This is a genomic window from Cryobacterium sp. PAMC25264, from assembly GCF_019443325.1.
GTDB lineage: Bacteria > Actinomycetota > Actinomycetes > Actinomycetales > Microbacteriaceae > Cryobacterium.
Map to the genome: position 1 here is coordinate 2,972,733 of NZ_CP080383.1, position 227,389 is coordinate 3,200,121.

Annotated in this window: 211 protein-coding genes, 10 pseudogenes and 2 riboswitches (2 of these 223 only partly in view); of the genes and pseudogenes, 110 read left to right on the forward strand and 111 right to left on the reverse strand. The window is 68.9% G+C overall.

The annotated features are described in order from the left end of the window. Positions 1-194 carry the beginning of an NAD-dependent epimerase/dehydratase family protein gene (locus KY500_RS13840; RefSeq protein ID WP_219901029.1) on the reverse strand. The gene continues 802 nt to the left of window position 1, outside the view, so the window shows 194 of its 996 coding nt (coding positions 1-194); it begins with the start codon at positions 192-194; the stop codon falls past the left edge of the window. Continuing rightward, positions 191-1,273, reverse strand: coding sequence for a Gfo/Idh/MocA family protein (locus tag KY500_RS13845; RefSeq protein WP_219901030.1), 1,083 nt, complete (start codon positions 1,271-1,273; stop codon positions 191-193). Before KY500_RS13845 ends, KY500_RS13840 begins: the two co-directional genes overlap by 4 nt. A gap of 656 nt (positions 1,274-1,929) precedes the next feature. Between KY500_RS13845 and KY500_RS13850 the strand changes: the two genes are divergently transcribed. The 4 genes from KY500_RS13850 to KY500_RS13865 all read left to right on the forward strand — a co-directional run bounded on the left by KY500_RS13850 (position 1,930) and on the right by KY500_RS13865 (position 6,584). Next, positions 1,930-3,309 carry a sugar transferase gene (locus tag KY500_RS13850; protein WP_255579356.1) on the forward strand — a complete coding sequence of 460 codons (1,380 nt, stop codon included), beginning with the start codon at positions 1,930-1,932 and terminating at the stop codon, positions 3,307-3,309. Next, complete coding sequence (locus KY500_RS13855; RefSeq protein ID WP_219901032.1) at positions 3,309-4,568, forward strand: glycosyltransferase; 1,260 nt, start codon at positions 3,309-3,311, stop codon at positions 4,566-4,568. The genes KY500_RS13850 and KY500_RS13855 overlap by 1 nt, the downstream gene beginning before the upstream one ends. Continuing rightward, positions 4,565-5,452 (forward strand): glycosyltransferase family 2 protein, encoded by an 888-nt coding sequence (locus KY500_RS13860; RefSeq protein WP_219901033.1) that lies wholly within the window; start codon positions 4,565-4,567, stop codon positions 5,450-5,452. Before KY500_RS13855 ends, KY500_RS13860 begins: the two co-directional genes overlap by 4 nt. A gap of 79 nt (positions 5,453-5,531) precedes the next feature. Then, positions 5,532-6,584, forward strand: coding sequence for a glycosyltransferase (locus KY500_RS13865; RefSeq protein ID WP_219901034.1), 1,053 nt, complete (start codon positions 5,532-5,534; stop codon positions 6,582-6,584). Positions 6,585-6,600: 16 nt separating this feature from the next. On the opposite strand, the gene KY500_RS13870 is transcribed toward KY500_RS13865, so the two are convergent. The 12 genes from KY500_RS13870 to KY500_RS13925 form a co-directional block, all read right to left on the reverse strand. Beyond that, on the reverse strand, positions 6,601-7,290 hold the full coding sequence (locus KY500_RS13870) for a hypothetical protein (RefSeq protein ID WP_219901035.1): 690 nt from the start codon (positions 7,288-7,290) through the stop codon (positions 6,601-6,603). Positions 7,291-7,422: 132 nt separating this feature from the next. Beyond that, a complete protein-coding gene (gene pip / locus KY500_RS13875; RefSeq protein WP_219901036.1) occupies positions 7,423-8,379 on the reverse strand; it encodes a prolyl aminopeptidase in 957 nt (318 codons plus the stop codon). Between the two features lie 87 nt (positions 8,380-8,466). After that, the gene (locus tag KY500_RS13880; RefSeq protein ID WP_219901037.1) at positions 8,467-9,294 is read right to left on the reverse strand and encodes an ABC transporter permease subunit; all 828 of its coding nucleotides are present in this window, start codon (positions 9,292-9,294) and stop codon (positions 8,467-8,469) included. After that, positions 9,291-10,253 carry an ABC transporter ATP-binding protein gene (locus KY500_RS13885; protein ID WP_219901038.1) on the reverse strand — a complete coding sequence of 321 codons (963 nt, stop codon included), beginning with the start codon at positions 10,251-10,253 and terminating at the stop codon, positions 9,291-9,293. The genes KY500_RS13880 and KY500_RS13885 overlap by 4 nt, the downstream gene beginning before the upstream one ends. 165 nt (positions 10,254-10,418) lie before the next feature. Continuing rightward, the gene (locus KY500_RS13890) at positions 10,419-12,515 is read right to left on the reverse strand and encodes an acyl-CoA dehydrogenase (protein WP_219901039.1); all 2,097 of its coding nucleotides are present in this window, start codon (positions 12,513-12,515) and stop codon (positions 10,419-10,421) included. Positions 12,516-12,838: 323 nt separating this feature from the next. Then, positions 12,839-14,893, reverse strand: a complete 2,055-nt coding sequence (gene recQ, locus KY500_RS13895) for a DNA helicase RecQ (protein ID WP_219901040.1) — start codon at positions 14,891-14,893, stop codon at positions 12,839-12,841. Between the two features lie 77 nt (positions 14,894-14,970). Then, positions 14,971-16,404, reverse strand: a complete 1,434-nt coding sequence (locus KY500_RS13900) for a PepSY domain-containing protein (protein WP_219901041.1) — start codon at positions 16,402-16,404, stop codon at positions 14,971-14,973. 162 nt (positions 16,405-16,566) lie between these two features. Beyond that, the gene (locus KY500_RS13905; RefSeq protein WP_219901042.1) at positions 16,567-17,634 is read right to left on the reverse strand and encodes a transposase; all 1,068 of its coding nucleotides are present in this window, start codon (positions 17,632-17,634) and stop codon (positions 16,567-16,569) included. Positions 17,635-18,233: 599 nt separating this feature from the next. Continuing rightward, positions 18,234-19,790 (reverse strand): IS1182 family transposase, encoded by a 1,557-nt coding sequence (locus tag KY500_RS13910; protein ID WP_219900421.1) that lies wholly within the window; start codon positions 19,788-19,790, stop codon positions 18,234-18,236. Between the two features lie 82 nt (positions 19,791-19,872). Then, entirely contained in the window at positions 19,873-20,562 is a 690-nt protein-coding gene (locus tag KY500_RS13915; RefSeq protein WP_219901043.1) for a copper resistance CopC family protein, read from the reverse strand. An 8-nt stretch (positions 20,563-20,570) separates the two neighbouring features. Beyond that, the gene (locus KY500_RS13920; RefSeq protein WP_219901044.1) at positions 20,571-21,281 is read right to left on the reverse strand and encodes a YcnI family protein; all 711 of its coding nucleotides are present in this window, start codon (positions 21,279-21,281) and stop codon (positions 20,571-20,573) included. A gap of 111 nt (positions 21,282-21,392) precedes the next feature. Continuing rightward, positions 21,393-22,010, reverse strand: coding sequence for a hypothetical protein (locus KY500_RS13925; protein WP_219901045.1), 618 nt, complete (start codon positions 22,008-22,010; stop codon positions 21,393-21,395). 100 nt (positions 22,011-22,110) lie between these two features. On the opposite strand from KY500_RS13925, the gene pstS reads away from it, so the two are divergent. After that, positions 22,111-23,190 carry a phosphate ABC transporter substrate-binding protein PstS gene (gene pstS, locus KY500_RS13930; protein ID WP_219901046.1) on the forward strand — a complete coding sequence of 360 codons (1,080 nt, stop codon included), beginning with the start codon at positions 22,111-22,113 and terminating at the stop codon, positions 23,188-23,190. A gap of 257 nt (positions 23,191-23,447) precedes the next feature. Here the strand turns inward: pstS and KY500_RS13935 are convergent, their stop codons facing one another. Then, positions 23,448-25,664, reverse strand: coding sequence for a DEAD/DEAH box helicase (locus KY500_RS13935; RefSeq protein ID WP_219901047.1), 2,217 nt, complete (start codon positions 25,662-25,664; stop codon positions 23,448-23,450). A 308-nt stretch (positions 25,665-25,972) separates the two neighbouring features. Between KY500_RS13935 and KY500_RS13940 the strand changes: the two genes are divergently transcribed. From KY500_RS13940 to KY500_RS13955, 4 genes are all read left to right on the forward strand, one after another. Beyond that, the gene (locus tag KY500_RS13940) at positions 25,973-27,088 is read left to right on the forward strand and encodes an aromatic acid exporter family protein (RefSeq protein ID WP_219901048.1); all 1,116 of its coding nucleotides are present in this window, start codon (positions 25,973-25,975) and stop codon (positions 27,086-27,088) included. A 115-nt stretch (positions 27,089-27,203) separates the two neighbouring features. Continuing rightward, a complete protein-coding gene (locus KY500_RS13945; protein ID WP_219901049.1) occupies positions 27,204-28,373 on the forward strand; it encodes an alpha/beta hydrolase in 1,170 nt (389 codons plus the stop codon). A gap of 313 nt (positions 28,374-28,686) precedes the next feature. Then, positions 28,687-30,243 (forward strand): IS1182 family transposase, encoded by a 1,557-nt coding sequence (locus KY500_RS13950; RefSeq protein ID WP_219900421.1) that lies wholly within the window; start codon positions 28,687-28,689, stop codon positions 30,241-30,243. A 639-nt stretch (positions 30,244-30,882) separates the two neighbouring features. Next, positions 30,883-32,421, forward strand: a complete 1,539-nt coding sequence (locus KY500_RS13955) for a M23 family metallopeptidase (RefSeq protein WP_219901050.1) — start codon at positions 30,883-30,885, stop codon at positions 32,419-32,421. 16 nt (positions 32,422-32,437) lie between these two features. Here the strand turns inward: KY500_RS13955 and KY500_RS13960 are convergent, their stop codons facing one another. Beyond that, on the reverse strand, positions 32,438-35,671 hold the full coding sequence (locus KY500_RS13960) for an efflux RND transporter permease subunit (protein ID WP_219901051.1): 3,234 nt from the start codon (positions 35,669-35,671) through the stop codon (positions 32,438-32,440). Between the two features lie 73 nt (positions 35,672-35,744). Next, a complete protein-coding gene (locus tag KY500_RS13965) occupies positions 35,745-37,196 on the reverse strand; it encodes a PLP-dependent aminotransferase family protein (protein ID WP_219901052.1) in 1,452 nt (483 codons plus the stop codon). A gap of 63 nt (positions 37,197-37,259) precedes the next feature. Between KY500_RS13965 and KY500_RS13970 the strand changes: the two genes are divergently transcribed. Next, on the forward strand, positions 37,260-37,871 hold the full coding sequence (locus tag KY500_RS13970) for a YitT family protein (RefSeq protein ID WP_219901053.1): 612 nt from the start codon (positions 37,260-37,262) through the stop codon (positions 37,869-37,871). 29 nt (positions 37,872-37,900) lie between these two features. Here the strand turns inward: KY500_RS13970 and KY500_RS13975 are convergent, their stop codons facing one another. After that, a complete protein-coding gene (locus tag KY500_RS13975) occupies positions 37,901-38,656 on the reverse strand; it encodes a MerR family transcriptional regulator (RefSeq protein WP_219901054.1) in 756 nt (251 codons plus the stop codon). A 151-nt stretch (positions 38,657-38,807) separates the two neighbouring features. Further along, complete coding sequence (locus KY500_RS13980) at positions 38,808-40,016, reverse strand: M20/M25/M40 family metallo-hydrolase (protein ID WP_219901055.1); 1,209 nt, start codon at positions 40,014-40,016, stop codon at positions 38,808-38,810. A 100-nt stretch (positions 40,017-40,116) separates the two neighbouring features. Between KY500_RS13980 and KY500_RS13985 the strand changes: the two genes are divergently transcribed. From KY500_RS13985 to KY500_RS14000, 4 genes are all read left to right on the forward strand, one after another. Continuing rightward, the gene (locus tag KY500_RS13985) at positions 40,117-40,956 is read left to right on the forward strand and encodes a CPBP family intramembrane glutamic endopeptidase (RefSeq protein WP_370626817.1); all 840 of its coding nucleotides are present in this window, start codon (positions 40,117-40,119) and stop codon (positions 40,954-40,956) included. A 143-nt stretch (positions 40,957-41,099) separates the two neighbouring features. Further along, positions 41,100-41,975: a hypothetical protein gene (locus tag KY500_RS13990; RefSeq protein ID WP_255579357.1), complete on the forward strand. Its 876-nt coding sequence runs from the start codon at positions 41,100-41,102 to the stop codon at positions 41,973-41,975. Continuing rightward, the gene (locus tag KY500_RS13995; protein ID WP_219901056.1) at positions 41,972-42,592 is read left to right on the forward strand and encodes a PadR family transcriptional regulator; all 621 of its coding nucleotides are present in this window, start codon (positions 41,972-41,974) and stop codon (positions 42,590-42,592) included. Before KY500_RS13990 ends, KY500_RS13995 begins: the two co-directional genes overlap by 4 nt. A 191-nt stretch (positions 42,593-42,783) precedes the next feature. Next, on the forward strand, positions 42,784-44,937 hold the full coding sequence (locus KY500_RS14000; RefSeq protein ID WP_219901057.1) for an APC family permease: 2,154 nt from the start codon (positions 42,784-42,786) through the stop codon (positions 44,935-44,937). Between the two features lie 173 nt (positions 44,938-45,110). Here the strand turns inward: KY500_RS14000 and KY500_RS14005 are convergent, their stop codons facing one another. Continuing rightward, positions 45,111-46,208: an NAD(P)-binding domain-containing protein gene (locus tag KY500_RS14005; RefSeq protein ID WP_219901058.1), complete on the reverse strand. Its 1,098-nt coding sequence runs from the start codon at positions 46,206-46,208 to the stop codon at positions 45,111-45,113. A gap of 149 nt (positions 46,209-46,357) precedes the next feature. Between KY500_RS14005 and KY500_RS14010 the strand changes: the two genes are divergently transcribed. Next, the gene (locus tag KY500_RS14010) at positions 46,358-46,597 is read left to right on the forward strand and encodes a DUF3073 domain-containing protein (RefSeq protein ID WP_219901059.1); all 240 of its coding nucleotides are present in this window, start codon (positions 46,358-46,360) and stop codon (positions 46,595-46,597) included. Between the two features lie 344 nt (positions 46,598-46,941). On the opposite strand, the gene purM is transcribed toward KY500_RS14010, so the two are convergent. From purM to KY500_RS14025, 3 genes are read right to left on the reverse strand one after another with little or no spacing between them, the layout of a single operon-like run. After that, positions 46,942-48,045 (reverse strand): phosphoribosylformylglycinamidine cyclo-ligase, encoded by a 1,104-nt coding sequence (gene purM, locus KY500_RS14015; RefSeq protein WP_219901060.1) that lies wholly within the window; start codon positions 48,043-48,045, stop codon positions 46,942-46,944. Further along, complete coding sequence (gene purF, locus KY500_RS14020; RefSeq protein WP_219901061.1) at positions 48,042-49,631, reverse strand: amidophosphoribosyltransferase; 1,590 nt, start codon at positions 49,629-49,631, stop codon at positions 48,042-48,044. The genes purM and purF overlap by 4 nt, the downstream gene beginning before the upstream one ends. 15 nt (positions 49,632-49,646) lie before the next feature. Continuing rightward, on the reverse strand, positions 49,647-50,111 hold the full coding sequence (locus KY500_RS14025; RefSeq protein ID WP_219901062.1) for a hypothetical protein: 465 nt from the start codon (positions 50,109-50,111) through the stop codon (positions 49,647-49,649). A gap of 178 nt (positions 50,112-50,289) precedes the next feature. On the opposite strand from KY500_RS14025, the gene KY500_RS19440 reads away from it, so the two are divergent. Continuing rightward, positions 50,290-51,237 carry a ribokinase gene (locus KY500_RS19440; protein WP_255579360.1) on the forward strand — a complete coding sequence of 316 codons (948 nt, stop codon included), beginning with the start codon at positions 50,290-50,292 and terminating at the stop codon, positions 51,235-51,237. A gap of 253 nt (positions 51,238-51,490) precedes the next feature. Here KY500_RS19440 and KY500_RS19445 read toward each other — a convergent pair. Together KY500_RS19445 and KY500_RS19450 are read right to left on the reverse strand one after the other, a co-directional pair. Continuing rightward, positions 51,491-52,270 (reverse strand): annotated as a pseudogene (locus KY500_RS19445) (transposase); the annotation flags it as partial. Between the two features lie 65 nt (positions 52,271-52,335). Beyond that, entirely contained in the window at positions 52,336-52,548 is a 213-nt protein-coding gene (locus tag KY500_RS19450; protein WP_255579138.1) for a hypothetical protein, read from the reverse strand. Positions 52,549-52,948: 400 nt separating this feature from the next. On the opposite strand from KY500_RS19450, the gene KY500_RS14040 reads away from it, so the two are divergent. After that, entirely contained in the window at positions 52,949-54,505 is a 1,557-nt protein-coding gene (locus tag KY500_RS14040) for an IS1182 family transposase (RefSeq protein ID WP_219900421.1), read from the forward strand. Positions 54,506-54,682: 177 nt separating this feature from the next. Here the strand turns inward: KY500_RS14040 and KY500_RS14045 are convergent, their stop codons facing one another. Beyond that, positions 54,683-55,045 carry a sterol carrier family protein gene (locus tag KY500_RS14045; RefSeq protein WP_219901064.1) on the reverse strand — a complete coding sequence of 121 codons (363 nt, stop codon included), beginning with the start codon at positions 55,043-55,045 and terminating at the stop codon, positions 54,683-54,685. Positions 55,046-55,225: 180 nt separating this feature from the next. On the opposite strand from KY500_RS14045, the gene purD reads away from it, so the two are divergent. Continuing rightward, the gene (purD, locus tag KY500_RS14050) at positions 55,226-56,494 is read left to right on the forward strand and encodes a phosphoribosylamine--glycine ligase (protein ID WP_219901065.1); all 1,269 of its coding nucleotides are present in this window, start codon (positions 55,226-55,228) and stop codon (positions 56,492-56,494) included. A 196-nt stretch (positions 56,495-56,690) separates the two neighbouring features. Beyond that, positions 56,691-57,581 carry a phosphoribosylaminoimidazolesuccinocarboxamide synthase gene (locus KY500_RS14055; RefSeq protein WP_255579946.1) on the forward strand — a complete coding sequence of 297 codons (891 nt, stop codon included), beginning with the start codon at positions 56,691-56,693 and terminating at the stop codon, positions 57,579-57,581. Positions 57,582-57,704: 123 nt separating this feature from the next. Here the strand turns inward: KY500_RS14055 and KY500_RS14060 are convergent, their stop codons facing one another. Continuing rightward, on the reverse strand, positions 57,705-58,406 hold the full coding sequence (locus tag KY500_RS14060; RefSeq protein ID WP_219901067.1) for a TetR/AcrR family transcriptional regulator: 702 nt from the start codon (positions 58,404-58,406) through the stop codon (positions 57,705-57,707). A gap of 185 nt (positions 58,407-58,591) precedes the next feature. On the opposite strand from KY500_RS14060, the gene kynA reads away from it, so the two are divergent. The 10 genes from kynA to KY500_RS14110 all read left to right on the forward strand — a co-directional run bounded on the left by kynA (position 58,592) and on the right by KY500_RS14110 (position 67,816). After that, entirely contained in the window at positions 58,592-59,446 is an 855-nt protein-coding gene (kynA, locus tag KY500_RS14065; RefSeq protein WP_219901068.1) for a tryptophan 2,3-dioxygenase, read from the forward strand. Continuing rightward, the gene (locus tag KY500_RS14070; RefSeq protein WP_219901069.1) at positions 59,443-60,417 is read left to right on the forward strand and encodes an amidohydrolase family protein; all 975 of its coding nucleotides are present in this window, start codon (positions 59,443-59,445) and stop codon (positions 60,415-60,417) included. The genes kynA and KY500_RS14070 overlap by 4 nt, the downstream gene beginning before the upstream one ends. Before the next feature lie 157 nt (positions 60,418-60,574). Continuing rightward, a complete protein-coding gene (locus tag KY500_RS14075; RefSeq protein WP_255579361.1) occupies positions 60,575-61,741 on the forward strand; it encodes a kynureninase in 1,167 nt (388 codons plus the stop codon). 39 nt (positions 61,742-61,780) lie between these two features. After that, a complete protein-coding gene (purS, locus tag KY500_RS14080) occupies positions 61,781-62,050 on the forward strand; it encodes a phosphoribosylformylglycinamidine synthase subunit PurS (protein ID WP_219901070.1) in 270 nt (89 codons plus the stop codon). Next, entirely contained in the window at positions 62,050-62,748 is a 699-nt protein-coding gene (purQ, locus tag KY500_RS14085; protein WP_219901071.1) for a phosphoribosylformylglycinamidine synthase subunit PurQ, read from the forward strand. The genes purS and purQ overlap by 1 nt, the downstream gene beginning before the upstream one ends. 181 nt (positions 62,749-62,929) lie before the next feature. Continuing rightward, the gene (locus tag KY500_RS14090; protein ID WP_219901072.1) at positions 62,930-63,400 is read left to right on the forward strand and encodes a DUF3817 domain-containing protein; all 471 of its coding nucleotides are present in this window, start codon (positions 62,930-62,932) and stop codon (positions 63,398-63,400) included. 86 nt (positions 63,401-63,486) lie between these two features. After that, positions 63,487-63,596, forward strand: a riboswitch (TPP riboswitch). 33 nt (positions 63,597-63,629) lie between these two features. Next, on the forward strand, positions 63,630-64,274 hold the full coding sequence (locus KY500_RS14095; protein ID WP_219901073.1) for a Ykof family thiamine-binding protein: 645 nt from the start codon (positions 63,630-63,632) through the stop codon (positions 64,272-64,274). 185 nt (positions 64,275-64,459) lie between these two features. Beyond that, positions 64,460-65,107 carry an ECF transporter S component gene (locus tag KY500_RS14100; RefSeq protein WP_219901074.1) on the forward strand — a complete coding sequence of 216 codons (648 nt, stop codon included), beginning with the start codon at positions 64,460-64,462 and terminating at the stop codon, positions 65,105-65,107. Next, positions 65,100-67,016, forward strand: coding sequence for an ABC transporter ATP-binding protein (locus KY500_RS14105; RefSeq protein ID WP_219901075.1), 1,917 nt, complete (start codon positions 65,100-65,102; stop codon positions 67,014-67,016). The genes KY500_RS14100 and KY500_RS14105 overlap by 8 nt, the downstream gene beginning before the upstream one ends. Next, positions 67,013-67,816, forward strand: coding sequence for an energy-coupling factor transporter transmembrane protein EcfT (locus KY500_RS14110; protein WP_219901076.1), 804 nt, complete (start codon positions 67,013-67,015; stop codon positions 67,814-67,816). Before KY500_RS14105 ends, KY500_RS14110 begins: the two co-directional genes overlap by 4 nt. A gap of 55 nt (positions 67,817-67,871) precedes the next feature. Here the strand turns inward: KY500_RS14110 and KY500_RS14115 are convergent, their stop codons facing one another. Next, entirely contained in the window at positions 67,872-68,516 is a 645-nt protein-coding gene (locus KY500_RS14115; protein WP_219901077.1) for a TMEM175 family protein, read from the reverse strand. Positions 68,517-68,691: 175 nt separating this feature from the next. Here KY500_RS14115 and purL point away from each other — a divergent pair, with 175 nt between their 5' ends. After that, complete coding sequence (gene purL / locus KY500_RS14120; protein ID WP_219901078.1) at positions 68,692-70,998, forward strand: phosphoribosylformylglycinamidine synthase subunit PurL; 2,307 nt, start codon at positions 68,692-68,694, stop codon at positions 70,996-70,998. Between the two features lie 91 nt (positions 70,999-71,089). Here the strand turns inward: purL and KY500_RS14125 are convergent, their stop codons facing one another. Continuing rightward, entirely contained in the window at positions 71,090-71,761 is a 672-nt protein-coding gene (locus tag KY500_RS14125) for an amino acid deaminase (protein WP_219901079.1), read from the reverse strand. Positions 71,762-71,903: 142 nt separating this feature from the next. Between KY500_RS14125 and KY500_RS14130 the strand changes: the two genes are divergently transcribed. The 6 genes from KY500_RS14130 to KY500_RS14155 are packed head-to-tail and all read left to right on the forward strand — an operon-like array spanning position 71,904 to position 76,938. Continuing rightward, positions 71,904-72,668 (forward strand): HAD family hydrolase, encoded by a 765-nt coding sequence (locus tag KY500_RS14130; RefSeq protein ID WP_219901080.1) that lies wholly within the window; start codon positions 71,904-71,906, stop codon positions 72,666-72,668. Then, positions 72,668-73,639: a phosphate/phosphite/phosphonate ABC transporter substrate-binding protein gene (gene phnD, locus KY500_RS14135; protein WP_219903451.1), complete on the forward strand. Its 972-nt coding sequence runs from the start codon at positions 72,668-72,670 to the stop codon at positions 73,637-73,639. Before KY500_RS14130 ends, phnD begins: the two co-directional genes overlap by 1 nt. Positions 73,640-73,642: 3 nt before the next feature. Beyond that, entirely contained in the window at positions 73,643-74,464 is an 822-nt protein-coding gene (phnC, locus tag KY500_RS14140; protein WP_219901081.1) for a phosphonate ABC transporter ATP-binding protein, read from the forward strand. Then, positions 74,464-75,267 carry a phosphonate ABC transporter, permease protein PhnE gene (phnE, locus tag KY500_RS14145; RefSeq protein ID WP_219901082.1) on the forward strand — a complete coding sequence of 268 codons (804 nt, stop codon included), beginning with the start codon at positions 74,464-74,466 and terminating at the stop codon, positions 75,265-75,267. The genes phnC and phnE (KY500_RS14145) overlap by 1 nt, the downstream gene beginning before the upstream one ends. Then, the gene (phnE, locus tag KY500_RS14150; RefSeq protein ID WP_219901083.1) at positions 75,264-76,094 is read left to right on the forward strand and encodes a phosphonate ABC transporter, permease protein PhnE; all 831 of its coding nucleotides are present in this window, start codon (positions 75,264-75,266) and stop codon (positions 76,092-76,094) included. The genes phnE (KY500_RS14145) and phnE (KY500_RS14150) overlap by 4 nt, the downstream gene beginning before the upstream one ends. Next, complete coding sequence (locus tag KY500_RS14155) at positions 76,078-76,938, forward strand: MurR/RpiR family transcriptional regulator (protein ID WP_219901084.1); 861 nt, start codon at positions 76,078-76,080, stop codon at positions 76,936-76,938. The genes phnE (KY500_RS14150) and KY500_RS14155 overlap by 17 nt, the downstream gene beginning before the upstream one ends. A 14-nt stretch (positions 76,939-76,952) precedes the next feature. Here KY500_RS14155 and lhgO read toward each other — a convergent pair whose 3' ends face one another. The 10 genes from lhgO to KY500_RS14205 form a co-directional block, all read right to left on the reverse strand. After that, positions 76,953-78,194 carry an L-2-hydroxyglutarate oxidase gene (lhgO, locus tag KY500_RS14160; RefSeq protein ID WP_219901085.1) on the reverse strand — a complete coding sequence of 414 codons (1,242 nt, stop codon included), beginning with the start codon at positions 78,192-78,194 and terminating at the stop codon, positions 76,953-76,955. Between the two features lie 378 nt (positions 78,195-78,572). Beyond that, the gene (locus KY500_RS14165; RefSeq protein ID WP_219901086.1) at positions 78,573-79,508 is read right to left on the reverse strand and encodes an SDR family NAD(P)-dependent oxidoreductase; all 936 of its coding nucleotides are present in this window, start codon (positions 79,506-79,508) and stop codon (positions 78,573-78,575) included. After that, positions 79,505-79,927 carry a chorismate mutase gene (locus KY500_RS14170; RefSeq protein ID WP_219901087.1) on the reverse strand — a complete coding sequence of 141 codons (423 nt, stop codon included), beginning with the start codon at positions 79,925-79,927 and terminating at the stop codon, positions 79,505-79,507. Before KY500_RS14170 ends, KY500_RS14165 begins: the two co-directional genes overlap by 4 nt. 185 nt (positions 79,928-80,112) lie before the next feature. Continuing rightward, positions 80,113-80,991, reverse strand: a complete 879-nt coding sequence (locus tag KY500_RS14175) for a DMT family transporter (RefSeq protein ID WP_255579362.1) — start codon at positions 80,989-80,991, stop codon at positions 80,113-80,115. A 91-nt stretch (positions 80,992-81,082) separates the two neighbouring features. Continuing rightward, positions 81,083-81,748, reverse strand: a complete 666-nt coding sequence (locus KY500_RS14180; protein ID WP_219901088.1) for a GNAT family N-acetyltransferase — start codon at positions 81,746-81,748, stop codon at positions 81,083-81,085. 78 nt (positions 81,749-81,826) lie between these two features. After that, the gene (locus KY500_RS14185) at positions 81,827-83,113 is read right to left on the reverse strand and encodes an adenylosuccinate synthase (protein WP_219901089.1); all 1,287 of its coding nucleotides are present in this window, start codon (positions 83,111-83,113) and stop codon (positions 81,827-81,829) included. Positions 83,114-83,116: 3 nt separating this feature from the next. Then, complete coding sequence (locus KY500_RS14190) at positions 83,117-83,635, reverse strand: DUF3151 domain-containing protein (RefSeq protein WP_219901090.1); 519 nt, start codon at positions 83,633-83,635, stop codon at positions 83,117-83,119. Between the two features lie 81 nt (positions 83,636-83,716). Beyond that, complete coding sequence (locus KY500_RS14195) at positions 83,717-84,307, reverse strand: TetR/AcrR family transcriptional regulator (protein ID WP_219901091.1); 591 nt, start codon at positions 84,305-84,307, stop codon at positions 83,717-83,719. A 37-nt stretch (positions 84,308-84,344) separates the two neighbouring features. Further along, positions 84,345-86,477, reverse strand: a complete 2,133-nt coding sequence (locus KY500_RS14200; RefSeq protein ID WP_219901092.1) for a YhgE/Pip domain-containing protein — start codon at positions 86,475-86,477, stop codon at positions 84,345-84,347. Continuing rightward, complete coding sequence (locus KY500_RS14205; RefSeq protein ID WP_219901093.1) at positions 86,478-87,155, reverse strand: ATP-binding cassette domain-containing protein; 678 nt, start codon at positions 87,153-87,155, stop codon at positions 86,478-86,480. Positions 87,156-87,389: 234 nt separating this feature from the next. On the opposite strand from KY500_RS14205, the gene KY500_RS14210 reads away from it, so the two are divergent. From KY500_RS14210 to KY500_RS14220, 3 genes are all read left to right on the forward strand, one after another. Then, positions 87,390-88,064: a hypothetical protein gene (locus tag KY500_RS14210; RefSeq protein WP_219901094.1), complete on the forward strand. Its 675-nt coding sequence runs from the start codon at positions 87,390-87,392 to the stop codon at positions 88,062-88,064. Further along, on the forward strand, positions 88,061-90,418 hold the full coding sequence (locus KY500_RS14215; protein ID WP_255579364.1) for a YhgE/Pip domain-containing protein: 2,358 nt from the start codon (positions 88,061-88,063) through the stop codon (positions 90,416-90,418). Before KY500_RS14210 ends, KY500_RS14215 begins: the two co-directional genes overlap by 4 nt. 119 nt (positions 90,419-90,537) lie before the next feature. Then, positions 90,538-91,581, forward strand: a complete 1,044-nt coding sequence (locus tag KY500_RS14220; protein WP_219901095.1) for a DNA polymerase IV — start codon at positions 90,538-90,540, stop codon at positions 91,579-91,581. A 181-nt stretch (positions 91,582-91,762) separates the two neighbouring features. Here the strand turns inward: KY500_RS14220 and KY500_RS14225 are convergent, their stop codons facing one another. The 5 genes from KY500_RS14225 to KY500_RS14245 form a co-directional block, all read right to left on the reverse strand. Beyond that, complete coding sequence (locus KY500_RS14225; protein ID WP_219901096.1) at positions 91,763-92,977, reverse strand: NADP-dependent malic enzyme; 1,215 nt, start codon at positions 92,975-92,977, stop codon at positions 91,763-91,765. Between the two features lie 318 nt (positions 92,978-93,295). Continuing rightward, on the reverse strand, positions 93,296-94,966 hold the full coding sequence (locus tag KY500_RS14230; protein ID WP_255579366.1) for an MDR family MFS transporter: 1,671 nt from the start codon (positions 94,964-94,966) through the stop codon (positions 93,296-93,298). A 13-nt stretch (positions 94,967-94,979) separates the two neighbouring features. Next, on the reverse strand, positions 94,980-95,600 hold the full coding sequence (locus tag KY500_RS14235) for a TetR/AcrR family transcriptional regulator (RefSeq protein ID WP_219901098.1): 621 nt from the start codon (positions 95,598-95,600) through the stop codon (positions 94,980-94,982). Between the two features lie 89 nt (positions 95,601-95,689). Then, a complete protein-coding gene (locus KY500_RS14240; RefSeq protein WP_120339113.1) occupies positions 95,690-96,064 on the reverse strand; it encodes a DUF4440 domain-containing protein in 375 nt (124 codons plus the stop codon). 33 nt (positions 96,065-96,097) lie between these two features. Continuing rightward, positions 96,098-96,727: an RNA methyltransferase gene (locus KY500_RS14245; protein ID WP_219901099.1), complete on the reverse strand. Its 630-nt coding sequence runs from the start codon at positions 96,725-96,727 to the stop codon at positions 96,098-96,100. 130 nt (positions 96,728-96,857) lie between these two features. Between KY500_RS14245 and KY500_RS14250 the strand changes: the two genes are divergently transcribed. From KY500_RS14250 to KY500_RS14265, 4 genes are all read left to right on the forward strand, one after another. Further along, positions 96,858-97,772, forward strand: coding sequence for a hypothetical protein (locus KY500_RS14250; RefSeq protein WP_219901100.1), 915 nt, complete (start codon positions 96,858-96,860; stop codon positions 97,770-97,772). Then, positions 97,772-98,158, forward strand: coding sequence for a GntR family transcriptional regulator (locus KY500_RS14255; RefSeq protein ID WP_219903453.1), 387 nt, complete (start codon positions 97,772-97,774; stop codon positions 98,156-98,158). Before KY500_RS14250 ends, KY500_RS14255 begins: the two co-directional genes overlap by 1 nt. Positions 98,159-98,326: 168 nt before the next feature. Further along, positions 98,327-99,016, forward strand: a complete 690-nt coding sequence (locus tag KY500_RS14260; protein WP_219901101.1) for a DedA family protein — start codon at positions 98,327-98,329, stop codon at positions 99,014-99,016. Positions 99,017-99,264: 248 nt separating this feature from the next. Further along, positions 99,265-99,558: an ATP-dependent DNA ligase gene (locus KY500_RS14265; protein ID WP_219901102.1), complete on the forward strand. Its 294-nt coding sequence runs from the start codon at positions 99,265-99,267 to the stop codon at positions 99,556-99,558. Positions 99,559-99,583: 25 nt separating this feature from the next. Here the strand turns inward: KY500_RS14265 and KY500_RS19455 are convergent, their stop codons facing one another. Both KY500_RS19455 and KY500_RS14270 read right to left on the reverse strand, forming a co-directional pair. Continuing rightward, positions 99,584-99,922 (reverse strand): helix-turn-helix transcriptional regulator, encoded by a 339-nt coding sequence (locus tag KY500_RS19455; RefSeq protein WP_255579368.1) that lies wholly within the window; start codon positions 99,920-99,922, stop codon positions 99,584-99,586. Beyond that, a complete protein-coding gene (locus KY500_RS14270; RefSeq protein WP_255579370.1) occupies positions 99,871-100,539 on the reverse strand; it encodes a DUF5937 family protein in 669 nt (222 codons plus the stop codon). The genes KY500_RS19455 and KY500_RS14270 overlap by 52 nt, the downstream gene beginning before the upstream one ends. Positions 100,540-100,594: 55 nt before the next feature. Between KY500_RS14270 and KY500_RS14275 the strand changes: the two genes are divergently transcribed. The 4 genes and pseudogenes from KY500_RS14275 (at position 100,595) to KY500_RS14290 (ending at position 104,799) form a co-directional block, all read left to right on the forward strand. After that, entirely contained in the window at positions 100,595-101,923 is a 1,329-nt protein-coding gene (locus KY500_RS14275; protein WP_219901103.1) for an MFS transporter, read from the forward strand. Between the two features lie 26 nt (positions 101,924-101,949). Then, positions 101,950-103,229 (forward strand): annotated as a pseudogene (locus tag KY500_RS14280) (Nramp family divalent metal transporter). A gap of 26 nt (positions 103,230-103,255) precedes the next feature. Then, positions 103,256-103,900 carry a metal-dependent transcriptional regulator gene (locus KY500_RS14285; RefSeq protein WP_219901104.1) on the forward strand — a complete coding sequence of 215 codons (645 nt, stop codon included), beginning with the start codon at positions 103,256-103,258 and terminating at the stop codon, positions 103,898-103,900. A gap of 98 nt (positions 103,901-103,998) precedes the next feature. After that, positions 103,999-104,799, forward strand: coding sequence for an HAD-IIA family hydrolase (locus tag KY500_RS14290; protein ID WP_066598154.1), 801 nt, complete (start codon positions 103,999-104,001; stop codon positions 104,797-104,799). A gap of 84 nt (positions 104,800-104,883) precedes the next feature. Here KY500_RS14290 and KY500_RS14295 read toward each other — a convergent pair whose 3' ends face one another. The 3 genes from KY500_RS14295 to KY500_RS19460 all read right to left on the reverse strand — a co-directional run bounded on the left by KY500_RS14295 (position 104,884) and on the right by KY500_RS19460 (position 107,678). After that, positions 104,884-106,938, reverse strand: a complete 2,055-nt coding sequence (locus tag KY500_RS14295; protein ID WP_219901105.1) for a septum formation family protein — start codon at positions 106,936-106,938, stop codon at positions 104,884-104,886. Next, positions 106,938-107,483 carry an orotate phosphoribosyltransferase gene (pyrE, locus tag KY500_RS14300; RefSeq protein ID WP_066598157.1) on the reverse strand — a complete coding sequence of 182 codons (546 nt, stop codon included), beginning with the start codon at positions 107,481-107,483 and terminating at the stop codon, positions 106,938-106,940. The genes KY500_RS14295 and pyrE overlap by 1 nt, the downstream gene beginning before the upstream one ends. Positions 107,484-107,555: 72 nt before the next feature. Continuing rightward, on the reverse strand, positions 107,556-107,678 hold the full coding sequence (locus tag KY500_RS19460) for a hypothetical protein (RefSeq protein WP_255579372.1): 123 nt from the start codon (positions 107,676-107,678) through the stop codon (positions 107,556-107,558). A 135-nt stretch (positions 107,679-107,813) separates the two neighbouring features. Here KY500_RS19460 and KY500_RS14305 point away from each other — a divergent pair, with 135 nt between their 5' ends. Together KY500_RS14305 and KY500_RS14310 are read left to right on the forward strand one after the other, a co-directional pair. Next, complete coding sequence (locus KY500_RS14305) at positions 107,814-108,740, forward strand: LysR family transcriptional regulator (protein ID WP_219901106.1); 927 nt, start codon at positions 107,814-107,816, stop codon at positions 108,738-108,740. 94 nt (positions 108,741-108,834) lie between these two features. After that, positions 108,835-109,389 (forward strand): GNAT family N-acetyltransferase, encoded by a 555-nt coding sequence (locus tag KY500_RS14310; protein ID WP_219901107.1) that lies wholly within the window; start codon positions 108,835-108,837, stop codon positions 109,387-109,389. A 30-nt stretch (positions 109,390-109,419) separates the two neighbouring features. Here the strand turns inward: KY500_RS14310 and KY500_RS14315 are convergent, their stop codons facing one another. The 5 genes from KY500_RS14315 to KY500_RS14335 form a co-directional block, all read right to left on the reverse strand. Continuing rightward, positions 109,420-110,724: a sugar ABC transporter permease gene (locus KY500_RS14315; protein WP_219901108.1), complete on the reverse strand. Its 1,305-nt coding sequence runs from the start codon at positions 110,722-110,724 to the stop codon at positions 109,420-109,422. Continuing rightward, the gene (locus KY500_RS14320; protein WP_219901109.1) at positions 110,721-111,575 is read right to left on the reverse strand and encodes an ATP-binding cassette domain-containing protein; all 855 of its coding nucleotides are present in this window, start codon (positions 111,573-111,575) and stop codon (positions 110,721-110,723) included. The genes KY500_RS14315 and KY500_RS14320 overlap by 4 nt, the downstream gene beginning before the upstream one ends. 117 nt (positions 111,576-111,692) lie before the next feature. Then, entirely contained in the window at positions 111,693-112,778 is a 1,086-nt protein-coding gene (locus KY500_RS14325; RefSeq protein WP_219901110.1) for a sugar ABC transporter substrate-binding protein, read from the reverse strand. An 80-nt stretch (positions 112,779-112,858) separates the two neighbouring features. Continuing rightward, positions 112,859-114,148 carry an ROK family transcriptional regulator gene (locus tag KY500_RS14330; protein WP_219901111.1) on the reverse strand — a complete coding sequence of 430 codons (1,290 nt, stop codon included), beginning with the start codon at positions 114,146-114,148 and terminating at the stop codon, positions 112,859-112,861. A gap of 90 nt (positions 114,149-114,238) precedes the next feature. Beyond that, entirely contained in the window at positions 114,239-114,673 is a 435-nt protein-coding gene (locus KY500_RS14335) for a DUF2975 domain-containing protein (RefSeq protein ID WP_255579375.1), read from the reverse strand. A 199-nt stretch (positions 114,674-114,872) separates the two neighbouring features. Between KY500_RS14335 and KY500_RS14340 the strand changes: the two genes are divergently transcribed. The 6 genes from KY500_RS14340 to KY500_RS14365 all read left to right on the forward strand — a co-directional run bounded on the left by KY500_RS14340 (position 114,873) and on the right by KY500_RS14365 (position 117,559). After that, entirely contained in the window at positions 114,873-115,355 is a 483-nt protein-coding gene (locus KY500_RS14340) for an Asp23/Gls24 family envelope stress response protein (protein ID WP_219901113.1), read from the forward strand. Then, entirely contained in the window at positions 115,352-115,540 is a 189-nt protein-coding gene (locus KY500_RS14345) for a DUF2273 domain-containing protein (protein ID WP_219901114.1), read from the forward strand. The genes KY500_RS14340 and KY500_RS14345 overlap by 4 nt, the downstream gene beginning before the upstream one ends. Continuing rightward, positions 115,540-115,935, forward strand: coding sequence for a hypothetical protein (locus tag KY500_RS14350; RefSeq protein WP_219901115.1), 396 nt, complete (start codon positions 115,540-115,542; stop codon positions 115,933-115,935). Before KY500_RS14345 ends, KY500_RS14350 begins: the two co-directional genes overlap by 1 nt. Then, the gene (locus tag KY500_RS14355; RefSeq protein WP_219901116.1) at positions 115,932-116,507 is read left to right on the forward strand and encodes a DUF6286 domain-containing protein; all 576 of its coding nucleotides are present in this window, start codon (positions 115,932-115,934) and stop codon (positions 116,505-116,507) included. The genes KY500_RS14350 and KY500_RS14355 overlap by 4 nt, the downstream gene beginning before the upstream one ends. Beyond that, positions 116,504-117,121: a hypothetical protein gene (locus KY500_RS14360; protein ID WP_219901117.1), complete on the forward strand. Its 618-nt coding sequence runs from the start codon at positions 116,504-116,506 to the stop codon at positions 117,119-117,121. The genes KY500_RS14355 and KY500_RS14360 overlap by 4 nt, the downstream gene beginning before the upstream one ends. Positions 117,122-117,232: 111 nt before the next feature. After that, positions 117,233-117,559 carry a hypothetical protein gene (locus tag KY500_RS14365; RefSeq protein WP_219901118.1) on the forward strand — a complete coding sequence of 109 codons (327 nt, stop codon included), beginning with the start codon at positions 117,233-117,235 and terminating at the stop codon, positions 117,557-117,559. A gap of 64 nt (positions 117,560-117,623) precedes the next feature. Here KY500_RS14365 and KY500_RS14370 read toward each other — a convergent pair whose 3' ends face one another. Further along, positions 117,624-118,361, reverse strand: a complete 738-nt coding sequence (locus tag KY500_RS14370; RefSeq protein WP_255579376.1) for an SDR family oxidoreductase — start codon at positions 118,359-118,361, stop codon at positions 117,624-117,626. A gap of 117 nt (positions 118,362-118,478) precedes the next feature. Here KY500_RS14370 and KY500_RS14375 point away from each other — a divergent pair, with 117 nt between their 5' ends. Continuing rightward, entirely contained in the window at positions 118,479-119,408 is a 930-nt protein-coding gene (locus tag KY500_RS14375; RefSeq protein ID WP_219901119.1) for an AraC family transcriptional regulator, read from the forward strand. 63 nt (positions 119,409-119,471) lie between these two features. Here the strand turns inward: KY500_RS14375 and KY500_RS14380 are convergent, their stop codons facing one another. Further along, entirely contained in the window at positions 119,472-120,668 is a 1,197-nt protein-coding gene (locus KY500_RS14380) for an MFS transporter (RefSeq protein ID WP_255579377.1), read from the reverse strand. Positions 120,669-120,800: 132 nt separating this feature from the next. On the opposite strand from KY500_RS14380, the gene KY500_RS14385 reads away from it, so the two are divergent. Beyond that, the gene (locus KY500_RS14385; RefSeq protein ID WP_219901120.1) at positions 120,801-121,670 is read left to right on the forward strand and encodes a helix-turn-helix transcriptional regulator; all 870 of its coding nucleotides are present in this window, start codon (positions 120,801-120,803) and stop codon (positions 121,668-121,670) included. Positions 121,671-121,682: 12 nt separating this feature from the next. On the opposite strand, the gene KY500_RS14390 is transcribed toward KY500_RS14385, so the two are convergent. The 3 genes from KY500_RS14390 to KY500_RS14400 all read right to left on the reverse strand — a co-directional run bounded on the left by KY500_RS14390 (position 121,683) and on the right by KY500_RS14400 (position 124,572). Continuing rightward, positions 121,683-122,426: an alpha/beta hydrolase gene (locus KY500_RS14390; RefSeq protein WP_370626936.1), complete on the reverse strand. Its 744-nt coding sequence runs from the start codon at positions 122,424-122,426 to the stop codon at positions 121,683-121,685. After that, complete coding sequence (locus KY500_RS14395; RefSeq protein WP_219901121.1) at positions 122,423-124,039, reverse strand: xylulokinase; 1,617 nt, start codon at positions 124,037-124,039, stop codon at positions 122,423-122,425. Before KY500_RS14395 ends, KY500_RS14390 begins: the two co-directional genes overlap by 4 nt. A gap of 131 nt (positions 124,040-124,170) precedes the next feature. After that, a complete protein-coding gene (locus KY500_RS14400) occupies positions 124,171-124,572 on the reverse strand; it encodes a MarR family winged helix-turn-helix transcriptional regulator (protein ID WP_255579947.1) in 402 nt (133 codons plus the stop codon). A gap of 85 nt (positions 124,573-124,657) precedes the next feature. On the opposite strand from KY500_RS14400, the gene KY500_RS14405 reads away from it, so the two are divergent. Both KY500_RS14405 and KY500_RS14410 read left to right on the forward strand, forming a co-directional pair. After that, positions 124,658-126,514, forward strand: a complete 1,857-nt coding sequence (locus tag KY500_RS14405; protein ID WP_219901123.1) for a chloride channel protein — start codon at positions 124,658-124,660, stop codon at positions 126,512-126,514. A gap of 44 nt (positions 126,515-126,558) precedes the next feature. After that, positions 126,559-129,072 (forward strand): plasma-membrane proton-efflux P-type ATPase, encoded by a 2,514-nt coding sequence (locus KY500_RS14410; protein ID WP_219901124.1) that lies wholly within the window; start codon positions 126,559-126,561, stop codon positions 129,070-129,072. Positions 129,073-129,191: 119 nt separating this feature from the next. Here the strand turns inward: KY500_RS14410 and KY500_RS14415 are convergent, their stop codons facing one another. After that, complete coding sequence (locus tag KY500_RS14415; RefSeq protein ID WP_219901125.1) at positions 129,192-129,848, reverse strand: response regulator transcription factor; 657 nt, start codon at positions 129,846-129,848, stop codon at positions 129,192-129,194. A 144-nt stretch (positions 129,849-129,992) separates the two neighbouring features. On the opposite strand from KY500_RS14415, the gene KY500_RS14420 reads away from it, so the two are divergent. After that, the gene (locus tag KY500_RS14420; RefSeq protein WP_219901126.1) at positions 129,993-130,271 is read left to right on the forward strand and encodes a GlsB/YeaQ/YmgE family stress response membrane protein; all 279 of its coding nucleotides are present in this window, start codon (positions 129,993-129,995) and stop codon (positions 130,269-130,271) included. 101 nt (positions 130,272-130,372) lie between these two features. Next, on the forward strand, positions 130,373-130,627 hold the full coding sequence (locus KY500_RS14425; protein ID WP_219901127.1) for a zinc-ribbon domain-containing protein: 255 nt from the start codon (positions 130,373-130,375) through the stop codon (positions 130,625-130,627). A 34-nt stretch (positions 130,628-130,661) separates the two neighbouring features. On the opposite strand, the gene KY500_RS14430 is transcribed toward KY500_RS14425, so the two are convergent. The 10 genes and pseudogenes from KY500_RS14430 to KY500_RS14475 all read right to left on the reverse strand — a co-directional run bounded on the left by KY500_RS14430 (position 130,662) and on the right by KY500_RS14475 (position 141,864). Further along, entirely contained in the window at positions 130,662-131,072 is a 411-nt protein-coding gene (locus KY500_RS14430) for a hypothetical protein (RefSeq protein WP_219901128.1), read from the reverse strand. Between the two features lie 375 nt (positions 131,073-131,447). Continuing rightward, positions 131,448-132,947: a CoA-acylating methylmalonate-semialdehyde dehydrogenase gene (locus KY500_RS14435; protein WP_219901129.1), complete on the reverse strand. Its 1,500-nt coding sequence runs from the start codon at positions 132,945-132,947 to the stop codon at positions 131,448-131,450. Positions 132,948-132,976: 29 nt separating this feature from the next. Continuing rightward, the gene (locus tag KY500_RS14440; RefSeq protein ID WP_219903458.1) at positions 132,977-134,320 is read right to left on the reverse strand and encodes an aspartate aminotransferase family protein; all 1,344 of its coding nucleotides are present in this window, start codon (positions 134,318-134,320) and stop codon (positions 132,977-132,979) included. Positions 134,321-134,414: 94 nt separating this feature from the next. Beyond that, complete coding sequence (locus KY500_RS14445; RefSeq protein WP_219901130.1) at positions 134,415-135,566, reverse strand: ABC transporter substrate-binding protein; 1,152 nt, start codon at positions 135,564-135,566, stop codon at positions 134,415-134,417. Positions 135,567-135,753: 187 nt separating this feature from the next. Next, a complete protein-coding gene (locus KY500_RS14450) occupies positions 135,754-136,584 on the reverse strand; it encodes an ABC transporter permease (protein ID WP_219901131.1) in 831 nt (276 codons plus the stop codon). Continuing rightward, the gene (locus KY500_RS14455) at positions 136,581-137,408 is read right to left on the reverse strand and encodes an ABC transporter ATP-binding protein (RefSeq protein ID WP_219901132.1); all 828 of its coding nucleotides are present in this window, start codon (positions 137,406-137,408) and stop codon (positions 136,581-136,583) included. The genes KY500_RS14450 and KY500_RS14455 overlap by 4 nt, the downstream gene beginning before the upstream one ends. Further along, complete coding sequence (locus KY500_RS14460) at positions 137,405-138,349, reverse strand: ABC transporter permease (protein WP_219901133.1); 945 nt, start codon at positions 138,347-138,349, stop codon at positions 137,405-137,407. The genes KY500_RS14455 and KY500_RS14460 overlap by 4 nt, the downstream gene beginning before the upstream one ends. Further along, the gene (locus tag KY500_RS14465; RefSeq protein WP_219901134.1) at positions 138,346-139,362 is read right to left on the reverse strand and encodes a TIGR03842 family LLM class F420-dependent oxidoreductase; all 1,017 of its coding nucleotides are present in this window, start codon (positions 139,360-139,362) and stop codon (positions 138,346-138,348) included. Before KY500_RS14465 ends, KY500_RS14460 begins: the two co-directional genes overlap by 4 nt. Positions 139,363-139,370: 8 nt before the next feature. Next, the gene (gene hydA / locus KY500_RS14470; protein ID WP_219901135.1) at positions 139,371-140,804 is read right to left on the reverse strand and encodes a dihydropyrimidinase; all 1,434 of its coding nucleotides are present in this window, start codon (positions 140,802-140,804) and stop codon (positions 139,371-139,373) included. A 182-nt stretch (positions 140,805-140,986) separates the two neighbouring features. Further along, positions 140,987-141,864: pseudogene (locus KY500_RS14475) on the reverse strand (nitrilase-related carbon-nitrogen hydrolase). 236 nt (positions 141,865-142,100) lie between these two features. Here KY500_RS14475 and KY500_RS14480 point away from each other — a divergent pair. The 11 genes from KY500_RS14480 to KY500_RS14530 all read left to right on the forward strand — a co-directional run bounded on the left by KY500_RS14480 (position 142,101) and on the right by KY500_RS14530 (position 153,024). Next, complete coding sequence (locus tag KY500_RS14480; protein WP_219901136.1) at positions 142,101-143,438, forward strand: PLP-dependent aminotransferase family protein; 1,338 nt, start codon at positions 142,101-142,103, stop codon at positions 143,436-143,438. 268 nt (positions 143,439-143,706) lie between these two features. After that, a complete protein-coding gene (locus tag KY500_RS14485; RefSeq protein WP_219901137.1) occupies positions 143,707-144,183 on the forward strand; it encodes a DUF2231 domain-containing protein in 477 nt (158 codons plus the stop codon). Positions 144,184-144,800: 617 nt separating this feature from the next. Continuing rightward, entirely contained in the window at positions 144,801-145,793 is a 993-nt protein-coding gene (locus tag KY500_RS14490) for a putative F420-0 ABC transporter substrate-binding protein (RefSeq protein ID WP_219901138.1), read from the forward strand. Between the two features lie 54 nt (positions 145,794-145,847). Then, positions 145,848-146,975, forward strand: a complete 1,128-nt coding sequence (locus tag KY500_RS14495) for a putative F420-0 ABC transporter permease subunit (protein ID WP_219901139.1) — start codon at positions 145,848-145,850, stop codon at positions 146,973-146,975. Beyond that, positions 146,972-147,865 carry an ABC transporter ATP-binding protein gene (locus tag KY500_RS14500; protein WP_219901140.1) on the forward strand — a complete coding sequence of 298 codons (894 nt, stop codon included), beginning with the start codon at positions 146,972-146,974 and terminating at the stop codon, positions 147,863-147,865. The genes KY500_RS14495 and KY500_RS14500 overlap by 4 nt, the downstream gene beginning before the upstream one ends. A gap of 30 nt (positions 147,866-147,895) precedes the next feature. Beyond that, positions 147,896-148,957 carry a 2-phospho-L-lactate transferase gene (gene cofD, locus KY500_RS14505; protein WP_219901141.1) on the forward strand — a complete coding sequence of 354 codons (1,062 nt, stop codon included), beginning with the start codon at positions 147,896-147,898 and terminating at the stop codon, positions 148,955-148,957. Next, positions 148,954-149,439, forward strand: a complete 486-nt coding sequence (locus tag KY500_RS14510) for an ASCH domain-containing protein (protein ID WP_219901142.1) — start codon at positions 148,954-148,956, stop codon at positions 149,437-149,439. Before cofD ends, KY500_RS14510 begins: the two co-directional genes overlap by 4 nt. A gap of 153 nt (positions 149,440-149,592) precedes the next feature. Continuing rightward, positions 149,593-150,546, forward strand: coding sequence for an alpha/beta fold hydrolase (locus KY500_RS14515; RefSeq protein ID WP_219901143.1), 954 nt, complete (start codon positions 149,593-149,595; stop codon positions 150,544-150,546). Then, on the forward strand, positions 150,530-151,300 hold the full coding sequence (locus tag KY500_RS14520) for a DUF4386 family protein (RefSeq protein ID WP_219901144.1): 771 nt from the start codon (positions 150,530-150,532) through the stop codon (positions 151,298-151,300). Before KY500_RS14515 ends, KY500_RS14520 begins: the two co-directional genes overlap by 17 nt. Before the next feature lie 106 nt (positions 151,301-151,406). Then, positions 151,407-152,126 carry a lysoplasmalogenase gene (locus tag KY500_RS14525; RefSeq protein WP_219901145.1) on the forward strand — a complete coding sequence of 240 codons (720 nt, stop codon included), beginning with the start codon at positions 151,407-151,409 and terminating at the stop codon, positions 152,124-152,126. A 211-nt stretch (positions 152,127-152,337) separates the two neighbouring features. Continuing rightward, positions 152,338-153,024, forward strand: coding sequence for a DedA family protein (locus tag KY500_RS14530; RefSeq protein ID WP_219901146.1), 687 nt, complete (start codon positions 152,338-152,340; stop codon positions 153,022-153,024). A gap of 66 nt (positions 153,025-153,090) precedes the next feature. On the opposite strand, the pseudogene moaA reads toward KY500_RS14530, so the two are convergent. Continuing rightward, positions 153,091-154,136 (reverse strand): annotated as a pseudogene (moaA, locus tag KY500_RS19820) (GTP 3',8-cyclase MoaA). Positions 154,137-154,521: 385 nt separating this feature from the next. Here moaA and KY500_RS14540 point away from each other — a divergent pair. The 5 genes and pseudogenes from KY500_RS14540 (at position 154,522) to KY500_RS14560 (ending at position 157,461) form a co-directional block, all read left to right on the forward strand. Beyond that, entirely contained in the window at positions 154,522-155,064 is a 543-nt protein-coding gene (locus KY500_RS14540; protein WP_219901147.1) for a hypothetical protein, read from the forward strand. Beyond that, entirely contained in the window at positions 155,061-155,411 is a 351-nt protein-coding gene (locus KY500_RS14545; protein WP_219901148.1) for a hypothetical protein, read from the forward strand. The genes KY500_RS14540 and KY500_RS14545 overlap by 4 nt, the downstream gene beginning before the upstream one ends. Before the next feature lie 11 nt (positions 155,412-155,422). Continuing rightward, positions 155,423-156,301 (forward strand): HNH endonuclease signature motif containing protein, encoded by an 879-nt coding sequence (locus tag KY500_RS14550; RefSeq protein ID WP_219901149.1) that lies wholly within the window; start codon positions 155,423-155,425, stop codon positions 156,299-156,301. A gap of 6 nt (positions 156,302-156,307) precedes the next feature. Then, positions 156,308-156,448: pseudogene (locus KY500_RS14555) on the forward strand (SUMF1/EgtB/PvdO family nonheme iron enzyme); the annotation flags it as partial. A 281-nt stretch (positions 156,449-156,729) separates the two neighbouring features. Next, positions 156,730-157,461 (forward strand): PTS sugar transporter subunit IIA, encoded by a 732-nt coding sequence (locus KY500_RS14560; RefSeq protein WP_219901150.1) that lies wholly within the window; start codon positions 156,730-156,732, stop codon positions 157,459-157,461. On the opposite strand, the gene KY500_RS14565 is transcribed toward KY500_RS14560, so the two are convergent. From KY500_RS14565 to KY500_RS14580, 4 genes are read right to left on the reverse strand one after another with little or no spacing between them, the layout of a single operon-like run. Continuing rightward, positions 157,458-157,817 carry a hypothetical protein gene (locus KY500_RS14565; RefSeq protein WP_219901151.1) on the reverse strand — a complete coding sequence of 120 codons (360 nt, stop codon included), beginning with the start codon at positions 157,815-157,817 and terminating at the stop codon, positions 157,458-157,460. The two genes, KY500_RS14560 and KY500_RS14565, sit on opposite strands and share 4 nt — an antisense overlap. Next, positions 157,814-158,530, reverse strand: coding sequence for a 2-phospho-L-lactate guanylyltransferase (cofC, locus tag KY500_RS14570; RefSeq protein ID WP_255579386.1), 717 nt, complete (start codon positions 158,528-158,530; stop codon positions 157,814-157,816). Before cofC ends, KY500_RS14565 begins: the two co-directional genes overlap by 4 nt. Continuing rightward, positions 158,527-159,486: a coenzyme F420-0:L-glutamate ligase gene (locus tag KY500_RS14575; protein ID WP_219901152.1), complete on the reverse strand. Its 960-nt coding sequence runs from the start codon at positions 159,484-159,486 to the stop codon at positions 158,527-158,529. The genes cofC and KY500_RS14575 overlap by 4 nt, the downstream gene beginning before the upstream one ends. A gap of 2 nt (positions 159,487-159,488) precedes the next feature. Continuing rightward, complete coding sequence (locus KY500_RS14580) at positions 159,489-160,490, reverse strand: TIGR03557 family F420-dependent LLM class oxidoreductase (RefSeq protein ID WP_120339046.1); 1,002 nt, start codon at positions 160,488-160,490, stop codon at positions 159,489-159,491. A gap of 69 nt (positions 160,491-160,559) precedes the next feature. On the opposite strand from KY500_RS14580, the gene KY500_RS14585 reads away from it, so the two are divergent. Together KY500_RS14585 and KY500_RS14590 are read left to right on the forward strand one after the other, a co-directional pair. Further along, the gene (locus KY500_RS14585) at positions 160,560-161,396 is read left to right on the forward strand and encodes an exodeoxyribonuclease III (RefSeq protein ID WP_219901153.1); all 837 of its coding nucleotides are present in this window, start codon (positions 160,560-160,562) and stop codon (positions 161,394-161,396) included. Between the two features lie 155 nt (positions 161,397-161,551). Then, positions 161,552-162,169, forward strand: coding sequence for an antibiotic biosynthesis monooxygenase (locus tag KY500_RS14590; protein WP_219901154.1), 618 nt, complete (start codon positions 161,552-161,554; stop codon positions 162,167-162,169). Positions 162,170-162,191: 22 nt separating this feature from the next. Here KY500_RS14590 and KY500_RS14595 read toward each other — a convergent pair whose 3' ends face one another. Beyond that, a complete protein-coding gene (locus tag KY500_RS14595; RefSeq protein ID WP_219901155.1) occupies positions 162,192-163,112 on the reverse strand; it encodes an AEC family transporter in 921 nt (306 codons plus the stop codon). A 93-nt stretch (positions 163,113-163,205) separates the two neighbouring features. Here KY500_RS14595 and KY500_RS14600 point away from each other — a divergent pair, with 93 nt between their 5' ends. Then, the gene (locus KY500_RS14600; RefSeq protein ID WP_219901156.1) at positions 163,206-164,021 is read left to right on the forward strand and encodes an alpha/beta fold hydrolase; all 816 of its coding nucleotides are present in this window, start codon (positions 163,206-163,208) and stop codon (positions 164,019-164,021) included. A 117-nt stretch (positions 164,022-164,138) separates the two neighbouring features. On the opposite strand, the gene KY500_RS14605 is transcribed toward KY500_RS14600, so the two are convergent. Both KY500_RS14605 and KY500_RS14610 read right to left on the reverse strand, forming a co-directional pair. Continuing rightward, positions 164,139-165,113: a DUF5692 family protein gene (locus KY500_RS14605; protein ID WP_219901157.1), complete on the reverse strand. Its 975-nt coding sequence runs from the start codon at positions 165,111-165,113 to the stop codon at positions 164,139-164,141. Between the two features lie 58 nt (positions 165,114-165,171). After that, positions 165,172-165,771 (reverse strand): TetR/AcrR family transcriptional regulator, encoded by a 600-nt coding sequence (locus tag KY500_RS14610; protein ID WP_219901158.1) that lies wholly within the window; start codon positions 165,769-165,771, stop codon positions 165,172-165,174. A gap of 314 nt (positions 165,772-166,085) precedes the next feature. Here KY500_RS14610 and KY500_RS14615 point away from each other — a divergent pair, with 314 nt between their 5' ends. From KY500_RS14615 to KY500_RS14625, 3 genes are read left to right on the forward strand one after another with little or no spacing between them, the layout of a single operon-like run. Next, on the forward strand, positions 166,086-169,991 hold the full coding sequence (locus KY500_RS14615) for a hypothetical protein (RefSeq protein ID WP_219901159.1): 3,906 nt from the start codon (positions 166,086-166,088) through the stop codon (positions 169,989-169,991). Between the two features lie 29 nt (positions 169,992-170,020). After that, the gene (locus KY500_RS14620; protein WP_219901160.1) at positions 170,021-171,727 is read left to right on the forward strand and encodes an SCO7613 C-terminal domain-containing membrane protein; all 1,707 of its coding nucleotides are present in this window, start codon (positions 170,021-170,023) and stop codon (positions 171,725-171,727) included. A 58-nt stretch (positions 171,728-171,785) separates the two neighbouring features. Next, complete coding sequence (locus tag KY500_RS14625; RefSeq protein ID WP_219901161.1) at positions 171,786-172,415, forward strand: GNAT family N-acetyltransferase; 630 nt, start codon at positions 171,786-171,788, stop codon at positions 172,413-172,415. Between the two features lie 28 nt (positions 172,416-172,443). On the opposite strand, the gene KY500_RS14630 is transcribed toward KY500_RS14625, so the two are convergent. Beyond that, a complete protein-coding gene (locus KY500_RS14630) occupies positions 172,444-172,695 on the reverse strand; it encodes an SHOCT domain-containing protein (protein ID WP_066598209.1) in 252 nt (83 codons plus the stop codon). Positions 172,696-172,855: 160 nt separating this feature from the next. Here KY500_RS14630 and KY500_RS14635 point away from each other — a divergent pair. From KY500_RS14635 to KY500_RS14650, 4 genes and pseudogenes are all read left to right on the forward strand, one after another. Beyond that, positions 172,856-174,921: pseudogene (locus KY500_RS14635) on the forward strand (copper-translocating P-type ATPase). Between the two features lie 29 nt (positions 174,922-174,950). Continuing rightward, complete coding sequence (locus tag KY500_RS14640; RefSeq protein ID WP_219901162.1) at positions 174,951-175,316, forward strand: DUF488 domain-containing protein; 366 nt, start codon at positions 174,951-174,953, stop codon at positions 175,314-175,316. Positions 175,317-175,350: 34 nt separating this feature from the next. Next, positions 175,351-175,929 carry a GNAT family N-acetyltransferase gene (locus tag KY500_RS14645; RefSeq protein WP_219901163.1) on the forward strand — a complete coding sequence of 193 codons (579 nt, stop codon included), beginning with the start codon at positions 175,351-175,353 and terminating at the stop codon, positions 175,927-175,929. Continuing rightward, positions 175,930-176,636 (forward strand): annotated as a pseudogene (locus tag KY500_RS14650) (M50 family metallopeptidase). 169 nt (positions 176,637-176,805) lie between these two features. Here KY500_RS14650 and KY500_RS14655 read toward each other — a convergent pair. The 8 genes from KY500_RS14655 to KY500_RS14690 all read right to left on the reverse strand — a co-directional run bounded on the left by KY500_RS14655 (position 176,806) and on the right by KY500_RS14690 (position 184,553). Further along, positions 176,806-177,573, reverse strand: a complete 768-nt coding sequence (locus tag KY500_RS14655) for a VIT family protein (protein ID WP_219901164.1) — start codon at positions 177,571-177,573, stop codon at positions 176,806-176,808. Between the two features lie 115 nt (positions 177,574-177,688). Further along, entirely contained in the window at positions 177,689-178,072 is a 384-nt protein-coding gene (gene rbsD / locus KY500_RS14660; RefSeq protein ID WP_219901165.1) for a D-ribose pyranase, read from the reverse strand. After that, complete coding sequence (locus KY500_RS14665) at positions 178,069-179,052, reverse strand: ribokinase (RefSeq protein ID WP_255579390.1); 984 nt, start codon at positions 179,050-179,052, stop codon at positions 178,069-178,071. The genes rbsD and KY500_RS14665 overlap by 4 nt, the downstream gene beginning before the upstream one ends. Then, entirely contained in the window at positions 179,049-179,993 is a 945-nt protein-coding gene (locus tag KY500_RS14670) for a substrate-binding domain-containing protein (protein ID WP_219901166.1), read from the reverse strand. The genes KY500_RS14665 and KY500_RS14670 overlap by 4 nt, the downstream gene beginning before the upstream one ends. Before the next feature lie 47 nt (positions 179,994-180,040). Beyond that, positions 180,041-181,027 (reverse strand): ABC transporter permease, encoded by a 987-nt coding sequence (locus KY500_RS14675; RefSeq protein WP_219901167.1) that lies wholly within the window; start codon positions 181,025-181,027, stop codon positions 180,041-180,043. 20 nt (positions 181,028-181,047) lie between these two features. After that, positions 181,048-182,553 (reverse strand): sugar ABC transporter ATP-binding protein, encoded by a 1,506-nt coding sequence (locus tag KY500_RS14680; protein WP_219901168.1) that lies wholly within the window; start codon positions 182,551-182,553, stop codon positions 181,048-181,050. Continuing rightward, positions 182,550-183,584 (reverse strand): LacI family DNA-binding transcriptional regulator, encoded by a 1,035-nt coding sequence (locus KY500_RS14685; protein WP_219901169.1) that lies wholly within the window; start codon positions 183,582-183,584, stop codon positions 182,550-182,552. Before KY500_RS14685 ends, KY500_RS14680 begins: the two co-directional genes overlap by 4 nt. Positions 183,585-183,716: 132 nt before the next feature. Then, complete coding sequence (locus tag KY500_RS14690; protein ID WP_219901170.1) at positions 183,717-184,553, reverse strand: SDR family NAD(P)-dependent oxidoreductase; 837 nt, start codon at positions 184,551-184,553, stop codon at positions 183,717-183,719. A 157-nt stretch (positions 184,554-184,710) separates the two neighbouring features. On the opposite strand from KY500_RS14690, the gene KY500_RS14695 reads away from it, so the two are divergent. The 4 genes from KY500_RS14695 to acs all read left to right on the forward strand — a co-directional run bounded on the left by KY500_RS14695 (position 184,711) and on the right by acs (position 190,173). Then, the gene (locus tag KY500_RS14695; RefSeq protein WP_219901171.1) at positions 184,711-185,670 is read left to right on the forward strand and encodes an ABC transporter ATP-binding protein; all 960 of its coding nucleotides are present in this window, start codon (positions 184,711-184,713) and stop codon (positions 185,668-185,670) included. A gap of 181 nt (positions 185,671-185,851) precedes the next feature. Continuing rightward, entirely contained in the window at positions 185,852-186,898 is a 1,047-nt protein-coding gene (locus KY500_RS14700) for an aliphatic sulfonate ABC transporter substrate-binding protein (RefSeq protein ID WP_219901172.1), read from the forward strand. A 98-nt stretch (positions 186,899-186,996) separates the two neighbouring features. Continuing rightward, positions 186,997-187,803: an ABC transporter permease gene (locus tag KY500_RS14705; RefSeq protein ID WP_219901173.1), complete on the forward strand. Its 807-nt coding sequence runs from the start codon at positions 186,997-186,999 to the stop codon at positions 187,801-187,803. A gap of 234 nt (positions 187,804-188,037) precedes the next feature. After that, positions 188,038-190,173 carry an acetate--CoA ligase gene (acs, locus tag KY500_RS14710; RefSeq protein ID WP_219901174.1) on the forward strand — a complete coding sequence of 712 codons (2,136 nt, stop codon included), beginning with the start codon at positions 188,038-188,040 and terminating at the stop codon, positions 190,171-190,173. 87 nt (positions 190,174-190,260) lie between these two features. Here the strand turns inward: acs and KY500_RS14715 are convergent, their stop codons facing one another. From KY500_RS14715 to KY500_RS14725, 3 genes are all read right to left on the reverse strand, one after another. Then, positions 190,261-190,965, reverse strand: coding sequence for a triacylglycerol lipase (locus KY500_RS14715; protein WP_255579391.1), 705 nt, complete (start codon positions 190,963-190,965; stop codon positions 190,261-190,263). After that, a complete protein-coding gene (locus tag KY500_RS14720; protein ID WP_219901175.1) occupies positions 190,962-191,759 on the reverse strand; it encodes an alpha/beta fold hydrolase in 798 nt (265 codons plus the stop codon). Before KY500_RS14720 ends, KY500_RS14715 begins: the two co-directional genes overlap by 4 nt. 71 nt (positions 191,760-191,830) lie before the next feature. After that, complete coding sequence (locus tag KY500_RS14725; protein ID WP_219901176.1) at positions 191,831-192,856, reverse strand: diacylglycerol kinase family protein; 1,026 nt, start codon at positions 192,854-192,856, stop codon at positions 191,831-191,833. Between the two features lie 256 nt (positions 192,857-193,112). Here KY500_RS14725 and KY500_RS14730 point away from each other — a divergent pair, with 256 nt between their 5' ends. Together KY500_RS14730 and KY500_RS14735 are read left to right on the forward strand one after the other, a co-directional pair. Further along, positions 193,113-193,706: a signal peptidase II gene (locus tag KY500_RS14730; protein ID WP_255579393.1), complete on the forward strand. Its 594-nt coding sequence runs from the start codon at positions 193,113-193,115 to the stop codon at positions 193,704-193,706. Between the two features lie 108 nt (positions 193,707-193,814). After that, positions 193,815-194,807 carry an LLM class F420-dependent oxidoreductase gene (locus KY500_RS14735; protein WP_219901177.1) on the forward strand — a complete coding sequence of 331 codons (993 nt, stop codon included), beginning with the start codon at positions 193,815-193,817 and terminating at the stop codon, positions 194,805-194,807. 213 nt (positions 194,808-195,020) lie between these two features. On the opposite strand, the pseudogene KY500_RS14740 reads toward KY500_RS14735, so the two are convergent. From KY500_RS14740 to KY500_RS14750, 3 genes and pseudogenes are all read right to left on the reverse strand, one after another. Beyond that, positions 195,021-195,884, reverse strand: a pseudogene (locus tag KY500_RS14740) (IS3 family transposase); the annotation flags it as partial. A gap of 173 nt (positions 195,885-196,057) precedes the next feature. Further along, positions 196,058-197,302 carry an IS256 family transposase gene (locus tag KY500_RS14745; protein ID WP_219901179.1) on the reverse strand — a complete coding sequence of 415 codons (1,245 nt, stop codon included), beginning with the start codon at positions 197,300-197,302 and terminating at the stop codon, positions 196,058-196,060. 84 nt (positions 197,303-197,386) lie between these two features. Next, positions 197,387-197,776 carry a hypothetical protein gene (locus tag KY500_RS14750; RefSeq protein ID WP_219901180.1) on the reverse strand — a complete coding sequence of 130 codons (390 nt, stop codon included), beginning with the start codon at positions 197,774-197,776 and terminating at the stop codon, positions 197,387-197,389. Between the two features lie 334 nt (positions 197,777-198,110). On the opposite strand from KY500_RS14750, the gene KY500_RS14755 reads away from it, so the two are divergent. Continuing rightward, the gene (locus KY500_RS14755; protein WP_219901181.1) at positions 198,111-199,256 is read left to right on the forward strand and encodes a class I SAM-dependent methyltransferase; all 1,146 of its coding nucleotides are present in this window, start codon (positions 198,111-198,113) and stop codon (positions 199,254-199,256) included. A gap of 64 nt (positions 199,257-199,320) precedes the next feature. Here KY500_RS14755 and KY500_RS14760 read toward each other — a convergent pair whose 3' ends face one another. The 3 genes from KY500_RS14760 to KY500_RS14770 form a co-directional block, all read right to left on the reverse strand. Next, on the reverse strand, positions 199,321-199,761 hold the full coding sequence (locus KY500_RS14760) for a DUF1622 domain-containing protein (RefSeq protein WP_219901182.1): 441 nt from the start codon (positions 199,759-199,761) through the stop codon (positions 199,321-199,323). A gap of 140 nt (positions 199,762-199,901) precedes the next feature. Next, positions 199,902-200,342, reverse strand: a complete 441-nt coding sequence (locus KY500_RS14765) for a rhodanese-like domain-containing protein (RefSeq protein ID WP_219901183.1) — start codon at positions 200,340-200,342, stop codon at positions 199,902-199,904. After that, a complete protein-coding gene (locus KY500_RS14770) occupies positions 200,339-200,893 on the reverse strand; it encodes a hypothetical protein (protein WP_219901184.1) in 555 nt (184 codons plus the stop codon). The genes KY500_RS14765 and KY500_RS14770 overlap by 4 nt, the downstream gene beginning before the upstream one ends. 196 nt (positions 200,894-201,089) lie before the next feature. On the opposite strand from KY500_RS14770, the gene KY500_RS14775 reads away from it, so the two are divergent. Then, complete coding sequence (locus KY500_RS14775) at positions 201,090-202,355, forward strand: MFS transporter (RefSeq protein WP_219901185.1); 1,266 nt, start codon at positions 201,090-201,092, stop codon at positions 202,353-202,355. Between the two features lie 165 nt (positions 202,356-202,520). Here the strand turns inward: KY500_RS14775 and KY500_RS14780 are convergent, their stop codons facing one another. Together KY500_RS14780 and KY500_RS14785 are read right to left on the reverse strand one after the other, a co-directional pair. Next, a complete protein-coding gene (locus KY500_RS14780; RefSeq protein ID WP_219901186.1) occupies positions 202,521-203,561 on the reverse strand; it encodes a hemolysin family protein in 1,041 nt (346 codons plus the stop codon). Next, positions 203,554-204,903: a hemolysin family protein gene (locus KY500_RS14785; protein WP_219901187.1), complete on the reverse strand. Its 1,350-nt coding sequence runs from the start codon at positions 204,901-204,903 to the stop codon at positions 203,554-203,556. Before KY500_RS14785 ends, KY500_RS14780 begins: the two co-directional genes overlap by 8 nt. Positions 204,904-205,124: 221 nt before the next feature. On the opposite strand from KY500_RS14785, the gene KY500_RS14790 reads away from it, so the two are divergent. Continuing rightward, complete coding sequence (locus KY500_RS14790; protein ID WP_219901188.1) at positions 205,125-205,928, forward strand: sugar phosphate isomerase/epimerase; 804 nt, start codon at positions 205,125-205,127, stop codon at positions 205,926-205,928. Beyond that, positions 205,925-207,031, forward strand: a complete 1,107-nt coding sequence (locus KY500_RS14795) for a Gfo/Idh/MocA family protein (RefSeq protein WP_219901189.1) — start codon at positions 205,925-205,927, stop codon at positions 207,029-207,031. Before KY500_RS14790 ends, KY500_RS14795 begins: the two co-directional genes overlap by 4 nt. A 64-nt stretch (positions 207,032-207,095) precedes the next feature. Here KY500_RS14795 and KY500_RS14800 read toward each other — a convergent pair whose 3' ends face one another. From KY500_RS14800 to KY500_RS14805, 3 genes and pseudogenes are all read right to left on the reverse strand, one after another. After that, positions 207,096-207,545 (reverse strand): TetR family transcriptional regulator C-terminal domain-containing protein, encoded by a 450-nt coding sequence (locus KY500_RS14800; RefSeq protein WP_255579395.1) that lies wholly within the window; start codon positions 207,543-207,545, stop codon positions 207,096-207,098. A gap of 44 nt (positions 207,546-207,589) precedes the next feature. Beyond that, positions 207,590-207,688, reverse strand: a pseudogene (locus KY500_RS19825) (TetR family transcriptional regulator); the annotation flags it as partial. Positions 207,689-207,725: 37 nt separating this feature from the next. Then, on the reverse strand, positions 207,726-208,196 hold the full coding sequence (locus KY500_RS14805) for a MarR family winged helix-turn-helix transcriptional regulator (RefSeq protein WP_219901190.1): 471 nt from the start codon (positions 208,194-208,196) through the stop codon (positions 207,726-207,728). 63 nt (positions 208,197-208,259) lie between these two features. Between KY500_RS14805 and KY500_RS14810 the strand changes: the two are divergent. Both KY500_RS14810 and KY500_RS14815 read left to right on the forward strand, forming a co-directional pair. After that, positions 208,260-208,623 (forward strand): annotated as a pseudogene (locus KY500_RS14810) (VOC family protein). Positions 208,624-208,727: 104 nt separating this feature from the next. Continuing rightward, the gene (locus KY500_RS14815; protein WP_219901191.1) at positions 208,728-208,925 is read left to right on the forward strand and encodes a hypothetical protein; all 198 of its coding nucleotides are present in this window, start codon (positions 208,728-208,730) and stop codon (positions 208,923-208,925) included. A gap of 104 nt (positions 208,926-209,029) precedes the next feature. Here KY500_RS14815 and KY500_RS14820 read toward each other — a convergent pair whose 3' ends face one another. Next, positions 209,030-210,181, reverse strand: a complete 1,152-nt coding sequence (locus KY500_RS14820) for an ROK family protein (protein WP_219901192.1) — start codon at positions 210,179-210,181, stop codon at positions 209,030-209,032. Between the two features lie 212 nt (positions 210,182-210,393). Here KY500_RS14820 and KY500_RS14825 point away from each other — a divergent pair, with 212 nt between their 5' ends. The 4 genes from KY500_RS14825 to KY500_RS14840 are packed head-to-tail and all read left to right on the forward strand — an operon-like array spanning position 210,394 to position 215,718. Next, positions 210,394-212,523, forward strand: a complete 2,130-nt coding sequence (locus KY500_RS14825) for an alpha-galactosidase (protein WP_219901193.1) — start codon at positions 210,394-210,396, stop codon at positions 212,521-212,523. A 33-nt stretch (positions 212,524-212,556) separates the two neighbouring features. Further along, positions 212,557-213,873 carry an ABC transporter substrate-binding protein gene (locus KY500_RS14830; protein ID WP_219901194.1) on the forward strand — a complete coding sequence of 439 codons (1,317 nt, stop codon included), beginning with the start codon at positions 212,557-212,559 and terminating at the stop codon, positions 213,871-213,873. A gap of 1 nt (position 213,874) precedes the next feature. Next, a complete protein-coding gene (locus KY500_RS14835; RefSeq protein WP_219901195.1) occupies positions 213,875-214,810 on the forward strand; it encodes a carbohydrate ABC transporter permease in 936 nt (311 codons plus the stop codon). After that, positions 214,807-215,718 (forward strand): carbohydrate ABC transporter permease, encoded by a 912-nt coding sequence (locus KY500_RS14840; protein WP_219901196.1) that lies wholly within the window; start codon positions 214,807-214,809, stop codon positions 215,716-215,718. Before KY500_RS14835 ends, KY500_RS14840 begins: the two co-directional genes overlap by 4 nt. A gap of 119 nt (positions 215,719-215,837) precedes the next feature. On the opposite strand, the gene KY500_RS14845 is transcribed toward KY500_RS14840, so the two are convergent. Further along, positions 215,838-216,353 (reverse strand): hypothetical protein, encoded by a 516-nt coding sequence (locus KY500_RS14845; RefSeq protein ID WP_219901197.1) that lies wholly within the window; start codon positions 216,351-216,353, stop codon positions 215,838-215,840. Between the two features lie 97 nt (positions 216,354-216,450). Next, entirely contained in the window at positions 216,451-217,008 is a 558-nt protein-coding gene (locus tag KY500_RS14850) for a TetR/AcrR family transcriptional regulator (protein WP_219901198.1), read from the reverse strand. A 53-nt stretch (positions 217,009-217,061) separates the two neighbouring features. Here KY500_RS14850 and KY500_RS14855 point away from each other — a divergent pair, with 53 nt between their 5' ends. Next, positions 217,062-217,778, forward strand: coding sequence for an MBL fold metallo-hydrolase (locus KY500_RS14855; RefSeq protein ID WP_219901199.1), 717 nt, complete (start codon positions 217,062-217,064; stop codon positions 217,776-217,778). Positions 217,779-217,831: 53 nt separating this feature from the next. Here KY500_RS14855 and KY500_RS14860 read toward each other — a convergent pair whose 3' ends face one another. Both KY500_RS14860 and KY500_RS14865 read right to left on the reverse strand, forming a co-directional pair. Further along, on the reverse strand, positions 217,832-218,431 hold the full coding sequence (locus KY500_RS14860) for a YdeI family protein (protein ID WP_219901200.1): 600 nt from the start codon (positions 218,429-218,431) through the stop codon (positions 217,832-217,834). A gap of 7 nt (positions 218,432-218,438) precedes the next feature. After that, entirely contained in the window at positions 218,439-218,846 is a 408-nt protein-coding gene (locus KY500_RS14865) for a hypothetical protein (protein ID WP_219901201.1), read from the reverse strand. 251 nt (positions 218,847-219,097) lie between these two features. On the opposite strand from KY500_RS14865, the gene KY500_RS14870 reads away from it, so the two are divergent. Beyond that, positions 219,098-219,952 carry a siderophore-interacting protein gene (locus KY500_RS14870; protein WP_219901202.1) on the forward strand — a complete coding sequence of 285 codons (855 nt, stop codon included), beginning with the start codon at positions 219,098-219,100 and terminating at the stop codon, positions 219,950-219,952. Between the two features lie 2 nt (positions 219,953-219,954). Here KY500_RS14870 and murJ read toward each other — a convergent pair whose 3' ends face one another. After that, positions 219,955-221,532: a murein biosynthesis integral membrane protein MurJ gene (gene murJ, locus KY500_RS14875; RefSeq protein ID WP_219901203.1), complete on the reverse strand. Its 1,578-nt coding sequence runs from the start codon at positions 221,530-221,532 to the stop codon at positions 219,955-219,957. Positions 221,533-221,697: 165 nt separating this feature from the next. Here murJ and KY500_RS19475 point away from each other — a divergent pair, with 165 nt between their 5' ends. Continuing rightward, a complete protein-coding gene (locus tag KY500_RS19475; protein WP_255579397.1) occupies positions 221,698-222,975 on the forward strand; it encodes an alpha/beta fold hydrolase in 1,278 nt (425 codons plus the stop codon). Here the strand turns inward: KY500_RS19475 and KY500_RS14890 are convergent. Next, a complete protein-coding gene (locus KY500_RS14890) occupies positions 222,972-223,379 on the reverse strand; it encodes a RidA family protein (RefSeq protein WP_219901204.1) in 408 nt (135 codons plus the stop codon). The two genes, KY500_RS19475 and KY500_RS14890, sit on opposite strands and share 4 nt — an antisense overlap. Before the next feature lie 87 nt (positions 223,380-223,466). Here KY500_RS14890 and KY500_RS14895 point away from each other — a divergent pair, with 87 nt between their 5' ends. The 4 genes from KY500_RS14895 to KY500_RS14910 all read left to right on the forward strand — a co-directional run bounded on the left by KY500_RS14895 (position 223,467) and on the right by KY500_RS14910 (position 225,710). Beyond that, positions 223,467-224,012: a universal stress protein gene (locus KY500_RS14895; protein ID WP_219901205.1), complete on the forward strand. Its 546-nt coding sequence runs from the start codon at positions 223,467-223,469 to the stop codon at positions 224,010-224,012. Between the two features lie 10 nt (positions 224,013-224,022). Beyond that, positions 224,023-224,095, forward strand: a riboswitch (Fluoride riboswitch). 42 nt (positions 224,096-224,137) lie between these two features. Further along, the gene (locus KY500_RS14900; protein ID WP_219901206.1) at positions 224,138-224,878 is read left to right on the forward strand and encodes a 2,3-bisphosphoglycerate-dependent phosphoglycerate mutase; all 741 of its coding nucleotides are present in this window, start codon (positions 224,138-224,140) and stop codon (positions 224,876-224,878) included. Further along, a complete protein-coding gene (locus KY500_RS14905) occupies positions 224,878-225,336 on the forward strand; it encodes a CrcB family protein (protein ID WP_219901207.1) in 459 nt (152 codons plus the stop codon). The genes KY500_RS14900 and KY500_RS14905 overlap by 1 nt, the downstream gene beginning before the upstream one ends. Continuing rightward, on the forward strand, positions 225,333-225,710 hold the full coding sequence (locus KY500_RS14910) for a CrcB family protein (RefSeq protein WP_219901208.1): 378 nt from the start codon (positions 225,333-225,335) through the stop codon (positions 225,708-225,710). Before KY500_RS14905 ends, KY500_RS14910 begins: the two co-directional genes overlap by 4 nt. Here the strand turns inward: KY500_RS14910 and KY500_RS14915 are convergent. The 3 genes from KY500_RS14915 to KY500_RS14925 form a co-directional block, all read right to left on the reverse strand. Then, positions 225,707-226,432, reverse strand: a complete 726-nt coding sequence (locus tag KY500_RS14915) for a hypothetical protein (protein ID WP_219901209.1) — start codon at positions 226,430-226,432, stop codon at positions 225,707-225,709. The genes KY500_RS14910 and KY500_RS14915 overlap by 4 nt on opposite strands. After that, positions 226,429-226,815 carry a PadR family transcriptional regulator gene (locus KY500_RS14920; RefSeq protein WP_219901210.1) on the reverse strand — a complete coding sequence of 129 codons (387 nt, stop codon included), beginning with the start codon at positions 226,813-226,815 and terminating at the stop codon, positions 226,429-226,431. Before KY500_RS14920 ends, KY500_RS14915 begins: the two co-directional genes overlap by 4 nt. Positions 226,816-227,061: 246 nt before the next feature. After that, positions 227,062-227,389, reverse strand: partial view of an NAD-dependent succinate-semialdehyde dehydrogenase gene (locus KY500_RS14925; protein ID WP_219901211.1) — the 3' end only. It continues 1,052 nt past the right edge of the window; 328 of the gene's 1,380 nt are visible here — the last part of the coding sequence; its start codon lies beyond the right edge, outside the window; it ends in the stop codon at positions 227,062-227,064.

Consider the following 227,389-nt stretch of genomic DNA (forward strand, 5'->3'; position numbering starts at 1 on the left):
CGGATATCGCCCTCGATCACAGCGACCCGCCCGTCGGCCATCGCGCCGTCGAGGTTGGCCATCCGGCCGCGAACAAAATTGTCCAGCACGTCGATGTGGTCGACGCCCGCGTCGAGCAGTTGGTCAACGATCGTGGATCCGATGGTGCCCGCGCCGCCGGTGACCAGCACACGAGCGCCCTGCAGCGCAGTCATGCCGGTTCCCCCGCCAGCTCTGCCTGGAGCACCGGTACCCGTGGCGTCATCGGAAAGGTCACGACCACGTTCTCTGTCAGGCTGCGACTGGCAGCCTCGAGCACCTCGAGCACCCTCAACCCGGATCCAGCGTCGGTGCGTGGAGCGCGCCGCTCCAGGATGCTCGCCGCGAACTCAGCGGTCATGGAATCCAGCGCTTCCCGTTCCGACAGAGCGGGCGACCAGGTGTCGCCGAGTCGGTAGGAGATGGCGGCAGTCCGTCGCTCCAACCCATCCAGGGATTGGGTCTCCAGATCCACGCCACGGTCATAGACACTGACCCGCTGCTGAGGGTTGAGGTCATCCCAGACCAGGGTGCGCTTGGTGCCGCCGATGATCATGGTGCGTATCTTCGTGGGACTCAACCAGTTGACGTGGACGTGCGCGATGGCGCCGTGCTGGAGCGGGAGCGTGAGGTAGCCGACACACGATTTACCGGCGCCGAGGGGATCCGCCCCCTGCGCAGAGACGCTGAGCGGTCGCAGACCACCCGGGAGGACAAAATCGATGATCGAGAGGTCGTGCGGGGCAAGATCCCAGAACACATCCACATCCGGCTGGATCAGACCGAGATTGATGCGGACTGAGTCGATGAACAGGATGTCGCCGAGCGCTCCCTCGTCGATGAGCTCACGGATCTTCAGCACGGCCGGGGTGTAGCAGTATGTGTGGTCCGTCATCAGGACCAGCGAATTCTCGGCGGCGACCCTGGCCATCGATTCACCTCGGCCACTCGTGTCCGCGAGCGGCTTCTCCACCAGGACATGCTTGCCGGCGGCGAGCGCCGCGCAGGCGATGCCGTGATGCGTCGACGCGGGCGTGGCGATCGCCACGGCGTCAAGGGTGTCATCAGCGAGGAGAGAGGCCACTGACGAGGTCACCCGCACCCCACTTCCCCGACCCGCGACTCGCTCCGCGCGCTCAGTGTCCAGGTCGCAGACCGCAGCGAGATCCCAGTGCGGGCTCGCCCGGAAATTCCGGGCCAGATTGGGCCCCCAGTATCCAGCGCCGATGACAGCGATCCGCAACGTATCGGTCACAGTGAACCCCTATAGCTTGAAGGCTGATGTAACGAGCTATGAGCGCCCTCATACCTGAGGGTCGCTCACGCAGTCACAATGCCACTGCGTTGGGCACTTCGCTGCCCCCAACCGGGGGTGACCTGGGCGGCCTGGAACTGCCCCCTGTTCAGGTCACAGCGCGGAAAATGCGGAGCAGGTATGGTCACGTCGTGAGGTCCTGAGATTCCCTCATGTGATGCACGACGATCGAATTCGCGTCCTGCGAAGGCCCTCGTCACCTGCATCACTGCTCGATCCGCCTCACTGCTTGACCTGTTCCGCAACCCGCCCGAACCTGTAAACCCGAAATGCAGGGGACCTTCCGTGAATACGTCTATCGCGGGGCGACCTATCCGTCGACCCCAAAACACGCCGACGCCGACAACGGCAGGTGTGGCCCGAGCTCGGCCCGCCCGGCTTCCTGCCGGAAGCGCCGGCCCCCGATGAGCGCGCCTACGCCACGTTCCCCCGCGCCCGGAGGAATCCCGGCGGGTTACCGGACCCCGCTCCGCCTGGTCAGGACCGCCCCAACACCCATCACCGAGGCGACGCCCGGCGCGGGTACTGTACGAGGGCTGTCCGGCGCCGCCTGGGCACGGCATTACCGAACGAAGCTGCGCCTGACGGATGCGGCGGTGATCAGCGCCTCCGTGACCGTTGCCTTCCTGGCCCGATTCGCCCTGGTCGACCCGGCGGCGCTCACGAACCCGTCCACGGCCGGGGTCCCGTTGTCCTATTGGGCGATCACCGTTCTGGTGATCGGAACGTGGATCATCACTCTGTCGACCTTCCGCACCCGGGACTCCCGCGTCGTGGCGGTGGGGGCCACCGAATACAAACTCGTGATCAACGCCACCCTGCTGACCTTCGGAATGCTGGCGATAGCCTTCCTGCTGTTACAGGTCGACACGTCTCGCGCATACTTCGTCTTCGCGCTCCCATTGGGGCTCTCCGCTCTGGTTCTCGAACGCTGGCTCTGGCGCAAATGGCTCATCAGGCAACGTCGCTTCGGCCACTACCTCTCCCGGGCCATCGTTGTCGGGGGGCGGGACGACATCGAGTACGTGGTGCGGCAGATCAACGACAAGTCCGAGGCGGCCTATCACGTGGTGGGCGCCGCGCTTGAGGGCGACAACGTGACGAGCATCACGTCCTCCGGCCATCACGTTCCCGTGGTGTCCGATTTCGCCCACGTCGCCCAGGCGGCCCAGACCCTGGACGTGGACGCCGTCATCGTGGCCGGGCATCCCAGCCTGGGCAGCGGCTTCGTGCGCAATCTGGGTTGGGACCTGGAGGGCACTTCGGCCGAACTCGTCCTCTCCAGTCGGCTGACGGACGTCGCTGGCCCGCGCATCCATTTCCGTCCCGTCGAAGGCCTCCCGCTGATCCACGTCGAAATCCCCCAATTCGACGGTGCCAAGCACGTGCTGAAGCGTGCGCTGGACATCACGCTCGGCGGCGCAGCGCTGCTCGTGGTCAGCCCGGTGCTCCTGGTGATCGGCCTCCTGGTGAAGCTGGACAGCCCCGGCCCCGTCCTGTTCCGGCAGGAACGGGTGGGGCGAAACGGCCGCACCTTCCACATGGTCAAGATCCGTTCCATGGTGCGTTCCGCTGAGGACCAGCTGGCCGGGCTCCTCGAGCAGAACGAAGGCTCAGGGGTGCTCTTCAAGATCCGGAGCGATCCGCGAATCACCCGGGTCGGTCGCGTTCTGCGCAAGTATTCCCTGGACGAACTGCCGCAGCTCTGGAACATCGTGATGGGGCAGATGAGCCTGGTCGGGCCCCGCCCGCCGTTGCCGTCCGAGGTGTTGAACTACGAGACGCATATGCACCGCCGGCTGTATATCAAACCCGGACTGACCGGCATGTGGCAGGTGAACGGGCGCTCAAACCTCAGCTGGGAGGAGAGCGTGCGACTGGACCTCTATTACGTCGAGAACTGGTCGCTCGCCGGCGACCTCATGATCATCTGGCGCACAGTGAAGATCGTGCTCCGGCCGTTGGGCGCGTACTGATGACGCCGGATCACCGCGAACCCGACAGCAGGTTCACCGCCCGGGCGCTGCGGATCGCGATGATCGGCACCCGCGGGGTGCCTGCGACGTTCGGCGGGTTCGAGACCGTGGTGGAGGAAATCGGGCGGCGGCTCGTGGACCGCGGGCATGCCGTGACAGTGTACTGCCGGGCGCCCAGCGGCCCGGTTCCGCCGGGGACCGTCTACCTGGGCATGCGACTCGTGCACCTCCCGGCGCTGCGGCCGAAGGCCCCCGCATCCCTCAGCAATACCGCGGTCTCGGTCGCGCACGCCACCACCGGAGCGCGTCCCGACGCCGCTTTCGTCTTCGGGTACACGAACGCCCCGTTCTTGCCGTTGCTGCGTCGGCGCGGCATCCCGACGACCGTGCACCTGTCCGGTGGCGAGTGGGAACGCGACCGCCGGGTCCGGCCACGCGGGCGGTATTCCCGGTGGGCCGAACAGGCGACCGTGCGGTCGGCCGACGCCCTCATTGCCGACTCCCAGAACGTCGCGGACTACTACAGCAGGGAGTTTGCCGCTTCGACCGAGCTGATCGGCTACGGGACCCGTCTGCTGCACGATCCGCCGGCCACGCGTCTGGAGGATTTAGGCCTGCGACCGCACGGGTTCCACCTGGCGGTGGCCCGGTTCGGGCCCGACAACCATCTGGACGCGATTCTCGACGGCTACCGGCGCAGCAGCACCCGTTTGCCACTGGTCGTCGTCGGCAGCCCACCGGGCTCTGGAGCCCAGGCGCGCCGCCTCGCCACGTTGGCCGAGGATCCTCGGGTGCGGCTGGTGAGCGGGGCGTGGGACCAGGAGCAGCTCGATCAGCTGTATGCCCACGCGGTGAGCTACCTGCACGGGCACTCTGTGGGAGGTACCGACCCGTGGCTGTTGCGTGCAATGGGTGCCCGCACCGCCGCAATCGCCTGGGACGTGCCCGTCAACCGCGAGATGCTGGGCGCCTACGGGGCCTACTTCCAAGACCCCCACGCACTCGCCGCGTTGATCGAGGATGCGGAGTTGAACCCGCACCACACACAGGAGGTCAGTGAGGCGCTGCAGCGTCGTGCGGCCGCCCTGTACAACTGGGGCCACGTCACCGACGGCTATGAAGACCTCGCCCAAAGACTCGTTTCCGGCCACAGCACCCAGGGGGCAAGCCCCGGACGCAGCGCGCACCCGCGCCACCGTGTGCCTCGGGGGCATCCCGTGGAACCGGGATCAGTCGTCGAACGCGAGCAACCGACATGATGCCGTCGGCCGATCTGGGCATCGTCGTGGTCAACCACGGCTACCCCGACCAGCTCGAACGTAACCTGGTGGGAATCGGGCAGAGCGTCCGGCCGGCCCTGATCGTCGTGGTCGACAATTTTTCCGGGATCGCCCAGCGGGAGGCGATAACTCGCCTCTGTGCCCGCGAAGGATGGACCCTGCTCGCCCCCGGACTCGATCTCGGCTTTGCCGCCGGAGCGAACGCTGGGGCGCGGCTGCTGCGTTCGCGCGGCTGCAACCTGCTGCTCCTGCTCGATCCTGCGGTATGGATCGACGCTGACGGGGTCCTCGTGCTGGCTGCGGCCTGCGTCGCCGACCCCCAGCGCATCCTCGGTACGAACATTCGCCGCCCGGATGGTTCGATGTGCGACGGCGGCGGCACCGTGGACGTCCGCCACGGCCACGCACCGACCCGTGACGGTGCGGCCGGCTCAGCACCGGACGGCTGGCTCAGTGCCTCGTGCCTGATGATCCACGGCTCCCTGTGGGACTGGCTGGGCGGCTTCGACGAAACCTACTTCCTCCTCTGGGAAGACGTCGATCTGTCGTGGCGCTGCGTGGCCGCCGGCGGCACCCTGGCCGTGCGTGACGACATCATGGTGCTCCGGAGCGCGCCGGATTCCATACCGGCCGACGGAGCCGACCTGGTGCGGATCTACTCGAATTGCCGGAACCGGCTGGCCTTCGCGGCGGAGCATCTGAGCCGCCGACATCTTCTTGACTGGCTGCTGCACAGCCCGGCTATGCCGCGGAAGTGCTACGGGCCGAGGGCCAGCGGAGTGCGGCGAGACGCGCAGGACCCATGCTGGCCGCCGCCGTTCGCGGCACGGCAGCGGGATCGGCTGTGGCGCTGCGCCGGCTGAGCAGGCCTGCACCCGATCGGCCGGGCGGGCACCGCGCCGACGAACGGCGATCGGCCCCCGAACAGAAGACCATCGGGTGATGCGGGTCCTGCAGTCGTTCGCGGGCGCACCGAGCACCACCAATCCCTATCTACTCCAACTCAGCACGCACCTGGGCCCGGACCCACACGTTCTCGGCTTCAGCTGGGAACGCGCCCTCATGGAACGCTACGACGTGTTCCACGTGCACTGGCCCGCGGCCTTGCTGCACGGTTCGACCTCGTTGCGCAGCCTGGTGAAGCGTCTGTTGTTTCGCGCGCTGCTCCTTCGGTTGTGGCTCGGCCGGCGCCGTACCGCCCTGGTGCGTACGGTGCATGACGACCACGGCCAGAGAGTGGGTAGCCGGACCGAACGGGCGCTGCTGGCGCGCCTGGATCAACGCACGACGTTGTGGATCCGGCTCACTCCGGCGACTCCGATCCCCCAGGCCGCGCACGTGCGCACGATCGAGCACGGTGACTACCGCGAGTGGTTCGGCTCGATCGATGAGTCGCCAGCGATGATGGGCCGGCTGCTGTTCTTCGGACTCATCCGTCCGAACAAGGGCGTGGCGCACCTGATCGAGGCCTTCACCAACCTCCGCTCCGGCCCGGACGGAGAGGCCGTGTCCCTGCGGGTGGTGGGCAGCCCCACGACCACGGCCGTGGGCGCGGAGATCCTCCTCGCCGCCGGCGCCGATTCCCGGGTCACTGTGACACTCGGGCGTCCCGGCGACGCCGAGCTGGCCGCGGAGATCGAGCAGGCCGAACTCGTCGTGCTCCCGTACCCGGACCTGCACGGTTCGGAGGCCTCCGTGCTCGCCCTGTCGCTGGCCCGGCCGATCCTGGTGCCCGGCACCCCGGTCGCCCGAGTGCTGCAGAGCGAAGTCGGTGCAGGCTGGGTGTTCACCTATGCCGGGGGCCTCAGCGCGGCGACACTCGGCGACGCGCTCACGGGCTTTCGGTCGGGGAAGACCGGTGGGGGCAGCAGGCCGGACCTGTCGACACGCGCCTGGCCGCTCATCGCCGCCCAGCACCGCGCCGCGTACGCAACCGCTGTGCGGCTGGTGAAACGCGAGACAGACCCGGTCTCCGCGCCCGCCGAGCCCGGCTGACGGACTGGACGGCGGTCTACCGAGGCGCGGAACCCACGAACGCACTGGCCGGTACGCCGGCAGCGTAGGTCACGCAGACCTTCACCAGTGCGCGCTGGTCGACGGGAACGGCGAAAAGGAAATCGGCCGTGGTAGCGGCGCCCGGCGGAAGGCTGTCGGGAAACGAACGACCGTCCGAATCCGGTCGGCCGGAGATGGGCAGTTGCTCGGCACCCACGGACATGGCCACCTGCACTGATTGCAAGTTCATCGTGTCGGGAGTGTCATTTCTCAGGACCACGCTGACGCGAAGGGCCGGGACCGCCTCCCCATCCTGGACCACGCCGGCGGTGACCGATCGCAGTGGTTCGAGGCCGAAAACCACCCCGGGCACGGGCGCGACCGGCTCAGTCAGCGACACCGGAGGCAGCTCAGCCAGGGGCTTCACGGCAACGGGCTCTATCAAGAGCTGCGTCTCGGAACCGGCCGACGTGAGCGTTCCAGCATCCGGCGGAGCGGTCACCGGTACTGTGCTGAGCCCGCCGTCCACAGCGGTCTGGCGGGACGTCTCCCCGGTCGCGCCGGCCGGTGGCGCCCCGCCGGAGCCGGCGACTTGGAGGCTCGCCGCGAACAGCACGACGGCAACGCCGACGAGTAGGACGACGCCGCCGCCGGCCCCCCACCGGCGCACGCGGGCTTCACCGCTGGGGGTGTCGGGTGTGGGCATGGTCGGGTATAGGCATGTCGGGTTCCTGCCGCTGAGGCCGTTTCGGGTCGGCTCACCAGTCGGTTCGCTGGTCCTGACATTTAGGCACGGTCCCGCCCCGCTGCCAAGGCCTTCGCCACGGGTTGCGGCGGGCTACCCGGCGAAACGGTCGGTGGCGTCCAGCAAAGCGGCGCGGATGCCCGGTTCCTCGAACGAGTGGCCGGCATCCGGAATCATCTGGAAGTCGGCCTCCGGCCAGGCCTGGTGCAGCGCCCACGCCGTGAAGGCCGGCGTGCACATGTCGTAGCGGCCCTGCACGATGACGCCGGGGATGTCCTTCAGCGTGCCGGCGTCGCGGATCAGCTGTTCCGGTTCGAACCAGCCCTTGTTCATGAAGTAGTGGTTCTCGATGCGGGCGAACGCCACGGCGAAGGCCGGTTCGGTGAACCGTTCGATCGTCTCGGGGTGCTGCAGCAGGGTGATGGTGGACGACTCCCAGGTGGACCAGGCCACACCCGCGCGTTCGCGCACCGACTGATCGGGGTCGTGCAGCAGACGGCTGTACGCCTCGATCAGGCGGCCGCGCTCGGCGACGGGCACGGGGGCGATGAAGCCCTCCCAGAGATCGGGGTAGATGGCCGCGGCGCCGCCCTCGTAGAACCAGTCGAGCTCGATGGGCCGGAGCGTGAAGATGCCGCGCAGGACCAGTTCGGTGACCTTGTCGGTGTGGGTCTCGGCGTAGGCCAGAGCGAGCGAGCTTCCCCAGGAGCCCCCGCAGACGAGCCACCTGTCGATGCCCAGGTGCTCACGCAGCCGCTCGATGTCGGCGACCAGGTGCCAGGTTGTGTTATGCGTCAGATCGGCATCCGGTTCGCTGGCGTGCGGGGTGCTGCGCCCGCAGCCGCGCTGGTCGAAGAGCACGATGCGGTACTTCTCCGGGTCGAACACCCGGCGCTGGGTGGGGCTGGATGCGCCACCCGGGCCGCCGTGCAGGTACACCGCCGGCTTGCCGTCCGGGTTGCCGGAGACCTCGTAGTAGAGGGTGTGGCCGTCGCCGACGTCGAGCATGCCGGTGTCGTACGGTTCGATCTCGGGGTAGAACTCTCTCATGCATCGAGCCTACGACCCGGGTCGGGGCCGCGGGGGTGAGGCTCGCGGCGCACCGTCGACACGGGCGCCACGAGCATCCGTCGCGGCTCAGGCGTCTCGGCGTTTGAGCAGCACAGCGGCACCGGCGAGCGCCACGGCCACCCAGCCCAGCACGACGAGGATGTTCTGCCACGGCTCCAACGGTGGGGACGCGAGAAAGCTTGCCGTGCCCGCGTTGGAAAGCACGTACGGCAGGAGGTCCGCCACCCACGTCGCCGGTATGAGCTGCAACACCGTGGGGAGCAGCAGGATGATGCCCAGCGCCGCGGCGATGCCGCCGGCGCTGCTGCGCAGGATCGTGCCGAGCCCGAGGCTGAAGACCGCGACCAGCGACAGATACAGCGCGGCGCTCATCAGCGGGAGGAACAGGTCCGGATCGGCGAGGCTGGCCGAGATGCCCTTGCCCGACATGATCGGCGAGGCCACCAGGTAAGAGCCGACGACGCTGATGAGTCCCACGACGTAGGTGCAGACGAACAGCACGACGGCCTTGGCCGCCAGGACGGGCAGCCGACGGGGAACCGCCGTCAGGCTCGAGCGCACCATGCCGGTGCTGTACTCGCCGCTGATCGAGAGCACGCCCAGTACGGCGACGACGAGCTGGCCGAAGATGATCCCGAAGGTGGACACCTGGATCATCCAGTTAGCCTGGTCGGAGGCCGGCACCTGGGTTCCCTCGAGGGTGAGAGTGCTCGACATCAGCAGCGCCATTCCCAGGGAGATGACGATGACCGTGGCGTAGGACCAGATCGTGGAGCGCACGGTGCGGAGCTTGATCCACTCGGAGTTGAGCAGGCCGCCGAAGCTGAGGCCTGAGCCTGAGGCTACGAAGGGGTGGGTGGTGGCTGGTGCGTGGGGAGCCACTGTCGTGGTCATCGGACACTCTCCTGGAGGTCGGCCGCGCGGTGCTCTGCGGCGGGGTCGTCGGCGGAACCGCCGGTGCGGTATTCGACGTCGTTCTGGGTCAGGGCCATGTAGGCCTCTTCGAGAGATGCGCTAATGGGGGTGAGCTCGTGCAGCGCGATGCCGGCGCGGGCGGCCTGGTTGCCGATCTCGGCCGCAGCCACCCCGGAGATCTCCAGCAGGTCGGCCTCCGACTGCGTCACGGTGACGTCTGGGCGCTGGAACAGGGCGGCAAGCTCGGGTGCGTAGGGGGTGCGCACCCGTACCGTATTACGGTTGGCGGCACCGATGAGGTCGGCCACCGGCGCATCCGCGATGACCCGGCCTCGGCCGAGAACGATGAGGTGGTCGGCGGTGACGGCCATCTCGCTCATGAGGTGTGAGGACAACAGGATGGTGCGGCCCTCGCCGGCGAGGTGGCGGACCAGATTGCGCACCCACTGCACACCCTCGGGGTCGAGCCCGTTGACCGGTTCGTCGAGGATCAGCGTGGCGGGGTCGCCGAGCAGGGCCGCGGCAATGCCGAGGCGCTGTCCCATACCGAGGGAGAAGCCGCCGACGCGCTTGCGAGCGACGGATTCGAGCCCGGTGAGTTCGATGACCTCCCTCACCCGGCTGGCCGGGATGGAGTGGGTGGCGGCCATGGCGAGCAGGTGGTTGTAGGCGCTGCGACCGGTGTGGATCGCCTTGGCGTCCAGGAGCACGCCGACCTCGCGGAGCGGTGCCTTGTGCTCGCGGTACTGCTTGCCGTTCACGGTGACCAAGCCGTGACTGGGCCGGTCCAACCCTACGATCATGCGCATGGTGGTGGACTTGCCTGCACCGTTCGGGCCGAGGAATCCCGTCACCCGGCCGGGCTGCACCGTGAAGTCCACGGAGTCGACCGCGGTCTTGCTTCCGTAGCGTTTGGTCAGGGACTGTGCCTGGATCATCCGGTTCCTCTTCCCGTCGTCTGCGGGAAAAGATGCATGCCGCATCGTCCCCCACAGACGAGAGTAGGCGCACCGGCTGGGCGCAGCATCCGTCGAGCGGATGGTTGTGCCGCATCCGGCCTCATCCTCGCGCCCGACCCACCCCCAGTCCGGGGGCGGCTGCGGTCAGGGGCGGCGGGCCGGCTTCTCGGGGACGGGGACGGTGCCGGCAGCACGCTGATCGCGGTAGTACTGCCGGGCCTCGACCTGACGTTCACGCTCGGCGCCGGTGGCGATAGCCGCCCGCAGGTGCTCGGGGGCGTAGCCGAACGCGTTGACCAGGTCGAGGGCATGCGGACGCAGCCGGGCGATGATGCGGTCGATGTAGGCGGTCACGGCCTGCGCGCGCTTGCCGGACATGCGCCCGTTGATGAGGTACCAGGCCGCGTGCTCCTCGATCAGGCGCAGGCCGAAGAGGTCGCGCAGCCAGGTGAGCACCTGCCGGGTACCCGCCTGGCTGGTCGACTCGACGGCGCGGGTGAAGGCCTCCCACTGCAGAAGCTCGGCGTGGGCGCGCGCGGCCTCGATCAGCTCGTTCTGGTGGCTGTTGAAGAGGGCGGCGGCCTCGTTCTTGGGCAGCTTGTGCGCGTTCCGCAGCGACTGGGCGATACCGGCGATCATGGTCTCCACCCGGTCGGTGAGCAGAGCACGCTGGGTGGCGGCTTCCCGGAGCGCCCCGATGCTGCGAGCCGTTGAGCCCCGATCGATGACGGACTGGCCCAGTCGGCGCAGCCCGGAGCCGTGGTACGCGCGTTCGGCGGTCTGTTGCACGACGTAGCGGGCGAGGACGCCGGCATCCGCACCGGCGAACTTACGGTTGCAGTCGGTGAGCAGCCGCTTGGCCACCAGCTGGAGCAGAACGTTGTTGTCACCCTCGAAGGTGGCGTAGACATCGAGGTCGGCCCGGAGACCCACCAGCCGGTTCTCGGCGAGGAAGCCGGCGCCACCGCAGGCCTCGCGCGCCTCCTGCAGAGTGTCCAGCGCGTTCCAGGTGGACAGCGGCTTGAGCGCCGCCGCGAGGGTCTCCAGGTCTTGCCGGTCGACATCCGTGGCCGCGGCGCCGCTGAAGACCTGGTCGAACTTCACCAGGAACTCATCGTGCGCGAAGGTCTGCGCGTACACGGTGGCCAGGCGCGGGATGAGCCGGCGCTGGTGGCGCTGGTAGTCGAGGATGACCTCCTCGTCAGTGTCGCTGCCCGCGGTGAACTGGCGGCGTTCGCTGCCGTAGCGGATGGCGATGGTCAGCGCCACCGCGGACGCCTGCGTCGCGGCCCCGTCAAGGGACACCCGCCCCTGCACCAGGGTGCCGAGCATGGTGAAGAACCGGCGGCCGGGGCTGCCGATCGGGCTGGTGTAGCTGCCGTCTTCGGCCACGTCACCGTAGCGGTTGAGCAGGTTGGTGCGCGGAACGCGCACCTGGGTGAAGTGCAGCCGGCCGTTGTCGATGCCGTTCAGGCCGCCCTTGAGACCGTCGTCCTCGCCGCCGATGCCGGGCAGGAAGGCGCCGGTGTCATCGCGGAGCGGCACGTAGAACGCGTGCACACCGTGGTTGACGCCGAGGCTGATCAGCTGGGCGAAGACCACGGCGGCGATACCGTCGTTGGCGGCGTTGCCGAGGTAGTCCTTCCAGGCCGCGCGGAACGGGGTGTGCAGCACGAAGTCTCCCGCCTCGACGTCGTAGGTCGCGGTGGTGCCGATGGCGGCGACATCCGACCCGTGGCCGGTCTCGGTCATCGCGAAAGCACCGGGTACGGCGAGGCTCATGATGCCGGGCAGCCACTTCTCGTGGTGAACCGTGGTGCCCAGGTGCAGGACGGCGGCGCCGAAGAGACCCCACTGCACGCCGGCCTTGATCTGCAGGCTCGGGTCGGCGGTGACGAGTTCCTCGAAGCCGGCGATGTTGCCGCCGTGGTCATCGGAGCCGCCGAGCGAAACGGGGAACGCGCGGTGCACGTGCCCGTTGTCCGCCAGGATCTTGAGTTGGTCGAGCACGCGGAGACGGTGGTCGGCCATGGACTGGCCCTCGATGCGCTGCAGGTCTGGACGGGCGGTGAGTTCGCGGGCCTTCAGGCGCACGTCGGCCCAGGTGCCGAGCAGGGTGTGCTGCAGGGCGGGCAGATCGATGCGCGGGGCATCCGGGTCCCCCGCGACGCGGACGGGGCCGGTGTCGGTGTCGACCGCGGAGGGCCGGGATTCAGTGGGGCGCTGGGCAGTGTCAACCATCATTCGTCCTTACGTCTTCGCGCGGGCTGGTGCGGTTCGACCACGTTAGGTCGGGCCGGTCTGCAGCGGAAATAGTGCGTGACGGGGCTACAAAGAAGGGCTCGGGCCACCGCGCTCGGACTGTAGCTCTTCTACAAGAAGGCGGTGCCTCCACCTGTGATGGGCGACAAAGACCGCCGCGCACCACGCGGGTCCTGCCCGTGGGCGGATGATGACTCGGCGGCAAAACAGGAGATAGTGAGTTTACGAGGACGATCGCGGCGATTGCGTCCTGAAAAACTCACTATCGCCCGATAATCGGACGCCCCACGGTCCGGGCTGGGTCAGGCGTTCGCGGCGACGACCTCGAGGAGGGCCTCGCCGTAGGAGTCGAGCTTCTTGGCGCCGACGCCGGGGATGCCGTCGAGGTCGGCCAGGGTGCGTGGCTTCGCCGCCGCGACCGCAACGAGGGTGGCGTCGCCGAAGACGACGTAGGCGGGAACGCCCTGCTCCCTCGAGGTGGTGCTGCGCCAGGCGCGCAGGGCCTGGAACAGGGTCTCCTGCTCGGGGCTGAGCTCGGCGAGCCCGGCCTTGGCGGTTGCAGCGCGGGCGGCCGGGGTGCGCTTGAGCGGCCGGTCGGGTTCGCTGCGGAGCTGCACGGTGCGGGTGCCGGCGAGAACCTCGGCCGCGGCCTCGGTGAGGATCAGGGTGCCGTACTCGCCGGAGGTGGCGATGAAGCCCTGAGCCAGCATCTGCCGCACCACACCGCGCCACTGCTGGTCGGTGAGGTCGGCTCCGATGCCCCAGGTGGCGAGCTGCTCGTGGTGGTGCTGGGTGGTGCGCGGGGTGGTCTTGCCGCGCAGGATGTCGATGAGCTGGCCGGCGCCGAAACGCTGGTTGCGCTCGCGCAGCAGCCGCACGATCGTGGAGAGGAGCTTCTGGGCGGGCACGGTGCCGTCCCAGGCCTCTGGCGGGGTGAGGCAGGTGTCGCAGTTGCCGCACGGCTCGCTGGCCTGACCGAAGTAGCGCAGCAGGTTGACCCGGCGGCAGTGCACGGTCTCGCAGAGGGCGAGCATGGCGTCCAGGTGGGCGCTCATCTTGCGCCGGTGGGCCAGGTCGCCGGGCGACTCGTCGATCATGCGGCGCTGCTGCACGACGTCCTGCAGGCCGTAGGCCAGCCAGCCCGTGGAGGGCTGGCCGTCACGGCCGGCCCGGCCGGTCTCCTGGTAGTAGCCCTCGACGGACTTGGGCAGGTCGATGTGCGCGACGAAGCGCACATCCGGCTTGTCGATGCCCATGCCGAACGCGATGGTGGCGACGATGATGACGCCCTCCTCGCGGAGGAACCGGGACTGGGTGCGGGCGCGCAGGCCCTGGTCGAGACCCGCGTGGTACGGGTAGGCGTTCAGGCCGTTGGCGCGGAGGAACTCGGCAGTCTGCTCGACGGTCTTGCGGCTGAGCGCGTAGACGATGCCGGCGTCGGTGGGGTGCTCGGCCTTGATGAAGCTGAGCAGTTGCTTGCGCGGTTCGTTCTTGCCCACGATGCGGTACTGGATGTTGGGCCGGTCGAAACTGGCGACGAAGTGCTGGGCCTGCCCCATCTGCAGTCGCTCGGTGAGTTCCTTGTGGGTGGCGTCTGTGGCAGTGGCGGTGAGCGCGATGCGCGGCACGTCGGGCCACCGGTCGGCCAGCTCGGACAGCGCGAGGTAGTCAGGGCGGAAGTCGTGCCCCCACTGGGACACACAGTGGGCTTCGTCGATGGCGAACAGGGCGATGGTGCCGCGGTCGAGGAACCGCTTGGTGGCCTCGTTGCTGAGCCGCTCCGGCGCGACGTAGAGCAGGTCGAGGTTACCGGCGAGGTAGTCCCGCTCCACCTGGCTACGGGCGGCGGAGTCCTGGCTGGAATTGAGGAACGCGGCGCGGACGCCGACGAGGGTGAGCGCATCCACCTGGTCTTGCATGAGTGCGATCAGCGGGGAGATGACGATGCCGGTGCCCTCGCGAACGAGCGACGGGATCTGGTAGCAGAGGCTCTTGCCGCCACCGGTGGGCATGAGCACGACGGCGTCGCCACCATTGATGAGCTGGTCGATGATCTGGGCCTGCTCGCCGCGGAAGGAGTCATAGCCGAAGACGGTGTGCAGGGCCTCAGCGGCGGTGGCGAACTTGGCGGTCGCGCGCTTGGGGGGCGGCGGGGCGAGGAGCGTGGCGCCGCCGGCGGGCGGGGCGTAGTCGCCGAAGTCGACCGGGCCGGCTCCGGCCGGGGTGGATGCGCCCTGTCGGGCGGCGGGCACGGCGGAGCCGCCCTGACCGTAGGGGTCCGGGGGCGGTGGGGCATCGAAGTCGTCCGGTGGCTCGAACTCGTCAGGATCCCACGGTATCTCGGCGTTCCAACTCACCCGCCAACTCTACCCGCGCCCGCCGACGCCGCCGGGCGGTAACCCACGACCTGTGGGCGGCCGCCCGGCGGTGCTCGTCACCGGGCGGCACTCCGCGGAGCGCGAAGGGTGAGGAGGGCGTCGATCACGATGAAGACCAGCAGGCTGACGCCCACCAGCGGGAAGAGCAGTCCGACCGCCAGGGCTCCCGCGATGACGGCCAGCACTCCCCACCAGGGTGCGCGAGCGAGCGCACCGGCCAGGGCGGGCGTTCCCATCCGGGCGGTGCCGCGAGTGGGGCGGCGTTTCCACCACATCAGGTAGCCCCAGCCGACCATCGCTGCCAGGCCAAGGGCGGTCGCGATGAGGATCAGCTGGTTGGCCAGGCCGAACATGGTGCCCATGTGGGTGTCGATGCCCCAGCGGGTGAGCTTGGCGGCCAGGTTGAAGTCGGCAAAGTCGACCCGGTCGGTGACCCGGAGGGTGCTGCCGTCGACGGCGACGGAGTCCACCTCGGTGGGGAAGCTGCGCTGGATCTCCTGCACCACCCAGGCCTGGCCGGCGGCGGACGGCGGACGGATCTCGACGAGCCCGGTGTTCACGTTGACGGTTTGCGCCACGGCGAGAACCGCGTCGAAGGTGGCTGGGTCGATGACCGCCGTGGACGCCGTGGCGGTGCCGTGCCCGGCGTGCTCATCGGCCAGCGCGGGCACAGGCTGCCCGAGGTCGGTGGAGATCGAGGGTGTCCCGAGGTTGAGCGCGGCCCGCAGGTCGGAGACGTTCTGGCCCGCGTACTGCGACCAGGTGATGCCCGTCGCCGAGAGGAACAGGGCGCCGACCAGAAGCCAGATACCGGTGGAGGCATGCCAGCTGAACAAGCGGCGGTATCCCCTGGCCTTGTTGTTGGGCCGCAGCAGGTCCTTCTTGGCACGAACCCGGCGGATGCGGATGACCCACATGGCCCCGCCGGCCAGGACCACGACGCCGAGCCAGCTCGCGGCGAGCTCGCTGTAGAGGCGACCGAAGTCGCCCAGGTGCAGGTTTCGGTGGAACTGGTCGATCCAAGTGCGCAACGGCAGCACACCGGTGGTGCCGTAGGCGGTGAGGTCGCCCCGGACCTCTCCGGTGGCGGGGTCGACGAAGATGGCCCGGGACTCGCTCTCGCCGAGGCCCTCGGCGGTGAACATGACCCGGGTGGTGTCGCCGTCGTTGGGCGCTGGGCGCACGGCCACGAGGGCACCCTCGTCACCGACGACGGCTTGGGCGGCTTCGATCTGGTCGGCCAGCGGCAGGGTCATGTCGGAGACCGGCGCGTGCAGCTCGTGCGCGTAGATGGTCTGCTCGAGTTGTGGGGTGGCGGCGTAGAGGGCGCCGCTGAGGGCGGCGACGAGGATGAACGGGCCGACCAGGATGCCGGCGTAGAAGTGCAGGCGGAGGAGGAACGCACCGAACCAGGGCTGTCTGCTGGGTGGAGTCACTGGCTGGTCAGGGGTGGGCGGCGGGGTGTCTCCGGTGTGGAGGATGGTGGTCATGAGAGGTCCTTGGAAGTGGTGGAGAGAGTGGTGGTGCCCGACCAGACCGACCGACGGTCCTGGACGGGTCAGCGAGACTGGTCGCGGGGTCTCGACAGGCTCGACCGACGAGATAGTCGCGACCATGAGACAGGTCGCGGGGTCTCGATGCTCCTATAGATGTCAAGCCGCGATGGGGGTGTGTTTTTCGAGTTCGTGGCGGTGTCGGATGCTGATGAGGATTTGGAAGATCTCGCGGGCGACGTAGCGTTTGAGCATGCGCATGGCTTCGCGTTTGGTCTTGCCGCGGGCGAGGGATTTCGCGACGTAGTCGCGGGTTTGTTCGTGGGTTTTCATTCGGACCATCACGATCCGGTACGCCGCTGAGTTGCCTTGCCGGTTACCGCCCCGGTTGAGGCGATGCCGGTTCGTTTTGCCCGACGATGCCGGTATCGGTGCTGTTCCGATCAGGTGCGCGAACGCGGACGCGCTCTCAAGCCGGTCAACGTTCTCACCAGCGACGATCAACATCGTCGCGGCCACGTCAGGTCCAACACCGTGCACTGGAGCAGTTCCGGGGCGTGTTCTTTCACGATCGCCCAGGCGTTTCATGAGGCTGTCTGCCTCGACCAACAGCTCCAAGTAGCGTTTGCCGAGGCAACGGAGAACGTTCGTCGTTTCCGTCATCACGAGGTCATCAGCAGCCCGTCTGGGCAGTTTGAGCACAGCGTGGCCAACTTCTTTGCCTTCACGTGAGCCAGTACCAGTCGCAGCTCCGCGGGCGCGCTCACGATCAGGCCCTGGAGCTGGTTCATGCTCTCCGTGCGCTGCTTGACCAGTAACCGCCTGGACGTGCGCACCACCGTAACGCTTCAACGAAGCCGTCCTGAACCTTCGGGACGCGGTCGCGACCTCGTTCAACACCGCACGGGCAGCGTTGTAAGCATCGATCGTGTCGGTCTTGCCCCGCAGACGCCGCAGTTGCTTATCCGGGGCGATCACATCGATCACCGGGATCCCGCGCGAGTGAGTCCGGGTCAATCCCGCGCCGTAAGACCCGGTCCCTTCAACGCCAGCGCGACCAATCCGGCCAACGTCAGTGGCCCAACCAATGAGCTCGCGGTAGCCGGCAGGGGTGGCGTCGAACTTCCGGTCGGTGATCTTCTTCCCAACGTGATTGATCACCGCCGCGTGGTGAAAATCTTTGTGCGTATCAATGCCGAGGACAAGATCTTTAGTGGAATACGTCATGCTGAATACAGCCCTTCTAACTAAGGGTCAGTGTTCAGGGGCGCCGTCAGACAAGTCAGTGAAGAGGCTGGAGCCAAGCTCCTATTAGGTCATGGTGACGTCCCTGAACACGACCAAACCATCGTGCGTTCAGGGGGCTGGACACCGGGCGACGCATCGAGACAAAGACAACCGCAGCGTCAGACAGGCTCAGAGTCAGACCAGACCAACCCCCTACAACCATCATCACTGACAGGCTCGACCGACGAGATGGTCGCGACCCTGAGACAGGTCGCGGGGTCTCGACAGGCTCGAGCAACGTGTGGTCGGGTCAGCGAGATAGGTCACCTCGGCAAGATGGGTCGGACAGCGGGACGGACCCGCCGGACGCGCGGTGCGGGACTGGCGGGACTGGCGGGACTGTCGGGACTGTCGGGGCCTAGGAGACTGCTGATTTAGATGGCTGCGGTGGGCCCGGCGAGTCGGGGGCCCGTTTTTTGAGTCGGGTGTGGTCGTGTTTGGGCTGCTTGCGGGATCGATTCGGTGTCGCGAGTCTGGCCAGTAGAAGGTGGTCGTCGGGGTCGGTGTGAGGGCTGGGGTGTCTGCCCTGCCTGGGGTCTTCAGCCAAGTGCCCAAACCCCGTTCTGGCTGGTGAGGCCAAGGCTCAGGAGTCGTTTCAGGTTGATCGCGGCGGCGCGGTTGTTCCACCAGGCGTGGTTCTTCACGACGCCGCGGTAAGGGACTCGTCTCGCGCCGCGAGTCATCCATGCGATCGAGCGTTCAACCATCGGCCGGTGCTGCCGGTAGACGGCTTGAAAGTCAGGGTCCAGCGCGCGTGCGCGGTGCTCGCGTTGGATCTGCTGCTGCGGATGCAAAACCATTTTGCGACCGTCGACGGCGCTCGTGCACTGGGCTCGGAGCGGGCAGCTCGCGCAAACGGCGCCAAATGTGACATTACGTTTCACGGTGATCGGTCGGGTGTTCCCCGCAGGACACGTCACCGTGCGCTTAGCTTCGTCGATGCTGAAGTCATCGATTGTGAATCCGCCCGGAACCGCCCGACTCAACGGCATCGGTTTGATGATCGGAACATGCCCGGCCGCGGTGACCTCGGCGAGGAGGTCCCCGCTGCCGTAGGCAGAATCACCGAGGACCTCGACCGTGTCCGAGCCGATGCTCGTGTCAGCGGCCACCAGGGCCGCGCCGCGGGCCGCGTCACTGTTCTTGGGCCCGGACGCTTTCGTCAACACGGCCGCGGTCACCAGACCCGTATCGGGCTCGATCGCGATGTGGGCTTTGAAACCGTCTTGCTTCTTCTCCCGGCTCTTGTGCGCGTGGCGGGCGTCCGGGTCAACGGTCGAGATCACCCGGTCCGGCGCGACCTTCCGCGCGATCCGCCACCGCCCATCCGAGCCATCGGACCCCTCAGCCGGCTCGACGTCCTGGCCCGCGACGAGGGCGAGCAACGCGACCGTCTCCTGCTGCGAGTCGGTCAATGACGTCGTGTCGATTGCCGCAAGCAACGCCAGGGCGTCGGTCACGAGGCGGGAAACGAGTTCGTCCCTGGCCGCCTTGTCGTCCCAGGCGATGTCGGGCTTGCCGGGCTTCTCGTAGTCATGGCCGGGCAGGCCGGCCACGATCATGTCGGCGCCGGGGATCTCCCGACCGACCCGGCGGATCTGCGCGACCAACTGCGTCACCGTGTCCTGGCGGGCGACCGCGTCATCCAAAATCGTGGAGTCCAACGCCCGCCGCTTCCGACCCGACAACGCCCCAGAACCGGCAATAACCTCGGCGACGGCGTCGAAAATTCGGTGCGGGCGGGTGCTTGCCGCGAGGCGGCGTCGCCAATACGTCAACACCGTCGGGTGGAACGATGTTTCCGTCAACCCGAACCCGCAGGCCGCTTTCCACCGCAGATCAAACGTGACGGCTTCCGCGGTTTCCCGGTCCGATAACGAGTGCAGGGTCTGCAGCACCATCACCGATGCGATCACGTCCGCGGGCGTCGAGGGCCGGCCACGACCCGACGGAAACAGGTCCGCGAACGCGTCATCCGGGAACAACTCGTGCCGGTGCTCAGCGAGAAAAGCGAACACCGACCCCGCCGGCAACATGTGCCCAGCGAACACACCGACATCCAACAACTGACGCTGACCATCATCACGACCCTGCATGAATCAAGTCTTAAACACCTCCGCCGAAACCAACAAAGGCGCGCCTTAAACGCCCCGATAAATCAGCAGTCTCCTAGGGGGCCTAAGGGGTGGGGCGGCGGCGCAGGAGGAGGAGCGTGACGCCGATCGCGATCAGGATCGCCACGAGGGCTCCCCCAATCCAGAGCAGGTCGCTGCCCTGCACGGCCGAGCCGGCACTGTCGTCGGCGGCGTCAGACGTCGCCGCACCCGTGTCGGCGGCCCCGGTTCCTGCCCCACTCGTGGCGCAGGTGGGCGCGGTCGCCGAGCCCTCACCGAGCACTTGGCTCGGATCGGGCTGCCAGGTGAAGGTGAACCTGTCGGAAATGGCATGCCCATCGGTCGACACCGTCTGCCACACCACCGTGTACTCCCCAGGCTGGCCGAGCTGCACCTCGGCCTCGAGCGTGGGCCCGAAGACCGTGGCGCAGCCGTCGCCGTAGTAAAGCGGCGCATCCGTCGGCCCGCTCACCTGCATGGCGCTGCCCGAACCCTCGCCCGAGAGGTCGAGCAGGTTGTCGTTGGTGGTGATCTTGATCGCACCGGGCTGTTCGGTGACGACAGACCCGGGCGCCGGGGAGATGTTCACCACCGAGTTGTGCGCGAACGCCGGGGCAGCGGAGGCTCCCAGCGTCGCGCCCACGACGACCAGAGCGGTCAGCGTCGCACGGCCGAGCACGCGAATGGCCGAGGGACGGCGTCGGAGACCGGCCGCGGGTGTTCCGCGGCGTGCGGTGAGAGGACTGCGAGCCATGGGCAGTCCTACGCCGCGTTCTTGCGACGGGAAGCGACGGCCACCACGAGTCCGACGGCGCCCACGACGAGTCCGCCGATGCCCAGCAGGCGGGCCAGCACGTCGTCGGAGGCGGTCGTGGTGCTCGCGTCGGCGTCATCGGCCGTCGCTTCGGTGCCACCGTGGCCGTGGCCGGCCTCGGCTGTTGCCTCGGTCACGACGAGGGCAGGCGCCGGGTGCGCCGGCTCGGCCTCGCCCTCGACTGTGGCGTCGCTCCAGCTGGTGGAGCCGACCTCACAGGTCTGCAGCACGGGGAACGACAGCGTCTCGCCGACGGCATCGGCCGGGATCTGCAGGCTCAGGGCGAAGGTGGTGCGGTAGCCGTCGGCAAGGGGCGCGTCGGCCGTGTAGGTGACCTGGCCGACCCGGGTCGTGATGGTGTCGCCCTCGCCGTCCTCGAGCGGGGTGGCGAGGTCGACGGCCACCTTGGCCGCGGTCCAGCCGGGGTTGATGGTGGGGGTGACACTGGTGATGGTGTCGGGAATGTCGATGGTGATGCCTGTGGTGGAAGAGCCGTCGCAGCCGTGGCCGACGGAGAAGGTGAGCAGGCTGTAGGAGCCGGCGGCGGTCGAGGACGGTTCAACCTCGACGTGGGCGCTGGCCGCCAACGGGGACGACAGGGCAAGCAGGCCGGCACCGAGGAGCGTGGTGGCGGCGAAGACGGGTGTGGAGAGCTTCATGGATAGTCCTTGGGATCGTGGCTGGTCGCCCCGGCTGCGGACCGCTCAGAACGACGGGCAGGCAGGGTCGACAAAAATGGGGGCACAACGTCGGAAGGCCTGAGGCAGACCTCAGGCGACGAGGCGCACCGGCGGCCCACGGTGCCGCATGGGACTGAGCAGAACGAGTTGGTCGCGGGGCGGCAACCAGGCCGAGACCGCCACGATGGCGCGCGGGATGCCGGGCACCGGCGTGAGCGCGATGACACGCACAAGAACGCCCAGGGCCACCTTCAGGGTGGTGAACAGGCTCCAGAAAGCGCGCTCACCGAACCGGAGCGCCAGCACGGTGACGACCGCGGCAAGCACGTGGAAGATCGGCATCATGAGGCCGTGGCCGGCCGCGGACATGGCAGCGGCCTCCCCAGGCATCAGCGCGACAGCCTGGCCCGCGGCGTGGGCGTGGCCCGCCGGGGCATCCGCGACGGCCAGCTGCCCGCCTGCGCCGCCGAAGGAGAACAGGCCGTGGAAGATCACCTGGCTGATCAGGACCGCGAGGGCGAGACGCCAGGTGGAGAGGGTACGGCCGGACAGCGCGATCGAGACAATGCCGGCGAAAGCCAGGGAGACCACGACGGCCAACAAGCCCGGAACGGCGCCGCCGCCCAGCGTGTGCGACAGTGCGGCGACGAATGTGGAGAAACCCGCGACGATCCACCCACGGGCGAAGCGCGCCCAGCGTGTGGTCATGATTCTCCCTCTACGAACGTGCATCGAATCTATCAGGGCCACGGCATCCAGGTGCCTCACGGGCAACGTCCCGGCGCGGTCAGGCAGAATGGGAACCGTGATGGCAACGAAACGGCACCCGGCAACCTTCCTCGGCGCGGGAGTCGCGGCGACCATCCTGTTCCTCTCGGGCTGCGCCGCCAATGAGGCCGGCGACGAGCCGAGCGACCTGGCCGGCACCCTCGACGGCGCCGGATCGAGCGCACAGGCATCGGCCGAAGACGTCTGGATCTCCCAGTTCCAGCGCACGAACGGCAGCGTCACCATCAACTACGACCCCACCGGGTCCGGCGCCGGCCGCGAGCAGTTCATCGGCGGCGGCGTCGACTTCGCCGGATCCGACTCCGCGCTCAGCGACGATGAACTGGCCGGCTCCTTCGGTGCCTGTGCGCCGGGTTCCGCCGCCATCGATCTGCCCGTCTACGTGTCCCCGCTGGTGCTGGTCTACAACGTCGACGGGGTGGAGTCGCTGCGCCTGGACCCGCAGACCATTGCGAGCATCTACTCCGGGGCCATCACCCGGTGGAACGACCCGGCCCTGGTGACCCTGAACCCCGACGCCGGTCTGCCCGACGAACCCATCTCCGCGGTGCACCGCTCGGACGACTCCGGCACCACGAAGAACTTCGCCGACTACCTGTACCAGAACGTGCCGGATGTGTGGACGAACGAGCCCGCCGACGCCTTCCCGTACCCGGGCGAGGGCGCGCAGGGCAACTCGGGGGTGGTGAGCGCCGTCGCCAACGGGCGCAACACCATCGGTTACGCGGATGCGTCGCGCGTGGGCGACCTGTCGGTGGCCGCACTCAAGGTGGGCACCGACTTCGTCGACTACTCCACAGAGGCCGCCGCCGCGATCATCGACGAGTCTCCCCTGGTGACCAGGGACAACCCCCATGACCTCGTGGTGGACGTTGATCGCACGTCGACGGCAGCCGGGGTGTACCCGCTGGTGCTGGTGAGCTATCTCATCGCGTGCGAGGAATACCCCGACGCCGACCAGGCCGGGCTCGTGTCCGCGTACCTGGGGTACGTCGCCAGCCCTGAGGGCCAGAACGCCGCCGCCGAGAGCGCGGGATCGGCCCCGTTGTCTGCGGAGTTCTCGGCCCGGGTGCTCGACGCGATCGACAGCATCCGCTGAGCCGCAGCTGAGTACCGAACGGCAGATGGATATCTGTGGAGCGTCAGACGATGCCCCACAGATATCCAGTAGTCGTGTGCGCTGTCACCAACCCGAATTGTGAGGACGCACCCGAACCAGGAAACCGTACCGTATCCCGGTCGGCGACACGTGAAGGATATTCTCGGCCAGACCCACCGCCTGGGCGCGACACGCCGGTTAACCAGCAGCAGGGCACCCCCGAAACGGAGGATGCCCTGCTGTGGTGTGCGGCGGTGTTACAGGTTCGCCAGAGCGGTGATCGACGCGTCACCCGGCGTGGCCGTGGTGAAGCTGGAGTCGATCTCGGCCCGGTCGAGCAGGTCTTCCATACGACGACGACGCTGCTTGGGGATCAGCGTGACGACGGTACCGGACTTGCCGGCGCGACCCGTGCGGCCGGCGCGGTGCAGGTAGGTCTTGTACTCGTCGGGCATGTCGGCCTGGATGACGAGGTCGATGTCATCCACGTGGATGCCGCGGGCGGCGACGTCGGTGGCGACGAGCACGTTGACCCGGCCGCTGGTGAGCATCTGCAGGTTGCGGGTACGGCGGGCCTGGTTGAGGTCACCGTGCAGGCTCGTGGCCTTGACGCCGGCGTCTTCGAGCTGGTCGGCGAGCTGCTCGGCGTACGCACGGGTGCGGCTGAAGATCAGCGTCTTGCCCTGGCGGTCGACGAGCTGGCCGATGATGGAGGCCTTGTCGCGGTGCTCGATGAGGAGGACCTTGTGGTCGATCGTGCTGGAGGCCTGGTCTTCACCGGCGACCTCGTGCACGGCCGGGTTGGTCAGGAACTCCTTGACCAGCGAGGCGACACCCTTGTCGAGGGTGGCCGAGAACAGCAGACGCTGGCTGTTCTTCTTTGTCAGGCGCAGGATGCGCTGAACCGGCTCGAGGAAGCCCAGGTCGCACATGTAGTCGGCCTCGTCGAGAACCGTGATGACAACCTCGGACAGGTCGAGACGACCCTGCTCGACGAGGTCCTCGATGCGGCCGGCGGTGCCGATGATGATGTCCACGCCGCGCTGGAGGGCGCTGACCTGGCGGTACTGCGGAACGCCGCCGTAGATCTGGGTGGTGAAGAGGCCGACGCTGCGGGCGATGGGCTGTACGGTGCGGTCGATCTGCAGGGCCAGCTCACGGGTGGGGGCCAGGATGAGCGCGCGGGGCTTGCGGGCCATCTTGCGGTCCTTGGCGCCGTTGTTCTCCATGAGCTTCTCGATCATGGGGGCGGCGAAGGCGATGGTCTTGCCGGAGCCGGTCTTGCCACGGCCGAGCACGTCGCGGCCGGCGAGCACATCGGGGATGGTCGCGGCCTGGATCGGGAACGGGCTCGGGGCGCCGAGCAGGGCGAGCTCGCGCACGATGTTGCCACCGAGGCCGAGGTCGCCGAACGTCACGCCGACAACATCCGCTGCGGTCGTGGCGATGGCCTCGAGGCGCTCGAGCACCACGTCGTCGCCGGCGGCGAACTTGGGCTTGGAGTCGCGGTCGGGGTAGAAGTTACTGGAGTGACCGCCGTCGTTCGAGCGGTCGTTGCGGGCCGCGCGGTCGTTGCTGTACGCGGGACGCTCGCCACGGGCCGGACGGTCGTTGTTGTACGACGGACGGTCGGTGCGGGCCGGGCGGTCGCCGTAGGACGGACGCTCGGTGCGGGCGGGACGGTCGGAGTTGTACGACGGACGGTCGTTGTTGTAGGCCGGGCGGTCGGTGCGCGGGGCGCGGTCGCCGTAGGAGGGACGGTCGCCACCACGGGCGGGACGGTCAGAGTTGTACGACGGACGGTCGTTGTTGTAGGCCGGGCGGTCGGTGCGCGGGGCGCGGTCGCCGTAGGAGGGACGGTCGCCGCCACGGGCGGGACGGTCGTTGTTGTAGGCCGGACGGTCGGTGCGCGGGGCGCGGTCGCCGTAAGACGGACGATCGTTGTTGTACGACGGGCGATCGGTGCGCGGGGCACGGTCACTGTAGGACGGACGCTCGCTGCGCTGGCCGCGGTCGCCGTACGAGGGACGGTCACCACCACGGTCGTTGCGGTCGTTGTTGTAGGCCGGACGGTCGTTGCGCGGGGCACGGTCACCGTAGGAGGGACGGTCGCCGCCACGGGCGGGACGGTCGTTGCCCCGGTCATTGTTGTAAGCAGGACGATCCGTGCGCGGGGCGCGGTCGTTGTAGGCGGGACGCTCGGAGCGGCCGGCTGCGGGACGCTCGGTACGGTTGCCGTAAGCCGGACGGTCGCCGTAAGCGGGACGGTCGGAGGAGGAGCGCTCACCGGAGCGCGCGGCGCGCTCGTCGGCGTTCCAGCGCTGCTTCTTGGGGGCGCCCTCGTCAGCGCGGTATCCGCGGTGTCCGGGGCTCTTGCTGCCACCCTTGGGTGCGCCCTTGGGGCCGCCCTTGGAGTAGCTCGGGTCGTAGTTCTTGGCTGCGCGGCCGACGGCCGGCTTCTTGCTAGTAGGCATAGAAGTATTCCTGGGTTGTGTTGAGTACATGGCAGAACAACGCCGCACAGCGACGCAACCTGAGAACCCGGGCAGTCTATGGCCGGGGCCGTTCACATACAGTGATTTTTCACCAGCGGATTACTGGGAAACCGGCCCATCCTGACTTACAAACCCATCCGCGCACACAATAAAACACGCGGTGTCAAGAGCCGACTTGTCTACGTTACCTGATCGAGTCCCAAAAGTCACGGATCACTTCGTCCCGCGCTCGACCACGGCCGCCGGCGCGATTCGGTGCGGACGGCTTGATCGGGCACAATCGAGCAATGCTCTCTTCCGATCTGCCCCTGCGCGCGACGGGCTCCCGTGTCAAGACGGCGATCTGGCAGCCTCGACTCCTTCAGGCCGCAAAGACCGCTGTGGCGGTCGCGATCGCCTGGAAGCTGGCCCCCTACATGCCGGGCGTCGCCAACGACTACCCCTATTACGCACCGCTCGGTGTGATCGTGGCCAGCTTCCCCACCCTGATGGGCTCGATCAAGAACGCCGCGCAAACGCTGGCCGGGCTCGTGATCGGCATCGCGCTTGCGGCGGCGGTGATCATCTTCAGCGAACCCAGCGTGCTCACCGTCTCCCTCGTGGTGGGCATCGGGATCCTCTTCGGCGGCATCCGCCAACTCGGCGCCGGGCGAGACTATGTGCCGATCGCGGGGCTCTTCGTGCTGATCGTGGGCGGACCGAACGCGGACGGCTACTCGATCGGTTACGTGTCGCAGATGAGCCTGGGCATCGTGGTGGGACTGGCGGTCAACCTGCTCGTGGCGCCGCCGCTGCGGGTGACCGCCGCGGTGAAGGAGCTGTCCAGGCTGCGGGGCGCGCTCGGGCGGCACCTCGACACGCTGGCGGATGCTCTCGACGCGAACTGGCCGCCCGAGGAGGGTGAGTGGTCCACGCAGGGTCAGACCCTGGCGAGCACCACGAAGGCGGTGCGCCACGCGCTGGCCGAGGCCGACGAGAGCCGGCGGATCAACCCGCGGGCGCGCATCCGGCCGCATGACCTCAGCACCGACCACGACGACCTGGCGGCGTTGGAGAACGTGACCTTCTATGTGCGTGACCTCACCGACGTGCTCGCCGGGGCCGCCTGGGGAACGCCGGTGCCGGTGGACCTGCCGGCCGTGCTGCGCCCGCCGTTGAGCGCGGCCGTGCGGGCGACGGCCGCCGTGGTGATCGAATGGGACACCGGCGCCACGAGCCTCGACACCCTGCACACGGCAGAAGAGGCGCTGGCCGCCGTGACCCGGGCCGTGCACGACCACCGGGAGCTGGGCGCCGACGCCGTGGTGGCGGCCAGTGCGGCCGTACTCGACCTCACCCGGATGCTGGCCGCCCTGAGACCGGGCATCGAGCGCGACGCCCCTCCCGCCTCAGCGCGCGGCTGACCGGCCGGGGCCCACGACGCGCCCGGGCCGGGGCCGGCTGGGGGCTGGATTAGCAGGGCCGAGCGGACCAATCTATTCTCGGGAGTACCCGCACCCAGCGCATTCAGGAGCACCCGTGAGCACCGGTCGCCGCACCATCGGACTAGGCTCCCGACGCTTCATCATTCTCTCCGTCGCGCTCGTTGGCGGGATGGCCGTCGTGGCCGCGGCGTTGCTCGGCGGATTGCACTGGAACCTGCGCCCGGTGGCGCCCGCCCAGGCCGGCGGCACGGCCAGCGAGGTCGACACCACGGCCGTCGTGGGCATCCGCACCTTCGTGGCCCCCGGCGACGCCGTGATCGACGAGGACGTGGTCTATGCCACCGAACCGGACGGCACCCAGCTCACCCTCGATGTCTGTTCACCGCCGGCGACCGTCGCACCGGAGACAGATAGCGACGCCGCCCGAGATACCGGGGACGGAGAGGCTTCGAGCGCGGACGTCGGCGCGGGGGCGAGCGCGGACGTCGGCGCGGGGGCGGTTGATGGCGGCTCAGGGATATCGGCGGGTACCGATCCGACCGTGTCGCCGGAGGCTCCCGACGAACCGGCGCTGCTGCCGGCCGTGCTGTCAATCCACGGCGGCAGTTGGGCTCGCGGCGACAAGGCCAACAGCGACTGGCGCAATGTCTGCGAATGGCTCGCAGCGGAGGGGTTTGTGGGGTTCTCCGTCAACTACCGCCTCGTGCCCGCGGTGTCCTTCCCCGCGGCCATCGACGACCTGGGCCGGGCCGTCGAATGGATGCGCGCGAACGCGGGCAGTTACGGCGTGGACCCCGACCGGATCGGGGCCTTCGGCGGCTCGGCCGGCGGCAATCTCGCGGCGCTGCTCGGCGCCAGGGGCCGTGGGTCGCTCACCGAAGGGGCTCGGGTCGCGGCCGTCGCCGAACTCTCCGGGCCCGTCGACCTCAGCTACGAGGGCATCGTCGTGTCCGGTGGCTCGTCGGGTCTCGAGCGGATCGTGCTCGACTACCTCGACTGCGCGTCGCTGCTGGATTGCCCGGCCGCGAGGGACGCCTCGGCCGTCAGATCGTTGGACCGCACGGACCCGCCGGTATTCATCGGCACCAGCACCGAGGAGTTCATCCCGCTGAGCCAGTCCACCGGGTTCGCCGCGGACCTCGATGACCTCGGGATCGTCAACCGTCTCGTCACGGTGCCCGGCAGCCTGCACTCCATCGGCATTCTCGATGCCGGCATGCGGGCCGAGGTGGCTGCCTTCCTGCACGCACACCTGGGGAGCTGACCGCCGCTCGGGGCTTCGCTGCACCTCGTACGGCTGGGCGCGCCCGCTATAGCGGGCGCGGGCGCCGAGAGGGGGCGCGGTGAGCGTCGCGGGTGCGGGCGCGCGCGGTTGCGGATGCGAAGCGGGTCACGAGGTCTCCTAAGGAAGTGCGCTTCCGCCGACCACCCGGGCGCGAAGCGCCCCCACAGCTCGACAAGCTCGACCGACGTGCGGGGCGGGTTCCGCAGGATGGGTCACTAGGAGACTGCTGATTTATCGGGGCGTTTAAGGCGCGCCTTTGTTGGTTTCGGCGGAGGTGTTTAAGACTTGATTCATGCAGGGTCGTGATGATGGTCAGCGTCAGTTGTTGGATGTCGGTGTGTTCGCTGGGCACATGTTGCCGGCGGGGTCGGTGTTCGCTTTTCTCGCTGAGCACCGGCACGAGTTGTTCCCGGATGACGCGTTCGCGGACCTGTTTCCGTCGGGTCGTGGCCGGCCCTCGACGCCCGCGGACGTGATCGCATCGGTGATGGTGCTGCAGACCCTGCACTCGTTATCGGACCGGGAAACCGCGGAAGCCGTCACGTTTGATCTGCGGTGGAAAGCGGCCTGCGGGTTCGGGTTGACGGAAACATCGTTCCACCCGACGGTGTTGACGTATTGGCGACGCCGCCTCGCGGCAAGCACCCGCCCGCACCGAATTTTCGACGCCGTCGCCGAGGTTATTGCCGGTTCTGGGGCGTTGTCGGGTCGGAAGCGGCGGGCGTTGGACTCCACGATTTTGGATGACGCGGTCGCCCGCCAGGACACGGTGACGCAGTTGGTCGCGCAGATCCGCCGGGTCGGTCGGGAGATCCCCGGCGCCGACATGATCGTGGCCGGCCTGCCCGGCCATGACTACGAGAAGCCCGGCAAGCCCGACATCGCCTGGGACGACAAGGCGGCCAGGGACGAACTCGTTTCCCGCCTCGTGACCGACGCCCTGGCGTTGCTTGCGGCAATCGACACGACGTCATTGACCGACTCGCAGCAGGAGACGGTCGCGTTGCTCGCCCTCGTCGCGGGCCAGGACGTCGAGCCGGCTGAGGGGTCCGATGGCTCGGATGGGCGGTGGCGGATCGCGCGGAAGGTCGCGCCGGACCGGGTGATCTCGACCGTTGACCCGGACGCCCGCCACGCGCACAAGAGCCGGGAGAAGAAGCAAGACGGTTTCAAAGCCCACATCGCGATCGAGCCCGATACGGGTCTGGTGACCGCGGCCGTGTTGACGAAAGCGTCCGGGCCCAAGAACAGTGACGCGGCCCGCGGCGCGGCCCTGGTGGCCGCTGACACGAGCATCGGCTCGGACACGGTCGAGGTCCTCGGTGATTCTGCCTACGGCAGCGGGGACCTCCTCGCCGAGGTCACCGCGGCCGGGCATGTTCCGATCATCAAACCGATGCCGTTGAGTCGGGCGGTTCCGGGCGGATTCACAATCGATGACTTCAGCATCGACGAAGCTAAGCGCACGGTGACGTGTCCTGCGGGGAACACCCGACCGATCACCGTGAAACGTAATGTCACATTTGGCGCCGTTTGCGCGAGCTGCCCGCTCCGAGCCCAGTGCACGAGCGCCGTCGACGGTCGCAAAATGGTTTTGCATCCGCAGCAGCAGATCCAACGCGAGCACCGCGCACGCGCGCTGGACCCTGACTTTCAAGCCGTCTACCGGCAGCACCGGCCGATGGTTGAACGCTCGATCGCATGGATGACTCGCGGCGCGAGACGAGTCCCTTACCGCGGCGTCGTGAAGAACCACGCCTGGTGGAACAACCGCGCCGCCGCGATCAACCTGAAACGACTCCTGAGCCTTGGCCTCACCAGCCAGAACGGGGTTTGGGCACTTGGCTGAAGACCCCAGGCAGGGCAGACACCCCAGCCCTCACACCGACCCCGACGACCACCTTCTACTGGCCAGACTCGCGACACCGAATCGATCCCGCAAGCAGCCCAAACACGACCACACCCGACTCAAAAAACGGGCCCCCGACTCGCCGGGCCCACCGCAGCCATCTAAATCAGCAGTCTCCTAGGTCTCGACGGGCTCGACCGACGGGCTCGACCGACCGGCGACCGGGGCACGGACCGCAGGACGGGCGGCGGGGTCGTAGCGGGGGGTCTGGGGCGGTGCGATACTGGCGCCACCTGCCGGTGGACCGGCCACCCCTCTACCGCTCCGGGATTGCGAAACGGCATGGATTTGACGTCGAAAGGTCTCAACGCGCGTCTTGCCAGGCGTGCCCGACGACCACGCGCCGTCGCCCTCGGAAGTGTTCTGACCTCTGTCGTGCTCGTGCTCAGTGCGGCCGCACCGCTCTCGGCCAACGCCGCGCTCGCGCCCGGAACGCCGCGGGGAGCTGTCTCGGCCACGGCAGCCGATCACACGCCGGAGGCGTCCACGTCGGCAGCGACACCGACACCCACGCCTACGCCTACGCCTACGCCTACGCCTACGCCTACGCCTACAGACTCACCCACACCGACTCCGACCATGACACCCTCGCCGACTCCGACCACGACTCCCGCGCCCGATCCGCCGGCACCCACCGAGACGCCCACCCCGCCACCGCCGACAGAAACCCCTGCTCCCGCGGATCCGGGCGGAACGCCGAGCCCGACTCCGACGCCGACGCCGACGCCGAATCCCGCCCCCGCTCCCTCATCGGCGCCCGGCGAGCCGGGCAACCCGGGCGACGAACCACCGGCGGGCGAGCCGGATCCACCCGGAACCCAGCCGGACCCGTCGACCACGGATGCTCCCGACCCGGACGGGACGGGAAACGAACCCGGCGCCCCCGTCACCCCGGAGCCGGCCCCCGGCGACAGCACGCCGGCCGAACCCGGGACGCCCGCGGGGAGCGCCGGCGACCCTCAGGCATCCGCCGGGGAGGCCGGCCGCGGAGCGGAGAACGGCGCACCGGCCGGACCGGCAGCCCCGAGGGCGTCGAGGGCATCCGGTGTTCCCCCGTCGAACTCCACCGGACGCGCGCCGTCGCGGGATTACTCGCGCGCCGCCGCGGCCGTCGCGACCGCGGAGGGCACCAGGACCGCCGCCGAGGTCGCCTATGACACCGCCAGGCTCGACCTGGCCGCAACGGTGGCCGACCATGCATCCGCGTCGACCCGCCTCGAGGAGGTGCAAGCCCTCGCCGAGGCGGCGTCAACCCAGTCCGCGATCTCCTCCCGGGCCCTGGCCACGCTGGTGCGGGCGACGGTGCAGCGGGGCACGGACACCACCACACTGGATGCCCTGCTCGGCGACCACGGTTCCGCCGAGCTGCTGTCCCGGCTAGGCATCGTGGACCGGATCTCGGAGTTGACGGGCAGTCTCGGCGAGCTGCGGCAGCGGGTGGAACAGGACCGACAGCGGGCGGCACGCCTCCAGGCGGACTCCGAGCTCGCCCAGGCCGCCACCCAGAATTTCCCCCTGGCCGACAAGCAGGCCGCCCTCGCGACGGCGCAGGTCACCCTCGGCCAGGCGACCGCTGCCCTCGCTGCCGCCACGAGTGGGGCGCAGACCACGCTGGCCGAATCTGCCTCGGCCGCAGCGCTCCGCTCGAGCGCGGCATCCAGTGAGCTGGCCGGCATTGCGTTGGCGCGCGTGAGCGGGCAGGGCTGGGCGACGCCGGCGGCAGGCGGCGTCACCGATGGCTTCGGACCACGCCCCACCCTGCCGCTGCCCGGCGTCGAAGCGTTCCACTCGGGCGTCGACCTGGGCGCCGAGTGCGGGTCGCCGGTCTTCGCGGCCAGCGCCGGAATCGTCGCCCAGACCGGCCGACTGGGCACCTACGGCAACTGGGTGCTGATCGACCACGGTGAGGGTGTCACCACCGGCTATGCGCATATCCGGGATGACGCGACGCTGGTGAGCGTGGGCGAGGCCGTCACGGCCGGCCAGGTGATCGCCGGGGTCGGCAGCACCGGCGCGTCGACGGGGTGCCATCTGCACATCGAGGTGCGCATCGACGGCACGCCGATCGACCCGCAGCCGTTCTTCGCCGCCCGCGGGATCACCCTCGGCACGGAGTGATCCGTGCCGGGACCGGTCAGCGCGTGGCGCGGCGCAGCCGGCGGTTCTCGCGGCCGCCCTCAACGACCAGGTAGAGCACGGGCAGCACCACCAGGGTGAGCACCGTCGACGACACCAGTCCGCCGATGACCACGAGCGCCAGCGGCTGCGAGATGAAGCCGCCGTGACCGGTGAGCCCGACCGCCATCGGCAACAGCGCGAAGATCGTGGCCAGAGCCGTCATCAGAATCGGGCGCAGCCGCCGTGAGGCACCGTGCACCAGGGCGTCGAACACGCTCTGTCCGCGTCGCCGGTACTGGTTGACCAGGTCCACGAGCACGATGGCGTTGGTGACGACGATACCGATGAGCATGAGCACCCCGATAAGGGAGGCCACGCCGAGCGGGATGCCGGTGATGACCTGCAGGGCGATCGCTCCCGTGGCCGCGAACGGCACCGATACGAGCAGCAGCAGGGGCTGCAGCAGCGAGCGGAAGGTGGCGACCATGACGATGTAGACGATCAGGATGGCGACCAGCATCGCGATCCCGAGCTGCTGGAAGGCATCCGTCTGGTCGGCCGAGACGCCACCGATTGTCGCGGATGCGCCGGTGGGCAGGTCGGTGTCGGTCAGCGCGGTCGATACCTCGGCCGTGGCTGTGCCCAGGTCGTCGCTGTTCGGTGTGGCCGAGATCGTGGCGGTGCGCAGCCCCTTGGTCGTGGTGAGGGTGGACGGACCGTCGACCTGCTCGACCGTGGCGAGGGTGTCGAGGGCGACGGGCCCGGCCAACGTGGGGATCTGCAGCGCCGCGAGATCGGCCGTCGTGGCCGGGGATGTGGCGGACTGCAGGTAGACCGAGAGGGTGGTCTCGTCGATCACGATCGAGCCGATCGTGCTCGGCTGCATCGCCTGTGACACCAGCGTGCCGAGGGCGAGTTCGCTGAGCCCCGCCGTGGCCGCGGCCGAGCGGTCGATGGTGACCGCCACATACGGGCGGGACGCGGCCAGGTTGCTGCTGACCTGGGTGACGGAGCCGAGGTCGCCGACGGCGGCGAGGATGTCGTCGGAGGCGGTCTGCAGGTCGGCGCCGGACGCCGCGGTGATGTCGATCTCGATGTCGGACGACCCGCCGAATCCGGAACCGGCGGACACCGTGACCTCGCCGGCGTTGTCGAGGTCGTCGAGGTTGGTGCGTACCTCGGCCTGCACGGCGTCAGAGTCAGCGGAATCCTCGGTGGTGACGGAGTAGGTGACGGTGCTCGACGACGAGCCGCCGCCGGCGAAGGCCGCGAACGCGCTGCCGCCGCCGATCGACACCTGCACGATGCTCACGCCGTCGACCCCGCGGATGGCGTCCTCGACGGCCGTGGACGCGGAGTCCTGCGCCGCGAGGCTGGTGCCCACCGGGAGTTCCTGGGTCACCTGGAAGGTGGACTGGCCGGTGGAGCCGAGGAAGTTGACCTTCATGAACGGCAGCAGGGCGACGGTTCCGACCAGCACCAGAGCGGCGAGCAGCAACGTACTCACATAGTGCCGCAGGGTCCAGTGGATGATCGGCAGGTAGCCCTTCTGTAGGCGGCTGGGCTGTTCGCGCGCGTCGCGCTCGTCGAAGCCGTCGGCATCGGGGGCGGCGTGCCGGTTGCGGGGCAGTACGGCCGTTGCGGTGGTCACGGTGCCGGTGGCGACCGAGGCGAGCGTGGCGGGTGTGGCCGGGGTCGGTGCGGCAGTGACGGACGGCTCGACAGCGGGTGCCTCAGCAACGGCGGCGGGCTTCGGTGCACGGAGGAACCAGTACGCCAGCACCGGGACGATCGTGAGCGCGACGAGCAGCGACGCGAGCAGGGCGATCGTGACAGTGAGCGCAAACGGGCGGAAGAGCTCGCCCGTGGACCCGCCCACGAAGGAGATCGGCAGGAACACGGTGACCGTGGTGATGGTGGACGCGGTGATGGCGCCGGCCACCTCCCGGACGGCGCGCACGATCGTCTCCGCTCGGTCGGCACCCCAGACCAGATGCCGCTTGATGTTCTCGATCACCACGATGGAGTCGTCCACGACCCGGCCGATCGCGATGGTGAGCGCACCGAGGGTGAGGATGTTGAGCGAGTAGCCCACCGTCTGCAGGCCGATGAAGGTGATCAGCACCGAGGTGGGGATGGAGATGGCGGTGACGAGGGTGGCGCGCACCGACAGCAGGAACACCAGGATCACCAGGACGGCGAAGACCAGGCCGAGGATGCCCTCCTGGGTGAGCGCGTCGATGGACTCCTGAATGAACGGGGCCTGGTCGAAGACGACGGTCATGCTGGTGCCGGGAACGGCGTCTTCGAGCTGCGGCAGGATGGCACGCACGGCCGTGGACACATCGACGGTGTTGGCGGCCGGCACCTTGGTGACCGAGATGGTGAGGGCGGGCTCGCCGTTGACCCGGGAGATGCTGGTGATGGGGTTGTCCTGCACGGCGACCGCGGCGACGTCGCCGATAGTCACCGGTGCTGCCGCCGCCGCGGTGGGCCGGGCGGTGGGATCGGCGGCGCCGATCAGCGGGAGGGCAGCGATGTCGTCGGCCGAGCCGAGCTTGGTCCCCGCCTGAACGGAGAGGGTCTGGTCGCCCTCGGTGAGCGAACCGGCCGGGATGAGCGAGCCGTTCTGCTGCAGGGCGTCGCGGATGGCGGCGGTGGTGAGGCCGCGCGCGGTCAGCTGTGCGGCATCCGGCGTGATGGTGACGCGTTGGCCGATGTCACCGACGAGCGTGGCGTCGCGCACGCCGTCGACGTCGCGGATGTCACCGAGCACGCTGCGGGTGAGCTGGTCGGCGACGGTGTAGGCGTCGCCGCCGGACACGGCCAGCGACAGCACCGGGAAGTCATCGATGGTGCCGCTGATCACCTGCGGGTCGAGGTCGTCGGGCAGCGTCGTCTTGATGCGGTTGATGGCCTGGCTGATCTTGGATTCGGCCTTGACGAGGTCGGTGCCGTAGGTGAACGTGGCGTTGACCAGCGAGGAGTTGGTGCTGCTCGTCGTGGAGGTGGACTCCAGGCCCTCGATGCCCTGGATCGACCGCTCGATGGGCGTGGAGACGTCATCGTTGACGACCTCCGGCGAGGCGCCCGGGTAGCTCGTGGACACCAGCAGCGTCGGCAGTTGCAGCGAGGGGATCAGCTCCTGCTTGAGGCTGGTGAGGGCCAAACTGCCGAAAATCGCCGCGACGATGGTGATGAGCGCGATGAGCGCCCGGTTCTTCATGCTCAGGACCGAGAGAAAATACACTCGATCAGTATCTCATCGGGCGCACGCCACCCCCTCGGTCGGGGGCTGTGGAGAAATGACGGTCTCGTTACGGTTACACGACGTCGGCGAGGTAGCCGGTGTCGGGCAACGGATGCCGCAGCAGCGACTCCCAGGCCAGGGCCAGCGCGTCCAGCGCGCGGGGCATCTCGTCGGGGCCGTAGCAGAAGGGGATGCGCAGGAACCTCTCGAAGGCCCCGTCGATGCCGAACCGCGGGCCGGCCGGCAGCAGCAGGCCCTGGGCGCGGGCGGCGAGCGCCAACTGCGAGCTCACGGGGCGGCCGAGGTTGACCCAGAGGGTGATGCCTCCGTCGACCGCGGGCACCTGCCATTCCGGGAACCGCTGGGCCAGGCCTTCGGTGAGCCGGTCCCGGCCGGCGCGGAGAAGCAGGCGCCGCGACTCGAGGATGTCGGGCAGTTGTTCGATGAGCCGGGTGACGATGAGCTGCTCGAGTACCGGGGTGCCGAGGTCGTTGGCCAGGCGGGCAGCGGCCAGCTTGCGGATGAGGCCGGGGTCGGCCCGGATCCAGCCGACCCGCAGGCCGCCCCAGACGGACTTGCCGACCGACCCGACCGTGACAGCGAGGTCGGGCCGGGCGGTATCCGCCGAGGCGGCGAACGGGCCGAAGTCGCCCACCCTGTCGATGTCCAGTTCGCCGATGGTCTCGTCGCTGATCAGCAGGGTGCCCTGGCGGGCCGCGGCGGACAGCACCCGTTCGCGCTGGGCCACTGGCATGGTCTGACCGGTGGGGTTCTGGAAGTCGGGCATGAGGTAGCCGAGCACCGGGTTGCTGCGCTCCAGGGTCTGCAGTAGGGCGGCCTCGTCCCAGCCCGGGTCGGCGCCGGGCAGCGCGGCCGTGACCGACACGGGCATCAGACGGCCGCCGGCCGCGCGGAGGGCCTCATAGGCGTGCGGGTAGGTGGGCGTCTCGATGAGTACCCGGTCGCCGCGGTTCACCAGCACCCGGGCCAGCAGGGCGATGGCGTGCTGCGCCCCGACGGTGACCATGATCTGGTCGGGTTCGGTCGGCAGGCCTCGTGCACGGTACCGCTGGGCGATGGCCTGCCGTAGCTCAGGCAGACCCACCGGATCGAAGCCGGATCCACCGAGGTGCCGGGGCAGGTCGGCCGCGGCGAGCGCTGCGACGCCGGCGAGGCCGGGCCAGGCCGGCAGGACGGCCTGGCCGAGGTCGAGCACCGGAGGCTGGGACGGCGCATCCGTCGGCTCGGGTGCGCCGGGAAGGCGGGTCACGCTGCCCGAGCCCTGCACGCTGTGCAGGTACCCGGCGCTGCGCAACTGGCCGTAGGCCGCGGTGACGGTGGTGCGGCTGAGCCCGAGCCGGGTGCCGAGGTCGCGTTCGGCGGGCAGCCGGCTGTCGGTGGGGATGCGGCCGTCGAGGGTGAGCAGGCGGATGCGGTCTGCCAGTGCCCGGTAGGCGGTACCGTTGGTGCGCCACTCCCCCAACAGGGTTTCGAGGGCGCGAGCGGTCAGCTGATTCGGCGACATAAGGCCACTCTAGGCAGATTGGCGACTTGTCTCCAAGCCTTTCACGCAATTGGATTGGTGCTTATGACACGTCGCTTGATTCAGCTCCTCATTGGCCTCTTCCTGTACGGAATCGGCATCGCGTTGATTGTGCGCGGAGCGATTGGCGTGGCGCCGTGGGATGTGCTGACCCAGGGCATCGACTCCCACGCACACCTGGGCTTCGGGGTGGTGACCACCATCATCAGCGGCTGCGTGCTGCTGCTCTGGATTCCGCTGCGCCAGAAGCCGGGTGTGGGAACCATCGCCAACGCGCTCCTGGTGGGGCCCGCGGCGGATGTGGGGCTCTGGCTCATTCCCGCGGACCTGGCCCTCTGGGTGCGCGTGCTGCTCTTCGCCGCCGGACTGGTGCTGCTGGCGGTCGCCTCGGGCATCTACATCGGGGCGAGCCTGGGGCCCGGCCCGCGTGACGGCCTGATGACGGGCCTGCACGCCCGCACCGGCTGGCCGATCTGGGCGGTGCGCACCGGCATCGAGGGCTCGGTGCTGGCCATCGGCTGGCTACTCGGCGGCAACGTGGGGCTGGGCACCGTGGCATTCGCGCTCTTGGTGGGTCCGCTCTGCCAGTGGACGCTGCCCCTGTTCGCCCGGCGGCCCGTTCGCGAGAGCGGCGAAGTGGTCGCCTCCGCCGCCTGAGCCGACCAGTCGACCGCTTTCGCGAGAGCTTAGAGGTGCTCGGCCGCGTAGACGGTGAGGGCGTCGCGCACGAAGGCGGCGCCGGTGGGGCCGCCGTAGTTCGCCGCGAACCTGTCGTCGGCGACGTACATCTCGCCCAGCCCGCGCACGTAGTCCGCCGCCGGATGCCCGTCGATCCGGGGAAGACCGGGGATAGATCCGAGCCACTCCACCTGGCGACGGGCCAGGAGCTGCGCCTCGTCGCCGGCCGGGTCGAGTTGCCGGGTGGCGGCATCCGCCCAGTCGGCCTGCAGGGTGCCGGATTCGGCCTGCCATTCGGCGCGCTCGGCGGGGGTCTTTGACCGCCACCAGGCGTCGCCCGTGGCGTAGGCGTCCTGGCCCCAGCGCTCCTGAACCTCCTCTTTATAGTGGGTGTGGTCGAAGCCGTCGAACATTGCGTCTGCCATGAGGGGTCCCTCTCCTTCCAATGCGGTGATCGTGCCGTGCACCGAGCGAATCTGGCGCTGCAGGCGCGCTTTCTCCTGCTCGAGCCAACCGAGGTGCGCGCGCAGGGCCGCCCTCTCATCGACCTCGCTGTCGAGGACCTCGCGGATCGCCGGGAGGCCGAGACCGAGCTCCCGCAGCAGCAGGATGCGCTGCAACCGCACGAGCGCCCGGTCGTCGTAGTAGCGGTAGCCGTTGCTCCCGATGCGGCTGGGCGGCAGCAGCCCCTCGGCGCCGTAGTGGCGCAGGGTGCGGCTGGTGGTTCCCGCGAGGCGGGCGATGTCCTGGATCGAGTAGTCCACGAGTCCTCGCTCCCTCCCCCAGCGGGGCGGCGGATGAGCCGCGGCGTCCGGGTCGTGTGGTGCACAGTGCCGGGCGGGCTGCCCGACACGTTCGACGATAATTCTTGACGTTACGTCAAGGTCAAGGCCGTGCCGCGCGGATTCTGCCGAGTCAGGCGCAGATCGAGACGATGGTTGCTTCCAACACGTCGGCCACCTGGTGGATGGAGCGCTCGGTCGCCCACTCCGCCGTTGCGTGCGCTCCGCCGCCGTCGACGCCGAAGAGCAGGCACGGGATGCCCGCCTCGAGAACCAGCGCAGCATCGGTCCAGAAGGGCTCGCCGCGCTGTTCGACCGGATGCCCGAGAACCCGCTCGGCCTGTTCGGCCAGCTCGAGCACGATCGGCCAGTCGGGATCGGCCTCGAAGGCGGCTCTGGCCACCAGCCGGGTGAGCGTGTAGCCGAAGTCGGCGGCGCCCTGCGCCAGGTGGTCCAGCAGGCGGCGCAGCTCCGCCTCAACCTCGTCCGGCGTCTCGCCGGGGAGCGTGCGCCGCTCGATCGTGAGGGTGCAGGACGGGGCGACCGTGGCCGCATCCGTGCCGCCGGCGATGACGGCCACTCGCACCGTGCCGTGGCCGAGCAGCGGATGCGGGGGTTTCTGCTCGAGCCCGGTGCGGAGGTCGTCGAGGGCGCGGAGCACCAGACCGGCGTGCCGGATGGCGTCGACGCCCTGCTCCGGCATCGAGCCGTGTGCCGCGCGGCCGTGCAGCGTGAGGTCGAACCAGGCGAAGCCCCGGTGGCAGACGGTGAGGCTGAGTTCGCTGGGCTCGACCACGACGGCCGAGTCGGCGCTGAAACGCCGGAGCACCTCCTCGGTGCCGGCGCTGCCGAACTCCTCGTCGGCCACCAGGGTCACGAGCACGTCGCCGGCCAGCGGCGTGAGCGTGGCCCGCTGCGCGGCGACGAGCACGGCGGCCAGGCCGCCCTTGGTGTCGAACGCACCGCGCCCGTGCAGCCGGCCGGAGTGCCGTTCGCCCGCAAAAGGATCACCCTCGTAGCCATCGACGCCGACGGTGTCGAGGTGGGCGTTGAGCATCAGCGACCGGCCGGCGCCGGTGCCGCGTTTGATCCCCACGATGGAGGGCCGCCCGACGCGTTCCTCCAGGCGGTGCACCTCGAACCCCCTGGTCGCGAGCCACTCGGCGCACCAGGCGGCAATCTCCGTCTCGCCGGCGCCGCCGGGAGCGAGGTCGGGGTTGACCGAGTCGATGGTGATGAGGCGGGCCGCCAGCGCGACCGGATCGAGGTGGCCGTTCGCGGCAGGGGTGAGCGTGCTGTGCCGACCGGTGTCGACGGGACCGGGCTCGGTGGGGGGCGCCATCTACCGAACCTACTGCCGGATGGTCGCGGCCGGGAGGGACAGACGTCCCGCCGCCGGGGCGACTGCTTGACGGGAGGGGGATGTCCGCCAGACTTGGTGGATGGGAGACGACGCGACCGTGACCGTGCCGGCGATGCCGGGGCGGTCATCCGGCCGGTCGATGGTTCGGGTGCTGGCCGCGGCACTGGTCTCGGTGTCGGCGGTGCTTCTGTTCGGGCTGCGACTGCCCCTACCCGGCTACGCGGCACTGGCGGCGGCGCTGTTAGTGGCGTTCCTGGCTGACCGCGCGCTCTTCCGGGACCTGGGCCTGATTGCCGTGGGGCTGCTCATCATCAGCACGATCTCGGTCGAAGCGAACATCAGCTACCCCAATATGGCCTTGATGGGACTGGTGCTCTCCGCTGCCGTGTTCGTGCCATACCTGCTGTCCCGCCGACTGCTCGGCGACCGGGAGGTGTGGTTCCCGATCCGCACCGGGCAACGTTGGACCACCCTGGAGCGCTGGTATCTCGTGGGCGTGCTGCTGCTGGGCTACCTGATCCTGCCGACCTACTTCATCCGTTCCGGCGCCTACCTCAACTGGCCGGGCATCAGCGCTCCCGACGAACTCGGCCGGCTCTTCGTGGGTGTGGGCTTCGTGGGCATCTGGGACGAACTGTTCTTCATCTGCCTGGTTTTCGCCCTGCTCAGGCGGCACTTCTCTTTCTGGAGCGCGAACCTCTTGCAGATGGTGATCTTCGTGTCCTTCCTCTGGGAGCTCGGCTACCGCAGCTGGGGACCGCTGCTGACGATCCCGTTCGCGCTGCTGCAGGGCTACACGTTCTCGATCACGAAGTCGCTCACCTATGTGGTGTGCGTGCACCTGCTCTTCGACCTGGTGGTGTTCCTGGTTCTGGTGCACGCCCACAACCGGGACTGGCTCGCCGTCTTCCTGTACTGACTCCGTCCTCGGATGACCCGTCCCGGCTTCCTGTGCCGTCCCGTACCGACCCTGCGGGTTTGCCGAGAGGTGCTTGCGGTCGGCACACACGCGATATATCTTGAGATTCAACGAGACGCGATATATCGCGAAGGAGAATAGTCATGACGCAGGAAAAGTGGTTGGTCGCCCCGGGGCAGACCAAGATCATCGACGTGGAGCTCGTGCGCTCACTCAAGGTCAGCCTCATCGGCGGCAAGATCGACGTGATCGGCAGCGATGAGCCCGGCGCGCGCATCGAGGTGCACAGCGTGACCGGCAAAGATCTCAAGATCTCGGTCGTGGGCGACGCCCTCGAGATCGATCACCCCCAGCTGCGCTGGGACAACTTCATCGACGTGTTCGCGTCATTCCGCGGCAGCGCGAAGGCCGAGGTGAGCGTCACTGTTCCTCGCGACGTGGCACTGAAGTTCGGTGTGGTCACGGCGGATGCGCTCGTCACCGGACTCCGCAACGACGCCAAGCTCAGCACGGTCTCCGGTGACCTCGTCATCGACGACATCACGGGCGATCTCGACCTCAACGGCGTGAACGGTGAGATGTCGGTGCGCAACCACACGGGCAACATCTTCGCGCACACGGTCTCCGGAGACATCACCGCGAGTGGCACCATCCGCCGGTTCACGGTCGACGGGGTCACCAGCGCGATCTTCCTCGACATCGAGGGCACCCCCGACGAGATCTCGACCAACCTGGTGAGCGGCAACCTGACCGTGCGCCTGGACGCCGAGGTGCCCACGCGCTACAAAATCAACACCGTCTCTGGCACTCTGCAGCTGGACGACCAGACGATCCGGGGCACCCTCGGCAAGGGTTACGACGGCAGCACCGGGCAGCTTGACGGCGCCTGGCTCGACCTGCGCGCGAACTCGGTGTCCGGCAACATCTCCGTCGTGCGTCGGCACAACGTCGATGCCGGCGACACCGGCGGCGCTGCGGGCGGAACCGCCGGTGCGTCCGACGAAGGAGCCTGGTCATGACCCCGATCTTCGCCCACGGCAGCCTGCGCCTGTACCTGCTCAGCCTGTTGGCCGAGCGGCCACGGCACGGCTACGAACTGATCCAGGCGCTGAGTGACCGCTTCGGCGGCACCTACAGCCCCAGCGCCGGCACGATCTACCCGCGCCTGGCCAAGCTCGAAGAAGAAGGCCTGGTGACCAAGACCGCCGGCGACCGCAAGACCGTCTACGAGATCACCGACGCCGGGCGAGCCGAACTGGCCGCGCGCGCCGACGATCTGCGCAACATCGAGGAGGAGGTGACCGACTCGGTGCGTCGTTTGGCCGACGAGGTGCGCACCGGTGTCACGGAGGCCATGAAGAGCTTGCGTGCCGACCTGGCCAGCGCGGCCCGGCAGGCCAAGGCCGAGCACGCTCGCGCCGAGCACACCAAGCCCACTGCGGATGCCCGCCCGGCCGGCGACGCCAACCGGGCCCTCCGCGAGGCCGACATGGTGCTGAACGACTTCCGGCAGCAGCTGCGCGCCGACCTGCGTACCCAGGCCTACCGCTCAACGGTGCCGGAGGATACCGTGCCGGAGTTGCGCCGGCAGCTCGATGCCGTGCGCGCGAGCATCCTCGACTCGCTCAAGCGGTGACCTGCACGAAGGCCGGGAGGCTCCAAGCCCGCTGAGGGCCCGGCCTCCCGGCCGACTGGTGCCGATCTGCACGCCCATCAGCACGAACGCCGGGCCACCCTGCGCCGGAGGTTGCTGCTAAAACGCCCGGGGCAAGCTGGGTATTCCCCGGCAACTTGACAGTGGGGTGCATCGGAGTAGTGTCGTCCCTCGTGACTCCAGAGGGGAACCCCCCAGCACCAGAAGCCCGATCACCGAAACGGTGGATAATCGGCGAACCGCTCCCCAGCGAACACCTGGACGGGCAGCTGCTTCCGAAGCACCTGGCGCTGCCGATTTTCGCCAGTGACCCGCTCTCCAGTGTCGCGTACGCGCCGCAGGAACTGCTCATGATCCTCACCCTCGGCGGACTCGCTTTCCTGAGCTTCGCACCCTGGGTCGCCGCCGTGGTCGTGCTCCTCCTCGTGGTGGTCGTGGCCTCGTACCGCCAGCTCATCAAGGCCTACCCGAACGGCGGCGGCGACTACGAAGTCGCGTCGAAGAACCTCGGCGAAAAAGCCGGCCTCGTCGTCGCATCCGCCCTGCTCGTGGACTACGTGATGACCGTGGTGGTCTCGGTCGCCAGCGGTGTGGACAACATCATCTCGGCGCTGCCGGGCCTCGCGCCCTTCCGGGTGGAGCTGGCCGTGCTCTTCGTGATCCTGCTCGCCGCGGTGAATCTGCGCGGTGTGGCCGAATCCAGCAAGGCCTTCGCTCTGCCCACCTATCTCTTCATCGGCAGCGTACTGCTCATGATCGTGGTCGGCTTGGGCCGGGTGGCCCTGGGCGACGCACCGGTGGCCGAGTCGGCCGGCTTCGACGTGCAGGCGCATAACCTGGCGCAGACGGCGTTCATCCTGCTCTTGCTGCGGTCCTTCGCCAGCGGATGTAGCGCCCTGACCGGCGTGGAGGCCATCGCCAACGGCGTGCCGGCCTTCAAGCGCCCCAAGATCAAGAACGCCCAGATCACGCTGACCCTCATGGGCGCCATCGCGATCACGCTGTTCGTGGGCCTCACCGCGCTGGCGCTGTTCTCCAAGGTGCATTACGCGGAGAACCCCTGTGACCTGATCGGCTGGGCCGAGTGCGCCACCGAGCCGCAGCGCAGCCTGATCGCGCAGATCGCGGCCGCCACCTTCGGCAACAACTCGCTGATGTTCTTCGTCCTGCAGGGCGCCACGGCGATGGTGCTGTTGCTGGCCGCGAACACAGCGTTCAACGGGTTCCCGCTGCTGGGCAGCGTGCTGGCCCGCGACTCCTACGCACCGAAATCGCTGAGCACCCGCGGCGACCGCCTGATCTACTCGAACGGTGTGGTGCTGCTCGCGCTGGCCGCGATCGTGATCATCGTGGTCTACCAGGCCAACCTCACGGTGCTGATCCAGCTGTACATCATCGGCGTCTTCGTGTCGTTCACGATCGGACAGACGGGCATGGTCAAGCACTGGCTCACCCTGCTCAAGACCGATCCGCCCAACCGGGGCTCGATCATCCGGAGTCTGTCGATCAACGGTTTCGGCGCCCTGCTCACCGGTGTGGTGCTGATCGTGGTGACCATCACCAAGTTCACCCACGGTGCGTGGCTGGTGTTCCTGATGATGCCCATCCTGTTCATGCTGATGCTGGGCGTGAACCGGTACTACCGCGACGTCGCCAAGGAGGTCGAGGTCGATCCGATCACGACGTTCGGCTCGCAGGGCGACCACGCCATCGTTCTCGTCGGCAAGATGCAGAAGCCTGTGCTCAAGGCCCTGGACTACGCCATCGCGGCGCGCCACGTGAGCCTCGAGGCCGTGCACGTGTCGATCGACGAGGAGGAGACCGAGAACCTCATCATCGACTGGGCCAAGCAGAACATCCAGGTTCCGCTGAACATCGTCGCATCGCCGTACCGTGACATCAGCTGGCCGCTGATCTGTTACATCAAGGATCGCCGTGAAGAATACGGTTCAGAGGTCGTCACCGTGTACACGCCGATCTACATCGTCGGACACTGGTGGGAGTCGTTGCTGCACAACCACAAGGCCCGCCGCCTGCGCCAGAAACTGATGCTCGTGCACGGCGTGACCATCGCGCTCGTGCCGTGGCTGCTGGACTCCTCCGAGCTCATCTACGGACGCCGGTCCCGGCCGATCCCCGGCCAGGAGCGCCGTGGCGAGCCCGTGCGGTCGCACCCGATCCCGCGGAAGCCCCTCGAGCCTGTCGCGGTCGACACGACCAGTGTCACGGTGTCGCAGGCGCCGACCGGGCCGAAGTCGAGCCCGGCCAGCCCACCGATGAAGCCGCGGTCGCGACCAGTCAACCCGAACCGGCGCAAGCGAAAGTAGCGGCCGCCGCCGCAGGCACAAACGCCGGCGGCACGCGGGATCTCGACAGGCTCGATCGACGTTCGGGGCGCCAACGCAGACACCGTCGCGAGATCTCGGGCGGCGCTACCTCCTCGGTGGTCGAGCTTGTCGAGACCTGGTGACGTGCCCGGTACGCCGACCACGGTACGGCGTCAGAGCAGGGCGATGATCTGCCGGGCGATCACCCGGCCGGCCCGCCGGGCACCGATGGTGCTGGCCTGCGGGCCGTAGCCGGCGAGGAAGATGCGGGGGTCGGTCCACGACGACCCGGCCCCGACCACGAGTCCGCCGGCCTTGTCACGCAGCTTCAGCGGTGCCAGATGGCGCAGCTCCGGCCGGAAGCCGGTCGCCCAGATAATGGCGTCGGCCTCGGTGAACGTGCCGTCGGGCCACCGCACGCCGGTCGGCTCGATGGCGGCGAACATCGGCCGCTCCACGAGCAGACCTCGGTCGATCCCGGCCTGGATACGCCTGCTCACCGGCACGCCCGTGCCGCTGACGATGCTGGGGAGAGCCCGGCCCGCCCGGGCGGCTTCGTCCTGCATGGCCACGGCAGCCGAGGCCCCCTCCAGGTCGAGATGCTCGGTGTGCACCCAATCGACCGGCCGGCGGGACGCCCAGGTGAGACTCGCGGCCACCCCGTCGAGCTCCAACAGGAATCCGATGGCGGAGGTTCCGCCACCCACGACCACAACGTGCTGACCGGCAAACTCGGCCGCATCCACAAAACCGTTGGTGTGCAGCTGACGACCGGCGAATGACGCGGCCCCCGGATAGTGCGGGATGAAGGGTGCGCCCCAGGTTCCCGTGGCATTGACCAACAGGCCCGCCAGGGTCTCACGGTCGCCGTAGGCCGGCGAGCTCGTGCGCACGACCAGGTCGGCGCGACGGTTGAATACGGAGTCGACCGCGACCGGACGCACGACGTTGAGCTCGAAGTGCTCCTCGAAGCGCTGGTAGTACTCCGTCACGACGTCACGTGCCGGTCGGCTGCGGTCGGCGGTCTCGAAGCTCAACCCCAACTCGGAGAGCCCCGGCAGGTCGTTGACCCTGTGGGCGGCGCCCAGCCGCAGGGATTCCCAGCGGTACTGCCACGCCCCGCCTGCCTCAAGGCCGCGATCGAAGACCACGAAGTCACGGCCCGCCGCGAGTCCGAAGCGCTTGAGATGGTACGCCACGGAGAGTCCGGCCTGGCCGGCGCCGATGATCACGACGGGTACAGTCGTGGTTGTGGTGGTGCTCGTGGCCATGCGGACTCCTCCCCCGGTCCAGGGCGAGAACCGCGTCATCGGGGCGACAGGCCCACCATGCTAAACTAGCGGCTAGATTTCACCATTCCGTTCGGCAACTCCCGGGTGACTCATTCCTCACTCGGCCTGGCATCGTTAGGGGGTCACGCATGGGGCGCGGCCGTCAAAAAGCAAAGCACACCAAGGTCGCCCGCGAGCTGAAGTATTTCAGCCCGGACACCAACTACAACGCGCTCGAACGCGAGCTCACCGGGCATCCGGCGACCGACCCGCGACTCGACGAAGACCTGGCCAAGTGGCCGGAATACGAAGCGAACAAGACGACGTCAGACGACCCCGACGACTACGTCGACCACTACGACACCGAAGACGAGAAGAAGCGCGCCTAGGTCGCTCTTCTGAGTCGGCCGCGAGCGAATGCGCTCCGGCACGTGCGGCGCGCCCGTGGCCCGGGTTTCGGGCAACTCCCAGCGTGCGCGCCGGCACGGATATCTCGTCCAGCCGGATGCTGTGCTGCACCAGGTGTTGGGGCACACGAAGCAACCGCCCCCGGGCGAGCTGCTTCTGCCTCGCGGCGCAGGTTCGGTCTCGCCGCGTGCGAAAGTTGTCGCGGCTCGTGACACGGCTTGCGGCGTGCGATAAACACGTGTTTATCGCACCCCGCGAGCCTTAACCCATGCCGCGAAAGTCAACGCACGCTCCGAGGAGGGCCGCGCCGCGACGGGCGGCGAGGCTACGTGGCGTAGGTGCCGACGAGACGCACGGCGCCACCGTTGACACCCTTGGCACCCTGCTCGAACCCGGTGAGATCGTGCGGCGCCATCGAGACGCGGCCGGCAACCCAGGACGGGATGCCCTCAGACTTCAGTCGTGCAATGACGGAGGATGCGGCGTTGGCCGCGACGACGGCGAACATGCCCACGCCAAGGTTCCAGGTGCCTTCGGCGCTTTCCAGCGTGGTTCCGGCCATGTCGCCGAGCACCCGGAAAACCGGAGCGGGCGACCAGGTGGACCGATCGACCTCGACCCAGCTGCCGACGGGCAGCACCCGGGCCAGGTTGGCGGCGATACCGCCGCCGGTGACGTGGCTGAGCGAGTGCACGACACCGGCCAGTTCGGGGTCGGCCAGCACGCTGAGCAGCGGACCGGTGTAGAGCCGGGTGGGCTCGAGCAGCGCTTCGCCGATGACGCCGCCGAGCTCGGCGGAGGTGTCGGTGTAACCGATCCCCTTCTGAGCGAGGATGTGCCGCACGAGCGAGTAGCCGTTGGAGTGCAGGCCTGAGGAGGCCATCGCGATGACGACGTCACCGGACTGCACCCGCTCGGCGCCGAGGACCTGGTCGGCCTCGACAACGCCGGTCGCCGCACCCGCGACGTCATAGTCGTCCGGTCCGAGCAGGCCGGGGTGTTCGGCGGTCTCACCGCCGACGAGGGCGGTGCCGGTGGCGGCGCAGGCCTTGGCGATGCCCTCGACGATCGACGCGATGCGCTCCGGAACGACCTTGCCGCAAGCGATGTAGTCGGTCATGAAGAGCGGGCGGGCGCCCACGACGATGATGTCGTCGACGACCATGCCCACCAGGTCTTGCCCGATGGTGTCGTGCTTGTCGAGCGCCTGGGCGATGGCGACCTTGGTGCCCACGCCATCCGTCGACGTCGCCAGCAGCGGGCGGGTGTAGTTGGTGAGGAAGGACACGTCGTAGAGCCCGGCGAAGCCGCCGAAGCCGCCGAGGACCTCGGGGCCGTGCGTGGCCGAGACGGCCTTCTTCATCAGGGACACCGCGAGGTCACCCGCGTGGGTGTCGACTCCGGCGGCTGCGTAGGTTGCGTTGCTCATTCTGGTCTTCCGGGATCGCCGAACGGGACCTGGCCGTGCTGGGCGAGGGTATCCGCCAGCGTCGGCTCAGGGGTGAGCACGCCCTCGAACTCGGCGTCGGGACCGGGGTCGCAGCCGTTGGAGGAAAAGTCGCGCTCGAGTAGGTTCTTACCCAGGTGCTGCTGCTCGGGTAGCTTGATCGGGTACACGCCGGTGAAGCAGGCCGTGCACAGGCTCTCCCGAGGCTGCTCGGTGGAGGCGATCATGCCGTCCTCGGAGAGGTAGCCCAGAGAGTCGGCACCGATGGCCTGGCGCACCTCGTCGACACCGAGGCCGGTGGCGATCAGCTCTGCGCGGGAGGCGAAGTCGATGCCGTAGAAGCAGGGCCAGGTGATCGGCGGGCTGGAGATGCGCACGTGCACCTCGGCGGCGCCGGCCTCGCGGAGCATACTGACGAGGGCGCGCTGGGTGTTGCCGCGCACGATGGAGTCGTCGACGACGATCAGCCGCTTGCCCTTGATGACCTCTTTGAGCGGATTGAGCTTGAGCTTGATGCCGCGCTGCCGGATGGTCTCGGAGGGCTGAATGAAGGTGCGGCCCACGTAGGTGTTCTTCACCAGGCCCTGACCGAACGGGATGCCGGATGCCTGCGCGTAGCCGATCGCCGCGGGAGTGCCGGACTCGGGGGTGGGGATGACGAGGTCCGCTTCGACGGGGTACTCCGCAGCAAGCTGGCGGCCCATCTCGACGCGGGCCTCGTGCACACCACGGCCGGCGATGGTGGTGTCGGGCCGGGCGAGGTAGACGTATTCGAACACGCATCCGGCGCGCTTCACCTCGGCGAAACGCTGGGTGCGCAGGCCGTTCTCGTCGATGGTGATGAGCTCGCCGGGTTCGACCTCGCGCACGAAGCTGGCGCCGACGATGTCGAGGGCGGCGGTCTCGGAGGCGACGACCCAGCCGCGCTCGAGCCGGCCGAGTACCAGCGGGCGCACGCCCTGCGGGTCGCGGGCGGCGTAGAGGGTGGTTTCGTCCATGAAGACCAGGCAGAAGGCGCCGCGTAGACGCGGGAGCACCTCCATGGCGGTGGCTTCGAGGGTGTGGTCGAGGTCGCCGGTGAGCAGCGCGGTGATAACGGCCGTGTCGGTCGTGTTGCCACGGGCGAGTTCGCCGTCGACCTTGGGATAGCGCTCGCGCACGAGCTCGAGCAGTTCGGCGGTGTTGGTGAGGTTGCCGTTGTGGCCGAGCGCGACGGTGCCGCCTGCGGTGCGGCCGAGGGTGGGCTGCGCGTTCTGCCAGCTCGACGAGCCGGTGGTGGAGTAGCGGGTGTGACCCACCGCAAGGTGGCCGAGCAGGGTGCTCAGCGAGGCCTCATTGAAGACCTGGGAAACCAGGCCCATGTCCTTGTAGATGAGGATCTTCGAGCCGTCGCTCGTGGCGATGCCCGCCGATTCCTGGCCGCGGTGCTGGAGGGCGTAGAGCCCGAAGTAGCTGAGCTTGGCTACCTCTTCACCGGGAGCCCACACGCCGAAGACTCCGCAGGCATCCTGCGGGCCCTTCTCGCCAGGAAGAAGATCGTGATTCAGTCGTCCGTCGCCACCGGCCAAGCCGCAGCCCCTTTACTAGGAATTCTCGTTGGAAGGTTGGGGGTCGGATCCAGGATCCGCTTTCTCGAAGGCGTGTGTTAAGTTCGCGTCAAGTCTATCCGCGACGACGGTGGTCACCGAGCGTCCCACAAACCTCTCGAGCACGATCGCGACCAGGCAGCTGAGCGCCACCCCGACCGCGACGCCGGCGAGCAGCAGGAAACCGAACACCTGCGCCGGGTCGAATTCGGCGTTCTGCGGGAAGATCACCGTGAGCAGCAACGCCAGGACGGCACCGGCGACGGCGCCGACGATCATGAAGCTGATGTAGCGGGGCGACCGGCGCACCACGAGGGTCTCCTCCGAGACGACGGTCTCGGTAGGTTCGACGGGCACCGGGGTTGCGGCGGGGCCGGCCGGGACGCTGGGCGTCTCCGCGGCTGGCGAAACATTGCCGGCCTGTAGCGACTCGGCGTCACCGTGCTGATCTGCAGAGCTCACGGTTCTATTGTCGCACGACGGCGGCGGATGCGGCCCGGCCCGCCAGGTGCGCTCGGTGCGAACCGCGGGGTCGGCGCCGTTTCGCTGGAGGCGGGCCTCCCGCGCTGCGGCGCGCGACCCACGAAGTGCGCAACCGTCGCCTTGGGCGGTGCGGCGCCGCATCCGCCAGACTGGGCGGGTGAACGATGTGAGCAAGACCACCCGGATCGCCGTGCTCGGCAGCGCCAATATGGACCTCGTTGTGCGGCAACCGCGGCTGCCCCAGCCGGGGGAGACAATCTTCGGCAGCGGGTACGACACGGTGCCCGGCGGCAAGGGACTCAACCAGGCCGTCGCCGCGGCCAGGCAGGGCGGAACCGTTGACTTTCTCGGGGCGGTGGGCGCGGACACCTATGGGCGCGAACTGCGCGACCTCGTCGCAGCGGAGGGAATCGGTGCGGCGGGCCTGGCCGAGGCCGGGGAGCCCACGGGCACCGCGCACATCGCCGTCGTCGACTCCGGCGAGAACTCGATCGTCGTGGTCTCCGGCGCCAACGCCACCGTGACGGCGCTCACCGCCGACCAGGAGGAGATCATCCGGCAGTCCGCGTTCCTGGTCATGCAGTGCGAGCTGCCCGTCGGCGCGCTCGCGGCGGGCATCGCGGTGGCCCGGGCCCACGGCGTCTTCACGGTGCTCACCCCGGCACCGGTGGTGCCGCTGCCCGCGAGGTTTCTGGCCTCTGTCGACCTGGTGGTGCCCAACCAGATCGAGGCCGCCGAGCTCACCGGCGAGAGCGACCCGGTGCGGGCCGCCGAGCTGCTCAGCGCCGACAAGACCTGGGCGATCGTGACTCTCGGCGTCGAGGGCTGCGTTGTCGCCTATGACGGGACCGCGGTGGGCCTGGCGCCCGCCCGCCCGGTCCGGGCCGTTGATACCACTGCGGCCGGCGACACCTTCGTGGGAGCACTGGTGGCCCGGCTCACCGCTTTCTGGCTGCCGAACCAGCAGTCTGCCTCCGACATTTCCGAAGAGCGGATGGTCGACGCCGTGCGGTGGGCCACCGTCGCATCGTCGATCTCGGTGACCCGGCACGGCGCCACGAGCTCAATGCCCACGCTGGCCGAGGTCGCCGCGATCCTCGGCTGAGGCCCGGCCATCCGCCGTTGAGGCACTGCCCGATCGCAACTGTTGCCAATCGCGCGATGTCAAGCTGTGTGGAGTCACTTGGGTTAGATATTGACGGTTTCTTTGGGATGTTGATTCCGACGGTGCCGGCGGGTGCGGGTGTTGTCGGCCGGGCGCGGAATCGTTCTGGGTGCTGCCGGTGGTAGCGCTGCAGGGCGCGGTCACGGATGCGGTGAACGTGTCGCCAGGTGCCGTCGTGGACCTGCTGGGGTGAGAACAACGCGATGCCGGAGTGTCTGTGGTTCGTGTTGTACCAGGGCACGTAGTCCGCAAGGTGGTCACGTGCGGCTTGGAGGGTTTCGAAGGTGCCGGGGTAGTTGGGCCGGTATTTCATGGTGCGGAACTCGGACTCGGAGAACGGGTTGTCGTTCGAGACGTAGGGCCGGTTGTGTGTCTTGGCGACTTTGTGCGTTACGAGGAGATTGGCGAGTTTGTTCGAGCGCATCGCGGAGCCGTTGTCGGCGTGGACGAACTCGGGGCTGCCATGGTGCTGGAACGCGGTCTTGAACATGTCCACCGCGAAGTCGTCGTTCTCGCGGTCTTCGACGCGGGAGCCCATGATTTTGCGGGAGTAGATGTCGATGATCGAGTACGCCTTGAACGCTTTGCCCCGCCACGGGCAGCGCAGGTCGGTGATGTCCCACGACCACACCTGGTTCGGCCCGGTCGCGATCAGCACGGGCGTGTCCCGGGGCGTTCGCGATCCGCGCCTGGTGGGAACGAGTGGGCGGGCGCTCTGGTCCTCGATATCGGCAGCGATGCGCCACCACGACCGGCGCCCGGCGAGCATCACGCCGTCGTCCCAAGTCGACGCGAACGTGTGATCAACCGAATGCCCGGCCTTCCAGCCCGTGGTGATCTTCGCGGCGATCGTCGCCCGATCGGTTGAGGGGATGCGAGACAGATAGGCGCGGTCCTGCTGCAGCACCGGCTCAGGCACCCGGGCGCGAGGCCTGAGCCGGTACTGCCACGTCGAACGGCCGACGCCAGCCATCGCCAACGCGCGGCGTTGCGAGCCCGTCGTGCGTGTCAGCTCGGCCACGAGCTCGTTCTCCTGGGTCAGGAATTGGGCCGATCGGGCGTCGTCGGGGTATCTGCGGGCTCTTCCTCGCTCAGCGAGTGCAAGAGCCCGATAGCTTTTCCCAACGCGTTGTTGCTGCCCTCCAACTCACGCACCCGCGCGATCAACTCAGCAACTTCAGCCTCGTGCCTGGCCTGCTCAGCCGCACGCGTCTTCTCCAGCGCACTGCGCTTACCCGGTGGAATAGTCATGGAACTACCCTCTCGCGGAATCAACCCACGATCGAGATCGCCCGCGTACACCGTGTCCCGCCACCGAGCCAACACATTTCGTGACAAGCCCTGCTCCTCCAGCCACGGACGTTTCCGCCCATACGCCAACCCGTCGTACTCATGAACAAACGCGCGGATCTCCACCGCGGTAAACCCTGGAGATATAGACATTTCCTTTGCCTCCTACTGATCGTGAACTGACTCACAACCAGATTGACGCAGAGGGAATGAGGACAATTGCACCCGGCATGCCGGGTGCAATTGTCCGCACGAGGAACAGAAGCGGGAAACGGCCGCGAGGGCTAGGAGACTGCTGATTTATCGGGGCGTTTAAGGCGCGCCTTTGTTGGTTTCGGCGGAGGTGTTTAAGACTTGATTCATGCAGGGTCGTGATGATGGTCAGCGTCAGTTGTTGGATGTCGGTGTGTTCGCTGGGCACATGTTGCCGGCGGGGTCGGTGTTCGCTTTTCTCGCTGAGCACCGGCACGAGTTGTTCCCGGATGACGCGTTCGCGGACCTGTTTCCGTCGGGTCGTGGCCGGCCCTCGACGCCCGCGGACGTGATCGCATCGGTGATGGTGCTGCAGACCCTGCACTCGTTATCGGACCGGGAAACCGCGGAAGCCGTCACGTTTGATCTGCGGTGGAAAGCGGCCTGCGGGTTCGGGTTGACGGAAACATCGTTCCACCCGACGGTGTTGACGTATTGGCGACGCCGCCTCGCGGCAAGCACCCGCCCGCACCGAATTTTCGACGCCGTCGCCGAGGTTATTGCCGGTTCTGGGGCGTTGTCGGGTCGGAAGCGGCGGGCGTTGGACTCCACGATTTTGGATGACGCGGTCGCCCGCCAGGACACGGTGACGCAGTTGGTCGCGCAGATCCGCCGGGTCGGTCGGGAGATCCCCGGCGCCGACATGATCGTGGCCGGCCTGCCCGGCCATGACTACGAGAAGCCCGGCAAGCCCGACATCGCCTGGGACGACAAGGCGGCCAGGGACGAACTCGTTTCCCGCCTCGTGACCGACGCCCTGGCGTTGCTTGCGGCAATCGACACGACGTCATTGACCGACTCGCAGCAGGAGACGGTCGCGTTGCTCGCCCTCGTCGCGGGCCAGGACGTCGAGCCGGCTGAGGGGTCCGATGGCTCGGATGGGCGGTGGCGGATCGCGCGGAAGGTCGCGCCGGACCGGGTGATCTCGACCGTTGACCCGGACGCCCGCCACGCGCACAAGAGCCGGGAGAAGAAGCAAGACGGTTTCAAAGCCCACATCGCGATCGAGCCCGATACGGGTCTGGTGACCGCGGCCGTGTTGACGAAAGCGTCCGGGCCCAAGAACAGTGACGCGGCCCGCGGCGCGGCCCTGGTGGCCGCTGACACGAGCATCGGCTCGGACACGGTCGAGGTCCTCGGTGATTCTGCCTACGGCAGCGGGGACCTCCTCGCCGAGGTCACCGCGGCCGGGCATGTTCCGATCATCAAACCGATGCCGTTGAGTCGGGCGGTTCCGGGCGGATTCACAATCGATGACTTCAGCATCGACGAAGCTAAGCGCACGGTGACGTGTCCTGCGGGGAACACCCGACCGATCACCGTGAAACGTAATGTCACATTTGGCGCCGTTTGCGCGAGCTGCCCGCTCCGAGCCCAGTGCACGAGCGCCGTCGACGGTCGCAAAATGGTTTTGCATCCGCAGCAGCAGATCCAACGCGAGCACCGCGCACGCGCGCTGGACCCTGACTTTCAAGCCGTCTACCGGCAGCACCGGCCGATGGTTGAACGCTCGATCGCATGGATGACTCGCGGCGCGAGACGAGTCCCTTACCGCGGCGTCGTGAAGAACCACGCCTGGTGGAACAACCGCGCCGCCGCGATCAACCTGAAACGACTCCTGAGCCTTGGCCTCACCAGCCAGAACGGGGTTTGGGCACTTGGCTGAAGACCCCAGGCAGGGCAGACACCCCAGCCCTCACACCGACCCCGACGACCACCTTCTACTGGCCAGACTCGCGACACCGAATCGATCCCGCAAGCAGCCCAAACACGACCACACCCGACTCAAAAAACGGGCCCCCGACTCGCCGGGCCCACCGCAGCCATCTAAATCAGCAGTCTCCTAGGGGAAGAGGGGGAGCTCGGCGGCGAGGTCGGCGCGCGCTCCGGAGGCGTGGATACGTCCGGAGGCGATGCCGTCGACCCAGACCAGGGCGCCGCTGGCCAGCGCCAGCCAGGTGGCGACATCCGTTTCGACCACATTGGGCGGGGTGCCGCGCGTGTGCCGGGGGCCGGCGATGCACTGGGTGGCGCCGAACGGCGGCACCCGCACCTCCACGGTGTTGCCCTCGGCCTGTTCGGCGAGCAGCTGCAGGGTGTACCGCACGGCGAGCGCCTTGGTGTCGCGGCTCGCGCCGGCCTCGTCGGCCAGGTAGGCCTTCACGGCCGTTCTGCCTAGTCCGTCATCGATTCGCGCGCGTGCCATGCACCCAGTCTGCCTCCTCACGGGCCTGGCTGTGACTCCCCGGGTCGTGGGTGGATGCGCGCGAGGGCGACCGACCGTGACGCCAGGAGTCGGCGGCGGGTGGGCGCGGGAGGGCCAAGCCGTGACGCCAGGAGTCAGCGGTGGATGCGCGCGGGTGTGCGGGCCGGGTAGCCTGATCCGGTGAGAATACTGGTCCTCGGTTCCGGCGCCCGCGAGCACGCCATCGTCACTGCCCTCCTGCGGGAGGAGCCGCGGCCCTACGTGATCGCCGCGCCCGGCAATGCCGGCATCGCCGCGGACGTGCCCGTGGTCGAGCTCGACCCCACCGACTCCGACGTGGTGACCAACTTCGCCCAGGAGCACAACATCGACCTCGTGGTGGTGGGCCCCGAGGCTCCCCTGGTGGCCGGCGTCGCCGATGCCCTGCGCACCCGCGGAATCCCGGTCTTCGGCCCGGGCCAGGCCGCCGCTGCGCTCGAGGGCAGCAAGACCTTCGCCAAGCGCATCATGGACGACGCCGGCGTGCCCACCGGCCGCGCCGTGCGGGCCGGCAACCTCGCCGAGGCGCAGGGCGCCTTGGACGAGTACGGCGCCCCCTACGTGGTGAAGGCCGATGGCTTGGCCGCCGGCAAGGGCGTGCTCGTCACCACCGACCGTGACGACGCCCTCGCCCACGCCGTGCGCTGGCTGCAGCACGGCGCCGTCCTGATCGAGGAATTCCTCGCCGGCCAGGAGGTCTCGTTGTTCCTCCTCAGCGACGGCCACACCGTGCTGCCGCTCTCCCCCGCCCAGGACTACAAGCGTCTCGCCGACAACGACGAGGGCCCCAACACCGGCGGCATGGGCGCCTACTCGCCGCTTCCCTGGCTCGACGCCCGGTTCGGCAGCGAAACCGCCTTCGTGGACGAGGTCATCGAGACCATCGCCCTGCCCACCGTGCGCCAGCTGGCCGGCGAAGACACCCCGTTCATCGGGCTGCTCTACTGCGGTTTGATTCTCACGGATGCCGGCATCCGCGTGATCGAATTCAACGCACGGTTCGGCGACCCCGAGACGCAGGTCGTGCTGCCGCGTCTGGTCACACCGCTCTCGGGGCTGCTGCTGGCCGCCTCGACCGGCGAACTGGCCGGGCTGCCCCGGCCGGAGTTCTCCGCCGACGCCGCCGTGACCGTGGTGATCGCCAGCGAGAACTACCCGGAGACCCCGGTGACCGGCCGCCCCCTCACCGGACTCGCCGACGCGGCCCGGGTGCCCGGGGTGACCATCGCGCACGCCGCGACCGAGCTCTCGGGCCGGGACCTGATCGCCACCGGCGGCCGCGTGCTCAGCGTCGTCGCGGTGGGGAGCGACTTCACCGAGGCCCGCGCCCGCGCCTACGAGGCCGTGTCACTGATCGGCCTCGAGGGCTCCCAGCTCCGCGGCGACATCGCCGCCAAGGTCGCCAACTAGCCCGCCTGCCCCTCGCGAACTGTGAGTAAAGCCCCACTTTTCGCGCTCGGGAGGTGCTTAGCTCACAGTTCGCGGACGTGGTCTCGCGGGGATGCGAGAGAATGAGGGCGTGACTTTCGACGACAAGAACCTCGCCTCCGCTCCGGGCTCGACCGCCGGCGCCACTTCTGGCTCCACAGAGTTCGCCCCGGAGACGCTGCAGCTTGACGGCTGGCGGCACGTGTACTCGGGCAAGGTGCGCGACCTCTACGTTCCCGCGGACGCCACCGATTTGGCGACCGCCGACCGGGTGCTCGTCGTGGCCAGCGACCGGGTGAGCGCGTTCGACCACGTCCTCGAACCCGGCATCCCGGGCAAGGGCGAGCTGCTCACCACGCTCAGCCTGTGGTGGTTCGACCAGCTCGACGGCGTGCCCAATCACCTCGTGCCCGACCACCGAGTGGATGCGTCGAGCCTGATCCCCGCCGCCGTGGCCGGCCGGGCGATGCTCTGCAAGACCCTGGACATGTACCCGATCGAGTGCGTCGTGCGCGGCTACCTCACCGGTTCGGGCTGGCTCGAGTACGTGGCCAGCCGCACCGTCTGCGGCATCCCGCTGCCGGACGGGTTGCAGAACGGCGACCGGCTGCCCGAACCGATCTACACCCCGGCCTGGAAGGCCCCGATGGGCGAGCACGACGAGAACATCTCGTTCGAGCGCACCGTGGAGCTCGTGGGAGCCGACGTGGCCACCGCCCTGCGCGACGCATCGCTCGAGATCTTTCGCCGCGCATCAGCGATCGCGGAAGCAGCCGGCGTGATCCTGGCCGACACCAAGTTCGAGTTCGGCGCCGACCGCGCCACCGGGGTGCTCACTCTGGGTGACGAAGTGCTCACGAGCGACTCCAGCCGGTACTGGGACGCCGCCCAGTGGCTTGCCGGCGTCACCCCGGCCGAGCGGATGGCCAGCTTCGACAAGCAGATCGTGCGCGACTGGCTCTCCGCCCACTGGGACCAGACCGGAACCCCGCCCGTGCTGCCCGCCGAGATCGTGGAGCAGACCGCGGCCCGGTACCGCGAGCTGTTCGGGTTATTGGCCGCAGGGTAGCCGCAGCCGCAGCCGCAGCCGCAAAAAAGGAGATAGTCCTGAAAAAAGGACCGTTTCAGCTCTTGCGTCCTTTTTTGCGCACTTTGTCCTTTTTCCGGTGGCGACCGTGCTTGCGTAAGCGGGTCAGTGGGCCGCGCGGGAACCGCGGGCGGCGCGCGTGGCACGCCGGGTGAGTCCGTGCACGGTGGCCTGGAACTCCTTGACACTCAGGGGACGCCCGGGCAGCTTGGGCCGGGGCTTCTCCGGCATGCGCAGACCGTCGAGCACGAGGGAGAGCTGCCGGCGCCACTGGCCGGTGTAACCACCGCCGAGGGTGCCGAGGGATCCGATCATGGTGACCAGCACGGCCAGGTCCATCGAGTCGACGTCGGGGCGCAGGTCGCCGTCCTTCTTCGCCTGCGCCACCAGCGACGCGATGAAACCCTCGAACTCCACCGACGGCCGGGCCGTGGGATCGATGGTGGCCATCCGCTTGAGGATGGGCGGCAGCGACGGGTCGGCGACAAGCCATTCGGCGAGGCGCTCGGTGTAGAGCACCACCCCGGCCCACGCCGTGGCGGCCGCGGCGATCTCCTCGCGCACGGCGAACAGCTCGGCCAGAGCGATGTCGTAAAGCGCCCGCACCAGGTCGTCGCGGGTGGGGAAATTGCGGTACAGGGTGGCCACGCCCACGTCGGCGCGGCGGGCGATTTCCTCGAGTGAGGCGTCGACCCCATCTTCGGCGATGAGTCTGCGCGCCTCGTCAATGAGGCGTTCGCGGTTCTGCCTGGCGTCACGGCGCCGCGGCTGGGACGCGTCCTGCGGGGGCCGGGCAGAGGTAGTCATGGGCTTGATTCTAGATCCCCTTCCTCCGAGGCCTCGGAGGGACCCCTCCTCGCCGGTCAGGGCGGGCGGATGCCTCGCCACACCCTGGCGTGTCGGCCGCACACCTCGTGTTGCACCCTGCCGTGCCGAACAGACACAATTCAGGGACAGCCGCGGCGCGACGAGCTCCCGGCAGGAAGGACACTGTGTCAGTCGAGAACAACACCCGCGACTTCGAGGCGGAGATCGTCACCGATTTCCGGGAGCGGATGAGCTACGGCGGCTACCTCGACCTCGACACCCTGCTCGCGGCACAGAAGCCCGTGAGCACCCCGGAGCACCACGACGAGCTGCTCTTCATCATCCAGCACCAGACCACCGAGCTCTGGCTCAAGCTCGTGCTGCACGAGCTGCGCGCGGCCGCGGAGAATCTGCGCAACGACAGGCTACCGCCGGCGCTGAAGGGCATCGCCCGGGTCAAGCACATCCAGCGCACGCTCACCGAACAGTGGTCGGTGCTCGCGACGCTGACGCCCACCGAGTACGCCCAGTTCCGGGACTTCCTCGGCAGCTCCTCGGGCTTCCAGTCCTACCAGTACCGTGCGGTGGAGTTCGTGCTCGGCAACAAGCATCCGCGCATGCTCGAGCTGTTCGCCGCCGATGCCGCGGCCCACGCCCTGCTCACCGAGGTGTACGAGGCGCCGAGCATCTACGACGAGTTCCTGCGCTACCTGCACCGCCAGGGCTTCGACGTGCCGGCCACAGTACTCGACCGCGACGTCACCGAAGCCTGGGTGCTGCACCCCGAACTGGTGCATACCTTCCGTGGAATATACGAGAACCACACCGACAACTGGAACGTGTACGAGGCCTGCGAGGAACTCGTCGACCTCGAGGACAACTTCCAACTCTGGCGCTTCCGACACCTCAAGACCGTGCAGCGCATCATCGGCATGAAGCCCGGCACCGGCGGATCAAGCGGAGCCTCATTCCTGCAGAAGGCGCTCGAACTCACCTTCTTCCCCGAGCTGTTCGCCGTGCGCACCGAGGCGGGCCCGTGACGGTGCAGCTGCCCGGGTTCCTCGACGCCCACGTTCATCTGGCGTTGATCGACCCGGCCGGGCTGGCCGCCGGCGGCATCTCCCGGGTGCTCGACCTCGGCGGCTGGACGCCCGGCTCGGCCGGCGACGCCGGCCGCGCTGCCGACGCCGGGCCCGAGGCGCGCTTTGCCGGGCAGTTCCTCGGCGCCCCCGGCGGATACCCGAGCAGGCAGGCCTGGGCGCCCACGGGCAGCTCCTGCCCGGTCGTCGGCCCGGCCGACGCCGCCGCGGCCGTGGCCCGGCAGGCCGCCGCCGGCGCATCCGTGATCAAGGTCACCCTCAACTCCGCCGCCGGGCCGGTGCTCACCGCCGACACCCTCGCGGCGATCGTGGCCGCCGCGCACGAACGGATGCTGCCCGTCGCCGCCCACACCGAGGGCGCCGGCCAGGCATCCGCCGCGTTCGACGCCGGCGTCGACCTCCTCGCGCACACGCCGTTCAGCGAGGCCCTGCCGGAGAAGCTGCTCACCGCCATGGCCGGCCGGATGACCTGGATCAGCACCCTGGACATCCACGGCTGGGGCGACCCGACCAGTGCGTTCGAGGTGGCGAGCGACAACCTGGCCCGGTTCCACGCCGCGGGCGGCCGGGTGCTCTACGGCACCGACCTGGGCAACGGCCCGCTGCCGGTGGGGCTGAACCGGCGCGAGATCGAAGCGCTGCTGGCCTGCGGCCTCACACCCGACGAAGTGCTCGCCGCGCTCACGGCCGACTTCCCGAGCCGCACCCCGGCTCACCGCGCCGCCGGCCCGGACGCAACCGGGCACCGGGTTACCGTTATACCCGGCGGCCGCCCCACCGACCCGCACGAGCTAGCCGGATTCATCGACTGGCTGCTCGGCGCTCGCTCAGTGGCCGCTGGTTCAGTTCCCGCTCGCTCAGTGTCCACCCGCTCACTCGCCCGGCCCGACCTCGAGGACCACCACTCATGACCCAGCACGACAGCAGCGTGACCGAGGGCCTCGACGCCCATCTCGCCTTCGCCCGCCGGATGGACCGCATCGACGGCCTCGGACACTACCGCCGCCGGTTCGTGGGGCTCGACGACAGAGCGGCCGGCGTGGCCGGCGCATCCGCCCGGCGAACCCGGTGGCCTACCTCGACGGCAATTCCCTCGGCCGCCCCACCATCGCCAGCGTTGAGCGCATCACCGAGTTCCTCGGCAACGCCTGGGGAACCCGGCTGATTCGCGGCTGGGACGACGAATGGATGGAGCTGCCGCTCACCATCGGCGACGCCCTCGGCCGGGCTGCGCTCGGCGCCGCCCCCGGCCAGGTGTACATCGGCGACTCCACCACCGTCACCCTGTACAAGCTCGCCCGCGCGGCCGTGGACTCGTTGCCGGCCCGCAGCGAGATCGTGCTCGACACCGACAACTTCCCCACCGACCGCTACGTGCTGGCCGGCATCGCAGCCGAACGCGGCCTCACCCTGCGCTGGATCGAGTCGAGCACCACCGGCGGCGTCACCGTAGACCAGGTGCGCGCCGTCGTGGGCCCGCAGACCGCGCTCGTGGTGCTCAGCCACGTGGCCTATCGCTCCGGGTTCCTCGCCGACGTGCCCGCGATCACCGCCGCCGTGCACGAGGCCGGCGCGCTCGTGCTCTGGGACCTCTGCCACTCGGCCGGCTCCGTGCCGGTGAACCTCGACCTCGACGGCGTCGACCTGGCCGTCGGCTGCAGTTACAAGTACCTCAACGGCGGTCCAGGCGCCCCCGCGTACGGCTATGTGCGCGCCGAGCTGCAGCCCGATCTGTCCCAGCCGATCCAGGGGTGGATGGGCGCCGCCGACGTCTTCGCGATGGGGCCGGAGTACGTGCCGGCCACGGGCATCCGCCGCTTCATGAGCGGCACCCCGGCGATCGTGGGGATGCTCGCCATGCAGGACACCATCGCCATGATCGACGAGGTGGGCATCGATGCGGTGCGGGCCAAGTCGGTGGCGCTGACCGAGTTCGCGCTCGAGCTGGTGGATGCCTGGCTGGTGCCGCTCGGCGTCACCGTGGCCTCCCCCCGCGAACACACCCATCGCGGCGGCCACATCACCGTGGACCACCCGGCCATGCGCCAGGTCACCCGGATCCTCTGGGAGCACGACGTGATCCCCGACTTCCGCGCGCCGGAGGGCCTCCGCATCGGGCTGTCTCCGCTGAGCACGAGCTTCGTGGAGACCTACGAGGGCGTCGCGGCCGTGCGCGACGTGCTGCGCGGCATCCTGCTCGGCCAGGCCGGACTCGCCCCGGCTGCGGGCCTGTAGAATCGACGCATCCGCCCCCGACGTCTTACGGAGTGAGCCATGCCAACCATCGTCGTAGAAGTTATGCCCAAGGCAGAACTGCTCGATCCCCAGGGCAAGGCCGTCGCCGGCGCCCTCCGCCGCCTGGGCAAGACCGAGTTCACCGGCGTGCGCGTCGGCAAGCGATTCGAGCTCACCGTCGAGGGCCCCGCGGACGCCGCGCTCCTCGCCGAAGTGCAGGAGCTCGCCGACACCGTGCTCTCCAACTCCGTGATCGAGGATGTCACCGGCATCTTCGTGCTCGAAGCTGCCGCCGGGGAAACGCACTGATGCGCATCGGCGTCGTCACCTTCCCGGGGTCGCTCGACGACCGCGACGCCCAGCGCGCCATCCGCCTGGCCGGCGCCGACCCCGTTGCCCTCTGGCACGGCGAGCACGACCTGCACGGCGTAGACGCCATCGTGCTGCCCGGCGGCTTCAGCTACGGCGACTACCTGCGCTGCGGCGCCATCGCGAGCCTCTCGCCGATCATGGCCGAGGTCATCGACGCCGCCAACAAGGGGATGCCCGTGCTCGGCATCTGCAACGGCTTCCAAATGCTCACCGAGGCGCACCTGCTTCCGGGTGGGCTGATTCGCAACGAGGCCGGCGCGTTCATCTGCCGCGACCAGCGCCTGCGCATCGAGAACAACTCGACGGACTGGACGAACGGTTTCACCGACAAGCAGGAGATCACCATCCCGCTGAAGAACGGTGAGGGCGGCTTCATCGCCTCGACCGACACTCTGGCCCGCCTCGAGGGTGAGAATCGTGTCATCGCCCGCTACCTCGACGTGAATCCGAACGGTTCGCTCAACGACATCGCCGGTGTCACCAATGCCCGCGGCAATGTCGTGGGCCTGATGCCGCACCCCGAGCACGCCGTGGAGCCCGGCTTCGGCCCCGACACCGCTGTGGCCATGCGCAGCGGCGTCGACGGTCTCGCGTTCTTCACCTCGGTGATCGAGCGGGCGCTGGTCAACGCGTAGCAGGGTGCACGTTGGAAGGACTTCGGTCCCAAAATAGGACGATCCAAGCCATCGCATCCTTTTTTGACCACTTTGTCCTTTTTTGAGGGCGAGCGGGTTCCATCCTTCGACGGATGCTCCGCCCAGGCGGGCCTGACAGGCTGGAAGTTGACCTGCCCGCCGACCACGCCCAGGAGTTGCCGTGTCACCCCGTCTGCTGTACCGCATCCTCTCGATCGCCGAGGCGATCACCTGGACGATCCTGATCACCGCGATGCTGCTCAAGTACGTGTTCGCGCCGGGCGAGTTCGGCGACGGTGCCGTGCGGGTGGGCGGGTTTGTGCACGGGCTGGTGTTCCTGGCATACGGGATCACCGCGGTGCTCGTGGGCGTCAACCAGCACTGGCGACCCCGGCTGATGCTCCTCGCCGTGTCCACGGCCGTGGTGCCCTACGCCACGATCCCCTTCGACCGCTGGCTCGAGCGCCGCAACCTGCTGGGCGGCGGCTGGCGCCGGGAGGCCACGGACGACCCCCGCGACCACACCGTGGTGAGCCGGCTGCTCCGAGTCGGGCTCGCCCGGCCGGTGCTGCTGGCGTCCGTTCTGGTGGTCGGCCTGGTCGCCGTGTTCACGACACTGCTCGTGATGGGCCCGCCCGGCGGCGGCGCCTGACCTCGCCGCACTGGGTCACCGCTACCGCGTCCGTCGCTCAGCGGGGGCCCGCGCTGGACGCGCGAGCGTCGCGACCGTGTATGGTCGGTGCTGTACACGGGAGTCCGGTAAGCCGGGCTGAGAGGAAGCTTCCTAAGCTTCGACCGTTGAACCTGATCTGGATCATGCCAGCGCAGGGAGAACGCACTCAACACCATCCCGTGCCCTGTTCACCGACAGAAGGCGCGACATGCCACATCCCACCCCCACCCTGCCCGACCCGGCGCCGGCGGCTTTCACGCCGCTCGAATTCGGCGTGGGTGCCCGCATCACGCTCGCCGTGATGAGCGACCGCTACGCCGAGATCATCCTGGACGCCCTCCGGAGCACCGACACCGCCGGCCTCACCGTGGACACCGGTGTCGTGAGCACCTTCGTCGGCGGCGCCGAGGCCGACATCCTGCGCTACCTCACCGGCCTCATCGGCGCGGCCGCGCGGAGCGGCCACCATGTGACCGCCACCGTGCACTTCTCCCGCGGATGCCCCGGCGAGGTCGTCTGCGCCCTGCCCGGCGGCGCCGGGCCGCTGCGAAGCGAGATCCCCGCGGTGACTCCCGTGGGCATTGCCGCCGCGGGCGAGTGGGCGCTGTACCCGCTCGATGACGGCGGCCGCCCCGGAGTGCAGCCCGACCACATGCGCGACATCTATGCGGCGATCGACTTCGCCAAGGCGAACGGCAGCTTCGTCGCCTCCGAGCACTTCGTAACGCGCCTGCAGGGCGACCTTGCCACCGTGCTGCAGACGGCCGCGGCCGGCTGGATCCTCGTGGGGCAGAGCGTGCAGCACGTCACCAGTCACCTCACGCTGTCGATCAACAGCCCCTCCGCGCGCTGACCAGGCCCCCGCCGGGCGCCGTCTGACCTGGCGGCAGAGCACCCCGCGGACCTCACCCCTCGGCTCGGCACGTCGGGCTCCGCCTACCTGTTCGGCCACCGTGGCCGTTCCCGCACGCCTCCGTGTGCATTCCCCGGCCAGTTCCTGGCCGCCCTCGCTTTCCCTCTTTCATGAAGGACACCACCATGTCTGCTGCACCCACCACCACCACCACCACCACCCCCGCCGCCGCATCCACCCGCCCTATTCACCGCTTCACTCTCAAGGACCTCGTGCTGATCGTCGTGCTCGGGGTGGTCTTCGGCTTCCTGTACTGGGCACTCGTGCAGGCGTGGACCGGGCTGTCGATCCTGCTCGGACCGGCCGGCGACCTCGCACAGCACGTACTGCTGGGCGGTTGGCTGCTCGTGGCGCCCATCGCCGTGGCCATCGTGCGCACCCGGTTCGCCGGGGTGATCGCCGAGGTGATCGCCTCCGTCATCGAGGTCGTGTTCCTCGGTTCGGCCGTCGGGCCGATGCTCTTCGTCGCCGCCGCGATCCAGGGTGCCGGCAGCGAGCTGCCCTTCGCGCTGCGCCGGTATTCGTCGTTCGGCTGGGGCAGTTACGCGCTGTCCGGGCTGTTCGGTTCGGGATTCGTGTTCATCTTCTCCGCCTTCCGCTCCGGTTGGTTCGGCCAGGACCTGTTCTTCCTCCGGTTGGGCATCCAACTGGCCTCCGGCGTCATCCTGGGCGGTTTGCTCGCCAAGGTGATTGTGGACGCGCTGGCCAAGACGGGGGTGGTCGACAACTACGCCATCGGCCGCGCGCTGAATGCCGAGGCGGCGCGTGTCTGACACTGAGATGCCCACCGCCGCTGCGCCTGCCGTCGCCTTCCAGGATGTCACCGTCACGTTTCCCCGTCACGGCCGCGCCGTGCTGCACGGCGCTACCTTCACCATCAACGCCGGGGAGCGCGTGGTGCTGTTCGGTCCGTCCGGGGCCGGCAAGTCCACCCTGCTGGCCACGATCGCCGCAGTGGTGCCGCACTCGGTGATCGCCCGGGTCACCGGGTCGGTCACCGTGGCGGGCCTGGACACCCTGGCCACCGAGGTGGTGGAGCTCTCCCGGCACCTCGGTGTGCTGCCGCAGGACCCGGACTCGGCCGTGTGCTTGCCGGGGGTGGAACATGAGCTCGCCTTCGTTCTGGAGAACCGCGCCGTGGCACCGCCGGAGATCTCCGCGCGGATCGACTCCGCCCTCGCCGTCGTGGGCGCGGGCGCCTTGCGCGGCCGGCAGACCGGCTCACTGTCGGGAGGAGAGAGCCAGCGCGTGGCGCTCGCGGCAGCGCTGATTGGCCGGCCGGACATTCTGGTGCTCGATGAGCCGACGTCGATGCTGGATGCCGACGGACTGCGGCAGGTTCGCGAGGCGATCGACGCCGCAGCCCGGCCCGGCACCGTCGCGGTGCTGCTGGTAGAACACCGACTGGACGAGTACGCGGGCAGCCGGGGCGTCGCCGGGCTGCCGGAGCGGTGCATCGTGCTCGGCTCCGACGGCAGGATCACGCACGACGGTCCAACCGCATCCGTGCTGCCGACGGCGGCGGTCGATCTGCACCGGGCCGGCTGCTGGCTGCCCGGCGACATCGAACTACAGGCGGCACTCGGCCTTTCCGGCGGACTCGCCGCGCCGGAGGTCCAACGGGCGCTGCTGGCGCTGGCGGGCGAGGGGTGCGGTGCGCCCGAGGTTTTCGGCCCCGTCGTGTTGGCTGGCCACGACCTCGCGGTGAGCCGGGATGCAGCCCCGCGAACGCTGCGGCGCCGGCCGTGGCCGTTCCGACGGGCCGCGCAGCGCTCGGGCGGCGGGCGAGCCGAGGTCGTCGGGCGCGCCGAGGTGCGGCGGGTGCTCGTGCGCGGCGTCAACGTCGAGCTGCGCGCGGGCGAGATCGTGGCCGTGCTCGGCCGCAACGGCGCCGGCAAGTCGTCGCTGCTGCTCACCCTCGCGGGCCTGCTGGCTCCGGCTGGCGGCACCGTGACCGGTGCTCGGCCTGGCCTGGTTTTCCAGAATCCGGAGCACCAGTTTCTCGGCAGCACGGTGCGGGAGGAGATCGCCGTGGGACTGCCGGCCGGTTGCGAGCGGGTGGACCGGGTGCTCACCGCTTATGGTCTCGGCCCGCTGGCCGACCGGAACCCCTACCGGCTCTCCGGCGGCCAGAAACGCACGGTCAGCCTCGCCGCGATGCTCGTGCACGAGCGCCCCAGCCTGCTCGCCGACGAGCCGACGCTCGGCCTCGACCGGCGGTCGACCATCGCCACGATCGCGGCATTCCGGCGCGCGGCTCGGGACGGGCGCGGCATCCTGGTCTGTAGCCACGACCTGCGCACCGTCGCGATCCTCGCCGACCGGGTGCTCGTTGTGGCGGATGGCCGGATCGTCGCGGACGGTTCGGTCGTCGAAGTGCTGCGCCAGGGTGACCTGCTCGCGCGGGCGGGGATCACCGTGCCGCCGCTGCTTCGCTGGCTCGTCGCCCGGCTGGACTCCGGCGCCCAGGTGCGACGGGTTCTCGACGCCCTCGATGCGACGGTCGGCGTGCGCGCGAGCGGCGGAGATGGAAGTGGGAGCGAGGACACCGCGGGATCAGCTGATGAGACCGAGGAATCTCCGAGCATCACCGGTGCGACGGGCCCCGCCACGGGCGACACGGGTATCGGAGACGTGCCCGGCATCACCGGTATGGCCGTGGCGAGGGAGCGTGCCCGGTGACAACGTCGAGCGCCCTCGGCGCGGTGGCTCCGTCGCCTCTGGCCCGGCGAAACCCCACAGTGAAGCTGGCGATCCTCTTCATCGTCTCGCTGGCACTGCTCTTCGTGTTCGACCCGGTCACCCCCGGCCTGCTCTACCTACTCGGCCTCGCGGCGGTGCTCGGCTTCGCCCGGATCCCGCTCCGCACCCTTACCCTGGCCCACCTGCCGTTCGTCGGGTTCGCCCTGGGCATCCTCGTCGTCAACGCCCTGAGCCGCCCCGGCGAGGTGCTGCTCGATCTGCCGCCCATCCGCGTCACGGTGGAGGGGCTGGTGGTGGGCTCGGCGCTGGCGCTCCGCACGATGGCCATCGGCATCCTGTCGATAGGCTTCATCGGCACAACCGACCCGGTCGCGTTGATGACCAGCCTGCACCAGCATGCCCGGCTCAGCGCCCGGGTGACCTTCGCGGTGCTGGCCGGCTACCGGATGCTGCAGCAGCTGCCTCGGGAATGGCAGGTCATCCGCCAGGCACAGTCAGTGCGGGCGCCCGTCCGGGAGAACGGAGCCGCCCGGTTCGGCATCCACGAATTCGGGCGCGCCGCGTTCACCCTTCTCGTGGTGTCCCTGCGGCGCGGCGAACGGATGTCCCAGTCACTGGAGTCGCGCGGGCTCGGCCTGGGCGCACGCACGGTGTGGCGGCCCGTGCCGCTCGGCGCGGCAGATTGGCTGCTGCTCGCCGGCACTCTGGGTGCTCTGGCGCTCGCGATCGCCGGGGTCGGAACCCTGGGATTGGGTCTCGGCCCGGGCGTGCTGTTCTGAGTCGAGTGTCTTGCTGGCGGAGGCGTCGCGCGCGCGGTCGCCTGCAGGGACGATCTCAGCTGTGGGTAGCTGCCGGCTCCGGCAACCAACGAGCTGCCACCACGCTCAGCGGCGCGGCGATGATCCAGGTGTACATGGCGGCATCCGGTGCCCCGAGCAGGGCCACGGGAATCGATGCGGCGAAGACCACCACCGTGACGAGCATGGCGCGCAACACGTAGAGGAACATCGACCGGTCGACGGTGGGATCGAGCAGCCCCGATGCCCGGGCCGATGCCCAGACCAGGCATTGGGCCCCGCTGATGGCGGCCACCGTGCCCGCGTAGAGCACCACCGCCGGAGTCTCGCCGCCGTACTCGCTGAGCACCGAGGTGGGAAATGGCAGGAACGCCACTAACAAGAGGAGCAGGAGGTTCAGCTGCACGAGCCGGCGGTCGTAGCCGGCAATCAGGCGGAACTTACGATGATGCGCGGCCCAGTTGACCGCTATCACCGCGAAGCTCAGCGCATACGCCAAGTACTCCGGCGCGAGGGCCGCCAGAGCAGGACCAAGGTCGGCCGACGACGTCTCGGGCAACCGGATGTCGAGCACGAGCAGCGTCATGGCTATGGCGAAAACTGCATCGCTGAAGAACTCGAGGCGCTCGGTGTTGCGCCCGGTGTCGAGGAGCCGCCGGTACCGCGCCCGCGCAGATTCCATGACGCAAACCTACTCTCCCGCCTCGTCGGGCTCCACGATCGCGCCGATCCTCGGAGGCACGAGGGGCGTCGCAAGAAGCCCGTCCTGGTGTCTCGCCCCCGCCGCCGCCGCGGGGCGGGGGCGCCGGGTAGACTTGCGGCGTCAAGCATCCGCTATCTCTGGGAGAACGCCACTCGTGACCGCTGTTTCCAACACATCCTCCCGCGGCGTCGCTGACACCGTGACCAATGCGATCAACACTCCCGAGAAGGAGCAGCCGTACGCTGCCCTCGGGTTGACGCCCGGCGAGTACGCCGAGATTCGCACCATCCTGGGCCGCCGCCCCACGAGCGGTGAGCTCGCCATGTACTCGGTGATGTGGAGCGAGCACTGCTCCTACAAGAGCTCGAAGAAGTACCTGCGCCAGTTCGGCGACAAGGTCTCCCCCGCCATGAAGAAGAACCTGATGGTGGGCATGGGCGAGAACGCCGGCGTGCTCGACGTGGGTGAGGGCTGGGCCGTCACCTTCAAGATCGAGTCGCACAACCACCCCTCCTACATCGAGCCGTTCCAGGGCGCTGCCACCGGCGTCGGCGGCATCGTGCGCGACATCATCTCGATGGGCGCCCGCCCGGTGGCCGTGATGGATGCCCTCCGTTTCGGTGACATCAACGACCCTGACACCGCCCGCGTCGTGCACGGTGTGGTCTCCGGCATCTCGTTCTACGGCAACTGCCTGGGCCTGCCCAACATCGGCGGCGAGACCTGGTTCGACTCCGTCTACCAGGGCAACCCGCTGGTCAACGCGCTCTCCGTTGGCGTGCTCCGCCACGAGGACCTGCACCTGGCCAACGCCTCGGGCGCCGGCAACAAGGTGGTGCTCTTCGGAGCCCGCACCGGCGGCGACGGCATCGGCGGCGCATCCATTCTGGCCTCGGACACCTTCTCTGAGGGCGGCCCGACCAAGCGCCCCGCCGTGCAGGTGGGCGACCCGTTCGCCGAGAAGGTGCTCATCGAGTGCTGCCTCGAGCTGTACCGCGAGAAGCTCGTCGAGGGTATTCAGGACCTGGGCGCCGCGGGCATCTCCTGCGCCACCAGCGAGCTGGCCTCAAACGGCGACGGCGGCATGTACATCCAGCTGGAGAAGGTGCTGCTGCGCGACCCCTCGTTGACCGCCGAAGAGATCCTGATGAGCGAGAGCCAGGAACGTATGATGGCCGTCGTCACGCCGGAGAAGCTCGCCGGATTCCTCGCGGTGGTTCAGAAGTGGGACGTGGAGACCAGCGTGCTCGGCGAGGTCACCGACTCCGGCCGCCTGATCATCGACTTCCACGGCGAAGAGATCGTGAACGTCGACCCGCGCACCGTCGCCGTCGACGGCCCGGTCTACGACCGCCCGGTGGCCTACCCCACCTGGATCGATGCCCTGCAGGCCGACAGCGCGTCGGCGCTGCCCCGGGCGACGGATGCCGCCACCCTGCAGGAGCAGTTCCTCGCGCTGCTCGGCTCGCCCAACCTGGCCGACCCGAGCTGGATCACCGACCAGTACGACCGCTACGTGATGGGCAACACCGCCCTCTCCTTTCCGGACGACGCCGGCATGATCCGAATCGACGAGGAGTCGGGCCTCGGCTTCGTCATCTCCACCGACGCCAACGGCCGCTACTGCCAGCTCGACCCCTACCGCGGCGCCCAGCTGGCCCTCGCCGAGGCGTACCGCAACGTGGCCGTCACCGGCGCCGTGCCGGTGGGCATCAGCGACTGCCTCAACTTCGGCTCGCCGGAGAACCCCGAGGTCATGTGGCAGTTCTCCCAGGCCGTGACGGGTCTGGCGGATGGCTGCCTCGAGCTGGAGATCCCGGTCACCGGCGGCAACGTGTCGTTCTACAACCAGACCGGCGACCAGCCGATCCACCCCACCCCCGTGGTGGCCGTGCTCGGCGTGATCGACGACGTCGCCCGCCGCGTGCCGAGCGGCTGGCAGGACGACGGACACAACATCTACCTGCTCGGCATCACCCGCGAAGAGCTCGACGGCTCCGCGTGGAGCGCCGTGGTGCACGACCACCTCGGTGGCGTGCCGCCCATGGTGGACCTCGGCCGCGAGGCAGACCTCGCCGGTCTGCTGCACGCCGCCTCGATCGAGGCTCTCATCGACAGCGCGCACGACCTCTCCACGGGCGGCCTCGCGCAGGCCCTCGCCGAGGCCGTGCTCCGGTTCGGTGTGGGCGCCCGGGTCTGGCTCGGCGACATCCTCGAGCGCGACGGCATCGACGCATCCGTGGCCCTGTTCTCGGAGTCGACCGGCCGCGTGCTGGTGAGCGTGCCCCGCGAAGACGACGTCAAGTTCCTCGGTCTCTGCGAAGGCCGCGACTACCCGGTGCTGCGCATCGGCGTGACGGATGCGACCGCCCCGGTCCTGGAGATCCAGGACTACTTCACGGTGCCGCTGACCGAACTGCAGTCCCGTCACCGCAGCACGCTGCCCAACGCGTTCGCGTAGGCAGCTGCCGCATCACCGCTGAGTTGCCGCGAAATGCCCTTTCCCGTTCCGGGAGGGGGCATTTTTCGGCTACTCGGCACCCGGGGGCGGCTCAGGGGCGGCGGCGAAGCGGGGTGCGCGGCGGGAGCGCGGCCAGAGCGGCGTTGTAACGCATCCGCGGCGGGTCGGCCGCGAGGGCGTCGAGGGATTCGGGGGTCGCGGTGGCCAGTGGGAACGCCGTGATCAGGCGCATCCGCCCGGCGTCGTGCACCCCATAGATCAGGGCAGCGCCGGAGTGCTCTGGCACGCTCACCACCGTGGTGCGAAAGACCGTGCCCGCTCGGGCTCCCGCAGCCGAGGCGTCCGGCTCGGGCACCTCGTCGTCGATCACCAGAACGTCGCCGAGCTCGGCCGACGGATGCGCCAGATGCGGCAGCGCGGTATCCGTCACCCTCTCGAGCACCGTCTGTCCCGCCGCCTCGGCAGACTCGAGCACAAACGCATCGGGCGCCAGCCCCAGCCGGGCGGCCAGCTCACCCTCCCGCCACCGGTCGCCCTTCAGACCGAACGGCGTGTGCACTGTCGACAGCAGATAGCCGTAGACGTGCAGCAGACCCGCGTTGCCGATCGGCCAGGTCGCCGAGAGTCCCGCCGCCGCGTGCAGCGTGTCGAACTGGGCCCGGGAGATGACCGGTGACAGCACGTTCTCGTCGATCACCGTGGACAGCGCCCAGTGCTCGAAGCGGTCGGCGGCGGCATCCCTGGCGATCTGCTCGAACATCATCTGCCCATCGTAGGCATGTGCGCCCAACGGGCGCCGGCGGAAGGTTTACACGCTGTTCACCTGGCGCGGTCATTTAGTCCATATGCGACTCCTAACATGAACCATGCGTCCATCTGGTGCGCGGGAACAGGAATGGGTGAGTGTGCTTTCTCGCGATCGGGTGTTGGTCTTCGACTTCGACGGGACCGTTTCCCTCGGGCACGGACCGATTCGCTCGTACGCGCGATTCATCGCCGCAGGGCTGCCGGCCGGCTTGGCCGTGGAGTTTCTCGGCCGCTTCGAAGCCGGCCTCTCCGACACGCCTGTCGACCCCGATGGGCACACTCGGCCGATCGACGGGTACGACCTGGTGCGGCTTCTGGCTCAGCGGTACGACGTGACGGCGAACGCCCGGAGTGCGGCCTACCTGGCCAGCCGACGGGAGCTCGCCACCCACGCGGCCCCGGTCACCTCGCCCGCCGGCCTGGCCGATTTCCTCGCCGAGGCCCGCCCGAGCGCCTACCTTGTTCTGGCAACGAATGCCCCCGCCATCCGCATCGACGAAGCGCTCTCCGCGCTCGGTCTGGCCGGAGCCTTCGATGCCGTGCACACCTCCGTGGGCAAACCGGCCGGCTTCGCCCCACTGTTGGACAACCTGCTGGCCGTGTTGCCCGTCGGAGCGCCCACCGCCCACCTCACCAGCATCGGCGACGTCTGGGAGAACGACCTCGACCCCGCCCACCGGCTCGGCGCCACCACCGCGCTCGTCGGTGCCACGCCCCCCGCCGCCGCCACCCCGACCTACCGGGCCGATCACCTGCACGAGCTGTATCCGGCGCTGCGGGCCTGGCTCGAATCCGACGTTCCTCCCGCACCCGCCCATCCCACTTCCACCACCGCATTCCCCACAGAAAAGGCTGACCAGTGATTCCCAAGAAAGCACTCTCCTTCGTCGCCGCGGCATCCTTCGCCGCCCTCGCCCTCACCGGCTGCGCCACCAGCTCGGCCGCGGACGGCACCGCCGCGCCGGCCGCAGATCCCGAGTCGCTGACCCTGGCCCTGGTTCCCTCGCAGGACCAGGCCGGCCTCGTCGACACCGCCAAGCCGCTCACCGACATGCTCACCGAGGCCCTGGGCATCCCCGTCACCGGTGTGGTCTCCAAGGACTACCAGGCCGCCGTCGAGGCCATGGGCGCCGACCAGGCCCAGATCGGCTTCCTCCCGTCGCTGCAGCTCTGGCAGGCCAGCGACATGTACGGTGCATCTGTCGTTCTGCAGACCGAACGCAACGGCAACATCACCTACCCGGCTCAGTTCATGACCAACAACCCCGACAAGTACTGCGACGACGCCCCGGTGGAGCGTGACGGCATGCTGTTCTGCAACGGCGCCGACGCCCTCGCTGGACCTGCCGGCCTGGACTCCATCGACAAGGTCACCGGCGCCAAGGTGGCACTGCTCGGCCCCGGCTCGCCCGCCGGCTACATCTACCCCGTGCTCGCACTGAAGAACGCGGGGCTCGACACCGACAACGACATCGAGCAGATCCCCGTCACCACCAACGACGCATCCGTGCTCGCCGTCTACAACGGCGACGCCGAGGTGGGCTTCAGCTTCTGGGATGCCCGCACCATCGTGGCCAAGGACAAGCCCGACGTGGGCGAGAAGGTCGTGGTGTTCGCGTTGACCGATGAGATCCCCAACGACGGTGTCGCCCTCACCAAGAGCCTCTCGCCCGAACTGCAGGACAAGATCACCGCGGCCCTCGCCGACTATTCCAACACCGAGGAAGGCTCTGCCGTGCTCACCTCGATCTACTCGATCACCAAGCTCGCGCCCGCCGACCCGTCGACGCTCACCGTCGTCGCCGACGCGGCCACGAAGCTGGGACTGCAGTAACCGATGACCGACTCTCACGAGCGCGCGGCGGCCGGGGTGCACACCTCGGCCGCCGCGCCGTGGTCGATCCGGATGCAGGACGTCACGGTGCGTTACCCCAACGGGGTCGTCGCACTGAAGAATGTGTCGCTCACCATCGAGGCCGGCGAGATGGTCTCGGTGGTCGGGCTGTCCGGGTCGGGCAAAAGCAGCCTGATCCGCACCATCAACGGGCTCGTTCCGATCATCTCCGGCACCCTGGAGGTAGGCGGACGACACCTGGAGACCGCCCACGGACGGGAACTGCGCCAGCTGCGCGGCGAGATCGGCATGATCTTCCAGGGCTTCAACCTGGCCCGCCGCGCCAGCGTGCTGAACAACGTTCTGGTGGGCCGACTCGCTCACACGCCCACCTGGCGCACCCTGCTCGGGCTGTACCGGGCGGACGACAAGCAGATTGCTTACGAGGCATTGAACAGCGTCGGTATTCTCGCCAAAGCATATGACCGCGCCTCCACCCTTTCGGGCGGCCAGCAGCAGCGGGTCGCCATCGCGCGCGCGCTGACCCAACAGCCCAAACTGGTGCTCGCCGACGAACCCGTCGCCAGCCTCGACCCGCCCACCGCCCACGGTGTGATGCGGGACCTGCGCCGGATCAACCAGGACCTCGGCATCACGGTGCTCACCAACCTGCACCTGCTCGATCTGGCCCGCACATATGGCACCCGGCTGATCGGCCTGCGCGCCGGCGAGGTCGTCTACGACGGCCCGGCCGCCACGGCGTCCGACGCCGTGTTCGAAAGCATCTATGGCCGGTCGATCCAGCACGAGGATGTGCTCGGCTGATGAGCACGCCGGTACCGCTGGTTCTGCCGCCGAAGCCACGCGGACGCTGGAAACCCTGGCTGGGTCTGGTTGTTGTGCTGCTCATCACGGGGATCACACTGAGCCCGCAGTGGGGCATCGCCTTCAGCGTCGACGCGATCGTGCGCAACTGGCAGAACGGCGCCGACAAGGTTCTCGCGCTCCTGAGCCCGGACTGGTCGTTCTTCCCTCGCACCATCCCTCCGCTGGTGGAGACCCTGCAGATGGCGGTGATCGCCACCTTCGTCGGCGCCGTCGTGTCGCTGCCGCTCAGCCTTTGGGCGGCCCGGCTGACCAATCCGAACCGGTACACCCGCGGCCTGGTCAAGACGGTGCTGAACGCCGTGCGGTCCATTCCCGACCTGCTCTACGCATCCGTGCTGGTGGCGATGGTGGGTGTCGGCGCCCTGCCGGGCATCATCGCGTTGGTGCTGTTCAACGTGGGCATCATCGTGAAGATGGTGTCGGAGTCGATCGAGGTGAACGACGCCGGCCCGCTCGAAGCCGGCCGGGCCGCCGGCGGCACCCAGTTGCAGATCAACCGCGCCATCGCGCTCACGGATGCCTGGCCCGCGTTCGTCAACCAGACCCTCTACGTGCTCGAGCTCAATGTGCGCGCCTCCACCGTGCTCGGCCTGGTGGGCGCCGGCGGACTGGGCCTGCTCATCGATGCCGTGCGCACCTTCTACCGCTACGACCAGTTGTCGCTGATCATCCTCGAGATTCTCGTGGTGGTCGTCGTGATCGACTCGGTGAGCGCCTTCATCCGAAAGAGGCTGGTATGACCACTCTCACCCCCACCACGGGCCTGGTGGTGCCGGCCAAACCCCGTGCCTGGGGGCGGCTGACGGCCACCATCGTGGTGACCCTGATCGTGATCGTGGCATTCTGGTCGGTCGACATCAATTGGGCCCGGCTCGGCAGTCTGCCCGGCGAGATCGTGCGCTATCTCTGGCTGATGTTCTCCGCTCCCAACTGGGACAAGGTCGGCGAGGCCCTGCTCCAGACCTGGCGATCGGTTCAGATGGCCTGGGTGGGCACCGTGATCGGTCTGGTGATCTCGCTGCCACTGAGCTTCCTGGCCGCGCGCGGCTTTGCACCGGCGCCCGCCCGGGGTGTGCTGCGGCTGCTGTTCTCGCTGATCAGGGCGGTGCCGGAGATCATCATCGCCATCGCCATCCTCTCGGTGACCGGGCTCACCCCACTCACCGGGGCGTTGGCCCTGGCGGTGAACAGCGTCGGCACGCTGGGCAAGTGGGGCTACGAGGCCATCGAGGGTGTCGACCCCGGACCCATCGAGGCCGTGCGTGCCGCGGGCGGATCCACTCCGGAAGTCATCCGGTGGGGGGTATGGCCACAGGCGATGCCCGACTTTGTGTCGTTCTGGCTGTACAGGTTCGAGATCAACGTGCGGGCATCCGCGATTCTCGGCCTGATCGGTGTCGGCGGCATCGGCGACATGCTGACCTCGTACACTCAGTATCGCGAGTGGTCGACGGTGGGGATGCTGCTGCTTGTGGTGGTCGTCGTGACGATGAGCATCGACGCCGTGTCCGGGGCCCTGCGCCGACGCATAACCGAAGGAGCATCCGTTCGTGAGCTGGACCGGTAACGACGACGCCACCGTGACGACGCGCATCAGTACGGTGCGGAACTCCCTGCAGCCCAGTGAGCTCAGTGTGGTGGCGTTGATCCTGGACGACGCGGAGGGTGTGGTCGAGATGACCGCGCAGGATCTGTCCGACCGGGCCGGGGTGGCCAGGTCGAGTGTCATTCGCACCTGCCAGAAGCTGGGCTACCGCGGATTCGCCCAGCTACGAGTCGCCCTCACCCGGGAGCTCGCGCAGACCGTGGTGAGCGAACGCGACTACGGGGAATCGGCGCTGGGCGCCATCCGTGCCGACATTGACGCTCTGGCGGCAACGCTGCCGCGCATCGCAAGCGTGCTCAGTGAGGATGCGGTGGAGCGAGCCGTTGCCACCATCGTGGGGGCGGGGCGACTGTTGGCGTTGGCCAGCGGGCTGTCGTCGCCGCTCGCCCTGGATGTGGGCATGCGGCTGACCGCGATCGGCCGGCCCACCGAGTTCGTGGCCGACCCGATCGGGCAGCAGATCGCCGCCCGGCAGCTGAGCGCTGCGGATGCTGTGTTGATAGTCAGCGGCAGCGGGGCAAGCGAGGCCAGCCTCAAGGCCGCCCGCGCCGCGCGGCAGACCGGCGCTGCGGTGGTGGTCATCACCTCCTTCGCGACCTCACCGCTGGTGAGCCTGGCCGACATCAGCCTGGTGGTGGCCCCGGCGGGCGGCACCTTCAGGCACGAGCTCGAACACACCTCGCGGGTGCCTCACGTGATCCTGCTCGAATCCCTGGTCGACGTGGTCGCTGCTCGGCTCGGTGAGCATGCCCGCAGCACCCGCTCGGCGGTGCTTGAGATCCTCAGCGACAACCTCAGCGAGTAGGGCTGCTGCTGGGGCTACTCGGGCGTGCGGGCGAGGATGTAGTGCTCGAGCACGTGCTCGGCGATGGCCATCGAGGAGGTGGCGGCCGGGGACGGGGCGTTCCGCAGGAGCGTGACCGGGCCCACCTGGTCGACCGCGAAGTCGTCGAGCAACGTGCCGTCGCGCCCCCAGGCCTGGGCGCGCACGCCGGCGGCGGTCTTGCTGCTGAGGTCCCTCATCCGCAGTTCGGGAATGAACCGGCGGGCCTTGCGGTAGTACAACGGTTTCACCAGCGAGCCGGCGATCTCGTCGATGCCCATGCGCCAGTGCTGTTTCGCGAGGGCTGCCGCACCCGGCCAGCGCAGCGACTCCCAGGTCTCCTTGGCCGAGACGGTGAGCCAGCTATAGCCCTCCCGGGCCAGGGCCGGCACCGCGTTGGGTCCCACGTGCACGTTGTCGTAGACCCCGCGGGTGAAGTGCACACCGAGGAACGGGAAGCGCGGGTCGGGCACGGGGTAGATCATGCCGCGCACGAGGTCGGTGCGGGCGGCATCCAGCGCCCAGTATTCGCCGCGGAACGGGAGGATCTTGGGCGACGGGTCGGCGCCGACCAGTCGGGCGACGAGGTCGGACTGCAGCCCGGCGCAGACGATGACCCTGCCGAAGACCTGGTCGACCGTTTGAGGGGAGCCGCGGTCGGCTGGGCGAGCGGAGACGGCGGCTCGGACCCTCACACCGTCTGGGGAAATCTGCATTCCCACGATCTCGTGGCCGGTGAGGACCGTGCCGCCACCGCCGCGAACATCCTCGGCCATCGCCTCGGTGATAGCCCCGTAGTCCACGGCCGCGGTGTGCGGTGAGTGCACGGCGGCGATGCCCGCCACGTGTGGTTCGATCTCGCGGAGGCGGTCCAGGCCATCCAGGCGCGCCAGGTGGGGCACCCCGTTGGCGTGCGCCCGCCGCTCGATATCGGCCAGCGCCGGCAACTCAGACGCGTCGACCGCGACCACAAGCTTGCCCACCTCCCGGTAGGGCAGGCCTTTCTCGGCGCAGTAGTCGCGGATGCTGACGCGTCCCGCGGCACACAGTTGCGCCTTGAGCGTGCCCCGTTGGTAGTACAGCCCGGCATGCACCACCCCGGAATTCCGCCCGGTCTGGTGTGCGGCGAGCCGGTCCTCCTTCTCGAAGACCGTAACCTCGAGGCCGCGCAGCGCCAGGGCCCTGGCGAGGGCGATGCCCACGATGCCGCCGCCGATGATCGCAGTGCGCTCGCGCATAAGCATCCGTTCCCATGACACCCGTGACGGACACCGGTTCGGCGAACCCCCGCACGGTGGCATCCTGCCCCCGGAACTCTGCCCGGGCAATCCCCCGCCCGTTGGCGGGTCATCCTCATCAACAAATCACGCCTGACGATCTCGCCCTCGCCGACTTGTCGAAGGATCACCACGGCACTGACCGTCGCAGGCTGCCACCCGTGACGTCGCGAGGGCGACGCGAGAGCGGGCGAATGGCCGCCTCAACCACCTGAGGTAGCCAGATCGCCGCTCTCGCGGAACGTGCAATCGCGAGGGGGGTGGGCCGGTGGCGTGGGCTCAGCAGCTCGTGCAGATGCCGCGGCGGGAGCGGGCGGGGCGGGGCGGCCCCGCGCGGAGTCAGAGGGCGAAGGGCTCGCCCACGAGGTCCTCGGTGCGGGCGAAGAGGTGGTCGGCAATGCCCCGGTCCAGCGAGGTGCGGGTGGGGCGTTGGCGGGCCGCGGCGCCGCGGGTGAGGAAGCGCGGGCCGTAGTACTCGCCGCCGACGGCGGCGGGGTCGATCGCCGCTCGCACCGTGGGCCAGGCTCCGGCATCCTTGCCCTGGGCGCCGATGAAGCCCTGCAGGGTGTCGACGAAGCGTTTGGAACGGCGTACCTCGTTGACGCCGCGGATACCGGGGGTGAGCCCCGAAATCGAGTAGCCGGGGTGCGAGACCAGGCTCTGCACCCCGGCCGGACCGCCCAGGCCCGCCGCACGCAGGCGCCGGTCGAGTTCGAAACCGAAGGCCTGCATCGCGATCTTGGACTGCGCGTAGGCCTTCCAGCCGTTGTACGTGGTCTCCAACTGCAGGTCGTCCAGCGAGGAGTCCATCAGCCGGGAAATCATCGACCCGAGCGCCACCACCCGGCTGCCGGGGGTGCGCTGCAGCGCCGGCAGCACCAGGCTGGTGAGCAGGAAGTGGCCCGTGTAGTTCGTGGCGAGTACCAGTTCGATACCGTCCAGGCTCACCGAGCGATCGGTGGGCGGATGCACGATGCCGGCGTTGAGGATGAGGCCGTGCAGCTGCGGGAGGTCGAGCATCCGTGCGGCGGCCTTGCGCACCGACGTGAGGTCGGAGACGTCCAGCTCGAGAGTCGAGACCGAGGCGCCGGGCACCCGCCCGCGAATGGCCGCTGCGGCCGCGGCGGCCTTGGCCGGGTTGCGGCAGGCGAGCACCACGTGGGCACCGGCGCTCGCGAGTTGCTCGCTCGTGAAGTACCCCAGGCCCGCGTTGGCTCCGGTGACCACGATGGTGCGGCCGGTCTGGTCGGGCAGGGCCCGCAGATTCCAGCTCACGCTGTGGTGCTGGGCGACGCCGAGCCGGCGGAGGTAGCGCCATCCGGTGTCAGGGCGGGAGTCTGTGGCGTCGCGCCGGCCGCGCGGGCCGCGCCTGTCGAGTCACCGGCGATCTTCTCGTGGTGGTGGATGACTTCGGCGATGATGAAGTTGAGGAACTTCTCGGCGAACGCCGGGTCGAGCCTGGCGTCCTCGGCCAGGCCCCGCAGCCGCTGGATCTGCAGGAACTCGCGGGCCGGGTCCGCCGGCGGCAGGCCGTGCTCGGCCTTCAGCCGCCCCACGCTCTGGGTGAACTTGAACCGCTCAGCCAACAGGTGGATGAGTGCGGCATCGATATTGTCGATGCTCTGGCGAATGCCCTGCAACTCGTTGATCGCATCCTGTCCCGCGCCGGCGGGCAATTCCTCGTTTACAGCCATGTCCTTACGATATTGCACCCACCCGGATGCCCGCCCGCCAATCCTGCGGCGCCGCATCCGTTCGGGCAGAAATTGCCGGAGTGATGCACACCGACCAGGGGGGAAGCAGAAGGGGCGGGCAGGTCAGGCGGGGCGGGGCGCCCGCAGAGGCAGGCGCACGCGCTTCTGGGTGAGCAGGATGCCCATCAGAACCAGGAGCGCCCGAGCGGCTCGTGCCAGGAAAAAGTCTCGGAAAGGATGAGCACCCCGAGCAGCACGCCCACGACCGGTGTGACGTAGGTGACCGTGGAGGTCGTGGTGGGGCCCCAGGCGCGCAGCACGTTGATGTGCCAGATATACGCCAAGCCCGTGCCGAGCGCGCCCAGGGTGACCAGGCTCAGCACGATCGGGGTGGTCAGTGCCACCGGCTGCCAGGCCAGGACCGGCGTGAACAGCAGCATCGCCGCGCCGGCCAGGCCGATGTTGAGGAACGCGAAGGTGGTGCCGGCGATGGGTCGACCGCTGAGGTGCTTGCGGGTGTAGCCGAAGGTGAAGCCGTAACAGAGCGCCGCACCGAGGCAGGCGAGCTGGCCCCAGAGGTCGCCGGTGAGCGCGGTGTACTGCCAGGGCGCGATGATCACGATCACGCCGCCGATACCGACGAGCACGCCGACGATCTGGTCGCGGGCGAGCTTCTCGACCCGGAAGACCGCGGTGACCATGACGGCGGTCATGATGGGTGTCACGGCGTTGTAAATGCTGGCCAGGCTCGACGAGACGTACTGCTCGGCCCAGGCGAAGAGCAGGTGCGGGATGACGCATCCGGTGAACGCGATCACCAGGAAGTGCAGCCAGACCACGCCCTCCCGTGGCAGCACCGGGCCGTTGTTGATGCGCGGGCGGGTGATCATCACGATCAGGCCCAGCGTGAGGCCACCGAGCACGAGGCGCGACCAGGCCACCTGGCCGAAACTCACCCCCTCGAGGGCGATTTTCATGAACAGGAAGCTGGCACCCCAGACGACGCCCATGCCCAGGAATTGCAGGGCGACCAGGGGTCTGCGGGTCGTCGTAACATCGCTCACCTGCCGACCCTAGCCCACCGGGACGCCGGGCCCATCCCGTGCCGGTGCGGGGCCGGGGTGATGTCCGAAATTCGCGGGTGAATGGCCGGAATCAGGCGGGGGTGACGCGGCGGCGGGGAGCGCGCGGGTTGGTGTATTCGACCGACGTGCCGGCGAAACCCTCGAGGCGTTTCTGCAGCCCTGCCTGTACGACGGGCCACTCGTCGGCAAGCACCGAGTAGACGGCGGTGTCGCGCCAGGAGCCATCAGCCCGGCGTTGCACCCGCCGGTTGATGCCCTCGAATTGCGCGCCGATGCCGAGGATCGCGGCGCGGGATCGGGAGTTGAGCACGTCGGCCTGGATCTTGACCCGGCCGAAGCCGTGCTCGAACGCGGCGCCGAGCATCAGCAGCTTCGTCTCGGCGTTCACCGCGGTTCCCCACACCTGCGGGGCATAGGCGGTCCAGCCCAGGTGCAGCGCCTCATTGGGCAGGTCGATGTCGCCCAGGGTGGACGTGCCCACCAGGTCGCCCGCATGCGGGCCGGAGACGACGCGCACGGCGTAGGGCAGCGCATCCCACTGGTAGTACTTCGACGCGAATGTCACGAACTCGTCGAGGTCGGCGGGCAGCCCGTGCGGGCCGCCTCCGTAGCCGCCGGCGAAGACCGCCGGATGCGCAATGGCGCGATGCAGCTCCGGCAGGTGCGCGTGGCTGAGCCGTTCCAGGCACACGAAGCGCCCCGTGAGCACGTGCTCGTCAGGCCGCTGGGCACTCACGGGCGTTCTCCCTTCGCCGAACCGTGAGTTAAGCCCCGAAAAACTCGAGTTTTCGGGGCTTTACTCACAGGTCGCGAGTTAGTCGATCAGGTCGTGGCGGGTGAGGATGGCCTCGCGGTCGGGGCCGACGCCGATGGCGGAGATGCGGGCGCCGCTCATGGCCTCGAGAGCGAGGACGTAGTCCTGGGCGTTCTTCGGGAGGTCCTCGAAGTGGCGCACCATGGTGATGTCCTCGGTCCAGCCGGGGAACTCCTCGTAGACGGGCTTGGCGTGGTGGAAGTCGGACTGGGAGACGGGCACCTCGTCGTAACGCACGCCGTCTACCTCGTAGGCAACGCAGACGGGGATGGTGTCCAGGCCCGTGAGCACGTCGAGCTTGGTGAGCACGAAGTCGGTGACGCCGTTGATGCGCGCCGTGTAGCGGGCGATCGGGGCGTCGTACCAGCCACAGCGGCGCGGGCGGCCGGTGGTGGTGCCGAACTCGAAGCCCTTGGCGCGCAGGAACTCGCCGGACTCGTCGAACAGCTCGGTGGGGAACGGGCCGGCGCCGACGCGGGTCGTGTACGCCTTGACGACCGCGATGATGCGGTCGATGCGGTTCGGGCCGATGCCAGAGCCGGTCACCGCGCCGCCCGAGGTGGCGTTGGACGACGTCACGAACGGGTAGGTGCCGTGGTCGACGTCGAGCATGGTGGCCTGGCCGCCCTCGAACAGCACGGTCTTGCCGGCGGTGAGGGCCTGGTGCAGCAGCAGCGCGGTGTCGGCGACCATGGGCCGCAGGCGCTCGGCGTAGCTGAGCAGGTCGTCGACGATCTCGTCGACGGTGATGGCGCGGCGGTTGTACACCTTGACCAGCATGTGGTTCTTCTGGCCGAGGGCGCCCTCCACCTTCTGGCGCAGGATGTTCTCGTCGAACAAGTCCTGGATGCGGATGCCGACCCGGTTGATCTTGTCGGCGTAGGTGGGGCCGATGCCGCGCCCGGTGGTGCCGATCTGGCGCTTGCCCAGGAACCGTTCGGTGACCTTGTCCATCGTGCGGTGGTACTGGGTGATCACGTGCGCGTTGGCGCTGACGCGAAGCTTCGACACGTCGACGCCGCGGGAGCTGAGCGCGTCGAGCTCCTCAAAAAGCACCTCGATGTCGACGACGACGCCGTTGGCGATCACCGGGGTGACGCCGGGGGTGAGAATGCCCGAGGGCAGCAGGTGCAGAGCGTACTTCTCACTGCCGACGACCACGGTGTGGCCGGCGTTGTTGCCGCCGTTGAACTTGACGACGTAGTCGACCCGGCTGCCGAGCAGGTCGGTGGCCTTGCCCTTACCTTCGTCGCCCCACTGGGCGCCGATCAGAACGATGGCTGGCATAGCTTAGTTTTCTCCTTGGATAAAGAAGGCAGCGGTCGGCGGGGCCGGGTCCTCGCCTGGTGAAACGGCGGGCGGAACCGCCGGGAAATCCTGGGAGTCGGCCGCCTCGGAGCGCAGCAGCGGGATGACGGTGGCGTCGGCCCCGTTCAGGAACTCGGTGAGGCGTTCGAACTCGTCGGTCTCGCCGATCTCGTCCGCGGCGCGGCGGAGGGCGAACAGGGCGCGGAGCACCCCGCGGTTGGGTGCGTGCGACCACGGGATCGGGCCCTGGCCGCGCCAACCGGCCTTGCGCAGCGCGTCGAGGCCGCGGTGGTAGCCCACCCGGGCATACGCGTAGGCCTCGAGCAGTCGGCCCTGAGAGTGGGTCACGTCCGCGAGGGCTGCCCATGCCAGCGACGACTTCGGATGCGCCGCCACAACGGTTGTTATATCTTGCATTCCGGTTCGGCTGAGCGCCTCAGTCACCTCCGGTTCCGCGGGTAGGAGGGTCTCGGGCTGTTCGATCAGATTTGCGCCGGTCACACTCGATACTACCGCGACCCGAGATTCCGGCCCGCGAACCGTGAGTTAAGCACCGCAAATCGCGAGAATTAGGTGCTTAAGTCACAGCTCGCGGGAGGGAGGCGCGAGTAGGCCGCCGGAGAGGGACTCGAGGATCGCGGCGGTGACCTCGTCACGATCCCGGTCGGGCTCGAAGACCAGCCACTCCAGGCCCGCCATCAGCACGGCGCCGAACACACTTGACGCCATCAAACCGCTGGTGCCGGCCGCTGCAGTTGTCGGCCGGGCCTCTGCGATCGCCTCGGCGAACACCGCGAGGGCGTCGTGCCGAAGCGCGAACAGGGTCTTCTGCCAGGCCCTGTCGGTGCGGAAGATCTCGGCGGCCATCAGCTTGGCCAGGCCGGCGTTGGCCTCGATGCGGTCCAGCAGGACCGTGATCAACGACTCCAGGGCGGCCGGGCCCTGCAGGCCGGTGCGCGCCCCGCGGAGGGTGTCGGCCAGTGCGCCGACCCCCTCCTGCAACAGTGCCTCGAAGAGCTTGTCCTTCGAGCTGAAGTTGTAATACAGGCTGCCCTTGGCCACCCCGGCCAGCTCCGCGACATCGTCCATCGTGGTGCCGGTGATGCCCCGGGTGGCGGCCAGCGTCAACGCGGCATCCAGGATCGCCCGTTTCGTTCCGGTGGCGCGGGGCATGATTAGTCCTTTCGTCGCTCTCGGTGCGGGTCGAAACCTAGATGGTCAGTTCAGGATGCAGCCGTGTGATAGTCCACATCCGTTGCCGCGACGCGCTCCAGGCGCTGATGGCTATCGAGCCGACCAGGATGCCTACGAGAACGAGCACGGAAAGCCACAGTCTAGAGTCGATCCCTCCGGTGATGAGCTGGCGGAGTCCGGTGACGACGTAGGAGGCGGGCATCCAGGGGTGCAGGATCTGGAAGAACTCCGGCGTCGTCTCCACAGGGTAGGTGCCGCCGGACGAGCTGAGCTGCAGCATCAGCAGCACCAGGCTGGCCACACGCCCGGCCGCGGTGCCGAACAGAATGATGAACATCTGCTGCAACGCCAGGAAGGCCAGGGTGGTGAGGTAGATGAAGGCCGACATGCCCAGCCAGTGCGCCGGGGTGAGACCGAGGCCGTAGACCAGCACCAGAACCATGATCACGACCTGGCTGAGGCCGATCGCCATGGCAGGGAGGAACCCGGTCATGGTGGAACGCAGCCCTGACGACGCGCTGGCCAGTGCTCGAGTGGGCAGGGCCCGCAGAATCAACCAGGTGATCAGTGCGCCGACGAAGGTGGCCAGAGCCAGGAAGAACGGGGCGAAGCCTTCACCGAAGCTGCCGGAAGCGTTCTCCCAGGTCTGGGTGAGGTCGACAGGGTTCGCGATCACCGAGGCCTTCGCATTGATCTGGTCGTCACTGTCGTCGGGGGCATCCGCCGCGCCGCTCGCCAGCGCGTCGGCGAGGGTGTGGCTGCCCTCGGCGAGTTGCCCGGTGCCACTCAACAGGGTGCTTGCGCCGTCGACCAGTCGGGTGCTGCCATCGACGAGGGATCCGGTTCCGGCGGCCAGGCTGTCGGCGCCGTCGGCAAGGGTGGTCGCTCCGGTGGCCGCGTTCATTGCGCCGCCGGCGAGTTGGCCGGCACCGGCCGAGAGAGCGGTGGCGCCCGTCGCGACATCCGAGGCCCCTGTCGCCACCTGGGCGGCACCGGGAGCACCCGCAGTCAGGGCGCTGGAGAGCGCGCCCAGTTTGGTCGCGAATTCACCGTCTTTGGCGGCGTATCCCGCCGTCTGGGCCGCGGCGCCCTGCACCTTGGTGGTGAGCTGGCCCGCCCCGGTGGAGAGCTCCGTCACCGACGGCAGGAACGCGGTGGCCGGCGTGCCGGCCGGCGCCGCCGCCATGGCCGCTTCGAGGGCGCTCAGCTTGTCGGAGAGTGTGGACGTCGCGGTGGCGAGCTGACCGGTACCGGTGGAGATGTCCGTGGCCCCGGTGGCCAACTGCGTCGACGCCTCGGCCAGGGCACCCGCACCGGATGCCGCGGCGCTCATGCCGTCGGACACCTGCTGGGCTCCGCCCGCGACGCTTGTTGCACCGGCCGCGAGCTTCACCGACGAGTCGGACAGGGTGGTCGCGCCGGTGGAGAGGGTGCCGAGGCCGGTTGACAGGGTTGACGAGCCGTCGGCGAGTCGCCCAGCGCCGTCGTCGAGGGTGACGGCACCGGCGGAGAGGTCACCCAGACCGTCGACGAGGGTACCCGTGCCGGTTTGGGCGGTGCTCAGGCCGTCGGCGAGGGTTCCGGCGCCGTCCGCGGCGTCGCGGATGCCGTCGCCGGCTTCGTTCACGGCCACGAGCATCGCGCTGACGGTCTGATCGCCGATGTTCAGCGACACGGCGTCGCGCAGCTGCACCATGGCCTGCTTGCCCAGGGTGGAGGCGAGGAAGCTGTTGCTGTCGTTGTAGTCGACCTGCACCTCGGCTGGGGTGGGGGTGTCGGTGCCGGCGGAGACGGCATCCGTGGAGAAGTCGGCGGGGATCGTGACGGAGAAATAGTAGTCGCCGTCGATCACGCCGGTGGCGGCATCCGCGGCGCTGGTTTCGACCCAGCCGAGATCGTTGCCGTCGAGCAGTTTGTCGACCAGGTCGTCACCGGCCGTGACCGGGTCACCGTCGCGGGTGGCGCCGGTGTCTGCGTTGACCAGGGCAACGGGGAGGTTACTGAGCTCCTTGTCGGGTGCCCAGAACGCCCAGAGGTAGAGGGCGCCGTAGATGAGGGGAATGAACATGAGCACGACGAGCGCGATCTTGGGCAGGGTGCCCTTGCCGAAACGGCGCAGTTCAGTGCCGGTTGAGAGGAAGGCGAACATCTAGCGAATCTCCTGGTTCATGTAGAGGACGGTCGGGTCGATGCCCAGTTCCGCCCACATGTCGGCGTCGGGTGCGATCGCCGAGGCGATCACGGGGGTGCCGGCTGCCACGATGGCTCCGAGGCGCTGCCAGAGCTGGCGGCGCGCTTCAGGGGAGTGCACCTGCTCGACCTGGTCGAAGAACAGGAGGTTGGGCTCGCTCATCATGGCCAGCGAGGCGCGCAGCAGCACCATCTCCACCTCGTCGAGGTCCCAGATCATGGTGCTGGCGGCGGGGATGGCGATGTCGCCGAAGACCGGACCGCAGACCCGGCTCACCTCGGCGTCGTCGACGGCACGTATGAAGGACCACCACGGGGCGAGCCAGGCGTGCCGTTCACGGATGGCCGCGCCCACGCTGACCGACTCCTCGAGGCTGTCGATGCCGTGGAAACCCGAGACTCCGGTGCTGCGCTGCACGCGCCGCGCGCGCCGGGGCAGGTCCTCCCCCAGCACCGTGAGGGAGCCGGCGGTGGGCTTCATACGTCCGGCCAGGGTCAGCAGCAGGCTGGTGCGGCCGCTGCCAGCCGGCCCGCAGATCACCGTGAGGCCGGTGTCGGCGCTGAAGCTGAGCGGCCCGTAAACCACTCCCCGTTTGTAGCTCACGCTCAGGTCTTCCGCTACCAGTGTCGTCTGCACGTCGATCCTCTCTTGCCGGCTCACGTTTTTGTACCGACCAGTCAGTATAGATCCGTCGCCGGGGCGGGTGCAACCGGGGGCTCGCTTTGTGCCGTGTCTGAGCGTTCGTCCAGAAACTGACCAGTCAGTAGAAAACGGGCCTAGAGTATGACCCCTGGTCGCAGCGCCGCGACGCCACTCCCCCAGGCTGGGTCCGCGTCGAACCGGGCTCCCCGCGACCCCCGGAGGCGCTCTATGCGCGTGAACCTCACTGCTGTCACCAAAGGACCGAAAGACTCGGCCCTGCCGCCGACGACCCTGGAATTCGGCAGTGGCACCGTGACCTTCGCGCGCGCCGAGACCGAACGTCGCCCCACGGTCCTCGGCCTCGTCGCCTCCGGCCGGATGCGCCCGGACTCCGGCGCCGTGACCCTGGACGGCCGCACCGACTATGCGGGACTGCGCCGCCAGATCGCCCTCGTCGACGCCCTCGGGGTCTCCGAGCCCGCCGCCGATGTGCGAGTGGAGGACGTGGTCGCGGAGGAACTGATGTTCGCCGGCCACCTCGGTCGCCGCCGCACCGTTCGGAGGATGCTCGCCGACTTCGGCCTGGCCGACCAGGCCCGCTCCGATATGGGCGACCTCGCCCCAGACGACCGGGTGCGGCTGCTCACCGAGCTGGCCGTGCTGCGTGACGGGGTGCTGGGCCTGGTGCTCACCTCCCCCGACCGGCACGGTGGCGACCCCCTGGGCTGGTGGGACGTGGCCGGCGGCCTGGCGGCGCGCGGCTATGCCGTTCTCGTCATCGCGGGTGACGCATCCGCCCACGCCATTGCCGACCTGGAACTCGCCAACCTCGAACCGTCCGGCGTGCTCCCCGCCGGACTCGTCCGCTCCGCTCACGACAGCATGGGAACCGCCGCACTGTGAAGATCTTCGCCATGATCCGCGCCGAACTGGCGCGCCTGACCGCCACCACGATGTCCCGGGTCGCCCTCGTGGCCCTGATGCTCGTGCCCGTGCTCTACGGCGGCCTGTACCTGTGGGCCAACCAGGACCCGTACGCGGGCCTGGACCGGGTACCGGTCGCCCTGGTGGTGGCCGACACCGGCGCCGAGTCCGACGGCACGGCGACGAACTACGGGTCGGATGTCGCCGAGCAGCTCATCGACGACGGCACCTTCGACTGGCACACAGTCACCGCCGACACCGCCCAGGCCGGCGTCGCCGATGCCACCTACGACTTCAGTGTCACGATCCCCGCCGATTTCTCCAGCTCGATCGCTTCCTCGTCGACGGATTCGCCGCACCAGGCCACCATCACCCTCACCACGAACGACACCAACAGCTACCTCGCCTCCACGATCGGCAGCCAGGCGGCACAGAGCATCCGGGACGCCATCGTGGCCCGGGTGAACGAGCAAGCCGCCGACCAGCTGCTCATCGGGCTCTCCGACATCCGCTCGAGCCTGGTCGACGCGGCCGACGGCGCGGGCCAGCTCACGGATGGCGCGGGCACCGCCGCCGACGGCGGCTCCAGCCTGGCTGATGGCGCGAGCCAGCTCGCCGACGGCACCGGCCAGCTGGCCTCGGGCGCCGGCAGCCTGGCCGACGGTACCGGGAAGGTCGCCGACGGCGCCAGCAAGGTGGCCGACGGCACGGGCCAGGTGGCCTCGGGCGCCGATGCCCTGGCGACGGGAGCGGGCACGCTGAGCACGGGTGCCGGCAGCCTGGCCGCCGGCACGGCGCAGGTCGCCACGGGCGCAGACTCTCTCGCGACGGCGACCGGCCAGGTGGCCGACGGCACCGCCGCACTCTCGCAGGGCGCCGCATCCCTCGCCGACGGCACGGGCAAGGTCTCGGCGGGAGCAGCCCAGGTGGCCACCGCCGCCCAGAAGGTGGCCGACGGCACGGCGGCGTTGAACACGGCCGCGCAGCAAGCGTCCGCCGGCGTCGCCGGGGCCGGCGCCGTCTACACCGCCGCACAGACGGCCCTGGCCGACCAGCTCACTGCCGACGGCCTGAGCCCTGCCCAGATCGATGAGGCCCTGGCGACCCTGACTCCGATCGGCGGCACCCTCACCCAGAGCGGAGCCGCCCTGACGCAGGCGGGCACCGCCATCGCCACCCTGTCGACCGGCACCACCCAGCTGGCCGCTGGAGCCGCCGCGACGGCCACCGGCGCCCAGCAGAGCGCCGACGGGGCCACGACCCTGGCCACCGGCGCGGCTACGGCGTCGGCCGGAGCCCGCAAGACGGCCGATGGTGCAGCCACCCTCGCCACCGGTGCCCACCAGAGCGCCGACGGGGCCAGCGCCCTCGCCACCGGGGCCGGCCAGGCCGCGAGCGGAGCGTCCACTCTGGCCGCAGGAGCCGACCAGACCGCCGCAGGCGCCGCGACCCTGAGTTCCGGCGCGACCTCCGCCGCCACCGGCGCCGCGACCCTGTCGACGGGCGCCAGCTCGGCCAAGACCGGCGCGGACAGTCTCGCCACCGGAGCCTCCTCGCTCAGCGACGGGCTGCTCGGCCTCAAGACCGGGGCGGGCACCCTGCGCGACGGGCTGACCAACGGCGTCAACAGCATCCCCGACACTGATGCGACCACCCGCGACCTGCAGGGCTCCACCATCGCCGACCCGGTCGACCTGCAGAAGGCGGCCGTGACGTCCGCCGGCACTTACGGCGCCGGGCTCGCCCCGTTCTTCGCGAGCCTGGCCGGCTGGATCGGGATCTACGCCCTCTTCCTGATCGTGAAGCCGGTCTCCCGCCGCGCCATCACGGCGTTGCACTCGCCGCTGAAGATCACCCTGGCCGGCTGGCTCACCCCTGGGATCCTGGGGCTGCTGCAGATGGCGGCGCTGTTCGGGATCCTCACCGGCGTGCTGCACTTCGAGGTGCACAACCCGGTAGGCACCTACGCGATGATGGGCCTGGCCGCGATGACGTTCGCGGCGATCATCCTCGCGCTGAACGTGTGGCTGGGAAGCGTGGGACAGTTCGTCGGGCTCGTGCTCATGGTGATCCAGTTGGTCACCGCTGGCGGGACCTTCCCGTGGCAGACCCTGCCCGCTCCCCTGGCATTTCTGCACCACGTGATGCCGATGAGCTACGCGGTCGACGGCATCCGTCAGCTGATGTACGGCGGAAACCCGGCCACCGCGTTGAACGACGCCGGCGTGCTGCTGCTCTGGCTGACCGGGGCGCTGGTGCTCGCCGCGATCGGCGTGGTGCGGATGACGCACTTCCGCACCCTGCGCGACCTCAAACCCAGCCTGATCGGCTAACCCGAACGGCCGCCCACCCGCTCGATGCGGGGCGGCGGCCGCGGCCGTGCCCCACGACGGGCGCCGCGAATCGAACACATGTACTATTGAGACATGGCACAGGTCGAGGGCGAGCATCGATGACGGCCAGCCCAATTCTCCATGCCGACGCCGACTCATTCTTCGCATCGGTCGCGTTGCGCTCCCGGCCGGAACTCGCCGCGCAGCCCGTCGCCGTCGTGGCCCACGTGTACATCGCCAGCGCCACCTATCCGGCTCGCGCTCGCGGGGTTCGCGCGGGGATGCTGGCCCAGGATGCACTCCGACAGTGTCCGGAACTGATCCTGATCGATGTGCCCCGGGCGGAGATCGAGGAGGTGGGCGACGCCCTGTTCGACATCTTCCACGACTCGGCTGTCGCCGTGGAGCCCGGCTCCATCGAGGAAGCCTTCCTCGACGTGGGTGCGGCCGATCGGGCGGGCGCCGTGGAGGCCGGGCAGGTTCTGCGCCGACGGGTGGCCCGCGAACTCGGCATCGCGATCAGCGTGGGCGTGGGCCGCACCAAGCTCATGGCCAAGCTGGCCTCCCGCCGGGCCAAGCCCGACGGGCTGTCCGTGATCGATCCCGCGGAGGAAGTGGTGTTGCGCACGACCCTGTCGCTCGGCGAGGTCTGGGGCATCGGTGCCACCACTCTGGCACGCCTCAACCGGATCGGGGTGGCCCGGCTCGGCGACGTGGACGGCATTCCGCAGAACGAGCTGCAGCACGTCTGCGGCACCGCCATGGCCCGCCGCCTGTGGCGCATCCGGGAGGGCACCGACGATGCCGTCGTGCGACCGGTCGAGGCGCGGACCGCCCTCACCGCGGAGGGGTCGACCGCCGGCTACGACCGGCCGGATAAGACCCCGACCGAACTGGTGCAGGCCTGCGTCGACCGGCTCTGCAAGCGCGCGGAGCGGGCCGGCCTCGCCGGCACGGGGATCACGCTCACCCTGCGGCCGGAGCCCGGCGGCAAGGCGATCGTGCTCAAGCGCACGCTCGTGGCGGCAACGACCGGCCGGGACACGTGGCTGGCCGTGGCTACCGATCTGCTCGGCGGTGAACGGGTGCCCCGGCTGGCCGGGCTGCGCGTCAGCCTGACGGGTTTGCTCCCCCTCGACCGGGTGCAGCACACCCTGTTCTGACGTCTGCTCGGCGGACGTGCACGGCGCAGCCTGCACTCATTTCGGAACTTCGCATAGTCGCGGAGCGTCACAACCGTGCAAAGTTCCCGAATGAGTCACCATGGGGCCGGTCGCGCGGCTAGACCAACGACGGGACGAACCGCAGGGCGGGTCGCGGGGTCTCCTTCTGAAGTGCGTTTCCTCAGGGGACCTCGTGACGTGCGTGCATGTCGACGGCGGCGATCACCGCGGCAGCCACAGCGGGTGCGACGCGGTCGTCGAACGGGCTCGGCACGATGAAATCGGCGGCCAGGTCGTCACCGACCAGGTCGGCGATGGCCGTGGCAGCGGCGATCTTCATGGCGGTGGTGATCCGGCGGGCGCCGGCATCCAGTGCACCCCGGAAGATGCCGGGGAAGGCGAGCACGTTGTTGATCTGGTTGGGGTAGTCGCTGCGCCCGGTAGCGACGATGCGGGCGTAGCTGGCGGCCACCTCTGGCGCCACTTCCGGGTCGGGGTTGGACAGCGCGAAGATCATGGCGTCGTCCGACATCGTGGCGAGCAACTTCTCGTCGACCGTGCTCGAGGAGACGCCGATGAAGACGTCCGCGCCCACCAGCGCCTCGGCCGGGCCGCCGTGGATCTGGTGCGGGTTGGACCTGAGCGCGAACCGGGCCTTGACCCCCAACAGGTCGAACCGGCGATTGCTCAGGATGCCCTTCGAGTCCAATACGAGCACGTCTTCGATACCCACCTCAAGCAGGAGGGCGGCGATGGCGATGCCCGCAGCGCCCGCGCCGGAGACGACGACCCGGAGCCCGCGGAGGTCGCGGCCCAACACCTTGGCACCGTTGGTGATCGCCGCGAGCACCACGACGGCCGTGCCGTGTTGGTCGTCATGCATCACGGGCATGTCGAGGGCCTCGATCAGCTTGGTCTCGAGCTCGAAGCAGCGCGGGGCCGACACGTCTTCGAGGTTCACGGCGCCGAAGCTGTGGCGAAGTCGCACCAGGGTCTCGACGATCTCTTCGACATCGGTGGTGTCGAGCACCAGCGGGATCGAGTTGAGCCCGGCGAAGCGCTGGAACAGCGCCGACTTGCCCTCCATCACGGGCAGAGCCGCGGCCGGGCCGATATCGCCCAAACCCAGCACCGCGGTGCCGTCGCTGACGACGGCGACGAGGCGGCTCGCCCAGGTGTGCGAGGCGGAGACGGCGGCATCCGTGTGGATGGCCCGGCTGACCTCGGCGACGCCGGGGGTGTAGACCACGGCCAGGTCGCGCGCGGTGTTGATGGGGCGGGCCAGCTCGATGCGCAGCTTGCCACCCTCGTGCGCGGCGAAGATCTCGTCGGTGCTCACCCGGCAGCTGGTGTCGGCGCCGGGGATGGTGGGCGGGGCGGACAGGGTGAGGGACATGGCACAGGCCTTCGCGGTCGAGGGGGAAGCCGCACACTCGCGGGACATCCCGAGACCGGCCTGGAATCAGGCTACGGCCACCGAGGCCCGAACAACCGGGACCATAGACCTAGTCGACGGTTCGGATACATCCGCCGGCACCGGCTGTGACTGCGAGTTGCCGCGAAGTGCCCCCTGGCGGGCGCTCAGGGGTCACTTCGGCCGCAGTCGATGATGGGCGCGGAGCCGAGGTGCGCCCAATTCCCCCCTCGCGCGCTGCGAAGGGGCATTTTGACGCATGTCGGCGGGCCGGATGAGCGGGGCCGGCCGGGAAATCCGCTAGCGGGGCTCTGGTTCCTTCAGCGCGTCGTCGGAGCGGTTGTCCGCGGGCGCAACAGCGCTCGCGCCCGAACCCGTGTGGCCGTGGTGGGCGGCCTCGAGCGCCTCGGCCTCGGCTCCGCCGACCGCCTCGCCCCGGGCGACCATGCCGGCCACATCGGAGAGCGGGATCTGCTTGAGCACGAGCGCCAGGATGAACGCGATGCCGATGAAGGGCAGCAGGTACCAGAACACCGGAGCGAGGGCATCCGCGTAGGCCGCCACAACACCGTCACGCACGGCGTCGGGCAGGGCGTTGAGCGTCTGCGGGTCGATGCTGGCGGTGGCGTTGGCGGCATCCGTCGCGTTCGCGCCGGCGCCGGCGAAGACCTCGGTGAGGTTGGCGGTGAGGCGGGTGGTGAAGATGGTGCCGAACACGGCCACACCGAGCGCCGCCCCGACCTCGCGGAAGTAGTTGTTCGTGCTCGTCGCGGTACCGATCAGCGACGGCGCGACCGAGTTCTGCGAGACCAACACGACGACCTGCATGATCAGGCCGAGGCCGGCGCCGAAGACGAACAGGTAGACGCAGATGAGCCAAATCGGCGTCTCCGCGGCCAGCGTGGTCATGGCGACCATGGCCAGCGCGGTGAGGATGGTGCCGAGGATCGGGAACATCTTGTATTTGCCGGTCTTGGTGATGGCGACACCCGAGATGATCGACGTGCCGATCAGGCCCACCATCATCGGCAGCATCAGCAGCCCGGATGCCGCGGCGGACGTGCCCGAAGACATCTGCAGGAAGGTCGGCACGAAGCCGATCGCCGAGAACATGCCCAGGCCCAGGGTGAGGCCGATCGCGGTGGCGTTGATGAAGGTGGGGTTGCGGAACAGTGACAGCGGAATGATCGGATCCTTGGCGCGGGCCTCGACGAGTACGAAGAGCAGCGCGGCCACGACGAGACCGGCACCGAAGAGCCAGGTCTCGATGGCGTCCCAGCCGTGGGCGGAGTCGCCGCCGAAGTCGGTGAAGAAGATCAGGCAGGTCGTGAACGCCGACAGGAACACCACACCGAGGATGTCAATGGGCTGGGTGGCCTTCTTGCTCGGCAGTCGCAGGGTGAACCAGGCGATCGCGAAGGCGATGATGCCCACGGGGATGTTGATGTAGAACGCCCACTGCCAGGTGAGGTGGTCGACGAAGAAGCCACCGAGCAGGGGTCCGCCGACGGCGGAGAGACCGAACACAGCGCCCAGCGGGCCGAGGTACTTGCCGCGCTCGGAGGCCGGCACGATGTCGGCGATGATCGCCTGGGAGAGGATCATCAGGCCACCGCCACCGAGGCCCTGCACGGCGCGCCAGGCCACCAGCTGGGTGAAGTCGCCCGCAAAGGCACAGCCCACCGAGGCGAGCGTGAACAGCGCGATCGCGATGAGGAACAGGTTGCGCCGGCCGAGCACGTCACCGAACTTGCCGTAGACCGGCATCACGATGGTGGTCGCGAGCAGGTACGCCGTGGTCAGCCAGACCTGGTGCTCCACGCCGCCGAGCTGGCCGACGATGGTGGGCATCGCCGTGGAGACGATGGTCTGGTCGAGGCTCGACAGGAGCATGCCGGCGATCAGGGCGCCGAAGATGATCCAGATTCGCCGCTTGGTGAGGAGCAGCGGCGCCTCGGAAGTGATGGTCACGAAATCTTGCCTTTCAATGGTGGGTGGGCACGGCCAGGACGAGGCGCATGGCATCGAGCGAGGTGGTGAGAATGGTGGCGAAGTCGGTGTCGTTGGACGGGTCGACCAAGGTCTCGGCGGATGCCTTCATGAGGGTGGCCAGGATGCTCACGATCGCGACGGCACGCGGATCGTCGACGCCGACGCCCTGCCGTTCGGCGATGAGCCCGCGCATCTGGCGGTCGCGGTCCCGCGTCATACCGATGAAGCGGGCCAGCAGACGCGGCTCACGCTCCAGGGCCGCCATAAGGTCGGTGTGCTCCCGAGGATCCATGGCGTTGGACTCGACGTGCTCGATGGCGAGGTCGATGAGGTCGGTGAGCACCTGGGGCCAGGTACCGGCACCGCGGGCCAGGAACCGCTCGGCGAAGCTGCGGTACTCGTCGTCGGGATTGGCGCCGATGACGGCGTCTTCCTTGCTGGCGAAATAGTTGAAGAAGGTGCGTCGCGACACCCCGACGGAGTCGCAGACCTCCTCGATGGTGAAGCCCGCCAGGCCACGCTCGGCCGTGAAACGACGGGACACGGAGGTGAGGCCGGAGGCCGTCTGGCGCATCCGTTTCTCGACGCGCGTTGGCGTTGCACTCTCAGACATAGAGTGCAGCTTTGCACTTTCCATAGTGAAGTGCAAGTTCTTGCGGGGTGTCCCGCGGCCGGGCGCCCGTCCGGCCGCCTCACCCTGGTCTAGACGGGCGACTCCTGATGGGCCGCGATGGACCAGCCGCCGTTGTTCTCGTCGAAGAGATAGGTCGTGGACGTCTGCAGCTCGGTGACCACGTCGCCCCGCCAGGCGAGCGACCGGTAGACCAATACGCCGGCATGCTCGCCGACCCGGATCACGGCCGGATCGTGCAGTTCATAGCGGTCGAGCGGACCGGCGGCGGCCAGGGCGGCCCGCACGTGATCCCGGTCCACCACCTGGCCCGGGAGGATGAGCAGGGCGTCACCGGTCATGGTGCGTTGGTAGTAGTCGCCGCCCTTACCCGCGAGGATGGCGCGCCATCCGTCGTGGGCTTCGTGCAGGAGCCTGGCAGGGAGATCGTCGGTGATCACAGTCATGACCCCACGCTAGACCCGGCGGGGTGCGGATGGTCAGAATCTGTGCTGGAGAATCCAGGAGTGCATGGTCACGGCCGCCGCTGCGGAGGCGTTGATCGAGCGCGTCGAGCCGAACTGGCTGATCTCCACCATGGCGTCACCGGCGGCAACGGCCTCCGGTGAGAGGCCGGGGCCCTCCTGCCCGAAGAGCATCACACAGCGCTCGGGGAAGCGATAAGTCTCCATGATCACGCTGCCGGGCATGTTGTCGATGGCGATGATGGGCAGGGATTCGGAGCGTGCCCACTCGACGAACGCCGCCACATCCGGATGGTGCATGACGTGCTGGTAGCGGTCGGTCACCATCGCGCCGCGCTTGTTCCAGCGCTTGCGCCCCACGATGTGCACGGTGTCGGCGCCGAACGCGTTGGCGCTGCGCACGATGGAACCGATGTTCATGTCGTGCTGCCAGTTCTCGATGGCCACGTGGAACGGGTTGCGCTTCTCGTCGAGGTCGGCGACGATCGCCGCCATCTTCCAATAGCGGTAGCGGTCGATCACGTTGCGGGTATCGCCACGCTCGAGCAGTTCGGAATCGTAGTACGCCTCGTCCGGCCACTCGCCGATCCACGGACCGACCCCGTAGGTGGACAGCTCTGGCGAGGGGTTCAACGGTTCTGGCACTGCACCACCGTATCCCGCGGAGCACTGAGCTGGGCACCTACCCTTGCCCACGGCCGTTTTGTACTGATACATTCTTTGTATTGATACGAAAGCGGATGCGAATCGTCCGCTCCCGGAATTGGAGGCTCGTGTGTCGCTCGTGTTCGTGTGCTGTGCCCTCGCCATCGTGTTCTCGTTCGCTCCGCTGAGTTCGAGTAAGCCGGCCAACCGGGCCAGAGAGCTCGACAAGTACGCGCGCCGCCTCGGGGTAGCGGTGCCGGCCGAGCTCTCGGACAGGCTCCTCGTGCGTCTGATTCGCCGTGAACGCGCCCTCCTGACGGGCGGCCTCACCGGTATCGGGCTCGCGGTCATCGCCGCCCTCCTCCTACCCGGCGGCTTCGACGCCGCCTATGTGCCTGTTCTGGTTTTCGCTGGTCTGGGTGTCGGTAGTGCCGTGGGCGCCGCCCTCGCCTCGTCGACGAGTGCACTGAGGCCCCTGGCCGGACCGCGAGTCGCCCGCCCCACCACCCCGGTCTATGCCGACTACGTTCCCGCGGTGGAACGCTGGAGCGGGCGCCTCCTTCCCGCCCTCGCCGTGCTCGCCGTGTTCGCGGCGTGGATCGCATTGAGCGTGGGAGCCCTCGGGGACGCCCGACTCACCGCCGCCTACATCTGGACATCTGCCGGCGCCTGTCTCGCCTATGCGGCTGCGTCAGGACTGATGGCATCTGCCCTGCTGTCACGCCGGATCCTCGATCGCGGCCAGCCGTCGGCATCCGCTACCGAACTCGCCTGGAACGATGGCCTGCGCGCCCAGGCCCTGCGCGACCTGCACGCCGTGCCGATAGTTCTGGGCTTCGTGTCTCTGCTGAGCACATTCTTCGACATTGGCTCCCTCTCTGACTACGCGGGCGGCGGTGCCACCGCAGCGGCTGTGGGCGTTGTCCTCCTCGCCGTGCTGATGGCAGGCGGCGTCACACTGTTCATCGTCGACCTCGCCTCCAGGCCGCAGCAGTACTATTGGCGCCGGCTCTGGACCGACCGCGCCGTAGGCACCTCCGCGTGATGATCGTCATCGATCCCGATTCCGGGATCGCTCCCTACGAACAGCTACGGGCCCAAATCGTCGAGGCAGTGGCGGCCGGCAACCTCAGACCCGGCGCGAAGCTGCCCACGGTGCGACGCCTGGCAGACGACCTGGGCATCGCGCCGAACACTGTGGCGCGCAGCTACCGTGAACTCGAACGCGACGGCGTCATCGTCACTCGTGGGCGGAATGGATCGGTCATCTCGGCGTCTTCCGCAAGCGATAGCGGTCCCGGCGCCCGCGAGGCCGCCGCGATCTTCGCCCACCGCGCGCACGAGCTGGGCCTCACCACCGACGAAGCTCTCACGCTCGTGCGCGTCGCTCTCCTCAGTGGCGGACCTCAGGATGCGAACACCGCACTCTGACGCTCCCGGCACGGGCCTATCCGGCACACACCCAGCTTCCGTTCATATCCGGTTCGCTAGCCTTGTACGCAGGGTGCTCATTGCCGGCCCGACAGGCGCGAGTTCGCGCAGCAAGCCGGCACCATCCGATCGAGACCGTACTCATGACCCCGACCGGAAGGCCTTTCCATGCATCCCACTCTCTTCGGCATCGATCTTCTCGACTCCGAGTGGCTGATCGGCTGGTTCGGCTCCTTCGTGCTCCTCGGCGTAGCCGCCGTGGTTTTCGTCGAGACCGGGTTCATCGTGTTGTCGTTCCTGCCGGGCGACTCGCTGCTCTTCACCGTAGGGCTGCTCACCGCCACCGGGGACATCCCGTTCCCCATCTTCGTGACCTGCGCGATCATCTTCGTCGCGGCATTCGCGGGCGACCAGCTGGCGTACGGCATCGGGCGGAAGGCCGGGCCCGCGGTGTTCGCCCGCGAGCAGAACCGGTTCTTCAACCCCAAGAACGTGGAGCGCACCAACGCCTTCTTCGCCAAGCACGGCGGCAAGGCCGTGATCATCGCCCGCTTCCTGCCCGTCTTCCGCGCGTTCGTGCCCCTCGCGGCCGGCGTCGGCAAGATGAGCTACCGCACGTTCGTCACCTTCAACCTGATCGGTGCCTTCGCCTGGGGCGTCGGCCTCACCATGGTGGGCTTCCTGCTGGGCCAGATCGACTTCGTGGCCCGTTACTCGGAATACTTCATCATCGGCATCGTGCTGCTCTCGGGCGTCCCGATCCTCAGCGAGCTCTATAAGGCCGGCCGGGAGAACCTGCGCACCCGGGGCAAGGCCGTTGTGCCACCCGTGGAAATTCCGGAGGACGTGCGCGATTAGGGCGCCGGGCCCACACCAGGCCGCACGGTGTGCGAGGTGAGCCCCGGAATGGGGACTCACCTCCCGACCCTGCTGCTCGCTACATTGAGAATCGGGCGCACTGGACCGGGCGAAGGGATCTCGGCGTCCGCTCTGCTCGGTACCGCCGAGCGCGCAACACACACGACCCGGGGGGCGTCGCGATGAAACAGGGAACGTGTACTCCTGCCTGCAACTCGGCAGCGGCGCCGCGCTCGCGAAGCTGACCGATGGGCCGGTTCGTCTACAACTCGACGCTCAACATCCTGCTGGACGATGAGGAGCTCAGCCACCTGCAGGCCGTCATCGGCGCCAAGTTCCGCCTCCAACAGTCGTTCTACTTCTCCTGGACCCGCCCGGCCAACACCGGCGAGTACCGGTCCACAATCTGGCTCACGCCGCACATCCCCCTGCAGTTCCACTACCGGCGGGCGCTCGGCGCAGCCCTGGACCGGGACCGGATCAACGAGATGTACGCCCAGGCGAACAGCCCGGGTGGCCTGCTGCTGGTCATCGACCCCTGACACCTGGCGCCGGCCGGCACCACCATCAGTGATGATCGATTAGCGCCGCACCCAATTCACTGCGGAAATACAGCATGCTGTGGCCATAGCGGGTGGACGTGACCAGTCCCCCGTCCCGCAACGCGCGCAGGTGCTGGTTGACGGCGGATGCCGACACCCCGAACCGCAGGCCGAGTTCGGTGGATGACGCCGGTTCGGCCAGTGCCAGGAGCAGGGCCGTGCGGGTTCGACCGAGGAGCGCCGAGACCGCGGCCACGGTGACGGGATTCTCCGTCTGCCACATCACGCCCTGGCCGCGCGCGGAGTAGAGGATCAACGGCGGCTCATCGAGCTCCGAGGGCACCGACGCGCGGTTGGCGAACATGGTGGGCACGAGGGTGACACCCGGCCCTCAGCGGCGACGACCCGGGTGTTGACCTCGCGGTTCTTCACCGACACGACGTTGTCGGCGAAGCTCATCTCCGGTGCGAGCTCGTTGAGCATCACGGCGAGGCCGCTCTGGGCCACCCGGCGGCCGCGGTGCACGATGTCGGCCTGCAGAATGCTGCGCATCCGCGGCCAGTGCGGTGCGAACGCGCGCTCCCAGTAGTCCGCCAACACCGTCACGATCAACCGCAGCGCCGCAGCGGGGTCGCCCCTGAACGGCTGGGGCACGCGTCCGTGCAGCTTTTCCAGCTGGCCGAGCACCAGCCGGGGATCGCGGCGTCCGAGAGCGGCCAGCTCGTCGGGCAGCCGGGTGAGCGGGGAACTCGGGCGCGGGTTGAGGAAGTCGGGGGTCCAGAGCCTCTCGTCGATGAGGGCGAGCAGCACGGCGGTGTCGGCTCCTGCCCGGGCCGACGCCGTGCGGGCCAGCCAGGCCGACTGCAGCGGATACCGTCCGGGTTCCGTAAGTGCCCGCAACGACAGGCCCATCTCGCAGAGCGGGGACACCCCGAACTTGATGTCGCCGACATCGGCCTCGCTCAACTCGTATCGCAACATGAAGCCCAACGCTACATAAGTTCGTCAACCTTCGGCGCGCTGGCATAACTGACGAATGCCTCTCACGCCGCCCCCGTCCACCGGCCTCATTCCCGTGTTGCCCGCGGAGGACGGTGCCCCGTCCGACCCGCCGCGCGGCTCCTGGCGGATGCGCCTGGCCGGGCCGTTCACCGACCCGGTGCTGCGCATCCTTTCGGCGTACGCCCTGGTGAGCACGCTGGGGCGCGGCGTGTTCTTCACCCTGACGGTGCTGTACTTCACCCTGATCGTGGGCTTGTCCACGGCCGAAGTGGCGATCGTGCTCACGGTGGCGAGCGCAGTAGGGGTGCTCACGGGCCTACTCGGCGGACAGCTGGCCGACCGCATCAGCTCCCGCCGGTTGCTGTTCGCCATTGTGCTGCTGGAGGGGGCGGCCCTGATCGCCTACGCGCAGTCCACCAGCTTCGGCCTGGTGCTGCTGATCGCCTGCGTCGTGACCGGGGCAGACCGGGCCGCCAACAGCACCCGCGCTGCGATCATCGCCCGTGCCTTCACGGGCGGCGCCCGGGTGGACGCCCGTGCGATCCTCCGCACCATCACCAACGTCGGCATCGCCCTGGGCTCGGCTCTCGCGAGCGTGCCGCTGCTGGTTGGCACGGGGGACGCGTTCCGGCTGGCGATCGTGCTCGCCGGCACGGCCACGCTCGCCAGCACCCTGGTGGTGTGGCGGCTGCCCAGACGGGTCAACGCGCCAGCCCGGGTGACGACCCGGACCGGTCCTTCTCCGGTGCCCAGCGGGCGGCCGCCGTTCCGCAACCCCCGCTATCTGGCCCTGACCGCCCTGTCCGGGCTCTTCGGTATCCAGTTCGGGCTGGCCGAGATCGGGTTGCCGCTCTGGGTGGTGAATTTCACCGAGGCTCCCACGGTCATGGTCTCGGTGCTGCTGATCTTGAACACCACGCTCGTGATCGCCTTCCAGATTCCGCTGTCACGCGGCACCCACGACGTGCGGCGCGCTGGGAACGCGGTAGGCCTGGCCGGGCTCCTGATGCTGGTCGCCTGCCTGGCCTACGCGGGGTCCGGTCTGGTGCCGATCGTGGCCGCCATCGTGATGCTCGTCGTGGCGATGCTCCTGCACACCTTCGCGGAGGTGCTCTCGTCGGCCGGCACCTGGGGTCTGAGCTTCGAGCTGGCCGAACCCGATCGGGCCGGCGCCTACCAGGGCGTCTTCTCGATGGGATTCTCCCTCGGCGCCATGGTGGCACCCCTGGTGATCACCGCCACCGTGCTCACCCACGGGCCGGTGGGCTGGGCCCTGCTGGCCGCCCTCTTCGCCGGTTCCGCCGCTGGAATCGTGGTCATCGCCCGCCGCCATGCCAGGGCGGGATCTCTGATCTTTCGGTAGGCCTAAAAAAGACATAGTGTTTAGGCATGCCTCAAACTGACAGGTCCGCTTCGGCCGTCGCAGCCCCGGCCCCGCTGCCCACCGTGAGCGGCGTCGCCTCCACCCGCCTGCTCTGGCTGCTCGGCCCCGCCTGGTCGCGGGGGTCGCCTATCTCGACCCGGGCAATGTGGCCAGCAACATGACTGCCGGCGCGCGGTACGGCTATCTGCTGGTGTGGGTGGTCGTGGCCGGAAACCTGATGGCCTGGCTGATCCAGTACCTCTCCGCCAAGCTCGGGATCGTCACGGGAACGAGCCTGCCGGAGGTGCTCGGTGTGCGGCTGCGCCGGCCCGCGGCCCGCCGACTGTACTGGGTACAGGCCGAACTCGTGGCCATGGCCACCGACCTGGCCGAGATCATCGGCGGCGCCGTGGCACTGAACCTGCTCTTCGGGCTGCCGCTGCTCGCCGGCGGTGTGATCACCGGCGTGATCTCGATGATCGTGCTGACCGTGCAGACCCGGCGGGGCCCGCGCGTCTTCGAACGGGTGATCGTGGCGCTGTTGCTGATCATCACGGTGGGGTTCACGGCCGGCGTCTTCTTCTCACCGCCGGATGCCGGCGGTGTCGTCGCCGGGCTCGTGCCGCGCTTCGAGGGCACCGACTCGGTGCTGCTCGCGGCGTCGATCCTGGGCGCCACGATCATGCCGCACGCGATCTACGCGCATTCGGCGCTCACCCGGGACAGGTTCCCGATGCGCCAGGGCGCCGCGGCGACCCGGCGGCTGCTCTGGGCGACCAAGTGGGATGTTTCGATCGCGATGCTCATCGCCGGCACTGTGAATCTCGCCATCCTGCTGCTCGCAGCCTCGGCCCTGCAGGGCGTGCCGGGCACGGACTCCCTCGAGGGCGCCTACCTGGCCCTGCAGAGCGGTCTGGGCCCGGTCGTCGCAACGGTGTTCGCCGTGGGCCTGCTGGCCTCGGGGCTGGCCTCCACTTCGGTGGGCGCGTACGCCGGCGCCGAGATCATGCATGGCCTGCTCAAGGTGCGGGTGCCACTGTTGCTGCGCCGCGTGGTCACCCTCATCCCGGCCCTCGTGATCCTGGGCGTGGGCTTCGACCCCACCCAGGCCCTCGTGCTCAGCCAGGTGGTGCTGTCGTTCGGCATCCCGTTCGCCCTGATCCCGCTGGTCTGGCTCACCGCGCAGCGGGGCCTACTCGGCGACTTCACCAACCGCTGGTTCACCACGGCCGCGGGGACCGTGGCCGCCGTGCTGCTGGTGGCACTGAACGCCGTGCTCCTGGTGCTGGTCTTCAGCGCCGGGTAAGACCGGGCCGATACTCTGAAGGCGCCATGAAACCCCCCACTGCAGCCGCCGAGGACTACCTCAAGACCATCTACGCGCACACCGAGTGGCAGGCGGATCCGATCACACCCAAGGCTCTGGCCACCCGGCTGGGCATCGCGCCGTCGTCGGTGACCGAGATGGTCAAGAAACTGGCCGCGGACGGCCTGATCTCCCACGTGCCCTACGGACCGCTCACCCTCACCCCGGCCGGCCGGTTGCAGGCGACCGCGGTGGTGCGCCGGCACCGCCTGATCGAAACCTGGCTGGTGCGGGAGCTCGGCTACACCTGGGACGAGGTGCACGACGAGGCCGAGGTGCTCGAGCACGCCATCTCCGACCGCCTCCTCGAGGCCATCGACACCCACCTGGGCCGCCCCACGGCCGACCCGCACGGGGATCTCATCCCCGCCGCGGACGGTTCGACGACGCCGGTGCCCGCGGTGGTGCTCGCCGAGGCCGCACCCGGCCACTCGGGAACCGTCCTGCGAGTCAGCGACCGCGATCCGGCCATACTGCGCGCCCTGGCGGATGCCGGCATCGTGCCGGGCAGCCTGCTGCATGTCGTCGATGCGGGCACCGTGCGACTGCCCGCCGGCGGGCTGCATCCACTCGCGCCCGACGCTGCCGGAGCCATCTGGCTCACCAGCTGAGTACCCCGCCGAACGACCCGCGGACCTCGCCCGATAGTCTGAGAGGGCGGGGTCACAGAGACCGCCGACCGCACCTCCCCCACACGAAGGAGCCCGCCATGAGAACGCGTGACGAGATCGAATGCTGGCTCACCGACATGGACGGAGTCCTGGTGCACGAGAACCAGGCCCTGCCCGGTGCCGCCGAACTGCTGCAGCAGTGGACCGATGCGGGCACTCCGTTCCTGGTGCTCACCAACAACTCCATCTTCACCCCGCGTGACCTGTCGGCGCGGCTGCGCTCCTCCGGCCTCAATGTTCCCGAGGAACGCATCTGGACCTCAGCGTTGGCCACGGCCGACTTCCTCAAGCAGCAGAGCCCCGGCGGCACGGCCTTTGTGATCGGCGAGGTGGGGCTCACCACCGCGCTTCACGAGGCCGGCTTCATCATGACCGAGACCAACCCGGACTACGTGGTGGTGGGCGAGACCCGCAACTACTCGTTCGAGGCCATCACCAAGGCCATCCGTCTGCTGCTCAAGGGCGCCCGGTTCATCGTGACCAACCCGGATGCGACCGGCCCAAGTGCCGAGGGGCCGATGCCGGCCACGGGCGCCATCGCCGCCCTCATCACGAAGGCCACCGGCATGGAGCCCTACGTGGTGGGCAAGCCCAACCCGATGATGTTCCGTTCGGCGATGAACCGCATCGGCGCGCACTCGGAGAACACCGGCATGATCGGCGACCGGATGGACACCGACATCGTGGCCGGCATCGAGGCCGGGCTGCACACCGTGCTCGTGCTCACCGGCATCAGTGATGACTCCGAGATCGCCCGCTACCCGTTCCGCCCCGACGAGATCCTCGACGGCGTGCACCAGCTTCTCGCCCGGGAACCCATCGAGTCCGACCAGATCTGAGCCTCTCCACAATCCGCGAGCCGTGAGAAAAGCCCCAAAAACCTCCGGTTTTTGGGGCTTTTCTCACGGCTCGCGGATGGTTGATCAGGCCGCCGGGGCGAGGCTCGTGGTGAGCGGCTCGCCCGAGGACCGGCTGGCGAAGCAGTAGAAGTACCGGTCGCCGGCATCCCACTGTTCGGCGGTCACCGGGTAGCTGCCCTGCAGCTGTACGTCGGAGTACTCTCCCGCGGCGGCGAAGTCGATGGTGCCCGGAGCCGAGCAGAGCACGTTGATCTGCTGCGCGAAGGCCTCTTCACCCGGGAACGTCGAGCCGCTCTCGCCCTCCAGGATGCCCCGGTAGACCAACTGGGCTGCGTGCGGGGCGGCGCAGTCGACCACGGTGAATTCCTCGTCCCACGGGGACGTGTAGGGCTCGATGCACTCGGAGCCGAACATAGTGTCCCAGGCGTGCACACCGGTCGCCTGCGGCGCGGTGGGCGGCGGTGTCGGGGTGGGGGTCGGCGTGGGGGTGGCACTGGCGGAGGCCGACGTCGAGGCGGTGGGAGCGGCAACGGGCGTGCCGCCGAGGGCCTGGCCCAGGAAGAAGAGTCCGATGATCACGAGCACGGCGAGAACGGCGCCGCCGGCCCAGAACAGGGTGCGGGTGGAGGGGCGCCGGGGCGGCCCGCCGGCGGCAGCGCGACGGTCGGCGCGATCGGAGTCGTGCGGAGCGGAAACCGAAGCTGCGGCCGTCACGGCCGGTGCGGCGGCAGCGGCGAGGACCGACTCGGGCAGGGCCGCGGGCACAGGCGAACGCCGAGCCGACGGGGTCGCCGTGGCGCCGGTGGCCGCGCGGTGCGAGGGCGCCAGCGGCGCTGCGGTGGGTGCGCCGAAGGGCGGCTGCACTCCGGTGTCGAGCGGGCTCGGCGGCGTGCGATGGCGACGCGCCTCCTGCTCTTCATCCGTGGGGACAAGGCGGGACTGGGCCGGCGTGGTCCACCACGGTGCCGGTTCGATGTCGGCGGCACGCCGCGGTTCCGCGGGGGCCTTGGTCAACGGCTCCGAGGCCGCGGCGGCGGCGGCCGCGGCCGCGGAGGCCGACGGGACCGCGGGCACAGGCCGGGCCGGGGTGACGCCCAGCGGCGGGGCAGCGGCCGGGGTCGGTGCGGCCTCGGGTGCGGCCGGGGTCGCGGCCGGTACGGCGGCAGCCGGTGCCGGCGGGGTGGTGCGCGGGGCGGCAGGCTCAGGAACCACGGGGGCCGCGGGCACAATGGGCGGAATCGCGGCAGTTGCAGGAACGGGCGCGGCGACCGGGGCTGGTGCGGCGGGCGGAGCGGCTGCGGCAGGCGCCGAAGCAGGAGAAGAAGAAGAAGCGGCGGCAGCGGCAGCAGACTCAGCAGCGCCCGCGGGCGGGGTGGGGCGCCTCGACGCGGGAACGGCCGGGTCGGGCTCGATCTGGGGCGTGAGGCCCCAGCGGAAGCCACCGGGAGCGGGCTCCGCGGCCTGGGCCGTGCCGCCTGCGGGCTCGTCGGCGAGCTCGGCTTCGACCGGGGATGCGGCGGCGCGGTCAGCCGCAGCTTTCTCGGCGGCCGCTCGGTCGGCGGCCGCGCTCTCTGCAGCGGCACGGTCAACGGCAGCTTCCTCCGCGGCAGCGCGGTCAGCAGCAGCGCGGTCAGCAGCAGCGCGGTCAGCAGCAGCACGGTCAGCAGCAGCACGGTCAGCAGCAGAACGGTCAGCGGCAGCCTCATCGGCGGCAGCGCGGTCAGCGGCAGCCTTATCGGCGGCAGCGCGATCCGCCGCGGCTCGATCGGCGGCAGCTCTCTCGGCGGCAGCACGCTCGGCGCGGGTCACGTATTCGTCAGCAGGAGGCGCGGAGAGCGCACCAGAAGGCTCGGCGAACGGATTCGTCAGGGCGACGGTCGGAGCCGAGTCGGGCTGGGTATCCGGTGCCGGGCGGTCAGCAGCGCGGTCAGCGGCGCGGTCAGCGGTCTGGTCGGCATCGCGGTCGGCCGTGTCGCCGTCCGCTGCCCCACCGGTTTCGCTGTCGGACGCCTCGGAGCCGGCGTCGGAATCATCGGTGCCGTCATCGGCGCCCAATTGTGCCTCGAGCCAGTCGATGCCGAGGTCGTTCTCGTCGTTTCCGCCCCGCTGATCCGGCATCAGCTCAGTCCCAGGTCCTCGAGTCCGATGGCCGCGTAGTACGGGTAGCCGGCAGCTTCGATGACTTCGCGGGCCCCAGTGCTGCGGTCCACGACCACGGCGACTCCGGCGATGATGGCACCCACCTTAAGCAGGGCTTCGATGGCCGCGAGAGGCGATCCGCCCGTCGTCGACGTGTCCTCGAGAACGATGACGCGCTTGCCGGCAAGATCGGGACCCTCAACCTGACGGCCGCGGCCGTGGTCCTTGGGCTCCTTGCGAACGACGAAGGCGTCGTAGGCGAGGCCGCGAGCGGCGCCCTGGTGCAGGATGGCGGTGGCGACGGGGTCAGCCCCCATGGTCATCCCGCCGACGGCGACAACATCGGGAATGTCCTGGATGAGGTCGAGCATGACCTGGCCGATCAGGGGGGCCACCCGGTGATCCAGGCTGACCTTGCGGAGGTCCACGTAGTACGTGGCCTTCTTGCCGCTGGTGAGGGTGAAATCACCGTGGAAGACGGCGTCGGCCGAGATGTAGTCGATGAGTTGCTTGCGGGTATCCATCACAGAGCTACTTTAGGCCAACACCCGCCGTGAGTCCCGCGCACGATGCAGGCGTGAACGGGACCGCACGGTCTAGAAGCTGCGAACGAGCTTCTTCTCCGGCACGCGGCCGTAGCCATCCTTGTTGACGGCGACAACGGTGCCGACGATGGAGCCAGCGGCCACAAGGGAGATGAGGATCATGAAAACGAACACGGGTCGTGCCTTTCGGAAGGAAGTGGATGGCCGCGTCATTGCGGGCGTGTGCCCGATAACCGACACCTTTATAAGACCATCAACAACCTTTCAGCACAATCGCACAGTTCTGTACTGACTATGTAGGCTGGCTACATGGATGTGCAACGTCTGGAACTGCTCCGCGAACTGGCCGAGCGCGGCAGCATCACGGCCGTGGCACGGGCCACCCACCGCACGCCGTCGGCGGTCTCGCAGCAGCTCAAAGTGCTCGAACGAGAGGCCGGTCTGCCTCTCACCGAGCGCAGTGGGCGCGGTCTGGTTCTCACGGATGCTGGTCGCGCTCTGGCCTCCAGCGCCACGGATATCGCGGTCGCCCTCGAGCGCGCGACGGCGGTCTGGGACACCTTCCGCAACGGCGCAACGGGCGACGTCAGCCTGGTGACCTTCCCCACCGCCGGGCAGATGCTGCTGCCGGGTGTGCTGCAGGATCTCGACGCGATCGACGGCCTCGCCGTGCACTGCACCGACATGGACCCGGAGCTCAGCGACTTTCCGGCGCTCACCTCCGACTACGACATCGTGCTCGCCCACAGCATGCGCGGGCAGCTCGGCTGGGGTGGGCGCGGGCTCACCTCGGTGCCGCTGATGACCGAACCTCTCGATGTGGGACTGCCGGCCGACCACCGCCTGGCCGGGCGGGCGTCGCTCGGTGCGAGCGACGTGGTCGGTGAGACCTGGATCGGCGTGCCCGGCGGGTTCCCGTTCGAACGCATCCTGCACGACATCGAGCAGCAGACCGGCGGCCGCGCCCGGGTGACACAGCGCTTCGCCGACATGCGCCTGATCGAGTCGTTCATCATGGCCGGCCTCGGCATCGCCCTGGTGCCGCGCTACACCTCGGGCGGCAACCAGCCCGGCCGCATGGTGCTCAAGCCTTTGCGTGGCCTTGACGCCGAGCGGCAGATCGTGGCGCTGATGCGGCCCGACCGCGCGGAACGACTGGCCGTGCGCACCGTCATCGGCGCTCTGCGCAAGCGGGCGGCCCAGGTGCAGGCCGAGCACGCGGCGGCCGCCAGCTAACTCCCGCCCCCAGAATTCCGGGCGCAGAGCCTTCCGGTGCCACCTCGGCCCACCCAGCCCCGATCGGCGCTGACCTGCCGATTAGGCTGGACGGATGGCTGACATCGAGTGGACCCTGCGTTGGGAAGCCGACCTGTCGGCCGACGACCACACCGCCCTGGCGACGCTGTTCTCGCGGTACTTCCCCCGAGACCACGCCACCTTCACCGGCACCCGCAGTTGGATGGGTGCCCGCCCGGAGGCCCGCGTGATCGGCTACGACGGCGACCGCCCGGTAGCCCACATCGGCTTCGTGCGCCGGATGCTGCGTCTCGAGTCCGGCCGGTCACAGCTTGTCGGCGACGTGGGGCTGGTCGGCGTCGATCCCGGCTATCAGGGCGAGGGGCTCGGCCGCCGGCTGCTCGCCGAGGCGGCCTCGGCCCTCGACAGCCAAGCGTTGCCGTTCGGATTCCTCACCTGCGCCCCGGACCTCGTGCCGTTCTACTCCGCCGGCGGTTGGCGGCAGGTCGTGGGGCTGACGACTCGTATGATCGACACGCGGATGCAACCGGAGACCTTCATCGGCCCCGCGATGGTGCTTCCCGTGCGGGCGTCGTTCGCCGACTGGCCAACCGGGCAAACGATCATCCGGGACGGCCTCGAGGTCTAGCGCGTCCGGCGCATGTCGGTGAGACCGCGGTCAGGCTCTACCGTGCGAGACCCGGGTCCGGCGCGACAGGGAGTCGACGATGACCGCGAGCAACAGCACTGCACCGGTGATCATGTAGCGGATCGAGGAATCCAGGTTGAGCAGGGTGAGCCCGCTGGAAATGGACTGGATCACCAGGATGCCCAGCAGCGCCGAAAACGCGCTGCCCCGACCGCCGAAGAGGCTGGCCCCGCCGATCACGGCCGCGGCGATGGCGTTGAGGTTGGTGTCGCCGCCTCCCGAGCCCTGATTGGCAGCGGCCAGACGTCCCGCGGCGAGGATGCCGCCAAGCGCCGCGAAGGTGGAGCAGAGCAGGAAGACGGTGAGGTAGACCCGGGTGACGTTGATGCCTGACCGCCGCGCCGCCTCGACATTGCCGCCAACCGCGTAGACCGAGCGGCCCCACTTGGTGCGGGTGAGGAAGAAGTTCATCACCACGACGAGAACCAGGAAGAGTAGGAACATCGCGCCGACCCCGCGCGTCTGGTTGAGATACCAGGTGGGCACCCCCAGCACGACCAACAGGAACACACTGCGCACCACGATCGACGACAGCGGCACGGCAGAGAGCTGGGCCGCCGCACGACGGTTGGCGGTGAAGAGCAACTGCGCGCCGTAGGCCAGGACCGTCAGCACCACCAGAACATAGGACAGCCAGTCCGGCAAGAACCACTGCTGGCAGAACTGCACGATCCAGGAGTCGAAAGGGATGTTGATCGATCCGGTGGAGCCGAGCACCCAGAGCTGCAGGCCCAGGAAGCCGAGGAGTCCGGCCAAAGTGATCACAAAGCTCGGAACCCCGAACCGGGTGTACAGGAAACCGTAAAGCAAACCGATGACGACACCGGACAGGAGCGATGCCAGGAGGGCTACCGGCAGCGGCCAGCCCTGGTTGACGAAACCGACGGCGAGGATCGCGGCCGACAGCCCGCTGACCGACCCGACCGACAGGTCGATCTCACCCAGGAGCAGCACCAGCACGATGCCGATGGAGATCGTGCCGACCGCCGCGCATTGCAGGGTGAGGTTGACCAGGTTGGTACTGGAGAGAAAATTGGGGTTGAGCAACGAGAACGCCACCCAGATGACGATGAGGCCGATCACCACTGGCAGCGAACCGATGTCACCCGAGCGCACCCGTTTGCCGAAGGCGCGAACGGTGCCGCCGATACCGTGCGGTTGGATCAGGCGTTCATCCTGCAGGTCGGCCGCCACGGCGGCCAGCCGCACCGTCTCGGTGGGTGGAGCGGTGTTCTCCGGGTTGGCGGGCGGCGGGGTCGAAGTCGGGGTGGTCATGGCCGTTCCTCCTCGGGGAGTGCGGTATCGGTCGCGGCCGCGGCGGCTGCGTCGGCGGTGTCCACACGGGCCTGCGCGCGTCGGGTAACGGCGTTGTCGGTGGCACCGGTGATCGCCGCGATGATGTCTTCGTAAGTGACGTCGGCGACCCTGAACTCACCGTTATTGCGGCCCAGGCGCAGCACCACGATGCGGTCGGCGACGGCCTGGACATCCGCCATGTTGTGGCTGATCAGGACCACCGCCAGGCCCCGTTCCCGAAGCCGTTCGATGAGGTTGAGAACCTCGGCGGTCTGGGCCACGCCCAAGGCCGCGGTGGGTTCGTCGAGGATGACGATGCGCGGGTCGCCGATGAGGGATCGGGCGATGGCGACGGTCTGCCTTTGACCGCCGGAGAGCGAGGCCACGGGGATCCGCACCGACGGGATGCGGGCGGAGAGCTGACGAAGCAGGCCCCACGACCGCTTCTCCATCTCTACCTCATTGATGGTGCCGCGTCCCAGTTCGTGGCCGAGGAACAGGTTGGCGACAACGTCGAGGTTGTCGCACAGGGCGAGGTCCTGGTAGACCGTGGCGATGCCCAGGTTGTTGGAGTCGGCGGGGTTGTTGATCGTGACGGTCTTGCCGTCGTGGCTGATGGTGCCGCCGTCCTGCGGGTGCACTCCGGCCAGGATCTTGATGAGGGTGGACTTGCCCGCGCCGTTGTCGCCGACGAGGGCGACCACCTCGCCGCTGTAGATATCAAGGTCGATGCCGGTGAGCGCCTGCACAGCACCGAAATTCTTGTCGATCCCCCGCAACGACAGGACGAGGTCGTCAGCGGGGGCCGCTGGGGTGGAAAGCGCAGACATTGTGATCCCTCCGAGATGGGGATGGGAGCCGGCCGGGACCCGAATCGTGGGTGCGGTATCCCGGCCGGCCGTTTTGATGCTGTTGACCGGCGCCACAGGGCGCCGTCATCCGGCCGGTTACTGCAGGCCGGCAGCGGCACACGCGTCCGCGTACTGGGCGGTGCAGATCTCGTCGACGGTGTAGAAACCGTCATTGATCACGGTCTCCTGGATGTTGTCGACGGTGACCACCACCGGCGTCAACAGCGTGGAGGGAATGTCCTGGAACGTGGTGTCAGGCGAGGGCGTACTACCCTGAGCCAGCTGGTCGGCGATTTCCGCCGCCTTCTCGGCTTCGAGCTTGATGGCCTTGTAGACCGTCATGAACTGGTCGCCGGCGACGATGCGCTGGATGGCGGCGAGTTCGGCGTCCTGCCCGGTGACCGGCGGCCACGGCGACACTCCGGCGGCTTTAGCCGCGGCGATGGCGCCGCCCGCTGTTCCGTCGTTGGCCGCGTACATTCCGGAGATCTCGGGTCCGAACTGGGTGATCTGGCCGGCCGCCCACTCCTGAGCCTTATCCGGGCTCCAGTCAGGTGTGTCGTACTCCGCCAGGATCGGGATGCCACTCGGGTCGATGACGGAGTGCGCGCCCTTCTTGAACTCGGCCGCGTTGGCGTCTGTCGGCGATCCATTGATCATGATCAGGCCGGTGGTCGTGTTGTCCTGCTTGAGCTTGTCGACGAGCGCGGTGCCCTGCAGCACGCCCACCTGCTCGTTATCGAACGAGATGTAATAGCTGATCTTGTCGCTCTTGATCAGCCGGTCGTACGACACCACCGGCACGTTCTGCGCGGCGGCCGATTCGGCGATGCTGGCTGCTGCGGCCCCGTCCACGGGGTCGAGCACCAGAACTTTCACGCCTTCGGTGAGCGCTGACTCCGCCTGCTGCTGCTGTTTGGCGGCATCCTGGTCGGCGTTGGCGTAGATGACCTCGTAGTTTCCGAGTGAGGTGAGCTTGTCTTCGAACAGCGGCCGGTCGAAGCTCTCGTACCGGGTGGTCTTGGATTCAGGGAGGAGTAGGCCGATCTTGATCGTCTCGCCGGAGCTGCCCCCGTCGGAGCTTGAGGAGCTGGATCCGTTGGACGTGCACGCGGTCAAAACGCCCGTGGTTGCGATCACTGTGATCGCCAGGAGCGCGAACCTCTTCCTGGGTTTTCTCATGATGTGCCTCCTACTGTGACCACCCTCGTTGGCGGTGTAACGAGCATGGCCCCGGTGCCATATGCCGTCAAGGCTTGAACTCAAGAGGCCAGGCCGCCCCGATCCGCGGCTATGTCAGCCGTATCTTCCGGCACGAATACGCTGATTCCGGGCAGGATGTCGGGGGCCGGGCCGACCAGCAGGGAGCGTTCGGGCTCCCCCGGCCGCCCGGCGGAGATCTGCGCCCCGTCGATGGCGAACAGCACCGCGCCGAGCACCTCGGCGCGTTCGCCCAGTTGCCCCTTGACCACGTCGGGCACGCCCGATTGGGTGGCCAGGGTGGAACGCTCAAGGGCGTGCCGGAGCGGGCTCAGAAGAATCTCGCCGGCTTCGGCCAGCTCGCCGCCGACCACGATGCGGTGCGGGTCGACCAGGTTGCTCAGGCCCGCCAGCGCAATGCCGAGGTGCCGGCCCGCGTCGGCGATCACCCGGCGGGCGCGGGCCTCCCCTGCCTCGGCACGCAGCAGGATGTCGCGCAATCTCACCTCACCGTGCACGGCCGGGAACCTGGCCGCGAGGGCGGATGCCCCCACCAGGGTCTCCAGGCAGCCGCGGTTTCCGCAGCGGCACACGAGCCCCTCCTCGTCGAGGGTGAGGTGCCCGATTTCACCAGCCTTGCCGCTGCTGCCGCGGTACACCCGCCCGTCCACGATCAGCCCGGCTCCGACGCCGTGCGAGACGCGCAGATACGCGGCCTGGCGGATGCCCCGCGCCGCGCCCATCCGGTACTCGCCGAGGGCGCCGAGGTTGGCCTCGTTGTCGACGAAGACCGGCCGGTGCAGCCGGGCCTCCAGCTCCTGGGCGACGGGAACACCATCCCAGCCGCGCAGCAGCCCGCGGGTGGCGATGATGCCGGTGCGCGGGTCGACCGGCGCCGCCAGGCCCACTCCCACGGCGAGCACCTCGGTCAGCCCCGCGCCCACCGACTCGACCATGTCCTGGATGAGCAGCATCACCCTGTCGAGTTCGCTGTCGGCGCGGTGGTCGCGGGCCAGCGGCAGCATCCGTTCGGCCAGCACCTGGTGCCCCGCGTCGGCCAAGGCCACGCGCAGGTGCCGGTTCGAGACGTGCAGCCCCACCACCAGGCCCAGTTCACGGGCCAACGTGACCTGCACCGCCCGGCGGCCACTGCGTGAGGTTGGTGCAGTCTGCAGCACCCCGGCGGCGGCCTGCTCTTTGACGATGTTGGAGACAGAGGCCGGCGACAGCCCGGTCACTGCGGCCAGTTCGACCTGGGTGAGGGCGCCGTGGTGGGTGATCGCGTCGACGATGCGCGCGCGATTCGCCTCTCGCAGGGACGACTGCGACCCGGGATTGCGGCGGCTGCTCACAGGACACACGATACAACTGCCCCACCCGTAACATCCGGTTTCGCCCAGAACGGGGGTTCGCCGGGCACCGGCCGGCCCGCGCGGCGAGGCTCACACCAGACGCGCGGGCCCTGCTCCCAGATGGAGGAGGACCGCGACTGCCGCGACCACGGCCAGGAGGCCGCTGCCGAGCAGTGCGAACATCAGTCCCGGCGTCGCATATTCCAGCACGTTCAGCGCGATAACGGCCGCCGCGACGAGCAGCACGAAGACCAGCAGACAGCCCACGATCGCACGCAGCCAGCCCCGGAGCGCTCCCTCGAGCCGATGCGCCTTGGCGAGCGCCACCAGTCTCAGGCCGATGACGGCGATGGCCTGCCAGCAGGCGATGGCAAGAACGCCCCAGATCACGCCGGGCAGCGCGATCGGCGTCACAACCGGGAAGGTGGCGACCACCGTGGCAACGGCAGCCGGCAGCACCCAGACCTGCACCAGCACGGCCACACAGAGAACGACGATGAGCAGCGCAGTCAGTGCGGACCACATTCCTGAACGCATCCTGCCCCCCAGCACTCGTCTGGATGCCACCCTATTGCTTATCTGAGAGCTAGCTGGATTGCTGACGGGTTTATTTGCCAGTTCCGTGACGAACCCTCGGTTCTATCCCTCTAAGGGTTACGGAGATACCATCGCCGCGGCCGAGCGGATCAGCCCAGCCGAAACCCAGAAGATTAGAGGATGCATAATGTCTAACGCAGACACCCGCCCCACCTCCCCCGCTACCCCGGCAACCACTGGCGCCCGTGTCGACCGCACGGAGTCGCGTGCCGTAGCCTCCGTGGGCAGTGAAGCCCACGGGAAGAACACCATCTCCGACAACGTCGTATCCAAGGTCGCGGGCATCGCTGCCCGTGAGGTCCCCGGCGTTTTCGCACTCGGCGGCGGAGCGTCCCGTGCCCTCGGCGCCATCCGTGGTGCGGTCGGCCAGGACGACCTGAGCCAGGGCATCAAGGTCGAGGTGGGCGAGACCCAGGCCGCCGTCGACATCACCATCGTGGTGGAGTACCCCGCGCCGATCCAGCAGGTCGCCGACGCGGTGCGCACCCAGGTCACCACCGCCATCACCAACCTGGTGGGCCTGGATGTCGTCGAGGTCAACGTGGCCGTCAACGACGTGCACCTGCCCACCGACGACCAGGACGAACAGGCTGAGGCCCGCGTCTCATGAGTGCCTCAGCCACCGGCATCGCCGTCGGTGCCGTTCTCGCGTTCGCGATCCTCGTGTTCGGCTTCTGGGGTTTTCTCCTCGTGGCCGTGTTCATGGCCATCGGCCTCCTGATCGGGCGGATCCTCGACGGCAAGCTCGACCCGCGCGGGCTCGCGAATGCGCTGAGCGGAAAACGAACCTCCTGATGTCCACGGTTACGGACGACCCCGCCGGCCGCGAGCCAACCCTCGTGGCCGACGGGGCAGGCTATCCCGGCCACATCACCGTTCGACAGCGTGCGCTCACGACCGTGGCCAGAGCGGTGACGGCCGAGTCCCTCGGTGTCGATCCCGGACAGGTATCGGTCACGCTGCGCGACGATTCGGGCCTCCTCGGCCTCGACGTCGTCACCCCGATCAGCATTCCCGACCTCGACACCGTGGGCGCCGGGTACGCGGGTACGACGCTGCTGCAACGGATCAGCGACGCACAAACCGTCATCAGATCGGGCACAACACGCATCACCGGGAATCAGGTCGGGCGGGTGGACATCCGCGTTCGTGGTGCCTACATAAAACAGGAACGAAGGGTGCCCAGATGAGCGCGCCATATGCTCGCATCGTGCGTCGCGAGACACACTCACCGCGCACGGCTACGACCATTTTGCTGGCGGTGCTGATCATCCTGGCGTGCGCCTATGTCGGCACCGAGTTGATTCTGCGCATGCTGGGGCAACCGGCCCTTCTGGTAACCCCAGCGGATGCGTGGGCCTGGGTGGCGACGTTACCCACGTTGGAACCGCTGGCGGCCATCTCGGCCGGCGGCGCTCTCGTGGCGGTGATCGGGCTCCTTCTGATTCTGCATGCCATCCGCTCGGGCAGGTTGGCCCGCCATGAGATGGTCCTCGGCGACCGAGCGGTGATCGTCGACAACGGGGTTCTCGCTTCGGCGATCGCCCGCCGCGTCGAGACCGTCGCTCGAGTACCGCAGGGGCAGGCGGCGGTGTCGGTCTCGCACCGACGGGCCGTCGTGGAGGTCACCCCGACCTCGGGCATCCCGGTCGACGAGGAGTCCGTGCGTCGGGCGGTCGAGGAAGAAATCGCCTCCTACGACCTGCGCCCGGCCCTGAGCCACACCGTGCGCATCAAACAGACTGGAGCGATCGGCGCATGAACGACACCAACAGAGCCCTCAATCGGGTGTTCATCTTCGTGGTCGGCCTGATTCTGCTCGGCGCCGGCGCGGCCGCCGCCGCACTGCCATTCTGGGACTGGTGGGCAACCCGCTGGAACGAGTTCGGTAGGAGCGCCAACGCAACGCTGACCGATACCTTCGCCGCCAGCACCGTGCCGGGCACCGACTTCAGTTGGTGGCTGGTCGCGGCTATCGCAGTCCTTCTACTCGTCGTGATCGTCATGATCATGATCATCGCCAGTGTCGGCGGGGGCGGCAGCCGGGAGATCTATCGGCGGCCGATCAGCAAGCAGGATGGCAGCTCAGACAACGTGCTGGTGGACACCTCGTTCGCCGCCGAGGCGCTCACACACTCCCTCGACAAGAGGCCCGACCTGGTCGGCAGCACCGTCGGTGCCTTTACCGTGAAGCGCCAGCCCGTGCTGCACGTCGGCGTCACCCCGCGGCAGGGCGCGTCGCCCCGGCTGATCGCCGAGCAGACCGGCATCCTGCTCGACAACCTCGCCCAGGTCGTGGGCGATGCCCCCGCCACGTGCCTGACCATCCACTCGGGCCTGCGTGCGAAGCTCGGCCACGACCAGCGCGTGCGCTGAGCGGTCGCCCCGGATGCGCGGAGTCGCACGATGACCCGGTGGACTCGATCCCGCGGCCGTTCGCGGCCGCGGGGCGTGTGGCTCGCGCTCGGCGTGGGAATTCTGGGCTGCGTGCTTCTCTTCGGCCTCGTTCTCTTTCCGATCCTGGGGTTGATCGGCAGCAGCGCCGGCACGGCGTGGTTCGTGCCCGTGCCATTCGGCGCGATCGCCCTCGTGTGCACCGTCGGATTCGTGCTGACCCTGGGCTTGCTCGCGCTGATCACCCGGGTGCGCAGCGTTCCGGCGGCCTGGGTGGTCGCAAGCGCGGCGCTGCTCTGCGTGCTGCTGACCAGCCTCTACCCGGCCGTGGCCGTGGCCCAGGCCGGTGTGGATCAGGGCGGTCAGGTCATCCCGTGGATTCTCGGCTGGATCGGTAGGACCACCGGGGTCTTCTCCTGAGGGCCAGGAACGTCGCTGGGCCGAGCTGCCCTCGGCGACAACTCCCGTGCACGACACGGCCGTGTTACCAGGCAACCGGCCCCTGGTCGTCGGTGAAGGTCCCCGTGGGACCGCCCGCGTCGATCGTGGCCATGCGTACCGCCGAGGCGGCGCCCTCTGCGGGGGTTCGGATGCCGCGATGGTTATTCAGGTCGGTGGCAACGAAGCCGGGGCAGACGGCGTTGACCAGGATCCCCTCATCGACCAGGTCTCGTGCGCACATCATGGTCACCGCGGTCAGCGCCGTCTTGGACGGAACGTAACCCAGGGCGATCGGATCGGTGTTGGCGAAGTCGGAGATCGACGCCAACGAGCCCGCGATGCTGGACACGTTGACGATTCGCGGAGCGGTCGAGAGCCGCAGCAACGGCAGGAAGGCGCTCGTCACGGTGATGACCCCGAAGACGTTCGTCTCGAATACCGCGCGGACATGATTCACATCGGCGAAGCGCGGCACCTGCCCGGCGAAGTCAGCCCCCGGCTGGTGGCTGATTCCGGCGTTGTTGACCAGAGCGTCCAGGCGACCGAATTTCTCCCGGATCGTCACCGCCGCGGTCGCGACCGAGGCCGAGTCCGTGACGTCGAGGGCCACGGCCGTGACGTCTCCCCCTGTCAGCCGCAGTTGTGCTGCGGTCGCTTCTCCGCGTTCCAGGCTGCGGGCGCCGATCACCACGGTGTGGCCGAGCGCGGCCAGTTGGGCGGTGATCTCGCGACCGATGCCTTTGTTGCCGCCGGTGACCAGAACGATCATGGGGTTGTTCATGGGAACTCCTTCTTGTGGCCGTGACTGGGTCACGGCGGTGCTGTCACACCAGCATGCAAGCAGAAGTCCGGATTTAGAATCATGTTCCGTACGTTTTTTGTGTCGTATAGTACGAATATGGCGACGGATCGACTGTCCGAGGTTCTGGACCTCATCGAGGTACGAAGCGTGGTCTCCGGAGGCTCGGCGGTGCGCGGGCGCTGGCAGACCCACAGCTCCATTGATGACGACCTGAAGTTCATCGCGGTGGTCCGCGGCAGCGCATCACTGACGACAAACGGCGCCGACAGGGTGGAGTTGGCCGCCGGGGATGTCGCGATCCTGAACGGCCGCTCGTGGCTCACCCTGGAGGGCGGCGACGGAGACGAGGAACCCGTCACCGTGGTGCCGCCGTCCGCAGGCTCGACCATCAGTGATGCCGACGCCGCCGCAGACGACGTCGATATCCTCATCGGGGGCCGGGTCGAGCTGAACTCCACGGGCAAGGATCTGCTGCTGCGCGCACTCCCTGCCGTCGCCCACGTCGGGGCGACCAGCGCGGTGGGACCGCACCTCCGCGGCCACGTGCAGCGTCTCTTCTCGGAAATTGTCGCCGGCCGGGTCGGCGCCGATTTCGCCATCCGACAGTACGGACAGCTGCTGGTCCTCGACGTCCTGCGCGGCTTCATGCAGCACAGCGACATGCCCGCTGGGTGGCTGAAAGTGCTCACCGACGACCGGCTCCGGCCGGCTCTGGACATGATCCACGAGCAACCGGCGCGGAGCTGGGGCCTCGAGGACCTCGCTCGCGCGTCATCGATGTCACGCACCACGTTCGCAGAACGCTTCCGGGCCGCGGCCGGCACCCCACCCCTGGCCTATCTCATCAGTTGGCGGATGCTCCTGGCCCAACGAGAGCTCCGCTCGGGCGACACCCGGGTGGGCGCACTCGCGCGTGAGCTCGGCTACTCCTCGGAGAGCGCCTTCAGCACGGCCTTCAAACGGCATGTCGGCGAGTCCCCGCTGGCGTACCGCGCCCGGGTGCGCGCGGCGTCAGCACAATCGTGAGCCTGAGCGTCGAGCCCGGTGAGGTACTCCTGCGGATCTTCCAGGGCCTGCGTGGCCAGAGGCTCATTCCGCAGCGAAGGCGGTGCACCGGCCGGAGAACGTCAGCAGGAGCGCGGCCGCCCCGAAGACGATCATGACGATGGGCAGGACCAGACCGCCCAGCACGGTCAGGAGACCCGCGCCCAGGATGCCGGCGACAAAGATCGCGACGTTGAACGCGACAGGCAGGAATGAGTTCGCGACATCCGATTCGTCACCACCGGCCCGGGTCAGGAAGGACTGGAGCTGCGCGGACGCGCCGCCGAAGGTGGCGCCCCACACGATGGTGGCGCCGATGATGGCCGGGGTCGACGTGTGGAAGGCGAGGAGGACGACGGCCGCGGCCACGAACAGCATCAGACTGCCGTGCAGCAGCGCCCGCGGGAATCGGTCGAGAAGGGCGCCGGTGAGGATGATGCCCCCGATCGAGGCGATCCCGAAGAATAGGAGCTGGACATCGACGGTCAGGCTGCTGCCGGTGGTGCGCAGGTACGGCGAAATGTACGTGTAGATGGTGTTGTGGGCGAGCATCCAGGCGACGATGACAGCGAGGATGACGGCGATGCCCGGCAGGCGCAGCACCCGGAGCGCCGGGAGCCGGGTGCGGCCCGCCTGACCGGGGGCGTTCGGGGCGACCAGTGCCAGGAGCGCGCCGGCGACGAGGGCGACGATGGTGAGGCCGACGAAGGCCCATCGCCAGTCGAAGGTCGTGCCGAGCCACGAACCGAGGGGCGTGCCCAACGCGAAGCCGATGGGCGCCCCGGTCGACACGATCCCCAACGCCAGACCACCCCTGCGGGCCGGGCTGATCTTCAGGCCGTAGGCGGCGAGCATTCCCCAGAGCACCCCGGAGAAGGAGCCGGCGACGAAACGGGAGAGCAGCGCAAGGCCGACGTCGGTGGACACCGCGGTGATGCTGTTGGCAAGAATGAGCCCGGCGAGCGCAGTGAGCAGTAGCGGCTTCCGGCGCATCCGTCGGGTCAGGCTGATCGCGGGGATGGTGACGATCACGGTGCCCAGGGCGTAGGCGCTGACGAGGAGCCCGACGGCCCCCTCGCTGGTGTTCAGGCCGGCCGCGATGACGGGCAGCAGTCCGGCCGGCATCGTCTCCATGGCCACGAGCACGAACCCGATCGTGGCGAGGCCGATGAGGGTGACGAGCGGGAGCCGCTGCACCTTCTGGCGGCCGGCCGGTTCGACGGCAGGGATGGTGCTGATCACGGTGCTCCTTGGGCGGTGCGGGCGGGGGTACTGCTCCAGTCAAGACGACCGACCCGGGGGGAGGGAGTCACTGTCGAAAGGTGTACCGAGAGAGCACCCCACTCGGCCCGGAAGGGACGTAACGTCGATGGCATGGACAATCAACCCGAGGTACGCGAGTTCCTCATGTCACGGCGCGCGAAACTCACTCCCGAGCTGGTCGGGCTCAGCTCCGGCCCCAACCGGCGCGTGGCTGGCCTCCGCCGCAGCGAGGTGGCCGCGCTGGCCGGTGTCAGCGTCGAGTACTACGCCAAGCTCGAGCGCGGCGCCATCGCCGGCGCATCCTCGTCGGTGCTCGACGCCATCGCCCGCGCCCTGCAGCTCGACGACACCGAACGCACCCACCTGTTCGACCTGGCCCGCGCGGCCGACGGCATCCCCCTCTCCGGACGCCCGCGCCGCCGCTCGGCCAAGAGCGCCGTGACCCGGCCGAGCCTGCAGTGGGCGCTCGACACCTTCTCCGGGGCCATCGCGGTGGTCCTGGACCAGCACCAGAACATCTTGGCGACCAACGAACTCGGCCGCGCGTTCTACTCCCCGGTCATCGGCGACGGCGGACGCGTTCCGAACCTCGCCCGATTCCAGTTCCTGGACCCGGCCTCCCGCGACTTCTATCCCGACTGGGACCGGTTCGCCGGGATGTGTGTGGCGATCATGCGCACCCGGGCCGGGCGCGACCCCAACGACAAGGGACTGCAGGACCTCGTCGGCGAGCTGTCCACCCGCAGCGACACTTTCCGGCAGCTGTGGGGCGCACACGATGTGCGCACCCACGGTGCCGGCACCAAGCGCTTCAACCATCCCGTCGTCGGCGAGCTCACCCTCGCCTACGAAGAACTCGCGATCACCGCTGATCCCGGACTCGGCATGCTGATCTACACCGCCGAGCCCGGCTCCCCCAGCGCCGAACGACTGCAGCTTCTGGCCAGCTGGGCCGCCAGCAGCGCCGTCGTGGAGTCGTAGAACCGGCAGCCGTCAGGGCCGCAGAAGCGCTTCCACCTGGTCGACGACCAGATCTGGGCGGGTGATGAACGGATGGTGGCCCGTCGGGATCTCGACGGAGCGGGTGGCGCGAGCCGCATGGAAGCGCTGCAACTCGACCGAGGTGCTGCGGTCCTGTCCGCAGACGAGGTACGTCGAGTCGATCCCCTCCCAGCCTGCAACGGTGGTCGGCGTCATGAACGCCCCGACGGCCTGCGCCGTCAGCCGCTGCCATGCCTGCTGCTGAATGTCGGCATCCGCGTCCTGCAGGAACCGGGCGCCGAAGGAGCTCACGTCGTAACCCGTCAGGCTCAGGGTGCCGTCGTCGTGGGCTCCGATCGACACCGGGTCGCTCTCGCCGCTCAGGATCGCGCCCTGGGACTGACCGACCTCGGGGAGATAGGAGGACACGTAGAGCAGGTGCGCGACAGCCGGATGCCGGCCTGCCTCGGCGATGACGGTGCCCCCGTAGGAGTGTCCGACCACGATCGCCTCGTCGACATCGTCGAGTTCACGTCGTAACGCGGCAGCATCGGCGATCAAGCCACCCGCGACCTGCTCCGGCGTGGTCTCGCCGCACGACGGCAGCGCCAGCGCGCGGCTGCGGATGCCGGTGCGTTCCCGGAGCAGGTCGGCGCTCTGCTGCCACCACCACTGGCCGTCGCTCACTAGAGCGCCGTGGACGAAAACAGTTCCATGTCTGTTCCTTTCCAGCGAATGGCGCAGAGGTGGGGTCAGAGCGTGTCGACGGCCGCCCGTTCGACGGCAAGGCCCGCGGCGTAGCGGTCGAGGTAGCTGGTGAAGCCCGCGACGTCGGCCGGGTCGGGGGCGACGGTGGCGAATTCCTGCCCGGCGAAGACCCTCTCACGCAGGTAACCGTCGAGGTCGAGTTCAACACCGGATGCCACGGCCGCCGTGTACGACGCCAGGACCGCGATGCCCCAGGCGCCGCCCTCTGACGCCGTCTCGGCGACGGAGACCGGGGCGTCCAGTGAGCCGGCGAGGAAGCGCTGCGCAACACCGGCCGTGCGGAACAACCCGCCGTGCGCGAACATCGCGTCGAGTTGGACGCCCTCCTGGGCGAGAACCCGCATGCCCAGGGCGAGCGTGCCGAACACGCCGTAGAGCTGGGCACGCATGAAATTGGCCAGGGTGAGCCGGCTGTCGGGGGTGCGCACGAAGAGCGGCCGCCCCTCGGTGAGGCCGGCGATGGGCTCACCGGCCAGGTGGTTGTAGGCCAGCAGTCCGCCGGCATCCGCGTCACCGAGGAGTGCCTCGCGGAACAGAGTGTCGAACACCGCGTCGTTGTCGACGGGGTTGCCGCCGGCCGTGGCGAAGCGACCGAACATTCCGGCCCAGGCGGCGAGCTCGCTCGCACCGTTGTTGCAATGCACCATGGCGACGAGGTCGCCGGCCGGGGTGGTGACCAGGTCGAGTTCGTGGTGCACCTGGGTGAGCGGGCGCTCGAGCACAACCATTGCGAAGATGCTGGTGCCGGCGCTGACGTTGCCGGTGCGCGGGGCCACTGAGCAGGTGGCCACCATGCCGGTGCCCGCATCGCCTTCGGGCGGGCAGAGCACGGCGCCCGGGCGCAGTGCACCCGTGGGGTCGAGGAGAGCCGCTCCCGCGGCGGTGAGCTCGCCGGCGGGCTTGCCGGCCACGAGCACCGTGGGCAGCAACCCGGCCAGGTTGAGCTCGGGGGCGGACTCGGCGACCAGAGAGTCGTAGCGGGCGAGGAGTTCGGCGTCGTAGTCGCCGGTGGCGGAGTCGATGGGGAACATGCCCGACGCGTCGCCGACACCGAGGACCTTGCGGCCGGTGAGACGCCAGTGCACGTAGCCGGCGAGCGTCGTGATGAAGTCGAGCTGCGGCACGTGGGGCTCGTGGTCGACGACGGCCTGGTGCAGGTGGGCGATCGACCAGCGCAGCGGGATGTTCACGCCGAACAGCTCGGTCAGCTCGGCCGCAGCGGGGCCGGTGGTGGTGTTGCGCCAGGTGCGGAACGGCACCAGCTGGTCGCCGGCGGCGTCGAACGCGAGGTAGCCGTGCATCATCGCCGAGACGCCGATCGCGCCGTAACCCTCGGGCCGGATGCCGAACTTCTCATCGATGTCGGCGATGAGCGCGGCGTGGGCTGCCTGAATGCCGGACCACACGTCGTCCAGCGAGTAGGTCCAAACCCGGTCGACGAACTTGTTCTCCCACTCGTGGCTGCCGACGGCAAGGACCTCGGACAGGTCCTCGCCGATCAGGCAGGCCTTGATGCGGGTCGACCCCAGCTCGATTCCCAGCGACGTTCGTCCGCTGAGGATGGAGTTGCGGGCGGACTCATGTGCATCATTGCTCGTCATACCTCGATTATGGCGGTGATTAACCGGCCACACTGCACCGCGGTCTGGAGACGGACCGATCGGCTCGAGCTGCGGGCCCATCGGTCGAGGTGACGCCGGATCGTGTCACCACGACGGCATGCCCTCGTGCGTCACAAGCCGAGAGTCAGCAGGTCGGATGGCGAGGTCTCGCCCGCCGCGGCCGCGAACACTTCCAGTCCGCGCTTCACCGCGTCCCGATCGTCACCGGTGAGGGACGAGAGGATCGTGTCGATGCTCTGCCTGCGACGATCGGTGACGTCATCGACGAGCACCTGGCCCGCGGGCGTGAGACCGATCAGCACTTCACGTCGACTGTGCGGGCTCGGCAGTCGCTCCACCCAGCCGCCGGCAACCATCCGGTCGATGGAGCGGCTGAACGTGGAGGGAATCACACCCATCTTTTCGGCCAAAGTACTCATGCGGGTGGTCCCCGCTGTGCTCAGGACGACCAGAACGCGGAACTGCGGGAGGGTAACGACCTCCAATGCCGCCACAACGGAGCGAGCCACCACGCCCAACAGGGCACGGGAGGCGTTGAGTGTTGCCTCGCTGGCAGCAGAAGTTTGTGTATCCACCGGTCATTACCCAATCCGCACAGTGCTAACGTTTTATTGCAGACATGCAACAGTTGCATTTGCGCACAATAAGTCTATATATCGGAGGAGCCAGATGGCCCAGCTCGGTCTGAGCCTGAAACGGCGTCCGTCCCGGGGACTCCAACTTATCCGAACCTCGTTCGATCGGCTGTTGACCGGCACGGGACGGCTGCTGTTCATGGCCGTCGTCGTCGGAGCCGGCGTGGGGCTGGCTGCGGTCGCGTTTCGCTGGCTGGTGGCCACCGCGACCGTGATCTTCACCGGCACAGCCGATTATTCGGCGACCGAGGGGCATCCGGCGCACCCATGGCTGCCCTGGTTGGGTGGCGCTTTCGTGATTTTTGCGCCTGCTATCGGTGGGCTGCTATACGGGCCTCTGGTCAGCAAGTTCGCCCCAGAGGCGCGCGGACACGGCGTTCCAGAGGTCATGTACGCGGTGACCAAACGGGGAGGACGCATCCCGGGCAAGGTGGCGATCGTCAAGTCGCTCGCGTCGGCGATAACCATCGGCTCTGGCGGGTCCGTCGGCAGGGAGGGGCCGATCGTCCAAATCGGCTCAGCGCTGGGATCCACCCTGGGCCGGGCCGTGCGGTTGCCCGAATCGCAGTTGCGAACGCTGGTGGCCTGTGGTGCGGCTGGGGCTATCGCCGCCACCTTCAACGCCCCCATCGCCGGTGTCTTCTTCGCACTCGAGCTTCTGCTGCGCGATTTTGCAGCGAAGTCGTTCGGCGTTGTGGTGTTGTCCTCGGTCACCGCGTCGATCGTCGGCCGGTCAATCCTGGGGGATCATCCCTTCCTCACCCTGCCCGCTTTCAGTATCGTCAATCCGTCTCAGTTCGCGCTCTTCGCCGTGCTCGGCCTCGCGGCGGGCTTAGTTGGCGTCGGATTCATGAAGACGCTCTACGCGGTCGAAGACGCCTGCGACTGGGCCTGGCGGGGTCGGCCGGAGTGGCTGCGCCCGGTAGTGGGTGGGTTGTTTCTCGGCCTGCTGCTCTTCGCCCTTCCGCAGATGTATGGGGTGGGGTATCCGGTCCTTGAGCGCGGTGTGCAGGGTGGCTATGCACTCGGCTTCGTCGTGCTCTTGCTCGTGGGAAAGGTCCTCGCCACGAGCCTGACCATCGGCATCGGAGGATCCGGCGGCGTCTTCGCGCCGTCACTCTTCATCGGAGCAATGCTGGGGGCCGCGTTCGGCGACATCGCCGGCACCCTCTTTCCCATCTTCGCGGGCCAGACCGGCACCTTCGCACTCGTGGGTATGGGAGCCGTGTTCGCGGGTGCGACCAGGGCCCCGATCACCGCCGCCATCATTCTGTTCGAACTGACCGGCGAGTACACCATCATCCTTCCGTTGCTCCTCGCGATCGTGATCGCTACAGGGGTATCCCGAATGCTCAGCACAGACACCATTTACACTCTGAAGCTGCGCCGCCGCGGCGTGAGCGTCGACGGTGCGCCCGGCGGGATGCTGCTGCATTCGACTCTCGTGCGCGAAGTGATGAGGGATGCACCCCCCGCCATCAGCTCGCGACTCAGTCCGGCCGAGGGGGCACAAATCATGCTCGGAGCCGGGCGGCGGGCCATGCCCGTTCTCCATCAGAACGGTGAGTTCATCGGCGTCGTCACCGTTACGGCCATCTCCGATTCGCTCGGCAATGATGACGACAGCAACGAGCTCACTCTCAGCGCTCTTGTCGAAATGCCCGGTATCGCGGACCCCGACGCCACCCTGGACAGCGTTCTGGACCCGGTCCTGGCCGCAAGCGAGAGCGACGGCCTGCCGGTGGTCGATTCGACGGGAATGCTGACGGGCTGGCTCACCCCCGAAGCCGTACTCCGAACGGTGACGGCCCGGTCATGACCGCCACCGGACCCACTGACACCCCTCACGACGACCCAAGTCTCTTGCGGCCATCCACTACCGCCCAGCCGGCGGGCTCGGGGGGAGCGGATAAGCTGCGCTCCCTGCCCCTCAAGAAGGTGCAGGCCATACTTCGTTCCGGTCCCGACGGTATCGGCCAGGCCGAGGCTGACACCCGGCTCAACCACTATGGTCCGAACGAAATCGAAGAGAAGACCACCAACCAGTTCCTCAAGCTTCTCGGCTACCTGTGGGGTCCGATCCCCTGGATGATCGAGGCGGCAGTCATCCTCTCCGCCGTGCTCGGCCACTGGCCGGACTTCGCCATCATCCTGGTACTGCTACTGGCTAACGCCGCCGTCGGGTTCACCGAGGAACGCCAGGCCGGCAACGCGGTCGCAGCACTGAAGGCGCAGCTGGCGATCACCGCCACCGTCAGACGTGACGGGACGTGGGCCAGTCACCCTAGCCGGGACCTCGTTCCAGGCGACGTCATCAGGCTGCGGCTGGGCGATGTGGTGCCGGCCGACGCGCGGCTGTTACCCGGCGGCCCGGCCGAGGTCGACCAGTCCGCCCTCACCGGCGAATCCCTCCCGGCGACACTGAACCCCGGTGACGCCGCCTATTCAGGTTCGATCGTGCGCCGGGGCGAGGTGGACGCGCTGGTCTATGCCACGGGCTCAGCCACGTTCTTCGGCGCCACGGCTCACCTGGTGCAGGAGAATGCCAGCACCAGCCACTTCCAGCGGGCCGTTCTGCGGATCGGCAACTTCTTGATCGTGCTGGCCGCCGCACTGGTTTCCATCATCGTGGTCGTCGCTACGATCAGGGGCGACCCGTTCCTGACCACCGTTGAGTTCGCCCTCGTGCTATTGGTCGCGGCCATCCCCGTTGCGATGCCCACAGTGCTGTCGGTCACCATGGCAGTCGGGGCCCGGTTGCTGGCCAAGAAACAGGCCATCGTCACCCGGCTCTCGGCGATCGAAGAACTGGCTGGCGTGGACATCCTGTGCACAGACAAGACCGGCACCCTCACCATGAACGAGCTCACCCTGGGCGACCCGTTCACGGTCGAGGGGGTAACCGCTGCCGACGTGGTGTTGAGCGCAGCTCTGGCCTCGAGGGCGGAAGACCAGGACACCATCGACCTGGCCGTGCTCGGTGCAGTGAGCGATGACCAGCGCCTGGCCGACTACCGAATCAGCGATTTCCATCCATTCGACCCCGTTGGCAAGCGTACGGAAGCTGCCGTCATGGCCCCGACGGGCGCGACCTACTCGGTCACGAAGGGGGCGCCGCAGATCGTCCTCGAGCTGTGCGCGAACGGAGAATCCGTCACCACGGAGGTCGATGCGGCGGTCCGTCAGTTCGCCGAACGCGGCTTCCGCGCACTCGGAGTGGCACGCACAGACGCCGCCGGAAAGTGGCACTTCCAGGGCGTGCTGCCGCTCTTCGACCCTCCGAGGGACGACGCCAAGCACATGATCAGCACGGCCGTAGACATGGGTGTCGCGGTGAAGATGGTCACCGGCGACCAACTCGCCATTGCCCAGGAGACCGCCGAGAAGCTTGGAATGGGACGCAATATTCTCGACGCAGGCGGCCTCGGCGACTCCACTCACCAGGAGACATCCGAGGCCACCGCCTCGATCGAGGCGGCGGACGGGTTCGCCCAGGTCTTTCCCGAGCACAAGTTCCACATCGTAGACATTCTGCAGACCAGCGGGCACATCGTCGGCATGACGGGCGACGGCGTCAACGACGCTCCCGCGTTGAAGAAGGCCGACTGCGGTATCGCGGTCTCCGGTGCCACCGATGCCGCCCGTGCGGCCGCTGACATCGTGCTCACCACACCGGGTCTGTCGGTGATCATCGACGCCATCACCGAAAGCCGGCGCATCTTCGAGCGGATGACCAGCTACGCCATTTATCGCATCGCCGAGACGCTGCGGGTGCTCTTGTTCATGACCGCGGCCATCCTGATCTTCAATTTCTACCCGTTGACCCCGATCATGATCGTCATTCTCGCGCTGCTGAACGACGCGGCCATCCTGTCAATCGCCTACGACAGAGTCCACTTCGAGAAGACCCCGCAGGTCTGGGACATGCGCCGGGTCCTCGGCATCGCGACAGTGCTCGGTGTGGTCGGACCGATCGCGGCGTTCGGGCTGTTCTACCTGGGCCAGAACGTTTTCGGCCTGGGCCGGCCCGAGCTGCAGACGATGATGTACCTGCTCTTGTCTGTGGCCGGACACCTGACGATCTTTCTCACCCGCACCCGCGGGCCGTTCTGGTCGGAGAAGCCGGCCAGAGTGCTCGTGATCGCCGTCGTCGGAACTCAGGCGCTCGCTACCTCCTTGGCCCTGTTCGGTATCTTCATGACGGCGCTGAGCTGGCAGTGGGTGCTGTTCGTGTGGGGGTACGCCCTCGTGTGGGCGCTGATCAACGACCGCATAAAGCTGGTCGCCTACAGTGTCATCGATCGAACCCACCAACGCCGCGGCCGCTCCGGTCCGAATCGCCCAAGCCTCAGCACGGCACCGCCCACGGACAGCTAGGACGTGCGGCCTTCTCCTCGGAAGGGCGACGAGCTGCTTGAGACCTCAGTGACTCGCCGTGGTCGCGGCACAGGAACACGGACAGGTTCGTGAGTCTCATGCTTGCGGGTGCGAGGGGGTCAGGGGCCGCCGAGCCAGCTATCGATGCGATGGTGGTCGGGCTTGAAGCCGTGGCTCACTCCCCAGAGCACGGCCTGGGTGCGGCTGGCCACCCCGATCTTGCCGTATACGCTGCGAATGTAGGACTTCACGGTGTTCGGGCTCAGGTAGGTGAGTTCAGCCACCTCGGCGTTGCTCTTGCCCTGGGTGATCAGCGCGAGGATCTCCGACTCCCGGTCGGTGATGCCCTCGTGTCGCCCCGGCCAATCGAGCCCCGGTGCACTGCCCGCGCGTTTCGGCGGGTCGCTCACCACGATCTCGCCCGCGTGCACCGATTCGAGGGCCGCGACAAGGTCGCGGGCGGGCAGGGTCTTGGAGAGATACCCTCTGACTCCCTGCCCGAGCGCCTCCGCGATCAATGAGGGTTGGAAGTTCCACGTGTAGACGACGACGCGTCCGGCCCGGGGATTCTTCACGAGCGCCTCGAGCTCGGAATGATCGGACTCGGGCTGGGCGAACGAGTCGTAGAGCACGATGTCTGTTCTGTCGTGCAGACCCGTGTTCGCGTCGATCTCGGCCACGAGCACGCGATCCCGGTAATGGTCGAACATATGCGCCAGGCCCGTCAGCACGATGTCGTAGTCATCAACGAGGGCGACAGTCAGTGGCGGGGACATACTGCAACGCTACCGTCGGAGACCTTTCGGAAGTTACACCCCTAGGGGTGTGCCGGGACCTCCGTCAGGGTGGTTTGCTCGTTGTCGGCCGGTAATCGCCGGCCATCTCGAAGCTCAGTTGTCACCAACAGGAAGGAGACCACAATGCTTGGTCTCATCATCAGCCTCATTGTCGTCGGTATCATCGCCGGCGCCGTCGCCCGCCTTGTCGTGCCCGGCCGGCAGAACATCAGCATCCCGATGACCATCGTTCTCGGCATCATCGGGTCGTTCGTGGGTGGATTCCTCGGGTTCCTGATCTTCCAGCACGACCCGATGGACGGATTCTTCCAGCCGGCCGGCATCATCGGCTCCATCATCGGGGCGATCATCGTGCTCTTGATCTACATCCGCGTCAGCGGCCGTTCCAGCGCACGCCGCTAATCGGACTCCCGGTGACCGCCACGCGGCTGGTCACCGGGGCCCCCTCGGCACATTCCCTCTCCAGAATGAGCCTCCAGAGTGAACAGTGAAAGACTCAAACCATGTTTCTTCTTTTCGGCTCCCGCACGTCCGAGGCCGTGATCAATATCGTCTCGTTCGTGTGCGGCTACTGCCACACCATGGCCGAGCAACACGTGGTGAAGCGTTCCACGAGAGTCACTCTCTTCTTCATCCCGCTGCTTCCTCTGTCGACGAAGCACGTGAACGTCTGCGCCCGCTGCGGCGGCAGCACGTCTCTCAGCACCGCACAGGTGCGGCACTCCCTCGAGTGGGCGCAGGCAAACCGAAGGCTCTAGCCCGCGCGCCCCGTTGGGGCCTTCGTCGGCTCCGTTACGACACGGCCTTGACCAGCAGGTCAACGAGTCGTTTCTGATCCGTGGAGCCGAGCTTGGTGACGGCAAACGACGTCGGCCAGAGATCACCGTCGTCGAGGCTCGCGTCTGGCTGAAAGCCGATGGTGGCGTAGCGCACCTTGAACTTGGCGGCGCTCTGGAAGAAAACCACGACTTTGCCGTCAGCGTTCGCGTACGCCGGCATGCCGTACCAGGTCTTGGCACCCAGGTCGGTGTTCTCCTTGACCAGGCGGTGCAGGATCTCGGCCAGTTCCCTGTCGGTGCCGGACATCTCCTTGATCGCCGTGAGGCACACGGCCTCGAGGTCGGCGCCCAGTTTCGCGGCCTTGGCTTCCGCCGCCGCCGCCCGCATCGCGGCCTTTTCCTCTGCGCTGAAGGCTGTGCTCATAGTCTGTTCCTCACTGGTCCCGGATGAGTCTCTGGCCACCAGAGTAGGAGGAACCCGTGCGATGCGCTTCTCGGATCCTGCTCGGCTCGCGGGGATCCAGGCTCAGGGCCCGCCGAGCCAGCTGACGATCCGGTGGTGGTCGGGCGTGAATTTGAGCGATGAGCGCGGGCTGGAAGATCCAGGTGCACACAACAACCCGGCCGGCGCGGGTTTTCCGCACGAGAGGGGTCGGTTCCGAGACCGGCCGCCTGGCCGGCCACCGGGACCAACGCTCACGGCACGCGATAATGCTCGCAGCGTGAGATAGTGAGCGCTTTTTCGCACGCCGCGAGCATTTTCCTCCGCCGCAAGCACTAACGCACGCTGCGAGCGGCGTCAGGTGTTCTGCGGGAAGCCCAGGTTGATGCCGCCGTGGCTGGGGTCCAGCCAGCGGGCGGTCACGGCCTTCTCCCGAGTGTAGAAGCTGATGCCGGCGGGGCCGTAGGCCTTGGCGTCACCGAAGAGGGAGTCCTTCCAGCCGCCGAACGAGTGGTATGCCACCGGCACCGGGATCGGCACGTTGATGCCGACCATGCCCACCTGCACCTCGTGCTGGAACCTGCGGGCGGCCCCGCCGTCGTTGGTGAAGATCGCGGTGCCGTTGCCATACTTGCTGGCGTTGATGATCGCCACACCGTCGGTGTAGCTGGCCACCCGGAGCACACTCAGCACCGGGCCGAAAATCTCGTCCTGATAGACGGCCGAGTCCACGCTCACTTTGTCGAACAGGGTGGGCCCCAGCCAGAATCCGGATGCGTCGCCGTCCACCTCGATACCGCGGCCGTCGATCACGACCTCCGCGCCATCCGCGTGGGCGATGTCGATGTAGCCGGCCACCTTGTCGCGGTGTGCCTCGGTGATCAGCGGGCCCATGTCGCAGCCGCGCATGCCGTCGCCGACCGTGAGGCCCTTCACGCGCTCGGCGATCTTGGCGATGAGATCGTCGGCGACGGGTTCCACAGCCACGATCACACTGATGGCCATACAGCGCTCCCCCGCCGAACCGAAGCCGGCGTTGACCGCGGCATCGGCGGCCAGGTCGAGGTCGGCATCCGGCAGCACCAGCATGTGGTTCTTGGCACCGCCGAGGGCTTGCACCCGCTTGCCGTGGTGCGCGGCGGTCTCGTAGATGTACTTGGCGATGGGCGTGGAGCCGACGAAGGAGATCGCCTGCACGTCGGGGTTGACCAGCAGCGCGTCCACGGCTTCCTTGTCGCCGTGCACGACGTTGAAGACGCCGTCGGGCAGGCCGGCCTCGGTGAGCAGCGCGGCGAGCCAGTTAGCGGCGGACGGGTCCTTCTCGCTGGGCTTGAGCACAACCGTGTTGCCGGCGGCGATGGCGATGGGGAAGAACCAGAGCGGCACCATGGCGGGAAAGTTGAACGGGCTGATGATGCCGACCACGCCGAGCGGCTGCCGCAGCGTGTAGACGTCGACGCCGGTGGAGACGTTCTCGGAGAAGTCGCCCTTGACCAGGTGTGGCAGGCCGAGCGCGAACTCGACGACCTCGAGGCCGCGGGCGATCTCGCCGAGGGCGTCGGAGGTGACCTTGCCGTGTTCGTTGGTGAGGATGTCGGCGAGCTCGCCCTTGCGGGCGTTGAGCAGCTCGCGGAAGGTGAACATGACGCCCTGACGTTTGGCGATCGAGGCGTCCCGCCAGGCGGGGTAGGCGGCCTGGGCCGAGGCGACAACGGTGTCGACGTCGGCGGCGGAGGCCAGGGATACGAGGCGCTGCACTCTGCCGGTGGCCGGGTTGTAGACGGGGGCGGTGCGGGTGGATGCTCCGGTGCCTGGAGCGCCGTCGATCCAGTGGGTGAGGACGGGAAGGTCGTTCATGTCATCCGATTCTGTTGAGGTGGACGGGGTCAGAGGAGGTCGAGGGAGAGCACCTCGTCGTAGATGGCGAGTGCCTCGGCGACCTCGTCGTCGGTGACGACACAGGGCGGCACCACGTGGATACGGTTGTCCTGCACGAAGGGCAGCAGGTTGCGGGCCAGCAGCTCGGTCTTGATGCGGGCCATCACGGCCGGCGCCACGGGCGCCCGGGTCTCCCGGTCGGACACGAGCTCGATCGCCCAGAAGACGCCCTCGCCGCGCACCTCCCCGATGATCGGGTGTTTCTCCGCCAACGCCGTGAGGCCGGGGCCGAGCACGTCGGCGCCGATCCGGGCGGCGTTCTCCACGATGCCCTCGTCCGCCATGGCATCCAGCGCCGCCACGATCGAGGCCATCGCCAGCGGATGCCCGCTGTAGGTGAGTCCGCCGGGGAACACCGTCGTGTCGAAGTCGGCGGCGATGGCATCCGAGATGATCACGCCGCCCACCGGCACGTAGCCGGAGTTGACACCCTTGGCGAAGGTGATCAGGTCGGGCACCACGCCGGAGCCCTCGAATGCGAACCAGCGTCCGGTGCGGCCGAAGCCGACCATGACCTCGTCGAGGATCAGCAGGATGCCGTATTTGTCGCACAGCGCCCGCACACCGGCCAGGTAGCCGGGCGGCGGCATCAGTACCCCGGCGGTGCCGGGGATCGACTCGAGCAGTACGGCCGCGATCGACGTGGCGCCCTCGCTCTGGATGACCCGTTCGAGGTGCTGCAGTGCCCGCTCGCACTCGCGCTCGGGGGTGCGCGCCCAGAACTCGCTGCGGTAGAGATAGGGGCCGAAGAAGTGCACGTGACCCCGGGCGAACTCGTTGGGGATGCGCCGCCAGTCACCGGTGGCGACGATGGCCGCGCCGGTGTTGCCGTGGTACGAGCGGTAGGTGGAGAGAACGGTGTCGCGGCCGGTGTGCAGGCGGGCCATCCGGATGGCGTTCTCGTTGGCATCCGCACCGCCATTGGTGAAGAAGACCTTGTTGAAGCCGTCGGGTGCGCGGTCGACGATGCGTTTGGCGGCCTCGCCACGGGCCAGGTTAGCCGTGGACGGGGCGATGGTGGTGAGCAGTTGCGCTTGCGCGATGATGCCCTTGATCACGGCCGGATGCTGGTGGCCGATGTTGACGTTGACCAGCTGACTGGAGAAGTCGAGGTAGGTGCGACCCTCGTGGTCCCAGACCCGGCAGCCGAGACCGCCGGCGATCACGAGGGGCTTCAGCGCCCCCTGAGCCGACCAGGAGTGGAAGACGTGGGCCTTGTCGAGCTGAGTGGTGAGGTCGTTGAGTCCGAGCTCGGTGTCGGTGGATGTGCCGGTGTCGGTGGTGCTGTCGATGTCGGTCACGATGCTTGTTCCTTCGCTTCTGCCCCGCACAGGCGGGGCGGTGGTGACCGGGCGGCGGGTGTGCCGCCGCCCGGTCGGGGTTGTTCTACTCGCCGCCCTCCTTCAGGGTGACGTCGGTCGGAGTCCAGTCGGCGCCCATGACGTCGACCCCGTCCGCGGTGAGTTCATCCAGGGCCTTTTGCACGTACTCGTTGGAGTATGCGCTTTCGGGCGGGTCTGTGGTGATGATGGTGGCACCGGTTTCGTTCTTCGTGTTCATGGCGATGTCGACCGTGTTGGCCCAGGCGGCCTCGTCGATCAGGCCGACGCCGTTGGTGGACGGGAAGATCAGCTTGCTGACCTCGTTGGTCATCCAGAGCTGGTGTCCGGCGGGCAGAGCAGAACCGGCGTCGGCCACGATGGTCGCGGCATCCTCCGGGTTCTGGGCGGCGTAGATCCAGCCCTTGATGGAGGCCTTGATGAACTTCACCGTCTGGTCGGCGTAGGCCTCGTCGTCGGCGAGCTTGTCGGTGTTGGCCCAGATCGCGTCCTGGAGCATCGCGGTGCCTTCTTTGTTCCAGTCGATGACGTTGAGGTCCTCGGGCTGGTAAAGCTCGCCGGTGTCGGGGTTGATGGTCTCGAGCACCTGCGCGTATTCGTTGTAGGTCATGGCCTGGGCCGCGTCGATGTCGCCGGCCAGGAACGCGTTCATGTCGAAGGCCTGCTGCACGAGGCTGATGTCGCCCACCTCGACGCCGTCCTTCTGCATGCCGGCGAAGAGCTCCCACTCGTTGCCGTAGCCCCAGCTGCCGACGTTCTTGCCCGTGAGGTCGGCCGGGCTGGTGATGTTCTTGTCCTTGAACGAGATCTGGGTGGTGGCGCTGCGCTCGAAGATCTGCGCGACGTCGGTGATGTTGGCGCCCTGCTCGATCGAGCCGAGCACCTTGGGTACCCAGGAGATGGCGTAGTCCACGTCGCCGGAGGCGAGGACGTCCTGCGGCACGATATCGGCGCCGCCCTCCTCGATGGTGACGTCGAGACCTTCGTCTTCGTAGTAGCCCTGGTCGACGGCGGCGTAATAGCCGGCGAACTGGGCCTGGGCTACCCACTGCAACTGCAGGGTGACGGGGGTCAGCTCGCCGCCTGTGGAGTCGTCGGGCGAGGCGGTGTCGTTGGAGGCGCTGCATCCGGTGAGGACGAGTGCGCTGGCCGCGGCGACGGCGCCGGCCGTCGTAAGCCATCGAGTGCTGTGTTTCATGGGTTCCTCCTGAGTAGTACTGCTGCGGGGTGCTGCTGCGGGGGGTCATGCTGCAAGGCGGGTAACGGATGGTGCGGGTGCTGCCGGTTCTGCTGTGTGGGTACTGCGGGTTAGGTGCTGCGGTGGGTGTTGCGGGGTGACCGACCTGGTGCGTCGGACGAGTGGGGGGGGCCTGGGCGGGTGGGGCTCAGGCGGTGGGGGCGCGGCGGCTGACCAGTTTCTCCAGGCCGAGCGCCGCGCAGTAGAAGAGGAGGCCGAGGATGATGGAGCCGAGAACGTACGCCCAGGCCAGCCCGTAATTGGAGCTGGAGGCGGCCGAGGTGATCGACTTGCCCAAGCCCCCGACGGGTCCGCCGAAGTACTCGGCGATCAGCGCCGAGATCACGGCGAGCGATGACGCTATGCGCAGGCCCGTGAACACGAACGGCACGGCCGTGGGCAGGGTCACCGTCTTGGTGGCCTGCCAGCTCGACGCGGCGTAGGAGCGCATCAGGTCCCGGTGCACCGGACGCACCATGCGCAGGCCCTTGAGGGTGTTGAAGTACACCGGCACGAACACGGCCAGGGCGGCCACGAGCTGCCGGGCGGTCTCGGCGTTGGCGCCGAACATCGTGTAGAGCACGGGCGCCAGCGCCACGATGGGCACCACCGCGAAGGCCGCCACGACGGGCGCGGCCATCTCGTCAAACAGCCGCACGAGGGCCGAGAGGATGGCCAGCAGCACGCCGACGATCGCGCCGAGCACCAGGCCGATCAGGGCGTTGCGGCCCGTGACGACCATGCCATTCAGCACGTTCTGCAGGTTGGCGCTGAACTGCTCGCCGATCGCGAACGGACCCGGCAGGATGAACGGCTTGATCGCCAGAACGGTGACGGCGCCCTGCCAGAACAGGATCGCGACGAGGCCGAGGAGAACCGGCGGCAGCACCGTGCGGGACAGGCCGGAACGCGCCGCACCCGACCGGGCCGGCTCGGCCGACACCGGTGCCGCCGGGCGCACGCCCGCCGGGGCGCTCATCGGGTCTCGACCCCGCGCGCCCCGGTGGGGGTGGCGCCGTGCAGGAGCTCCCGCACCTGGCTGACCGAGTGGAAGAAGTCCTCGTCTTCCCGCAGGTTCTCGCCGCGGTCGCTCATGCGGCCGAGGTTGACGCTGAGCACGTCGCGGATGCGGCCGGGCCTCGGCGACATCACCACCACCCGGTTGGAGAGGAACACCGCCTCGGGGATGGAGTGGGTGACGAAGACCACGGCGGCGCTGGTCTCGGCGCAGATGCGCACGAGCTCGTTCTGCATGCGCTCCCGGGTCATCTCGTCGAGGGCGCCGAACGGTTCGTCCATCAGCAGCAGGCTCGGGCTCTCGGCCAGCGACCGGGCGATCGCCACCCGCTGCTGCATGCCGCCGGAGAGCTGGTCGGGGTAGTGCCCGGCGAAGTCACTCAGGCCCACGAGCTCGATCAGCTCGGCGGCGCGGTCGCGGCGTGCGGCCTTGCCGGTGCCGTGCAGTTCGAGGGGCAGTTCGATGTTGCCGGTCACCGTGCGCCAGGGCAAGAGGCCGGCCTGCTGGAACGCGATGCCGTAGTCCTGGTCGATGCGGGCCTGCCTGGCGCTCTTGCCGAACACCTCGATCGACCCTGTCGTGGGAGTGTCGAGGTCGGCGATCAGCCGCAGCAGGGTGCTTTTGCCGCAGCCGGACGGGCCGATCAGCGACACGAATTCGCCGGGAGCGACAGAAAGGCTCACCGCATCCAGGGCCGTGACGGATGCGCCCTTGCGGCCGGCGAAGACGCGACTGACCCCCTTCACCTCGACGGCATGCTGTACCGGTAGTGCTGCCGTGGTCATGCGGCCACCTCTCCCCTGCGGAATCGACGTAGGAACAGTGAGATCAGGCCGACGAAGCCGGCGGCCACGAGACCCACCAGCACCGACCCGAAGATGGGGGCCCAGGGCTTGCCCGGGTCGCTGCCGGCGGCGCCGGCGTATTCGACGATGAGCCGGCCGATGCCGCCGCGGAGACCTATGGACACCTCGGCGACGACGCTGCCGATCACGGCGCTGGCCGCCGCGAGGCGGAGGGCGGGCAGCAGGTAGCCCACGCTCGCCGGCAACCGCAGCCGCCAGAGCGTCTTCCACCAGCCCACCGCGTAGCAGTGCATGAGGTCCACGTGGTTGGCGTCGGGTGAGCCGAGGCCCTTGAGCGCGCCGATCGAGACGGGGAAGAAGGCGAGGTAGGAGGCGATCAGCGCCACCGACATCCAGTTCTCCCAGCTGAACGAGCCGAATTCGATCTGCGCGCCCCAGCGCCGCACGAGCGGTGCAAGGGCAATCAGCGGCACCGTCTGGCTGAGGATGATCCAGGGCAGGATGGCCGATTCGGCCAGTCTGAAGCGCTGCATGAGCAGCGCGAGCGCGAGGCCCACCGTGACGCCGACGAGCCAGCCGACCGCGGCGATGCCGAGCGTGAACAGGGCGGCTTCGAGCACGGCCTGCCACATCGGCACCGCGCTGGACGAGCCGGTGACGGGCTCGAGGATGCGTTCGAGCATCACCCAGAGGTGCGGCATGGCCATTTCGCTGGCCCGCGGCAGCACGGTGAGACCGCCGACGATCACGCCGTCGGCGGGGGCGAGAAAGACGTACAGTTCCCAGAGCAGCGCGAGGGCGAGCACACCGAGCGCGCCCACCAGGATGCGCCGCGGCATCCCCTGGCCTAACCAGGACCGGCCGCGCGCCGCAGTGGACGCCCTCGCCGGGGCGGTGCTGACGGTGCCGGCCTGGGTCATGCCTTGGCCGTGATGTGGTCGGCGAGGGCGGGGATCACGGTCTCGCCGTAGACCCGCAGGGTCTCCTCTTTGTTGTCGTGCTGCAGGTAGCCGGCGAACTGGTCGACGCCGAGTTCCTTGAGCGCCGTGAGCTTGGCGATATGGGCCTCGGCGGGGCCGAGCAAGCAGAACCTGTCGACGATCTCGTCGGGCACGAAGTCGGTGTGGGTGTTGCCGGCCCGGCCGTGCTCGTTGTAGTCGTAGCCCTCGCGGCCCTTGATGTAGTCGGTGAGGGCCTTGGGCACGGCACTGTCGGAGCCGTATTTGGCGACGATGTCGGCGACGTGGTTGCCCACCATGCCGCCGAACCAGCGGTTCTGGTCGCGCATGTGCTGCCAGTCGTCGCCCATGTGCATGGGCGCCGCGACGCAGAACTTGATCGCCTCGGGGTCGCGGCCCGCGTTGGCGGCGGCGGTGCGCACGGTCTTGATCATCCACTCGGCCACGTCGAGGTCGGCCATCTGCAGGATGAAGCCGTCACCGACCTCGCCGGTGAGCTTGAGCGCGAGCGGGCCGTAGGCGGCCACCCAGACGTCGAGAGTGGAGCCCTGGCTCCAGGGGAACTGCAGGGTGGCACCGTTGTACTCGACCGCTCTGGAGTTGGCGAGTTCGCGGATGACGTGGATCGATTCCCGCAGGGTCTTCAGCGTGCTGGGCCGACCGTTGGTGACCCGCACCGCGGAGTCGCCGCGGCCGATACCGCAGATGGTGCGGTTGCCGTACATCTCGTTGAGGGTGGCGTAGGTGGAGGCCGTGACCGTCCAGTCCCTGGTGGCCGGGTTGGTGACCATCGGACCCACGATCACCTTGCGGGTCTCGGCAAGGATCTTGCTGTAGATCACATAGGGTTCCTGCCAGAGCAGGTGCGAGTCGAAGGTCCACACGTGGCTGAAGCCGTGGTTCTCGGCCAACACGGCCAGCTGCACGGTGCGCGCCGAGGGCGGGTTGGTCTGGAGTACTGCGCCGAAGTCCATGGTGTTCCCTAGATCAGGTACTGGCTGAGACCGCGTTTGATGTACTTGCCATCACCCTTGGCGCCGAGGTACTGGTTGTTGTCGATGACGACCTTGCCGCGGGAGAGGACGGTGTCGACGTGGCCGTCGATCTCGTAGCCCTCCCAGGCGGAGTAATCCATGTTCATGTGATGGGTCTTGCCCACTCCTATCGAGGTGTGCCCGTTCGGGTCGTAGATCACCACGTCGCCGTCGGCTCCGGGCTGGATGACGCCCTTCTGGCCGTACATGCCGAACATGCGTGCGGGAGTGGTGGAGGTGACCTCCACCCAGCGTTCGAGGGAGATCTGCTTGTCGACCACGCCCTGGTACAGGAGATCCATGCGATGTTCGACCGAGCCGATGCCGTTGGGAATCTTGGAGAAGTCCGTCAGCCCCATGTCTTTCTGCCCCTTCATGCAGAACGGGCAGTGATCGGTGGAGACCATCTGGATGTCGTTGGTGCGCAGGCTCTGCCACATGTGGTGCTGGTGGCCCTCGGCCTTGGACCGGAGCGGCGTGCTGCACACCCACTTCGCCCCCTCGAAGGTGCCCCACTCGTCGCTTTCGGCACCGAGCTGGTCTTCGAGCGAGAGGTAGAGGTACTGCGGGCAGGTCTCGCCGAACACGTTCTGGCCGCGGTCGCGGGCGATGGCGATCTGCTCCACTGCTTGTTTGGCTGACACGTGCACCACGTAGAGCGGCGCCCCGGTGAGGTTGGCGAGCATGATGGCCCGGTGGGTGGCCTCTTCCTCGGCCTGCCACGGCCGGGTCAGGCCGTGAAAGTAGGGCGTGGTGTTGCCGGCCGCGACGGCCTGCTGCACGAGCAGATCGATGACGCTGCCGTTCTCGGCGTGCATCATGATCATGCTGCCGTTGCTGGATGCCTTCTGCATGGCCTTGACGATCTGGCCGTCGTCGGAGAGGAACACACCCTTGTAGGCCATGAAGAGCTTGAAGCTGGAGACACCCTCGTTGACGAGCTCGTCCATGGCCACGAGGGAGGAGTCCTGCACGTCGGAGAGGATCTGATGGAAGCCGTAGTCGATGGCGCACTCGCCGCGGGCCTTCTCCTGCCAGAGATGGTACTGGTCGAGCACGTTCTCACCGGCGTACTGCACCACGAAGTCGACGATGCTCGTGGTTCCACCCCACGCGGCGGCCCGGGTGCCGGTCTCGAAGGTGTCGCTGGCCTCGGTGCCACCGAACGGCATCTGCATGTGGGTGTGCGCGTCGATACCGCCGGGGATCACATACTTTCCGCCGGCATCGATCACGGTGTCGACGTTCCGCTCGATGTCGAAGCCGAGCAGGGTGGAGCCGGGGGCGAGCACCGCGGCGATGGTGTCGCCGTCGATCAGCACATCCGCTCGGGCCGTGCCCGTGGAATTGACCACGGTGCCGTTCTTGATCAGGGTCTTCATGACGTTCTCCTGTTCGGTATTGCGTCGCTACTTCGTCTGCGGTCGTCACCACGTCGCTGGTCGAGCTTGTCCAGACCTCGTGAGCCGTCTTCGGTACGTAGGCCGGGTCGCGGGGTCTACTTCGACAAGCTCAGTACGACGTCGCCAAGCTCGACCAGCGGGACGTGCGTCGCTGAGATTCCTTACGGCTTGGGGATCGAGGTGTAGGACTCCGGGCGGCGGTCACGGTAGAACTGCCAGTTGTTGCGCACCTGACGGATCATGCCGAGGTCGAGGTCGCGGATCACGACCTCCTCGTCGACGCCGCTGCCGAGCTCTCCCACGTAGTTGCCCTGCGGGTCGACGAACTGGCTGGTGCCGTAGAACGTCACCGCGTCCTCGCCGTACTCGTTGTCCTCCGGCCCACCCGGTTGGGCGCGGCCACGAAGTAGCCGTTCGCGGCCGCGGCAGCCGGCTGCTCGATCTCCCAGAGCCGGTTCGACAGGCCCGGCTTGGTGGCGTTGGGGTTGAAGACGATCTGCGCGCCGTTGAGGCCCAGTTCACGCCAGCCCTCTGGAAAGTGCCGGTCGTAGCAGATGTAGACGCCGATCGGACCGACGGCCGTGTTGAAGACGGGGTAGCCGAGGTTGCCGGGGCGGAAGTAGAACTTCTCCCAGAACTTGTCGAGGTGGGGGATGTGGTGCTTGCGGTACTTGCCGAGGATGGTGCCATCGGCATCCACCACGACCGCGGTGTTGTAGTACACACCGGGCTGCTCTTCTTCGTAGATGGGGAGAACCATGACCAGGTTCAGTTCCTTGGCCAGCTTGGCGAAGCGCTGCACGATGGGGCCGTCGGCGGGCTCGGCGTAGTCGTAATACTTGGCGTCTTCGGTGATACCGAAGTAGGGCCCGTAGAACAGCTCCTGGAAGCAGATGACCTGGGCGCCGTCGGCGGCCGCATCGCGGGCGAACTTCTCGTGCTTGTCGAGCATCGAGTCGATATCCCCCGTCCACGTGGTCTGGGTGATCGCCGCTCGCACGATGTTGGATGTGCCGAGTCTGGATGGGTCGGTGCTCATACTCTTGCCTCCACTGGGTCTCACACGGTGGGAACCTCGTCAGCAGGAGAGCAAGACATCGCTTTATGGGCGAGCCATACGGGGAAGAGCCTGTCGAGATCGAGCCACATTACGGTGTCCGGTTTTGTTATTATTCGACGTAAACATTTCTGTTCTGTTTCTTCATATGACGCATGCGTAAATCATCCTGTCGTTCGGGCATGCTTTTGGCAAGCATTCGGGCTAGGAAGGACACCATGCAGCTCTACCTCGACGAGATCGAACAGGCCACTCCGGCCGGTATCGCCGCCGCGCTGGGCCGCCTGATCAGTTCCGGCCGGCTCGCCCCCGGTGAGCGCCTGCCCACGGTGCGCGACCTCGCCGGACTCCTGGGCGTGAGCCCGGCCACGGTGAGCCATGCCTGGCAGGCGCTGTCGTCGGCAGGCCTGATCGTCTCGCGGGGCCGCAGCGGCACGTTCGTGCGGGAGCCGTCCCGGCACTGGCTGCCCGCCCGCACCCAGACGCTGGCCGGGCACCTGAGCGACGCCCGGATCGACCTCTCGCGGGGCACCCCGGACCCGCTCCTGTTGCCGGCGCTCGGGCCGGCCCTCTCCAGGGTCTCCCAGCGGGCCATGACCCCCAGCTACCAGGCACTCCCGGTGATTCCCGAGCTGCTCACCGTACTCACGGGCTCGTGGCCCTACCCGGCCGAGGCGATCACGGTGGTCGACGGTGCACTCGACGCCATCTCCCGCAGCCTCGAGCTGGTCGCCAGATTCGGCGACCGGGTCATCGTCGAGGACCCCGGCTTTCCGCCGTTCTTCGACCTGCTCGACCAGATGGGCATCGAGCGGCTGCCCGTGGCCGTGGACGCGGAGGGCATCGTGCCGGACGCCTTCCAGGCAGCGCTCGCGCTGTCGCCGGCCGCCGTGATCCTGCAGCCCCGGGCGCACAACCCCACCGGCGCCTCGATGTCGGCCGACCGCGCCGCCGAGCTCGCCCGGCTGCTGGGCGCCAGCCCCCGGGCCGCGCACACGGTGGTGATCGAGGACGACCACTCCGGAGCCATCAGCACCTCCCCGGATGTGTCACTCGGCCGTTGGCTGCCCGAACGGGTGCTGCACGTGCGCAGCTACTCCAAATCACACGGGCCCGACCTGCGCATCGCCGCCCTCGGCGGACCGGCGGCGCTCGTGGACCGCATCGTGGCCCGGCGCATGCTCGGACCCGGCTGGACCAGCCGGATGCTGCAGACCATCCTGCACGAGCTGCTCACCGACGGCGCGAGCATGGCGCAGGTCAACGAGGCCCGGCACGTGTACTTCGCCCGCCAGAAGGCGCTGGCAGATGCCCTCACCGGGTTCGGCCTGCCCCTGGCCCGCGCCGACGGCATCAACGCGTGGGTGCCAGTGGCCGACGAGCGCGACGCCATCGTGCGGTTGGCGGCCTCTGGCATCCGGGTGGCCGGCGGCATCCCATTTCTCGCATCGGAGCGACCGGAGTCGTTCATCCGGGTGACGGCCGGGGCGCTGCCCGACGACGTGCTGCCGGTGGCCCGGGCGATCGCGGCCGCGGCAGGGGTCCTTGCGCCCTGAGAGCTCCACCTGGGAACCTGCGCGGTGCGCTGATCAAGCCCGTCGAGATCCTGACAAGGGTTTTGTCAGCCGCGCCGGAACTGCCCGCATGACGACAGGCGAATCACCCCGTCAGGGGCGCTCAACCAACGAGGCGGCGATCACGCACGCAAGGCGATAAGCCGAGCCTGTCCTTCATGGCGCGGCCCTCTGGCGATGCCTAGCATTGCACTCATAGCGGCGCCGGTGTGGGAATCGGTCCAGTCGCACCCCTTCAGGCAGGAGCCCCATGTTCGACACCTTTTTCGGTCTGCCACTCCACCCCCTCGTTGTGCACGCGACCGAGGTGATCGTTCCCACGGCCGCCCTGGTGGTGTTGCTCGCCGCAGCCTGGCCGCGCTTTCGCCGCTGGGCCAAGTTCGTGCCGTTGGGCCTGGCATTGGCCGCCCTTGTGCTGGTTCCACTCTCGACCCAATCCGGCGAGGCCCTTGAGGAACGGGTCTCGGAGTCGGCGCTCATCGAGACCCACGCCGACCTGGCCGAAGGGCTGCTGCCCTGGGTGATCGGCTTGGTCGTGGTGGCCGGCGTGCTGCTCTGGTGGAACTGGTCGGAGCGTTCGCCGCGGAAGCCGATGAAGTGGGTGGCGATCGTGCTCATCGTCGCCGCAGCCCTCGTGTCGACCGGAACCGTCGTGCAGGCCATCAGGATCGGGCACAGCGGCGCCACGGCCGTGTGGTCGTCAGACGTGGGGACCCCCGCGAAGTAGCCGCGCTGCACGCTCGGTTGTGGACTTCCCCTCTTCGTTTCCGCCACGAAGGCCGGAAGTCCGCACCTGACTGGTGCTGCTGGGCGGTATAACGCGGGACATGCGCCGCTCCGCGGGTGGCATGCCCGTCCGGCGGTGCTGCCACGCTACGGCGCCCGGCCCGCGCAGCTACCGCGCGCCGCGTCACGCGGGACATGCGCCGCTCCGCGGGTGGCGCGCCCAGGGCGAAGCGGCGCCTGACCCGCGCACCCACAGGGCAGCGCCTGAGCGCCGCGTCACGCGGGGGATGCGCCGATCCGACGCTGCGACGCCCACAAGAGGGCGACCCGCGCTGGACGCCGGGTGATGGACGGGGCGTCCAGGCGGGCGGGCGACGCATCCGCCCGAAAGCGGATGGGTTTAGTCTGGTTGGGACCCCCGGTTCGATCTGACCGGTTGCGCCGGCCCGGATTTGGGCGGCAGGTCGGGGCATTGCCTCCAGTTCTCTCCCCCACCCTGTACGAGCTCCTCCGTTGGAGCCACAGCCTCTCGCCACTGCGTTGCGGTGTGGTTTTCACGGCGTCGCCGCTGTGTCGGCGCCGCCGACGGATGCCGGGCTCCCGCCTCAGATTGGTCTCATGAAGACTCGCTACCCCACCCTCGCTGCCGCCGCGGCCGTGCTGCTGCTGGCCGGCTGCGCATCCGGCTCGACCGGTGCCGCGCCCGTCGCCACCGCCTCGCCCGGAGGCCCGGGCGCTTACCCCGTGTCGTTCGACAACTGCGACACCTCGCTCACCCTCACGGCCGCGCCCGAGCGGATCGTGACAATCAAGTCCACCACCACCGAGCTGCTGCTGGCCTTGGGCCTCGGCGACCGCGTCGTGGGCTCGGCGTTCCTCGACGGCCCGCTGCCGGCGTCCCTCGCAGAAGAGGGCGCCGATCTCAACGTGATCAGCGACTTCGTTCCCGGCCAGGAGGCCGTTCTGGCGTTGAACCCTGACTTCGTCTACGGCGGCTGGGAGTCCAACTTCTCCGCCGACGGCGTGGGCGAACGCGACGCGCTCTCCGTGCTGGGCATCGGCAGCTACGTGTCGCCGGCCGCCTGCAAGGGTGATGCGATGCCCGACCCGCTCACCTTCGACACCGTGTTCGGCGAGATCGATGAGGCCGGCACGCTGTTCGGGGTTCCGGATGCCGCCGCCACGCTGGTCTCCGCCCAGGAAGCCGCGCTGGCCGCGCTCAAGCCCGCCACCGGGAAGACCACGGCGCTCTGGTACTCGAGCGGCACCGACACTCCGTATGTGGGCGCCGGCATCGGCGCTCCGCAAATGATCATGGATGCCGCGGGCCTGACCAACATCTTCGCCGACGTGCACGACACCTGGACCTCGGCCGGCTGGGAGTCCGTCGTGGCGGCGAACCCGAGCGTGATCGTGCTCGTGGACGCCACCTGGAACACCGCCGACTCCAAAATCGCTCTGCTCGAGGGCAACCCGGCCACCGCCGGACTCGACGCCGTGGTGAACCATCGCTACATCACCGTGCCGTTCGCGGCCGGCGAGGCGGGCATTCGAAACGTGGAGGCGGCCGGGTTGATCATCGACCAGCTCGCCGCGCTCGACGCACAGTAAGTCGCTCGAACGCATCGACCGTTCGCACCGCGGAGCAGGAATGAGGAAGCAGGGATGACCGGAACGACGCACCCCCGCAGCACTCCTCCGTCACTACCCGAGCGTGCCGCACCCCGCGGGAGCCGCGATGCGGCATCCGTCACTGTGCATCGCAGCGGGCCGGGCCGGTACCTGTTCTGGCTGGTCACGGCGCTGGTGGCCCTGCTTCTCGGCTGCGCCGTTGCCGTGACGATCGGCCCGGCCGACGTGAGCCTGGCGCAGGTTGTGGGCAGCGTGGGGAGCCACCTCGGCCTGCCCGGACTGGCCGGGGGAACTCCGGTGCCGCCCTTGACCGACGCCATCGTGTGGCAGCTGCGGATGCCGCGCGTGCTCACCGCCGCCATGGTGGGCGCGGGCCTCGCGCTCAGCGGCGCGGTCATGCAGAGCGTCACCCGCAACCCGCTCGCCGACCCCTACCTGCTCGGCCTGTCCTCCGGCGCGTCGCTCGGGGCGGTCTGCGTGGTCATCCTCGGCGTGGGCTTCGCGCTGCCGGCTGCGGCTTTCGCCGGGGCCCTGATCGCCCTGTTCGCCACCCTCAACATCGCCCGCGTCGGCGGCAGCATCACCCCGGGCCGCGCCGTGCTGGCCGGGCTGGCGATCGCCCAGCTGGGCTCGGCGGGCACCTCGTTCATCATCTTCTGGGCGGCCAAAGGCGACTCCTACCGGGAGATCCTCAACTGGCTGCTCGGCTCCCTGGCCGGCAGTTCCTGGACCAGCGTGCTGATCTCCACAACCGCGCTCGTCCTCGTGGGCACGGGCATCCTGCTCGCCGCCAGCCGACTGGATGCGTTCACCTTCGGCGACACGAACGCCGCGTCGCTGGGCATCAACGTGAACGCCACCCGCTGGGGATTCCTCGTGGCTGTCGCGCTGCTCACTGGCGCGATGGTGGCCGTGAGCGGGGCGATCGGGTTCGTGGGGCTGATCCTGCCGCACCTGGTGCGCGGACTCAGCGGTCCGGGGCACCGACGCCTGCTGCCGCTCGTCGCGGTGGTCGGCGCGCTGTTCCTGGTGCTCGCCGATACCCTCGCCCGCACGGTGTTCGACCCGCGGGAGCTGCCCGTGGGCATCATCACCGCGTTCATCGGGGTGCCCGTGTTCATCCTGCTGATCACGCGCAAGCGAAGCGCGGCCTGGGCATGAGCGCCGAACGCGGCGTTGCCGCCGCATCCGCACCCGGAGTTGCCGCAAACACCCCTCTAAAGAGCGCTGAAGGGGCAGTTTTCCGCAACTCGGGAGCGCCGGATGACGGCGTGGTGCTCGACGGGATCTCCCTCAGTATCGAGGGCACGCGCATCCTGCACCAGATCTCGGCACGCCTGCCGTCGGGCACCGTCACCGGGCTGCTCGGGCCCAACGGCGCCGGCAAGTCGAGCCTGCTGCGCATCGTCGCCGGCATCGACCGGGCGGATGCCGGCACCGTCGCCCTCGACGGCACCGTCGTGGGGCTGCTCCGCCGGCGGGAGGCCGCGCGGCGAATCGCCCTGCTCGAGCAGAACGTGGCACCCAGCGTGGACCTCTCGGTGCGGGAGGTCGTGCTGCTCGGACGCATCCCACACCGGAGCCGGTTGCTCGGCAGCTTCGGCGGCGAGGACGACCTCACCGTGGCGACCGAGGCGCTGGCGATGGTGGGCGCCGCCGATCTCGTCGAGCGGCGCTGGCACACGCTGAGCGGCGGCCAGCAGCAGCGGGTGCAGATCGCGCGGGCGCTGGCCCAGCGTCCGAGCCTGTTGCTGCTCGACGAACCGACCAACCACCTCGACGTGAGCGCACAGCTGTCGCTGCTGCACCAGGTGCGCGGCCTCGGTCTCACGTCGATACTCGCCCTGCACGACCTCAACCTCGCGGCCGCCTACTGCGACCGCATCGTGCTGCTGCAGGCGGGCCGGGTGGCCGCGTTCGGCACGCCCGCCGAGGTGCTGCGACCCGACATCATCGAGGCGGTCTACGGCGTCGACTGCGACATCGTGCCGCATCCCCGCACCGGGCGCCCCGTGATCGTATTCTCCGGCCCCGCACAAACCGGTACCTGACAGCCCCACGGATCTACAGAAGGAACCCCCATGACCCGAGTCACAGTTCTCGCCGGCGGCGTCGGCGGCGCCCGCTTCACTCGCGGGTTGTTGCAGCACCTGGCGTCCGAGGACGCGCGAGATGCGGCGAATGTCCCCTCTGGCGGCCCGGACGGGGCACCTTCCGGCACCTCGGCGAAGGGGCAGGCCAGCGAGGTCACCGTGATCGTCAACTCCGGCGACGACATGTGGCTCGACGGGCTGCGCATCTGCCCCGACCTCGACACCGTGATGTACACGCTGGGCGGCGGCATCAGCGAGGAGCAGGGTTGGGGTCGTGCCGAGGAGTCCCGGCGCACCTCCGCCGAGATCTCCGCGTACGGCCGCGGCTGGTCGTGGTTCACGCTGGGCGACCTCGACCTGGCCACCCACATCGTGCGCACTGACCTGCTCAAGAACGGCGCCACGCTCAGCGCCGCCACCGAGTTCCTCTGCCGCCGCTGGCAGCCCGGCGCCCGGCTGCTGCCGATGAGCGACCAGTTCGTGGAGACCCACGTGCGCCTGGCCGAGGACGCCGATGAGCACCGAGTCGGCGACCTCATCCACTTCGAGGAGTGGTGGGTGCGTTACCGCGCGGGGAAGTCCGTCACCGAGTTCGTGCAGGTGGGTCTGGCCGACGCCGTCGCGGCGCCCGGCGTGCTCGAGGCCATCCGTGACGCCGACGTGGTGATCCTGCCGCCGTCGAACCCCGTCGTGTCGGTGGGCACCATCCTCGCGATTCCGGGCATCCGGGATGCACTGCGCGCCACCTCGGCCCGCGTGGTGGGCATCTCGCCCATCATCGCCGGCTCCGCGGTGCGCGGCATGGCCGACGCCTGCCTGAGCACGATCGGCGTGGAGACGTCGGCGCTCGCGGTGGGGCTGCACTACGGCTCCCGGCAGGGCGACGGGGTGCTCGACGCCTGGCTGGTCGACGAGACGGATGCCGCGGCCGTGCCCGCGCTCGAGGCCGCCGGCATCCGCTCGGCCGCGGTGCCGCTCTGGATGACGGATGTGGCCGCCACCGCTCAGATCGCGGCCGAGGCCCTGCGCAGCGAAGTGGCGACCCGATGACCGGTCCGCTCGACCCGCCGGTTGGCACCGGTGGGGACCACGCGGCACCCGACGCGCTTCCGGTCGCCGAGTTCGCGTTCCCGGGCCCGCTCCGGGACCGGCTCGTTGCGGCGATTCTGGACGGCTCGAAGACCTCGACCACGTCCACGCTGGTGGAATACGGCATCGAGGACGAGCCGCTGCCCGAGCTCGGGGCCCGCCAGGTGCTGATCGACTCCGCCGGGCAGCCGGTGGCGATCATCGAGACGACGGCGGTGCAGGTGGTGCGGCTGGCCGACGTCGACGTGCGCCATGCCCGCGACGAGGGCGAGGGCCACGACTCGGTGGCCGGTTGGCGCGCCGCCCACGAGGCCTTCCGGACCAGCCCCGACATGCGCGGCTATCTGAACGACCCCACCTTCAGCGTCACCGATGACACCCCGGTGGTGCTCGAGCGGCTGCGCGTGGTGGAACTCCTGCCCGGCGAACAGCCGCGCGCCTGACCTCGCGGCCGAGCGGCCGGCCAACTGGCCAACTGGCCGACGCCCCGTCGGCCGGTCGCTCGGGCACTCCCCCGCACCCGCTGCCTGCGCTACTCTCGCCTACGTCGCACAGCCCCGCGGTCGCCCGACCGCACCCGAGCGAAGGGCAGCCGCATGCCAGCAACGTCCCCGCTTCCGCGCATCCACGGCATCTGGCCCGGCGGAATGCCGTATCTCTCCGTCGGGTCGGGCACCCCGCTGCTCTTCTTGCCTGGCCTCACCCCCAATCACGAGCCACCCACCGGCGCCGACCGCCGATTCCAGACCCGGATGCTGCTGCCCTTCGCCGCCACCCGCCGGGTGTGGTGGGTCAACCGGCGGCCCGGCCTCGACCCCGACGCCACCATGGCCGACATCGCGGCGGACTACGCGCTCGCCATGCGGCAGCGCTTCGACGGACGCGTCGACGTGATGGGGCAGTCCACCGGCGGAAGCGTGGCGCTGCAGCTCGCGGCGGATCATCCGGACCTGGTGAAGCGCCTCGTGATCGTGTCGGCCGCGCACCAGCTGGGCATCGAGGGCCGCGACACCGCGATGAGGGTCGCCGATGACGTGCTCGACGGCCGGCCGCGCACCGCCTACGCCGAACTCATGCGGATGCTCGGGTCGGGCGCTGGGTCACAGCGGATGCTTTCCGGCATCGGCTGGCTGCTCGGCAAGAACTACTTCGCCCACGCCAGCGCGGACCTGATGACCACCATCCGGGCCGAGGACGGCTTCGAGCTGCGCAGCCGGTTGGGTGACATCACCGCCCCCACCCTCGTGGTGGGCGGGGAACGGGATGCGTTCTACTCGCCCGAGCTGTTCCGGCAGACGGCGGCGGGGATCCCCCGCGGCCGGCTCGTCCTCTACCCGGACCGAGGGCACCTCGCCACGACGAGCGACCCACGGTTCGTCTCCGACGTGCTCTCCTTCCTCGACCCGCCCGACGAGCCAGCCGACGACCCTACGGGCACGCCGACCGCCGAGCGTCCCCACGATGCACCCGCCGGGCCGTCCGACGGCAGACCCGACCAGCCGAGCGCCTCGGCCCGACCGCGCTCCGATCACGATGACCTGGCGCGCTGACCGCTCACCGCCCACGGCCGCGGAGGCCGCGACGGCGTGGCATGCCGCCTGGCATCCGCTCTACCGGGTGGGCGGCGTGGCCGCCCTGCTCTTCGTGCTGCTGTTGTTGAGCGCGCTGGTGCTCGACGTGCTGGCGCCGCCGCCGGTGGCCGGCACCGTCGACACGCTGCAGTTCATCGCCGACCACAAGGCCGTGTACATCGCCCAGCAGGTGCTCTGGATAGGGCCCGGCTACCTGATGGTGTTGGTCTTCGTTGCCCTCGGGGTGGCGCTGGCGCCGGTGGGCCGCAGTTGGGCCCTGCTCGCCGGGCTGCTCGGTGCGCTGCCGTGGGCGCTGTCACTGGCGATCCCCGTCTCCACCCGGGGGTCGCTGATTCTGGTGACCCTGAGCGACCGGTTTGTGGCGGCAGCGTCGAGCGAGCGACCCGCCATCGTGGCGGCGGCCGAGGCCGTGGTCGCGGAGAACAACACCCTGACGCTGACCGGCCCGCTCTCGGCCATCGGCCTAGTCGTGGGCGCGCTGGCGATGACCCGGGGCGTGTTCCCCGCGATCCTGGGCTGGCTCGGCGTCGCCGCCGGCGTGCTGGGGGTGGCCGCGGAGCTGCTGCGCTTCGTCGTGCCCGATCTGTACCTGGGCGCACTGCTGCAGTGGGTCTGGGTCGTGTGGACGGGGCTCGTTCTCCTCCGTCTCGGCCGGCCGCACCCCACAACCGCCCCGGCCCCACCTCGATCCAAGGCAGGGCAGGGCAGCTGAGTCAGCGGCGTCATTGCCGCCACTACTGTGACGCACAACCGGGCATATTCGTCACGACCCGGCCGGAAATACGTCCATGCGCCGAGGGCCCGGGTCGCTACAGTGAGTGGCACGCACCTCCCTCGACGAAGTGAGCACAGTGCCAGAAACCCGCGACGCGGCCCGGCCGGCACCGCCAGTCCGCGTATTCCTGCCGATCCTCGCGGTCGGTGTGATCCACCTGGGCGCCATCCTGCTCTCGCTCGACGGCGTCGTGGAGTGGACGAAGCCGCTACTCATGCCGGCGCTGGCAATCGGGCTGCTCTGGGCCGCGCCACAGCGTCGCGCGCCCGCGATTTTGCTCGGCATGCTCGCCCTTACCTTCTCCTGGCTGGGCGACATCACCCTGCGGTGGTTCGTGATCGGGCTGGCCTGCTTCCTGCTGGCGCACATCGTCTACCTGGTGCTCTTCGTCACCCGGCTGGCCGTGCAGCGGATGCGCTGGTGGGCCCTCGTCTACGCCGTCTGGCTCGTCGTGCTGCTCACGCTTCTCGCTCCCCACACTGGCTCGCTGCTGATTCCGGTGATGGCCTACGGCACCGTGCTCTGCGCCATGGCCGCGGTCGCCTCCCGGTGCAACCGCTGGGTCGCGGCCGGCGGCGCCCTGTTCGTGGCCTCCGACTCGATCCTGGCGCTGAACAAGTTCCTGCCGGAGTTCAACCTGCCCCTGGCGGACTTCCTCATCATGGTCACCTATCTCGCGGCACAGACCCTGATCGTGTGGGGCATCCTGCGGCACGAGCAGAGTCGGGTGGCGACGCCGGTGGCCATTTCCACGGCCGGGTGACGGACGCCCCGGGCGCCTGAATTCCGACCGGCCTCGGGCTCACGGCGAGGTCGCCCGCGATGTGGCACGGCAGGGAGTCCGCCGGGCGACGGCCGAGATGTCATTCCCGGGGATGACCTGCAGGGCACCAAGGGTGGACGCCGTTTCGCGAGGGATTTTCTAGCCTCGACGTAACGCATCCCGCGCATCGCCACCCGATCGAATCGACCCCATGGACCTGCTCACCGACTTTCTGCTCGCCGCGGTGAGCTCGCCCTGGGTCTACCTCGTGGTGTTCGCCGTGGTCGTGATCGACGGGTTCTTCCCCCCAGTGCCCAGTGAGAGCATCGTCGTGGTCGCTGCCGCGCTCGGTGTGAGCGCGGGCACGCCCAACCCCGTGGTGATCGTGGTGCTGGCGGCCGTGGGCGCCGCCGTCGGGGACAACATCGCCTACTGGCTCGGTCGGCGGATCGGTATCGATCGGTTCCGATGGATGCGCGGCCGCCGCACCGCCGCAGCACTCGACCGGGCGGGCCGCGGCCTCGCTCTCCGGCCGGCCAGTCTGCTCCTCGTGGCCCGGTACATCCCGGTGGGCCGGGTGGCCGTGAACATGACGGCCGGCGCCACCGGCCTGCCGCACCGACGATTCTGGCCGCTCACGGTGCTGGCCGGAGCCTGTTGGGCGGTGTACTCGGTGCTCATCGGGATCCTGGCCGGTAACGCGTTCCGCGACCAGCCCATGCTCGGTGCCGCTATCGGCGTGGTGCTCGCCCTCTGCCTCGGCGTGCTGGTCGACCGGGTCGCAGCAGCGATCGCCCGCCGCCGCCGCCGCCGGGCCCCGGCACCCGCACATCCTGCCGCGGAGGCCGCGCAGGCTGCCCTCCCGAGCCGCTCAGAATCCTCGCGAACTGTGAGCTAAGCCCCACTTTCGCGCGTTTTTTGGGGCTTAAGTCTCAGTTCGCGAGGGTGACAGGCGGGCCGATGCTCATCCGCCGATGTAGGACATCTCGATCTTCTTGCGACCGGAGGAGCGCACCGCACCGGTCTGGGCGCTGCGCAGCTGGGAGGCGCGGTCGGTGCGCTGGCGCCAGATGGCGCCCATGGCGGCGGAGAGCTGCTCGTCGCTGCTGCCGTCGCGGAGGAGCGCGCGTAGGTCATGTCCCTCGCTGGCGAACAGGCAGGTGAACAGCTTGCCGTCGGTGGACACGCGAGCGCGGGAGCAGGTGTGGCAGAACGACTGGGTGACGCTGGAGATGAGGCCGATCTCGCCCTCACCGTCGAGATAGCGCCAGCGCCGGCTGGTCTCGCCGGTGTAGTTGGGGGCCACTTCCTCCAGCGGCAGTTCGGCGTGGATGCGGTCGCGCACCTCGCTGGACGGCAGCACGGCCGCCATGTCCCAGCCGTTGCTCGTGCCCACGTCCATGAACTCGATGAAACGCAGGATGTAGGGGTGCCCTTGAAGTAGCGGGCCATGTTGACGATGTCGTGGTCGTTCTCGCCGCGCTTGACGACCATGTTGATCTTGATCGGGCCGAGGCCCACGGCGTGGGCGGCGTCCAGGCCCGCCAGGATGCGGGCGACCGGGAAGTTGACGTCGTTCATGGCGCGGAAGGTGGTGTCATCCAGGGAATCGAGGGACACCGTGACCCGCTTGAGGCCGGCATCCTTGAGCGCCTGCGCCTTCATCGCCAGCGCCGAGCCGTTGGTGGTGAGGGCGATGTCGACCGGGCGTCCGGCGGGGGTGCGGAGCGCTGCGAGCATCGCGATGAGTTCCTCGAGACCCTTGCGCAGCAGCGGTTCGCCGCCGGTGAGCCGGATCTTCTCCACGCCGTGCGCCACCGAGATGCGGGCCAGACGGGTCATCTCCTCGAAAGAAAGCATCTCGTCCCGCGGCATGAACGCGAAGTCCTTGCCGAAGACCTCCTTGGGCATGCAGTACACGCAGCGGAAGTTGCACCGGTCCGTGACCGAGAGCCGGAGATCGTGCAGCGGCCGGCTGAGGGTGTCGACGAGCGGCGCATCCGTGTGCAGGGCAGGCGAAGCCGGCACTTCACCGGCCTGAAGCCTGACGAAGGGTACGGGGAGCGGTGTACCGGACACCTATCGACCCTAACCCCGAATCCTCCACGTTCCTCGCGTTGCCGAAGCCGAGCATTCCGTTCACCCGCCCCGCACTCCTGGTGGTGCATAATTCCTGCGCCTTTAGTGGCCCCGTGAATCCTTGCAAGTAGTTCCGGGGCGCCCGGCTCGGTAAGAGGAAAATTGCAGGAGTTATGCACATGCTGGACCGGGCTCACAGATGTGTGTGGCTGTGACGCCGGCGCGCCACACCAGGACTGGGATCGGGGCCCAAAAAACTTATCCACAAGTTGAGTTTTGCTCACACGAGGATGCGATATCGGGCTAGATTCGGGGCATGGCAATCCAGTCGAGCATCGCAGACACGTTCACCGTCGGGAACCCTCCCGACGGTGCTTTTCGTGCCGCTGCGGGTGCTGCTGACGGGCCTGCTGACGGGCCTGCTGACCGGGGTGGTGTGATCGCTGTCGAAGGGGCTGTCGATGCTGCTGTGGGCGGTGGCGACGGCCTCGTGGTCGCGGCGGCGAATGTGGCCCGGTTGGGCTGTTCGAGTGCCGAGTACGACGCCCTGTCGGATGCCGACGTGCTGGCCGGGCAGCAGACCCTCGCCCGGGCGCAGCGTGAGCTGGACACCCGCAAGGCGTGGATGGCGAAGACGCTCGCGCACCGGTCCCGGTGGGAGCTCGGCCAGGCGGGATTGGCGAAGAAGCAGGGCTTCCTCAGCCCCGAGGCGTTGATCCAGGAGTTGACCGGCGCGAGCAAGGTCGAGTCCCGCAAACTCGTCGGTGTGGGCCAGATGCTCGCCGAGGCCGAAGCCGCCGAGATACAGGCCGCCGAAGCCGAGGCCGAGGCAGCCCGCCGGCTGCGGACGCGGCGTTGAACGGCCCGCTTGATCCCGACGCGGCCGACACGTCCGACCCAGCACTGGCCGGCGCTCCCCTGGTGCCGGCGCCGTGGCACGCGCCGATCAGCCGCGCGGTGAACGCCGGTACTCTCTCCGTCGACGCCGCCTACGCGATCCGCACCGGCCTGGGCGATATCGACACCGTCGTCACCGGGCTAGTCCTCTCCGACGCGCTGGAGGGGTTGCTCGTCGACGCCAGGTCGATAAACGTGGACCAACTCCTCAAACGCGCCCGGCAGACCCGGGACTGCCTGGATGAAGCCGGCATCCGGGTGCGGAACAGAAAGCCTGGGACGACCGCTACCTCCGCATCTGGACCCTGAACACCGGCCAGGTGAGGGTCGACGGATTGTTCCCACCGGAACAGGGCGAATTCATCAAGGCCACCTTCGACAGCCTCACCAGCCCCCGCCGCGGCGGCGTGCGCTTCGTCGACACCGACCGCGCCGCCTGGGCCAAACGCGTCCAGGACGACCCCCGCAGCACCGAGCAGATCACCTGCGACGGCTTCTTCGACCTGATCGAGGCCGGCACCACCATCAACCCCCACGAGATGCTCGGCGGCCGCCGCCCCACCGTGCAGATCCTCACCAGCGCTACCCCGGCAGTCCGCCCCGCCGCCACTCCGGCCCCGGCCGACCGGCCCGCAGCAAGCGGAGCCACTTCGCCCGCACCGCCCGCCTGGCCCACCGGGCCCTGCCCGCCGCACAGCCCGTTCCCGCCGGGGTTCCTCCGCGACGCCGACAACATCCTGGTCTGCGAACCCGGCCAACCCGGCCACGGCTACCTCGAAGGCAACACCGCACCCCTCTCCCAAGAAACCATCGAACGCCTCATCTGCGACTCGGCCACCATCGAGATCACCGTCGACGACCTGGGCCGGCCCCTTGACGTCGGCCACGAACAACGCCTCTTCAACCGCGCCCAACGCCGCGCCCTCGCCGCCCGCGACGGCGGATGCCGCTGGCCCGGCTGCGACCGCCCACCCGCCTTCACCGAAGCCCACCACATCCAACACTGGAAACGCGACCACGGCCGCACCGACATCAACCAGGGCATCCTGCTCTGCCACGCCCACCACATGCTGCTCCACAACCAAGGCTGGCAGATCTTCGAAAACACCGGCACCTACTGGCTCCGCCCACCAGCCAACATCGACCCCGGCCAGGCACTCATCGACATGCCCAGCCACACCCCACCCAGCACCACCTGACCCAGCGGGGAGCAACGCTCCATGCGGGGCGGCTCGTACCTCTGCCACGACTCGTACTGCAATCGGTACCGCAACTCCGCCCGGGCCTCCAACACCGCCGACTCGGCTGCCGGCAACGTGGGCTTTCGCACCGTCGCGTTGGGCTGAGCATCCGTTGTCCACGGCAGACCCCCAACATCGACCGGGTGGCGTGGGCGGAGAACCGTATGTGGACCTCGAACGCGAGGTCCAGGCGATGCTGATGCGGGAGTAGCCCCGCCGCGGATTCCCGCGTGGGCGCTAAGCCTCGGGCAGGGCCGAAAGTCACTCGGCCCTGCCAGACGCAGACTGTACGCTGGGCAGGCTGCCGCATCCGTCGCCCGGATGGCAGCCGCGCCACGGCCCTCCGGCCACCCGCCGCCCGGCCACGTCTGGAAGGACACCGCACCATGCCCGCGATCCCTGCTGACGCCTCCACCGCGATTGTCATCGTCGTAGTGCTTGTGGTGGTGCTGTTCATTGTGCGCTGGGCGCGAAGAAGCCGGTCGGCGGATGCCGCCGCTGTCGCCGCGACGACGGCCGATGCCCGCGAGACCGTCACAGCGGATGCCGGGGCGCCTGCGGATGCCACCGGCGGCGCTGTCCGCGCTGACGCGGGCGCTGCGGCATCGGACGAAGTGGCTGCTGGGGATGCGCACCCGAAGACCGTGCTGGACTACATCGACGACCGCACCATCGTGCTCGATGTCGACGACGCCGACCGGGACACCGTCATCCGCCGCCTCGCCCGGCTCATGGCCGCGACCGGTCGCGTCATCGATGAGGACGCCGTGGTGCGCGCCGCGCTCGAGCGCGAGCTCATCAGCACAACCGGCATCGGCGACGGCATCGCCATCCCGCACGCGACCACAGACGCCGCCACCTGCCCGGTGCTCGCGTTCGCCCGCAGCCGCAACGGCGTGGGCTGGAACTCCCTCGACGAGGCGCCGGCCCACCTGATCTTCATGATCGCTGTGCCCGAATCGGGCGCGGGCACCGAACACCTGCGGGTGCTGGCCCAGCTCTCCCGCAGCCTGATGAAGCCCTCGTTCCGCGCCTCCATCGAGATGGCGGCCACGCCCGCTGACGTGCTCGCCGCGCTGGCCGCGACCGTGCGTCCGACTGGTTCCGCGCCGCTCTAGGCCGCGCCGGGCACCCGTCCACGCCGCGGGGCCAGCAGCCCACCGCCCACTGTGCTCAGCCCGAGCGCACCGACGACGAAGACCGTGGTGCCCCAGCCTGGCCGGGCCACATCCGTTCCCGTGCCGTCCGCTCTCTCCCAGGCGCAGGCGCGGCCGAGCGGCCAGATCGAGAAACTGCCGGTGACGATGTCCGAACGTTCGGATACGTCGGCGAGCGGGGAGAATGGCCCGTCGACCAGGCAGCCGTGGTCCGCACCTTGTGCAACGGCTGTCGCGTAGGAGAACCCCGCGCCGGTGACGGCGGCAAGGAGGCCGAGGACGATCAGAATGATCGCGGCAACCCGGCGGGGGGTCACCCGGCCGGCCCGGGCCGGTCGGGGGCCTCCGTCGGCATCGGCTGCGACCGGGCGATCAGGGCGCTGGTGTGCGCTCCGACGCCCCGGCGTAGCACCTCGGCGAGGTTGGCGACGGTGTCGACGTCGCGGCGGATCGACGCCGTAGCGGGCAGGTCCAGTGGCGCGTGACCGGCCGCCTCGTGCGCTGCGCGGGAGCCCAGACCGAACCTCGGCACCAGCGCGAGACCGGCTCGGGCGAGCAGAGTGGTGGTGCCGGTGCCCTCTTCGTCGGCGACCATCGCGCGATCGTGGGCGGATGCGGCGGTGAGAGTCATCTCGACATCCGCCATCGTGAGGGCGGGCAGGTCGCCCGTGAGCACCGCGACGTTGCTCCGGGGATACAGCTCCTGAGCCACCCGCACACCCTCGGCGATGGCGGCGTTGAGCGGGTCGCGAGGAGCCGCGAAGTTCCCGTTCCCGGCATCCGAGGGGGATGTTTGCGGCGGCTCGGGCACGATCTGAACGCCCAGGGCGGCCAACGGCCCGGCGGCAGCGGGGTCGGCCGTCACCACGATGACCCGCTGCACCATCTCGGCCGCGAGCAGCGCCGTTACGGTGTCGAGCGCGAAGGCCTCGGCGAGCGCACCGCGCGCCGGGAAGGGCTCGGGCAGATCCCCCAGCCGGCTCTTGGCGCTTGCACTGCCCTTGACGGGCACCACGCACACCCAGCTCACCAGGATGCGGTTCCGCGAGTTGCCACTTCAGGCCCATCCGCGCCGTCTGAAGGGGCCGCAACTGGCATCTCACCGGCGGATCCGACTTGAGTTGCCACTTGAGGCCCGTTGGCGTCTGCGGAAGGGGCTCCAACTGGCAAGTCACCCGCGGGCGTCTCGCGATTTGCCGCTGCTGCCAGCCCGGCCGCGTACCCTTCGGCGAAGGCCTCAGCGCTGCCGACGCGGAACATGTCGTTCGCGCTGTCGCGCAGCAGGCGCCTGGCTCCGCGGTCGCCCGCGTCGATGGGGCCCACCAGCTGTGCGAGCCCGCGCACCACGGCCACGGGGTTGCCGCTGGTCTTGCCCTTGATGAGGTCGGCGGCCCCGGCGATCTCGTCGGCCACGGCCGCCACGGTGACGTCGAGTCGGCGACCGTGCGCATCCGTCGTACCGCGCAGGTCGTCGAGCACGGCCACACCGGCAGCGCCGATCGCAATGTCGGTCTGCCCGTCGCGCCAGGGGCGGCCCACGGTGTCGGTGATGAGCACGCCGACCCGCAGCCCGGTGGTCTCACGCACGGCGGTGCAGAGGGCGCGGGCGGAGGCATCCGGGTCGGCCGGCAGCAGCAGCACGGTGCCCTCTGCCACGTTGCTGGCGTCCACCCCGGCGGCGGCCATCACCAGGCCCTGACGGTTCTCCACGATGCGGGTCACGCCGCCGGGATGCGCACGGGTCGCCACCACGCGCACGGTCTCGTCGGTGATCGCCTGCTCCCGGTCGGTGGCGGCCACCTGCCTACCCTCGGCCTTGGAGACGATCTTGCTGGTCACGGCAAGAATATCGCCATCAGCCAGGTGTGCCCCGGCGGCTGCGAGGATGACCGCGGCGAGGTCGTCGCCGGCACGGATCTCACCGATTCCGGGCAGCACGAACACCTCAAGCCGGGAATCCGGCCCGGCCGCACCGAAAACGCCCATCGCTACCGGGCGAGCTTCGGCAGCACGTCGCGGCCGAACACGTCGATCCACTGGCGCTGGTTGCGGCCCACGTTGTGCAGGTAGATCTTGTCGAAGCCGAGGTCGACGAACTTCTGGATGTAGGCGCGGTGCTCGTCGGGGTCGGCGGAGATGATCATGCGGCCCTCGAAGTCCTCGGGGCGCACCATCTTGGCCATCTGCTCGAACTCGAACGGCGAGCGGATGTCGCCCTTCGGGAACTTCATGCCGCCGTTGGGCCACTCGTGCAGGGCGTTCCGCATGGCCTCCTCGTCGGTCTCGGCCCAGCTCATATGCAGCTGCAGTACCTTGGGCATCGTCGACGGGTCCTTGCCGGCTTCGCGGGCGCCGTCGTCGAACTTGCCGAAGAGCATCGAGATCTTCTCGAGCGGGGCGCCGACCGTGATGAGGCCGTCGGCGTGGCGGCCGGCGCGCTTGGCCGTGACCGGGCCGGCGGTGGCAACGAGGATCTCGGGAGCGACCTCGGGCATGGTCCACAGGCGAGTGGATTCGAGCTTGTAGAACTGGCCGGAGTGCTTGACGTCCTTGCCGGCGATCGATGCCGCAAACAGTTTGGAGATGATCTCGATGGCCTCGAACATGCGGTTGATCCGCTCGGGGGCTTCGGGCCAGTAGCCGCCCACGATGTGTTCGTTGAGCGCCTCACCCGAGCCCAGGCCGAGCCAGTGTCGGCCCGGGTACATCGAGGCGAGCGTGGCGGAGGCCTGCGCGACCATGGCGGGGTGCCAGCGGAACGTGGGCGCGGTGACGCCGGGGCCCATATCGCCCTTGGTGCGTTCGCCGATCGCGGCGAGCACGCTCCACACGAACGAGGATTCGCCCTGGGCTGGCACCCACGGTTGGAAGTGGTCGGCCGCCATCACGCCGGAGAACCCGTGTTCCTCCGCGTACGCCGACAGTGCCACCGCCTCGGCGGGGGCGAACTGCTCCAACATGGCCGCGTAACCGATCTGCAATTCCGACATGCACCCATCCTGCCACTCACGTGTGTCGGCGAGGTTTCTCGCGCGCCCGCGCCAAATAGGCTTAGGCCTATGCGCATCGCCACTTGGAACGTCAACTCCATCCGTGCCCGCGTCGACCGGGTGGTCGACTGGATGGTGCGGGAGGACGTCGACGTGCTCGCCATGCAGGAGATCAAGTGCAAGCCCGAGCAGTTTCCGGCGCAGGCATTCGAGGACGCCGGCTACGAGCTGGCCATCCACGGCCTCAGCCAGTGGAACGGCGTCGCGTTCGCCAGCCGCCACGAGATGACGGATGTGGCCACCGCGTTCCCCGAGATGCCCGGCTTCCAGAAGGGTGAAGAGGGACCGGGGCTGCCGCTGGAGGCCCGCGCGCTCGGCGTCACAGTGAACGACATGCGGCTGTGGAGCCTCTACGTGCCCAACGGCCGCTCGCTCGACGACCCGCACTACGTCTACAAGCTGGACTGGCTGGCCCGGTTGAAGACCCACGCCGTCGATGAGCTGGCCCGCAACCCGAAGCTGGCGATGGCGCTGATGGGCGACTGGAACGTGGCCCCACTGGACTCCGACGTGGGCGACCCCAGCCTGGTTCCCGGCGTCTCCACCCACATCTCGCCGGCAGAGCGCAGCGCCTTCGAGGCGTTCGAGGCGGCGGGCTTCACCGACGTGGTGCGTCCGATCGTGCCCGACGGCTTCACCTACTGGGACTACAAGGCGCTGCGGTTCCCCCGCAACGAAGGCCTGCGCATCGACTTCATCCTCGGCTCGCCGGCGTTCGGCGACCTTGTGACGGATGCGAGCATCCACCGCAACGAGCGGAAGGGCGATGCGCCCAGCGACCACGTGCCCGTGCTCGTGGACCTGGAGACCGAGGACGAGGACGACGACCGCCCGATGATCTTCTAGCTGCGCGCTGGTTGAGCCTGTCGCGCTGGTTGAGCCTGTCGCGCTGGTTGAGCTTGTCGAAACCCGGCGAGCCAGCCTCTGAACGCACGTCACGGGGTCGACAAGCTCCACCGACGTGAGAGCCCGACCGGCGACCCGTCGCCCATACTTAACGCATGTCTCCTGCCGCAGCGGGGAACGACGGCGCGCCACAAGCTCCCGCAGACGTTCCCGTCACCGTGTCCATCCGTCGCAAGGTCGATCCCGCCCGGTTCGACGAGGCCACCCACTGGGTGCAGACCGGGATGGACCTCGCGAACGAGTACCCCGGCTTCCTCGGCTCCGGCTGGGTGCGCGCGCACGCCGGCAGCGGCCACTGGCACATGCTCTACAAGTTCCAGGATGCGGCGTCACTTGAGGCCTGGGAGAACTCGATCGCCCGCACCACCTGGCTGCTCGAGGGCGAGGGCCTGGTGCTCGAGTCGCACGTGGTCAAGCGCACCGGCATCGAAGGCTGGTTCGACGAATCCCAGGAGAACGCGGGCCCATCCGCACCGTTCCAGCCGCCGCGGTGGAAGCAGGCGGTGGCCATCGGGCTGGGCTTCTTCCCGCTGAACGTGCTCTTCACCTACCTGGTCACCGGGGTCGACCCCGAGTGGAACGACATCCCGACCGTGCTGCGGATCCTGCTGACGACCTTCGTGATGGCGCCCACCATGACCTACGTCGTGATGCCGTTCATCACCCGGCGACTGCGGCCTTGGCTGCAGAAGCCACCGAAACCGAAAGCCTGACGGCGGGTCCGGCAGTGGCGGGTCAGGCCAGCAATGCCGCGATGATCACCAGAGCCGGGATCGCGCCGATCGTGGTGACCAGCACGGTGTCCCTGGCCACCACCACGCCCCGGTCGTATCGGGACGCGAAATTGAAGATGTTCTGCGCAGTCGGCAGCGCGCTCACCGTGACGACGGCGAACAGCTCGGCGCCATCGAGGGCGAAGACGAACCGGCCGAACAGGTACGCGATCACGGGCATGAGCACCACCTTGATCACCGACGCCGCGAACACCTGCTTGCGCCCGGTGCCGGCCTGCAGCAGCCTCTGGCCGTGCAGGGACATGCCGAACGACATGAGTACCAGCGGGATCGCGGCGCCGCCGATGATCTCCAGTGGCGCGATGACGGCATCGGGCACCGTCACGCCGAACGTGGCCACGAGCACGCCGAGCACCGACGCGATGATCATGGGGTTGCGCAGCGGCTGGGTGAGGATGCCGCGCACCGACACCCGGCCGCGGGTGGAGGCGTCGAGGATGGTGAGCGTGATCGGCGCGAGCACGAGCAGTTGCAGCAACAGCACGGGCGCCACGTACTGGGCGCTGCCGAGCACGTAGATGGCCACCGGCAACCCGATGTTGTTCGCGTTGACATAGGTGGCGCTCGTCGCGCCGAGCACGGTCTCGGGAACGGGCGCCCGGAAGAACAACCGCGCCAGCAGCAGGTAGAGCAGCATGCCGAGGATCACGCTGCACAGCACCGTGGCGAGGAAAGCGGAGAACAGCACGTGCACATCCGCGTGGGCGAGCACCGTGAACAGCAGGGCGGGAGTGGCGACGAAGAAGGCGATGCGGTTGAGCACCCGGCCGGCGCTGTCGCCGGCCACGCCGGTGCGCTCGACGATGTAGCCCACCAGGATCACAAACCCGATGATCGAGAAACCGACCAGTACACCGCCCACGTTTCGAGCCTACGGCCCCGCCCCGGTGCAGCCGGGCGCGCCGGGTCGGCAAAAAATCCCGCCGATCGGCGTGGTGCGTCGTACGCTCGAATCATGCCTCACCTCGATGTTCCGGGCGCGAGCCTGTACTACGAAGCCCACGGTCACGTGTCGAAGCCCGCGCTGCTTTTGATTCATGCGGGCATCGCGAACCTGCGCATGTGGGACCCCCAGGTTCCCGCGTTGGCCGCGGACCATTACGTCATCCGCTTCGACACCCGCGGCTTCGGCCAGACGAGCACCGAGGACGTCGAGTTCTCCAATCGAGCGGATGCCCTCGCCGTGCTCGACCATCTCGGCGTGGCCCGGGCCACCCTGATCGGCTGTTCGCGCGGCGGTTCCATCGCCATCGACCTCACCGTGGAGCACCCGCACCGGGTGGCCGGGCTGGTCACCATCGGTTCCGGCCCGAGCGGGTTTCCGGCCACGGAGCTCACCGACGTGGAGGACGCCAGGTTCGACGAGATCGACAGGGCCTTCGAGGCCCAGGACTGGCACCGCCAGGCGCGCCTCGAGGCGGCGCTCTGGGACTTCGGTCCGCTGCGGCGGGAGGAGGACCTCGACCCCGAGTTCGTCTCGACCGCCTACGCGCTCAACCGGGTGAACGTCATACACGCCGCGGAGAACCCGGTGTCGCTCCCCCTCGATCCACCCGCCTTCGACCGGGTTGTGGACATCACCGTGCCGACCCTTGTCACGGTCGGCGAGTACGACATCTCCGAGGTGCTCGCCCAGTACGAGTACCTGGTCAGCACGGTGCCCGAGGCGAGCGGATGCGTATTCCGCGACGCCGCGCACCTGCCCAATCTGGAGCAGCCCGCCGACGTGGAGCGGGTGCTGCTCGGCTGGCTCACCGAGAACAACCTGTAACGCCGCGCCAACTGCCGCGAAAGCGGTCATGTGGTTGCTTCGAGCGACTCGAGGCAACCATACGACCGCTTTCGCGGGATGGTGCGGTGCGGAAACCGGCGAGGTGCGGCGGGGAGTCTAGACGCGGGATGCGGCCAGCGGTGGGGCCGCGCTCGTGCCGGAGGTGGCATCCAGCGGCTTGTTGTCGGCCAGCACCTTCTGGTAGCCCGGCAGTTCCACGAAGAGCTCGTCTCTGAGCGGGTTGCGCTTGGTGCGCACGATGACGCGCACCTGGTAGACGACCACGGCGATGTTGGCGGCCAGGGAGATCGCGCTGACGATGAACAGCGCGGTGGGGTTGTGTGACGACTGCACCGAGAAGATCGAGCTCGTGACAAAGGTGGGCACGGCCATGGTGAACATCATCCAGAACGCCAGGGTCTGGGCCCGGTGCTGCAGCCAGGCGCCGCGCTTGATGAAGAACGCAGGGATGGTGCACGAGACCAGCAGCGCGGCGCCGGCGTAGAAGGAGTGGTCGCCGACAGCGTTGTAGACGTAGGCGAAGTTCCAGAGGTCATACGCGATGATCCAGAACCAGAGCATGTCGGGCCAGATCATGTCTTTCTTCTTGCCGCGGCTGATGATGATGCCCGCCCAACCGCAGATGGTGAGCAGGTTGAGGAGACCTGCGATGCCGTTCATGATGTTCCACGGGCCGCCGACCATGAAAACGCCGTCGACCATGCCCTGCATTCCCGACACCTGGAAGTCGCGGATGACGGCCTCGAAGATGTTCAACCCCAGGATCGCCGCCGGGAACATCAGCCAGTACTTGTTCTTCTGCAGGCGCGGGATGAAGCGGATGGCCATGAAGCCCAGGCAACCGGCCAGCGCCGAGTACACCTTGACCCAGTGGAACCATGTGCCGGTGCTGGAGTCGGCACCGGCAGTGTGCGGCCAGACGAAGATGGTGAGCGCCACCGGCAGAGCGATGAACAATACGAGCGAGGCCCACCTGCTGGAACGGGCGATCTCGTTGGCGAGCATGAGGCCGGCCACCACGGCCAACCACATCAGAGTGGAGTACCAGGGGATTGACTCGTACAGGAACATCTTCGTTTTCTCCTTGTTTATTTTTCTGTGTGGGGACTGACGGCGGGAGCTGTGCGGCTCAGTTCCCCAGGTCGAGGTGAAGCGTCTGCCGCACGATGGCCACGAGAACCTGGTCGTCGGTGTCGGGCGACGACCGCACCAGGCCGATGAGACCGTAGACCAGCACGTAGAAGACTTCGCCGACGTGGTCGATCTCGATGTGGTGCGCCCGTGCGTACGCCTCGACGGTGGTGACCCGTAAGCGGTCGACGACCGCCCGCACCGCCCGGTCGACGAAGCGGTTGTACAGGCCGGCGTTCTCGGGATGGCCGAGGTCTTCGCGGAACATGTCTTTGGCGTGCAGATGATGACGGAACATCGCGACGCAATCCAGGAGGGCCTTCTCCACGTTTCCGGCCTCGCGCTCGGCGTCCCACCGAGAAACGGCCTCGACGAACTCGTCGATGTGATCTTCGAAGATCAGGTCGATCAGGGCATCCCGGTCGGGAAAGTAGTGGTAGATCAGGCCGCGGGTCACGCCGACCCGCTTGGCGATCTCGGTCACGGAGACCTTCGCCACCCCTCGTTCGGCGAAGAGCTGGCGGGTGGCGGCGACGATCTCGTCCCGGCGCTCATCGGGCTGCTTGCTCAGGCGTGATGTGGCCGGTGTGCTGCTCATGAGGACACGCTATCGCCACCGTTGACAAGGCGTCAATGACACACCGTCAATCGCCCCGAACTGGGGTCGGCCATCTCGCGAAAGCGGTCAGGGGGTTGCCTCAAGCACGCTGTGGCAGCCGGACGGCCGCTTTCGCGAGTTCATTCTTGGCAGATGCGCGGGCTGGTCAGCAGGACTGTGCACAACCCTCCCGGCGTACGCGGCGACCCAGTAGCCTGTGGTGGCCGCACCACTCATCAGGGGGATTGATGTCACCGAGCAGCTCTAGTCGCGATTTCGCCCAGTACGCCGGGCGGCATCTCTGGCCCCGGAGCGTGTCCGAGCTGACCGACACGACCCTCTGCCCGGCCTGCCTGACCCGCCTGCCGTCGCCGGTCTGTGCGTCCTGCGGGCTCGACCTGCGCCATCCGGCCGCCAGCGAACTCCTCTCGGCGTCAACGGATGCGGCCGCAGCGCTGCACCGCCGGGTGGAGTTGATCGGCAGCATCCGCTACGACGTGGCCGCGGCCCGCTCGGCCGCCGAGGCGCAGCTGGCCACCATACAGACCGAGACACGCGCAGCTGTAGTCCGACGAGAGGCACAGGAAGCGGCGGCGCGCGACGCTGCGGCTGCGGCACGGTCGGCGACACCGTCCGTGGCCGATGCGGTCGCCCAGCCCGCAGCGCGGGCAGCCTCACTGGCGACGGGGCACGAGGCCTCGCCGGTGCAGCCGCGCGACCCCTCGGTGACCGCGGCCGCTGAGTCACGCACCGCACCAATCCCCGCCGCGCCGGCGCAGGTCGCGCCGGCAGCGTTCGCTCCTCCGGTCCCGCACGCGTCAGTCCCGCCCGCATCCGCACCGCCCGCATCGGTCCCACCCGCCTCGGCACCGCCCGCATCCGCCGCGCCCGGTGGCCCACCCGCGCGGCGACGGTCGAGCGTACAGATCGTGCTGCTCATCGTGGGCGTTTCGCTCGTGTCGGTGGCCGCGATCTTCTTCCTCACGGTGGCCTGGTTCAATGCCGGACTGGCCTTCCGGTCGGTCGTTGTGGGCGCTTTCACCCTCGCCACCCTGGCCACGGCGGCGCTCCTGCGCCGACGCGGCCTGGTGAGCACCGCGGAGGGCATCGGTGCCCTCGCCGTGGTACTCGTGCTTTTGGACGTCTGGGCGCTGCGGCGCAACGACCTGGGCGGCCTGGGCGCCACCGACGCGCTGCTATATTGGGGTGTCGCCCTGCTGGTGTGCACCGCGCTGTTCCTGCTCTGGCACGCCGTGTCGGGCCTGCGCGTGGCCAGCGTGGCCGGTTTCGCCACCGCCGCTCCGGGCCTGGGGCTGCTGGCCGCCGGGCTCTCGACGGATGCGCCCCCGCTCACCCGGGTCTTCCTGGCCGCCCTCGGCGTGGCCGCCGGAACCCTGGTGCACCGGTTCACCCTGCCGGGCACGGCCCGGTTCTGGCCCGCCCTCGACCGCCGGGCCGAACGGGCCGCGCTGCTCATCCTGGCCGGGCTGGCCTTCGTCAGCGCCCTCGCCGTGGCCGGCTTCGTGCAGCCCGGCACCGACACCGCTCCCCTGCTCAGCTTCGGCGCCGTCGCCGTGCTCGCGGTGACCCAGGCCGTCGCCATGCTGACCAGCCGGCGAACGGATGGCGGCTACCGGGCCGCCGCATCAGCATCCGTCGGCCTGGCCGGCCTGGCCGTGGTGCTGGGCGTCATCGCCGTCAGCTGGCGCACCGGCAGCACCGAGTTGCTCGTCTCCGTGCCGCTGCTGACCGCCGCGGTGCTCGCCCTCGTCGGAGAACTGGCCTGGCGTCGGCGCCCAGCCGGACCGACCCGGCAGGCGCTGCTCACCGGCACACTCACGGCGACCGTGCTGGCCGTGGCACTCGGCCTGCTCACGGTTCTGGTGGCCTCGGTGCCGCTGGCCGGTGCCCTGGTGAGCACGCTGGACCGGGCGTCCGGCCCGCTCACCGAGGTTCCCGCCCAGAGCGGGTGGGCCCTGGCCACGCTGGCGGGGGTCGCGGCGCTGGCGGCCGGATTCTGGCGGGCCGGCACGGTGCTGGCCGCCCGGCTGCGCATCCTGGCTTGGTTCGGCGCGGTGGCGCTGCTGCTGGCGGTGCCGTTCACCCGGTGGCTGTGGCTGATCCTGCCCCTCTATGTGCTGCTCGGCGCCGGCGCCCTGGCCGTGTTGTTCGTCGTCCGCCGGCGCGGGTACTCCCTCGGCTGGTACCGCAGCCTGATCGTGACGGTTCTGGCGAGCGCCGAGGCCCTCGGCTACCTCATCGGCTGGGCCACCGCCTCCAGTTGGTGGCTCGGAACCCTGTCGGCGGTGTTGGTTCTCGTGCTCGCCCGGCTGCTGCTCGACCGGGAGACCCGCGCTGGGCGCCGTGGTGCACTGCTGAGCGGCGCGATCGTGCTCGGCCTGATCGGGGCCGTCGCCACGCCCCACGCGCTCACCCTGGCCGACCCTCCGACCACGGCCGTGCTGTGGGTGCTCGTGGCGCTCAGCCTGGGCCTGGCCACCGGGCTGGTGCAGGTGTTCGCGGCGCAGAACCGGGTCGGCGGGCTGACCAGCATCGAACGCCGATGGGCGTTCTGGACCCTCTGCGCCCCCACTCTCGTTGTGCTCGCGCTGCCCCTCGGCCTCCTGCTCGACGCTTTGTCGGTCTCCGAGCGCGCCGCGGTGGCCCCGGTCGTACCCGGTGCCGGTGTTGTCATCACGGTCCTGGTCGTGGCGGCGCTGCTGCTCTGGGCGTTGGGCCGCGATTCGCGCGGCCCGGGCACCCGGTCGTGGGAACGGCTGACGGCGGCTCTTCTCGTGGCACCTGCGCTGTTGTCGCTCACGCTCAACCTGGTTCTGATCACGGATGCGCCCGCCGCGGCATCCGTACTCGCCGCGCCGGTCGCGGCCCTGGTCACCGTGGCCCTCGCGCTGGTACTCCGCCTGGTCGGGCGCCGGCCCGCCGTCGTCGGCCTCGAGCTCGGCGCCGCGCTGGTGCTCGCCTCGGCGTTCCTGCGACCGAACGTGACCGAGTTCGGCTGGCTAGTGCTGCTCATCACGGGCGTGATCCTGCTGCTCGCCGCGGTCGACACCGACGGCCTGTTCGCGTCGCGGTCGTGGCGCCGCCACCTCGGCTGGCTCGCCCTGGTCATCGCGACCGCGGCGCTCTGGTGGGGCTTGGCAAGCGCCGGGACCACCCCGGTCGAGGCCTATGTGCTGCCGCTGGCCGGACTGCTGCTGCTCCTGGCCGCACTGCTCTGGCGTTTCGGCCGGGTCGACCGCGCCGTCGCCGCGAGCCCGGGCTCCGCGCTGCTCACCCTGGCCGGGCTGGTCGTGGCCCTGCTCCCCCTCGCCGTGACCGGACAGACCGGCTCAGTGCTACGCCCGGTGATCGTGGGCACGGCATCCGCGGTGCTGCTAGTCGGTGCCAGCATTCTGCGCAGCACCCCGGCCCGCTCGGCGTATCTCGCCGCTGTCGGTCTGGCCGGCGCCCTCGGCCTGCTGACCTGCGGCATCGCCCGCTCCCAACGCATCGTCACGGCCGCCGGGCCGACCGGGCCCGCACTCGAAGCGTGGCTGCTGCCCACCGTGGGCCTGCTGATCCTGACCGCGGTACTGCTGCTGCGGCAGCCGGATGCCCGCCCTCAGACCATCCGGAGCCGCGCGAGCACCGCGCTGCTGCTGGTGGGCCTGATCACGCTGACCCTTCTGGAGGCGGCGGCGTTCGACTCCTCGGCTCTCGGCGCAGCGCGACCCCTGGTTCTGGTGCCGGCGCTCTCGGTGTTCGCCGTCGTGGCCTTCCGGGCAGAGCGGTCTCCCCTCGGTGCCGTCACCGCCTGGCCGGCCCTCGTGCTGGCCGGAGTCGCGGCGTCCGCGGCCCTGCTCGCCGGTGCCGTGCAGCCGTTCGAGCTCGTCACCGTGCCCGTCGCGCTCGCCCTCGCGGCTGGGCAGCTGGTGCGGGTGCGCCCGTGGTTGCCTGCGTCGAAGGGCCCCCTGGCCACGGGCGGCACGACGGGCCCGGGCAGTCGCACGGGCCCAAGCGGCAGCCCGGGACTGCCGGCCGTGGCGGGCGCGACCGGCTCGGCCGCCCCGGCACCATCCGCTTCCCGACCGTACTCGTGGGCGCCGATCTGGATCGGCGTGGGACTGGCCCTCGCGGTGCTGCCCAGCGCCCTCGTGGCCGTGGGCACCCCGCCGCTCGCCGGTGGCCTCCTCGGCGGCGGTATCACCGCCGACGGGTAAGGCAGATCGGTACCCTGGCGGTCGGCGGGGTGCTCGCCCTGGCGGGCGCGGCCGCCTTCGGCCGCGCCCGCTGGGCACCGCTGGCCTGGCCCGCCGTGTTTGTCGGGGTGACCGCCATCATCGTGACCGCCGCCGGGCGGCTTCAGGCGCTGCTCGCGACAGGACCGGCCGACGTGCGGATCGAGGCCTGGCTACTGCCCGCGACCCTGCTCCTCGTGGCCACCGGTGGCCGGCTCATCGCGGCGACGCCGGTCACACCGACACACGGTGTTCCCGCGCCGGCTTCCCCCGTAGACGGCCCGGCCACCCGCCGCATCTTCGGCTACACCCTGGTCGGAGTGGCGCTGCTGGGCGTCCTCGGCACCGAAACCGGTGCCCTCGGCTTCGCCCCGTACGCCCCGGGCCGCGCGATCGCCCTGGTGGTCCTGTTCGCTCTGGTGCACGTCGCCGTGCTCCGGTTCGACCGGAGCCGGGCCGGTGCCGTGCTGGCCTGGCTCGCTCTGGCCGCCGGGCTGCTGTCGCTCGTGGCCGGTGCCGGACGCGACCTGTTCACCCCGATCGAGTTGGGCACGATCCCGCTCGGTCTGGCCCTCGTGGCCGGGCAGTTGGTCACAGCCAGGATCCTCGGGGCTCCGCTCGGGGCACCGGCGAGCCGGCAGACCGGCGCTGCGCTTCCCGCATCCGCCCGGCTGCGCCACCAGGCTGTTCTCGCCGCGGGCCTCGCGCTCGCTCTGCTGCCGAGCACCGTCGCGGGTAGCGACGGCACGGTGCTGCGGCCGGTGCTCGTGCTGGTCGCGTCCGGCGCGCTCGGCATCGTGGGTGCGCTGCTCGTGGCGCATCCGCGATGGAGCGTGCTCGGCTGGCCGGCCACCCTGGTGGGTGTCTTCGCCGTGCTGGCCACGGCCGGACTACGCCTCCTGCCCCTGTACGGCACGCCGTCCGGCCCCACCGGGCAACTCGAGGCGTGGCTGCTTCCGGCAGCGGGTCTCGTGCTGGCCACCGGTGCCGGCCTGGTGTGGTCGGCCGGCCGGATACCGGCCGCCGCCGGCCCGGATGTGCGTCGCGCGGGCTACGGCCTGGCCATGGGCGTCGTCGTCGGGATCGTCCTGGCCGAGGCGCCGGCCCTGCAGTACGACCCACTGGCCACCGCCCGGATGCTGGTGATCGTGTGGCTGCTCTCCGCGGCATACCTGGCCGTGTTCGCCCTCGACCCGAGCCCGCTGGGCCGACTGCGTGCCTGGGTGAGCCTCGCGGCGGCCGCCGCCATGCTCGGCGCCGGCGTCGCCCGTGGTGTGCCCGACCCCGTCGAACTCGTCAGCGTGCCCCTGGCCGTCGCTCTCGTCGTGAGCGGATGGCTGCACCTGGGCCGCTCTCCCGCCTCACGCTCCTGGGGCGCCCTGGCTCCGGGCTTGCTGCTCCTGTTGGTGCCGTCGCTACTGCTCGACCTCACGGCCAGTCCGCTCTGGCGAGTGGTGGGCCTGGGGATCGTCGCGACCGCGGTGCTGCTCCTCGGGGTGCGGCGCAAGCTGCAGGCGCCGTTCGTGCTGGGCAGTGTGGTGCTCCTGGTGCACGCTCTCGCCCAGCTGTGGCCGTGGATCGCGCTGGCGTACACCGCGGTGTACTGGTGGTTGTGGCTCGGCATCGGCGGTGTGCTGCTGATCGCCCTGGCGGCACGCTACGAGCAGCGCATCCAGAACCTCAAGGCCGTGGCGCTGCGGGTCTCGGCGCTCCGGTAGGAAAAGCAACACTGCGAGCAGCACCGAGCGCCGAGCGAGCCTGTGGAAACATGGGAGGGTGCCCGACACCCTCACCACTCACGGCTCCAGCGCCGAGCACCTGACCACCCCGCGTCTCAGCCTGGCGCCGCTCGGTGCGGCCGACCTGGCCGAGGTGCACGACCTTTATGCCGACCCCGGCACCTGGTTGCACCTGCCGGCCGGCCGGCACTCCAGCCTGGACCAGACCGAGCGGCTGATCACCGACAGCGAGCGTAGCTGGACAGTCTCGGGGCTCGGCCGCTGGTCGATCCGGTCGCGCACCGGTCTCCCCGGTCTTCCGGACGGCGCTTTCGTCGGCGTGGTCTCGGCGTCCCTGCTGGACTGCGGCGTGCGCAATTTCGGCTACCGGCTCACTCCGGCCTCGTGGGGCATGGGCCTGGCCACCGAGGCCGCAACCGCCGCGCTCGCGGAAGCGCGCTCCTCGGTCTACCCGGTCACCGCTCGGGCCCTGGCCAACAACCCGGCCTCGCTGCGCGTGCTCGAACGCATCGGCCTCACCCGAGTCTGGAGCGGGCACGGCACCGGCTCGGCGTCCGCGGCACCGTCTGTGAACGGCCGTGCGGACACCACGGCGCTGCAACGCGTGATCTTCGCCGACCGCCCTCTCGCGCCAAACCTGCTGGCCGCGGTCATCCGTCTCGGCTGATTCGCACGGCCCAGCTCGCAGGCAGCGCTCACTGACCCAGCGAACGCACCTGTTCGTTGTACTGCTCCGTGGTCAGCTCACCGCGCGCGTAGCGTTCGTCGAGGATGCGCCGGGCATCGCTGCGAGGTGCGACCGGACCGGGCCCAGGCGGACCGGACAAGCCAGCTGAGTCGGTGCGGAAGATCCGCACGGTCCAGACGATGAGCACCACGACGGCGGCCACCGACAGCAATCCGTAGAGCCACAGCCAGGCGGGGTTCATTCCGTATCCCCACATCATCTTGGGTCCCCTTTCGTCGGTCGAGCGCGGGTGGATCTGCTCACTACGGTAGTCCCGTTTCCGTGTCTGGTACCCCTAGGGGGTATAAGGTGAGGGCATGACTTCCTCGCACGGCACACCGGAGCACGGCACTGGCCACGCCGTCATAAACCACGGCGATATGGATCACAGCACCATGAACCACGCAGCCATGGGCCACGCCGGGCACGGCGACCACGTCGGCCAGTTCCGGCGACTGTTCTGGGTGATGCTGGTGCTGGCCGTTCCCGTGGTCGGCTTCAGCGGCATGTTCGCCGGGCTGCTCGGCTACCCGCTGCCCGACACGGCGTGGGCCGCGTGGATCTCCCCGCTGCTGGGCACCGTGATGTACGTCTGGGGCGGCCGGCCGTTCCTCACCGGGGCGGTCAGCGAGCTCAAACAACGCTCCCCGGGCATGATGCTGCTCATCGCCCTGGCCATCACCGTGGCGTTCCTCTCCTCCTGGGGCGCGAGCCTGGGCATCCTGAGCATGGAGCTCGACTTCTGGTGGGAACTGGCCCTGCTGATCGTGATCATGCTGCTGGGCCACTGGATCGAGATGCGCTCGCTGGCCCAGTCGTCCTCGGCCCTCGAGTCCCTCGCCGCGCTGCTGCCCGACGAGGCCGAACGGCTCGACGCCGGCCAGGTCACCATCGTGGCGCCGGCCGACCTGCGCGTGGGCGACGTCGTGATCGTGCGGCCCGGCGGCCGGATTCCCGCCGACGGGCTGGTCACCGAGGGCACGGCGGATGTCGACGAGTCGATGATCACGGGAGAGTCCCGTCCGGTGAGCCGCGGGCCTGGCGCCCCGGTGGTGGCCGGCACCGTGGCCACCGACACGGCCGTGCGCGTGCGGGTGACCGCCGTCGGCGAGGACACCGCGCTCGCGGGCATCCGCCGGCTCGTCGCCGAGGCGCAGGGGTCGTCGTCGCGCGCGCAGCGCCTCGCCGACCGGGCAGCAGGCTGGCTGTTCTGGTTCGCACTCGGGGCCGGCGTGATCACCGCCGTCGTCTGGACTCTGCTCGGCAACCCGCAGGACGCCGTCGTGCGCACCATCACGGTCCTCGTGATCGCCTGCCCGCACGCGCTGGGCCTGGCGATTCCGCTCGTGGTGTCCATCGCCACCGAACGCGCCGCGCGCGGCGGGGTGCTGGTGACCGACCGGCTCGCGCTGGAGAGCATGCGTACCATCGACACCGTCCTGTTCGACAAGACCGGCACCCTCACCCGCGGCGAGCCGGTGCTGGCCCACGTGCACGCGAGCAGCAGGCACACCGACGACGAGCTGATCGGCCTGGCGGCCGCGGTCGAGGCCGACAGCGAGCATCCGCTGGCCCGGGCGATCGTGACCGCGGCCCGCGGCCGAGGCCTCGACATTCCGCTCGGCAGCGGGTTCCAGGCGGCCACCGCCGTGGGCGTCACGGCAACCGTCGACGGCCGGGAAACTTCGGTGGGCGGTCCCAGCCTGCTCGAACGACACGGCGCAGCGCCCCTCGACGTCACAGACGGTTGGGCCGCCGAGGGCGCCATCGTGCTGCACATCCTGCAGGACGGCCGCGTGATCGGCGCGCTGGCCCTGGCCGACGAGGTGCGCCCGGAGTCCCGCGAGGCCGTCGACGCCCTGCACGCCCGGGGCGTGAGCGTCGTGATGATCACCGGGACGCCGAGGCAGTGGCCCGGTCGGTGGCCGCACAGCTTGGCATCGACCGGGTCTTCGCCGGTGTGCACCCCGATAACAAGGCCGAAACCGTGGTGCGGTTGCAGCGGGAGGGCCACCGGGTGGCCATGGTCGGCGACGGCGTCAACGACGCCCCCGCGCTGGCGCAGGCCGATGTGGGCATCGCCATCGGTGCCGGCACGGATGTCGCCATCGCGTCGGCCGGCGTCATCCTGGCCAGCGACGACCCGCGGTCCGTGCTCTCGGTGATCGAGCTCTCCCGTGCCGGGTATCGCAAGATGGAACAGAACCTGTGGTGGGCCGCCGGCTACAACCTGCTCGCCGTGCCGCTGGCCGCCGGCGTGCTCGCCCCGATCGGCTTCGTGCTGCCCATGGAGATCGGAGCCCTGCTGATGTCGGCGTCGACCGTGGTCGTGGCCGTCAACGCCCAGCTGCTCCGCCGCCTCGACCTCCGGCCGGAGGCCAGCGCGGCCCGGGCGCTCGGCACGCGCCCGCCCGCGGCTCACCGCACCCCGGTCGGATCGCGATAGGTGACCGGCGCTCGGTCTATGGTGTGCGCATGACCTTCCAGATCAAGCGCGTCTACGACGACGTGTCGGCCGACGACGGATACCGCGTGCTGGTGGACCGGCTCTGGCCGCGCGGCGTCTCGACCGAACGCGCCCGCCTGGATGCCTGGCTGAAGGACGTCGCCCCATCGCCCACACTCCGCACCTGGTGGAACCACGACCCCGCCCGGCTCGTCGAGTTCACCGCCCGGTACCGTGCCGAGCTGGAAGGCGACGCCGACACCCTGCGGGCGGTCGATGAGTTGCGCCAGCTGGCCGTCCACAACCCGCCGACCACCACCCTGCTGTACGGAGCCAAGGACCCGCACGTCAACCACGCCCGGATCCTCGCCGAGTACCTGGCCGAGAGTATGTAACCCGCTGGACAGCTAAGGCGACTACCCTCCAGTGATGGCCGAAATACGCACGCCCGCCGCGCCCCGCGAAGTGGGGTTGTATCGACCCCTCGCCGACGACTGGGCCGGGCTCCGCGATATCCGTCTCCGCTCGATCGCGAACTTCCCGCTGGGCTTCTTCGAATCGTTCGCCGCAGCCCTGGCACTCACCGAAACCGACTGGCGCGAGCGCGGCGCCCGCAACGCCGAACCCACCAGCGTCCAGGTGGTGGCGCGCACCCCGGGTGAGCAGTGGGTGGGCACCATGGCCGCCTTCGTGTCCACCGGTCCGCCGACCTATCAGCCCGGCGACCTGCCGGTGGATGCGCCCGCGCGCGCCAACCTCGTCGGCGTCTGGGTGGACCCCAGCTACCGTGGCCGCACCGGAGTGGCCACCCGGCTGCTCGGCGCCGTGCGCGCGTGGGTCACCACCGAGCAGCAGCTCGACCGCCTCTACCTGCACGTGCACGAGAGCAATCACCGGGCCATCCGCTTCTACGAGAAGAACGGCGCCGTGGCCACCGGGGAGTACATTCCCGACCCGCGCCGGGCCACGGAACGCCACCTCGAGATGGTTCTCGGCACGGCCCGCTGAATGGACCTGCTCCTCGAATTCTGGGCGCGGGTCTCGGTGCGAAACGCTCCGCTGCCGACGCTGACGGTATGGCTCACGATCGCCGCGGCCGCGCTGCTGGTGCTCGTGCCGCAGGCCTGGACCGTGACCCGCCACGGCATCACCATCGTGCACGAGGGCGGTCACGGGCTGGTCGCGGCGCTCGGCGGCCGCCGGCTGCAGGGCATCCGGCTGCACTCGGACACCTCGGGCTCACCGTGAGTCGCGGCAAACCACGCGGCCTGGGCATGGTGCTCACGCTGCTCGCCGGCTACACGGCGCCGGCGCTGCTCGGTCTCGGTTCCGCCTGGATGCTCAGCCTCGGCCATGACGTCGGCCTGCTGTGGGCACTGCTCGCGGCGCTGGCGCTGCTCGTGGTGCAGATTCGCAACTGGTTCGGGCTCTGGTCGGTGGCCGTGACCGCGGCCCTGGTGTTCGGGGTCACGTGGTTCGGTTCACCCGTCGTGCAGAGCATTTTTGCGCTGCTGGTCACGGCGTTCCTGCTGATCGGGGCGCTCCGCACTGTCGTGGAGTTGCAGATCACCCGGTCCCGACGCGGCGGCGGCGCCTCGGATGCCGACCAACTGGCCCGGCTCAGCCATCTGCCCGGCCTACTCTGGGTGGTCGTGTTCATCGGTGTCGCCGGCGCCTGCCTCGTGGGAGCGGCCCGGCTACTCGCCCTGGTCTAGCACCCCGAGTACGACCCGAGCACACCACCGACTGCTGCTCCGGCACCCCTGCGGCTCCGGCACCCGGAAGGACGACGTGCCGCGAAGTGCCCCCTCAGCGCCGGCCCGGAAGGGGCGTCTTGCGGCAACTCGCGGACGGTCAATCCCCCCTCAGGGCACTAACAGTCCTCTAGAAGACTGCGACGCCAAGCAGGGTTCCGACCAGCCAGGTGACGAAGAGTGCCGCCGCGCCGCCGGTGACCACGCGCACGGTCGCGCGGACCAGGCGGCTGCCGCCCAGCCGGGCACCGAGCGCGCCGGTGAGGGCGAGCGCCACGAGCACGGCCAGGAAGGTCACCGGCACCCTCAGGCCCTCCGGCGGCAGCAGGATCGCCAGCAGCGGCAGGATGGCTCCGAGGGTGAACGCCAGAGCGGATGCGCCGGCGGCGTGCCAGGCGCTGGCCACGTCCTCTTCGACGATGTTGAGTTCGAGGGAGAGGTGCGCCTTGAGCGCATCCTTCGCGGTGAGTTCGATGGCCACCTGACGCGCGGTGGCCGGCTCGAGGCCGTGTGCCTCGTACAGCCCCGCGAGCACGTCCAGTTCCCCGGCCGGGTCGTCCCGCAGCTCGCGCTTCTGCTTCTCGATCATCGCGCGCTGGCTGTCGCTCTGGCTGCTCACCGACACGTACTCGCCGAGCGCCATGGAGATGGCCCCGCCGACGAGGCCCGCGGTGCCGGCCGCGATGATGGCGGGGGTGCTGCCGCCGGCGCCGGCCACGCCGACGACGATGGCCGCCACGGAGACGATGCCGTCATTGGCGCCGAGCACACCGGCGCGCAGCCAGTTGAGCCGGGTGGCCAGGCTGCCGCGCGTGGACGAACCGACCTTCTCGGCCGGTGGTGCGGCATCCAGAGTGGCGTGCGAGGGCCGGAAGAGTGAGGGCGAGAGGATGGCCATAGAGTCACCATAGGCACCTGGCGCCGGCACCGCCAGCGTGGAAAGCCTTGCCTAATCCCCCTGGTCAGAGCATGGAAAGGCTAACCTAATCCGGCCGTGTCGCCGATCGGAACACCTAGAACGGCACCCCGCACACGAGAGCGGCGTTGGCGAAGGCGGTGGCCTCCCCGGTGCGCACGAAGACGCGCGCCGAGCCCGAGAGCTGCTTGAGGTCGCTGTGAGAGATGTACTCGATGTCGGTGAAGCGCCGGGTCAACCAGTCCCCGGCCACCGTGCCCTTCGCCTCCTCCGCGGCCACACAGTGCTCCACCACCAGTTCGCTCAGCAGGGCGTCGAGCACCTGCTCGAAGCGGGGAACCCCGTGCACCAGAGCGAGGTCGATCACCGTCACGCCCGCGGGCGCGGGCATTCCACAGTCGGCGACAAGCACAATGTCGCCGTGGCCCAGGCTGCTCAGCGCCGCGTTCAGGTCGGCGTTCAGGATGCCGGTGCGTTTCACAGGTGTGCCTCGTTCTTCTCGGCTGCCGGAATGATGCCGACCTCGGGCAGGGCATCACCCGCGTGCGGGTAGGAGGGTTGGGTGCCCCGGGACTGCACCGCGAACGCGCCGACCCGTACGGCCAGTTCGGCCGCCTGGCGGAGGCCGTCGCCGGCCGCGAGCCGGGCGCTGAGCGCTCCCACGAAAGCGTCCCCGGCGCCGGAACTGTCGACGGCCGTCACGACGGGCGAGGCGACGGCGGCGGTGCCTTCGGCGTCGGCGATGATCGCGCCGAGGGCACCGCGGGTCAGCACGACCGACGTCACTCCCCACGCGCGCAGCCTGGCCACCGCGTCGGCGTCCGACGCCGGCGGCGGTGAGCCTGGCGTGAGTTGCGCCAGGAGCAGCGCGGCTTCGTGCTCGTTCACGATCAGCGGGTCGGCAGCCGCGATGGTCGCCGGGTCGAAGTCGATCACCGGTGCCAGGTTGAGCACGACCCGGCCACGGGCCAGTCCTGCGGCCGCCGCGCTGGCCGCCGCGGGGATCTCGCCCTGCAGGACCACCACTGCGGCCCCGGCGATCAGGCCTGCGCTCTGGCCGACGGCCTCGGCATCAACCGCAGCGTTCGCGCCGGGAATCACGATGATCGTGTTCTCGCCGTCCGCGGCCACGGTGATCACGGCCAGGCCGGTCGGCCCGTCCACGGCCCGCACTGCCGACAGGTCGACGTGCGCGGTTTCGAGGATGGCGGTGGCGGACTGGGCATAGGCGTCCCGGCCGATCGCGCCGACCATGCTCACCCTGGCGCCGAGTTGGGCCGCGGCGACCGCTTGGTTGGCGCCCTTCCCTCCTGGCAGGATCACGATCGACGAGCCGATCAGAGTCTCGCCGGGTTGCGGATGCCTCGGCACTGTGGCGACCTGGTCGGCGTTGATGGAGCCGACCACGACCACCCCGGTGAGTGCTGCCCCGGCGATCGGGGCCTCTGCGAGCGGGATCACTTGGAGAAGTCGCCCACGTTCGTCTTCGTCACTGCGACGACGTCCACGGGGACGGTGGCGTCTACGTCGTCACCGTCGATGGCCTTGACGGCCAGTTCGATGGCGAGCCGGCCGAGCTCGGCCGGCTGCTGGGCGACGGTGGCGTACAGAGAGCCGTCCGAGATGGCGGTCAGACCATCCGCGGTGCCGTCGAAACCGACGACCATGACCTCTGACCCGGCACGGGCGCCGAGTGCCTGGATCGCGCCGAGGGCCATCTCGTCGTTCTCGGCGAAGATGCCGGTGACTCCCGGGTTGGCCTGCAGCAGGTTGGTGGTGACGTCCAGAGCCGATGCCCGGTCGAAGTTCGCGGTCTGCTCGGCCACGACGGTGATGTCGGGATACGCGGCGATGCCTTCGTCGAAGCCGGCGCCGCGGTCGCGGCTGGCGGAGGTACCGGACACACCCTGCAGGGAGATCACGGTGCCCTTCTCCCCCATTGCGGCCGCGAGCTCATCGGCGGCCTGCTTGCCGCCGGCGACGTTGTCGCTGGCCACGAGCGAGGTCAGCGTGGCGTCGTTGACCGTGCGGTCCACTCCGATGACCGGGATGTTCGCTGCGGTCAGCGCGTTCACGGAGGCGCTCGCGGCGTCGGAGTCGACCGGGTTGACGATGACGGCCTTGGTGCTGCCGGCCGTGGCGGTGGCCAGCTGGTTGGCCTGGGTGGCCGAATCGTTCTGGGCGTCCACGATGTAGAGGTCGACGCCGGCCTCGTCCGCGGCCGCCTGGGCGCCGTCGCGCAGTTCGACGAAGAACGGGTTGTTCAGTGTGGAGATCGCAAGCACGACCTTCGGTCCGCTGGCCTCGTCGCCGCCTCCACGGCCGCAGGCGGTGGTGCCGGCGAGGATCAGTGCGGCCGTGGCGGTGACGGCCATGATGCGGCGAAAGGAGGATGACTTCATTGTGTTTCCTTTGTTGTGGTGGGGCGGGAGAGGCGAAAGGTATGCGGTCAGCTGTTGCGGGTCTTGCGGCGCAGCACATCGGCGCCCACCGCGAGCGCGATGACCAGGCCGATCACGACCTGCTGCCAGAACGACGACACGTTGAGCAGGTTGAGGCCGTTGCGGATGACGACGAGCACCAGGGCGCCGATGAAGGTGCCGGAAATCTTTCCGAGCCCACCCGAGAGCGAGGCTCCGCCGATGACGACAGCGGCGATCGCATCCAGTTCATAGCCGGCGGCGGCCTGGGGCTGGGCGGAGTCGAGGCGGCCGGCGAGGAGGAGTCCGGCCAGGGCCGCGAAGAGGCCGGCGAGGGCGAAGACCGTGACGATGATGCGTTTGACCGGAAGCCCGGAGAGCCGGGCGGCCTCGGCGTTGCCGCCGACGGCATACATGGAGCGGCCGAGCACGGTGCGATTGAGGATAAACGAGGCGATCAGAGCGGCCAGGACCAGGATGACGATGGGCATCGGGACCGGGCCGATGTTGCCGCCGAGGAACGACACCTCCGGCGCGGTCTTGATCGGCCGGCCGTCGGAGATCACCAGGGTGAGGCCGCGTGCCACGCTCAGCATCGCAAGTGTCGCGATGAACGAGGGCAGCTTGCCGTAGGCATTGGCAGCGCCGTTGACGACGCCGGCGAGAAGGCCCACGATCAGGCCCGCGATCAGTGCCATCCAGCCGGGCAGGCCGGCGCTGATGAAGAACCAGCCCGAAGCCATGGCCGAGAGCGCCGCGACGGCACCGACCGAGAGGTCGATGCCGCCGGCGACGATGACGAAGGTCATGCCGAAGGCGAGCACGGCAACCGTCGACACCTGAATGCCGATGTTGAGCAGGTTCTGCCCGGTCAGGAAGTCCGGGGTGGCGATGACCAGCGCGATGCAGAGCACCACCAGGCCGACCAGGGCGCCGTTGTTGGCCAGGAAGGTCTTGTAGTCGAAGGAGCGTCGGGTGTGCGTCTCGGTGGACGGGGTTGCGGTCGTCGTTGACATGGGTGTGAGTTCCTTCTGGTTCAGCGCTGCGCGGAGGTGTCGCGGGCGGCGAGGGTCATGACTGTGTCTTGGGTGGCATCCGCGGCGCTGAGTTCGCCGGCCAGGCGGCCGTCGCGCATGACGAGGATGCGGTCGCTCATGCCCAGGATCTCGGGCAGCTCGCTGGAGACCATCACGATGGCTCCGCCGGCGGCGGTGATCGAGTTCATCAGCTCGTAGATCTCGACCTTGGCGCCCACGTCCACGCCGCGGGTCGGTTCGTCCAGCAGGAGCACTGTGGACGCGGCGATGATCCACCGGCCGAACACCGCCTTCTGCTGGTTGCCGCCGGACAGCGAGCGGATCGGCTGGTCGATGGTGTGCATCCGGATGCGGAGCTTCGCGGCGACGGCCTCAGCACGGGTGCGCTGTCCGGTGAAGTCGGCCAGGCCGAGCTTGGCGCTGGAGGCCAGGGTGGCGTAGCCGAGGTTGTCGTTGACCGAGGCATCCAGCACCAGGCCCTGGCCCTTGCGGTCTTCGGGAACATGGCCGATGCCGGCCTTGATGGCCGCCTTGATGTCGCCCTTGGGGAGCTTCTTACCGCGCACGGCGACGGAGCCGCTGTCGTACTTGTCGGCACCGGCGATGGCGCGGATCAGTTCGGTGCGGCCCGCCCCGACGAGCCCGGCGATACCGAGCACCTCACCGGCACGCACGGTGAAGCTGATGTCGTCGAACTGGCCGTCGCTGGTGAGGTTGGCCACGGTGAGCACCTCGGTGAGCGCCGGGGTCTCGTCTACCCGGCGCGGGAACTGGTCTTCGATGCTGCGGCCGACCATGAGCTTGACGAGTTCGTCTTCGGGAGTGGAGGCGGGGACTTCGGCGATGAAGTGGCCGTCGCGGATGACGGTGACGGTATCGCCGACCTCGGCGATCTCATCGAGGTGGTGACTGATGAAGAGCATGCCGACGCCACGACGGCGGAGGTCCGCCATCACGGCGAACAGGGCCTGGGTTTCGTGCCGGGTGAGCGCGGCGGTGGGTTCGTCCAGGATCAGCACCCGGGCGTTGATGCTCAGGGCTTTGGCGATTTCGACCAGCTGCTGCCGGGCGATGCCGAGCTGACCCACCGGGGTGTCCACGTCGATCTCGAGGCCGATCAGCGCCAGGGCCTCGCGCGCCTGGCGGCGCAGTTCCTTGCGGTCGACCATGCCGAACTTGGTAGGCATCCGGCCGAGCATCACGTTCTCGGCCACGCTCATGGTGGCGACCAGGTTGAGTTCCTGGTGGATGGTGGCGATGCCGTGGTCTTCGGCGGCCTTGGTGGTGGGCAGGGTCGTGACGGTGCCGTCGACGAGGATCTGGCCGCCGTCGGGTTGGTAGACACCGGCCACCATCTTGATCAGGGTGGACTTGCCGGCGCCATTCTCGCCGAGCAGAACCTGCACCTTACCGGGGTAGACACTCACGGTGACGTCCTGGATCACGGTGACCTGGCCGAAGGTCTTTGTCACGTTCTGCAGAGTGATCAGGGGGTGGTCGGTCATTTCTGGCTCCTTTGCCGAGATGTCGAGGGGTGGATCGGCGTGGCCGACGAGGCCCGCACGATCAGTTCGCTGGGCAGCACGACCGAATCCGGGGTCTGGCCGCTGATCACCTGCAGGAGCAGGTCGATGGCGATCCGGCCCATGTCCTCCACGCTGTGCGCGATCACGCTGAGGGCCGGGTTGAGCAGGGCGAACCACTCGATGTCGTCGAAGGCGACGAGGGCGATGTCGGTGCCGATCCGCAGGCCGAGTCTGTGCAGGATGCTGATGGCGCCGACGGCCATCAGGCTGTCGGCGGCGAGCAGCGCTGTCGGCGGATTCGTGAGGCTCATCAGGGCGTGCACGCCGGCCGAGCCGCTGGCGGCCTGGTAGTCACCGAAGTAGACCAACTCCGGGTCCTGGCTCAAGCCGGCTTCGGCAACGGCGCGCGTGAATGCTGCGTACCGGTCCCGGCCGGTGGAGGTGGCCTGCGGGCCGGAGATATATCCGATCCGGCTGTGGCCGAGCTCGGCGAGGTGCTGCACGGCCTGGCGGATTCCGGTTTCGCTGTCCGTGGTGACGCTGGGCAGGTCGAGGCCGGGAACCGTGCGGTCCACGAGCACCGTGGGAATCTTGCGGTCGATCAGGGCGCGGAGCCGGCCCCCGTCGTCGCCGACGGGCGCGACGATCACGCCGTCGACCCGGCGGGAGATGAGCGTGTCCAGGTAACGGTCCTGCTGGTCACCCTGCTCGTTGGCGTTACCGAGCAGCGTGACGTAGCCGGCGGAGAGGGCGGCCTGCTCGGCGGCATGCGCGAGATCGGCGAAGAACGGGTTGCGCACATCCGGCACCAGCAGGCCGAGGGAGGTGGACCGGGTGGAGCGCAGGGCCTGGGCCTGGGCGTTGGGCTGGTAGTCGAGCTCGGCGGCCGCGGCGGCGACCCGTTCACGGGTGTCGGCGGAGGTGGCGGGGTTGCCCGACAGGACCCTCGATGCGGTACCCACCGAGACGCCCGCGAGGGCGGCGACGTCCTTGATCGTTACGGCTTCCACAACCACTCCCTTGTGTACGTACGTGGAATCTATGGAATCGTTTCCATGGAATCGTTTCCATCGTACGTCGGGAGTTCAGAAGATGTCAACCGGGCCGAAGAGTCCGGCCGGCTCTGGAGGTGGCGGGAGCGCTCAGCGACGCCCGACGAAGGTGTCCATAGACCGGTACACGCCGAAGACCCGGCCCGCCACGACGTCCCAGGCGGCCAGCGGCAGCACGCCGCGCACCTTCTTGGACAGGCCCACCGTCCACGGCATCAAGAGCTGCGGCGTCCCGGCGAGCATCGCCCGCCACACCCGGTCCACCACGTGCTCCGGGGTCATGATGGGCGTGAACAACGGGCCGCGGGCACCATCGAACATGCCCGTGGAGATGTAGCTGGGCGCGATGGTGCTCACGCGCACGTGGTCGAAGCCCTGCTGCTGGAGCTCGAGGCGCAGGGAGTCGCTCCAGGCGATCACGGCCGCCTTCGACGCCGCGTAGACGCTCATGCGCGGGGTGGAGAGCATGCCGGCGGCGGAGGCGATGTTGACGATGCGGGACTCGCGGTAGGGGTTGCGCATCATGGCGGGCAGGAACTCGCGGGTGATGTACATCGGCGCGAGCGCATTCACCTGCATGGTGGCACGGGTGTCATCGCCGTTGTCGTGCTCCCAGAAGAAGGAACCACGCACGATACCGGCGTTGTTGATCACGATGTCGGGGTTACCCACCTCGGTGCGCACCCGCTGCGCGGTCTGCGCGATCGCGCCCAGATCGGAGATGTCCACGACGTACGGCGCGATCTGGGTGGCTCCGCCGGCGCGTTCGGTGAGGATCGCGGCGGTACTGGAGAGGCTCGCGGCGTCCCGGTCCCACAGGATCACGGCCCGGGCGCCCTCGGCGACGGCCCGTTCGGCGTACAGGCGGCCCATGCCCATGCCTGCACCTGTGATCAGTACCCGGGCTCCGGAAACGGTTCGTGTCATAGATCAATCATCCCAAGTCCCGGCTGCCCCTGGTCACTCCATCCGGATGTTGGACGCCGGGTTCAATTGCTACGTTGCGTTTCAGCACGGGGTGCGTGCCCGTGGCGGCCTGGGTAGCGTCGAAGAAACCTTCCCGCGACGACCCGATCGGCAGCCCATGTCCGCCAGCCCCGCAACGCGCACCACCGGCCGCCCGGTCCTGGGCACCGCCGGGGGCGAACGGCCCGCGCGCGTCAGCCGGCCGGCCGGAACCGACGCGGCCTTCGCCGTGGAGTTCAGCGGTCTGGGCCGCTCGTTCCCCACCGCGGCGGCACGTGGCCGGCGTCCGGCCGCCCCGGCCGTGCCGCGCCCGGTGCTGCGTGACGTGACGCTCTCGGTACGGCCCGGCGAGGTCCTCGCCATCCTCGGCACCAGCGGCTGCGGCAAGTCCACCCTGCTGCGCATCATTGGCGGGCTGGACTCCCCCAGCGCCGGGTCCGTGCGCATCGACGGGTCTCCCGTCACCGACTTCGATACCCGCTGCGCCGTGGGTTTTCAGGAGCCCCGCCTGCTGCCCTGGCGCACCGTGGCGGCCAATGTGGCCCTCGGCCTCCCGCGCGGCACCGCCCGCGAGGCCGGCCAGGCCCGCGTCGCCGAGCTCCTGGACCTGGTGGGGCTGTCGGCGTTCGCCGGCCACCGCCCCGCCGCCATCAGCGGTGGCATGGCCCAGCGCGCCTCGCTCGCCCGCGCCCTGGCCCGCAACCCCGGTGTGCTCCTGCTCGACGAACCGTTCGGGGCCCTGGATGCCCTCACCCGGCTCAAGATGCAGGACCTGCTGCTCGAGGTGCACGCCGCCGCCCCCACCACGGTGCTGCTCGTCACCCACGACGTCGACGAGGCGCTGCAGCTGGCCGACCGTATCATCCTGCTCGGTCAGGAGCCGGCCGGGACGGATGCCGCCATCCCCGGCGCCACGATCGTGCAGGAGCTCACCGTTCCCGGCCGGCGCCCCCGCGACCGAGGTTCGGCGGAACTCGCCGAGCTGCGCGGCCGTCTGCTCGCGGGCCTGGGCATCGACCGGCACGGCGACACCCGCGGAGTGCCCGCCGGAACCACCATCCCGCACTTCCCCTACTGACACCGACCCGCCCAACCCTCGACGTTCGCACAGCCCGATCGTGCGCCGGATCCACCCGCAGCATCCGAACCGCCGGCACCACCCGAACCATCCGAACCGCCCGCACCACATCCACAGCAATGGATACCCGCATCAGCTCGCGCACCCTGAGCCCCTTCCCGAATCCAACGAGAGACCTGTCATGAAGAAACGCTTCACAGCCACCGCCCTCATCGCCACCGCCGCTGCCTCCGCGCTACTGCTCACGGGCTGCGTCGCCGGCGAGAACCAGGCCTCCGCCGGGTCGGCCACCACCGACGACGACGGCGCCATCGTCACCGAGGGCGGCACCCTCAACATCGACTTCGCCACCTACAACCCGCTCAGCCTGGTGATCAAGGAGAAGGGCTGGCTCGAAGACGCCCTCGCCGACCAGGACATCACCGTCAACTGGGTGCAGTCCGCGGGCTCCAACAAGGCCAACGAGGCCCTGCGCGCCAACGCCATCGACGTCGGCTCCACCGCCGGATCCGCGGCCCTCCTCGCCCGCTCCAACGGCTCCCCCATCCAGGTGATCGACATCTACTCGCAGCCCGAGTGGTCCGCACTCGTCGTTCCGGAGGGTTCGGACATCACGTCGGTCGAAGACCTCAAGGGCAAGCAGATCGCGGCCACCAAGGGCACCGATCCCTACTTCTTCCTCCTGCAGTCCCTCGAGGAGGCCGGACTCAGCCCTGAGGACGTCACCGTGCAGAATCTGCAGCACGCCGACGGCTGGGCAGCCCTGCAGAACGGCTCCGTCGACGCCTGGGCCGGACTCGACCCGATCATGGCCGGCGCCGAAGCCGCCGGAGCCAAGCTGGTTTACCGCAATGTCGACTTCAACAGCTACGGCTTCCTCAACGCCACCGAGTCCTTCATCACCGAGAAGCCGGATGTTGCCCAGACCGTCGTCGACGTCTACGAGCACGCCCGGGACTGGGCCCTCACCCACGAGGACGAGACGGCCCAGATCCTCTCCGACGTGGCCGGTCTCGACCTCGCCGTCGCCACCAAGGTCATCACCGAGCGCTCCAACCTCGACGTCGACAACGTCCCCGGCGAGGCGCAGCTCACGGTGCTCACCACCATCGGCCCGATCTTCGTCGAGACCGGCGACGTTCTCGAACAGAAGCAGGTCGACGACGCCCTCGACACGATCATCAACGACACCTTCGCCACGAAGGCCGACCCGACGATCGTCGAGTAGCCCAGCGGATGCCGGGGCGGCAGCACTGTCGCCGCCCCGGCATCAGCCCCTCCGGACATGTATCTCCCGCACCTCACCCCCGCACGGAAGGACCACCGATGACCGAGACCCTGACCCCGGGCACGGCGCCAACCGTGCGGCGTCCGTTGACCTCCCGACGGAGTGCGCGCATCGTGGGTGGCCTGCTGCTGCCGGCGCTAGTCCTTCTCGCCTGGCAGCTCAGCAGCACCCTCGGCTTGATCACCGTCTCCCAGCTCCCGTCCCCGGCCATGGTCTGGGTCGCCACCGTCGATCTCTTCGAGCGCGGTGAACTCACGCTCTATGTCGCCATCTCCACGCAGCGCGTGCTGATCGGGTTCGCCGCGGGTGCGACCCTAGGCCTCATCGCGGGCTCACTCGTAGGGCTCTCCCGCGCGGCCGATATCCTTTTCGCGCCCACCCTGGGCGCCATCCGCGCGGTGCCCTCCTTGGCCTGGGTTCCGCTGCTGATCATCTGGCTCAAGTACGGCGAAGAATCCAAGATCGTGCTGGTGGCCATCGGCGCCTTCTTCCCCGTCTACACGACGGTGGCCCTGGCGCTTCGGCATGTGGACCGGCAGTTGGTTGAGGCCGGCCGAGCCTTCGGGCTACGCGGCGTGAAGCTCTTCGCCGCTGTGCAATTGCCCGCCGTGATCCCCTCGGTGATCTCCGGTTTCCGCCTCGCGCTAGCTCAGGCGTGGCTGTTCCTCGTCGCCGCCGAGCTCCTCGGCGCGTCGATGGGGCTGGGCTTCCTCCTGTCAGACTCGGGTACAAACGGCCGCATCGACCGCATCCTGCTCGCCATCATCCTGCTCGCCCTGCTCGGCAAGCTCACCGACGCCATCCTGGGCGTGTTCGAGAAGTACGCCATCAAGAAGTGGGCCTGACCGCGCCTCGCGGCGCGTGAAAGTGCTCGCCGCGTGCGAAGAAGCTCGCCGCGTGCGAAAAGTCGCTGACTATCCCACGCTGCGAGGCTTTTCACACGCTGCGACAGTTTTCGCGCGCCGCCGGGCCCGCACGTTACGCCGCGTTGCACCGCGCACTGCGACGGATGCCCGCGCTGCGTAGCGTCGAAGGTGCCCGATAGTTCCGCCCCCAGAACCAACCGCCGGAGTGTGCCCATGCCGAACCCCGACACCAGTACCGGTGCCAGCATCGGCGCCCGCGTCGACACCGGCACGGACACCAGCACCACGCACACCCCGGCTAGCCGAGCCGCCACCGCAGACTGGACCGACACCAGCGCCACGATCCGCAACCTCTCCACCGAACACCGCCGTTACCCGGCCCCGGCCACCTTCGCCGCCCAGGCCAACGTCGACGCGTCCTGGTACGACAAAGCCGCGGCAGACCCGGTCGCCTTCTGGACCGAGCAGGCCAACCGGCTCGACTGGGCCGAACCCTGGCACACCGACCACAGCTGGCAGCCCACCACTCCGGATGCCGAAGGGGTGCTGAGCGTGCCGCGCGCGGAGTGGTTCGCCGGCGGCACGCTCAACGTGGCGGTGAACTGCGTCGACCGGCACGTGGCCGCAGGCCGCGGCGACAAGGTCGCATTCCACTTCGAGGGCGAACCGGGCGATCGGCGCACCCTCAGCTACGCCGATCTCGAGAAGGAGGTCGCCCGGGCCGCGAACGCGCTCACCGACCTCGGCATCGAGAAGGGCGACCGGGTGGTCGTCTACCTCCCGGTGATCCCCGAGACCATCATCATCACCCTTGCGGTCGCCCGCATCGGCGCCATCCACTCGCTCGTGTTCGGCGGCTTCTCCGCCGAGGCGCTGCGCTTTCGTGTCGAGGACACCGGCGCCAAGCTACTCGTCACCACCGACGGCCAGTTCCGCCGCGGCAAGGCCGTGCCCGTCAAGCAGGCCGCCGACGAGGCCGTGGCCGGCGTGGACTCGATCGAGCATGTGCTCGTGGTGCGCCGCACGGGAGACCTCACCCCGGGCATCCCCTGGACCACCGGGCGCGACGTGTGGTGGCACGACACCGTCGACACGGCATCCGACACCCACGAGCCGGAGTTCTTCGACGCCGAGACACCGCTCTTCATCATCTACACCTCCGGCACCACGGGAAAGCCCAAGGGCCTGGTGCACACCAGCGGCGGCTACCTCACCCACGCGTCCTGGAGCCACTGGGCCGTGTTCGACGCCAAGGAGGACGACGTGCACTGGTGCACCGCCGACCTGGCCTGGGTCACCGCGCACAGCTACGTTCACTACGGGCCGCTCTCCAACGGCACCACTTCGGTGATCTACGAGGGCACTCCCAACACCCCCCACCCCGGCCGGCACTTCGAGATCATCGAGCGCTACGGTGTCACCACCTATTACACGGCGCCCACTCTCATCCGCACCTTCATGACCTGGTTCCCTGACGGCCTGCCGGCGGAGCACGACCTGTCCAGCATCCGCCTGCTCGGCTCGGTCGGCGAGGCGATCAACCCCGAGGCCTGGGTGTGGTTCCGGGAGAACATCGGTGCGGGCGAGGCTCCGATCGTGGACACCTGGTGGCAGTCGGAGACCGGCGCGGCCGTGATGGCGCCGCTGCCCGGGGTGAGCACCCTCAAACCCGGCTCAGCCCTGCGCGCCCTGCCCGGGCTGAGCACCCTGGTGGTGGATGACGCGGGCCAGCCTGTTTCGCACGGCACCGGCGGCTACCTGGTGCTGGCCGGCACCTGGCCGGGCATGGCCCGCACGGTGTGGGGTAACCCGGAGCGCTACCGCGACTCCTACTGGGCCCGGTTCGCGAAGCAGGGCTACTTCTTCTCGGGCGACGGCGCCAAGTATGACGACGACGGCGACATCTGGCTTCTCGGCCGGGTCGACGACGTGATCAACGTCTCCGGCCACCGGCTCTCCACCATCGAGATCGAGTCGGCGCTGGTCTCGCACCCGGCCGTCGGCGAGTCCGGCGTGGTGGGCGTCGCCGACGAGACGACCGGCGAGGGCATCGCCGCGTTCGTGATCCCCGCGGTGGCCCCGGCCACGGATGACCCGGAGGCCTGGCTGGCCCTGGCCGCCGAGCTGGCCCCGCAGCTGCGGGCGCACATCACCCACGAGATCGGCGCGGTGGCCAAACCCCGGGACGTGTTCCTGGTGCCGGATCTGCCCAAGACCCGCTCGGGTAAGATCATGCGCCGGCTGCTCGGCGACATCGTGGACGGCCGCCCTCTCGGCGATGTCACCTCGTTGCAGGACGACACCGTGCCCGGCCGCATCCAGGCCATCGTGCGAACCACCCGCACCTAGATCGCCAACTGTTGCCGAAGCGGACACGTGCACCCGGCGCACCGGGTGCAGAAGTCCGCACGGGAAACAGTGGGTCCGGAGTAGGGGCTACGCGCGGCCGACGGCGGCGAGCACGCGCCGCTGCGTTTCGGGGTGGCTCAGGATGCGGAAGTGGCCGCCCGTGTCGATGCGGACGTTCTCGGCGCCCGGCAGAGAGCTGCCCTCCGGGATGTGCGGATCGAACCGGCCGAAGATCGACACCACGCGCGCGTTCATCCGTTCGTCCGCTGAGAGTGCGAGCAGCGCTGGGTGCTTCGCCGCGAAGTCACGCAGGCTGGGCGTGGGCATGTACCGGGCATACCGCGACCCTGAGAACGGGGTGCTCACCGCCACCATCCGCGTCACCCGTGCCTCGGGATCCAGCTGGCTCATCAGGTACTTGCCGATCAGGCCGCCCTTGCTGTGAGCGACGATCACCACATCGTGCAGGTCCTGCCGGCATAGGTGCTCGGCCACGATGCGCGCCGACTCCACGATCGGCCGCCGATTGCTCTGCAGCAGCGTCACCACGTGTACCGGATGCCCGGCTTCGTGCAGCACGTCGATCAGCGGGCGCATGAAATGCCAGCTCTCGTAGATCCCGGGCAGGATCAGCACCGGCGTCGTGTCTCCCGTGCCGAAGTCGTCGGGCCGGGTGCGGGAAAGGGCCGCCCGCACCTGACCGATCGCGGCGTACCTGTAGTCGAGCAGCCAGGATCCAGCGTTGCGGGAGATCCCGCGCAGCCGGCCCTGGGGCGGCATCCGGGAGGTCATGGCGCGACCGGTTCGTCGACAGCGTGGTCGACCGTGTGGTCGGCCGGCACCCCGCCCCGCGCCGGCGCCCCGGCGTGCTCGCGAATGCCGGCGGCCGTGGCGGCAGCGCCGCTGAACTGCACCAGATGCCGGCCCGGCAGCTCCAGCAGGCGGCCCAGCGGGGCCGCGGCCGCGAGATGCACACCCCAGTCGTGCCGCGACACCGGGTCGTCCTGCCCGCGGATCACCAGGGTGGGAGCGGACACCTCCCGCAGCCGCAGGTCGGTGCGGTAGGCGAGCATCGGCCGAAGCGTGGCCAGATACCAGCGCGGACCACAGCGCAGGTAGTCGCCCAACACGATGACCGTGCCGCTGGCGGGTTCCTTGAAGGTGTCCCGGGCCAGGTCGAGGGCCTGCAGCAGCACCGACCCGCGGGCCGGGTCGGTGACGCCGCCGATCAGCACCAGGTGAGACACCAGCGCCGGGTGCCGCACGGCCGTCTCGGTCACGAACTGGGCGCCCATCGAATGACCGACCAACACGACGGGGCCGCCGCTGAGCGTCGGCAGCAGTTCGCCGAGGTAGTCGGCGTACTGCTCGATCGAGACGCCGTCCTCCGGTTTGGGCGACCGGCCGAAGCCGGGCAGGTCCACCGAGTGCACGGCGCCGGCGCCGGCGAGCTCCTGGTGCAGCCGCTCGAGGTATCGGTGGGACATGCCGATCCCGTGCACGAGCACGAACACCGGCGCATCCGTCGTGCCCGGGCCGGGAGTGGAGGCCACGGAGACGGTTTCGCCGGAGACCGGCAACTGCACCTCGCGGAGGCGGCGCCGGCCGCGTGGTCGCGGGCCTGCCGGTGCATCGTTCGGGACGGTGGGAACCCGGCTCACTCCCGGGGTACCCGCACCCGCAGCCCGCCGGCATCCACCCGGGCCTTGAACGCCGACACCGTGCCGAAGCCGTCGCCGTCGAGCTCGATCTCCTCGGGGTGGCTGAGCTTGACGACCACCTCGGTGCCCTTCACATAGTTGAGGGCATCGACCTCTTTGGACATCATCCGGCGGCCGATCGGGGTGCGCCGCAGCACCCCGTTCTCCCAGAGCACCTTTACCAGGATCTGCACCCAGCTGAGGAAACCCTCCGGGCGGAGCATCACGATCTCGAACTGGCCATCGTCGATCACGGCCTCGGGCAGCAGCAGAACATTCGCGGTGAGCAGCCCGGTGTTGCCCACGATCATGGTGTGCGCGCGCACCGACTTGGTGCTGCCGCCGTCAAGGCTGTACTTCATGCGCAACTGGTTCTTGTCGCGGAGCGCCGTGATGATCGCGCCCACATAGGCCAGCCAGCCGATGCGGGCCTTGAGCTCGTCGTTGGTGCTGGCGAGCATCTTGGCGTCCAAGCCCAGCCCGGCCATCACGAGGAACGCGTGCTTGGAGACGCTGTTGTCGGCGTGCCGGATGTCGATCCGGCCGATGTCGATCGGGCGGTCGACCCCGGTGAACGCCGTGGCGATCGAGTGCTCGAGGTTGTCGAGGGTGAGGTTGAGGTTACGCGCCAGCAGGTTGCCCGTGCCCGACGGCAACAGGGCCAGGGCTGCACTGCTCCCGTGCACGACCTCGGCCACGGCCCGCACTGTGCCGTCGCCGCCCGCCGCGATCACCACCGTCGCCCCGGCGTCGAGGGCCTGCTTGGCGGCACCCTGGCCCGGGTCTTCCTTCGAGGTCTCGAACCAGAGCGTCTCTCCCCAGCCGGCCTGGGCCTCCGCGGTCGCGACGACACGCTTGATGGCCTCGAGGTCGACCTTGATGGGGTTGTAGACCACGGCAGCCACGCCGGCGGCATCCGCAGCGGGCGACGGCGCGGGCACGTCGGCCGGGGCGTCGGTGGGGGCGTCGGTGGGTGATGACATGCGCGGTCTCCTCAGGCACGTGAGCGGATGATCACACTCGGGTCGATCCCGCCGCACCGGGCAGGCGCGGCGTACAGGTGCAACAACGCTACACGGCTCCCTCCGTAAGGGTTCTTACGAACGGTGCGCCGCGCGGCGCACACCCGGGCGGGGTTCCGGGCGGGGTTCCGGGCATCGAGCACACTGTGGAACGTACGCCCGGTCCGGCGTTCCGCTGCGGGCACCCACGCGGGGCGAGGGCTGAGATGATGGAGGGGTGACTTCTGCCTCCTCGACTCCGCCGCCGGCCCGCACCCGCTCGCGGCGGGCATCCCGGCTGGCGTGGCCTGCCTTCGGTATCGCCCTGCTCGTGATCATCCTCGACCAGGCCAGCAAGTGGTGGGCCGAGGCAGCGCTCGGCGACGGGCAGACCATTCCCGTGATCGGCGACCTGATCCGCTTCGTGCTGGTTTACAACCCGGGCGCCGCGTTCTCGATCGGCTCCGACTTCACCTGGGTGTTCGCGCTGCTCGCCGCGGCCGCCGTGGTGTTCATCGCCCGGCTCACCTGGCAGGTTCAGTCCCGCGGCTGGATGGTCGCACTCGGCCTGCTGCTCGGCGGCGCCACGACTCACCTGGGCGACCGGCTCTTCCGCGAACCGGGCTTCGCCCGAGGCCATGTGGTGGACTTCATCGGCTACGGCAACCTCTTCATCGGCAATGTCGCCGACATCGCGATCTTCGCCGGCGCCGTCATGCTCCTGGTGCTCACCGTGACGGGCGTGCGCATCCGCCCCGAATCTGTCGACGCCGCCCCTGCTGCCCCGGAGAGCCCCGAGCAGCCTCGCGACGCGACGACCAAACCCGAATAGCCCACGGCACCCTCACGCAGGACCGGCGTGGTCGTATCCGCGCGCCGGTTCGCCGACTCGGCGGGCCGCCCTGTACCGCCGCCGGCGTCGCAACCGTAGGCTGGGCCCATGCGATTCGGACTCTTCATTCCCCAGGGCTGGCGTCACGACCTGGTCGACATCGACCCGGCTGAACAGTGGGCTGCCATGAGCGGCCTCGCCGCGCACGCGGATGCTGGCGCCTGGGAATCCATCTGGGTGTACGACCACTTCCATACCGTTCCGGTGCCGAGCGAGCAGGCCACCCACGAGGCGTGGACGCTGATGAGCGCCTTTGCCGCCACCACCAGCCGGGTGCGGTTGGGCCAGATGTGCACCTGCATGAGCTACCGCAACCCCGCCTACCTGGCCAAGGTTGCGTCCACGATCGACATCATCTCCGGCGGCCGCGTCGAGATGGGCATCGGCGCCGGCTGGTACGAGCACGAGTGGCGCGCTTACGGCTACGGCTTCCCCCGCGCCGGCGAACGCCTCGCCCGTCTCGACGAGGGCGTGCAGATCATGCAACAGGCCTGGACCACGGGCACCGCCACCCTGGACGGCGAGCACTACCAGGTGGACGGCGCCATCGTGCGCCCGCTCCCGCTGCAAGAGGGCGGCATCCCGATCTGGATCGCCGGGGGCGGCGAGAAGGTCACGCTGCGCATCGCCGCCCAGTACGCGAACTACACTAACTTCGACGGCTCCCCCGAGGGCTTCAGCCACAAGAGCGACCTGCTGCGCGAGCACTGCGCCACGCTCGGCACCGACTTCGACGCCATCGTGCGCTCGGCCAACTACAACACCGTCATCGCGTCGACCGAGGCCGAGGTCGCCGACCGGCTCGACGCCATCCAGGATCGCGTCACGCCGTACCTGGGCGCGGAAGGCGCGGCCGATTTCATGGCCGAGTACCGCAGCGGCACCGCGCAGGCCGTGGGCACGCCCGAGCAGGTCGTGGAGCGGCTGAACGGCATGAAGGCGCGCGGGCTCGGCTACGCCATCCACTACTTCCCCGAGGCGGCCTACGACCGTTCCGGCATCGAACTCTTCGAGCGCGAGGTCATGCCCGCCCTGCTCTAGTGCCCCGGCCCCGGCCACCCAACTGTTGCCCGAACGGACATCTGCGCCCGGCGCACGGTATTTGTCAACCTGTTTGAGACAGGTTGGGTTTGGGTTTTTGGCGGGGGTCGTTGATGCATACCCGGCCCGGTAGGGCCGGGGGCTTGGGGTGTTGGGCGTAGCGTTCTGGATGCGTTCGGAATGCGGTGTTGAGGACTTGGCTTCTGCGGCGGGTCACTCGGTCGGTGCGGCCGTAGTGAACGTCGTTGGGGTGTTCCAGGCGATGCCGGAGTGGCGGTGGTTCTGGTTGTATTCGTGGAAGAACCAGTCGAAGTAGGCGCGGGCGTCATCGGTCGTGTCGAAGATCTCAGGGAACGCGAGATCGTATTTCGCGGTCTTGAATAACGCTTCGCTGTAGGGGTTGTCGTTGGAGACTTTGGGCCGGGAGAAGGACTTATCGACGCCGAGTTTCTCCAGCAGTAAGGACACCGGTGTGCTCACCATCGCAGCACCGTTATCCGAGTGCAGAGAGTTCGGCGCGACGCCGTGGTTCGCGGTGACCGCTTCTTGGATCAGTTCTTCGGCGAGGTCACCATCCTCGTAGGCCTCCAGCCGCCAGCCCACGACGCGACGCGAGTAGATGTCCATGATCACGTAGAGGTGGAAGTAGCGGCCCCGGATCGTGGTCTTGAGCTTGGTGATGTCCCAGGACCACACCTGTGACGGGGCGGTCGCGACCAGCTCGGGGATCTTCTTCGGCGACCCCTCAGCCTGCCGGCGGCGCTCGTGGACCTGCCCGGCCGCGCGGGCGACGCGGTACCAGGAAGACTTCGACGCCAGGTAAACACCCGCATCCCAGGCCCGGTAAAAGGCTTGGCAGATCGAGAAGCCCTCATACTCAGGGGTGTTGATCAGCGCCAGGATCTGCGCGCTCTCCGCAGTGGAGAGCGTGGCCGGCTGGTGCCGGTCCTTCTGCGGGATCGGCGCGGCCAGGCGGGCGCGGGGGCTGCGGTGCCGATAGAACGATGCCCGCGAGTAGCCGACCAACGCGCAGGCCCGCACCACCGGCATCCCCACCGCAGTCAGGTCGACGACTGTTTCGAACGCTACTCGGTGGGTTTCGGCTTCCGAAACGCGGCCGGGATCGCTGGCTCGTCCGGCAGCGGCGGGGTGCGGATTTGTGAGCTCTTGGCCAGCGCGGACAAGAGCTCTGGGTCACGTCCCGCTGAGTGGTGGAGTTTCTCAACACCGTGCGGGTCAGTTGTTTTAGTTTAGGCGGCGGCTAGTTCTGGGAGGATCACCGCCTCGTCGATTACCTCGGTGGGGTTGTTCATGGTGGCCAGCTCGAGCATGGATGCTTCGGAGAAGTAGCGGCGTTCGCCGGCTTCCCACTCGTCGTGCTGCTCGATCAGAACCGACCCGGCCAGGCGCAGCAGCGCGGCTGCGTTGGGGAAGACACCGACCACGTCGGTGCGGCGTTTGATCTCTTTGTTCACCCGTTCGAGCGGGTTGGTGGACCAGATCTGGCGCCAGTGCCGCCGGGGAAACCCGGCGAACGCGAGCAGGTCGGGTTGCGCGTCGACGAGCATCGCGGCGACCTTCGGGTGCGAGCGGCCCAGCATGGTGGTGACCTCGCGGAACTGTTTCTCGATGTGCTCTTGGTCGGGCTGGGCGAAGATGGTGCGGATGATCGAGGCGACCATGTCCTGGGAGCCCTTCGGGATCACGGCGAGGACGTTGCGCATGAAATGCACCCGGCATCTCTGCCAGCCGGCGCCCTGGAAGACGGTGCCGATGGCCTTCTTCAGCCCGGTGTGAGCGTCAGACATGACGAGCTTGACCCCGTCCAGGCCTCGGGTCTTCAACGACCGCAAGAAGCTAGTCCAGAAGCCCTCGTTCTCGCTGTCACCCACGTCAAAGCCCAGCACTTCCCGGCGCCCGTCCGCGGCGACCCCGACCGCGACGACGATGGCCTGGGACACGATCCGGTGCCCAACCCGGGCTTTGCAGTAGGTGGCGTCCAGGAACACGTAGGGGAAGTCTTGGGCCGCGAGGGTGCGGTCGCGGAACTCGGCGACCTCGGCGTCTAGGCCCGCGCAGATCCGGGATACCTCGGACTTGGAGATCCCGGTGTCAGCGCCGAGCGCTTTGACGAGGTCGTCGACTTTGCGGGTCGAGACGCCGTGCACGTAGGCCTCCATCACGACCGCGAACAACGCCTGATCGACCCGGCGACGCCGCTCAAGCAGAGCCGGGAAGAACGACCCAGCGCGTAGCTTCGGGATCTTCAGATCGAGGTCGCCGGCGGTGGTCGACAAGGTCCTCGGTCGGGTGCCGTTGCGGTGGGTGGTGCGGTCGCCGGTGCGCTCAAACGGGGCGGCACCGATGAACGCGGTCGCTTCCGCATCGATGAGTTCTTGGTAAAGAGTTTCCGTCGCGACCCGAATTCGGTCGGTGACGTCGGTGAGTTTGAGTTCTCCCAGCAGGTCGAGCAGGGCAGACTGGTCTAGAGCCATCGTGGTTTGTGTCTTTCTGTGAGTTGCTTTAGTCGGTACTCACTGACCCTCCCACGGTGGCTCTTTACGTTGACGAAGCAACGCTCAAGAGCGGGAAACCACACCACTCACAGGGACGCAACCGAGCTCTGAGGCTTTTCCCAACACTTCCACCGCGCTCTCGGACTGCTCCAACTGGGCTTTGAGGATCGCGTTTTCCTTCTGCAATCGCAGAAATTCGATCCGTTCCTGTTTCGTCAACACGTACTTAGTCTGCCGCTGTTCCGTCTCGACCAGCAGGCCCTGCCGCTTCTCCTGACTCCACCGCGACAGCGACCTAACGTCGATGCCGACTCGGCGACAGAACGCGGACTTCGCGCCGATCTCCGCGCCCGTCGACGCGTACTGCTCCCACTGCGCAAGAATCGCGAGGCGCTCAGCAGACGTGAAATGATGCTTCCGAGTAAGCCGGGTTTGGACTTCTGACATTTCCATTTGGATGTCCTCTTCCCCGCCCTCAGCCGGCCCGTGATGAAACGATGATTTGTCTCACCACAGGCTGACACTCAGGGCGCACCGGGTGCAGAAGTCCGCTTCGGGAACAGTTGCGGCCGACCGGGCCACGGCGGCGAGGGCGGATGCCCGCGCCGGGCAGCTGGGCCGGGTGCGATAATCGAACGGGTCGCGAGAGCGTTCTGCCCCGCAGTTCCCGGCCCGCAGTTCGCGCCCCACGATTCCCGGCACACGGTCCCCTGACCTCAGTTGCCGGCCCACCGTCCCGCTTCACTTTCCGAAAGCGCACACCCCCAGCGGCACAAGATCGGACACCATGTCCAACACGACCACCCCCGGCAGCAGCGTGACGGCCGACATCCGCTGGCAGTCCGGCGACACCGAGCAAACCGCCCCGTGGCACTCCGAGGGCGGCTGGCCCGCGCCGCGCCGCGCCGTCGTGGTCGACGACACCCTCACCGCGGATGCCGCCTACCGGATGGCCGAGGCCGGCACCGGCATGCTCTGGCAGGGCGACTTCCAGAACGCCAGACAGCTGCTCTCCGCGCTGGCCCGCCGGGTGGACCGGCACCGGCGCACTCCCACCACCGGCATGTCGGCCGCGTTCGAGGCGGGCCGCGCCCAGGCCCTCCGTCGCGCGCGCCTGCTGGGCCTGGTGCTCGTGCAACTCGACGCAAGCCACACCCTGAACCTGCGCCGCGCGCCCGACGTTCGACAGGCTGCCGACGAGGCCTACGGTGCCGGGACCGCCTCGGTCGTGCTGTCGCTGCGCGAGCTGCTCGGCGTGATGGGCGCTCACGAGTGGCGCACAAAGGGGGTGCCGGTCGCGGCGCTCGGCGCGAGCATCCACCCGCATTACGGCGTCTTCTCACCGGTGCGCGGCGAGTACCTCGACCTCATCGCCACCGCGCCGCTGCCGGCGACCGGGATGGCTTTCGACATCGGCACCGGTTCCGGGGTGATCGCGGCGATGCTCGCTCAACGCGGTTTTGACCGCGTCGTGGCCACCGATATGGAGCCCCGAGCGCTGGCCTGTGCCCGCGAGAACCTCCAGCGTCTGGGGTACGCCGACCAGGTCGAGGTCGTGCATGCCGACCTGTTCCCGGCAGGCCGCGCCGACCTCGTGGTCTGCAACCCGCCCTGGCTGCCGGCCTCCGCCGCCACAAGCACCGACGCCGCCGTCTACGACCCGGACAGCCGCATGCTCCGTGGCTTTCTGGCCGGCCTGGCCGGGCACCTCACCGAGCACGGCGAGGGCTGGCTGATCATCTCCAACCTCGGCGAACTGCTCGGACTGCGCTCCCGCGGCGAACTGCTCGACCTCATCGACCACGCGGGCCTGGCCGTCATCGCCCGCCTCGACATCCGCCCCACTCACCACAAGGCGGCCGACGCCACCGACCCGCTGCACGCCGCGCGGTCGGCCGAGGTCACCTCGCTCTGGCGGCTCGGCCGGGCCTGACCCACACCTACGGCCGGCACCCGGCGCCGAGTCCGACGCGGTCCCCGAACGGCTCGCCTGGCGGCTAGTCCGACGCAGTCCCGGAGCCGGCCCTGGCCTCCGTCGCGGCCCCGGGCTCCGTCGCGGCCCCGGCGTCAGTTCCGGTTGCGGCCGTGCCCATCACTCGCCAGCGCGCCCAGGGCCACACCCCGTCCATCTCCACCTCGAGCGAGAAGCTCAGCAGCACCCGGATGATCACGATAGCGCCGAGCACCAGCACGCTCTCCACGGTAGGTTCCACCACGATGGTGCGGATGATGTCGGCCACGATCAGCACCTCAAGGCCCAGTAGGATCGCCCGGCCCAGGTTTCGCCGCATCTCCTGGTACGAGGTCGACCGGGTGTCCCGGCGCAGGGCCCGCGGGATCCCGCCGATGAGGGCCGCCAGCCCGCCGAGCACCATAATGGCGGCGCCGACCACCTCTACGACCCGCACGGCCGCTTCGACCACCTGCTCGAACGTCATCCGCTGCACTCCCGCCCGTCGCCTCGCCTGCCGAGAAGATACTCCCCCGCACCCGCTCCCCGCCTCGCGAACCGTGACTTAAGCACCGAAAACCCGCGTTTTTTGGTGCTTTGCTCACAGCTCGCGAAGGGGGCACGACGCTAGTCGGTGACGACGGCCACTCCGGTGCTCGCGGATGCCTCGGCGAGGCTGCCCGCGTTGGTCACGTCGGTGAAGCCCAACGCCGTCATCTTCGTCACCGCCGCACCGGCGCGGGAGCCGGTCCGGCAGTACACGGTGTACTGCCCGTCGGCGGGCAGCTCGGCGATGCGGTCGGCGAAGTCGGCAGACTGCACATCGATGTTCACGGCGCCGTCGAGATGCCCCTGGGCATATTCGGCGGGCGTGCGCACGTCGATGATGGTTCCCACGGTGAGCGGCACCGTGGTGGAGTCGGGCGTCGACTCCGGGCTGGCCTGTGGGCCGGCCGTCGCGGCACTCGGCGTCGACGACGCGGTTGGCGTCGGCAGAGCGGCCGAGCAGCCGGCAAGGCTCACGACCCCGGCCAGGGTCAGGATGACGGCGAGGCGGGTGCTGTTCACGGTGTGGGTCCTTCGGAGGAGTGGGTGCGGATGGGAAACAGGGGGCGGCAGGTGGTGCAGGTGTCACCGTCAGTCGGGCCGTCGGGACCGCTGGCTCCGACCGCGACCGCCTCACCACCGCCGGGCAGCACCGCATCCCGCCGCCGGTGCGCGGCGAGGGCTCGCCGCTCGGCGCGCATCCGCTCAGCCAACCCCCACCCGAGTACGGCCAGCGCGGCTAGGGCCAGCCCCGGGCGCATCTCGGCGGAGAGGGTGGGCGCGAGGGCACCGGCGTCCCTGGCGAGGTAAAGGCCGAGCAGCCCGAGCACCGGCCAGCGCAGGTCGCACACAGTTGCCTCGGCTCCGATCGGCGCATCGACGGCACTGGCCACGATGAGCCCGAGCAGGATGCTGCCGCCGGCGACCGCCACACAAGCCCACCAGGGTGCGCCCACACCCGGCGCCCTCGACACCATCGACGCGGCGAACAGGAGTCCGCCGGCGACGAAGACCGCCACCGCGACGACGACAGACCATCGACGAACGGACCAGCGATTCAACTCGGCGAGCACAACGGGCCTCCAGGATGGTCCCCCTTGCCGGCCCCGCGAGTGACCCCGCTCACCCTCAGCGGTCCACGTCACCGGCTCCGGTTCGGTCTGCACGGGCGATCCTCTCGACGGATTACATACCCAGAGGGTATCAAGACAGAATACCGTAGGCTGGTCGAAATCGGCCGAACCGCGAACGCAGTGACAGGATCCCGCCATGACCACACGCCGCACGCCCGCGCCAACGGATGCGGGCGCGCCGGCCACCACACAGCTGCAGCGCAAGGTGGTGGGGGTGCTCGTCCTCGGCCAGGTCCTCGGCGGCATCGGCATGGGCGCCACACTCTCCCTCGGCGCCCTGCTCGCAGCGCAGCTCTCCGGCTCCAACGCCTGGTCGGGCATGGCGGCGACAATGAGCACCCTGGGCGCGGCCCTCGCGGCCGTGCCGCTGGCCCGGCTGGCCCAGGCCAACGGACGCCGCCGGTCCCTGGCCGCCGGCGCGGGCATCGCCGGCGTCGGCGCCGTGCTGGCGGTCACCGCGGTCGCGCTCGACACCTTCCCGCTCCTGCTGCTGGCGCTGATGTTGCTCGGCGCGGGGTCGGCCACCAACCTGCAGGCCCGGTTCGCCGCCACCGACCTGGCCAGCCCCCGCTATCGGGCGCGTGACCTCTCCATCGTGGTCTGGTCGACCACCATCGGCGCGGTGCTCGGGCCCAACCTGTTCGGCCCCGGCGAGGTCGTCGGCACACAGCTGGGCCTGCCACCACTCACCGGGGCGTTCGCGTTCTCCCTGGCCGCGCAGGTGGGCGCCGCGCTGGTCTACACGATCGGGCTGCGACCCGACCCGCTGCTCACGGCCCTGTCGGTGCGCGAGGCCCGGCCCACCGGCACGAGAGCGCACGGCGGATTCGCCATCGTGCGCGGCAACCCGTTGGCCCGCTTCGCCGTCGCGGTGATCGCCCTCAGCCATGCCACAATGGTGGCCCTCATGTCGATGGCGCCCGTGCACCTCACTGAGCACGGGGCATCTCTCACGATCGTGGGCCTCACCATCAGCCTGCACGTGGCCGGCATGTATGCCCTGTCGCCCGTCTTCGGCGCCCTGGCCGACCGCCTCGGCCGAGTGCCGGTGATCCTCGCCGGGCAGGCTCTGCTCCTGGCCGCCCTCACCCTGTTCGGGGTCGCCAGCGAGAACGGCACGGCCATGACCGTGGGGCTGATCCTGCTCGGGCTCGGCTGGTCGGCATCCGTCGTGGCCGCCTCGGCGCTCATCGCCGAGGCGGTCGGTGTGCACGACCGCTCGGCGTTGCAGGGCTTCTCGGACCTGTCGATGAACGCCGCGGGCGCCCTCGGCGGCGCCCTGGCCGGACCGGTGCTGATCCTGGTGGGCTACTCGGGCCTCGGCGTGGCCGCGATGGCGCTGGTCGCCGTGGTCACGATCTGGTCGCTGGTCCGCCGCCCGGCCGCCCCCGCCCTCGGCTGAGGCTGAGGCTGAGGCTGCGGCTGCGGCTGAGCGGAGACGGACGGCACGCACGTTTAGGAGGACATCGGCCGCTTAGAAGGACGTAATGCCGAATTCCGTCCTTCCAAAGTCACTTTCGCCTCACAACGATGCGCACCGTTCTGCCGGGGCAAGCGGTGGGCGCGGCTAGACGCTCGTGACGTCGTCCACCTCGCCCACGAGCTCTTCGATGATGTCCTCCAGGAACAGCACCCCGGTGGCCACACCGTTCGCGTCGAACGAACTCGCCACGTGCGAGCCCGTGCGGCGCATGGCCGCCAGGGCGTCCTCGAGGTCGCTGTCACGCAGCACCGTGGCCAGGCGGCGCACCCGCTTGGCCGGAACCGGCTGGGTGAAAACGTCGGGCCCGGTGAGGTCCATGACGTCTTTGAGGTGGAGGTAGCCGGCCGGCGACCCCGTCGTATCCGTGAGGATGTACCGGGAGAACCCGTGCGCGGCCACGGCCCGCTGCAGGTCCGCGGGCGATGCATGCGCCGGAAGGAATACGATGCCGGCAAGCGGTACCTCCACATCGGAGACCCGCTTGGTGGTGAACTCGAACGCCGCCGACAGGGTGCCGGAGGCATCCATCAGCATGCCCTCGCGGGTGGACTGGCGCACGATGCCGGCCACCTCGTCGAGGGTGAATGCGCTTGTCGCCTCGTCCTTGGGCGTGACGCGGAACAATCGCAGCACCCCATTGGCCAGCCAGTTGAGGCTGAAGATCACCGGCCGGAACACGCGCGCGACGAACACCAGCGGCGGCGCGAGAATCAGCGCCGCGCGGTCGGGCACCGAGAACGAGATGTTCTTGGGCACCATCTCGCCCAACACCACGTGCAGGAAGGTAACCAGGCCCAGGGCCACGGCGAAGGCGATTCCGCTGATGGCTGCGGGCGACAGGTCGGTGTAGCCCAGCGGGATCTCGAGAAGGTGATGGATCGCCGGCTCCGACACGTTGAGGATCACCAGCGAGCACACGGTGATACCCAGCTGCGAGGTCGCCAGCATCAGGGTGGCGTGCTCCATTGCCCACAGGGTGGTCTTGGCGGCCTTGTTGCCCTGCGCGGCGAGAGGCTCGATCTGCGAGCGGCGGGCCGAGATCACGGCGAATTCGGCGCCGACGAAGAAGGCGTTGACCGCCAGCAGCACGACGAGCCAGAGCAGCCCGGGGAGATACTCACTCATGGGTCAGCCTCCCTGCGACGATGGCCGTGACCGGGTCGAGGTCGGCCGCGGTTTCGGTGGGGGTGAGACGGATGCGCGACACGCGCGCACCATCCATCCGCTCGACCCGCAGGGTGCCCACGTCGATGGGGACGGTGTCGCCCACCTCGGGCATACGGTCAAGCCGGTCGGTGACAAAGCCGGCGATGGTCTCGTAGTCACCGTCGTCGGGCACGGTCAGGCCCACCCGTTCGAGCAGCTCGTCGGGACGGAGACCGCCGTCGAACACGATCGAGCGGCCGGTGCGCACGATCCCGGCCTTGGCCCGGTCGTGCTCGTCCTCCAGCTCGCCCACGAGTTCCTCCACGAGGTCCTCGAGCGTGACGATGCCGGCGGTGCCGCCGTATTCGTCGGACACCACGGCGATCTGCAGGCCCTGCTGGCGGAGGGCCCCGAGCAGCCGGTCGACACCCATCGACTCCGGCACCCGCAGCGCGGGCAGCATCAGCTCATCCGCCCGCACCAGAGTGCGGCGCTCCAGCGCCACAGCGAAGGCCTGCTTGACGTGCAGCACGCCCAGGATGTCGTCGGTGTCGCGGCCGATCACCGGGAACCTCGAGTAGCCGGTGGCGCTGGCCAGCGTCACGATGCTCTCGGCGGTGTCGTCGGAATGCACCGACGCCATCTGCACCCGCGGCGTCATCACGTCGGCGGCCGAGTGGTCGGAGAACCGCAGGGTTCGGTTGAGCATTTCGGCGTGGTCCGCGTCGAGCAGGCCCTCCATGGCCGACCGGCGCACCAGGAAGCCGAGCTCCTCGGCGCTGCGCGCGCCGGACAGCTCTTCCTTGGGCTCGATGCCCACCAGGCGAATGAGGGCGTTGGCGGTGTTGTTGAAGACCAGGATCACGGGCTTGAACACGGCCGTGAATGCGGCCTGCATGGGCACGACGAACTTGGCGGTGGCCAGCGGCACGGCCAGAGCGAAGTTCTTGGGCACGAGCTCGCCGATCACCATGGAGAACAGGGTGGCCAGCGAGATGCCGATCACGGTGCCCAGCACGGGCACAAGGCCCTCGGGCACGCCCAGGTCGAGCATCGGGCCGCGCAGCAGGGAACTGATGGCCGGCTCGAAGGTGTACCCGGTGAGCAGGGTGGTCAGCGTGATGCCCAGCTGGGCGCTGGAGAGGTGCGTGGAGGTGATCCGCAGCGCCGTGATGGTGGGGCCGAGGCGTTTCTCGCCGCGATCCCTGCGGGCCTCGAGTTCATTGCGGTCGAGCGTGACGAGGGCGAACTCGGCGGCGACGAACACGCCGGTACCGAAGGTCAGAATGAGCCCGATGCCCACCATGATCCATTCGTTCACGAGGTGGCTCCCTGCGCCCGGAAGCGTTCGGGGCGGGCAGGGAGCATGGGTTTATGCGTGGGAGGGTCATCCATAGTCCGTCGAGCCTACTTGCGCATCCTGTACAAAAGCACAGGATGTTGCCTCGTCTGACGCAAACCCATGGATATTAAAACCAACCGACGTTAGGTTTGTTCCTGCGGACGGAAAGACCGTCGGCCCACACTTCCAAAGGAGCAAGTATGTCCAGCACACCCTCGGTCCAGCTCTACACCGTGAGGGATGCCATCTCCGCAGACCTTCAGGGCGCCATCGCCCGCGTCGCCGAGATCGGCTTCACCCAGGTGGAGCCCTACTCGTTCGTCGAACGCGCCGACGAGTTCGAGAAGGCCTTCGCCGCCTCCGGCGTCACGGCGCCCTCCGGCCACGCCCCGGTCATCGACGCCGCCGACCCCGCACGCGCCTTCGACGCCGCCGCTCAGCTCGGCATCGGCACCGTCATCGACCCGTTCATCCCGAGCGACCGCTGGCAGACCGCCGACGACGCGGCCCGCATCGCCGAGCGCGTGAACGAACTCCAGGTTCTGGCCGCCGCTGCCGGACTGGGCTTCGGGTACCACAATCACCAGTGGGAGTTCGCGAACCAGGTGGACGGCCGCAGCATCTACGAACTCTTCCTCGAGGCGATCTCGCCCGAGGTGGTCCTCGAACTGGACACCTACTGGTCTACCGTCGGCGGCGCCGACACCCCCGCGCTGCTGCGCCGCCTGGGCGACCGGGTGCAGTTCCTGCACATCAAGGACGGCCCCGTGCAGGGCGACATCGCCACCACCTTGCCGAGCAGCGAGAGCGCCCTTTCGGTGCCGGATGCGCTCGCCAACGCCTTCGCCAGCCAGCTGCCCGCCGGCAGCGGCGACGTCGGCGTCGCCGCCATCCTCGCGGCCGCCCCGAACGCCCTGCGGGTCGTGGAATTCGACGGGTACACCGGCGATGTCTTCGACGGCATCGCGGCATCCTTCGCTTGGCTTGCGGAGAACGACAAGTGAGCCGCACCGGACGCGTCGGGGTCGGCATCATCGGCGCCGGCGTCATCAGCGGAACCTACCTGGAGAACATGACGGCGTTCGCCGACCTCGACGTGCTCTTCGTCGCGGACCTCGACCTCGGCCGTGCCCAGGCGCAGGCCGAGGCCTACGGCGTGCCAGGCCACGGCTCGGTCGACGAGCTGCTGGCGCGGGACGACATCGAGATCGTGGTGAACCTCACCATCCCCGCCGTGCACACGGAGGTGGGCGAGCGGATCATCGCCGCCGGCAAGCACGTCTGGAGCGAGAAGCCGCTGGCCCTGGACCACGAGTCCGGCGCCGCGCTTCTCGCCGCCGCGGAGACTGCGGGCCTCAGGGTGGCCTGTGCACCCGACACCGTGCTCGGCGCGGGCATCCAAACGGCCATGCGGGCCATCCGGCGAGGCGACATCGGTGAGCCGCTCACGGCCACCACGATGTTCCATGTGCCGGGCCCCGACGCCTGGCACCCGAACCCCGAGTTCCTGTTCGCGCTGGGCGCCGGGCCACTGTTCGACATGGGCCCGTACTACGTGACCACGCTCGTGCACGCCTTCGGCTCGGCCCGCCGGGTCGCCGCGGTCTCGTCGCAGTCCAGTGCGGTGCGCACCATCGGCAGCGGTCCCCGGGCCGGCACCGAGTTCGCGGTCGAGGTGCCCACCCACCATGCCGCGGTCATCTCCTTCGAGGGGGGGCAGTCCGCGCAGTCCACGTTCAGCTTCCAGAACGCGCTGCCGCGGATGGGCTTCGTCGAGATCAGCGGCACCGAGGGCACGATTGTGCTGCCCGACCCGAACATGTTCGACGGCGAGTCGACGCTCTGGCGGTTCGGCCAGGACGAGCCGACGACGCTGCCCGCCGTCGGGTCGACCTATGGTCGCGGGTCGGGCGTGCTGGATCTGGCCCGGTCGATCCGGGCCGGAGTGCCCGAACGCGCCAGCGGTGCGATCGCCGCGCATGTGCTCGACGTGCTCCTGGCCGTGTCGTCGGCCGCAGCCAGCGGCGAGACGGTCAACGTCGATTCGAGGGTGCAGCAGCCCACTCCCCTGGCCGAGGACTGGAACCCCGCCGCTGCCACCCTCTAGGGCCTACCCTCCCTTCCGCGAACTGTGACTTAAGCCCCAAAACTCGCGTTTTCCGGGGCTTAGCTCACGGTTCGCGGCGGGGCGCGCCGGCCTGGGCCAGCGCAATCACGGCCTCGACATGGGCGGCCATGTCGCGGGTGTCGTCATACATCCACTGCACCTGCATTCCGTCGCTGACGGCCATCAGAATCGACGCCAGCATTTCCGGGTCGACCGACGAGTCGAGTCGACCGGATGCCTGCATCCGGGCCAGTCCGGCCGCGATCGTGCGCCGCGAATGCGCGTAGCGCTCCCGAAAATAGGCGTTCGCCGGATGCTCGGGGTCGGTCGCGGCCGCGGCAGACAGATTCGCGAACATCTGCACGAGCCCGGGCACATCCGCGTTGTGGCGAACTGTAGCCGCGAAGGTGCCAGCGGGATCTGGGTCGTCGGGATCCTTCGCTGCGTCGATCTCGTCCCGGGTGCGCAGGAGTGCCACCCAGAGGTCGTCCTTGGACTCGAAATAGTGCAGCAACCAGCCTGCGTGAGCCCCACCGCATCCGCGATGTCTCGCACTGATGTCTGGCGAAAACCCTGCTGGGCCACGAGCTTCAGCGCAGTGTCGAGGATCTCGGCACGCTTCGCAACGCCTTTCGGGTATCTGCCCAGGGTCGCCATGCTGCAAGGTTAGACCAGGCAGCGCCTGCCGCCGGCGCTAGGACGAATCGCCGCGAGCGCGGTCAGGTCCGGCCAGCGACACCACGCAGGCCGCAAGGTGGGCGCGCAGCTGCTCCTGCTCGGTCGAGCTCAGGCCGGAGCGCATCCGGTCCTCCACGCCGCGCACCGCGGCGCTGGCGGCAGCCAAGCGGATGCGGCCCGACTCGGTGAGCTCGGTGGGCCGCGCCCGCCCCTCCGGTGCCTCGCGTGCGCGGGAGACGAAGCCGTCCTCCTCGAGGGAATGCAACAACACGTTCATCGACTGCCGGGACACGAAGGCCCCCCGGGCCAGCTCGGAGTTGGACAGCCCGGGCCGCTGGGCGAGCAGCTCGAGGCAGGAGTAGTGCGTGATGTTCATGCCGAGCGGGCGCAGGACCGTCTCCATCGAGGTGCGCAGGGCGCTCGCGGCCTCCTTGAGCAGGTACCCCACCGAGGTCTCCAGATCGATTCGCGCCTCGCCTTGACTCATGTCAACATTCTGACATACTCGATGCATGTCAATCACCTGACATTCACACGAAGGAGGATCACCATGACCGCATCCGGACCCGGCTTTATTCCCTGCAGGTGCGCGACATCGAGAAGTCCGCGGCGTTCTACGAGACTTCCTCGGCCTCACCCGGCAGGCCGGCCCGCCGCACGCCGTGGTGTTCGCCACCACGCCGGCCGCGTTCGCCGTGCGGTCGGCCGCCCCAGGCGTCGATCTCGACTCGGTGCCCCAGCTCGGGATCGGCGTGGGCGTCTGGCTCCACGCTCCGGACGCACAGGACATCCACGACACCCTCGCCGCGGCGGGCACCCCGATCGTCTCGTCACCCATCGACGGCCCCTTCGGACGCACCTTCACCTTCGCCGACCCGGATGGCTACCGGATCACCCTGCACGACCGAGCCTGACCCGCCCCGCCCCCTCCGCGAACTGTGACAAAAGCCCCGAAAACGCGCGTTTTGAGGGGCTTTTCTCACAGTTCGCGGGCGGGTGGGACCGCTAGGGTGGCCGCATGAATCTGCTTGTGCGAGTCAGCCACCGATGCACCGCGGCCCTCACCGAGGCCGCCCAATTCGTTCTCTACTGGGTGGGCGGCGGCAACGGCGACCCCGAACGGCTGCGAGCGGCGGATGCCCGTCGGTCCCGCGCCCGCACCACCGCGTCGCGTTCGTCCCGCAGCGCATCCGGTCGAAGCCTCCGCAAGCGCTGACGCCGCCGAGCCCGCGAAAAACCTCTCGCGAACTGTGACTTAAGCCCCAAAATCCGGGAATTTTGGGTGCTTAAGTCACAGTTCGCGGAACCGGCGGGGGCGCGTCAGCCGCCGGCGGCGAGGGTGTCGACGGTGCGTTGGATGGCGATGGCCGCGGCGCCCTGAGCCCAGGAGATGAAGCCGCTGGGGTCGAGCAGCACGTCCACTCGGGCGGCCTCCGGGTCGCGGTCGGCGAGAATCGCGGCATCCATCTCGCCCCTCACGATGTCGAGAAAGCCCAGGCCCTCGCCCGCAAGCACGATGTGCTCGACCATGGCGAGGTTGGCCACGGCCGCGATGAGCCGCCCGAGAGCGTTACCCGCGGCGCGCAGCACCGCGAGGGCCACCGGCTGGCCGGCCGCGGCCATCTCGAGCACCTCGGCATAGCTCACCGGATGCCCAATGGCGACCTCCACCTGCGCCCGGATGCTGGGGATGGTGAGCATCGCCGTCGAGCAGCCCCGGTGGCCCAGGAAACAGAGCGGACCGGTGGGGTCGAGCGGGAAGTGCCCGCCCAGGCCGAGCCCGGCCTCCGAGGTGCTGACCACCTGGTCGTGCATGACCAGCCCGTAGCCCACGCCGGCGCCCACGGTGAGCACCGCGAAGTTGGAAAAGCCGCGGCCCAGCCCGAACCAGTGCTCTGCGGCGGCGAGGGCCACCACATCGTTCTCCACCATGACCGGCACACCGAGCCGCGCCTCGACGGCGTCCGCCAGCGGCACCCCGCGCCAGCCGAGAAACGGCGCCCGGTCGATCACGCGGTTGTCGGAGACCTGTCCGCCGACGCTGATGCCGATGGCCGTGAACTCCTGCTCGTTCGCGAGTTCTTCGGCCAGCTCCACGATCACCGCCACGACATCGTCAAGCTCGTGGCTCGGCAGCGGGCGTTCGGCGCGGCGCCCCTCAGCAGCGCGGAGGTCGGTCGTGACCGCGACCGCGGTATCACCGGTGAGCTTGACCCCGAGGAACTGTCGCGCCTCGGCGCGCACGTCCAGCGGCTTGGCCGGACGGCCCATGGCTCCGTCGAGTTCTTCGGTTACCTCAACGAACAGGCCTGCGTCGAGCAGCGGTCGCGCCAGACGGGTGAGCGTCGCCAACGACAGGCCCAACCGCTTCGCCAGGACGCTCCGCAGGATCGGGCCGTGCACGAGCACTTCACGCGCCAGCTCGCTGGACGGAGCGCGGTAGCGGCGTTCAGCGGCCTCAAGGGATGACATGGGCTCGGCAACTTTCGATCAGGCGGCGCACTCGGTGCACCCACAGATTGTTCGCACTCTCGGGAGGGTGAATACGATCAGAATACCGGTCCCCGACCACCCTTTTTATTGCATTCCGCAACTAATACTCCGGAGAATTCGCAAAACTCGATCAAAAAACTCTCAATACTCAATGCTTGACATTAAGTTCCTTGCAATATAGAAATATATGCATGTCCCAGAGCAACACCGTCGTCCACCTCCGCAACGGCGGCACCAGCGTCATCATCGACGTGGCCGCACCCGCGCTACCCGTCATCGTGCACTGGGGAGCCGACCTGGGCGATCTCGAAGCCGCCGACCTCGACGCCATCGTGCTCGCCTCTCTGCCGCAGCGGGTCTCCGGCGGCCTCGACGAACCTGCCCGTCTCACCCTCGTGCCCCAGGATGCGGCCGGCTGGCAGGGCACCCCCGGCCTGACCGGCAGCCGCGCGGGCCGCTCCTTCTCCCCCCTTCTGTGCACCACGGAGGTCAGTCACACGCCGACCACGCTGTCCGCGCTGGCGACCGACCCCGACGCCAGGCTCACCCTCCGCGCCGAACTGGCCGTCGATGCCGCGGGCATTCTCAGCCAGAACCTCACCCTGACCAACACCGGCGACGACGACTACGACCTCGTCGACCTCACCGTGACCCTGCCGGTGCCCGCAACCGCGACCGAGATCCTCGACACCACCGGCCGACACCTGCGCGAGCGCACCCCGCAGCGCCACGGCTTCACCATCGGCCGGCACCAGCGGGACAGCCGCAAGGGCCGCCCGGGAGCGGACGCGACCCTGCTGCTCGCCGCCGGCACCCCCGGCTTCGGCTTCGAGACCGGCCTCGTGCACGCCGTGCACCTCGCCTTCAGCGGCAACTACCGCCTCGCCGCCGAGAAGCTCGTCACCGGCTCCAGCTTCCTACAGGCCGGCGAACTGCTCGCAGCGGGCGAGATCCGCCTCGCCCCGGGCGCCAGCTACACGACACCCGACGTGATCGCCTCCTGGGGCGACGGGCTCACCGAACTCTCCGCACGCATCCACACCCGCCTGCGGGCCCGCGCTACGCACCCGACCACGCCGCGCCCGGTCACCCTCAACACCTGGGAGGCCGTGTACTTCGACCACGACCTCGGCCGGCTCACGGCGCTGGCGGATGCCGCCGCCCGGGTGGGCGTTGAGCGGTACGTGCTCGACGATGGCTGGTTCCACGGCCGGCGCGACGACACCGCCGGACTCGGCGACTGGTGGGTGGACTCCGACGTGTGGCCCGACGGCCTCGGCCCGCTGATCGACACCGTCACGGGCCTCGGCATGCAGTTCGGCCTCTGGGTCGAACCCGAGATGGTCAACCCCGATTCCGACCTGGCCCGCGCACACCCGGACTGGATGCTGCAGGCCGCCGGCCGGTTGCCCGTGGAGGGCCGGCAGCAGCAGGTGCTCGACCTGTCGCATCCAAATGCCTACGCCTACCTGCTCGAGAAGCTCGACACCCTGCTTGGGGAGTACCCGATCGGGTACCTCAAGTGGGACCACAACCGCGACCTCGTCGACGCCGGCAGCACCCGCACCGGCGCCGCGGCCGTGCACGACAACGTCCTGGCGCTCTACGAGCTGCTCGACGAGCTCAAGGCCCGGCACCCCGGCCTGGAGATCGAGAGCTGCGCCTCGGGCGGCGCCCGCGTCGACCTCGGCATCCTCGATCACACCGACCGTATCTGGACCAGCGACTGCATCGACCCGATCGAGCGTCTCACCATCCAGAAGTACACCGGTCTACTGGTTCCCTACGAGCTGATGGGCGCCCACATCAGCGGCCCCGTCTCGCACTCCACCGGCCGCCGCCACGAGCTCTCGCTGCGGGCCGGCGTGGCCCTCTTCGGCCACCTCGGCATCGAGTGGGACATCAATGCGCTCTCCGACGCCGAGTACAGCGAGCTGGGCGACTGGATCGCCCTGTACAAGGCCAACCGCGACCTTCTCCACACCGGCACCAGCGTGCACGCCGACCACCCCGACCCGGCCGTGGACCTGCGCGGCGTTGTCGCGGCAGACCGCAGCCGCGCTCTCTTCGTGTTCACCCAGGTGGCGGCGAGCAGCTTCTACCCGGTCGGCACTCTCCGCTTCCCGGGCCTCGACGACGCCCGTCGGTACACCGTGAGGCCTCTCGCCCTCGGGTCCACCGGCACCGGCGCTGGCCAGTCGGCGCTGCCCTGGATCCAGCGGCCCCTCACCCTCACCGGACGGGCCCTGCGCACGATCGGCCTGCAGGGTCCGGTTCTTTTCCCCGAACATCTCGCAGTTTTCGAGATCACCTCCGCCTAAAGTTTTTTAGCGGATCAAGCGCAAGGAGGCGCCATGAAATCCCCCAGCACCATCCCCCATCCACGGCGACGGCTGCGGCGGGCGACCGCCTTGGTGGCCGCCGCCGCGACGCTGGCGGCGCTGAGCGGATGCTCCGCCGGCGACGACGGTCAGGTCACGCTGAACTTCTTCCAGTTCAAGCCGGAGGCCGTGGGCAATTTCACGGCGATCATCAAGGATTTCGAGGCCCAGAACCCGGGCATCCGGGTCATCCAGAACTCGGTGCCCGACCCGGACACCGCCATCCGCACCCTGCTCGTCAAGGACAAGGTGCCCGATGTGCTCACGCTGAACGCCAACGGCAACTACGGCGAGCTGGCCCGCGCCTGCATCTTCGCCGACCTCGGCGACGAGCAGGTCGCCACAACCGTGAACCCCGCCGTGCAAGACATCGTGCAGGCCCTCGGCACCTGCTCCGCCGACGGCGCTGACGAGGTGAACGCGCTGCCGTTCGCCAGCAACGCCAGCGGCATCCTCTACAACCCCGAGATCTTCGCCGCCAACGGCGTGGACGTCCCCACGACCTGGTCCGAGCTGATCGCGGCCGCCGACACCTTCCAGGCCAACGGGGTCACCCCGTTCTTCTGCACCCTCAAGGATGCCTGGACCGCCTCGCCCGCGTTCGTCAACCTGGGCGGCACCCTCATGCCGGACGGATTCTTCGACGCCCTCCGCGCCGAGGGCTCCGAGGTCTCCGGCGGTGCAGTGTCGTTCGAGAACGACTTCGCGGATGCCGCCGCCAAGGAGGTGGAGCTGTTCAGCTACTGCCAGGACAACTTCGCCAGCCGCGACTACAACGCCGGAAACAAGGCCTTCGCCGACGGAGAATCGGCCATGTACCTCCAGGGCTCCTACGCGATCCCTGCCATTCGCGCCAACAACCCAGACGCCTCCATCGGCTCCTTCCCGTACCCGGTCACCGACGACGCCGATTCCCGCGTCGTGGTCTCCGGGGTCGACGTGGGCATCATGATCGGCCGCAACACCCCGCACCCCGTCGAGGCGCAGAAGTTCGTCGACTACCTCATGTCGCCCGACGTCGTCACCGCCTACTCCGAGGCGCAGAGCACCTTCTCACCGCTGGCGGACGCCACACCCAACAACGACTCCGCCCTGGCCGGCCTCGAACCGTACTTCAGCGCGGGCAACATCATCGGCTTCATCGACCACCAGATCCCCGCCGCGGTGCCGCTGGTCAACATGCTGCAGTCGCTTGTGATCACCGGCAACACCGAGGCCTTCCTCGAGGATCTCGACTCCGAGTGGAGCAAGGTCGCCGCCCGCACCACCACACAGAGACAGGGGAAGTGAGATGACCGACACGATCTCGCGGGCAGCGAAGCCCGCCGCCGCACCCAAGCCGGCACGCGCCCGGTCGAATATCGCCCGCACGCCCCGCACCTTCTACTGGATGGTCGTGCCGGCCGTCGTGATCTTCTTCGGCCTGCACACCATTCCGGTGCTCTCCGGCATGTTCTTCAGCCTCACCAACTACGCCGGCTACGGCACCTGGGACCTGGTCGGCTTCTCCAACTACATCAACCTGTTCCAGGACGACCGGGTGCTCAACTCCTACGGGTTCACCTTCGGCTTCGCCATCGTCTCGACCGTGCTGGTGAACGTGATCGCGTTGGCGATCGCGCTGGGCTTGAACTCCAAGATCAAGTTCCAGGCGGCGTTCCGCGGGGTGTTCTTCATCCCCTATGTGCTCGCGATCCTGATCATCGGCTACGTGTTCAACTACCTGTTCGCCAACTCGTTCCCGGCGATCTTCACGGCGCTGGGCCTGCCGGGCCTGTCGGGCAACCTGCTGGCCAGCCCCGACTTCGCCTGGATCGGCATCGTCATCACCACGGTCTGGCAGGCGGCGGCGTTCAACGTCATCCTCTACCTGGCCGGCCTGCAGACGATCTCCGCCGATCTCTACGAGGCCGCCGCCATCGACGGCGCGAGTGGTTGGCGCCGGTTCCGGTCGATCACCTTCCCGCTGATCGGCGCGTACTTCACCATCAACATGGTGCTGTCGTTCAAGTCGTTCCTGCAGGTCTTCGACCAGATCGTGGCCCTCACCGCTGGAGGCCCGGGCACGTCCACCGAATCCATCGCCCTGGTCATCTTCCGAGGCGGCTTCCAGGGCGGCGAATACGGCTACCAGATGGCCAACGCCGTTGTGTACCTCTTCGTCATCATCATCGTTTCATTTCTCCAGCTGCGCATCCTGCAGCGCCGGGAGGCGAGCTTCTCATGACCGACACACTCACCAGCACCACGGCCCCACTGCCCGAGCCGCCGGATGCGCCCACCCGCGCCCCGCGCACCCGCCGACGACTCGACGGCGGCAACGGCGGCACCAACTGGTGGCTCACCGCTCTGATCGCGGTGTGCTCCCTCACCGTGCTCATCCCGCTGTACTTCACCGTGGTCACCGCGCTCAAGACGCCCGACCAGCTCGGCGGCACCGGGTTCGAACTGCCCACCAGCATCCGCTGGGAGAATTTCGCGGATGCCTACCAGCTGACGAACTTCCCCCGGGCGCTGCTGAACACGGCCCTGATCACGGTGGGCGCGGTCTTCCTCACCCTGCTGACCAACTCGCTGGTGGCCTATGCGATCGCCCGCAACATGCACAAGAAGTTCTTCAAGGGGCTGTATTTCTACTTCCTCGCGGCGATCTTCGTGCCGTTCCCGATCATCATGCTGCCGGTGGTGAAGGAGACCGCGCTGCTCGGCCTGGACACCCCGGTGGGCCTGATCCTGCTGTACACGGTCTACGGACTCTCGTTCAACATCTTCATCTTCGTGGCCTATATCAACTCCATCCCGGTGGAGCTCGAGGAGGCGGCGCGGCTGGACGGTGCGAGCACGTGGGGTGTGTTCTGGAAGGTGATCTTCCCGCTGCTCTCCCCCATGAACGCCACGGTCGGCATCCTCACCTGCGTGTGGGCGTGGAACGACTTCCTGCTCCCCCTGGTGGTGCTCTCCGACCCATCGGCACAGACCCTGCCGCTGGCGCAGTTCATTTTCCAGGGTCAGTTCAACACCAACTACCCGGTGGCGTTCGCCTCCTACCTGATGGCATTGGCGCCGCTGCTGATCGTCTACGTCATCGCCCAGAAGTGGGTGGTGAGCGGGGTCACCCGCGGTTCGGTGAAATAGCCGACGCCTCCTGGCCTGACCAGGCCGACGCCCTGCGTCGACGCGCCGAACACGAATCGCGCTCGATGCAGGACGTCGCCCGGCAGGTCACCGGGGCCAGGACGGGCCCGCGAGGCCAGCTAGTGCACCAGGATCTTCAGCAGCACGGCCAGCAACCCCAGCGCCGCGGTGGCCAGGGCGCCGCACACCCGCCAGTACCAGGTGACGCCGGTTCCACCGAAGGCGATCCAGCCCACCACGGCGAGAAGCCCCACCTCCACCCACAGGGCCGTCCAATAGGCCACTTCGCCCTCGTGCACCCCGAACAGGCCCAGCAGCAGGAACACCAACGGCAGCACCCCGGCCAACAACAGCCCCTCGGATTCGACCAGCGCGCCGCGCACCGACGCCGCCACCCGGACGGTTTCGGTGTCCGGCCGCTGTCGTTGTGCGGCGACGGTGTAGGCGAACACCTCGGTCGCCCAGAACACCAGCACGCTGAGAAGCGTGATCGCGAAGACATCCAGGATGCCGCCGCCCTCGTCCGCCACGGCGATCACGACGCAGACGAGCACCGACCCGGAGATCAACTCCGGGCTGATGAACCGCCGGCGCAGGCGCGCGGTCGACAACCGGCCCGTCGCATCCGCATCCACTCGTATCCATCCCCTCCCGCACACCGGCAGCGTCGCTACGTACTGTGCCCCGACCCTCTATCGGCGTCTAGGCCTGTCAGCAGGCGGGACGGCACACTCAGCAGACGGGCGCTTCCCGCGTGGCCGTGATCGCCTGGACAATCCGGTCGACCCCGTATTGCCAGGCCGTCTCAACGTCGCCGCCCAGGTTGAACCCGCCGTTCAGCTCCATGGTGATGAAGCCGGCCGCCCACGCGGTGAAGGTGCGCGCCGCCTCGAGGGCATGTTCCTCGCCCGCCAGTTCATCGGCGACGCGCAGGATGGCCGCACTCGCAGCCCGAACGAATTCGTCTCCGACCGCGGGCACGCCGGGCCCTGGCGTCATGATCAGCTGAAAGGCGGCGGGCCGCTCATGGCCGATCGCGCGCAGGGCGTTGGCCAACTCGACCGGCCCGACGGCCGCATCCAGCCTGCCGGCGAGCTTGGTGATTGTCGTCTCCGCGACCAACTGGATCAGCCGTTCCCGGCTGGGCACTCGCTTGTACAGCGACGGCGCCCGCACGCCGACTTGCTGGGCGACGGCCTGCATGGTCACCCCCGCGAGCCCGTTCTGCTCGAGCAGGTCAGAAGCGGCGAGCACGATGGCGTCAAGGGAGGTTCGGTCAGGCGTGGGCATGATTCAAGTATAGCTATTGACGATAGCCATGATGGCTATGTAGCATAGCCATCATGAAACTCGGACCTCACCTTCACCGCATCGGCAACGACATCGTGGCCGTCTACCTCGTCGACACCGTCGAGGGGGTCACCGTCATTGACGCTGGCCTACCCGGTCTCTGGCGGGAGCTGCTCACCGAACTCTCCTCGATGGGTCGCACCCTCGCCGACGTCAAGGGCGTCATCCTCACCCACGGTGACGGCGATCATGTCGGCTTCGCCGAACGCCTGCGCCGCGATCACGGAGTGCCCGTCTTCGTGCACCCCGGTGACGCCGACCGCGCGAAGGGCGGCAAGAAGCCGGCCAACGCCAAACAGTCGATGAAACTCGGCCCCCTACTAGGGTTCATCGGCTACTCCCTCCGCAAAGGCGGGATACGCGCGACCTACCTCACCGAGGTCACCCTTGCGCATGACGGCGAGACTCTCGACCTGCCCGGCGCACCCCGGATCATCGCGCTGCCGGGTCACTCGGCCGGGAGCATCGCGATCCACGTTCCCCTCGCCGACGCCGTATTCGTCGGCGACGGTCTCACCACCCGCCACGTGCTCACCGGCCAGGTGGGCCCCCAGCCGGCGCCGTTCACCGACGAACCCGGCCAAGCGATCGCCTCGCTCCGATCCCTGCTGCCCACCGGCGCCACGTGGGTGCTGCCCGGCCACGGCGCACCGTGGAACGGAGGGATCGCCGCAGCGGTCGCCGCGGTCGAAACGGCGGCGCACGCCTGACCCACCGTCATGCCACCCGGTCACCGACCGCACCGATCCGATCAGTCGGCCTCTCAGACGTCGGCCTTCCGCGTCCATTGGGCTGCGCGTTGGTTGAGGGAGGCACGCTCTGCCGTTTCGAGGATCCGAGCGGCTCGGGTTTGGGGTCGTTTGGCTTGGACGATCCATTCGAGGATGCCGCGGCGGGCGGACGGGGGGAACCGGTCCCAGTTCGCCCGTGCGGGAGGCTTCTCGCTGAACGCCTCGTCGAGGTCCGCTGGAACAATCAGGTCCTCGACATCATCAAGCAGCGTCCATGAGCCGTTGTTGATCGCCCGCGCGATCACCGCTTCACCGGCGGGAAGCAGGAGTCCGGCTGCACGGAGCGTTTCCACCCGGATCTTGTTCGGCCGGGACCAGTCACTCGTCGGTTTCCGTGGAGAGAAATAGAGCATCGTTCGCTCATCGTCGAGTTTCTGCGGCTTGCTGTCCACCCAGCCGACACAGAGCGCCTCTGATACGGCGTCGTCGTAGCCGACCGAGGGCCGGCCCGTGGCTTTCTTCCACGACACCAGCCAGACGGCTTTTTCGTGTGCGTGGTGTTCGAGTAACCACAGACGCCACTGAGCGCGAGTCTCCGCATGAACCCGCGGCGCTGTGGTCGGGCCAGCCACGACCGGCCTACCCGTCGGCGAGCTTGGCTGCGATCGATCGCAACGCTTCGTCGAGACTGTCCTGGATTCCCGGGTAGCTCGCCGAGGTCGTGAGGGTGAGGTTCAGGCGAGTGACATCGTCGCCTTGTTCGGCGCTGAGCTGGCCGTGGTATTCGTCGTTGTCGGGCGAGCCCCAGGAGATGACATGGTCGTCGGGGTCGGAACGGAACCAGGCATCGGCAGTGACCGGTTCCCCGTTGTCGTCTTCGGCCCCGTCCGGGTCAATGACCGCGGTCGTGCGCACCAGCTCGGCACCCACGAGCTCGGCCGAGGTTATGCGAGGAAAGTAATACGGGAGGTTGCGAGGATCGGCAATGAAAGCGAACGAATCATCAAGCGACTGCGGAAGGCTGATCGTCGCGGTGTAGGTGGTCATAGGAGTGAACCTTTCTGGCGATTTGGTCGATGCGCAGGTGCCAGCAGGGCTGTCACACGTCAGTCGCCAGACACCGGTTCGGGGATACTATCCGAACTAGACCCGCATTCACCATGCGCAACGCGCGCGCTGGACAGCGGCGTGACGGGGTGCTAGCGGCCGCGATTGTCATACTCGCCGGCGCGGTACCGGCCGTCGTGACGCACCCCGGCATTGCCAAGTGAGGGTTGCCTAACCTAGTGTCGAACGTGATGACTTCCCCCACCGCCACTCCCACGCCCGCCACCCGGATCGCTCCCGCCCGCCCCGCCCGGCCCCAGGTCACCCTCCAGGTCGTGCGCCGGCAACAGCTCAGCGCCCACCTGGTGCGGATCGTGCTCTCCGGGGACGAGTTCGACGACTTCGTCACCAATGAGTCGACCGACAAGTACGTGAAGATCTACTTCACCAAGCCCGAACTGGACCTCGCTGCCCCCTTCGATCTCACCGAGCTGCGCAAGACGCTGGCCCCGGACGACCTGCCCGTGACCCGCACCTACACAGTCAGGGACGTCGACTCGGAAGCTCGCACGCTCACCATCGACTTCGTCGTACACGGAGACACCGGACTTGCCGGCCCGTGGGCGAACTCGGCCCAGCCCGGCGACCTCCTCACCCTCTCCGCCCCCGGCGGCGGCTACGCGCCCGATCCGGCATCCGACTGGCACCTTTTCGCTGGCGACCAGTCGGCGCTGCCGGCCATCGCCTCGGCCCTGGCCGCGTTGCCCGGCACCGCGTCGGGCCTCGCCTTCATCCAGGTGCCCGACGCCAGCGAGGTCCTCCCCCTCGATGCCCCGCCGTCGCTGCAGATCCGCTGGCTGTTCGGCGACGACCCGGCCATCCTCGTGCGAGAGGTGGATGCGGCCACCTGGCTTCCCGGTCGCCCGCAGATCTTCGCCCACGGCGAGCGCTCCGCGATGAAGGGACTGCGCGAGGTGTTCGCCGGGCGCGGGGTGCACAAGTCCGAACTCTCCCTCTCGGGCTACTGGGCCTTGGGCCGCACCGAGGACCGTTTCCAGGCCGAGAAGCGCGAACCCGTCGGCGTGATCCTGCCGGTTCCGGGCTAGTCTTACCGCCGACGGATGCCGTCCCAGCTGCGATCGCCGAGCAGCCGGGAAAGCCCCGCGAAGATGGCCGCGACCCCGGCACCCGCCCCCGCCAGCAGCGCAGCCTGGCCGACGAAGCCCGCCGGAGTACCGACGGCCCCGAGCAGTATGGACCCGGCCGCGGCGCTGACCGCGGCGGCGGCGAGAAGCCGCAGGTAGTACAGGACCTCGTGCGGTCGTCGCGCGGGCAGGTGGCCGCGCATCCGGAAGGTGCGTCGGAGCGCGAGGTGGGCGGTCAGCCAGCCGGCGAGGTTGGCGACGGAGATGCCCGCCGCGATGCCGAGCACGGTGAACTCCGGCCGCAGCAGCAGGGCCGCCGCCGATCCGGCCGCGGAGAGCCCGGCGATGACGAGTTGGGTGCAGAACGGCCCCCGAGCATCCTGCAGGGCGAAAGACGTGCGGTTGAGCACGTAGGCCTGGCTGAAGCCCACCAGCCCGAGTGATAGCACCCCGAGAACATGCCCGACCACCGCGCTACCGAAGATCAGCTGGGTGAGCAGCGGCCCCACGGCCACGAAGAGGGCAGCAGCGGCGATCGACACGTAGGCGACCGGCCGGGTCGCCACCGACGAAAGCTTGTCGGTCTCCGCCAGATCGTTCCGGCCGGCCAGTCCGCTCATCCGGGTATAGAGCGCCGTGGTCAAGGACACCGTGACGATGCCATGGGGCAGCAGCACCAGGAGGTAGGCGAGCGAGAGCGAGTTCAGGCTGGCCCCGTCCACCCCCAACCGGTTGAGGGTGTGCCCCGCATTGTTGGCGACGTTGGCGGTGACCAGATAAGCCGCCTGGCCGGCCACGACGCCGAGCAGCGTCCAGCCTGCCAGGGTCGACATCTGGCCGAGCCCGCCGACGCCCCACCGGAATCGCATCCGGAAACCGATCTGCCGCAGCGGAATGATCAGGAGCAGCGCCTGCACCGCGATGGCGAGGGTGGCGGAGCCCGCGAGCACCGCGATCATGAGGGGGCTCCACGACGCGGCGTCGCCCAGCCCGGACGGCAGCGCCAGCAGGAACACCAGAATGCCGGCGATACCGATCAGATTGGAGATCGCGGGCGCCCACGCGGGGGCGCCGAAGACGCCGCGGGCGTTCAGCATCTGGGACAACACGGCGAAGGCGATCAGGAAGAACAGCTGCGGCAGGCACCAGTAGGCCATTGAGGTCGCGAGGGTGCGCCACTCGTCCGACCAACCCACCGTATAGATCCCCACGATGGCCGGGGCACAGAGGGTGAGCAGCACTGTGGCGGCGGCGCCGCCCACGAGCACCACGGTGAGTAGCCGGTCGGTGTTCTCCCGGCCGACGGGCCCGGCGTCCAGGTTCCGCACGATCTGGGGCACGAGCACCGCACCGAGCACACCGCCGGCGATCAGTGCGAAGAGATACGTGGGGGCCGTGTTCGCGGTCTCGAAGGCTTGGCCGCCCGCGTAGTCGCTCGTCGCGCCGATGGCAGCGACGAGCAGAATCGTCTTCACGAACCCCAGGCCCCGCGACACAAAGGTCGCGACCATCATCGATCCGATCGAACGTCGCACGCTCACAGCGGATGCCTCCGGCCCACCCAGTACAGCCGGCACGCCGACGCACATTCCCCCATGCTCCCAGCGTCCCACAGCCGGCACCCTCCGGGCCGTCGTTTCTCCCCACGATCGACGTTCGCGTCTCCGACCGCCATCAGGTTCACCGCGCCAGACCAGAATGGACACATGGGCACATCGGAATTCACCGTGCGGCGGGGGCCGGTCGAGTTGTACGTCACCGATACCACGGGTACGGGGTCACCGGTCGTGCTTCTGCATGGCTTGGCGGGGAGCAGCACCGAGATGCTGGCCACCGCGCGTGCGCTGCCCCACCATCGGGTTCTGACAATGGATGCGCGCGGTCACGGCCGGAGCACACGCCGCCCCGACGACGTCTCGCGCGAGGCTCACGTGGCGGATGTGATCCACCTGCTCGAGACCGTTGTCGGCGAACCTGTCGCCCTGGTGGGCCAGTCCATGGGAGGGCACACGGCACTGCTCGTCGCATCCGCCAGGCCTGACCTCGTGGACCGGCTCGTTCTTCTGGAGGCCGGCGTCGGCGGTGACGGCACCGCGGAAAGCCGGGCGGGGATGCGCCAGTTCTTCGACTCCTGGCCCACGCGATTTGCAGACCGGAGCGAGGCCGAGCTCTTTCTGGGCGATTCTGCCCTGTCGCGTGCGTGGATTGACGACCTGGAGCGTCGCCCCGACGGACTCTGGTGTCGCTTCGATGCCGACATCGTGATCGCGACGATCGAACCCGTCGACGCCCGCGCCCGCTGGGATGAGTGGACGACCGTGGCGGTGCCCACTCTCGCCGTCTTCGGTCGCGACGGCATGTTCGACACGGTGGCCACACGCGATTTCCTCCGTCGCGGTCGCCGTGTGCAGCACGTCGATCTTGCCGCGGGCGGTCACGATGCCCACCTGGAAGCCCACGATCTGTGGGTCGCTGCCCTCACCGCATTCCTGGACGGGCCTGCCGGCGGCTCGGCGACGGTTCGCCCCTACGAGTCGGCGGACGCGGCGGGAACTCTGGCGGTCTTTCTCGACGCCGTGACGGTTACAGCTGCCGGCGACTACTCCCCCGACCAGATCGCGGCCTGGTCAGCACCGCAAGAACGTGATGTGACCGAGTGGGATCTCGTCCGCAGCAGGCTCGGCACCGTAGTTGCGACGGTCGACGGCGAGGTCGCCGGATTCTCCGATGTCGACGATCAGGGCTACATCGACATGATGTTCGTAGCGTCGCGGTTCGGGCGCCGAGGCGTCGCCGGCGCCCTACTCAGGGAGGTCGAGCGCCGGGCCGGAGAACTCACGGTGCCCGCGTTGTGGACGAACGCGAGTATCACGGCCCGGCCGTTCTTCGAGCGGCACGGCTTCGTGGTCGTCTCGGAACAGCATCCGGTCATCCGTGGCACGCTCCTGCGCAATTACCGGATGCGCAAGGAGCTCGCTATCTAGTCCAGCACCGCGGCGACGGCTTCGATCTCCACCAGCTGGTCGGTGTAGCCCAGCACGGTGACGCCCAGCAGGGTGCTCGGCGCGTCGTGGTCCCCGAAGGCGCCCCGCACGATCGTCCACGCGTCCACGAGATCACTTTGCCGGGCGGATGCGACGAGCACTCGGGTGCTCAGCACGTCGTCGAGTTCCGCTCCCGCTGCCGCCAGAGCGATCACGAGGTTCTCCATGGCCTTCGCGGCCTGCGCCTGGACGTCGCCGACTCCCGCCGTGCTCCCGTCGAGATTCAGCGGACACGCTCCGGCCAGGAAGATCAGCCGCGCCCCGGCCGGAGCGGTGGCCGCGTAGGCGTACTCGGCGGAAGTGGAGAGAGCAGCGGACCGGATCAGGCTGACGGCTGAGGACATCCCCCCAAGATATCGCCCACCCGCACAGCACCCGACTCTTGCATAGGGGCCTACCGCCCAACCGGGTCTTCTGCCACCCTGTGCGCCATGAGCATCCGAGCCCATGTGGTGGTGGGCGTCTACCCCGGCCAGGCCGACGGCGTGGTGTTGCAAGCGGCGGTCTTCGCGGCCCGCTTCGACGCCGAACTCGTCTGCGCCTGGGCCGACCCGGGCCGGCAGCCGCGGTCCCACCATCCCGACGCCGCCTCGCGCCAACCGGCCGCTCCCCCGGCGATCGATCCCCTCACGGATGCGCCGCAACTGGCTGGCGACTCCGAACGGTCGACATCCGCGGCAGCCTTCGATCCCTACCTCTCCGCGCACCTCACGCGGATCCTGGGGGGGCACGCTATCCGGTGGAGCACCCGCCACCTCAGCGGCGACCCGGCCCGCGCTCTTGGCGCGCTGGCCGAGTCGCTCCGCGCCACGATGATCGTGGTCGGCACCCGTGACGGAACCGTGCGGGGTACCCTGCAAGAGTTCTTTGTCGGCTCCATTGCCATGAACCTGGCCCATCACCAGCATCGTCCCGTGGTGGTGATCCCCCTCTCGCCGGAGTCCTTCGACGACGAGTCGCCCTGGGAGTCGGACTGAGCGGTGTACCCTTTTGCGTGGTGATGGATCCCACCAGAGCACCCGCTCGAACCGCCGATTGCGCTGATGGTTCCTACCGACTTCATAGTCGTGCCGGGCCCGGCCGATGAGACTGGTGGGTGAGTGTGACGAGCAGGCCGAGCGGCGGATCTCTCGTTCTGCTGCGACACGGCCAGAGCACGGCGAACGCCGCCGGCCTCTTCACCGGTATTCTCGACCCCGCCCTGTCGGCGTCCGGCGCCGACGAGGCACGCGCGGCCGCGACCCTGCTGGCCGCGAACGACCTTGTTCCGGATGCCCTGCTCGTCTCCCCGTTGCGGCGCGCCACCCAGACCGCTCGGCTCGTGGCCGACGAGCTGGGCCTGCCGAAGACCGCGGTCACCATCGACTGGCGGCTGATCGAGCGTAACTACGGCGCCCTCACCGGCCGACACAAGGACGACGTGCGGGCCGAGTTCGGCGAGGCCCAGTTCCTGGCCTGGCGCCGGTCCGTCGACACGGCTCCGCCCGAGATGACCACGGACCAGCTCGCCGACCTCGCCGCGACCGAGCTGTTCCGCGGCCTGCCCGACCGCGCGCTCACCCGCACCGAGTCCCTGCGTCACGTGATGGACCGCGTTGCCGAGTTCCATGCCGAACGCGTCGAACCGTTGCTGGCGGATGCCCGAACCGTGCTGGTCGTCGCGCACGGCAATTCGCTGCGCGCCTACTGCGCCGTGCTCGAGCACCTCGACAAGTCCGCCATCCACGCGCTCAACCTGCCCACCGGGCATCCGTTGGTCTACCGGGACGGCGGTCGGCGCTACCTCGACGCTCCGCGCGCCGAGGCGGCCGCGCTGGCCCTCACCCTCGACGGCGGCACCTGATGATCGACCCGGACGCGCTGCCACGGCCGGTGCACCTGCGCTGGCAGTACCTCGCCCTGGTGTTCGCCGGCGGAACCGTCGGTACCGCCCTCCGCGAGCTCTTGGCGATCTCGGTGCCGTCCGTGGCCGGCGTCGCCGTGGTGATCGTGGGTATCAACATCGTGGGGGCCTTCCTGCTCGGCCTGTTGCTGGAGACCCTGGCGCGAAGCGGCCCGGACGACGGCCGCCGCCGCCAGCTACGGCTGCTGCTCGGCACCGGCGTGCTCGGCGGCTTCACCACCTACAGCGCCCTGGCCACCGACACGAGCCTGCTTCTGGCCGACGACCGCCTCGGCACGGCCCTGCTCTACGCGCTGGGCACCGTCATCGTCGGCGCCATCACGGCCTGGGTCGGCATCGCCTGCGGAGCCGCGGTGCACCGCCGGCGCCCAGGTCGTGGTGGAACGGTGGCCTCATGACGCCGTTGCTCTTCATGGTCGTCGCCCTGGCCGGCGGCGCCGGCGCGACCCTGCGGTTCCTGCTCGACGGCATTGTGCGCTCGCGCGTGAAGACCGCACTTCCCGTGGGCACCCTGCTCATCAACGTGCTCGGCTCGCTGCTGCTCGGCCTGATCACGGGCCTGACCCTGGCTCTCTGGCTGCCGGAGGCCTGGCACCTCGTGCTCGGCGGCGGCCTGATGGGCGGCTTCACCACCTTCAGCACCGCGAGCGTCGAAACAGTGCGGCTGGCACTGGACCGCCGTTCGCTCTCCGCCCTCGTCAACGGGCTCGGGATGCTGGTGCTCGCGGTGTCCTTCGCGTTCCTGGGCCTCTGGCTGGGGCTCGGCGTCTAGCGCGAGACCAGCATCGCCACGGCTACCATCACTCCGGAGAACACCGGGAACAGCCACGCGGTCACCAAGGCCAGCACAAGGCCGGAGCGCTGGCGCCCGGAGCCCCGCCCCTGGCGCGGATCGGTGATGTCATCGAGGCTGCCGCGGCGCAGGGCGCGCACGGTGCTGCCGATCGCGACGAGGAGCATGGCGCCGGCGCCGGCGACAACCCACGGCGTGGCGGCCAGGACCATCCAGGCCTCCTCGGCCGTCGCCGGTGCCACGAAAGAGGACAAACAGCCGGCTGCACCTCCGATCACCAGGAGGAGTCCGAGTATCCAGGGATGCCGGATGGCGGCGGTGAGGTAGAGCGGCAGCAGGGCGATGAGAATCACCGTGACCCCCAGCAGGGCCAGCTGTCCGGGTGAGATCAGCACGGGTTCGGACTCCACCCACGGCACGAGGGCCTGCATGAAAGTGAGGAACGCGATGAGCCCGGCCAACGACGACCACAGGGCCGCACCCTGCCAGATGCTCCGGTCGTCGCGGGGCAGCTCGAGAGCGGCGGCGTAGTCGCGGGCGGGCCCGAATGCCTCCTGGGCGCTCTGGCCGGTATCGTCAAGCAGCTCCCTCGCGCTGGCGACCGTATCACCGATGGCCCCGCCGTCCACCTGGCGCAAGCGAAGTTCCACGATGAGGTCTTCGAACCATTTCTTGTCCGAGGTACTGATGTTCGTGGTCATGACGGGTTCTCCTCGGTCGGTCGATGCTCGGTCAGGTACGTGATCGTGGTTCCCGTGAACCGCGCCCAGTCGGCCCGCAGCCTGTGCAGTTCGGCGCGCCCGATGTCGGTAAGGGCGAAGTACTTCCGGCCGGGGCCGGCATCGCCCGGCCGCCATTCGGTCACCACCAAACCCGCAGCCTCGTACCGGGTCAACAAGGGATAGAGCGTTCCACCCTTGATCACCCCCAGGCCGCTGCGCTCGAGGTCGGCGATGATCGCGTACCCGTACGAGGGGCCGGCCTCGAGCGCGCGCAACGCCATCAGGCCCAGCGTCGCCCGCAGCCAGTCGCTCGGCCAGTCCCCCGCGATCGGGTCTGGGGCGTCGGGGCGGTGAGAAGACATGACTATATTGTGTGTCTAAGTAGTATGACTGTCAAGCCACCGACCAGGACGGCGTCACAGGGACTCGAGAGCGCGAAGGAAGTCTCACTGGCGACGGCCCCGTGCGCCGGTCCAACCTGCTCCCGCAGCTTTCCCGCCGCAAAACCTCGCCTGCCCCGGCCGATCCGCTCAGGCGCGCCGAACTCACCGCGGTCGCAACCCTGACGACAGACGCGACGGAGCCCGCCGCGGGGCTGGGCGTGGCGATCAGCCGAGGCGGATCAGCTTCTTGTTGGTGAACTCCTCCATGGCGAACCGGCCCATCTCGCGGCCCGAGCCGGAGCGCTTGACGCCGCCGAACGGCAGCTCGGCCGCATCGCCGAGCACCAGGTTGACCCAGACCATGCCGGCGTCGATGGCATCCGCCACCCGCAATGCCTGGTCCTGGTCGGTCGTGTAGACGTAGGAGCCCAGGCCGAAGGGCGTGTCGTTGGCAACCCGCACCGCTTCCTCCTCGGAGGAGACCCGGTAGATCGCCGCGACGGGGCCGAAGAACTCCTCCCGGTAGGCATCCATCTCGGGCGTGACATCGGCG

Excerpts from the sequence above, each read along its gene's own strand:
- KY500_RS14235 (WP_219901098.1), bottom strand. The coding sequence starts at position 95,600 with ATGTCTGAGAGTGCAACGCCAACGCGCGTCGAGAAACGGATGCGCCAG.
- KY500_RS14005 (WP_219901058.1), bottom strand. The coding sequence starts at position 46,208 with ATGGCCACGAGCACCACCACAACCACGACTGTACCCGTCGTGATCATC.
- KY500_RS14435 (WP_219901129.1), bottom strand. The coding sequence starts at position 132,947 with ATGAACGACCTTCCCGTCCTCACCCACTGGATCGACGGCGCTCCAGGC.
- KY500_RS14605 (WP_219901157.1), bottom strand. The coding sequence starts at position 165,113 with ATGTTCCTGTACGAGTCAATCCCCTGGTACTCCACTCTGATGTGGTTG.
- KY500_RS14355 (WP_219901116.1), top strand. The coding sequence starts at position 115,932 with ATGAGCGCGCCATATGCTCGCATCGTGCGTCGCGAGACACACTCACCG.
- KY500_RS14735 (WP_219901177.1), top strand. The coding sequence starts at position 193,815 with ATGCGATTCGGACTCTTCATTCCCCAGGGCTGGCGTCACGACCTGGTC.
- KY500_RS13890 (WP_219901039.1), bottom strand. The coding sequence starts at position 12,515 with ATGGTTGACACTGCCCAGCGCCCCACTGAATCCCGGCCCTCCGCGGTC.
- KY500_RS14775 (WP_219901185.1), top strand. The coding sequence starts at position 201,090 with ATGACCACACGCCGCACGCCCGCGCCAACGGATGCGGGCGCGCCGGCC.
- KY500_RS13900 (WP_219901041.1), bottom strand. The coding sequence starts at position 16,404 with ATGACCACCATCCTCCACACCGGAGACACCCCGCCGCCCACCCCTGAC.
- KY500_RS14260 (WP_219901101.1), top strand. The coding sequence starts at position 98,327 with ATGCATCCCACTCTCTTCGGCATCGATCTTCTCGACTCCGAGTGGCTG.
- KY500_RS14520 (WP_219901144.1), top strand. The coding sequence starts at position 150,530 with ATGACCTGGCGCGCTGACCGCTCACCGCCCACGGCCGCGGAGGCCGCG.
- KY500_RS14285 (WP_219901104.1), top strand. The coding sequence starts at position 103,256 with ATGAAACCCCCCACTGCAGCCGCCGAGGACTACCTCAAGACCATCTAC.
- KY500_RS14890 (WP_219901204.1), bottom strand. The coding sequence starts at position 223,379 with ATGTCCTCAGCCGTCAGCCTGATCCGGTCCGCTGCTCTCTCCACTTCC.
- KY500_RS14335 (WP_255579375.1), bottom strand. The coding sequence starts at position 114,673 with ATGTGGTCCGCACTGACTGCGCTGCTCATCGTCGTTCTCTGTGTGGCC.
- pyrE (WP_066598157.1), bottom strand. The coding sequence starts at position 107,483 with ATGGATACCCGCAAGCAACTCATCGACTACATCTCGGCCGACGCCGTC.
- KY500_RS13980 (WP_219901055.1), bottom strand. The coding sequence starts at position 40,016 with ATGGCGCCCCCCACCGAGCCCGGTCCCGTCGACACCGGTCGGCACAGC.
- KY500_RS13885 (WP_219901038.1), bottom strand. The coding sequence starts at position 10,253 with ATGATCCAGGCACAGTCCCTGACCAAACGCTACGGAAGCAAGACCGCG.
- KY500_RS14840 (WP_219901196.1), top strand. The coding sequence starts at position 214,807 with ATGACCGACACACTCACCAGCACCACGGCCCCACTGCCCGAGCCGCCG.
- KY500_RS14805 (WP_219901190.1), bottom strand. The coding sequence starts at position 208,196 with ATGAGTCAAGGCGAGGCGCGAATCGATCTGGAGACCTCGGTGGGGTAC.
- pip (WP_219901036.1), bottom strand. The coding sequence starts at position 8,379 with ATGAGAGAGTTCTACCCCGAGATCGAACCGTACGACACCGGCATGCTC.
- KY500_RS14575 (WP_219901152.1), bottom strand. The coding sequence starts at position 159,486 with ATGGGCGTTTTCGGTGCGGCCGGGCCGGATTCCCGGCTTGAGGTGTTC.
- KY500_RS14185 (WP_219901089.1), bottom strand. The coding sequence starts at position 83,113 with ATGCCAGCCATCGTTCTGATCGGCGCCCAGTGGGGCGACGAAGGTAAG.
- KY500_RS14705 (WP_219901173.1), top strand. The coding sequence starts at position 186,997 with ATGACCGAGACCCTGACCCCGGGCACGGCGCCAACCGTGCGGCGTCCG.
- cofD (WP_219901141.1), top strand. The coding sequence starts at position 147,896 with ATGACCCGAGTCACAGTTCTCGCCGGCGGCGTCGGCGGCGCCCGCTTC.
- KY500_RS14835 (WP_219901195.1), top strand. The coding sequence starts at position 213,875 with ATGACCGACACGATCTCGCGGGCAGCGAAGCCCGCCGCCGCACCCAAG.
- KY500_RS14820 (WP_219901192.1), bottom strand. The coding sequence starts at position 210,181 with ATGTCATCCCTTGAGGCCGCTGAACGCCGCTACCGCGCTCCGTCCAGC.
- KY500_RS14450 (WP_219901131.1), bottom strand. The coding sequence starts at position 136,584 with ATGAGCGCCCCGGCGGGCGTGCGCCCGGCGGCACCGGTGTCGGCCGAG.
- KY500_RS14325 (WP_219901110.1), bottom strand. The coding sequence starts at position 112,778 with ATGAGAAAACCCAGGAAGAGGTTCGCGCTCCTGGCGATCACAGTGATC.
- KY500_RS14755 (WP_219901181.1), top strand. The coding sequence starts at position 198,111 with ATGTCCAACACGACCACCCCCGGCAGCAGCGTGACGGCCGACATCCGC.
- KY500_RS14790 (WP_219901188.1), top strand. The coding sequence starts at position 205,125 with ATGTCCAGCACACCCTCGGTCCAGCTCTACACCGTGAGGGATGCCATC.
- phnC (WP_219901081.1), top strand. The coding sequence starts at position 73,643 with ATGACCGACTCTCACGAGCGCGCGGCGGCCGGGGTGCACACCTCGGCC.
- KY500_RS13985 (WP_370626817.1), top strand. The coding sequence starts at position 40,117 with ATGGGAGACGACGCGACCGTGACCGTGCCGGCGATGCCGGGGCGGTCA.
- KY500_RS14480 (WP_219901136.1), top strand. The coding sequence starts at position 142,101 with ATGCAGCTCTACCTCGACGAGATCGAACAGGCCACTCCGGCCGGTATC.
- purS (WP_219901070.1), top strand. The coding sequence starts at position 61,781 with ATGCCAACCATCGTCGTAGAAGTTATGCCCAAGGCAGAACTGCTCGAT.
- KY500_RS14310 (WP_219901107.1), top strand. The coding sequence starts at position 108,835 with ATGGCTGACATCGAGTGGACCCTGCGTTGGGAAGCCGACCTGTCGGCC.
- KY500_RS14640 (WP_219901162.1), top strand. The coding sequence starts at position 174,951 with ATGACCTTCCAGATCAAGCGCGTCTACGACGACGTGTCGGCCGACGAC.
- KY500_RS14465 (WP_219901134.1), bottom strand. The coding sequence starts at position 139,362 with ATGGACTTCGGCGCAGTACTCCAGACCAACCCGCCCTCGGCGCGCACC.
- KY500_RS14385 (WP_219901120.1), top strand. The coding sequence starts at position 120,801 with ATGGACAATCAACCCGAGGTACGCGAGTTCCTCATGTCACGGCGCGCG.
- KY500_RS14460 (WP_219901133.1), bottom strand. The coding sequence starts at position 138,349 with ATGACCCAGGCCGGCACCGTCAGCACCGCCCCGGCGAGGGCGTCCACT.
- KY500_RS14345 (WP_219901114.1), top strand. The coding sequence starts at position 115,352 with ATGAGTGCCTCAGCCACCGGCATCGCCGTCGGTGCCGTTCTCGCGTTC.
- KY500_RS19455 (WP_255579368.1), bottom strand. The coding sequence starts at position 99,922 with ATGTTCGCCAACCGCGCGTCGGTGCCCTCGGAGCTCGATGAGCCGCCG.
- KY500_RS14060 (WP_219901067.1), bottom strand. The coding sequence starts at position 58,406 with ATGACTACCTCTGCCCGGCCCCCGCAGGACGCGTCCCAGCCGCGGCGC.
- KY500_RS14630 (WP_066598209.1), bottom strand. The coding sequence starts at position 172,695 with ATGATGTGGGGATACGGAATGAACCCCGCCTGGCTGTGGCTCTACGGA.
- KY500_RS14870 (WP_219901202.1), top strand. The coding sequence starts at position 219,098 with ATGACTTCCCCCACCGCCACTCCCACGCCCGCCACCCGGATCGCTCCC.
- KY500_RS14340 (WP_219901113.1), top strand. The coding sequence starts at position 114,873 with ATGTCTAACGCAGACACCCGCCCCACCTCCCCCGCTACCCCGGCAACC.
- KY500_RS14295 (WP_219901105.1), bottom strand. The coding sequence starts at position 106,938 with ATGCCGGATCAGCGGGGCGGAAACGACGAGAACGACCTCGGCATCGAC.
- KY500_RS14170 (WP_219901087.1), bottom strand. The coding sequence starts at position 79,927 with ATGGCTGTAAACGAGGAATTGCCCGCCGGCGCGGGACAGGATGCGATC.
- KY500_RS14910 (WP_219901208.1), top strand. The coding sequence starts at position 225,333 with ATGACGCCGTTGCTCTTCATGGTCGTCGCCCTGGCCGGCGGCGCCGGC.
- KY500_RS13920 (WP_219901044.1), bottom strand. The coding sequence starts at position 21,281 with ATGAAGCTCTCCACACCCGTCTTCGCCGCCACCACGCTCCTCGGTGCC.
- KY500_RS14040 (WP_219900421.1), top strand. The coding sequence starts at position 52,949 with ATGCAGGGTCGTGATGATGGTCAGCGTCAGTTGTTGGATGTCGGTGTG.
- KY500_RS13870 (WP_219901035.1), bottom strand. The coding sequence starts at position 7,290 with ATGCCCACACCCGACACCCCCAGCGGTGAAGCCCGCGTGCGCCGGTGG.
- KY500_RS13855 (WP_219901032.1), top strand. The coding sequence starts at position 3,309 with ATGACGCCGGATCACCGCGAACCCGACAGCAGGTTCACCGCCCGGGCG.
- KY500_RS14210 (WP_219901094.1), top strand. The coding sequence starts at position 87,390 with ATGCGCGTGAACCTCACTGCTGTCACCAAAGGACCGAAAGACTCGGCC.
- KY500_RS14395 (WP_219901121.1), bottom strand. The coding sequence starts at position 124,039 with ATGACGAGCAATGATGCACATGAGTCCGCCCGCAACTCCATCCTCAGC.
- KY500_RS14445 (WP_219901130.1), bottom strand. The coding sequence starts at position 135,566 with ATGAAACACAGCACTCGATGGCTTACGACGGCCGGCGCCGTCGCCGCG.
- KY500_RS14825 (WP_219901193.1), top strand. The coding sequence starts at position 210,394 with ATGTCCCAGAGCAACACCGTCGTCCACCTCCGCAACGGCGGCACCAGC.
- acs (WP_219901174.1), top strand. The coding sequence starts at position 188,038 with ATGCCGAACCCCGACACCAGTACCGGTGCCAGCATCGGCGCCCGCGTC.
- KY500_RS13950 (WP_219900421.1), top strand. The coding sequence starts at position 28,687 with ATGCAGGGTCGTGATGATGGTCAGCGTCAGTTGTTGGATGTCGGTGTG.
- KY500_RS14455 (WP_219901132.1), bottom strand. The coding sequence starts at position 137,408 with ATGACCACGGCAGCACTACCGGTACAGCATGCCGTCGAGGTGAAGGGG.
- KY500_RS14515 (WP_219901143.1), top strand. The coding sequence starts at position 149,593 with ATGCCAGCAACGTCCCCGCTTCCGCGCATCCACGGCATCTGGCCCGGC.
- KY500_RS14225 (WP_219901096.1), bottom strand. The coding sequence starts at position 92,977 with ATGTCCCTCACCCTGTCCGCCCCGCCCACCATCCCCGGCGCCGACACC.
- KY500_RS13880 (WP_219901037.1), bottom strand. The coding sequence starts at position 9,294 with ATGACCACGACAGTGGCTCCCCACGCACCAGCCACCACCCACCCCTTC.
- KY500_RS14500 (WP_219901140.1), top strand. The coding sequence starts at position 146,972 with ATGAGCGCCGAACGCGGCGTTGCCGCCGCATCCGCACCCGGAGTTGCC.
- KY500_RS14315 (WP_219901108.1), bottom strand. The coding sequence starts at position 110,724 with ATGACCACCCCGACTTCGACCCCGCCGCCCGCCAACCCGGAGAACACC.
- KY500_RS13860 (WP_219901033.1), top strand. The coding sequence starts at position 4,565 with ATGATGCCGTCGGCCGATCTGGGCATCGTCGTGGTCAACCACGGCTAC.
- KY500_RS14255 (WP_219903453.1), top strand. The coding sequence starts at position 97,772 with ATGATCGTCATCGATCCCGATTCCGGGATCGCTCCCTACGAACAGCTA.
- purQ (WP_219901071.1), top strand. The coding sequence starts at position 62,050 with ATGCGCATCGGCGTCGTCACCTTCCCGGGGTCGCTCGACGACCGCGAC.
- KY500_RS14780 (WP_219901186.1), bottom strand. The coding sequence starts at position 203,561 with ATGAGTGAGTATCTCCCCGGGCTGCTCTGGCTCGTCGTGCTGCTGGCG.
- KY500_RS14290 (WP_066598154.1), top strand. The coding sequence starts at position 103,999 with ATGAGAACGCGTGACGAGATCGAATGCTGGCTCACCGACATGGACGGA.
- KY500_RS14600 (WP_219901156.1), top strand. The coding sequence starts at position 163,206 with ATGCCTCACCTCGATGTTCCGGGCGCGAGCCTGTACTACGAAGCCCAC.
- KY500_RS14905 (WP_219901207.1), top strand. The coding sequence starts at position 224,878 with ATGATCGACCCGGACGCGCTGCCACGGCCGGTGCACCTGCGCTGGCAG.
- KY500_RS14645 (WP_219901163.1), top strand. The coding sequence starts at position 175,351 with ATGGCCGAAATACGCACGCCCGCCGCGCCCCGCGAAGTGGGGTTGTAT.
- KY500_RS14830 (WP_219901194.1), top strand. The coding sequence starts at position 212,557 with ATGAAATCCCCCAGCACCATCCCCCATCCACGGCGACGGCTGCGGCGG.
- KY500_RS14540 (WP_219901147.1), top strand. The coding sequence starts at position 154,522 with ATGGCAATCCAGTCGAGCATCGCAGACACGTTCACCGTCGGGAACCCT.
- KY500_RS14100 (WP_219901074.1), top strand. The coding sequence starts at position 64,460 with ATGTCTGCTGCACCCACCACCACCACCACCACCACCCCCGCCGCCGCA.
- KY500_RS13935 (WP_219901047.1), bottom strand. The coding sequence starts at position 25,664 with ATGCCTACTAGCAAGAAGCCGGCCGTCGGCCGCGCAGCCAAGAACTAC.
- KY500_RS14415 (WP_219901125.1), bottom strand. The coding sequence starts at position 129,848 with ATGTCCCCGCCACTGACTGTCGCCCTCGTTGATGACTACGACATCGTG.
- KY500_RS14850 (WP_219901198.1), bottom strand. The coding sequence starts at position 217,008 with ATGCCCACGCCTGACCGAACCTCCCTTGACGCCATCGTGCTCGCCGCT.
- KY500_RS14430 (WP_219901128.1), bottom strand. The coding sequence starts at position 131,072 with ATGAGCACAGCCTTCAGCGCAGAGGAAAAGGCCGCGATGCGGGCGGCG.
- KY500_RS14920 (WP_219901210.1), bottom strand. The coding sequence starts at position 226,815 with ATGTCTTCTCACCGCCCCGACGCCCCAGACCCGATCGCGGGGGACTGG.
- KY500_RS14690 (WP_219901170.1), bottom strand. The coding sequence starts at position 184,553 with ATGACACGAACCGTTTCCGGAGCCCGGGTACTGATCACAGGTGCAGGC.
- KY500_RS14610 (WP_219901158.1), bottom strand. The coding sequence starts at position 165,771 with ATGAGCAGCACACCGGCCACATCACGCCTGAGCAAGCAGCCCGATGAG.
- KY500_RS13905 (WP_219901042.1), bottom strand. The coding sequence starts at position 17,634 with ATGACGTATTCCACTAAAGATCTTGTCCTCGGCATTGATACGCACAAA.
- KY500_RS14115 (WP_219901077.1), bottom strand. The coding sequence starts at position 68,516 with ATGGAATCTGCGCGGGCGCGGTACCGGCGGCTCCTCGACACCGGGCGC.
- KY500_RS14750 (WP_219901180.1), bottom strand. The coding sequence starts at position 197,776 with ATGGAAATGTCAGAAGTCCAAACCCGGCTTACTCGGAAGCATCATTTC.
- KY500_RS14560 (WP_219901150.1), top strand. The coding sequence starts at position 156,730 with ATGCCCGCGATCCCTGCTGACGCCTCCACCGCGATTGTCATCGTCGTA.
- KY500_RS14125 (WP_219901079.1), bottom strand. The coding sequence starts at position 71,761 with ATGATGTTCGAGCAGATCGCCAGGGATGCCGCCGCCGACCGCTTCGAG.
- KY500_RS14760 (WP_219901182.1), bottom strand. The coding sequence starts at position 199,761 with ATGACGTTCGAGCAGGTGGTCGAAGCGGCCGTGCGGGTCGTAGAGGTG.
- KY500_RS14370 (WP_255579376.1), bottom strand. The coding sequence starts at position 118,361 with ATGAACAACCCCATGATCGTTCTGGTCACCGGCGGCAACAAAGGCATC.
- KY500_RS14675 (WP_219901167.1), bottom strand. The coding sequence starts at position 181,027 with ATGTCAACGACGACCGCAACCCCGTCCACCGAGACGCACACCCGACGC.
- hydA (WP_219901135.1), bottom strand. The coding sequence starts at position 140,804 with ATGAAGACCCTGATCAAGAACGGCACCGTGGTCAATTCCACGGGCACG.
- KY500_RS19450 (WP_255579138.1), bottom strand. The coding sequence starts at position 52,548 with ATGACTATTCCACCGGGTAAGCGCAGTGCGCTGGAGAAGACGCGTGCG.
- KY500_RS14275 (WP_219901103.1), top strand. The coding sequence starts at position 100,595 with ATGCCTCTCACGCCGCCCCCGTCCACCGGCCTCATTCCCGTGTTGCCC.
- KY500_RS14695 (WP_219901171.1), top strand. The coding sequence starts at position 184,711 with ATGTCCGCCAGCCCCGCAACGCGCACCACCGGCCGCCCGGTCCTGGGC.
- KY500_RS14490 (WP_219901138.1), top strand. The coding sequence starts at position 144,801 with ATGAAGACTCGCTACCCCACCCTCGCTGCCGCCGCGGCCGTGCTGCTG.
- KY500_RS14725 (WP_219901176.1), bottom strand. The coding sequence starts at position 192,856 with ATGTCATCACCCACCGACGCCCCCACCGACGCCCCGGCCGACGTGCCC.
- KY500_RS14220 (WP_219901095.1), top strand. The coding sequence starts at position 90,538 with ATGACGGCCAGCCCAATTCTCCATGCCGACGCCGACTCATTCTTCGCA.
- KY500_RS14425 (WP_219901127.1), top strand. The coding sequence starts at position 130,373 with ATGTTTCTTCTTTTCGGCTCCCGCACGTCCGAGGCCGTGATCAATATC.
- KY500_RS14745 (WP_219901179.1), bottom strand. The coding sequence starts at position 197,302 with ATGGCTCTAGACCAGTCTGCCCTGCTCGACCTGCTGGGAGAACTCAAA.
- KY500_RS14895 (WP_219901205.1), top strand. The coding sequence starts at position 223,467 with ATGAGCATCCGAGCCCATGTGGTGGTGGGCGTCTACCCCGGCCAGGCC.
- KY500_RS14700 (WP_219901172.1), top strand. The coding sequence starts at position 185,852 with ATGAAGAAACGCTTCACAGCCACCGCCCTCATCGCCACCGCCGCTGCC.
- KY500_RS14360 (WP_219901117.1), top strand. The coding sequence starts at position 116,504 with ATGAACGACACCAACAGAGCCCTCAATCGGGTGTTCATCTTCGTGGTC.
- KY500_RS14045 (WP_219901064.1), bottom strand. The coding sequence starts at position 55,045 with ATGGCACGCGCGCGAATCGATGACGGACTAGGCAGAACGGCCGTGAAG.
- KY500_RS13970 (WP_219901053.1), top strand. The coding sequence starts at position 37,260 with ATGACACGTCGCTTGATTCAGCTCCTCATTGGCCTCTTCCTGTACGGA.
- KY500_RS14240 (WP_120339113.1), bottom strand. The coding sequence starts at position 96,064 with ATGACTGTGATCACCGACGATCTCCCTGCCAGGCTCCTGCACGAAGCC.
- KY500_RS14350 (WP_219901115.1), top strand. The coding sequence starts at position 115,540 with ATGTCCACGGTTACGGACGACCCCGCCGGCCGCGAGCCAACCCTCGTG.
- KY500_RS14495 (WP_219901139.1), top strand. The coding sequence starts at position 145,848 with ATGACCGGAACGACGCACCCCCGCAGCACTCCTCCGTCACTACCCGAG.
- KY500_RS14815 (WP_219901191.1), top strand. The coding sequence starts at position 208,728 with ATGAATCTGCTTGTGCGAGTCAGCCACCGATGCACCGCGGCCCTCACC.
- KY500_RS14095 (WP_219901073.1), top strand. The coding sequence starts at position 63,630 with ATGCCACATCCCACCCCCACCCTGCCCGACCCGGCGCCGGCGGCTTTC.
- KY500_RS14585 (WP_219901153.1), top strand. The coding sequence starts at position 160,560 with ATGCGCATCGCCACTTGGAACGTCAACTCCATCCGTGCCCGCGTCGAC.
- KY500_RS14305 (WP_219901106.1), top strand. The coding sequence starts at position 107,814 with ATGGATGTGCAACGTCTGGAACTGCTCCGCGAACTGGCCGAGCGCGGC.
- KY500_RS14375 (WP_219901119.1), top strand. The coding sequence starts at position 118,479 with ATGGCGACGGATCGACTGTCCGAGGTTCTGGACCTCATCGAGGTACGA.
- KY500_RS14855 (WP_219901199.1), top strand. The coding sequence starts at position 217,062 with ATGAAACTCGGACCTCACCTTCACCGCATCGGCAACGACATCGTGGCC.
- KY500_RS14915 (WP_219901209.1), bottom strand. The coding sequence starts at position 226,432 with ATGACCACGAACATCAGTACCTCGGACAAGAAATGGTTCGAAGACCTC.
- KY500_RS13965 (WP_219901052.1), bottom strand. The coding sequence starts at position 37,196 with ATGTCGCCGAATCAGCTGACCGCTCGCGCCCTCGAAACCCTGTTGGGG.
- KY500_RS14715 (WP_255579391.1), bottom strand. The coding sequence starts at position 190,965 with ATGACCTCCCGGATGCCGCCCCAGGGCCGGCTGCGCGGGATCTCCCGC.
- KY500_RS13915 (WP_219901043.1), bottom strand. The coding sequence starts at position 20,562 with ATGGCTCGCAGTCCTCTCACCGCACGCCGCGGAACACCCGCGGCCGGT.
- KY500_RS13955 (WP_219901050.1), top strand. The coding sequence starts at position 30,883 with ATGACACCCTCGCCGACTCCGACCACGACTCCCGCGCCCGATCCGCCG.
- phnE (WP_219901082.1), top strand. The coding sequence starts at position 74,464 with ATGAGCACGCCGGTACCGCTGGTTCTGCCGCCGAAGCCACGCGGACGC.
- KY500_RS14200 (WP_219901092.1), bottom strand. The coding sequence starts at position 86,477 with ATGTTCGCCTTCCTCTCAACCGGCACTGAACTGCGCCGTTTCGGCAAG.
- KY500_RS19475 (WP_255579397.1), top strand. The coding sequence starts at position 221,698 with ATGGGCACATCGGAATTCACCGTGCGGCGGGGGCCGGTCGAGTTGTAC.
- KY500_RS13865 (WP_219901034.1), top strand. The coding sequence starts at position 5,532 with ATGCGGGTCCTGCAGTCGTTCGCGGGCGCACCGAGCACCACCAATCCC.
- lhgO (WP_219901085.1), bottom strand. The coding sequence starts at position 78,194 with ATGCGCGAGCGCACTGCGATCATCGGCGGCGGCATCGTGGGCATCGCC.
- KY500_RS14580 (WP_120339046.1), bottom strand. The coding sequence starts at position 160,490 with ATGTCGGAATTGCAGATCGGTTACGCGGCCATGTTGGAGCAGTTCGCC.
- KY500_RS13910 (WP_219900421.1), bottom strand. The coding sequence starts at position 19,790 with ATGCAGGGTCGTGATGATGGTCAGCGTCAGTTGTTGGATGTCGGTGTG.
- KY500_RS14195 (WP_219901091.1), bottom strand. The coding sequence starts at position 84,307 with ATGCCCCGCGCCACCGGAACGAAACGGGCGATCCTGGATGCCGCGTTG.
- KY500_RS14655 (WP_219901164.1), bottom strand. The coding sequence starts at position 177,573 with ATGGCCATCCTCTCGCCCTCACTCTTCCGGCCCTCGCACGCCACTCTG.
- phnE (WP_219901083.1), top strand. The coding sequence starts at position 75,264 with ATGACCACTCTCACCCCCACCACGGGCCTGGTGGTGCCGGCCAAACCC.
- KY500_RS14420 (WP_219901126.1), top strand. The coding sequence starts at position 129,993 with ATGCTTGGTCTCATCATCAGCCTCATTGTCGTCGGTATCATCGCCGGC.
- KY500_RS14530 (WP_219901146.1), top strand. The coding sequence starts at position 152,338 with ATGGACCTGCTCACCGACTTTCTGCTCGCCGCGGTGAGCTCGCCCTGG.
- KY500_RS13995 (WP_219901056.1), top strand. The coding sequence starts at position 41,972 with ATGACCCCGATCTTCGCCCACGGCAGCCTGCGCCTGTACCTGCTCAGC.
- KY500_RS14680 (WP_219901168.1), bottom strand. The coding sequence starts at position 182,553 with ATGACCGACCACCCCCTGATCACTCTGCAGAACGTGACAAAGACCTTC.
- KY500_RS13925 (WP_219901045.1), bottom strand. The coding sequence starts at position 22,010 with ATGACCACACGCTGGGCGCGCTTCGCCCGTGGGTGGATCGTCGCGGGT.
- KY500_RS14510 (WP_219901142.1), top strand. The coding sequence starts at position 148,954 with ATGACCGGTCCGCTCGACCCGCCGGTTGGCACCGGTGGGGACCACGCG.
- KY500_RS14320 (WP_219901109.1), bottom strand. The coding sequence starts at position 111,575 with ATGTCTGCGCTTTCCACCCCAGCGGCCCCCGCTGACGACCTCGTCCTG.
- KY500_RS14865 (WP_219901201.1), bottom strand. The coding sequence starts at position 218,846 with ATGACCACCTACACCGCGACGATCAGCCTTCCGCAGTCGCTTGATGAT.
- KY500_RS13990 (WP_255579357.1), top strand. The coding sequence starts at position 41,100 with ATGACGCAGGAAAAGTGGTTGGTCGCCCCGGGGCAGACCAAGATCATC.
- KY500_RS14010 (WP_219901059.1), top strand. The coding sequence starts at position 46,358 with ATGGGGCGCGGCCGTCAAAAAGCAAAGCACACCAAGGTCGCCCGCGAG.
- KY500_RS14270 (WP_255579370.1), bottom strand. The coding sequence starts at position 100,539 with ATGTTGCGATACGAGTTGAGCGAGGCCGATGTCGGCGACATCAAGTTC.
- purM (WP_219901060.1), bottom strand. The coding sequence starts at position 48,045 with ATGAGCAACGCAACCTACGCAGCCGCCGGAGTCGACACCCACGCGGGT.
- KY500_RS14485 (WP_219901137.1), top strand. The coding sequence starts at position 143,707 with ATGTTCGACACCTTTTTCGGTCTGCCACTCCACCCCCTCGTTGTGCAC.
- pstS (WP_219901046.1), top strand. The coding sequence starts at position 22,111 with ATGGCAACGAAACGGCACCCGGCAACCTTCCTCGGCGCGGGAGTCGCG.
- KY500_RS14590 (WP_219901154.1), top strand. The coding sequence starts at position 161,552 with ATGTCTCCTGCCGCAGCGGGGAACGACGGCGCGCCACAAGCTCCCGCA.
- KY500_RS13940 (WP_219901048.1), top strand. The coding sequence starts at position 25,973 with ATGCTCTCTTCCGATCTGCCCCTGCGCGCGACGGGCTCCCGTGTCAAG.
- KY500_RS14670 (WP_219901166.1), bottom strand. The coding sequence starts at position 179,993 with ATGAAGTCATCCTCCTTTCGCCGCATCATGGCCGTCACCGCCACGGCC.
- KY500_RS14265 (WP_219901102.1), top strand. The coding sequence starts at position 99,265 with ATGGGCCGGTTCGTCTACAACTCGACGCTCAACATCCTGCTGGACGAT.